This is a genomic window from Sphingobium sp. TomTYG65, from assembly GCF_055395525.1.
The window spans coordinates 2,620,082-2,805,813 of record NZ_AP027330.1; the positions used below are offsets into that span (position 1 = coordinate 2,620,082).

The window sequence follows — 185,732 nt, forward strand, 5'->3', positions numbered from 1 at the left end:
TCAGAATGGCGTGTCTCGCGGCGTCACCGTGACCGGCGCTGTCGTTACGCAGGATGAGGTGACGTCGGAACTGGCATCGGCGCTCGCGCCTTACGGCGTCGCTCTGAACGCCGGCAATGTCGATCCGGCGGCCTTCAACCTGAGCGTCAATGGCGAGCAGGCGGTGAAGACGGCTGACATCAACGCCACGATCAACCTGAACAACGGGTCGATCACGTTGGGCGATATCGACGCTCAGCGCGACGATAGCGGCGCCTATCTGACCAACACCACGGTCAACCTGAACGGCAGCGGCTTCCTGGGCGCCAGCGAGTTCAAGCCCGCTTCGCCGACTGCCCATGCCAGCTACAGCCCCGTCGCCCAGCTGCCGGAAGACGCCGAAGGGCTGTTCGGCACGACCGGCGTACGCGTGCTTGGCGCAACGGCGCTCAACAAGACCGGCGCGGGCACCTTCGTCATCACCGGTTCGGAATATGTCCCGGCGGAAGGCGCGACGCCCGCTTCCTGGACGCTGGACGTCGGCAACTTCAACGTGAAGGCTGGCGAAGTTCAGCTCGACGTCGTCGGCTCCGACGAACCTGTCTTCGGCATCAAGGGCAACATCAACAATGATGCCACCCTTGTCCTGGGCCGCCGCGCTCCGACCTTTATCCAGTCGGTCGGCAACAGCATCGTCACGCCGGGGCCGGAAGCGATCAGGGGCATCGAACTCTATCAGCAGGGCGACTATAACCAGAGCGCCACCGGCACGACGGTTGTGGGCGTCAACCCCTCGCTGGTCCGCTTCGGCAATCTCTCGGTCGGCAACGCCGGTTCTTCGCCTGAAGTACTGGGTCCGATCACCGGCGGCGTGAACGTCCCCTATTTCACTACTCCGACCAATGCCGGTGTCTTCTCGACCCCGTCATCTGTCACGGTGAACGGCAATCTGAACCTGGCCGGCAAGGTCGCGGTGACGGTGTCGAAGGACAGCCTCTATTCGACGGGCGACGGCTACACGCTGTTCACTTATACCGGCACCGGCAATGTCACGGCGACCGCCACTCCTTCTCTGAGTTCGCAGTTCGTCTCCTTCGGCCTCACCCATGACACTACTGCCAAGACCGTGTCGATCCGGGCGACCCGCAACAGCTATGCCACCGGCGCGACCAACGCCAACGCGGCAGCAGCTGCGGTGGGCTTGGACAGCGCACTGGCTGACGTCATTGCGCGGGTGAAGACGGACGCCGCTGGCGGCAACGGCTTCGCTTCGGTGACGGAAATCGCCAATGCGCAGGACATCGCCAACATCGCTGCGGGTCTGGACTGGCGTCTGAACAGCGCACAGGCGGCGCAGGTCTTCAACGAGCTTTCCTCGGCGGAGATCTACGGCTCGCTTGCTGCGGTGGATCAGAACGCGGTCTTCAACACCACTGTCACTCGCCTGGCTGCTCGTCGCGGCTATGGTGAGGCGCTGGGCACCCAACTCTGGTTCAACCCCTCCGCGAACTTCGCCAAGACGGGTGGCACTGGATCGGGCGCGTCGAAGATCAAGACCAACAGCTATGGTGGCGCCTTCGGTATCGACGTCGCTTATCAGGAAAATGGCGCCTTCGGCATCGGCTTCGGCTATGGCCAGCATGACGTCACTGCCAAGGGCTCGCCGGAAGAGGCGCAGGTTCGCACCTACACCATCGGCGCCTACGCGACCCAGGGCTTTGGTCCCTTCTATGGCAGCTTCCAGTTCGCCTATGGCTTCTCGAAGTTCGAAGTCGAACGCGACCTGACCCTGCTCGCCCGCACCATTGAAGGCGACTTCAAGGGTTCGCAGTGGGATGCCAGCCTTGAACTGGGCTATGACATCGCCTCGGGCAGCGGCCTTGTGGTCACGCCTTACGGCAAGCTGGCGCTGCGCCGCTGGTCGATGAACGGCTTCACGGAAGAAGGTGGTGCTGGCATTGGTCTGCACGTCGATGACGCGTCCAAGACTGTCTTCTCGCCGATCATCGGCGTGAAGGCCGGCGCTCTGCTGGGCGATGTCGAAGGGATCGCTTACCGCCCCTATGCCAAGGTGCAGTATAGCTTCCAGGGCAACATCGGCAGCGATCGGACGGTGCAATATGTCGGTGGCGGCAACGCCTTCCGTCTGAAGGGCGTCGATCCGGATGGCAGCGGCCTGATCGAACTGGGTGTGGACGCCTCGGTCAACAAGCGCGTCAACCTGTTCCTGTCCGGCGGCTACGGCTTTGGCGGTCACAACAGCCTGGCCCAGATCCGCGGCGGCATCAGCTTCGGTTTCTGACAAGTTAGGAAAAGGAAGGGGCGCGCCGGATTTCGGCGCGCCTCAGACTGCTGACAAACCCCGTCGTTATTGCGGCGGGGTTTTCTTTTGAAGATTTTGCGGTGCTGGTTTTGTGAGAATGGCGGTGGGCGATCTTGTTCAAGCCGGGCGGGGGTTTGGCTGGCGGGTCAGGGCGAGGGCGATCTTCTTGATGTTCTGGGCGGCTGCGGCGAGGAGGCACTGGCAAGCGACCCTTATTCGGCCTCGGAAGCGCGCATAACGGTGACCATGTAGCTGCTTGGCGTCGGCGAAGGAGCGCTCGACGGTTTCCTTGCGGCGCTTGTAGACGGCCTTACCCCAGGGGGTGAGACGATGGCCCTCGCATCGGTCCCTGGCGTCCTGCCAGACATGGCGGGTGATGACGCGTTGGGGCTTGGCGGCGCTGGTGCAGGAGGCGAGCAGCGGGCATTGCCGGCAGATCGCAGGATCAGACTTGTAGTGGCGATAGCCATGGCGATCGGTCGTGGCATAGGGCAGCAGCTGGCCTTCGGGACAGCGATAGCTGTCCTGGTCCGGTTCCCAATGGAAGCGGCTCTTGCGCATCATGCCAGGCTTAGGCGGGGTCGGGTTGCGATAGCCGGTGACACCAAGAATGCCGCGCTCCTCTAGCCCTTGAGCAATGCCCGCAGTGGCGTATCCGGCATCGAGCCCCACCGCCGCGACAGGAAAGCCGAAGCGCTCGCGCTGCCGGTCGAGGCGTCCGAGATAGACGATCGAATCATGCACATTGGCAGGCGTGGCAAAAGTATCGGTGATGATCCCTAGCCGCCCGTCCACGGTGCGGTGGTCGAGATAGAAAAAGCCCTTGGGCTTGCCGTCCCGGACCATATAGCCGCTCTCCGGATCGCTGCGCGACAGCTTGGTCTCGGCCTCAACGGCCCTGCGCTCCTTAGGCTTAAGCGGCTTGAGGCCGCGTTCCCGTCGCTCCTGGGTAATCGCGGCGTCGAGCGCCTCCCAATAATCCGAGCACGATTTAGCGACGACTGCCTTGTCATATTTGTTCTTGTTGGCGTTGGCCTTAAGGTGGGTGCTGTCGGTGTACAGCACGGTACCATCCACCAGGCCATGGCCGATCGCCTGCTCGACAATCCGGTCGAATATCTCCTGCGCCACACTCGTGTCGCCATAGCGGCGCCGCCGGTTCTGCGACAGCGTCGAGGCATCGAAGACCGCATCGGTCAGCCGCAGCCGCAGGAACCAGCGATAGGCAACGTTGACCTGGATCTCGCGGACAAGTTGCCGTTCCGAGCGAACCCCAAACAAATAGCCAAGGAACAGCGCCTTGAACATCAGTGTCGGATCCAGCGCAGGCCGCCCATTGTCAGAACAGTAAAGCGACGCCGTCAGCTCGTGGATGAACGAAAAATCAATCACCGCGTCGATCTTGCGCAGCAGGTGATCCGCAGGAACCAACTCCTCGAGTGTCACTATCTCGAGCGCAGTCTGCTCAGGTCCAGGCTCTCTCAGCATAGCCTACAGAATCACAAACCCCCAGCTCACGCCAGGGGTTTGTCAGCAGTCTGGGGCGCGCCGGATTTCGGCGCGCCTTTTTTCATGGAGATTCGCACTGGTGACTGACGTTGAGGAAGCCAAGCAATTGGAACAGGCTCTGGCCAGTCTCCTGATCGACAGACTGGACAAATATGGGGTCGAAATCTTGAGAAGCAGCCAAGGCAATATATGCTTCTTCATCCCTCCCAGAAAAGCTCCCGACCACCGAACCGACCGGCCGGATTACGCCCGCGGCAGGGAAGATGGCGCGATCCACGAATTACAACAGATCATAAGGTCCTCCCGCTCGCTCGAGCAGGCTGTCCTGGAAGAAATGGCCCGCCGAGCGGCGCATTAGTGCGCCACAATGCGGTAGTGCGGCTCGCGCGGGCAGTGACCACCAGCGCTGCATGCGATCTTTCTAAGGCGACCGGATTGTCGATGCGGTTTCAATGGTCGCTTCCTATGTGACGGCGTCCGGGGCTTCCTTTATTTCGGATGTAGACGCAGGGCGCAGGCGGCCGCATCGTGACCGGGGCTCCATTCCACCGACCAACCCCTTAGTGAGACAGCCGCGATGCGCCGCTAATGCTGTTCAGGCGCAGGCGATCGGGCGCGATTTTGCTACGCCGGCATCGCCAGTTTCGTTCGCCGCCTGATGCACGACCAATTGGCGACACATCGACACCGGACATACCCCCAAAAGCAAAGCATAAGCGGCGCATCAGCAGCAGATCACCATTGGCCAATTCAGCACGGCCAGAACCGGCGCGCCGCTCGATGCCCGTCGCCGTGAAGATCATGGTTTCGTCGCCGAGGACCTAGCTTAGCGCTCCAAGTCGGCTAGCCAGCAGGCGGGGGCGAACGGCCAACTTAGGACGAGGCGCTACAGCATATGTCCACGCAAAAGCTCTCAAACTCGAACCCGGCGGCAGGTGAGCGCTACGGACCCCCTCACGACTTAACATAGTCATTCCGGAGCCGGTTTGGTTTCACCAGGTTTAAGCTCTCCCAGTGATCGCCGGTCGGTCGACAATCCCTGAGGGCAGCAATTTACTGGATGGACCGCCCCGCCTCGCAATTCACGATTTAAAATCACCATAGATAACAGTTGTCACTGGACCCCGGCACAGCCTATGCGCCCATCGCTTATGGGGACGGAGGGGCAACTCCGCCTTTTGCGGTCAGCCCAGGAACGCGGAACACCCACCGCCAGCCGGAGAGCAACCGACTGTCGCCGCCATCACTCCGCCGCGTCCGCCACCGCCTCGGGCAAGGCGCGCACGGCTTCGGGAGAAGCCGGTTCACGCACTAGCGCTTCGACTGGCTCCAGCGCCTCAAGCTCTCGCCCGCCCGTCTCGATATTGAGGTCGCGCAGCTTGCGTCCGGTCACCAGCACCCGGCTTTCGAAGCTGCCGACGAAGCTGTTATAATCGCTCACTGCCCCGGTCAGCCGGTTGCCCAGCTTCTTGAGCGATCCCGCAGCCGCGGCGAGCCGCTCATAAAGTTCCTTGCCGAGCGCGCCGATGCGCTTGGCCTCGTCCGCCATCTTTTCCTGCCGCCACACCGCCGCCACCGTGCGGGCTATCGCGATAAGGTTGGTCGGCGTCGCCAGCAGCACGCGCTTGCCAAAGGCATGGTCCCACAGCTGCGGGTCATGCTCCAGCGCCGCGGACAGGAAATGCTCGCCCGGCACGAACATGATGACATAGTCCGGCGCTTCGTCGAACTGGTCGGCATAGCTTTTCCGCCCCAGCGTATCGACATGCGCCCGCATCGCCGCGGCATGGGCCGACAGCAGGCGCTTGCGCTCATCTTCACCCTCCGCGCCATAGGCGTCCTGATAGCTGTTCAGCGATACCTTCGCGTCGATCACCAGCGCCCGCCCGCCCGGCACGCGCAGGATTGCGTCCGGCCGCAACCGTCCGTCCTCGCCCTCGACGCTCACTTCGGTGTGAAAATCGACATGCTCGGAAAGGCCGCATGTCTCCAGCACGTTGCGCAACTGCTGCTCGCCCCAGCGGCCCCGCGCCTTGGGCGCATGGCGCAGCGAATCCACCAGCCGTTGCGCCTCGGCGCGCACCGCTTCCTGGCCTGATTTCATCGATTCAATCTCGCCGCGCAGGATGCCGTACGCCTCGGTGCGCTGCTGCTCGATCTGGCTGATCTTCTGATCGTAGCGCTGGATCGTCTCGTTGACCGGATGCAGCAGTTGCTTGAGCTGCGCCTCGCTCTTCTCATGCGCCTGCGCCAGGCGTTGGTCGGCGCGCTCCAGGAAGTGGCTCTGCGCCTGATGCAGCAGCTTGCCGCCTATCTCGCTGAACTGCGCCGACAGCTGCTCCTTCGCATCCTTCAGCGCCACGATCTGCGCTTCGAACGCCTCCGCGCGCGCCTGCGCCTCGGATCGCAGCGCCGCCAATTCCCGCTCGACAAGGCCGCGCGCCGCCCGCTCATCGTCCAGCCGCTGCGCAATGTCGGCCGCCTGCGCCGCACGGTCCTGCGCCACCACCAGTTCCTGCAGCGCGCCGTTGCGCTGAGCCTCCGCCTGCGTCAGCCTGCCCGCAAGCTCCATCTTCTCCGCAGCCAGCGGCCCTACCGCCTTGCCGCGCAACAGCCAGCCGAGCCCCAGCCCCGCGATCAACGCGGCGAGACTTAAGATGACGGCCAGACTGTCCATTATATCCCCCTTATGGAACGAAAGGTGAACCTAGCGGCCCCGGCCGATCGCCGCAAGCCTTCATGCGGTCAGCCGAGCGATGCGCGGAACCGGCCCAGCCGCGCCACCGCCTCATCGATCACCGCGTCGCTCTTGGAAAAGCACAGGCGCACCAGATGCGTCACCGCAGCATCGGGGTAGAAGGCGGAAATCGGGATCGCCGCCACGCCTGCCTCGTCAATGATCCGCTCGCAAAAGCTGACGTCGTCCAGTCCGACGCCCGACGCCTCCAGATCCAGCGTCACGAACCATGTCGCCGCGCTTTCCTGCACGACATAGCCCACGCCGCGCAGCCCCTGCACCAGCCGGTCGCGTGACGCCTGATAGCCCGTCCGCATCGCTGCGAACCGCGCAGCCGGTTTGCCCAGTCCCTCGGCCACCGCCCATTGCAGGTTCGGCGCGCTGGTGAAGGTCAGGAACTGGTGCGCCCGGCCCAGCAGCCTCGCGACCGGCCCGGCCGCGCACATCCACCCGATCTTCCACCCCGTCAGCGAGAATATCTTGCCCGCCGAGCCGATCTTCACCGTCCGCTCGCGCATGCCGGGAAAGGCCATCAAGGGCTGATGCGGGACGCCATCAAAGGTCACATGCTCCCACACCTCGTCGCAGATCGCGATCAGGTCATGATCCACGCAGAAGGAGGCCAGCATCGCCAACTCCTCCTGCGTCGCCATGCTGCCGCTGGGGTTGAGAGGATTGTTGAGGATCAGCAGGCGTGTGCGCGGGTTCACCGCCGCCTCCAGAGCCTCCCGCCTGATCCGCCACTCCGGCGGCATCAGGCGCACGACACGCGCCACCCCGCCGGCGCGCTCCACCAGCGGCAGATAGGCGTCATATAAGGGCGCGAGCAGCAGCACCTCATCACCCGGTTGCACCAGCGCAAGCAGGCTCGCCGCGATCGCCTCCGTCGCGCCGGAGGTGACGATCACCTCCTCCGCGCGCAGGTCCAGCCCCTGATGCCGCGCATAATGCGTCGCCACCGCCTGCCGCAGTTCGGGAAGGCCGCCGCTGGGCGGATATTGGTTCGATCTGGTCAGAAGCGCATCGGCAGCGGCGCGCAATATCTCCTCTGGGCCCTGCGCATCGGGAAAGCCCTGACCCAGATTGATCGCGCCCGTCTCCCGCGCCCGCGCCGACATTTTCTCGAAAATGGTGGCGGGCATGTCCCGATAGACGGGATGGCCGAGAGGGGCGCTGGTCATGAGAGAAGAGCTAATGCCTCTCCGCCCCGGAGTATAGCGTCGCTAACATCTATCGCCGTTCGGGCTGAGCCTGTCGAAGCCCGCAGCCCTATCAGCGGGTGACGCCGCGGCTCCTTGCGGAGGCGAATGACGCGGGCAGGCATCCCCCGGATGCCTGCTATTTCCGCGTCATTCCCACTCGATCGTCCCCGGCGGCTTTGACGTGAAGTCATAGCATACCCGGTTGATGCCCTTGACCTCGTTTATGATCCGCGTAGCCACGCGGCTCAGGAAGGAGGCGTCGAACGGATAGATGTCCGCCGTCATGCCGTCGGTCGAAGTCACCGCCCGCAGCGCGCAAACGTTGTCATAGGTGCGGTGGTCGCCCATCACACCCACGGTTCGCACCGGCAGCAGCACGGCGAAAGCCTGCCAGATCGCGTCATACAGGCCCGCGTTCCGGATTTCCTCCAGATAGATGGCATCCGCCTTGCGCAGGATGTCGCACCGTTCCTTGCTGACCTCGCCCGGAATGCGGATGGCGAGGCCGGGGCCGGGGAAGGGGTGGCGGCCGACGAAAATCTCCGGCAGCCCCAACTCGCGGCCCAGCGCGCGGACCTCGTCCTTGAACAGTTCGCGCAGCGGCTCGACCAGCTTCATGTTCATGCGTTCGGGCAGGCCGCCCACATTATGGTGGCTCTTGATCGTCACGCTCGGCCCGCCGGTGAAGCTCACGCTCTCGATGACGTCGGGATAGAGCGTGCCCTGCGCCAGGAAAGCCGCGCCCCCGATCTTCTTCGCCTCATCCTCGAACACGTCGATGAAGGTCTTGCCGATGAACTTGCGCTTGGCTTCGGGATCGGTGACGCCCTCCAGTCCCTTCATGAACAGCGTTTCGGCGTTCACATGGACGAGCGGGATATTGTAGCTGCCCCGGAACAGCGAAACGACCTGCTCCGCCTCGCCGCTGCGCATCAGGCCGTGATCCACGAACACGCAGGTCAGCTGGTCGCCGATCGCCTCATGGATCAGCACCGCGGCCACCGCGCTATCTACGCCGCCGGACAGGCCGCAGATCACCTTGCCGTCGCCCACCTGCTCGCGGATCTCGGCGATCTTGGTCGCGCGGAATTCCGCCATGGTCCAGTCGCCCTTCAGGCCGCAGACATGGCGCACGAAATTCGCCAGCAGCTTGGCCCCGTCGGGCGTGTGCACCACTTCAGGGTGGAATTGCGTAGCGTAGAAGCGCTTTTCCTCATTCGCGGTCATGGCGAAGGGCGCGCCTTCGCTTACCGCCACTACCTCGAAACCGGGGGCGAGCTTGGTCACCTTGTCGCCGTGGCTCATCCACACCTGATGGCGTTCGCCCTCTGCCCACAGGCCGTCGAACAGGGCGCAGCGCTTCTTCACCTCGATGAAGGCGCGGCCGAACTCGCCGCTCTCGCCGCCTTCCACCTGGCCGCCCATCTGCTGCATCATCGTCTGCTGGCCATAGCAGATGCCCAGGATCGGGATGCCCGCGTCAAAGAAAGCTTGCGGCGCGCGCGGGCTGTCTTCCCACATGACGGACGACGGGCCGCCCGACAGGATGATGCCCTTGGGTTTCAGCCGCTTGAACGCTTCGGCCGCGCTGTTGAACGGCGCGATTTCCGAATAAACGCCCGCTTCGCGCACGCGCCTGGCGATCAGCTGCGTCACCTGGCTGCCGAAGTCCACGATAAGGATGGAATCCTGAAGGGGCAGCGTCATCGAATCGCCTTTACGAGCCGGAGAGAATGGGATGCCGCGCGGTTAGTCCGATCGCTCCCATATGTCCAGTTTCTGCCACCCCGTTCGTTCGAGCGTAGTCGAGAAACCCTATGACAGAGCTTTCGCCTCCGCCTTCCCCTCGCGCCCCGCCGCCCATCCCAGCAGCGCCGCGCCCGCCAGCACCGCCGCCGCAATCAGGAAGGCGCTGCCGATGAAGGGCAGCACCGCGCCCGATCCCACCGACAGCGAATAGATCGCGCCGAAGAAGAGCGGCGACAATATGCCCGCGATCGATCCGACGCTGTTGTTCGCGCCCTGCAACTGGCCCTGCTCCGATTCCGACACGCGCTGCGTCATCAGCGATTGGATCGTCGGCATGGCAAGGCCCCAGAGCGCGTTCGGCAACATCGCCGCCACGAACAGCCAGCCCGTCGGGGCCAGCCCCATCGCCGCTATGCCGACCGCGCCGAAGCTGAGGCCAAAGACCATCGTCGCCCGGTCGCCCAGCCGCTTCACCACCGGCCCGACCAGCAGGCCCTGCACGCCCATGTCCATCAGGCCCACCAGCGCCAGCAGCGTTCCCACCTGCCACGCGCCCCAGCCATAGCGGTCGCCCGCATAGAGCACGAACACCGCCGAAAAGAGGTGATGGGCGAAATAGAGCAGGAAATTGACGATGGAGAGGCTCGACAGCTCCGGATGCGACCGCAGCAGCTTGAGCGCGCCGAACGGATTGGCCCTTTTCCAGGAAAAGGCCATGCGCTTGTCGCGCCCCAGCGACTCCGGCAATATGAACAGGCCGTAGAAAAAGGCGAGGGCGGACAGCCCCGCCGCCGCCCAGAAAGGCGCGCGCAGCGAAATCTCGCCCAGTACCCCGCCCAGCAGCGGTCCGGCGACAAATCCGCCGCTGAACGCCGCACCGATCAATCCATAGCCGCGCGCCCTTTGTTCAGGCGGCGTGATGTCGGCCATATAGGCAAAGGTCGATGTAAAACTGGACGAGGTCACCCCCGCCAGAATGCGGCCCAGCGCCAGCCACCACAGATTGGGCGCAACCGCCATCAGCAGGAAGTCGAGCGCCAAACCGGCCACCGAAATCAGGATCACCGGCCGCCGCCCGAACCGGTCGGACAGCGAACCGATCACCGGCGAACAGAGAAATTGCATCGCCGCCCACAAGGCCACGAACAGCCCGTTCCATAGCCCCGCCGCGCTGGTCGAACCGGACAGCTGCTCGATCAGTTGCGGCAGCACCGGGATGATGATCCCCATCGACATGACGTCGAGCAGCGCGGTCACCAGGATGAACGCGATCGCGGCGCGCGGAGGGGAAGGGCGAGGGGGCATGAGGCTGCGCTATAGCCATGGACGGCGGATGCCAAGGACTCCTTCAGCGCCCGCCGATACCCGCTCGGCTTATGTGCTCTCAGTCGAACTCATAAGCCCTTTCGCCATGAAGGCTGAGGTCAAGGCCGTCATGTTCCTGCTCGGCATTGACGCGCATCGGCAGAAGCAGGGCTGCGGCCCGTGCCACGATCAGCGTCACGACCGCTGACCAAAGCGCCACGATCAGCACCGCTTCGGCCTGCACCAGCAGCTGGCTTCCAACGCTGAGGCCGGTGCCCAATCCGGTGCCGCCCAGCGTTTCGCTGGCGAAGACCGCGAGCAGGATCGAGCCCAGCATCCCGCCCACGCCATGCACGGCGAACACGTCTAGGCTGTCGTCCACCTTCCAGCGATGCTTCACCCCCAGCACCGCAGCGAAGCAGACGAGCGACCCAAGAATACCGATGATCACCGCGCCCGTGGCTGAAACATATCCGGCGGCAGGCGTGATCGTCGCCAGCCCCGCCACCGCGCCGGTCACGACGCCGATCGACGTCGGCTTGCCGATCTTCAGATGCTCGGCCGCTGCCCAGGTGAGCGCAGCAGACGACGCCGCCAGATGCGTCGCGATGATGGCGGAGCCAGCGGCCCCGTCCGCAACGAGAGCCGATCCGCCGTTGAACCCGAACCAGCCGACCCACAGCATGCCTGCGCCGATCATGGTCATCGCCGGGCTGTGCGGGGGTATCATCGAATTGGGAAAGCCCTTTCGCGGCCCGATCATGATCGCCATCACCAGCGCCGCGATGCCCGCGGTGGTGTGCACCACGATCCCGCCGGCAAAGTCCCGCGCGCCCCACTGCGCCAACCAGCCATTATCCCAAAGCCAATGCGCCGCCGGGGCATAGACCAGCACGAGCCACAGTGCGGAAAACAGCATCAGCCAGCCGAACCGTACCCGCTCCGGAAACGCGCCGACGATCAGCGCGGGCGTGATGATGGCGAACGTCATCTGATAAAGCGCGAAGACATTCTCGGGTACGGTCAGCCCCTCGCGGATGGCGCTCAGCCCATTGAGCCCGATGGCCGACAGGTCGCCGATGAACGGATTATCGCCCCGGAACGCGAGACTATAGACAAAGAGGAACCACAATATCGAGGCCAGCGCCGCCAGCCCGAAACAGTGCATCAGCACCGACAGGAAATTCTTCGCCCGCACGAGCCCACCGTAAAACAGCGCTAGGCCCGGCAATGTCATGAACAGAACAAGCGCAGCGCCAACGATCAGCAACAGCGTGTCCGCCTTGTCGATAGCCCCGGCCGCAGGAGCGGCTGCAGCCACGCTCGCGCAGGATGCAACGCAACCCGCCACTCCAAGACGAAATATTCCACGCAACATGATAGCTTTTCCCTGCCGCCCTATTTTCTGCCGCGGCAGCTAGCCTCCGCCGGCGGCCTGCGCAACGCGTAAACATCAGGCGAACAGGGAAAGAAGCGCGTCAGCCTCCACCGCGCGATGAAGTCGCTCAGGAAACGAAATGCCTTCTGGAAGGCCGCAGCCGGTTAACGCCCGGCGCGCTCCCGCCGGAAATAGACATCGGCGACCCGGCCGTTCTGGATCGAGCAGGTGAAGTGCCGCGTCCGGCCGTCCTGCGCACGCCAGCCGGAACGGACATCGACATCGCCTTCCACATCATATCCGTTCCGGGTTTCGCGCGGTTCCTGCACCTGGCGAACCTCGGCGTAGCCGCCGTCGCGTTCCGCCTCCTGCCGGGCGGCGAGGGCGCAGCTGGTGATCGCTTCCTCGTTTTCGTCCGGCTCGGCTTGCGGCCCGGCGTCCGGGCGGCGAATTCTGTCATCGCTGGGGGTGGGTTGCGACTGATTGGAGTCGTTCGCCAGGACATCCGAGAAATCATCGTCGGCGCGGGGCTGGGACGGCTGGTTCTCGGAGTCATCGGGCATCGAAGGCTGGCTGTCTTCCGGCCAGTCATCCTGTTGCTGCGGGTCGCTTTGCCGCGGCTGATAGCCTTGCGCTACCGCCACGCCGCTCGCCAGCAGCGCTGCCGCCAGCACCGATCCCTTGATCCAACCCGCTTTGCCCGTCATCCCGGTGGCTCCTCTTCATTCAGGGGGGCTCCTACACCTGGCCGGCTGTCGCCCGGCTGAACGCGGCCTACGGTTCGGCGCGGATCTTGAGGCCCGTATAATAGGCCGCGAAGGCATAGCTGTCGGCATATTCGTCGATCAGCTTGTCCACCGGCTTGCCCGACCCATGCCCCGCCCGCGTGTCGACCCGCAGCAAGCGGGGCTTGGGGCCTAGATCCGCTGCCTGCAGCGCGGCGGCATATTTGAAGCTGTGCGCGGGCACCACGCGGTCGTCGGTATCGGCGGTGCTCACCAATATCGCCGGATAATCCCGCCCCTCCCGTATATTATGATAGGGTGAATAGGCGCGCAGCAGCCGGAAGTCCGCCTCCCGTTCCGGCGATCCATAATCCTCGATCCAGTAGCGCCCGGCCGTGAAGCGGTCGAAGCGCAGCATGTCCATCACCCCGACTGCAGGCAGCGCGGCGGCGAACAGGTCCGGCCGCTGGTTCACCACCGCGCCCACCAGCAGTCCGCCATTGGAGCGGCCCTCGATCGCCAGTCCATTCTTCGTCGTATAGCCCTGCGCCTTCAGCCATTCGCCAGCCGCGATGAAATCGTCGAACACATTCTGTTTGTTCGCCGCCCGCCCGGCATCATACCAGGCGCGACCATATTCACCGCCGCCCCGCAGGTTCGCGACCGCATAGACGCCGCCCTGCTCCAACCAGGCGAGCCGCGTCGCCGAATAGCCGGGCGTCAGTGATATGTTGAACCCGCCATAGCCATAAAGGATCGTCGGCGCGGGCGTTTTCGACAGGGCCAGCGCCTTTTTGCGGATGATCGTCATCGGGATCATCGTCCCGTCTTTCGACGGATAGCTCACCTGCTCGATCCCGAACTGATCGGGGTCGAAGGGCAGTTCGGGCCGCGCGAACAGTTCATAGCGCATCGTCGCCGTGTCGAAGCGGTAGATGCTGGCCGGGCTCACGAAGCCGGAAAAGCTGAAGAAAGTCTCTGGATCGCCGTCCCGCCCGGCAAAGCCCGCCGCCGTGCCCACGCCAGGCAGCGGCACATCGCTCACCCGCCGCCCGTCCAGCTCGACCAGCTCCGCCACCGTCTGCGCATTGGTCGCATAGGCCAGGATCAGCCGGTTGCCGACCAGCGCCCCGCCCGCCAGGCTGTCCGGCCGCTGCGGCACCACCTCTTGCAGCCCATGCCATCGCTTGCGGACATCGACCGCCACCACGCGCAGGCGCGGCGCATCCAGGTCCGTGATGAAATAGAGCGTCGATCCCCGGCTGCCGATCAGCCGCCAGTCATTGTCGATCCCCCGCACCAGCGTTCGCAGCTTCAGCCGCCCGCCGGTCAGCTCCGCGACGCGCACTTCGCGCCGGGGATCGGTGCCCTCGAATGAACTTACCAGCAGCCAGCGCCCGTCGCTCGTCACCTGCGCCATATGGCCAAGCTTGGGCCGGTCGGGCGTCGCATAGACCAGCACATCCTGCGCCTGATCCTGTCCCAGCCGATGATAGAAGATCTGCTGACCCAGATTTTCCGACCGATAGGCTTCCTGCGGCGCGCTGAAACGGGCGTAAAAGAAACCCTCGCTCCGCCCGTCCCATGCCAGTTGCGAGAATTTCACCCATTCGATCCGGTCGTCGAGAATCTTGCCGCTATCGACGTCCAGAATCCTGAGCGTTCGCCAGTCGCTGCCCGCCTCCTGCACCGCGTAAAGCAGGCGGCGGCCGTCAGGAGAGGGCGTCCATTCCGCCAGCGCCACCCCGCCATCCTCCGCCCAGCTGTTGGGGTCGATCAGCAGCCGCTGCTTCCCGTCCAACCCCTCGCGCACATAAAGTGGGGTCTGCCGTTCCAGCCCGCTATTATAGCCGTAAAAATAGCGATTGCCGGCCTTGCGCGGCAGGGTGAAGCGGCCATGGGAAAACAGCGCCTCCATCCGTTTGCGCAGGATCGCGCGGCCCGGCAGCGCGTCGAGCGTCCTGCGAGTGAGGGCGTTTTCCCGAGCCACCCAGTCGCGCACCGCCATATCCGTGCGCACGTCATTTTCCAGCCAGCGATAGGGGTCGGCGACGGCGACGCCGAATTGCTCCTCGACGAGGTCCAGCCGCTTGGCCTCGGGATAGCGCAGCGCCGTCGCCGCGCCGCCGCGAACGAGGCCCGCATCGGGTTCGGTTTGAGCGGGGGAGGGCGCTACGATCAGGAGCAGCGACGCCAATAGCAGCCGAAAAGCGCGCATCCTCTCCCGTTCACGCCAAAAAGAAAAAGGCCACGGCTCATTCGAGCCGCAGCCTTTCTCTATTCCATTGATCCGCCTTTGGTAAAGCGGATGTGCCTTGTCAGGCCGCTTCCAGCTCGTCGGCGTCAGCGTTCTGGACCGGACCCGAATCCTGGCCCTTCGCATCGACGTCGCGATCGACCAGTTCGATGATCGCGATCGGTGCTGCGTCCGAAGCGCGGATGCCGGCCTTGATCACGCGGGTGTAACCGCCGTTGCGGTCCTTGTAGCGCTCGGCCAGGACCTCGAACAGCTTGGTCAGCTGCGCGTCGTCCTGCAGGCGGGCATGGGCCAGACGGCGGTTCGACAGGCCACCCTTCTTGGCGAGGGTGATCAGCTTTTCGACGTAGGGACGCAGTTCCTTCGCCTTGGGCGTGGTCGTCAGGATCTGCTCATGCTTGATGAGCGAGGCGGCGAGGTTACGGAGCAGCGAGTTACGATGCCCGGCGCTGCGCTGCAGCTTACGATGACCAACCTTGTGACGCATGTCTTCTTCCTTCGTTCGTTAAGGGGCCGTTTGAGGTACCCCAGACCAGGCAACCGTTAGAGGTCGTCGCCCTTTCACCTTCAAATCCGTCATTCCAGCGCAAGCTGGGATCTCGTGCCCCAAGGTCGCCCGTAGCGGCCTGAGGCCCCAGCCTGCGCTGGAGCGACGGGTCGGATTTAGCCCAGCAGCTCCTGTTCGAGCTTCTTGGCCATTTCCTCGATATTTTCCGGCGGCCAGCCGGGGATGTCCATGCCCAGGCGCAGGCCCATGGACGACAGCACTTCCTTGATTTCGTTCAGCGACTTGCGGCCGAAATTGGGGGTGCGCAGCATCTCGGCTTCGGTCTTCTGGACCAGGTCGCCGATATAGATGATGTTGTCGTTCTTGAGGCAGTTTGCCGAACGGACCGACAGTTCCAGCTCGTCCACCTTCTTGAGCAGGTAGCGGTTGATCTGGTTGGTGTCGCTCTCGCCTTCCGAAGCAGCCGAAGTCGCGGTGCCGGCAGCCGGAGCGGCGACGGGCAGCGCGTCTTCGAAGTGGACGAACAGCTGGAGCTGGTCCTGCAGGATGCGCGCGGCATAGGCGACCGCGTCTTCCGGCGTGACCGTGCCGTCGGTTTCGACGGTCAGCGACAGCTTGTCATAGTCCAGTTCCTGGCCGACGCGGGTTGGCTCAACCTTGTAAGCGACCTGACGGACGGGCGAATAGAGCGCGTCGATCGGGATCAGGCCGATCGGCGCATCGGCCGGACGGTTGGCGACGGCGGGGACATAGCCCTTGCCGACGTCAGCGGTCAGTTCCATGTTCAGCGTGGCGCCCTGGTCCAGGTGACAGATCACCAGGTCGGGGTTCATCACTTCGATGTCGCCCACGGTGGTGATGTCGCCCGCGCGCACTTCGGCGGGGCCGGTCGCGGACAGCTGCAGGCGGCGGGGACCGTCGCCTTCCATCTTCAGCGCGACCTGCTTGATGTTGAGGACGATGTCCGTGACGTCCTCACGTACGCCGGCGAGCGACGAGAATTCATGCAGGACGTTCTCGATCTTGATCGAGGTGACCGCCGCGCCCTGGAGCGAGGAGAGAAGAACCCGGCGGAGCGCGTTGCCAAGCGTCAGGCCAAAGCCGCGCTCCAGCGGTTCGGCAACGAAGGTCGCCTTGCGCTTGCCGTCGCCCGCGGCCTTGATTTCAAGGCTGTTGGGCTTCTTCAATTCCTGCCAGTTCTTCATGTTGACAGTCATGTATTTCCCCTGGGGATGAGGCCGAAACGCTTAATTTCCCGTTCCCAACAGGACGTTCCGGCCGATGCAGATGGGAGAGCGGGCGACGCGTCCGCCGCCCGCACGTCATAGGCGGCCGGTTTAGACGCGGCGGCGCTTGGACGGACGCACGCCATTGTGCGGGATCGGCGTCACGTCGCGGATCGATGTGATGTGGAAGCCGACGGCCTGCAGAGCGCGCAGAGCCGATTCACGGCCCGAACCGGGGCCCTTCACTTCGACTTCCAGGGTGCGCACGCCATGTTCGGCGGCCTTGCGGCCCGCGTCTTCGGCGCAAACCTGCGCGGCATACGGGGTCGACTTGCGGCTGCCCTTGAAGCCCATCATGCCGGCCGAGGACCAGCTGATGGCGTTGCCCTGGGCGTCGGTGATGGTGACCATCGTGTTGTTGAAGCTGGCGTTGACGTGCGCGACGCCGGCCGAGATGTTCTTGCGCTCGCGCCGCTTAATGCGCTGGGGTTCGCGTGCCATGTTGCTCAAATCCTACTGAAATCGTTGAAAGCGGAAGTGACCGGAGGGCCAGGCCGAATGGCCGACCCTCGACGATTACTTCTTCTTGCCGGCGATCGGCTTCGCCTTGCCCTTGCGGGTGCGCGCATTGGTGTGCGTGCGCTGGCCGCGAACCGGCAGACCCTTGCGGTGACGCAGGCCGCGATAGCAGGCCAGGTCCATCAGGCGCTTGATGTTCATCGCGGTTTCGCGGCGCAGGTCGCCTTCCACCGTGTGATCGGCGTCGATGGCCTCGCGGATCTGCAGGACTTCGGCGTCCGACAGGTCCTGAACGCGGCGGCTGTGGTCGATGCCCAGCTTGTCGGCGATCGCGACAGCGGTGTGACGGCCGATGCCGTGAATGTAGGTGAGCGCGATGATAACGCGCTTGTTGGTCGGGATGTTGACACCCGCAATACGTGCCATGGTAATCTTTTCTCCTGCTCCACGGGACGGTTGGCGCCATCCCATCTCAAAGCGTCCGGGCCGGAGCCCTAGAAGGACTTCGACCGATTCGATAGCCCCCGAGACGCAAAAAAGACGGCCAGTGCCATGCACTGCCGCTCACCAGCGTGTCCGGGATGGGCCAGCCCCTAGCGATTCGGCGGGAAACTGTCAATCGTGCGGGGCTGTTTTGCGGGCTTTTCGCCCGGCCGGCGCCTCCGCGCCCCATCCCGCCCTTTTCGGGTTGAAGCCCGCCCCTGGCCCCGGCATGAAAGCGCGATGCGTCTTCATCCGATCTCCGCCGCGCTCGCGCCCTTGCTGCTCCTGCTCCCCTCCTGCGTCGGCGCGCCCGAACAGGCGCAGCGCCCGGCTCCTCAGCCCATCGCCGCGCGCCCTGCTCCAGCGCCCGCGCCAGCACCGCAGCCGCTCGATTGGCAATATCGTTCCGCAACGCCCGGCAACTGGACCTATCATCAGGAAGGGGCGGGCTCTACCGCGCTGTTCGCCGGCCCGGTTGCCGGGTCGCTGCTGACACTGCGCTGCGATCCTGCGGTGGGCAGGATCAGCCTGCTCCGGTCGGGCGTGGGGCAGGGCGCAATGACTGTGCGCACCAGCTATGGCGCGACTGGCTGGCCCGCCACCGCCACGCCGTCGGGTACGCTCGCCACCCGCGCCGCCAGCGACGCGGCGCTCGATCAGATCGCCTACAGCCGGGGCCGTTTCGCTGTGGAAGTGCAGGGGCTCGAAACGCTCATCCTGCCCGCGTGGGCAGAGGTCGGCCGGGTGATCGAGGATTGCCGCCGGTAAAGCGCGGATTTTCGCACATATTGTGGGCGGATCGCCGATCGAAGCACCAGATCGGCTTTTCGGACGGACGCGCAATTATGATTCGAAAAAAGAATTTTACAAGTCTTGATCATGTCTTCCGTCTGATTCACAGTCCATTTCGTGGTCAGGCATGAGGAAGGTTTCCCAGGCGGGCCGCGCGGGGCTTCAACAGTCGAAAGGAGGTGATCCGATGTCTCATGGTTCAGCAGTGAGGTCGGTCAAGTCCATTCGGGAAACGCGCCGCTGAGCGACGCCGTCAGCGTCGGTTTTCGTCAGATACGAAGGTTCCTCCGCCGCGATTACGCGACAGAGGCCCGCGCATCTGCGTAAATAGCGCGATCCACGTTTCCCTTGGGCGGCACTTCCGGCCGCTGTGACCATGTCAATGATGGGCCGCTGGGACTTATCTCCCCAGCGGCCCCTCTCATTTGTGCTGTCGGCGATATTCCGCTCATGCGGCCTGCGAAAAGCGATTTCCTCCGCTACCGCTCAACCCCCCGAACCTTCCCCCAGGCGCGGGCGGCCGTGTACCCCAGATAGCCCGTCCCAAACAGCGCATAGAGCGGCTCAGGCAACGCCTCGAAATAGGCGCGCATAGCCCGCACGATCGCCGCCGCCATCTCGGGCTCCACCCCGCCGATCAGCCCCAGCGGCACCGACCAGAGCAGCAGCCCGTACATGACATAGAGAAAGGCCGGCCGCGCCCGCAGCGTCCATTGGTCGGCGCGCGTCCGCCTGCGCCTCGTGCCGCTCATCAGTAACCGATCCGGTTCGCCAGCCAGCCATAGAGGAACGCTTCATTGGCTGGCCGGCTCTCTGCCAGCGCGACATAGCGTTCCCCTTGCAGTGCCTCGATGGCCTTCAGTAGCACCTTCTCCCCAGCCTTGCCGCGCAGCCGCATGAAGGCCCCAAGCGCCGCGAGCGTCTTCGCCCCGATCAGGCGATCGGTTTTAAGATCCGGATAATCCTTCTGGTTGCGATTGAGTGCGTTGAGCGCCCGCTGCAGGAATCCCGTCGCCGTCGCGGGGCCCATGTTCACGGCGCTGTCGAACAGCTCGGCTGCGACATTGGGCGCAATCTCCGCGACGAAGCCATAGCCCGGCCGCTCCCAATAAAGCCGCCGGTAGATCGCTTCCGCGACTGTCCGGGGCAACTGGCGCATGTCGCCTGCATAGCCATTGGCGCGCGCCACAGCCTGCGTGATGCCGAAATTGGTGGGACCGCCCCGATCCGCCGGATGGTTGCTATAGCCGCCCTCCCGCGCAATCACCTCGTCGATCAGCGCCGCAATATCCATAAACCGCCTCCTCGTTTCGGATGAGGCGCAGCATTTATCCCATCTGGTTCACTGTAGGACAGCAGAAATCGCTCTGCCCACGCAGAAATAGGAAAAGTTGGATTCTGATCGGGGGATGGAAGCGCGCCCGCGAAATCGCGTTCAATTCGCTACTTCCTTCATGATTTTGGTCGGGACGAGAGGATTCGAACCTCCGACCCCCACACCCCCAGTGTGATGCGCTACCAGGCTGCGCTACGTCCCGACCGGAGCGGCGGCACATAGAAGCATGTTTGAGAACTTGCAAGCGTTTCGGCGCAGCCTTTTTGCCTCATTTCACAATCCCTAATCATATTGCCTCGCCATCCCCATCTGTGTTAGCCGCGCGCCCTTGATCCGCAGCTGATTGAACGGCCGGCGGCACGACAAGACAATAAGGCGAAAGTCCCACACATGCTCATTACCCCAGCCTTTGCCCAGACCGCGGGCGAGCAATCGTCAGGCGCTTCCATGCTGGTGCAGATGGCGCCGCTCGTCCTCATCTTCGTCGTCTTCTACTTCTTGCTGATCCGCCCGCAGCAAAAGCGGATGAAGGAGCATAAGGCGAAGATCGACGCCGTGAAAAAGGGCGATCAGGTGGTGACTGGCGGTGGCCTGGTGGGGAAGGTCGCGCGCGTCGACGAACATTATGTCGATGTCGAGCTCGCGCCGGGCATGAAGGTGAAGGCCGTCAAGTCCACGCTGACCGACGTCGTCGATCCGGCGACCGCCAAGCCCGCGAACGACTGAGCCCTCGATGCTGAACTTCTCGCGCTGGGCCGTCGCGGCGATCCTGCTGCCTCTCGTCATCGGCATCCTGTGCGCGGTGCCGAGCTTCCTGCCCGATACGACTGTCGAACGGCTGCCGCATTTCATGCAGACGCGCGTCAATCTCGGCCTCGACCTTTCGGGCGGCAGCCATTTGCTGCTTGAAGCCTCGACGCAGGACGTCGCCAAGCAGCGCCTCGCCAATATGGAGGAGCAGGTCCGCACGGAACTGCGCCGCGGCACCCCGCGCATCGCGATCGGCGACATCTCCAGCCGCGACGGCAAGCTCAGCTTCATGGTGCGCGACCCCTCGCAGGTCGATGCAGCGGTGGAGCGCATCCGTCCGCTGACCCAGGGCGCGGGTCTTACCGGCCAGCGCGACTTCAACGTCGAGGTAGTGAACAGCTCGACCATCGTCATCACGCCGACCGAGGCGGGGATCGACAATGCGGTCAAGAGCGCGATGGAAGTCGCGACCGAGGTGATCCGCAAGCGTATCGACGAAATGGGCACCCGCGAGCCCACGATCCAGCAGCAGGGCGGCAACCGCATCGTCGTGCAGGTGCCGGGCCTTCAAAATCCCAAAGCGCTGAAGGATCTGCTCGGCCAAACAGCCAAGCTGGAATTCAAGCTGGTCGACACCAGCGCCAATCCTGCTGAAGTCGCCCAGGGGCGCGCGCCCGTCGGCAGTGAAGTGCTGCCTTATCCCGGCAACCCCTCCGGCATCCCGGCGATCGCCGTGAAGCGCCAGGTCATGGTGTCGGGTGAGGACCTGACGGACGCCACGCAAGGCTATGACCAGAATAATCAGGCGATCGTCAACATCCGCTTCAATGGTTCGGGCGGACGCAAGTTCGGCCAGGTGACGTCGCAGAATGTCAACCGGCCCTTCGCCATCATCCTGGACGGCAAGGTGCTGTCGGCCCCGAACATCAATGAGCCGATCCTTGGCGGTTCCGCGCAGATCAGCGGCAGCTTCACCGTCGAAAGCGCCAACCAGCTGGCGATCGCGCTGCGCTCGGGCAAGCTGCCGGTGGCGCTGACTGTCGTGGAAGAACGCACCGTTGGACCCCAGCTCGGGGCTGACTCGATCCGCGCAGGTCTGCTGGCCTCGGTCATCGCCGTTACCGCCGTCGCGGCCTTCATGTTCGTCAGCTACGGTCGTTTCGGCATGTATGCGAACCTCGCCGTCGCCATAAACGTGCTGGTGATCCTGGGCGTCATGGGCATGCTGGGCGCCACGCTGACGCTGCCGGGCATTGCCGGTTTCGTTCTGACCATCGGCACCGCGGTGGACGCCAACGTCCTCATTTATGAACGCATCCGCGAAGAGCGGCGGCGCGGGCGCGGCGTGGTGCAGGCGATCGAGTTCGGCTATAAGGAAGCCAGCCGCACCATCTTCGAAGCGAACGTGACCCACGCTATTGCTGGTGGCATCATGCTCGCCTTGGGTTCCGGTCCGGTGAAGGGCTTCGCCATCGTGCTGCTGATCGGCATCGCGACCAGCGTGTTCACCGCCGTGACCTTCACCCGCCTGCTCGCGTCGCGCTGGCTCCGTGCCAAGCGGCCGACCGAGATCCACATTTAAGGGGCCGGGAGAATACCCATGAAACTTCTAAAGCTCGTCCCCGACAACACCAACATCGGCTTTGTGAAGCTGCGCCATTGGGCCTTCGCCCTTACGGCGCTGCTTACCGTCCTTGCCGTCGGTGCGACTGCCTATCGCGGCCTCAACCTTGGCGTCGATTTCGTCGGCGGCCTGATGATCGAGGCGCGTTTTCCGCAGGCGGTAGAAACCGATCGTGTTCGCAGTACGATTGCAGCCCTCGACGTGGGCGAAAGTTCGCTCCAGCAGTTTGGCGATCCCAATACCGTGCAGATCCGCCTTCCCCTGCCGGAGCAAGGCGGAGCGGGTGCCGCCAACGCGATCGTCGAAAAGACCCGTAACGCGATGACCGCCCAATTCCCGGGCGTGACCTTCTCCCGTTATGATACCGTTTCGGGCAAAGTCTCCGGCGAACTGATCCAGAATGGCGTGCTGGCCGTCATGCTCGCCGTCATCGGCATCGCGATCTTCTCCTGGTTCCGCTACGAATGGCAGTTCGGCATCTCGACCTTCGTCGCGATCATGCACGACGTGCTGATGACGCTCGGCTTCTTCGCCATCACCCAGCTGGAGTTCGACCTCAATATCGTCGCGGCGGTGCTGACGATCGTGGGCTATTCGATCAACGACAAGATGGTGATCGACGACCGCATACGCGAAAATATGCGCAAATATCGCAAGATGGACATGAAGGCGCTGATCGACCTGTCCGTCAATGAAACCCTGCCGCGTACGGTCATGACGTCCGTCACCGTGATGCTGGCGCTCGGCGCGTTGCTGCTCTTCGGCGGCCATGTGCTGCGCGGTTTCACAGCTGCCATGATGCTGGGCATTGTCGTGGGTACCTATTCGTCTGTCTATGTGTCCTCATCGCTGCTGATCACGCTCGGCCTTTCGCCGCAGCTCGCTGAGCGCAAGGCGAGCAAGACCAACATCGCCGACCGCGCCGAACGCCTCGGGCCGCGTGACGATGGGGCGCGGCCCTGACCGACAAGCGCACCGGCATCGAACTGCGCCGTGATGACGCGGGGCAGGGGCCGATTGTCACCGGCTTCGCGGGGCGCGGTTTCCGGGTCCGGGACGATGTGTTTCCGGGCGGCCTGCTTCTCACTCCCATTCGGGCACTGGCATGGGACGACGCGCCCGCACCTGGTGAACTGACGATCGCCGCCTTGGGCGACCTTCTGGACATCGACCCCTTGCCGGAATTCCTGCTGCTCGGCACCGGTACGGGCTTGCGCCAGCCGCCGCGCGCCTTTGTCCGCGAACTGGAAGCAAGAGGCGTCGGTCTGGAAGCAATGGACAGCCGCGCCGCCGCGCGCGCATGGGGCGTGCTTCGCGCGGAAGAGCGCTGGATCGTGGCGGCCCTGCTCCCTCTCTGACTCTTGGCGCTATGTCGTTGGCTTTTCTGGCGGCGTCTTGCGCTTTGCCCCGCATCCGCATAGTCTGAAGCCAAGTTCCGTCGCCTGTCGGTGTCGGCGAAGAAGAAAAGAGTTACGGCCATGGTGCAGCAAAGCCGCCCATTGCCGCAGAGTTCCGGTCCCGCCGGGGGTGCTTCGGGCAAGGGCGCCCGTTCCGGCCAGGGTAATGGGAGCAAGGCTGCGGCCATATCTCCCCCGACGAAACAGCGGGGCCCCTTGCCTCATTCGCCGCGTGGTAGGCGCTCCTATGCCGCGATCGACCTCGGCACCAACAATTGCCGCTTGCTGATCGCCAAGCCCTCGGCCGATGGTTTCATCGTCGTCGACGCCTTTTCCCGCATTGTCAGGTTGGGCGAAGGTTTGGCGGCGACCGGGCGGATCAGCGATGCTGCGATCGATCGGGCAATCGCCGCCCTGTCGATCTGCGCTGACAAGCTACGCCGCCGGCATGTGACGCTCGCCCGCTCCGTGGCGACCGAAGCCTGCCGCCGCGCTTCCAACGGCGCTGAATTCATTCAGCGCGTCTATCGCGAAACCGGGATAGCGCTCGACATCATCAGCGCGCAGGAAGAAGCGCGGCTGGCGGTCATGGGCTGCCACGCGCTGCTGGAGCCGGGCGACGGCCCAGCGCTGATCTTCGATATCGGCGGCGGGTCCACCGAACTGGTCCTGGTCGATGCCAATTGCTCCGGCGCGCCGCACATCGTCGATTGGGTCAGCGCACCCTGGGGCGTGGTCTCGCTCACCGAAAGCGAATTGTTCGACCATTCTGACGCCGGTGAGCGGCTGGCTGCCTATTCGCGCATGCGGTCGCGCGTTGCCGATGCCTTTTCGCCACTCGCTCGCCGCCTGCCGCGTGAAGCGCCCGCAATCCGGCTGCTCGGCACATCAGGCACGGTGACGACGCTGGCCAGCGTTCACCTCAATCTGCCGCGCTACGACCGGCAGGCCATTGACGGTCTTATCGTACCATCCGCCTCGATGCGGGCGATTTCCGGCAGGCTGTCAGCCATGGGTTTGGCGGAACGGCAGAAGCTGCCATGTATCGGGTCGGAGCGAGCCGACCTGGTGGTCGCGGGATGCGCGATCCTGGAATCCATCCTCGACATCTGGCCCGCCGAAAGGCTGGGCGTCGCCGACCGGGGTATTCGTGAAGGCATTTTGCGCGGCCTCATGGACCGTGACGGAGCAATGATGTGAGGGGTGCAGGTGCGGGCAAGGTCCGGGTCAAGTCGGCAAAAGGTCGGACGGCGCAATCGACGCGGTGGCTCGAACGGCAGCTGAACGACCCTTATGTCCGCCGCGCCAAGGCGGAAGGTTGGCGCAGCCGTGCCGCCTTCAAGCTGATCGAACTCGACGAGAAGTTCCACTTCGTAAAGGGATCGCGCGCCGTCGTCGATCTGGGCGTCGCACCCGGCGGGTGGGCGCAGGTGGTCAGAAAGCTGTCGCCCAAAGCGAAGGTTGTGGGCATCGACTTGTTGCCCACCGATCCTATCCATGGCGTCACCCTGTTCCAGATGGACTTCATGGACGACAAGGCGCCTGCTCTGCTGACCGAGACGCTGGGGGATGCGCCCGACCTCGTCATTTCCGACATGGCCGCGAACACGGTGGGCCATGCGCAGACCGACCATCTGCGGACCATGGCGCTGGTAGAGGCGGCGGCCTGGTTCGCGGTGGAGAATCTGCGCAAGGGCGGCACCTTTGTTGCGAAGGTGTTTGCAGGCGGAACCGATACGGAACTGCTTAGCCTGTTGAAGAAGCATTTCATGACGGTCAAACATGCCAAGCCGCCCGCCAGCCGGAAGGGCAGCGTCGAATGGTATGTCGTGGCACAAGGCTTCAAGGGGCGACCCGAAGAGCAGGGCTGACGCCGCGGCGCGCAGCGGCTTTTTACAAGAAAATGGGGGCACATTGGTTTCGACGGTATCGACGGTCGCCTATCTCGGGCTGGACGCGCGCAGCGTGGAGGTGCAGTGCCAGCTGGTCCCCGGCTTGCCGAACTTCATCGTCGTGGGATTGCCCGATAAGGCGGTGGCGGAAAGCCGCGAACGGGTGCGCAACGCCATTGCGGCGATCGGCCTGTCCCTTCCGCCCAAGCGCATCACCGTCAACCTCTCGCCTGCCGACCTGCCAAAGGAAGGTTCTCATTTCGACCTACCCATAGCCCTCGCGCTTCTCGGCGCGATGGGCGTGATCGATGCGGAGACGCTGGCCGGTTATGTGGTGGTGGGGGAATTGGGGCTCGACGGACGCATCGCGTCCACGCCGGGCGTTCTGCTGGCCGCGCTCCACGCAGGTGAGCGTGAACTCGGCCTCGTATGCCCGGTCGCGCAGGGATCAGAGGCGGCATGGGCGGGCCAGGTCGAGGTAATAGCCGCTCCCGACCTGCTCAGCCTGCTTAATCACTTCAAGGGCAGCGCGGCACTGTCGCCGCCGCAACCGGGGGCGGTCGAGCCACCACTGCGCACTTCTGATCTCAAGCAGGTCAAGGGGCAGGAAACCGCAAAGCGCGCGCTGGAGATCGCTGCGGCCGGAGGCCACAATCTGCTGATGATAGGCCCGCCAGGCGCGGGCAAGTCATTGATGGCGAGCTGCCTGCCCGGCATATTGCCCGAACTGACCCCGGCCGAAGCGTTGGAAACGTCCATGGTCGCCAGCGTCGCCGGATCGCTCGAGGGTGGACGGATCAGCCGCGCGCGGCCCTTCCGCAATCCTCACCATAGCGCGTCCATGGCGGCGCTGGTGGGCGGCGGTCACAAGGCTCGCCCTGGCGAGGTCAGCTTGGCGCATCTGGGCGTCCTATTCCTCGACGAACTGCCGGAGTTTCAGCGCACTGTCCTCGATTCACTGCGCCAGCCGCTGGAGACCGGCGAAGTCACGGTCGCGCGCGCCAATGCGCATGTGACCTTCCCGGCGCGGGTGCAACTCGTGGCCGCCATGAACCCCTGCCGCTGCGGCCATCTCGGCGATCCTGCCTTGGCCTGCTCCCGCGCTCCGCGCTGCGCCTCGGACTATCAGGCAAAGGTGTCGGGCCCGCTGCTCGATCGCATCGACCTGCATGTTGAGGTGCAGGCGGTCACCGCCGCCGATCTTGTTCTGCCGCCGCCCTCGGAAGGTTCGGTCGAGGTCGCGGCGCGCGTCGCTGCGGCAAGGCAGGTGCAGACGCAGCGCTATGCGGGCAGCAAGGTGCGCACCAATGCTGAGGTAGACGGTGAACGGTTGGAGGATGTGGCTGGCCCTGACGCTGCAGGGCGCGAACTTCTGGCGCAGGCGGCGGCCGCGATGAAGCTTTCGGCGCGCGGCTATACGCGGGTGTTGCGGGTGGCGCGCACCATTGCGGATCTCGGCGGAGCGGACAAGGTCGGTCGCGTGCATGTGGCCGAAGCGCTCAGCTACCGGCGGCGCGCTCCGGTTAACTGACGAGGGTCAGGCCGCGTTCTCGGCGGTGATCAGCTTCAGCTCGCCACCGCCTGCCGGCCCATTATCCTTGTGGGTGAAGCGTCCATCGATGCGGCTGCCGGGCGCGATCGAGATGCGCTCATAGACGATGTCGCCGGTGATCCGGGCGCTGCTTTCGATGACCAGATCGTCGGCTGTGATGGACCCGTCCACCAGCCCGGCGAGCCGGGCGCTTTGCGCGCTGATATGGCCGGTGACCTGGCTAGCCGGACCCTGAACGAGGGCGACGCAACTTACGTCACCGGTCACTTGCCCATCGATATGCAGATCGACCGAGGCGCTGATGTCGCCACTGATCGAAACGCCGCCCGCAATCAGCGAGAAGGACGACCCCTTAGCCACGGTGGCCGACATCGGCGAGGCGGGCCGTGGCGATTTGCTGGACTTGGAGAACATCTTTGCGTGCCTCTAGAAAACGGCGGGGGTTGATCGGCTGACCGTTCAGCCGCACCTCGAAATGCAGATGGTCGCCCGTCGAGCGGCCGGTCGAACCCATGCGGGCGATCATGACGCCGCGATCGACTTGCTGGCCTACCCGGGCGGCAAAGCCCGACAGATGGGCGTAGCGGGTCATGAGGCCGTTGCCGTGGCTCACTTCCACTACATTGCCATAGCCGCTGCGCTGGCCGACAAAGCTCACCTTGCCCGCGGCGGCCGCCAGGATCGGTTGGCCATGGCTACCAGGAAAGTCGATCCCTGCGTGAAAGGCAGCATGTCCGTTGAACGGGTCGCGTCGGTAACCGTAAGAACTGGACTGCATCGGCGCGAGGGTCGGGCGGCCTGACGGAATGGTCATCAGGCTGCTTTCCAGAAACTCCATGCGGGACAGCGCGCTTGCCAGTCGTTCAAATTCCTTCGGCATCGTATCGCGCTGGCCGCGCCAGGGGACAAACGGGCCGCCTTGCGCCCGGGCGGCGGTCCGCGCCAGCGCATCGGGATTGAGGCCAAAGCTGCGGATCGCGGCGGCCGTCTTGTCTGCCCGCCGCTCCACAGCATGGGTCAGCAGCATGGCGAAACGGCGCTGGCGGGCATCGATAGTCAGCAGGGGTTCGGCTTCAGGGGCGGTGCTGATGCGGACCTTGAGGGCATGCGCGCCATCCTTGGCGGTGGCCTTGTCCGGCTGGCCGACCAGTCCTTCGGCCGTTCCGCTTTCTTCCTTGCCGAAATGAGTGCGGTACAGATCGTCCATGAAGTCCTGCCGCGCTTCGAGATCGCGAGCCAGGTTTTCCACAGACCGGCGATAGCCTTCCACTTTGCCAGCCGCCTTCGCGACGGCACGGCCCTGGGCATCAAGCACGGCGCGCTCGCGATCGACGGACGAGCGGCCGAACGCCATCGACAGTGTAAGCGCAATCCACCCCATCATGAGTGAGGACAGAAGTGCCGCGGCCACCAGCTGAACGCGAGTGGAGATGCGGATGAACTTCACCTGTCCGCCAGATCGCAGGAAGATTTCCCGGTCTGGACACAGGGCAATGATCCTGGCCCAGAGGGCGGTAACCCCCTTCTTACTCCGATACAACAATTGCGACCCCGCGTCCGATTATTCGAGAATCGGGCCGGTAGCAAAGGAACGGGGGGCGCGCGAATCCGCTGGCGCGGACTCGTGACGAGCCGAAATTAAGGTGGGGTGAAACGTGTTATTGGCAGTCGGGTTCCCGACCCGCTGAAAAAATTTTCAGCCGATTTGGGAGCTCCCCTCGGGACGCCACCCCAACAAAGTTGGCACTTCGTTCGAAGGCACGGCAGCGCCGAAGTGGAAGCCCTGTGCATAATGGCATCCGCCCGCACGCAGATAGTCGAGCTGGTGCACATTCTCGACGCCTTCGGCCACCGTCCGGATGTTGAGGCTGTAGGCGAGATTTAGCAGTGTGCGCACGATGGCTGCATCATCCGGATCGGTCTCCAGATCGCGGACGAAGCGCTGGTCGATCTTGATGATGTCGATCGGGAACTGCTTGAGGTGGGACAGTGAGGCATAGCCGGTGCCGAAATCATCGAGCGCGATGGATATGCCAGCGTCGCTCAACCGGTGCAGGCTCCGTTCCACGACTTCGGCATTGCGGCCAAGGAAGACCGATTCGGTCACCTCCAGTTCGATCTTGGAAGGCGGCACATCCATGCTTTGCAGTTGCGCGAGCAGGCGATCGGGAAAGCTGCTGTCGTGCAGTTCCACGCCCGGCACATTGATCGCGACATGGCCGATATCGAGCCCAACTTCTTGCCATCGGCGGCAATCGGCAAGCACCTGTTCCACCATCCGGTCAGTGATCGTGCGCCCCAGTTCCGAATGTTCGAAGGCCGCGGCGATTTCGCCCGGCATGATGATCGTTCCATCGGCACGGACGCAGCGGAGCAGCGCTTCGAAGCCGATAATGGCTCCGGTCGCGAGATCGACCTTAGGTTGATACCAGGGGGCGGGCGGCGCGTGGACGAGCGCGTGGCGCGCGCGCTCCAGCATGCGCGCTTCGCGCTGCCACCGCTCCAGCAGCCAGGGTTCGAACAGGCAAGCCCGACCCCGGCCGCCATTCTTCGCTTCATACAGAGCTATGTCGGCGAATTTCATCAGGTCGGCGATGTCGCCGGCATGTTCGGGGAAGAGCGCGACGCCCATGCTGACCCGGCAGTCCACATCCCGAGCGCCGTGGGTCAGCGATTGATGCAGTTGCGCCGTCATCCGCGCTAGGATCGCGTCCAGGTCGGACGCGTCCCGTAAGCGCGTCAGCAGCACGGCAAATTCGTCTCCGCCCATGCGGGCGACAAGATCACCCGGCCGCACCGCCGCGCGCAGCCGCTCGCCCACAGCGCAGAGCAACGCGTCGCCGACGTCATGCCCGGCGCTATCATTGATCCGCTTGAACTCGTCGACGTCGATTAGCACCACCGCCATCTGTCCGCCGGCCCGGCCCGTCGCACTGGCTGCTTGCGCCAGCGTCGCCATGAAGTGGGACCGGTTGGCCAGGCCGGTGAGCGCGTCGGTCATGGCGAGATGGGCCAAGTGCCGTTCCGCTTGCTTGCGGTCGGTGATATCCACGATGCTCGAAAGCACGCACTCCTCTCCACGGATCAGAATGGGGCGCGAGGCGAGCAGCACATCATGGACCACGGCATCCTTGCCCTCGATCCGGCATTCCTGATTATCGACGGCTTCCCCGGTCGCGATACGGTCGCGAAGGCTGGCCCGGGCCGCCATTCCTTCGCTCAGCAGATGGACCCCCGAAATGTCGCCATCGGCGCCGAAAGTCCGGGCGGCGGCGTCGTTGAAGCGAACGACCGCTCCGTCCGGCCGCGTCACCAGGAGAGGGATCGGCACGCTCATGAACATGCGCTCAAGCGTTTCGCTGTTGCTTGCCAATGCCGCGCGCGCATCCCGCGCCGCTTGGCTGGCGACCCATTCCTGCCGCTGGAGCCGGTTCGTGCGGCTGATGGCGATCCACATGCCGCAATGCAGCGTCAATACCGCCATGACCATTCCGGGAGCGGTGGCGGAAAGGGGCGCCGGGGCGATATAGCCTATCAACAGAAGGATGCCGCAGCCGAGCCCGCCGCCGAAATTGCCGCGAAAGCTCGTAGGTACGACCAGGTAAAAGACCAGCGGCAGCATCACCAGAACGAAGATCGCGATATCGCTGCGTGAACTGACGAGGAAGGCGACGCCGATCGCGGTGACGATTTGCCAGATGAAGCAGAGCCGCTCGACCGCCTTGAAATCGGTCATTCGGCGGCTGAATGACAGGCAGATCAGCGACCACAGCACGACGGTCAGCCGGGCAGGAACAGCCACCCAGAAATGGGCCGTGCCGGCGAAACGCCAGTCGCTTATCAGAAAAAGCGCGTTCAGGATCGCGGACAGGATGAACAGGGTGCGCGTATGGCGGCACGACTCAGGCAGCCGCTCAGCCTGGAATGCAGCTTCCCGGGCGGGGTTGCAAAACTCGCCGGTGAAAGGAGAAAGTTGAGTCACGACCTGTCCACAGGGGCGCTCGTGAGTGGCGCCCGTCTGTGAAACAATAGCTTGCCCACTCTTATCAATTTCCTAATCGGCCATTCACCATATCGGATCGGCCATGAAACGAAGTGCCGCGGCACGCCGCTTGACCCTGAAAGGGACCATGGCTATAGGCGCGCCTGCCCAGCTGCCGGAAATCCTGACAGATTCGTCTTCAGGCCGATGGTAGGGGGCAGAGCTGAACATTGCCGGCTGCTCTTGCGGTTCCAGGGGGCGTTCGCCCGCCGGGACCTTTGCTGTTTTAAGGCATCGCGCCTTTCTATGGCAAGCAACGCGGGGATGGTTCCGGTAAAGTAACTGAAAAGGTGAAGGGCTTCATGCCAACGATCAACCAGCTGGTCCGTAAGGGCCGCGAGCTGCAGAAGACCAAGTCGAAGGTCCCTGCAATGGAAGCGAACCCGCAGAAGCGCGGCGTTTGCACCCGTGTTTACACGACGACCCCGAAGAAGCCGAACTCGGCTCTCCGTAAGGTGGCGAAGGTGCGTCTGGTCAACCAGCGCGAAGTCATCACCTACATCCCGGGTGAAGGCCACAACCTTCAGGAGCACAGCGTTGTGCTGATCCGTGGCGGCCGCGTACGCGACCTTCCCGGTGTGCGTTACCACGTGCTGCGCGGCGTTCTGGATACCCAGGGCGTCAAGGACCGTAAGCAGAGCCGTTCGAAGTACGGCGCGAAGCGTCCGAAGTAAGGGAGACTGAAACTATGTCACGTCGTCGTCGCCCCGAAAAGCGCGTCATCCTGCCCGATCCCAAGTTCGGTGATGTCGTGCTGTCGAAGTTCATGAACAGCATCATGCAGGACGGCAAGAAAGCCGTCGCCGAGTCCATCGTTTACGGTGCGCTCGAAACTGTCGAAGCGAAGTCCAAGAAGGACCCGATCGGCATGTTCCATGACGCGCTCAACAATGTGAAGCCCGGCATCGAAGTCCGCAGCCGCCGCGTTGGCGGTGCGACCTACCAGGTCCCCGTCGAGGTGCGCCCCGAGCGCGCCCAGGCGCTGGCGATCCGCTGGCTGATCACGGCTTCGCGCAACCGCAGCGAAACCACCATGGCCGCCCGTCTGTCGGGTGAACTGCTGGACGCCGCCAACAACCGCGGCAATGCCGTCAAGAAGCGCGAAGATACGCACCGCATGGCGGAAGCGAACCGCGCCTTCTCGCACTACCGCTGGTAAAGAGGGGCGGGCGCTTACGCGCCCGCTTTTCCATTCTGGTTTTGAATATCGGTCCGTTCGCCGTGGGGCTACCCATGGCGGACGGATTGGTTTAGGGGCCAGCCGCAAGACTCATTCACTCACCGCCGGCGTGCCGGCAACGGAGAAGCATCATGGCCCGCAGCCATCCGCTCGAACGCTATCGCAATTTCGGTATCATGGCGCATATCGACGCCGGCAAGACCACCACGACCGAGCGTATTCTTTACTACACCGGCAAGTCCTACAAGATCGGCGAAGTCCATGACGGCGCCGCCACCATGGACTGGATGGAGCAGGAGCAGGAGCGTGGTATCACCATCACCTCGGCTGCGACGACCTGCGTGTGGAAGGCCGAAGAGGGCAAGGGCCCCGAGCATCGGCTGAACATCATCGACACCCCCGGCCACGTCGATTTCACCATCGAAGTCGAACGTTCGCTGCGCGTGCTCGATGGCGCAGTCGCTGCGTTCGACGGCGTTGCCGGCGTTGAGCCGCAGTCGGAAACGGTGTGGCGCCAGGCTGACAAGTATCGCGTGCCGCGCATGTGCTTCATCAACAAGCTCGATCGCACCGGCGCCAACTTCTATTATTGCGTGCAGACGATCATCGATCGCCTGGGCGCGACGCCGGCGGTTCTCTATCTGCCCATCGGTGCGGAATCGGACTTCAAGGGTCTGGTCGATCTGGTCAATGATCGCGCGATCATCTGGAAGGACGAGAATCTCGGCGCCGAGTTCACTTATGAGGCGATTCCGGACGATCTGGCTGACAAGGCCGCTGAATATCGCGAAAAGCTGATCGAACTTGCCGTGGAGCAGGATGACGAGGCGATGGAAGCCTATCTCGAAGGCAACATCCCCGACGTCGCCACGCTCAAGAAGCTGATCCGCAAGGGCACGCTGAACCAGGCGTTCGTGCCGGTTCTGTGCGGCTCGGCATTCAAGAACAAGGGCGTTCAGCCCCTGCTCGACGCGGTCGTCGACTATCTGCCTTCGCCGCTGGACATTCCCGACGTCCAGGGCATCAACCCGAACACCGAAGAACCCGACAGCCGCCCCACGGCGGATGATGCGCCTTTCTCGGGTCTGGCGTTCAAGATCATGAACGATCCCTTCGTGGGCTCGCTCACCTTCCTGCGCGTCTATTCGGGCACGCTGACCAAGGGCACCTATCTGAACTCCGTCAAGGACAAGAAGGAAAAGGTTGGCCGTATGCTGCTGATGCATGCCAACAGCCGTGAAGATATCGAGACGGCTTACGCCGGCGATATCGTCGCGCTGGCCGGCATGAAGGAAACCACCACCGGTGATACGCTGTGCGCCGAGCGCCAGCCGATCATCCTGGAGCGGATGGAATTCCCCGAGCCCGTGATCGAGCTGTCGGTCGAACCCAAGACCAAGGCTGACCAGGAAAAGATGGGCGTCGCGCTCAATCGCCTGGCTGCCGAAGATCCGTCCTTCCGCGTCTCGACCGATCACGAATCGGGCCAGACCATCATCAAGGGCATGGGCGAACTTCACCTCGAAATTCTCGTCGACCGCATGAAGCGCGAGTTCAAGGTCGAGGCGAATGTCGGCGCTCCGCAGGTCGCCTATCGCGAGTATCTGAAGAAGCCGGTCGACATCGACTACACCCACAAGAAGCAGTCGGGCGGCACCGGCCAGTTCGGCCGTATCAAGGTGAAGCTGACGCCGGGCGAGCGTGGCGCGGGCATCATCTTCAAGGACGAGATCAAGGGCGGTAACATTCCGAAGGAATATATCCCCGCCATTGAAAAGGGCATGCGCGAAACGGCGGCCACCGGCTCGCTCATCGGCTTCCCGATCATCGACTTCGAAATCCTGCTCTATGACGGCGCCTACCATGACGTCGACTCGTCGGCGCTGGCGTTCGAAATCACCGGCCGCGCCGCCATGCGCGAAGCGGCGCAGAAGTCGGGCATCACGCTGCTCGAGCCGGTCATGAAGGTCGAAGTCGTCACTCCGGAGGAATATCTGGGCGACGTCATCGGTGACATGAACAGCCGCCGCGGCCAGATCCAGGGCACCGACAGCCGCGGCAACGCGCAGGTGGTCGAGGCGATGGTCCCGCTGGCCAACATGTTCGGCTATGTGAACTCGCTGCGTTCCTTCACCCAGGGGCGTGCGAACTACTCGATGATCTTCTCCCACTATGACGAAGTGCCGCAGAATGTGGCGGATGAAGTCAAGGCGAAGATGGCCTGATGATTTTCCTTGGCCGGGCCGTGCAAACGGCTCGGTTAGGGGCTGGTAATCTGTGAATTTGCTGCTATGGACGCGCCTTCGCGAGGCGCGGCCGAGCGGTCTGACCAAGCTGATTTGATTAGAAGGTAGGAAAAAATGGCTAAGGCTAAGTTTGAGCGGAACAAGCCGCACTGCAACATCGGCACCATCGGTCACGTTGACCATGGCAAGACCTCGCTGACCGCGGCGATCACCAAGGTTCTCGCCGAAACCGGCGGTGCGACCTTCGTTGACTACGCCAACATCGACAAGGCGCCCGAAGAGCGCGAGCGCGGCATCACCATCTCGACCGCCCACGTCGAATATGAAACCGAAGCGCGTCACTATGCGCACGTCGACTGCCCGGGTCACGCTGACTACGTCAAGAACATGATCACCGGTGCGGCCCAGATGGACGGCGCGATCCTCGTCGTTTCGGCCACCGACGGCCCGATGCCGCAGACCCGCGAGCACATCCTGCTCGCCAAGCAGGTCGGCGTTCCCCAGCTGGTCGTTTTCATGAACAAGGTCGACCTGGTCGACGATCCGGAAATCCTCGAGCTCGTCGAGCTGGAAATCCGCGAACTGCTGTCGTCCTATGATTTCGACGGCGACAATATTCCGATCATCCCCGGCTCGGCTGTGAAGGCCCTTGACGGTTCGAACGACGAAATCGGCAAGAACGCTGTTCTGAAGCTGATGGCTGCGGTCGACTCGTTCATCCCGCAGCCGGAGCGTCCGGTCGACAAGCCGTTCCTGATGCCGATCGAAGACGTGTTCTCGATCTCGGGCCGTGGCACCGTCGTGACCGGCCGCGTTGAAACCGGCATCGTCAAGGTTGGCGAGGAAGTCGAAATCGTCGGCATCCGCGACACCCGCAAGACCACCGTCACCGGCGTTGAAATGTTCCGCAAGCTGCTCGATCAGGGCGAAGCTGGTGACAACATCGGCGCGCTGGTTCGTGGCGTCGGCCGTGAAGACGTGGAGCGTGGCCAGGTTCTGGCCAAGCCCGGCTCGGTCACGCCGCACACCGAGTTCGACGCGGAAGTGTACGTCCTGTCGAAGGAAGAAGGCGGCCGTCACACCCCGTTCTTCGCGAACTATCGTCCGCAGTTCTACTTCCGCACCACCGACGTGACCGGCGAAGTGATCCTCCCCGAGGGCACGGAAATGGTCATGCCTGGCGACAATGTGAAGCTCGGCGTGAAGCTGATCGCTCCGATCGCGATGGACGCGGGTCTCCGCTTCGCCATCCGTGAAGGCGGCCGCACCGTCGGCGCCGGGGTTGTCGGCACGATCTCGAAGTAATATAGGACCGCAGCGGCGCGAATCGCCTGATTCGCGCCGCTGAGGATTTTAACCGCCTCGGATCGCCTTTCTCCGGCTCGAAGAAGCTAGAAGGGCAAAGCTGAGGCGGTTTGTTTTTGGCTCTTTCGCATCGGTACAGGAACAATGGACAGCAACATCCGCATTCGCCTCAAGGCGTTCGATCATCGCGTGCTTGATCAGGCGACCGGCGACATCGCCGACACTGCCCGCCGCACCGGCGCTCTTATCCGCGGTCCGATTCCCCTTCCGACGCGCATCGAAAAGTTCACGGTCAACCGTGGCCCGCACATCGACAAGAAGTCGCGCGAGCAGTTCGAAGTCCGCACCTACAAGCGTATGCTTGACATTGTGCAGCCGACGCCGCAGACGGTCGATGCGCTGATGAAGCTGGACCTCGCTGCCGGCGTGAACGTCGAAATCAAGTTGGCGTAAGCTGACAAGTCCCTGCTTTCCGGAAGGAGGGCAGGGTATCGGGCATTCCGGGCGACCGGAAGCTCACAAGACACAAGGGATACCGCACGGCCCCTCCGGTGAACCGGAAAGGCTCGTGGTCCTGGTCCCCCGTCGCTGGTCCCGGTGAGGGGTCGGCATCCAACCCGGACGGGGTGATCTACATATTTGGGTTGGGCCGCGAAGGAGTGATCCTGAGCGGCTTTTTCGTTGGATACGCCCGCTGCTAAGGCGGGCCTCTATGGGAGTAATCAGTGATGCGCACAGGCGTGATCGCTAAGAAAGTCGGGATGACCCGTCTGTTCCAGGAGGACGGACGTCATATTCCGGTTACGGTTCTGGCCCTTGAGGGCAATCAGGTCGTGGCTCGCAAGGAAGTTGATCGTGACGGTTATGTCGCGGTTCAGCTGGGAGCGGGCGTCGCGAAGGTCAAGAATGTCGCCAAGCCGCAGCGCGGCCACTTCGCCAAGGCGAAAGTGGAGCCCAAGGCGCGTCTGGTCGAATTCCGTGTTGCCGAGGACGCGCTCCTCGATGTCGGCGCCGAGATCGCGGCCGATCACTTCATCGCCGGCCAGCTGGTCGATGTCGCCGGTCATACCCAGGGTAAGGGTTTCGCCGGTGCCATGAAGCGCTGGGGCTTCGGCGGTATGCGCGCCACCCACGGCGTGTCCATCAGCCACCGTGCCCATGGTTCGACGGGTAACCGTCAGGATCCGGGCCGCGTCTTCAAGAACAAGAAGATGGCGGGCCACATGGGTGACCGCGAGCGGACCCAGCAGAATCTCGAAATCGTCCGCACGGACGTCGAGCGTGGCCTGCTGTTCGTCAAGGGTAGCGTCCCGGGCGCCAAGGGCACCTGGCTGACCGTCTGCGACGCCGTCAAGGTCAAGCGTCCGGCTGACGTACCCTATCCGGCCAGCCTGAAGCAGGCTGCCAACAGCAACAACGCTCCGGCCGAAACGCCCGCTGAAGAAGCGGCCGCTCCCGAAGCGACCGAAGGCCAGGAGGGCTAATCATGAAGGTCAAGGTACAGACCCTCGATGCCGCAGCCGCCGGTGAAGTGGAGCTGAACGATGCCGTGTTCGGCGTCGAGCCCCGCACCGACATTCTGCACCGCGTCGTCACCTGGCAGCTCGAAAAGCGTCGTGCTCCGGCCCGCGCGACCCGCGAGCGTTCGGACGTTGCCCGCACCGGCAAGAAGTTCGGCCGCCAGAAGGGTGGCGGCACCGCCCGTCACGGCGATCGCAAGGCGCCCGTGTTCATCGGCGGTGGTAAGGCGCACGGCGCCCGTGTCCGTGAGTTCGGCCACGACCTTAACAAGAAGGTTCGTGCGCTGGGTCTCAAGATGGCCCTGTCGTCGAAGGCGAAGGATGGCTCGCTGATCGTTCTCGACAATCTCGACGTGGCGGAAGGCAAGACCAAGGCTTTGGTCGCGCACCTCGCCAAGCTGAACCTCAACAAGGCGCTGTTCATCGACGGCGACGCGGTGAATGTCAGCTTCGCGAAGGCTTCGGCGAACATCGTCGGCGTGAACCTGCTGCCGGCTGTCGGCGCCAACGTTTACGACATCCTTAAAGCGGATTCGCTGGTGCTGACGCGCGCCGCGGTCGAAAAGCTGGAGGCGCGTTTCAATGGCTAAGAAGCAAGCCGCGACTGTGGACAACCGTCATTATGACGTCGTTGTCGCCCCGGTCATCACCGAGAAGTCGACGCTTCTCTCCGAAAACAACGCCGTGGTCTTCAAGGTCGCCAATGACGCGACCAAGCCGGAGATCAAGGCGGCCGTCGAAGCGCTCTGGGGCGTGACCGTCAAGAGCGTGAACACGCTGGTCGCCAAGGGCAAGACCAAGAAGTGGAAGGGCAAGCCCTACACGCGGTCTGACGTGAAGAAGGCGATCGTTCGTCTGGCTGACGGCCAGTCGATCGACATCACCGAAGGAGTGCGCTGACCATGGCGCTTAAGAGCTACAACCCGACGAGCCCGGCCCAGCGCGGCCTGATCCTCGTCGATCGCAGCGGCCTGCACAAGGGTAAGCCCGTCAAGGCGCTGACCGAAGGCAAGCGCAAGACCGGCGGCCGCAACAACAAGGGCCATGTGACCTCGCGCGGTATCGCCGGCGGTCACAAGCAGCGCTACCGCATCATCGACTTCAAGCGTCGCCTGTGGGACGTGGAAGGCACGGTCGAGCGTCTGGAATATGACCCCAACCGCACCGCCTTCATCGCGCTGGTGAACTATCCCGACGGCACCCAGGCCTATATCCTGGCGCCGCAGCGTCTGGCTCCCGGTGACAAGGTCATCGCGGGCAAGAAGACCGACGTGAAGCCGGGCAACGCGATGGAACTCGGCCAGATGCCGGTCGGCACCATCATCCACAATATCGAGATGAAGCCCGGCAAGGGCGGTCAGCTCTGCCGTTCGGCGGGCACCTATGCCCAGCTGGTTGGTCGCGATCGTGGGATGGTGATGGTCCGCCTGTCGTCGGGCGAGCAGCGCTACATCCGTTCGGACTGCATGGGCACCGTCGGTGCCGTGTCGAACCCGGACAATGCCAACACCAACCTCGCCAAGGCCGGCCGTAACCGCTGGCTCGGCAAGCGTCCGCTGACGCGCGGTGTGGCGAAGAACCCGGTCGATCACCCGCATGGCGGTGGTGAAGGCCGGACCTCGGGCGGCCGTCATCCGGTCACCCCCTGGGGCAAGCCGACCAAGGGTGCGCGCACCCGCCACAACAAGGCGACGGACAAGTTCATCATCCGTAGCCGCCACGCGAAGAAGAAGAGGTAAGCGAGATGGCTCGTTCCGTCTGGAAAGGTCCGTTCGTGGACCTCAGCCTTCTGAAGAAGGCGGAAGTCGCTCAGGATGCCGGTGGCCGTGCTGGTCCGATCAAGACCTGGTCGCGCCGCTCCACCATCCTGCCGCAGTTCGTTGGTCTGACGTTCAACGTCTACAACGGCCGCAAGCATGTGCCGGTTTCGGTGAACGAGGACATGGTGGGTCACAAGCTGGGTGAATTCGCCCCGACCCGCTACTTCCCCGGCCACGCCGCCGACAAGAAGGGCAAGCGCTAATGAGCAAGGAAAAGGCTCCCCGCCGCGTCGCCGACAATGAGGCGCTCGCAGTCGGCACGCAGATCCGTGGTTCGGCCCAGAAGCTGAACCTGGTCGCCACGCTCATCCGCGGCCGCAAGGTCGAAGAGGCGCTGAACATCCTCGCCTTCTCGAAGAAGGCGATGGCGGTCGACGTGCGCAAGGTGCTGGCTTCGGCTATCGCCAATGCGGAAAACAACCACAATCTGGACGTCGACTCGCTGGTCGTCGCGGAAGCATCGGTGGGCAAGAGCTTCACCATGAAGCGCTTCCACGCTCGCGGCCGCGGCAAGTCGACCCGGATCCTGAAGCCCTTCAGCCGCGTGCGCATCGTCGTGCGTGAAGCTGCTGAAGAAGCGGAGGCGTAAGACTATGGGTCACAAGAGCAATCCGATCGGTCTGCGCCTGCAGATCAACCGTACCTGGGACAGCCGCTGGTTCGCGGAAGGCGCCGATTATGGCCGCCTGCTGCTGGAGGATCTGAAGATCCGCCAGTATATCATGAAGAACCTGCCGCAGGCAGCGATCTCCAAGGTCGTGATCGAGCGTCCCGCCAAGCTGTGCCGCGTATCGATCTACGCTGCCCGTCCCGGTGTCATCATCGGCAAGAAGGGCGCGGACATCGAGAAGCTGCGCAAGAAGCTGGGCAGCCTGACCTCTTCGGACGTCAGCCTGAACATCGTCGAAATCCGCAAGCCGGAAATCGATTCCAAGCTCGTTGCGCAGGGCATCGCCGACCAGCTGGAGCGCCGCGTGGCATTCCGTCGCGCCATGAAGCGCGCGGTGCAGTCGGCGCTGCGTTTGGGCGCTGAAGGCATCAAGATCACCTGCGGCGGCCGTCTGGGTGGCGCGGAGATCGCCCGCGTGGAATGGTATCGTGAAGGCCGCGTTCCGCTGCACACGCTGCGCGCGAACGTCGATTATGCCGAAGCCACGGCGCACACCGCTTATGGCGTCTGCGGCATCAAGGTCTGGATCTTCAAGGGCGAAATCCTTGGGCACGATCCGATGGCTACCGACCGGCTGATGCTGGAGGCTCAGACCTCCGGCGTACGCCCGGCGCGCTGAGAATAAGGTAGGTATAGCGTCATGCTGCAACCGAAAAAAATGAAGTTCCGCAAGACCTTCAAGGGCCGGATCAAGGGCGACGCCAAGGGCGGTTCGGCTCTGAACTTCGGCGCCTATGGTCTGAAGGCCCTGGAACCCGAGCGCGTCACCGCACGCCAGATCGAAGCGGCTCGCCGCGCGATCCAGCGCCACCTTCGCCGTCAGGGCCGTCTGTGGATCCGCGTGTTCCCCGACGTGCCAGTTTCCAAGAAGCCCGCCGAAGTCCGTCAGGGTAAGGGTAAGGGTTCGGTCGAATATTGGGCAGCTCGCGTCAAGCCGGGCCGCATCCTGTTCGAACTGGACGGCGTTCCAGGCCCGCTCGCAGCAGAGGCTTTCTCGCGCGCCGCGATGAAGCTGCCGATCAAGACGAAGGTTGTCGCTCGCCTCGGCGACACCTCCCACCTGGAGGGTTAATCCGTGGCGAATGTAGCTGACCTCAAGACCAAGTCGGACGACGAGCTGTCGACCGAACTCAACAACCTGAAGCGCGAGCAGTTCAACCTGCGTTTCCAGGCGGCCACCAACCAGCTGGAAAAGCCCAGCCGCGTGCGTGAAGTCCGCCGGTCGATCGCGCAGATCAAGACCCTTCAGTCCGAGCGTTCGCGCTCGGCTGCGAAGTAAGAAGGAAACACACGATGCCCAAGCGCGTGCTGACGGGAACGGTGGTTTCCGACAAGACCGACAAGACGGTGGTGGTTCGCGTAGAGCGCAAGGTTAAGCATGCGCTCTACGGCAAGATCATCCGCCGTTCGAAGAAGTATCATGCCCATGACGAGGGCAACGTCTACAAGGAAGGCGAAACGGTCCGCATCGAGGAGACCGCACCGATTTCCAAGCTCAAGACCTGGAAGGTCATCGAGCGCGTGGACACCCACAAGTCGCCCGAAACGGCGGCCTGAGGTTAGTCACCGGCCGTAAGGTCGAAATTTCGGACGCGGGGCTGGCCTTTTCGTCAAGAAGAGGTTACAGGCCCGCGCTTCGTGTTTCGAATCTTCCGGTCGAAACTCGAATTCGGAACCGCCGGGACAGTCTCGGTAGGCCAGACAAGAAGGAACCGGATCCATGATCCAGATGCAATCCAATCTTGACGTCGCTGACAACAGCGGCGCCAAGCGCGTCCAGTGCATCAAGGTGCTGGGCGGCTCGAAGCGTCGCTTCGCGAGCGTGGGCGACATCATCGTCGTCTCGATCAAGGAAGCTGCGCCTCGTGGCAAGGTGAAGAAGGGTGACGTGCATCGCGCCGTCATCGTGCGCACCGCCAAGGACGTGCGTCGCGCTGACGGCAGCGTGATTCGCTTCGACGGCAATGCCGCTGTGCTCATCAACAAGAACGAGGAGCCGATCGGCACCCGTATCTTTGGCCCCGTCGTTCGCGAACTGCGCGCCAAGAAGCACATGAAGATCATCTCGCTCGCTCCCGAGGTGCTGTAATGAGCGCTGCTCGTATCAAGAAGGGCGACAAGGTCGTCATCCTGGCCGGCAAGGACAAGGGCCGCACCGGCGCCGTCCTGCAGGTTCTGCCCAAGGAGGACCGTGTCCTCGTTGAAGGCATCAACGTGCATGCGCGTCATCGCAAGCCCGACCAGGCGAACCCGCAGGGTGGCATCGAGCGCAAGCCCGCGCCGCTTCACATTTCGAACGTCGCTGTCGCCGACAAGGATGGCAAGCCGACCCGCGTCCGTTTCGAGGATCGCGACGGCAAGAAGGTCCGCGTCGCCGTCAAGTCCGGTGAGGTGCTGTAATGAGCGACAAGTATATTCCGCGCTCCAAGTCGCTCTATGACGCCGAAATCGCCAAGGCGATGACCGAAAAGTTCGGTTACAAGAACGTCATGGAAGTGCCGAAGATCGAGAAGATCACGCTCAACATGGGCGTCGGCGAAGCGACCCAGGACAAGAAGAAGGTCACCTCGGCCGCCGAGGAAATGGAACTGATCGCTGGCCAGAAGCCGGTCATCACCAAGGCCCGCAAGTCGATCGCGCAGTTCAAGCTGCGTGAGGGCATGCCGATCGGCGCCAAGGTCACGCTGCGCCGCGAGCGCATGTACGAGTTCCTTGATCGCCTGATCAACATCGCTCTGCCCCGCGTGCGCGACTTCCGTGGTCTCAATCCGAAGAGCTTCGACGGCCGTGGCAACTATGCCTTCGGCATCAAGGAGCAGATCATCTTCCCCGAGATCAACTATGACCGCATCGACAAGGTGCGCGGCATGGACATCATCGTGACCACCACGGCGAAGACGGACGAGGAAGCGCGCGAATTGCTGCGTCTCTTCGGCTTCCCCTTCCCGATTGAAGAGAAGCAGGCGGCCTGAAAAGGTCCCGCTTCTCTTTCCAACCGTTAGGCTAAGAAAGAGAACTTAAGTCATGGCGAAACTGAGTTCGATCAACAAGAACGAGCGCCGCAAGAAGCTGGTGAAGAAATATGCCGGCCGCTATGCGAAGCTCAAGGCGATCGCGAATGATACGACCGCTGATGACAGCGATCGTCTGATTGCGCGTCTGAAGATGGCGGAGATCCCCCGCAACGGCAACCCGACCCGCGTGCGTAACCGCTGCGAGCTGACGGGCCGTCCCCGGGCCTACTACCGCAAATTCCGTCTCTGCCGCGTGCAGCTGCGTGATCTGGCCAACAAGGGCCTGATCCCCGGCGTCACCAAGTCGAGCTGGTAAGGATCATTTGAGATGGCATTGACCGATCCCCTGGGTGATATGCTCACCCGCATCCGCAACGGGCAGCAGGCGAAGAAGGACAGCGTTGTGTCCCCCGCGTCGAAGCTCCGTGCCCGCGTGCTCGACGTGCTGCAGCGCGAAGGTTACATTCGTGGCTATTCCGAGGAACTGCTCGGCAAGCACGCCGGCCTGCGCATTGAGCTCAAATATTTCGAGGGCCAGCCGGCGATCAAGCATGTCGCCCGCGTGTCGAAGCCCGGCCGCCGCGTTTACTCGGGTTCCAAGGAACTGCCGGTGATCCGCAACGGTCTGGGTATCACCATTGTCTCGACGCCTCGTGGCGTTCTGTCCGACGCCGAAGCGCGCGAGCAGAATGTCGGCGGCGAAGTGCTGGCGGAGGTGTTCTGATGAGCCGTACTGGTAAGAAGCCGGTCGCTGTCCCCGCGGGCGTGACCGCCGCCATCGAAGGCGGTCAGCTGTCGGTGAAGGGGCCCAAGGGCACCCTGTCGCTGCCGCTGGCCGACGAAGTGACCTACAGCATCGAAGACGGTTCGATCGCCGTGAAGCCTGCCAACGACAGCAAGCGCGCCCGCGCTTTCTGGGGCATGCAGCGCACGCTGATCCAGAACCTGATCACCGGCGTGACCGAGGGCTTCTCCAAGAAGCTGCTGATCACCGGTGTCGGCTACCGCGCTAATGCCCAGGGCAAGACCCTGAAGCTGCAGCTCGGCTATTCGCATGACGTCGATTTCGCGGTGCCCGAAGGCATCGAGATCAAGACCCCGGATAACACCACGGTCGAGATCACCGGCATTGACAAGCAGAAGGTGGGTCAGGTTGCCGCCGAGATCCGCCGCTGGCGCAAGCCCGAACCCTATAAGGGCAAGGGTATCAAGTACGCTGGCGAGTTCATCTTCCGCAAGGAAGGGAAGAAGAAGTAAGATGGCAAAGCTTTCCCTCTTCGCGCGGCGTCGTCGCCGCGTTCGCACCGCGCTCAAGGCTGTGTCGGGCACCCGTCCGCGCCTCAGCGTGCACCGTTCGGGCCGTCACATCTACGCTCAGATCATCGATGATGCGCAGGGCAAGACCCTGGCCGCTGCATCGACCCTGGACAAGGACGTGCGCGACAAGACCGGCGCTACTTCCGAAGCTGCTGCCGAAGTCGGCAAGCGCGTTGCCGCTGCGGCGACGGCCGCCGGCGTCACCCAGGTCGTGTTCGACCGTGGTGGCTTCCTGTTCCATGGCCGCGTCAAGGCGCTGGCCGATGCCGCCCGTGAAGGCGGGCTGGAGTTCTGATCATGGCTGACGAAAACGATATCCAGGCCCAGCCGGGCGCACCCGCAGCCGTTGAAGGCGGCGAGCAGACCGAAGGTCGCGGTCCTGGCCGTGGCCGTGGCCGTGGCGGCGACCGCAACCGTGGCGAGCGTGGTGGCCGTGGCCGTCGCGACGACCGTCGCGGCAATCGGGACGAGGAGCAGGGCGAGGAGCTGATCGAGAAGCTGGTTCACATCAACCGCGTCTCGAAGACCGTCAAGGGCGGTAAGCGCTTCGGCTTCGCCGCTCTGGTCGTCGTCGGTGACGGCAAGGGTCGCGCGGGCTTCGGTCATGGGAAGGCGCGCGAAGTGCCTGAAGCCATCAGCAAGGCGACCGCTTCGGCTAAGAAGGCGATGGTTCGCGTTCCGCTGAAGGAAGGCCGCACCCTGCACCATGACGGCCTCGGCCACTTTGGCGCAGGCAAGGTGACGGTTCGTTCGGCTCCGGCCGGTACGGGCATCATCGCCGGTGGTCCGATGCGCGCCGTGTTCGAAAGCCTCGGCGTCGCTGACGTCGTGACCAAGTCGAACGGCACGTCCAACCCTTATAACATGATCCGTGCGACCTTCGCGGCGCTGGGCGAGCAGACCAGCCCGAAGTCGGTGGCGCAGCGTCGTGGCAAGAAGGTCGCTGACCTTCTGCGTCGCGGCGGCGCCTCGGCCGAAGTCGCGCAGGCTGATGCCGAAGCGATTGCGGAGTAACACGACATGGCGAAGATCAAGATCAAGCAGATCGGCTCGCCGATCCGTCGCCCCGAAGCCCAGAAGAAGATTCTGATCGGTCTGGGCCTTGGCAAGATGCACCGCGTGGTGGAGCTGGAAGACACGGCGGAAGTCCGCGGTGCCATCGCCAAGCTGCCCCATATGGTGGCAGTGGTCGAAGGCTGAGCCTTCCGACTACAGAGGAATGAAGCGGGAGAGGGGGCAACCCCTCTTTCGTTTTTTCCAGAGGCGCGCTACAGGCGCGCTTCTGGAAATCCCCGCGAAAGCTGGGATCTCAGGCCGGATGGCGCGTCCTCGATGAGGAGACCCCCGGCCGGGATGACTTCCGCGAGGAAGCGTCCAGATCAACCCGGCCCCGGCTTTCGCTGGGGCTCCGGTTCGATCCGTGAGGATCGGACCTCCGCGCGAACATAGCGAAAGCGAGTGCACGATATGACGAAGCTTAATGAACTCAATGACAATGCCGGTGCCCGCAAGGGCCGGATGCGCGTCGGCCGTGGTATCGGCTCGGGAAAGGGCAAGACCGCCGGTCGCGGCCAGAAGGGTGCGAAGGCACGTTCGGGCGTCAGCATCAACGGCTTCGAGGGTGGCCAGATGCCGCTCCACATGCGTCTGCCGAAGCGCGGCTTCAACAACATCTTCGCCAAGGATTACGCGATCGTGAACCTGGGCGCGGTGCAGAAGGCGATCGACGCCGGCAAGCTGGACGCCAACGCGACCATCGATCATGCAGCGCTCAAGGCAGCTGCCCTGGCCCGTGGCGGCAAGGACGGCGTGCGTCTCCTCGGCAAGGGTGAACTGACCGCCAAGGTCAACCTGCTCGTTGCTGGCGCGTCCCAGGGCGCCGTTGAGGCGGTTGAGAAGGCTGGCGGCAAGGTCGAAGTGATCGCCGTCGTCCCGGCCGCGGAAAAGGCTGCCGCCAAGAAGGGCAGCGCCAAGGCCGCCAAGAAGGCCTAAGGCGCTTCACCAAGCTTGCAAGCAAGGTCCCGCTGCCCAATATGGGTGAGCGGGGCTTTGTATTTCGGGCCCGGGAGAACCCTCATCACCCACTCTGAGCGGCGGCTTCGATACGCTCGATGACTGCTCAGAATGAACGGTGTGAATTTCGGAGTTCGACAGCGCGCGAACACGCCGCTAAGGGGTTAGCGATTCAGGCCGGAGCGTGACTCCGCCAAGATGTTTTGAAGGGCAGCCAAGATGGCATCGAGAGCCGACCAGCTCGCATCCAATCTCAGCCTGGCGAAGTTCAGCCAGGCGACCGACCTCAAGAAGCGCCTGTGGTTTACGCTGGGGGCGCTGATCGTCTTCCGCTTCCTGAGCTTCGTGCCGCTGCCGGGTGTCGATCCGACCGCCCTGTCGCAGCTTTACAAGCAGACGAACGGCGGCATCCTCGACATCTTCAACACCTTCTCGGGCGGTTCGCTCTCGCGCATGAGCCTGATCGCGCTCGGCGTCATGCCGTACATCACCGCGTCGATCGTCGTGCAGCTCGCCGCCTCCCTCTCGCCGCAGCTCGCGGCGATCAAGAAGGAAGGCGAGAGCGGGCGCAAGAAGCTCAACCAATATACGCGCTACGGCACGGTCGGCCTGACGGCGGTGCAGGGCTATTTCATCGCCGTCGGCCTTGAAAGCTTTGGCGCGCAGTCGGGCGTGCAGGCGGTGGTGGATCCTGGCTTCCTGTTCCGCATCGCGGCGGTCATCTCGCTGATTGGCGGTACGATGTTCCTGATGTGGTTGGGTGAGCAGATCACCTCGCGCGGCATCGGCAACGGCGTCAGCCTCATCATCATGGCGGGCATCGTGGCCCAGCTGCCGGTTACGCTCAGCAACCTGTTCAAGTCAGGCAGCGAGGGGTCGATTTCCGGCCTGCTGATCGTGCTGGTGATCGCGATGGCCGTGGGTCTCATCCTGCTGATCTGCTTCATGGAGCGCGCGCAGCGCCGGGTGCTGATCCAATATCCCAAGCGCCAGACGCGTCAGGGCTTGATGCAGGCCGATCGCAGCCATCTGCCGCTGAAGGTCAACACCGCCGGTGTGATCCCGCCGATCTTCGCCAGCTCGCTGCTGCTGATGCCGCTCACCATCTCGCAATTTGCCGGCCGTACGGTGGCAGGCGAGAGCAAGCTTGGCGATTTCGTGCTGACGCTGAACCAGTATCTGTCGCACGGTAGCCCGGTCTATATGGCGCTCTACGGCCTCGGCATCATATTCTTCTGCTTTTTCTACACGGCCGTCGTGTTCAACCCGGAAGAAACGGCCGACAATCTGAAGCGCAATGGCGGCTTCATTCCGGGCATCCGGCCTGGCAAGAACACGGAAAATTATCTGGATTATGTGCTCACCCGCATCACCGTGATCGGGGCCGCTTATCTGACGATAATCTGCCTGGTGCCGGAATTCGCCATCGCGCGGGCGGGCATTCCCTTTTATCTCGGCGGCACCAGCCTGCTGATCGTCGTCAATGTGACGGTCGATACCGTGACGCAGATTCAAAGCCATCTGTTGGCTCATCAATATGGCGATCTGATCAAGAAGGCGAAGCTCAAGGGTCGCATGCGCTAAGGGCGCACAACGTCAAGGCGCAAGAACAGGGGAGTATGCGCGCATGAATATCATTCTGCTGGGCCCTCCGGGAGCGGGCAAGGGCACGCAGGCCAGCCGTCTGGTTGAGAGCCGCGGCATGGTGCAGCTATCCACCGGCGACATGCTGCGTGCCGCCGTCAAGGCGCAGACGCCGATCGGCCTCAAGGCCAAGGCGGTGATGGAAGCGGGCGAACTGGTTTCCGACGAGATCGTATCGGGCATTATCGGCGAGGCGCTGGATGGTCTTCCCGCGGGGACCGGCGTGATTTTCGATGGTTATCCCCGCACCGAAGCCCAGGCGCATTCGCTTGATGCCATACTCGCCGATCGCGGCCGGACGCTGGACCATGTCGTTGAACTGGAAGTCGATGAGGATGCGCTCGTCGAACGCATTACGGGCCGCTTCACCTGTGCCAGCTGTGGTGAAGGCTATCATGACAGCTTCAAGCAACCGAAGGTCGAGGGCGAGTGCGACAAGTGCCACGGGCACGAGTTCAAGCGGCGTCCTGACGACAATGAAGAAACCGTACGCACCCGCATGGCTGAATATCGCGCCAAGACTGCGCCGATCCTGCCCATCTACGAGGCGCGCGGCATCGTGTCGCGGGTCGATGGCATGGCTGATATGGACGATGTGACGGTTGCGATCGCATCGATATTGGATCGCCGCCAGCCCTGAGCTACCTTCCCCTCGCCAGAAATGCTCGGGCGAGGGGACAGTCATGCGACGAATTTTATTCGCAATCGGCGCTTTGGCTCTGCTTGGCACAGCGCCTGCTCATGGAGCGGTGACGTCGGCGGGGGATGGCGGCTTCGCGATAGAGAATAGCATCGAAATCGCTGCGGACGCGCAAAGCGTTTACGCACTGCTCGCTACGCCGGATCGCTGGTGGAGCGCCGCTCACACCTATAGCGGCAATGCGGCCAATCTCAGCCTGGAGCCGCGCGCGGGTGGCTGTTTCTGTGAAAGGCTTCCCGGCCCCGCTGGCGCTATGGGTGGCGTCGAACATGCGCGGGTCATCTTCGTTGCCCCCAACAAGCAACTGCGTCTTTCAGGAGCCTTGGGGCCGTTACAGGCTGAAGCGGTGGCGGGCACGCTCGATATCGTCATCAGCCCCGCCAAAACGGGCGTTCGGGTCACGATGGGCTATGTCGTCGGCGGCTATGTGCGCGCAGGCATGAAGCCGATCGCGCCGTTGGTGGACAAGGTGCTGCGGGAGCAGCTTGAGGAACTCAAACGGGTGGCGGAGGGACGTGCGCGGCAGCGCACTCAGCCGCGTCAGCCTACCGCAGGCTGAAATCCTGTCCTATTTCCAATCAGCGATCATCTTAACCGATTGATTGCTGTTTCATTGCTATGCCCAGCCGGTGAGTGGATCGCCTCATCGGAGCCGCCTGTCGGAACTGGACGCCTTGCGCGGCATCGGCGCGCTATGTGTGCTGGTTTTTCACTACTCGGCACGCTTCCATGAGTTGTTCCCGCAGGCCGCGCATGTGCCGTTCAGCTTCCCCGGAGGCAATTACCGGGTCTTGCTGTTCTTCACCATTTCCGGTTTCGCCATCTTCTTCACGCTCGACCGGATTGGCAGCGTGGCCGATTTCGTGGTCAACCGCATCGCACGCCTTTATCCCGCCTATCTCGTCGCGATGATGCTGACGCTTTCGATCGAATATCTCGCCAAGGCTTCCCAATTGCTGATCGGTCCAGCCGCGATCCTGGCGAATGTCACGATGCTCCAGGGCTTTGCCTTCCTGCCGGAGGTGGATGGGGCCTATTGGACGCTGACGGTGGAGATCGCCTTTTACTTCTGCATGATCGCTATGTGGAAGTGGGTTGGGATGAAGTGGCTGGAGCCGATGCTCGCCCTCTGGCTGGCGTTGCGCGGGATTTACGGGCTCTGGCCTGACATGCCCGAACGCATCGTGATGCTCTTCGTGCTGCGCTATGTGCCCTTCTTCATTATCGGCATGCTGTCCTACCGCGTCTGGGCGGGGCAGCGGCGCTGGCGCCAGCAATTACCTTATGCAGCGCTCGCGCTCTTGTCGGTGGCTGCGATGGATAGCTGGGACGTGACCTTAGTCGCCTGTCTGCTGCTCGCAAGCTTCGCAGCGCTGATCGCCGGGCGCATGCGCTGGATCGCAGCGCGGCCCCTGCTCTGGATCGGCGGCATCAGCTATTCCTTCTATCTGATCCACCAGCATGTCGGTTTCGTCGTGATGCTGAAGATGGCGGAACAGGGCTACAGCCCGTGGATCGCGTTCCTGACCGCCTTCTTAACAGCCCTGACACTCGGAACCGCGATCAATCGCCTGGTCGAACGGCCTGCGGGCGAGGCTATTCTGGCCTGGTGGCGCAGGCGGCGTGATCGAGTGCGAACGACGGGCGAGATAGCATCCGAGCCCAGCTGACCGCCAGACGGGTCCTTGCGCTCCTGCAGCTCGCGCGCAAAAAAAAGGGCGCCGCCGGTGCCGGCAGCGCCCCTTTCCTGATCGCCGATCTTACTGCGCGCGCGGAGCCGCCGCAGCTGCATTGGCGGGAAGCCCGCCGAGCTGCGTCACCAGCTTGGTATAAGCGTCGAGATAGGCGAGTACGATGACCTGGCCGATCTCGGTATTCTGGTAGCCGCCGCCGCCAGCCGCAGCGAAGCCGCCCCACCAGCCAGCGCCGCCGCCACCGCCAAAGCTCAGGTCCGACTTGCGGGCATAGCCTTCGGTCAGCGCCTCTTCCTCGGTCGTGCGGGCGTTGACGATCGACAGGGTGACGTTCGCCTCGCTCTTCTTGATCGAAATGCCGCCAGCCAGAGCGCCCAGGGTGCGGCCGCCCAGGAAGCCGCCGAGCATGCCGCCCAGCGCGTTGCCGCCTGAATTCTTGTTCGACGAAACAATGTCAGGCTGCAGATAATAGTCCGCCGCCTTCACCTGGCCCTTGCCAAGGTTCGATCCGGCCTGCAGTTCGCCGGAATCAGCCATGGCGCGTTCCATGTTACGGCTGACCATCGCGCGGCCGCGATTGACGATGCCGAAGCAACCGGACTGCTGAATGAAGACCTTGAGGATCGCCTCGGGGCTGCCGAGGTTCAGCTCGCGCCACCACTGATTGTCGGGATCGACGATCGCGACCGTGCCGAGGCGACGGGTGCAATGCGGAATTTCGGCGGTTTTCTTGGCCTGCTGCTGACGGGCGGACGAGCCCTTGTCAGCCGCGATCGCCGGAGACGCCGAGGCGGCGAGAACGGCCGCTGCGGCAATGATGGTCGTGAACGTGCGCATCGACATGCACCCCCTGAAGTTGCTGATGTACGTTAGTTTTTGGCCACCCTTAGTTGCGCCTGCTCTAGCACAACCGTGCCGCGGTTCAAGCGATGCAAAGGGGCATCGTCCGTCATTGCCGTCTCCGCATGCGCTCATGCGCGACTCTACTGACAGGCCGTGAAATGGCTGCTATCGGCGCGGTCCATGACCGACCTTTCCCACATCCGCAATTTTTCGATCATCGCCCACATCGACCACGGCAAATCGACCCTGGCCGACCGCCTGATCCAGCGCACCGGAGGGCTGACCGACCGGGAAATGTCGGCGCAGGTGCTCGACAATATGGATATCGAGAAGGAGCGCGGCATCACCATCAAGGCGCAGACAGTGCGTCTCGATTATGTCGCGAAGAATGGCGAAACCTATGAACTGAACCTCATGGACACGCCGGGCCATGTCGATTTCGCCTATGAGGTCAGCCGGTCGCTCGCCGCGTGCGAGGGCGCCCTGCTGGTCGTGGACGCGGCGCAGGGCGTGGAGGCGCAGACGCTGGCCAACGTCTATCAGTCGATCGAGCATGATCATGAGATCGTGCCGGTGCTGAACAAGATCGATCTGCCCGCCGCAGAGCCTGAAAAGGTGCGTGCTGAGATCGAGGAAGTGATCGGCCTCGATGCATCGGAAGCCGTGCTGGCGAGCGCCAAGTCCGGCATCGGTATCGATGAGGTGCTGGAGGCGATCGTCGCCAAGATCCCGCCGCCCAAGGGCGACCGCGACGCCCCGCTCGAAGCCATGCTGGTCGATAGCTGGTACGACCCTTATCTGGGCGTCGTCATCCTGGTGCGCGTCGTCAACGGCGTCATCAAGAAGGGCCAGAACATCAAGTTCATGATCGGCGGCACCGAGCATCTGATCGATCGGGTGGGCTGCATGCGTCCCAAGATCGAGGCGCTGCCAGAGCTCGGCCCCGGCGAGATCGGCTTCATCACGGCGCAGATCAAGGACATCAGCCAGACGCGCGTCGGTGACACCATCACCACGGTGAAGAACCCGGCCAAGGCGCCGCTCCCAGGCTTCAAGGAAGTGCAGCCGGTGGTTTTCTGCGGCCTCTTCCCGGTCGATGCCAATGACTTCGAAAAGCTCCGCGATTCGATCAGCAAGCTGCGGCTGAACGACGCGTCCTTCTCCTTCGAGATGGAAACGTCGGCGGCATTGGGCTTCGGCTTCCGCTGCGGTTTCCTTGGGCTGCTCCACCTGGAGATCATTCAGGAGCGGCTGACCCGCGAATATGATCTCGACCTCATCACCACCGCGCCATCGGTGGTTTACGAAATGCACATGAAGGATGGGGAGGTGAAGCATCTTCACAACCCGGCCGACATGCCCGATCCCAACCATATCGAGATGATCGAGGAACCGTGGATCGAGGCGGTGATCTACTGCCCGGACGAATATCTCGGCTCCATCCTGAAGCTGTGCCAGGACCGGCGCGGCATTCAGAAGAACCTGACTTATGTCGGCGGCCGCGCGCAGGTGACTTATGAACTGCCGCTCAACGAAGTGGTGTTCGACTTCTACGACCGGCTGAAGTCGATCAGCCGGGGCTATGCCAGCTTCGACTATCACCAGATCGGCACACGCGAGGGCGATCTCGTCAAGATGAGCATCCTCGTCAACAATGAGCCCGTCGATGCGCTGTCGATGATCGTCCACCGCAGCGCGGCCGAAGCGCGCGGGCGGCATATGTGCGAGCGGCTGAAGGACCTGATCCCCCGCCACCTGTTCAAGATCCCGATTCAGGCGGCGATCGGCGGCAAGGTGATCGCGCGTGAAACGATCGCCGCGATGCGCAAGGACGTGACCGCGAAATGCTATGGCGGCGACATCACGCGTAAGAAGAAGCTCCTCGAAAAGCAGAAAGAGGGCAAGAAGCGTATGCGCGAATATGGGTCGGTGCAGATTCCGCAGGAAGCCTTCATCGCCGCGCTCCGCATGGGCGACGAAAGCTAGGACCTCGCGCAACCTGCCTCATGCTGCCGGGTTCTGCTTCTTAAGGAGGACGCAGCATGAAGCAGGAACCCAAGTCCGGAGACAAGGTCAGCTGGAAAAGCCACGGCGGCGAAGCGCATGGCAAGGTGGTGAAGAAGCAGACCAGTCCCACGCAGATCAAAGGGCACAAGGTCGCCGCTTCCAAGGACAACCCCCAGTTCATCGTCGAAACCGGCGATGGCAAGCGCGCCGCGCATAAGAAGGATGCGTTAGCCAAGGATTGACGCGGACCGGCCATCCATGATCATGTCCGGCTGCATCTTTGGACGGGGCGACTGATGAGTGAAGCGTGGCTGTATGACGAACATCCCGCGATGTTCCGCGCGCATCCGTTCCTTTTCACCCTGTTGCTGATTTCCGTCGTCGGCTTGATAGCGATCGGCGTCTGGTGGCTGCGCGCTAAGGGCGAGCGGTTGGCGTTGTCCGATCGTGAGGTGCTGATGGAGCGCGGTCTGCTGTCGAAGCAGCGGACGGAAATCGCGCTGTCGAGCATCCGGAGCGTCCGCATCACTCAGACTTTCGGCCAACGCATCTTCGACGTCGGCAATGTGGAGCTTTTCAGCGCCGGTGACATCGCGGAAATCGCGATCAAGTCCATGCCGCGTCCGGGACGCATCCGGAACATCGCGGCGTCGCGCAATCTGGACTTGCTGCCGCAGCGCTGATGCGCGATCCTACTTGACTTCGCGTCATTTATTTTAACGATGTACAGATGAAGGGCCTGTGAGAGCCCGACATGGGAAGGACGCCTCCGAGGTAACGCCGATCCGCAATGGCGCGGGACGGCGCTGCAAGGGGATAACCGTCCATGAGCTTGCCCATGATGCCGCCGTTGCCGTTGCTTTCGAGCCAGCAGCGAGATGATATCCGGCAGGCGTGCGGCTTCGCCTGCGTCCGCTGCGGCGTCACCATCTACCGCTATCTAAGATTGCCCGAAAGCAACGGCGCGACGCTGCTCTGCCCCACATGCCACGGTTTGGTGGAGGAGGGGCGGCTGACATCCACGCAGGTCCACAGTTTCCATACCAATCCCGTGGTGCGGCAGCGCCATTTCGCCCGGGATCGTCTGCCCTTTTCGCCTGAACTGCCCACCTTGATCTTGGGCGGATCGCGTCAGTTGCGCGACACGCCCATTCCCCTGACGCTTGATGGCGAGCCGATCCTGATCTTCGCGCCGCCCCGGCGCAGCAATGGCGCAACCCGGATCAGCTTGCGCATGGGTGCGGCGGACGGCGCGCCGGTGCAGGTGATCGACGGCAATGAATGGCTGCCGACGGACGGCAGCTGGCACTTTTTGCTGCGTGGCGACCGCTACAGCATCATGGCGGCGCGTGGGGATGGCATGGCGGTGCTCCGCATCGTCGCGCGGAACCGGATCGCCGTCGAACATCTGCGCACCACGATCAGGGGGCGGCGGCTGGAAGTCACGCCCGACTGGCTGGAAATAGATGGAAAGCGTCATGTCGGCCGCGTCGGCAGCGGCACGCTCATCGGGCTGGAGTGCTGATTTCAGGCCGTCTTGCTCGTCTTGCCTTTGGCCGCGTTCAACTGCGCCGCGGCGCGAGTCAGGGCCTTCAGCGCTTCGGCATCCACTGTCTCGCCTTCATGGATGTCGATCGCGCGCCTGGCATTGCCCTCCAGACTGGCGTTGAACAAAGCTGATGGATCGGCAAGCGAGGCACCCTTCATGAAGGTCAGCTTCACCTTGTCCTTGTAGGTCTCACCAGTGCAAATGATCCCGGCATGGGACCAGACAGGCACGCCGCGCCATTTCCATTCTTCGACGACGTCGGGCACCGCCTCATGGATCAGAGTGCGGACATGGCGCAGCATGTCGCCGCGCCAATCCGGCAGTTCGCGAATCCGCCCGTCGATCAGTTCCGACGCCGTGGCTCCATCAGCCATGATCAGCCGCACCGCGCCGAAGTGATCGTCATCCTTTCATCATAGCTGGCCGTCAGCCTGTCCGCGCGAAAGTCCATCGTCATCGCCATGCCCGGGGCGCCCCAGCGTATCGTGCGGGCTCCCGAGGCGGCAAGGAGCTGCGCGCCCAGCTCCGCGCTTGCCGTCTGTCCGACAAAGCGGTCGAGCCCCTCATTCCGGCACGCTCCCTCTACTGGCTGCGGAGCGGCAGGTCCCTGACCGCCCGCGCCTGCGCAGGCGGCCAGCAGGACGAGGGGAAGAAAGGCGGTGGTCCGCATAGTGTCGGCTCCTATTCGGTGCGGGTCATCTTCAGGCGGCCACCCTTGACCGCGAAGGCGAGGCGACCTTCCACCAGGTCAACGGCGTCACGGCCAAATTGTTCGTAACGCCAGCCTTCGAGGATGGAGAGGTCTTCGCGGACCCCTGCGGCAAGGGCGTCGATATCGTCTGAGCGAGCGATCAGCCGCGCCGCCACATTGATGTCGCGCGACCGGATTTTCAAAAGCAGCTTGAGCAGGTCGGCCACCAACGCGCCGTCCTTGCCCAGGCCAGGCCGCTTGGGATCGCGCTCGGGCATTTCCTCTTTGCTGAGCGGCTGGTGGGCGGCGAGCGCCTGCATCAACCGCGAACCGATGTCATTGGTCTTCCACGTGGCGGACAGGCCGCGCACCTTGCCCAGATCCTCCTGAGCGCGCGGCGGGTGACTGGCGATGTCGGCCAGCGTCTCATCCTTGACGATGCGCCCGCGCGGGAGGTTCTTGTCCTGCGCCTCCAGTTCCCGCCAAGCGGCGAGAGCCTTGAGGCGGCCCAGCACATCGGCCTTGCGGCTGGCGATGCGGACGCGCTTCCACGCTTCTTGCGGGTCGTTCTGATAATTTTCCGGATCGCAGACGCGCTCCATCTCCTGGTCCAGCCAGCCGCCGCGCCCGGTCTTGCGCAGCTCCTCCAGCATCATCGGGAATATCTGGATAAGGTAGGTGACGTCGCCGATCGCATAGTCGATCTGCCGCTTGTCGAGCGGACGGCGCGCCCAATCCGTGAAGCGTGCGCCCTTGTCGAGCTGCACGCCCAGCCAGGCGTCGACCAGATTGCCATAGCCGATCTGCTCGCCAAGGCCCAAAGCCATCGCTGCGATCTGCGTGTCGAACAGAGGATGGGGGGTCTTGCCGGTCAGGTTGTAGATGATCTCCAGATCCTGCCCACCAGCGTGAAAGACCTTCAGCACATCCTCATTATCGACCAGCAGGTCGAGCAGGGGGGTAAGGTCCAGGCCCGGCGCCTTGGGATCGATGGCGGCAGCTTCATTTTCGTCAGCGACCTGCACCAGGCAAAGGTCGGGCCAATAGCTGTTTTCACGCATGAACTCGGTATCAACCGCGATATAGGGCGATTGGGCGATCCGGGCGCAAAATGAAGCGAGAGTCTTGCTGTCGGTAATCAGCGGATGGATTTGCATATGGTCTTCGATCTTATTATGGGCTGGCCCGCTCCCCGGCGGGCTCGTCGATGTTCGACAAGACCGCCCATAGCGGGGCTGCAACAATTTGTCATTTCCGTAAAACGCAAGCGAAAGACCAAAACGCCATGCACGCCTATCGCACTCATACCTGCGGCGCCCTGACATCGGCCGAAGTTGGTAATGAGGTGCGCGTGTCGGGCTGGGTCCATCGCAAGCGCGACCATGGCGACCTGGTCTTCATCGACCTGCGCGACCATTATGGCATGGTGCAGATCGTCACCGAGGTGGATGGTCCGGTCTTCAAGGTAATCGAATCGCTGCGCGCCGAAAGCGTCGTGACGGTGACGGGCAAGGTCGTTGCCCGCGCCAAGGAAGCGGTGAACCCGAACCTTCCCACTGGCGAGATCGAGATTCGCGCCGAAGATGCCGTGCTGCTGTCCGCCGCCGCCGACCTGCCGCTGCCGGTGGCGGGTGAGCAGGAATATCCCGAGGATATCCGCCTGCGTTACCGCTTCCTCGATCTGCGCCGTGAGACGCTGCACGCGAACATCGTCAAGCGCACCAGGATCATCTCCGACATGCGCCGCCGCATGGAAGGCATCGGCTTCACCGAATATTCGACGCCGATCCTGACCGCCAGCAGCCCTGAAGGCGCGCGCGACTTTCTGGTGCCCAGCCGCATTCATGCCGGGAAGTTCTACGCCCTGCCGCAGGCGCCTCAGCAATATAAGCAGTTGCTGATGGTCGCTGGCTTCGATCGTTATTTCCAGATCGCGCCCTGCTTCCGGGACGAAGACCCGCGCGCCGACCGCCTGCCGGGCGAATTCTACCAGCTCGACCTCGAAATGAGCTTCGTCACGCAGGAAGATGTGTGGAACACGATGGAGCCGGTGATCGCCCAGGTGTTCGAACAGTTCGCCGATGGCAAGCTGGTCACCCCCTCGGGCAGCTTCCCGCGCATCCCCTATGACGAAGCCATCCTGAAATATGGCTCGGACAAGCCCGACCTGCGCAACCCGATCATCATCCAGGACGTGACCGAGCATTTCCACGGCTCGGGCTTCGGCATCTTCGCCTCGCTGGTCGAAAGCGGCAGCGTGATCCGCGCTATCCCTGCGCCGGGTGCTGGCGCGGGCAGCCGGAAATTCTTCGACGACATGAACAACTGGGCCCGGTCCGAAGGCTATTCGGGCCTCGGCTATATCAACATCAAGGACGGCGTCCCCGGCGGCCCGATCGCCAAAAATCATGGCGAGGAACGGACCGCCAAGCTGATCGAGGCGCTGGGCCTTGGCCCCAATGACGGCGTGTTCTTCGCGGCTGGCAAGGAAAGCCAGGCCGCCAAGCTCGCCGGCCTCGCACGCATCCGCGTGGGCGAACAGCTGGACCTCATCGACAAGGACCGGTTTGAACTGTGCTGGATCGTCGATTTCCCCTTCTACGAATATGATGAGGAAACGAAGTCCATCGACTTCGCGCATAACCCTTTCTCGATGCCGCAGGGCGGGTTGGACGCGCTGGAGCATCAAGACCCGCTGACCATCAAGGCCTATCAATATGACATGGTCTGCAACGGCTATGAGATCGCCTCCGGGTCGATCCGTAACCAGTCGCCCGAACTGATGGTCAAGGCGTTTGAAAAGGTCGGCCTTAGCCAGGCCGATGTCGAGGAGCGTTTCGGCGGCCTCTACCGCGCCTTCCAATATGGCGCGCCGCCCCATGGCGGCATGGCGGCTGGCGTCGATCGAATCGTCATGCTGCTCTGCGGCGCGCAGAATCTGCGTGAGGTCACGCTGTTCCCGATGAACCAGCGCGCCGAAGACCTGCTGATGGGCGCGCCTTCGCCGGCCGAGTTCAAGCAGCTGCGCGAATTGCACATCCGCGTCGTGGAGCCGCAGGCCAAAGCCTGACCCTCGCCATCAGCCCGGCGAAGCTGGGATCTTCTTCGCCCCCGACTGACGGTGATTTGACTTTTCCTTCTCCGAAGCGTTGCTTGATCGCAACGGAGAAGGAGAAGCGCGCATGGCCATCGACCTCGCCGATTACGAAAAGGGCGAAAAGCTCAAGGGCGACTATGAGGCTGAACTGGCTAGTCTGCAGGAGCGGCTGGCGAAGATTCAGGTAGCTCATGTCATCCATGACAGGCGCAGCGTCATTCTGTTGGAAGGGTGGGACGCCGCGGGCAAGGGCGGCATCATCAAGCGCATGACGTCGGATTGGGACCCGCGCTATTACCGCGTGTGGCCCATCGCAGCGCCCAGCCCGGAGGAGCGCGACCATCATTTCCTCTGGCGCTTCTGGACGCGCCTGCCCGCTGGCAAGCATATCGCGATCTTCGACCGTAGCTGGTACGGGCGCGTACTTGTCGAACGGGTGGAAGGCTATTGTTCGAAGGCCGAATGGAAGCGTGCCTATGACGAAATCAACGCCTTCGAAAAGCAGCAGGTCGACGCGGGAACCAACATCGTCAAGCTGTTCGTCCACATCACGCAGGAAACACAGGACGAGCAGCTCGCCCAGCGGCTTGATACGCCGTGGAAGCGGTGGAAGACGGGCGTCGATGATTATCGCAACCGCGCGCGGCGGGACGATTATCTCGTCGCCATTCGCGACATGTTCGACAAGACCGACAAAAAACGCGCGCCCTGGCGGGTGATCGACAATAACCATCGCAAGGCCGGGCGGATCGCCGCGCTCACCTATGTCGCCGAGACGCTGGAGAAGCTTGTGCCGATGAATTTTCCCGATCCCGACCCCGAAGTGGTCAAGCTCGCAGCCAAGGCGTTCGGCTATAAGCAAATCTGAATAAAACCACAGAAAACAACGGCTTGTAACAAAACTGTCATCAAAACCTAACCACGCATTTACCATTGCGCCGTTAATCAGGGCTCATGCTTTCGCCACTGATCCTCGATCCCGTTCCCCCTCCGCCTCGCGCGCACGGCTTGCCATTTGTGACTGTCAGTCCGCTGATCCGGCTCGGGCGGCCTTTGAGCGAGGCGGTGGATCATTTCCAGCTTGATCCCGCGCTTCGCCTGCTGCCGGTCCTCGACAGCGAGGGACGGCCGGTCGGAGCAATCTATGAACGCGACATGCGGCGCATCCTCTTCAATCCCTACGGCCACGCGCTGCTGCGCAATCCCAGCTTCGGCGGGCGGCTGGACGATCATGTCCGTCCCTGCGCCTGTGTCGAGGAAAGCGCCCCGATCGAGGCGTTGATCGACCTCTACGCGGCGCAGGGGCAGGCGTGCGAGGGGCTTATCGTAGTTGACGGCGGGCGCTATGCCGGTGTGGTCGGAGGCCAACTTTTGCTGAAGCTCGCCGCGGAACGCGACGCGCGCGTCGCGATCACGCGGGCGCAGCGGCTGGAGCGGGTGACGCGGGAGAGCGGCAGCTTCCGCAACGACATAGAAGCGCTGATCACCGACCTTGTCGCCATGGCCGACATGCTGTCGCGTCTGGCGAGCGAGGCGGCGGAGCGGGCGGCGCATAATGGCCAGGCTTCGGCAGGCATGGCGGTGGCTGCTGCCCAGACCGCCGACAATCTTTCCGGCATCGCCGCGTCGGCCAATGATCTTGGCCAGCTGTTCCAGACGATCGAGGAAGAGGTGCGCGATGCAGGCGCGGCGATCCGCTGCGCTGTCGATCAGACCCGCCTCGGCTCCGCCCAGACCCAGCAATTATCGGTGCAGGCCGACGGCATTGGGGAGGTGACGGCGCTTATCGACGCGATTGCCCGCGCTACGGCCACGCTGGCGCTCAACGCCGGGATCGAAGCAGCGCGTGCGGGCGAGGCGGGGCAGGGCTTCGCCGTGGTCGCGCGCGAGGTGAAGCTGCTCGCTGGCCAGACTCGTGAAGCAGCGGCGGAGATCGCAAGCCGGATCGAACATATTCGCGCCACCGTCGGCCATGTGGCGCAGGGGCATGCCCTCATGGACTCGGCGATCGCCACGGCGGACCGGCTTTCAGCCTCCGTATTCGAGGCGGTGGCGCGGCACGGCGCGTTCAGCCGCACGATCGCGAGCAGCGTGGCGGAAGCGGGCGTCTCCAGCGAGCATATCCGGGCCAGCGCCAGCCAGATCAGCGACAATGCCGGGTCCGCGGTTGAAGGCGCGAGCAACATCCGGCACGCCGCCAGCCAATTGGCACAGGAAGCGTACCGTCTGGATGCGCGCGCCAGCTTGTTCATTCAGGCAATCAGCTTCGATTGAAGCCAGCCGGTGAGAAAACGGCTGGCATGCTGCGGAAATGCGGTTACCCTCGCCTTCCAATAAGAAGGAGAGGAAAGCCATGCTCGTGATGTTCGTGGGCGCCGACCGGACCGAAACCGCCATCAATGCCGCGCAGGTCACCTTCGTTTCATCGGTCACCGACGGCACCCGCATCCGCTTTGGCGAAGGCCGCAGCGTGACGGTGTCGGAACCGATCGCCCAGGTGATGGACAGCTTGAACCAGGCGCTACGCCCTCACGAATAGGACGGCGGCAACTCTTCTTCGTGCAGAAAGGCGCTCGGCCCGAACTCCGGCACCAGCCATGCTTTGCGTCTGGCTGACAACCCGCCTATATTGGCTGCTTGATGCCAGGACTCAGGACAGCAATGACTCCCAATTTCTTCCGGGGCGCCCTCGCCCTTGGCGCGCTCGCGCTCATCCCCGCCACGACCGCCGCGCTCGCCGATGGGGAAGCCAGCAGCTACAAGGCGCTCGACGAGTTCATGGATGTATTCCAGAAGGTTCGCAGCGATTATGTCGAGAAGGTCGATGACGAAAAGCTGATCAAGGGCGCGATCGACGGCATGCTCGCCAGCCTCGACCCGCATTCCAGCTTCCTCGATGCCCGCGATTTCCAGAATCTGCGCACCCAGACCGAAGGCAGCTATGGCGGCCTCGGCCTCTCGGTCACGCAGGAGGACGGCGCGGTGAAGGTCATCGCGCCGACGCAGGATACCCCGGCCTGGCGCGCGGGGATCAAGGCGGGCGACTATATCACCCATCTCGACGGACAGCTGATCTACGGCGGCACGCTGGACGAGGCGGTCGACAAGATGCGCGGCGCCCCTGGCACGGCGATCAAGCTCACCATCGTCCGGCCCGGCCGCGACAAGCCGATCGAACTGACGTTAACTCGCGAGATCATTCAGCTAAAACCCGTAAAGTGGGAAGTGAAGAACGGCGTCGGCGTCATCAACATCGTCAGCTTCTCCGCCAACACCGGGGCCGACCTGCGCCAGGCGATCCGCAGCATCGACAAGAGCCTCGGTCACAAGCCGACCGGCTATATTCTCGACCTGCGCTCCAATCCCGGCGGGCTGCTGGACGAGGCGGTTTCGGTCAGCGACAGCTTCCTGGAACGCGGCGAAATCGTGTCGCAGCGGGGCCGCAACAAGGGCGATGTCGAGCGCTATTACGCCAAGCCCGGCGATGATGCGAAGGGCTTGCCGGTGATCGTGCTGGTCGATGCGGGTTCGGCATCCGCATCCGAAATCGTCGCGGGCGCGCTGCAGGACCAGCATCGCGCGCTGGTGATGGGCGAACGCAGCTTCGGCAAGGGCAGCGTGCAGACAATGCTGCCGCTGTCCAACACGACCGCCCTCAAGCTGACCACGGCGCGCTATTATACGCCGTCGGGCCGGTCGGTACAGGAAGGCGGGATCGAACCCGACGTCCGCGTGCCGCAGCTGTCCGATCCCGATTACAAGAACCGCCCGAAATTCCGCGAGAGCGACCTGCGTCGCCATCTGATCAACGAGATCAAGACGGACAACGCCGCGCTCGAAGAGGATACCAAGGATGATCCTCGCTTCGCCATGACGGCCGAGGAACTGAAGAAGAAGGGCATCGAGGACTTCCAGCTCGATTATGCGCTGAAGACCATCGGACGGCTCGCGGCAAAGCCCGGCGCCGTCGTCGCGCAGGCGCAGCCCGCGGTACGCAAGTCCGCGCGCTGAAACCCGCCGGTCGTCGGACTTGCAAGTTCGCCGATCTGTTCCCCCTCCCGCAAGCGGGAGGGGGCTAGGGGGTGGGCTGACGCAACCTCAGCCTTCCTTGCGGAGCAAATTCAAAAGCTCGCTTCGCTCGCACCCACGCCTGATCTTCAAACGGGTCCCTCGCCTCGTTCGAACGCCTGGCGGAGGGGCAATGTCTTGGCCAGGCCGGTTCCAACTCCCGTGCGTGACCCAACGGCCACAGGTTCCCCGAAAACCATCCTATTTCTCTAACGGACGCCGATTTGGCCTGTCCTACATCCCTCCGACTTGCCTATCCCGCACCCGTCTTTGAAATGTCGAACTGCTTTCCACGACGCCTACGCGCGCCCGCGCACGCGCGCGCATATGGTGTGAACTTCGGCGGAAAATGGCGGTTTTCTAGGCCGGATAGCTGATCGCCATCACCTCATATTCCTTCTCCCCGGCGGGGAGGAGGACGCGGCGCAGGTCGCCTATCGCGGCGCCGCGCAAAGCCCTTGCGATGGGGGAGCCCCAGCCGATCCGCCCGGCGCTGGCGTCCGCTTCGTCATTGCCGACAATGGTGACGGTGCGGTGATTGTCATCCTCGTCTGCAATCGTGACCGTCGCGCCGAAGAAGACCTTGCCCTTGTCCGGCTGCTGGCGCGGATCGACGACCTTGGCGTCCTTCATCTTCTTCGACAAACGGCGCAGCTGGCCGTCAATCTCCCGCATGCGTTTGCGGCCGTAGAGATAGTCGCCATTCTCGCTGCGATCGCCATTGCCCGCCGCCCAGCTGACAATCTCGACGATGCGCGGACGCTCGAAGCCCAGAAGCTGGTCATATTCTGCGCGCAGCTTCGAAAAACCTTCAGGGGTGATGTAGTTGGGATGAGCGGTCATGGCAGCATAGCCTAGCCCTGCGTATCGAGCGGAGTCGAGATGCGGTTGCTTAAAGTTTCTCGACCCGCCCGATTGAATGGCAGAGCTTAACCCGGCGTCTGCTTGCCCAAATATTTCGACAGTGGCGTATTGGAGCCCCGGAAGCGCGCCCGCTCGGGGTTCATCGCTTCATAGACCACGGCATTTTCCAGCACGCGCTGCACATAGTTGCGCGTCTCGAAGATCGGGATCTGTTCAATCCAGCGCAGCATGTCCGCGCCCGGCAGGCGGGGGTCGCCATTGGCGGCGATCCACCGGTTCACATTGCCGGGCCCCGCATTATAGGCGGCCACCGCCAGCGGGTAGCTGCCACCATAATAATCCAGCATCCGCTGGAAATAGGAGGAGCCCAGCATGATGTTGTAGCTGGGATCGTTGAGTGATCCAGGGTCATAACCCAGACCCAGCTTGCCCGCCTGCTCCCGCGCGGTGCCCGGCATCAGCTGCATCAGGCCGCGCGCGCCCGCATGGCTGACGATCTGCCGGTCGAACTGGCTTTCCTGCCGCGCGATGGCGTGAACCATCGTCCAGTTGGATTGCGCAGTGGGCGGCACCGGCACGCGCGGGAAGGCGCTTTCGCCATAGCCGGTAAGGCCGCTCGATACCGCGCGGCGGCCGACCATGACGCCCATGTCCGGCCGCCCGATGCTCTTGGCCAGTTCGGCGGCGAGATAATGGTCGCTGTCGCTGTCGGCGTTGTTCGCGATAGCCCGGGCAAATTTGCTCTGGTCTTCCCAATAGCCCATCTGCCCCAGCGCCTTGACGGCGCGGACGACGGATCGATTGCTGAACGCCATTCGCTCAGCGGCCGAAATCTCGACCGGCCGCTCGACCAACGCCGGGGCAGGGACGGGCTTGCCGATCCGCTCGAGCGAAAGCTGGCCATAAAATTGGTCCGGGAATACCGCCGCCTGCGCGAAATAGCTGTTGGCAGTCGCTGTGTCTCCCGCAGCCATCGCCGCGCGGCCGGCCCAGTAATAGCCTTTTGACTGGGTCTGCGGAGACTTGGCCGCCGTTGCATAGCGGCGGAACATGGCCGCGGCATCCGCCGGGCGGTTCAGATTGTAAAAAGCCGTCGATCCCGCCAGCCAGGCTAGGCTCGTATAATCGTCGCGCTCCCCGATCGGACGGCTGGAGACATCGACGCCAGGGGCATAAGCGTCGTCAATCTTGCTGGCGATGCCGTAAGCGAAGCTCCACTGGCTGTCATTGGCGGCGGCGCGGGCCTGGCCCAGCAGCGTCTCATACCATTTTTCGGCATTGCCGGGGCGGAAGGTCAATGCGGGTCGATTGGCGAGATATTGCCGGGCGGCGATCCAGTTGCCGGTATTGATCATCCAGGTCGCCTTGTCGGCGACATAGCCCGCATCGGACACGCCCACGCTTTCCGCGATCTGCATCCGGGCTGCAGCGTCCGGCAGCTTCTGGCGGAAGGCGATGCGCGCGTCATAGACTGGTCGGCGGGCAGGGGTCAGATAGGCGAGCATCCGCTGCGCACCTGCGATATCATTGCCCCACAGCAGCATGTCGGCGCGCTGATCATGGTCTGCGCTCGTCCAGCTCGATCCAAAAAGCGACAGCAATCGCGCTTCATCGTCAGGCGAAAGCGAGCCGCCAACCCACGCACTGCGCGCGGCGATGCGCGCTTCGGGCATGCGGCCCATCTGCATCAGCGCCAGCGCGTTGCGCGCATGGCCAGTCGCCGTGCGCGCCGGGAAGCGAGCGAAAAAGGCCGTGACCTGGCGCGGATCATAGCTGTTGGGATTGATGCTGGTTTCCGCCAGCCGCCGCATCCGGTCTTCCCCCGGCCAGCCCGGATTGGCCATGATGAAGCTGGCATAGGTGGAAAAGCCCAGGCCATCGCTCTGCTGCAGCGAACGCCACTGGCTGATCGTGGCGGAGATGGCTGGATCGGACGCGACGCCGATTCGCCCGCTCACCTGATTCCAGGGTCTCGGCTGAGTCGATGCGGGAACCTGCTGCACCACTGCGCCCCGCGGGTAAGGCGATGTTGAGGGATAAACCGGTGCTTCGGTCTGCGCGCTTGCGCCGGCGGTCAAAAGAAGAAGAGCGATCAAAGGCATGCGGACCATTGCTGTTTCAGGGCGGCGAGGTGACAGCCTACTGGACATCATCGCAATTCCATCCTTATCAGGCCATGAATGACGCGCTATAGCGCCACGTCGCCCTCACTCGACAGTGTGCCCCGGAATGCCGGTGAATTGAAGGAGTTTGTTGATGTTTTCCGGGTCCATTCCGGCGCTGGTCACCCCGTTTCGCGATGGGACAGTGGACGAGGCAGCATTTCGCGCTCTGGTGGACTGGCAGATCGAGGAGGGGAGCAGCGCGCTCGTGCCCTGCGGTACCACCGGGGAAAGCGCCACCATGACGGTGGAAGAGCATAATCGCGTCGTTGCCATCTGCGTCGATCAGGCCGCCGGCCGCGTGCCGGTGATCGCGGGCTGCGGTTCCAACGACACCCGAATCGCGCTGGAGCATATGTTCGCCGCGCAGGCAGCTGGCGCAGACGCCGCTCTGGTCGTCGCGCCCTATTATAACAAGCCGAACCAGGACGGCGTCTATCAGCATTTCGCTTATCTGGCCGAACGCTGCAACCTGCCGATCGTCCTCTATAATGTACCCAGCCGCACCATCACCGACATCGGTGTGCCCGTAATCCATCGCCTGTCCGAAGAATATCAGACGATCGTCGGCATCAAGGACGCCACCGGAAATCTGGGGCGGGTCACCGCGCAACGCCTCGCTTGCCGGGCCGATTTCTGTCAGCTGTCGGGCAATGACGAAACCGCTCTGGGATTTAATGCAATGGGGGGCAAGGGCTGCATCTCCGTCACAGCGAACGTCGCGCCGCGACTGTGCGCGCAGTTCCAGGCGGCCTGCGCGTCAGGTGACTGGAATGGCGCGCTTGCGCTTCAGGATCGTCTCTATCCCCTACATGATGCCCTGTTCAGCGATTCTTCACCCGGCCCAGTTAAATATGCCCTCACGCGCGTACGGTCGGACATGCCCGGCGACCTGCGCCTCCCGATCACTTGGCCTTCGGAATCGAGCCGCGCGGCCGTCGATCGGGCGCTGGAAATTGCGGGTCTCGTCTAAAAAGGCTGCGGCCTTATTTGGTGAAGTGAGTTAGTTAAGAGTTCATGGCCCGCCCCCGTCCCGAACTGTTCGACAAGAAGAAGATCGTCGCCGAAAACCGGCGCGCCCGCTTCGAATATTTCCTGGAGGATGTGTTCGAGGCCGGTATCGCTTTGCAGGGCACGGAAGTGAAGTCGCTTCGCTTCGGAGAGGGCAACATCGCCGAAAGCTATGCCGAGGTGAAAGGCAATCAGGTGTGGCTGGTCAACAGCAACATTCCTGAATTCAGCCACGGCAACCGCTTCAACCACGAGCCCAAGCGCCCCCGCAAGCTGTTGTTGCATGAGCGGGAAATCGCGCGGATGCACGGCGCGGTGGAGCGCAAGGGTATGACGCTGGTCCCCTTGAGCATCTATTTTAACAGCCGGGGCAAAGCGAAGGTCGAACTGGCGTTGGCGAAGGGCAAGAAGACGCACGACAAGCGTGACACCATCAAGGAACGCGACTGGAAGCGCGATCAGCAGCGCATCATGAAGGCGCATCGCTGATGGACAACAGGCTCAGCCGCTGGTGGCATGCCCATGCGCCTACGCGCGAATCGCTCGAAGATAATCGTTTCCTCGCTCCTGTGGCTCACCGCGTGCTGGAGCCCTCGCTTTGGCGGTTCACCCGTCGTTCGGTGCCGCGCGGCGTAGCGCTCGGCCTGCTGGTAGGCATCTTCCTGTTGATCCCCGGCATACAGATCGCAGGTGCTGCGCTGCTGGCGCTGCCCTTTCGTGCCAATATCCCGATCGCGGCGGCGATGACCTTTCTATCCAATCCTGCGACGACGCCGCTCATTCTTTGGGCGTCGGTCTATATCGGTAACTGGATGTTGGGGCGAACCGCTGACGCATCGGGTTTCATGGCGCTGGTCAACGATCATGCGACGATCCGGCAATGGGTCGCATGGCTGTTTTCCGAAGCGGCGCCTGCCATGCTGTTCGGCCTTACGCTCATCTCCATCGCGATGGCGGTTGTTGGCTACTTCATCGCGGACTGGATCTGGCGTCATCGCATGGGCCGGAAATGGCATGCCCGTAAATTGAGGATTGGCAAGGCACCCGAAAGCAGCGCATTGGAAGAAGTCGCCCCCGTCTGACGGCGGGTGACACTGTCCATGCGTTTTCAAGGGGGAAGGCCGGGCCATGGCCTCGCGCGTCAAAAGGGATGAGGAAGCGTGGACGGGTGAAAGCCCATCGCGCCTGTCCCTGCCGCTGCTGATCCTGGCCGCGCTGCTATCGGCGGCCTGTGTCATTTATGCTGTCGGAGATAGGGCGCTGGCGGCGGGCTTTGCGGCCATGGTGCTTGCGGCGGCGGCGCTGCTCAGCTGGTATCGCCGCGTCTTCCCTGAAGAAGCAGCCGATCGTGAAGCAATGCCTGACTGGACGGTCGCACGCGCAGCGGCAGATGCGTCGAATATGGCGATAGCGGTGACCGACAGGGCTGGACGCCTGGTTTGCGCCAGCGACCTGTTCGGCGAATGGTTTCCCGGTTTCCCTACGCCTCCGAATATCACGGCGGAGCCCGGCCTGTCGGAAAGCCTGGGCACAGCCGCTCGTGCTGCCTGGCGGGATGGTGAGGCGCGGGTGGAGGGCATGGCGCAGGGCGCTCTGCGGCTCGATGTCGATATATGCCGCACCGGACGATCGGAAGATTATCTGCTCTGGCGCTTCACGCCTGTGCGGCAGCCCAATGCCCTCGACGATGTGCACCGGCTGCTGACTGGCGACGCGGGACGGCAGATGGGCGAAGCCGGGATCATGGCGGTCATGATCGGTGGTGAAGGACGAATCCGCGCGGCCAACGGGGCTTTCCTGCTGCGCGCGGCCGGGCGGATCGATGCGAATATCACGGGTCGTGACTTCGCTGCCCATATGCGAGTGGATGACAAGGGGCGACTGTTCTTGGCGCGCGAGGAGACCGGGGGCTTGCCGCTACGGCTCCTCCAGGTGCCTTTGCGCCGTGCGACGCAGCCGGCTGGCAACCAGAGCGGTGGCCAGGATGGGCCGATGCTCCTGCTGCTGATCGATGAACCAGCGGGCAGTTCGGGCGGTACGTCGGCGCTATCCTATATAGAAACACTGCTTTCCCTGCTGCCCTTCGGCTTGGCGATGGCGGATCGTGACGGCCGGGTGCTGTTCCTGAACAGCGCCTTCTCGCGCGCGGCTGGCCTCAAGCGCTCTGAACGGCCCAGCTATCCGGGCGATCTCGTCGTTCGAGAGGATCAGGCGGCGGTCGCGGACGCGGTGCGCCGTTTCGCGGTTGGACCGCAAATGTCCGGCGACATCGCGATCAGACTCCGCAACGAACCGGAAGAACCGACGGCGCTCAGCCTTGCAGGTGTGCGTGGTCTGGGCGAGGCGGCGGTGCTGCTCAGCCTCAAGGACAACAGCGAGGAGAGCAAGCTCAAGCGGCAGGTCGCCCAAGCGACTAAGATGCAGGCGATCGGACAGCTTGCTGGCGGCGTCGCGCACGATTTCAACAATATCCTGACCGCCATCATCGGCCATTGCGACCTGATGCTGATGCGCCATACGCCGGGCGACAGCGATTATGACGATATTCAGCAGATCAAGTCGAACAGCAATCGCGCGGCGGGCCTGACGCGTCAGTTGCTCGCCTTTTCGCGTCAGCAAACGTTGCGTCCGCAGGTGCTGCAATTGCCGGACATTGTGGCGGATGTCTCCAATCTTTTAAAGCGCTTGTTGGGCGAAAGCGTGAAGCTGGAGGTCAGCCACGGCCGCAATCTGGGAGCCGTGCGCGCAGATCCGGGGCAGCTTGAACAGGTGATCGTTAACCTCGCCGTCAATGCTCGCGACGCCATGCCCGAAGGCGGCATTCTCAACATACAGACCTATTCCGTACCGGCCGCGAAGGTTCGGGAAATGCGGCAGGAGATACTGCCTGCCGCGGATTATACCGCTCTGCGGGTGTCTGACACGGGTCTGGGTATTCCCCCCGACATATTGTCCAAAATCTTCGAACCCTTCTTCACTACCAAGGAGCTGGGCAAGGGCACCGGCCTTGGACTTTCAACCGTTTACGGCATCGTCAAGCAATCTGGTGGCTATATCTTCGCCGAATCCGAGTTGGGGCGCGGGGCAAGCTTCGTGATTTATCTGCCGGTCTACCAGGGTGCCGACATGGAACAGGCTCCACCGTCCAAGGCTCCGGTCAAGCGCAGCGAAACGTGGGGAACGGGCACGGTTCTGCTGGTCGAGGATGAGGATATGGTACGCGCTGTTGCGGAGCGTGCGCTCGCACGGCAAGGATATAAGGTACTGACCGCCAACGATGGTGAGCAGGGGCTGGAGGTGCTCGCCGGCGGCGAGAAGATCGACCTGCTGATATCCGATGTGGTCATGCCCAATATGGATGGCCCATCGATGGTCGCCCGCGCCCGCAACAGCCATCCGGACCTTCCGGTGCTGTTCATGTCCGGCTATGCCGAGGAGCAGTTGCGCAAGTCGATCGACATTGCCAACGTCGCTTTTCTGCCGAAGCCTTTTTCCGTCAGCCAGCTCGCCGAAGCCGCACGCGACGCATTGGCGATGCGGTCAGCGGCGGATTGAACTTCTTGAACGATCAAGCGTTTATGCTCGTCGGCGCGTCGATGATAAGATGGCGAGCGTAACGAAAATAGGGGATCGCACATGTCGGACAGCAAGACCATTCTGGTGGTCGAAGATGAGGCGATGATCGGCATGATGCTGGAAGATTATCTCGATACCCTCGGCTATCGCCTTCACGCCATCGCCGTCTCGGTGGAAGAAGCTTGCGATCAAGCGCGCAGGGGTGGCTTTGACGCCGCATTGGTCGATTGCAATCTTCAAGGTGAAAAAAGCTGGCCTGTTGCCGATATTCTCGCAGAGAGCGGTATCCCGTTCATCTTTGCGACCGGGGGAATGGCCGATGACGTGCCGTCCAGTCATTCGGATCGGCCAACATTGGCGAAACCCTACACGATTGGGGCCGTCGAGCGCGCTCTGACGAAGGTTCTTTCCCCCCAATAGGAAATTTCCGTTCCCCTCTTGTTCTTATAGAACAAACAGGATACGTAGTGGCCAAGGCGCCACTTAATCGGCGCTTCCGCTTGACAGGGGATAGGCCGATGACCGCAATGCTCTCACTCATCGATTCCAAAAAGACAGGGACAATGGACAGACAGAAAGCATTGGAAGCGGCTCTTTCCCAGATCGACCGTGCCTTTGGTAAAGGCTCGGCGATGAAGCTGGGCAGCCGCGAGAAGATCGAGATCGAAGCAGTCTCGACCGGATCGCTGGGCCTAGATATCGCACTTGGCATCGGCGGCCTGCCGCGGGGACGCATCATCGAAATTTACGGGCCGGAAAGCTCGGGCAAGACGACGCTGGCGCTGCATGCCATCGCTGAAGCGCAGAAAACTGGCGGCATTGCTGCCTTTGTCGATGCCGAGCATGCCCTCGATCCTGCCTATGCCAAGAAGCTGGGCGTCGATATCGACGAATTGATCGTGTCTCAGCCCGATACCGGCGAACAGGCGTTGGAGATCGTCGATACCCTTGTTCGTTCCAACGCCATCGACGTTCTGGTGGTGGACTCGGTGGCGGCGCTTGTGCCTCGCGCGGAAATTGAAGGCGAGATGGGCGACAGCCATGTCGGCCTGCAGGCCCGCTTGATGAGCCAGGCATTGCGGAAGCTGACCGGCTCGATCTCGCGTTCGAAGTGCCTGGTCATCTTCATCAATCAGGTCCGCATGAAAATCGGCGTCATGTACGGAAATCCGGAAACGACGACTGGCGGCAATGCGCTCAAATTCTACGCCTCTGTCCGTCTCGATATTCGTCGCACCGGTCAGATTAAGGATCGGGACGATATCGTTGGTAACGCAACCCGCGTGAAGGTTGTGAAGAACAAGGTCGCTCCGCCGTTCAAGCAGGTCGAATTCGACATCATGTATGGTGAGGGCATTTCGAAGATCGGCGAGATTCTCGACCTTGGCGTCAAAGCTGGCGTCGTCGAGAAGTCGGGCGCCTGGTTCTCCTATGACTCAGTCCGCATTGGCCAGGGTCGCGAGAACGCCAAGACCTTCCTTAAGGAGAATCCCGAAATGGCGGACCGTCTGGAACGGGCGATCCGCGGCAAGACCGAAGAGGTCGCAGAAGGGATGATGACCGGACCCGAAGCGGAGGATGATGGCGAATAAGCGCGGCAAGCGCCTGCGGCCGGATCAGCCGCAGGACAGTTGCGCGGCTTTGCTCGCCTCTCGTTTCACGCACTGAAAAGGCCCGCCTGCGCTTCACTGCGGGGCGGGCCTTTTACCTTCGCCTTGGCTGTGTGACCGATCGGATTGGGGCGCGCTTAAATCATGCGTGCTCAAGGTCGGACGGTTGCTTCTTGTGCACCTTTTTACGAGGTATGCGCCCCTGCTGGACCGCAAGCCTCTTCTTGAGCCTTACACCTTGCAGTCCCCAATCTCCAAAATGCACTCCGGCCAGAAGCATGAGCAGGCCGTAGAGGAACAGGGTAATCGTCAGTGGGAGCGCTAAAAGAACGTCCAGGACTTGCTCAGTCGGCGTTTCTACTGGGCCGACCCGATCGATCCCGAACAGGGCTAGGCCATCCTCTAGCGAATGGCCGTCCCATTCGCGCCGGAACAGCCATTCGCCTGCCTCGATCGCCAAGATGGGAGGCGCGATGAGCATAGCGGCAAGGCCGATGATGACCATCGCTTCGCTCAGCAACTGGACTCCGAGATTCGCGAGGCGGCGCTTGATTGTAAAATCATGCCCTGGTTCCTTCAGTATCTCGGGTTTCATGATTCCGAGCTGACTGGCAGCGGCGGGTGAGTGCGTGTCGAGAAAGCCGTACCGCTCCAGCTTCGGCAGCATGCGCCTGTTCAGCTGGGATTTGCAGCTGTCTTCTATGAACTTTTGCTGCTCAATTGTCAGTTCTTCACGGAAACTATCGGATTGTCCTTTTCTTATCCGTAAGGCATCCGCGTCAGACCTGTCGTAGTCATGGCCAGGAATGCCCTGCGCCAGTTCCAATGCTTTCAATTTTTCAAAGGATGAATTTTCCACAGCATATCGTAACGCTTGATAATTGACCGGTTCGCCGAGGAAGCCGAGCATTTTTTCTACCTCAGACTCTGTATTATCTAGCAGATCCTCATAATATATGATGTGGTGATCATGTCGTGCGAGCCCGGCCGCCCAGCTGTTCATATATTTGATGTAGTGCGGAAGACCTCTGTCTTCATCGGCAAGGAAATCATCAATGCTACCGCGGAAGGACATCTTGTGCCGCGTGACATGGTGATAATCAGAAATGAGTACCGCCCGCGGATCACGGATCAGGAATATGACGGGAAGCCGACTGGGCAAAGTTGGTTTAAAGCGAAGATGGGTTGAAGGGACCAAAGGAAAGGACGCGTCCTCCGATCTGCGCACGAAAGCCGGTATGCCGCGCACCGGATCCAAATCGAAATTTGGCGCAAAGGTGAACATGCTCTGCGTCGTGATCGGCGAATATTCTCGCGATGCGAGGAAATACTGCGCCAGAATAAATCTCAGCCATGTCCGGCCTGATTTTGGATAGGAGGCTAGAAGGGCAGTCGCAGCGCTGGATACCAATCGCAGGCTACGGGCTGAAGAAATGCGGCGTGCCAGGAGGGAAGGGGCCTGGGTAAGCGAGGCGATCAGGGGCGTGTCCATAAATATAGATTAGCTCCGCACATCACGGGCGTGGGGAACTTTTCTGGATGATGGCCAAATTGTGTAACGGAGGTGAAACGGACATCTCCTTTTTCAAACTGTGGCGCACCTCATTGACAGGAAGCAGGCCATCGCCGAAAAGAACATATAGAGAACATTTATATGGTCGAGTCGGTGAACACGCTTGCAGCCCTCAGGCGGCACATCGCATCGTTGGAAGGAATTCCAGCCGCCCCCACCAGTGCGCGGATCGCAACGGGGCGTTTAGATTTTGACCAGACGTTGCACGGCGGCCTGGCTAAGGGCCGGGTGCATGAACTGCTCGGAAATGATGATGATGAAGGCGCTGTAGCGGGTCTTTCCCTGATCTTCGCCCATCTTGCAGCGGGAAGCTCTCCTCTGTTCTGGCTCCGCCCCGCCAATGGAACGGCCGGGCAGCCTTATGGTCCGGGTCTCGCCGCACTCGGAATAGATCCCGCTCACTTGCTGATCGGCGTCATGAAGGATGAAGCGTTGCTGTTGCGCGCGGCAGTCGATGCCTTGCGTTGCCCCGCACTTGGCGCGCTCGTGATCGAACTGCGCGGGCGCGCGCCACTCATGGACCTGACCGCTAGCCGTCGCTTGGCGCTCGCGGCGGAAGCATCAGGTGTTACCGCTTTTCTGCTGCGTATCGGCGCTGATCCGACGCCAAGCGCAGCCGACACGCGCTGGAGGGTGAGGGCAGCGCCTTCCGTGCCGCTGCCGGGCAATGCACCGGGAATGAGCGCCTTTGATCTTAGCCTGCTGCGCCGCCGGTCAGGACCCGACGGCATGACATGGCGCCTTGTGTGGGACAGCGACCGAGGCGTCTTTGGAGAAGAATGTGATGAACGCCATGACCGGAGAAGCGACAGCGCGGACACGCCGCTATCTGGCGCTGTGGTTCCCCTTCCTCCCGCTCGACCGGCTGCGCATCGCGCGGCAGGATCTCTGGACGGCCCGAGGGCAGGATGCCCCCGCCGTCATTGTCGAAACGGTGCGCGGGGCGATGCGGCTCATGGCACTGGACGCTGATGCGCTGGCAATTGGCCTCAGCGCGGGCATGACGCTGGCCGATGCACAAGCGCGCCAACCTGATCTGCGTGTGTTCGAAGCCGATCCCCATGCCGATCAGGATTGGCTGGAGCGGCTTTGCGACGGGTGCGCTCGCTATACGCCGAGTGCAGCGCTTGGCCCACCCCAGGGATTGATGCTCGACATCAGCGGCTGCGCGCATCTCTGGAATGGTGAGGAAGCTTTGGCGCGTGCGGCGGTCGAACGGCTGGAACGGCACGGCATGCGGGTGCGCCATGCGCTGGCGGGCACGCCGGAGGGCGCCCATGCGCTGGCCCGCTTCGCCTCAGTTCCCGCCGCCGATGAGGAGGGCGCTTTACGCCGCCTGCCGATCGAAGCGCTTGGACTCGAAGAAGAAAGCACGCTCGCGCTGCGTCGCGCGGGGCTGCGCACGGTGGGAGACCTCGCCGCTCGTCCCGCGCCGACTCTCGCTGCACGCTTTGGTGAAGAGGCGGTTGACGCCCTTCACCGCTTGCTGGGCCTCGGCCACCGTCCCCTTGCCCCACGTCGTCCGCATCCCGCAGTACGCGTTGAACGCCGCTTTGCCGAACCGGTGGGCAGCACCGCCTATGCGCTTCGAACCTTGGAAGAGATGGCTGTGGAAGCGGGCGAACGTCTTGGCGAACGTGGGCAGGGTGGACGCCGGTTCGAGATTTTATTTTTTCGCACCGATGGCCTCGCCTTTCCTCTGCGGATCGAAACCAGTCTGCCCGTGCGCGACGCGCCTTCCATCATGCGACTGGTGCAGGAGCGGATCGACAGCCTGTCCGACCCGCTCGATCCCGGCTTCGGTTTCGACATGCTGCGCCTTACCATATCCCAGGCCGAAGCGATGGCTGCCACCCAATTAGCGTTGGAGGGGGGAGAAGCGCGCCGCGAGGAAGAGATTGCCGCGCTCATCGATCGCCTTTCCGTCCGGGTGGGCCGGGCGCGCATCCAACGCTTGGAACCGCGCGACAGCCATATTCCCGAACAGGCGCAGTTGGCCTTGCCTGCCGTTGAAAGCCGCACCCCGTCCAGCTGGCCGCGCCAGTCCGAGCCAGGTGATCCGCCGATGCGCCCCATCCATTTGTTCGATCCGCCCCAGCCTATCGAGGTAATCGCAGAGGTGCCCGACGGCCCGCCGCATCATTTCCGCTGGCGCCGCGCGGCTCATGAAGTGACCCGCTATGAAGGACCCGAGCGGATTTCGCCTGAATGGTGGAAAGCGAAGGATGGCGCTGTGGAGGGCGAAAGCACCGGCCTCACCCGGGATTATTACCGGATCGAGGACGCACGCGGGCGGCGCTATTGGATTTTTCGCCACGGCCTGTACGGCGCAGAAGCCCGCCATCCGCGCTGGTATATCCACGGGCTGTTCGCATGAAACGCGGCAAAGGGCCTAACCCTTCCCAACCCAAGTCGATCGATAGGCGGGAATTGAATGCGATCGAGGCGGCTAGGGAGAAGGAGAAGTTGCAACGGCCCCAGCCTCCGCGACCGGGCAGGGAAGCGCCTGCTTTTGCGGAATTGGGCGTTATGTCCAACTACAGCTTTCTGCATGGAGCTTCTCATCCCTCTGACCTAGTGGGACAGGCAAACCATCTTGGACTTCGCGCCATCGGGATTGCCGACAGGAATAGCGTGGCTGGAGTGGTGCGGGCCTATGTCGCGTTGCGCGATGCTCCGGAAAGGGCGCGCGCCGCTTTAATGGAAGCCAAGAAGCAGCGTTGTGAACCGCCAATTTTGACGGCGAAAGAAGAAGCGTTGTGCCAAACCGATCTCCGGCTGGTCGTGGGCGCCCGCTTGGTCTTTGTCGATGGTACGCCGGATATTCTGGCATATCCCAAAAGCCGCTTGGGTTGGGGACGGCTGACCCGTTTATTGACTAAAGGCAATATGGAGGCCGTCAAAGGCGATTGCATCCTGAGTTTCGGTGATCTGCTGGGGCATCTTGAAGATCTCCTGCTGATCGTTCTGCCGCTCTCCACCGCTCGGCCGCAACAAGCGCACAAGGCCCCTCCTGGCTATCCTTTCGAGGATAAGGGGCGACCTGCCTCCCACCTTAGGCTCGTCCCGCCCGCTTCACCGCCAACATGGCAGGAGGCGCTGCGTAAGCTTAAGGGCAGTGCTCCGGGCCGCATATGGCTGGGCCTTTCTATCCGTTACAATGGCCGGGGCAGCCGTCATGTCGCGATCATGCAGGATATTGCGCGAGAAATCGGCGTCCCCCTCATTGCGACCAATGATGTGCTTTATGCAGAAGAGTCAGCAAGGCCCTTGCAGGATGTTCTCAGCTGTATCCGGGATGGCGTGTCGCTCAAGCAATCAGGCCGGCGGCTGGAAGCCAATGCCGAACGTCATTTAAAGTCCCCCACTGAGATGGCGCGGCTCTATGCCGCCTGTCCAGAAGTCCTTGCTGAGACGATCCGCTTTGTCGAACAGATCGACTTTGCGCTTACTGACCTCAAATATGAATATCCCCATGAGCCAGTCCCGCCCGGCTGGTCTCCCGACGATTGGCTAGAACATCTGACGCGTCAGGCCGCGGCTGGCCGTTACGGACGTCCTTTGCCCCCTAAAGTCAAAAGCATGATCGATGAGGAACTGCGCCTCATTCGCAAGCAGAATTATGCTTATTACTTCCTGACGGTTCATGACCTTGTACGTTTCGCGCGGGCACAGGAGCCTCCAATTCTCTGCCAAGGAAGAGGGTCGGCCGCCAATTCGATAGTCTGTTTCCTGTTGGGCGTAACGTCTGTCGATCCGGTCACGCACAATCTGCTTTTTTCCCGTTTCGTGTCGGAGGAACGTAACGAGCCGCCGGACATCGACGTCGATTTCGAACATGAGCGGCGGGAAGAGGTGATGCAATATGTCTATCGCCGCTACGGCCGCGAACGTGCCGGTATTGCCGCGACCGTAATCCACTACCGCTCCCGCAGTGCCTTGCGGGAAGTTGCCAAGGTGCTGGGCCTCAGCGAAGATATCGCGACCCGGCTGTCCAGCACTATATGGGGCAGCTATTCGGGCGACCTAGGCGATGCGCGTTTTACCGATGCGGGCTTTTCGCTCGACAATGCGGAGATTGTCCGGTTGCGCTCGCTGGTGGAACAACTGATCCGCGCGCCTTTCGCTCGCCACCTGTCCCAACATGTTGGCGGTTTCGTTCTCACCCAAAACCGGCTGGACGAGACGGTGCCCATTCATAATGCCGCAATGCCCGATCGCAGCTTCATTGAATGGGACAAGGACGACATTGATGCCCTTGGCCTAATGAAGGTCGATGTGCTGGCGCTCGGAATGCTAAGCTGTATTCGCAAGGCTTATGATCTGATGCGGCATCATGGCCTTGGCGATCATGATCTGACGGTTGATCTCGCATCGGAAGACCCCGCAGTTTACGCCATGCTGCAGAAGGGCGACAGTATTGGCGTGTTTCAGGTGGAAAGCCGTGCGCAGATCAACATGCTGCCGCGATTGAAGCCTGCTAATCTCTATGACCTTACAGTTCAGGTCGCGATCGTTCGGCCAGGGCCCATCGAAGGCGACATGGTGCATCCCTATCTGCGGCGCCGGGAAGGAATTGAAAAAGCTGAATTTCCTTCACCTGGCCCCCCGCACGATCCTAACGAGCTAAGAGATCTGCTGAGGGAAACCTACGGCGTTCCCCTCTTCCAGGAACAGGCGATGAAGCTCGCCATCACTGCCGCCGAGTTCACGCCGTCCGAAGCGAACCAACTCCGCCGGTCGATGGCAACTTTCCGCCAGATCGGAGGGATGGACAAGTTCCGGGACAAGATGATCCGCGGCATGGTCCGGCGCGGCTACAAGCAGGACTTTGCTGAGCGCTGCTACAAGCAGATTGAGGGCTTCGGCAGCTATGGCTTCCCCGAAAGCCACGCCCTATCCTTCGCGCGACTGGTCTATGTGTCGGCCTGGATAAAATGCCATCAACCTGCGGTCTTCGCCTGCGCGTTGCTGAACTCCCAGCCTATGGGTTTCTATGCACCGGCTCAGATCGTCCGCGATGCGCGCGAGCATGGCGTTGCCGTTCATGATGTTGATGTGAACATGAGCGGATGGGACAACAGCCTCGAACCCTTGTTGCGCTCGCGCGATAGCGGGAAGGGGGAAGGGGTCGGACGCGCTCTCGCGTTGCGGCTCGGTTTTCGGCAGATTGACAGCTTTCGGGAAGAATGGGCCAAGCGGCTGGTGCATGCGCGGGGGCAGGGGCTGTTCACCAGCCTTGAGGATCTGGCGCGGCGGGCGGGCTTGCCTGCTCGGGCGCTGCGCCTGCTGGCGGATGCCGATGCTTGTCGATCCCTGGGACAAGACCGGCGGACAGCATTGTGGGAAGCGCGTCGCACTCCTTCGGACGAACTGCCGCTCTTTGCCGCCGCCCGCGCGCATGACCAGCAAGTGCGCGAACTGGCGCCGGAGCCGGATGCGAAGCTGCCTGCCATGCCACTCGCCGAACAGGTCGCCGCCGATTATCAGATGACGCGACTCTCCCTCAAAGGCCATCCGATGCAGTTTCTGCGGCCGGTCTTTGATGCTGAAGGCGTGCTGAGCTGTGCACAGACCAGCGCGGCGAAAAATGGCGCGTTGGTGCGCACCGCTGGAGTGGTGCTGGTCCGGCAGAGGCCAGGCAAGGGCAATGCCGTTTTCATCACGATTGAGGATGAAACGGGGATCACCAATATCCTGCTCTGGGCGCGGCTGTTTGAAATGCAACGTCGCCCCGTCATGGCGTCCCGACTGATGCTGGTCGAAGGAGAAGTGCAGCGCAGCAAGGAAGGGGTCGTCCACCTGATGGCAAGCCGCGTGCATGACCGTAGCGCCGAACTGTCACGCCTGTCGGATGTGCATCGCCCCAACATCGCACTTTCGCGTGCGGACGAATTCATCCACCCTCAGCACCCCCGCACGTCCAGCCATCCGCGAAATGTGCGAGTATTGCCAAAATCGCGCGACTTTCATTGAGGCGCTTCGATCCAAAAAGGCTCTCAATAATCCTTCGAATAGCGCAGATTCGCTGACGATCCCGCATTGGTGCCCGTCTTCGACAGCAGGCTCAGTGTCTTGGATAGCGAGATTTCCAGCTGCGTAGCGGTGAAGCCCTTGGGATCGGTGATCACCTCCACATAGATATTGTTCGAGATATGCTGTCCCACCGCCAATGATGTGCCGCGCCCTGTCGCCTCGTCTCCGCTCACGATGCCGATACGATCGACACCCGAAGCATTCTGCAATTTACCCATGGGATTGAGCCCGCCACCCCCGCCGCGCAGGCCGTTGAGCGCGGCGGCCAACTGAATCGCCTGCGTCGCGGAAAGGTTCGCGACATTGTCGCCGAACAGGATGCGGGCCAGGATTTCATCCTGTGGCAGGCTGGGCGTCGAAATAAAGCTGATGTCCGGGCGCTGTGCCGTGCCGCCAACCGCGATACCTGCCGTCACCGTATTGATGCGCGTTTCTGCGCGGATCGCCAGTACCGGGTTCATCATTGGCCCGTTGAAGGTGATAATACCCTGTTCAAGATCGAACTGATGACCCGAAAAGCTGTAACGACCCCGGATTACTTCGATTTTCCCCACGACGCGCGGAGCTTTGGTGGTGCCGGTCACGCGCATATTGGTCTTCCATTCGGAATCAAGACCCATCCCGGTCAGGTAGATCTCGTTGTCAGCACGCACGCGTATGTCGAGTTTCCAATCGGCTGGCGCAGCTGCCGTCTGGCGTGAGGCGAGACGCTGATCCAGCAGGTCTATACCCTCACCCTTCCGCCGTACGCCCTGCAACTGCCGGATCTCAGCGCCGCCCTGCCAGGCAATGCGATAGCGCGTTTCAGGCAGCCACAAGTCCCCCTTGATCAACCCGCCATTGGTCGCACTGTTGGTGACGTTGACGGTCCCGCTGACCACGCTGGTGATCGCCTCGCTGCGGGCAATGCGCGCGCGGTCCAGCTTCACCGCGATATTCATGGGAAAACCGCTGTCTGCCGCCAACCCGACCGAACCGCTCGCCTGCACCGTGCCATCGCCGGCCCGGCCAGAGAAATCGCGTATCTCCAGCCGGTCATTAGTGAAGCGCCCGTCCAGCCGCATCTCTGTTAACCGTGTTCCGAATGTTTCATTTTCATAGGTCAGCGCATTGGCGCGGACGATGCCGTTGAGGCGCGGTGCCGTCAGGCGGCCATTGAAATCCGCCGCGACAGCGATGGGACCGCTCAAACGCTGGTCGGCGAGCCCGGCGAAGGAGAAGAGAACATCGGCAGGCCCTGCATAGCGAATGCCTCCTCCCAGCGGCGCTGACTGAAGCTGCTGCGTCCAGCTTGCTCCCGGTCCCGGCGGGGTAAGTGTCGCGATAAAGCGTCCGAGAGGCGCACCTCCTCTGCGGATGAGGCCGCGCAGGTCGCCGCCGCGGCTGGAAAGCTGGCCTTCCATGGCCATGGATACAGGGTTCGACACGGCAGTAAGGCTCGACCGGCGGAAATCGCTGATCGAAAGGCGTGTGGTCGCTGTAGGGAAGGCATTCCCATTCTGGGCGAAGTCAAGCGCGCCTGTCGCCTTGCCGCTAATGCCAAGGCCGGGGCTCATCAGGTTTATGATGGCAAGGTCGAAATCTTTGAACCGCGCCTGCAATGCGGGTTGATTGCCGAAACGCCCGGCGAGATCAACCCGGCCCTGCGGCAGCACAAGCGTCGCAGGTTCCAGCCTGTAACCTTGCCGCTCGATGCGGATGATCGCAGGCTGCGCGAAGCGGAAGGGGATGTTGCTCGCCTTACCCTCGATCGCGACAGCATAGAGGGTGGGCCGCAGGGCCGCGTTCATGGCCACGGAGAAAGGCACACCGGTAGATCCGTCCGCCACCAGTTGCGCTCGGCCCCTCCCACCCTGATAGTAGATCCGTCCCCGGGCCTTGCGCACCACATAGTCGCCGTAGGCCGCGTTCGCCATCTGCACATCGGCGACGATGCGCGGCTGATCAGCCAGTACCATGTTCGCAGTCAGGATGGCGCGGCCGATAACGACGTCCGCCTCGCCGGGCAATTTGGCGTTGCTCGCGGTCGCGTTTACGGCGACGCCTTGCGCCTTGCCTACTGCTGAGAGGCGAGTGGTCCCGCTGATGCCGGACCCGTTCATGGCGAGCTGACCGGCGAATGGACCAGCAGCGGTCTGTTGCAGTCGGCCATTCATGTCGACACCCGCAAAGCGCGCGCGTGCGATATCTATGGTCAGCGGCCCCTTCGCTGTGCGGATCAGCACATTGGCGAAGAAGGGACCATAGGCGGAGCCGCCCGTTGCCTCCAGCCGGTAACCCGCCGCCTCGCCATTCAGCTTTGCAACGACGTTGGACAATTGCCCGCCCACATTGGGCCGGGGTGCGCGCAGCACCGCCTGCGGACGCTCCATCGTGCCGCGCACGCTCAACGCCAACGGCCCATATCGACGGGAGGTTGCGGCGGCGTCGAAGGTCACCGCGCCGTCCGTATCATAGCTGCCGGAACCCGAATGAACGCGGAAATTGGGCGCCGAGCCCTTGAGGCCCGCCAGCGTGAACTTGCCCTCTGGCGTCATGCCGATGCGGCCCGACATGACCGCATTTCCGCCCAGGAAATCGCGAACCGACGCATTCTCCCATCGTGCCGTCCGCACGCCGAATTTGCCCGAAAGGCCCCAGCCGCCTTTCGGTCCCGGCACCAATTCAACGTCCGTGGTCAAGTTGACGATGCCCACCCCGTCGATCTTGTAGTCGTTCACGCGACCTTTGAGGGCACCGCGATAAACTGCGTTGTCGAGGTCAGCGAGGACAATTGCAGTCGCGTCCACTCGGTCGCTGTTGATTTTCAGATTGTCGCTGATGAGCTTGCCTGCAGCATAGGCGAAGTCACCCTTAACCCGCAGGTTCTGCAGCAACCCGCCCGCTGCGGCATTGAGCCCCGTCACCTTCCGCGCCGTTGCGTTTATAGGGATACGAATCCGGTCGGTGTCGATGACGGCGCGGCCGCTGGCCTTCAGTCCTTCGATACCCGTTTGATCAAAGGCTAGCAGAGCGGCGCTAAGATCATAATCGATGAACGGCGTCGCCATCGGCCCGTCCAGGGTGATCGAAGCGCGAACATCCTTGCCGCGCACCTTCTCGATGATCGCGCCGGGGGCGAGGAGGGCTGCGTCGATCTTAAGCCCGCTGAAGCGGCTTCGGCCCAGATCAACCAGCCCCTGCGCGGTTGCCGCCAGCGCGGTAGAACGGAGCGACCCTTTAAGATTGACCCGCCGTTCGTTCAAACCGGCGAAGATATCGACGTCCAGCGCTGGAGCCGTCAGCCGGTCTACGGTCCCGGCAAAGACCAGTCCTGGCCGCACCGGACCCTTTGCCGTGAAGTTGCCATCACGTGCCGCCAGCGCGATATCGGCAAGCTGCCCCTTTGGCGAGCTTGCGACGATCCGCCCATTCCAGGCTTGCCATGTGCCACGGCCGTCCAGAGTCGCGGTCATTCCGTCGGTCAAGCCACTCATCTTGGCGATCACTCCGCCCTTCGGGGCAGTCAGCGTGCCTTTCATCGCGAGCCGATTCTGTTCCGGCACCGCATCCAGCCAAGCTTGCAAACGGTCGCCACTGTCCACCACCGCATTTGCGCTGAGCTGCGCACGTCCATCGGCGATATGGGTGACACCGTCGATCGTAATGTCGCGCTTCTGGCCAATTACGGGTCTCGCAAGCACGAACTTGGCAATCTTCAGTCGATCGACGTCGATATCTAGATCGGGAAGGATCGGCGCATTCGGATCGGTCTTCGTAACGTTGAACTGCGGACTGCGGGCCAGCACCACGAGAGGACTTTCCAGGAGACGCACGCTGATATGATTGTTGATGTAGCGGAACGGACTCCACACGACATGGACGCGGGGGCTGACTGCGAAAGGCCCCTTGGGGTCCCGCAGCACCAGATCATGGATGATCATGTCGCTGTAAACAGAACCTTCGATGCGGCCGACCTCTATCGCCATGCCCGATTCCAATTTCAGCGCGGCAATCTGCTGGATCAGGAATTTCTTTCCCGGCTGCGTGTTAAGGAACAGCAGCAATCCCGCCGCGAGTACGACGAATGCGGCGATCAGACCCAAGCCGCCCAGCATGATCTTCTGCCACAGCGGCCAGCCACGCCGGATCACGATCGTTTCGGCTTCGCCACTGTGAAAGGGCGTCTCTTCTGCCATCAGAATGCCTGCCCGATGCCGATATAGAGAGTAAATTTGGACTCGCCCGGCTGCCGATTGATCGGCATGGCTATGTCAGCGCGGAATGGCCCGAAATCGGTGTAGAAGCGCCCGCCCACGCCCACGCCATAGCGGATATTGGAAAATTTCGGGATCCAACTTTCGTAAACCTGGCCTGCATCGACGAACGCGACCACGCCATAATTGCCAAAGCGGTAGCGTCCTTCCACAGCAAATTCATTGACCGACCGGCCCCCGATGGGATCGTCATTAACGTCTTTCGGCCCCAATTCCTGATAGCCAAAGCCGCGCACCGATCCGCCACCGCCTGCATAGACTCGGCGAGACGGCGCAATCTGGTCACGCGCCACGCCGCTGATCGTGCCAATCCGGGTCCGGGCCGCGACCACCAAGGCATCGGACAGAGGATAATAGCCGCTAAGGTCAAAGGTCCCCCGGACATAGGGCGACACATTGCCTTGCAGCGATGCTTCTGGCGAAACGCGAAGATTGGCACGAAAACCCTTGGTGGGATTGAGCAGATCGTTCGACCGGTCGTAGCCCAGCTGCATGGGCAGCGAGCCAATGAAATAAGTCAGCCGCTTCGTTTCCGCCGTGGCTGGATCGATCGTGGTCTTTTCGTTCGAAAGCAGGGCTTCCGCGCCATAGGTATAGGTCCAGCGCTTCTGGAATATCGGAGTTGATTGCCGCGCCCAGCTGATGTTGAGGCCAGCAGTGAAGGCTTCATAGGCATCATATTTCTGATGGTTGAGCAGCGCGCCCGCCTGAAACGTTCTGTCTCGTTTGCCCGCATTTGAGCGGCGGAAGGTGCCGGAAACGCCCTGCTCCTGCGTGCCGGCGATTACCCTGGCGATCAGCGCGCCTTCTGGCGGGAAGAGATTGCGGTGCGTCCATGTAGCCTCAGCCCGAAAGCCTTGGCCTGTGCCGTAACCGATTTCGCCGGCCAGCGTGCGCGGCGGACCGGCCTCCTGCTCGACGTGCAGATCGACATATTGGGTGCTGTCCGGTCCAGGCTCGTTCGTCCGTACCGGATCCACGGCTACGCTAGAAAAGAGGCCGGTCGCCACCAGCGCGCGACGCAGATCGTCCACCTTGCGGCTGTCATATAGCTCGCCAGGCTTGAAGCGGCTGATCACCTTCACATGGTCCGCGTCAAATGCCAGCTTACTGCCTGAAGTGGTGATCCCGCGAAACGAACCGCGCGGCCCCACATCAACCGGCAACGTATAATCGCCCGTCACCGTTGCGGGGTCGAGCAATATGTCACGCTCTCCGACCTTGGCGAAGGGATAGCCATTTTCCGGCAATTTCACGCCGACGTTGGCTTCCGCGCTCTCGACGTTCGCTGCGATGATGTAATCGCCGGTATTCAGTGGCAGGCTGTCGCGGACCAGATTGGGAGGGACGGTCGGCCCAGCATTCATGACGATCGCGCCGATCTTGTACCGCTTACCAGGCGTCACGGACAGAATGGCCTTCAACCCGCCATCGCCGGTCTGATCCAGCGAAGCGAGCGCCGCAGCATCATAATAGCCCTGTGAATAGAATAACCGTACGGCCAGCGCTTCATCCTCATGCGCGCGCGCCTGTACCATGGCGGCGGTCTCTGCGCGCCCGTCCCCATCGACCAAGGCAGACTCGTCGCGGAACTCGTCTTCCAAGCCGGTATTGCCGAACCCGTCTATCTGGACGGCATAGCGTACCTCCGGCGTTTTCTTGTTCGGATCGCCAGTTTCAACTTGCGCCGGAACAGTGACGCTTTCCAGAGGCGGCAGCGGCTGCGCCAGTTCAGCTTCAGCGGCCGGCTCTGTGGCGGGGGGCAGTTCTGCAGGCGCGCTTGCCTGCGGCATCTGCTGATCGATCCAGCTCTCAATCGACGGCAGGGGCGCGGAAGGGTTCGCGGGGCCCGCCTCGCCCGCTTTGGGAAGGCGCGATTCAAATTCGTCGTCGGGTAGAATTGGCGGCTCTGGCTCCGCCATGGCGGAACTGGCCGGAGTTTGCGCATAGAGCGCCGTTGGAGATGCAGCGATCATCAGGACGCCCAAGGCATGCCGGACGCGTTTCGCCTGCCTTGGACTCATTTAAACTTCGCCGCCCCTTTTTCAGTCCGCCGTGCACGCGCGCGGAGGGGGGATACGCTCAATGCCTCGCTTCGGTTCCCCTCATGTCGGCGAGCCGCTTCCATCAGCCGTCCGACGGGTCTAGGGATCGGTCATGACAATCGCGCTCAACGTTTCCCGCTCGATCCTTGGACAACCCTGGCGTTGGCGTGGCGCGGGCGCGGATGCGCGGCAACCCGGCTATCTACCCGATGACTTGGTGACGCAGTTGCTGCTGGCACGCGGCTGCCCCAGAGACGCGGTCGAGGCGCACCGCAACCCGACAATCCGCCACTTCATGCCGGATCCCAGCCTGTTCCGGGACATGGACAGTGCGGCCGAACGTCTGGCCGATGCGGTTCAAAAATGCGAGCAGGTCCGCATCTTCGGCGACTATGACGTTGATGGCGCAACGAGCGCTGCCCTGCTGATCCGCTTGCTGCGTGACCTTGGCCTCGCCGCGAAGCCCTATATCCCGGACCGGCTGATGGAAGGCTATGGCCCCTCGGGTGAAGCGCTGGTGCGGTTGGCGGGGGAGGGTGCGACCCTGATCGTTACCGTCGATTGCGGCGCTCAAGCCTTTGAAGCGCTCGCAATGGCGAAGGCGGTCGGCGTCGATGTCGTTGTCGTCGATCACCATAAATGCGCCGCTGCGCTCCCCGAGGCTTTCGCTCTCGTCAATCCCAACCGCCTCGACGAAGCGGAGGAAGCAGCCGCTCATGGCCATCTGGCGGCGGTTGGCGTCGCCTTCCTGCTGGGCGCCGCACTGATCCGTGTCTTGCGTAAGAGAGGATGGTTCAATGAGCGCGCTGAACCCGCGCTGATGGAACTTCTCGACATCGTAGCGCTCGGCACCGTGGCAGATGTCGCGCAATTGAGGGGCCTCAACCGCGCCTTCGTTGCTCAGGGGCTAAAGATCATGGCGAAGCGCCGCAATATCGGCATCTCCGCCTTGATCGACGCCAGCCGTCTCAGTCGCGCGCCGTTATGCCATGACCTGGGTTTTGCGCTTGGTCCTCGTATCAATGCGGGCGGCCGCGTCGGCAAGGCGGATCTTGGGGTGCGCCTGCTCACCACCGAAGACTCGCTGGAGGCTGCGCGCATTGCTGCTGAGCTCGACCAGTTCAATGAGGAGCGCCGCGCCATTGAAGCGGGTGTGCAAGCTGAGGCGGAGGAGTTGCTTGCTGCGCAGGGCAACCGCGCCGTCGCCGTGATCGCTGGTCCTGGTTGGCACCCCGGCGTGATCGGGATCGTTGCTGGGCGTATCAAGGAGAAGGCGGGGCGCCCCGCGATCGTCATCGCCATTGATGAGGATGGGACGGGTAAGGGTTCGGGCCGGTCCATCTCCGGCGTCGATCTTGGCGCAGCGGTGCTGGCCGCGAAGGACAGCGGTTTGCTCGTCGCGGGCGGCGGCCATGCCATGGCGGCCGGGCTAACGGTGGCGGCCGACAAGCTAAATGCCTTGGCGGATTTTCTTGACGAACGTCTCGCCCCCTCCGTGGCGCGCGCGCGCGATGACCGCGCGCTGCTGATCGACGCCGTGCTGGCTCCCGCCGGCGTCAATCCGGACTTCGTTGCTGCAATAGAGGCGGGTGGACCTTATGGCGCGGGCTGGCCTGCGCCCCTTGTCGCCGCCGGACCCATGCGCGTGATCAAGGCCGATGTTGTCGGAAACGGCCATTTGCGCGCCATCATGGCGGGCGAAGATGGCCGCTCGATCAAGACGATCGCCTTTCGTCAGGCCGAGACTGACCTTGGCCAAGCGATCCTTGGCGCGCCACGTGACCGAAGGCTGTGGGTCGCAGGCCGCGCCAAGATCGACGATTGGGGCAGCCGTCCTGCCGCCGAGTTGCATTTGGAAGACGCTGCCTGGGCGGATTGAGAGGCAAGGTCGTTTTTCCTGTCGCAAGGGGGTTGACCGCCGCAGGCTCCCCCCCTAAAGCCGCCCTCGCTTCGCAGCGCTGCCTAAGCGGCTCTGCATGTGGCCCCTTCGTCTAGCGGTTAGGACGCGGCCCTTTCACGGCTGAAACACGGGTTCGATTCCCGTAGGGGTCACCACTCACGCCGGAATTGGCGGAGTTGTGCGGAACAGGCCATAGATCAACGCTTCATTCACTGCCCGGTGTACGAAACAAGGCGCCGCTGACGCAGTCCCATTGTGACGCGAAGTCCCGGTTGAATCGTTCCGGATGGAGGGGCATCACGCCATCGCGCCGAAGTCGGGAAGACATCCTGGGGCGTAGAACATGCCAGTGCGCTGAACGCTATTTCGGCATCTCTGAAATCACCGAAGACGAGCTCCCCTCTTCTGTTCCGATCCTCGTCACGTTACAGCGCGAGATCGGTCGTCCTCCAGCCGAAGCGGTTCCAGGCTCGCTACACTGCCTGTCGCAGAAGCTGAACCGGCAACGTTCGGAGTTCGTCTTCTACCTTTTCCGTCATACGCTGAAGCGCGCCTTGCCCGACGACCCGCACACGAAGGAAGAAATCGCGGCCCTCTTGACCGTGGCGGTCTCCCTTTCAGGGAGCAGTACCGTCATTCCCATCTATGGCGTCATTGCCCCGCGGCAGAATGTCGCTGCGGGAATCTACCAGGACCTCATCGTCGTCGGCATCGTCTATTAGCGCTGTCAGGGCGGTGATCTCGACGTTGAGCCCCACGAATCGCTCAGGATTGCCATTGTGGCCGGACACAGCCCTGCCCATCCCTAGCACCCAGCGGACAGTGTGGTCGGCGCTGACCGTGCGGTAGCAGATGCGATAGGTCTCACCCGAAGCGATGTATTCCTTTAGCTTTGCCACCACTTGCTCGCGGTCGTCGTCATGAACAGTGCTTGACCAGACCTCTCCGGTAAGTTCGAGCGGGCCTTCCGCGCTCAGCCCGTGCATGGCCCGGCTGCGTTCGCAAAAGCGTACTACTCCAGAGGCCAGATCGAGGTCCCACAGGCCCACCCCTGCGTTTCCCTGAGCCAGTTCCAGCCGTTTCAATGCCTCCTCAGCGGTCTGCTGAGCTGCTTTGATGTGGGTGATGTCGCTCGCGCTGCCAACCATGCGAAGCGGCAGCGCGGTGACCGGATGACGAGCCACGATGCGGCCGCGGTCGAGGTTCCACAGCCAGCCACCATCTGATCGGCGCAGGCGGTACTCACACCGAAAGCTTTCGGAACAGCCCTCAAGATGGTCATTCAGACTCCGGGTAAGCGTCGGCAGGTCCTCGGGATGGACGAGATGGACAAAATTATCGAAAGTCGGGGAGAATGCACCAGGGCCATAGCCGAGCCGTGCTAGAAAGGCCGGCGACATCGCCACTTCGCCGGTCTGCATATCCCAGTCCCACGCTCCGTCGCCTGCCGCTTCTAGTGCTTGGAGTAGGTTCTCCTCGCTTAATCGCAACTGCGCGCTTGAATATCTTTCGTGGCTGATGTTGCGGAAGCAGATTTGCAAGCCCGCAGAATATGGTCGTACGCTTGCGTCGAGCCAGGAACGTAGGTCGGGCTCGTAGAACTCGAAGCGCGTCGGCCGGCGGTCCGCCGCAGCCCTGTGCAGCTCGTCCCAGGCACGGGTGCTGGCGGCGAGCGGAAACCGCTCCCATAGCTCAACGCCAATAAGATCCTGACCACAGGCTATCAATTGGCGGGCGTTGGCGTTGATATAGGTAAAGCGCCATTCGTGATCGACCAGGAACACGCAGTCGGTCGTGCCCTCAAGGATGTCAGTTGGGTGGGGAAGTGGGGGGATCGCGCCGTTGCCGGCCGCGGGCGCCGTCTGCTCGCTGCTAATTGCGGAGGTGTCGTCTTGTTCGTCCAGTGGCGGATCCGAGGCATGGGCTTCGCTCAGTGGAGTCAACTCGGCATCGATTGCCATGCGCAAGGCCTCGGCGAGACTGCCGACATCTAGCTCTTCCATTGTGGTGGCCCGGTAGAGTTCGACCGTTCGGGGACTGAGAGCAAGACGCTGCGCGATCACTTTGTTGCTCATCCCGGCGAGCAGGCCCTGGAGGACTTGACGCTTACGGGGAGACAAGCGCCCGATCCGCGTACGCGCCGAGGATTTGCGCCGGCGCTGATCCGCGGAGTCGCGCGATCGGTCCAGTGCGCGCTCGATGGCGGCAATAAGCTCGAATTCCTCATATGGCTTCTGAAGGAAATCAAACGCTCCACGCCGCAACGATTCAACCGCGGCAGAGACAGAAGTGTTTTCACCGATCATGATAACTGGGGTGGAGCAGCCCCGAGCTTCTAGCTTGGCTAGAAGGTCGGGTGCGCCGCGACCGTGCATTTCCCAGTTGAACAACACGCACCCGTCGCGCAGTCGCCGCTGCGCCAGTAGCTCCTCCGCGCTAACGTAGATCTCCGTCTTGTACCCTCGGCCGGCAAGCAGATAGCTTAAAGCGGCTCGAACTTTGGCGTTGTCCTCGACAATGTGAATCACGAATGGAATGGCGGATCTCGGTAAATGCGACGCGCCGCGCATCAGCGGCTGACTGTTGGAGTGCTAGCTGGATTCGGTGTCAACGCGGTCAAGCAAGCGTTACGAGCACTCGGTGATCCCAGGATGGACATAGTTAATCCTCCTCAATTTTTCAATTCTAGCTGCCTACAGGGCGACTACAGTCGGGTTTCTACAATGCCTTGGTGAAGGCCTTTGGCCCGGGCTAGGTGTGTAGACCGGTCCGAGCTAGCGGAGGGGCTTGGCATGGGATACTTGACCGCCGATTCACAATTTATGGGCTCGATCACAAAGGTGAGCCGGGCTGACCGCGGCCCGCGCCGAACAAGGGCGCGATCGCTGAAGGCGGCGCTCCACGACAGTGAGGCTCTGAGCCGCAGCATCCTTGAATCGAGCGCCGATTGCATCAAAATACTTTCGTGTGACGGGACGATTCAGTTGATGAACGCTCCCGGTCTCTGCGCGATGGAGCTGGTCTCGGCCGACCAGATCGTCGGACGCGAGTGGAGCCTCGTTTGGCCTGAAGCCATGCAGTCCCAAGTTCGCGCCGCTGTCGTTCGGGCCCGCAGCGGATTGACGGCGCGGTTCACGGGCTTTTGTGCAACCGCGCTCGGCTCGCCGCGCTGGTGGGATGTCGTGGTCAGTCCAATGCACGCCGAAGATGGCACCGTCTTGCGGCTCCTGGCAATCTCGCGCGACGTGACTGCGGCGCGGGTTGCGGCGGACGAGCTACGTTGGGCTAGTGAGCACGATGATCTCACCAAGCTGCCTAATCGCCGAGCCTTTGAAGCTCATCTCCGGGCGATGACGATCCGAGCCATGGATGTGAACGCACGAATTGGACTGTTGCTGATCGACCTCGATCACTTCAAGCATGTGAACGACACCTTGGGGCACGGCGCCGGCGACCTCCTGCTGAAGACGTTCGGGAGGCGGCTGAAGGAAACGCTGCGGATCCAAGATTACGTCGCTCGTCTTGGGGGCGATGAATTCGCCGTCATCCTGCCGGGCATCGAAGGAGAAGCGGAGATGCTGGCGGCGGGTCAAACTATCCTTTCTCGGCTGCAGGAACCGATCGTCTTCGAGGGCCGTGTGATAGGAAGCGGAGCCAGCATCGGCGGCGCCATGTTTCCCCGTGACGCCAGTTGCGCCAATGACCTGCTCAAACATGCCGACACCGCTCTCTACGCGCTCAAGGCGTCGGGGCGCGGTGGCACCAAAATGTTTCACGGCAATATGCGTGAGCAGCTGCAGATGGCGGCTACACAATTGAGCTTGGCCCGGAGGGCGATTTCAACTCGGTCGCTCGTACCTGTCTATCAACCCAAAATTGAGATGAAGACGGGCAGAACCGTCGGCTTTGAGGCGCTCATGCGTTGGCGCCACCCCACACGCGGCCTTCAGCTACCCGATACGCTGGCAGAGGCGTTCAAGGACTATGAGCTGGCCTCTGCCATTGGCGAGCTGATGCAGAACGAAGTGTTGCGTGACATCGCGTCGTGGAACGCGCGCTCGCTGGGCATTGGCCGTGTCTCCATCAACGCCGCGCCAGCCGAGTTTCTGCGCGACGACTATGCCGAGCGGCTAATCGGTCGGCTGAAGGAACAGGACCTGTCGCCCGAGCTGATCGAGATCGAGGTTACGGAGCATGTGCTCCTCGATCGCGGTGCGGAGTACGTTAGCCGTGCCCTGAAAGTGCTGAACGAGGCTGGGGTGCGTATAGCCCTGGATGATTTCGGCACGGGATATTCGTCACTGTCGCACCTGCGCGATTTCCCGGTGAAAGTGGTCAAGATCGATCGCTCTTTCGTCGCGAGGGTCAACACCGATCCGCAGACTGCCGCGATCGTCCACGCGATTGCCGATCTGGCGGCGAATTTGGGGATCGATGTAGTGGCGGAAGGCATCGAATGCTCTGAACAGGCTCGCTACCTTCAAGAGGTGGGCTGCGGCTACGGCCAAGGCTATTATTTCGGCCGTCCGTCGCAAGCCGATGAGGTGCCGCAGCTTCTCTGTGCAAACCGACCGCCGCAGTTAGAGGCGTTTGGAGGGTGTGAGGTTTAGAGTGAGATGCTCACCACGCTAAGGACTCTAACTACAAGCAGTCAGAAATTCGAAACATTGTCTCAGACAGTGCATATGTTTCGTAATGATTATGGTTCATAGTTATAATTTTGGTCGATACAATGACAATAACGTTTGAACAGGCGCGCAAATCTCTTGCCTTTCTTGAGCATCATCAAATCGAACCAACGGTCGTATATTATGAAATGGCATTGGCATATATTACGGGAGCAATCCCGGATTTAGTCAAAGACATCGAGACACGGACGGATGGCGGTATCCGCTTGGCTGGCAGTGAAGCTGATACAATTGTTCAGGACTTCCTCGGAAAAAACAGGGCGGCGCTCGACAAGCGAGAGAAAGAAGTGGCGCAGCAAACGAGGCAGCTGGGAGACCTGACGTCAGAGGTCCAGCAGGTGACCAGCGGCGTAGAGCGTGATGTAGCAAACACAGTCAGCGAAGCTGCCGGATGGCCAGCGGCAACCAGTGAATTTTTGAGCCGTCTAGCTGATGCCGAACGCGAACTCGCCGAGTTGCGAAGCAATGTTGCAAAGCTCCAGGAGCGAATCGATAACAAGGCAGATGGTGGGTGGGACGAAGGTCGGGACACCTTGACCCAAGCGCTCAACAGAGATGGAGCGCACGACCTATTGCGAAAGCTGACCAGTGATGGTCGAAGCTACATAATCATTATGTTCGGGCTAGATAATTTGGCGGATCTTAACGCAAAGCATGACCGGTCCGTTGGCGACAATATACTTAGCGCACTCGCATCTACACTACGAGATTTCTTCCAAGAGCAAGAGTTGATCCGTTGGGCGGGCAATCAGTTCATAGTCGTTTTGAGAGAAACCCCGCTCATGCATGCGCGTGTGATGGCTGAGGAGGCCTTGCTGGCTATGTCACAACGGCGGTTGAGACTACGCGGTACCGGAGAATGGATAGGTGTGGTGACGGCGTCGGCCGGCATCGTAGTCGGCCATCGCGAGATCACGACAGACGTTTTGGAACTGGCGCGCGCCAATCTCGTATCTGCGTCAGAAGCAGGAGGCAACCGCGTCAAAGGCTAGCACGTGGTTCGCCGATCGGCGGGAGAGGGTATTCTTCCGCATTTTTGCCACTCGCGATCGATGTGGCCAAGCGGGGTGGTCCACCTCCCCACATTCGCCTTTCGCGTCATCGGCTGCGGCTGGCTGAACAGATGGCAGGTTCCAGCTTCGCGCATCGAAAGACTGAACCGCCGAAGTTGGCGCGCTACCGATGGGCCGCCAGAAACCACCGATGACGCTCAACGCACGCAGCATCAGCTGGATCGCGCGCAGCCTCGGTACTAAAGTTCCTTAGGCCAAAGCCAGCCGAGGTTCCTAAAAATTTCTCGTGATCCTAGAGCAGGGACGGAAGCTTCCCTAGAGGTGGTGCGAAACATTACCAAGAGCCGATTGGCGGCAACGAAGGCGCTGATATCTTAAAGCTTTATCGCAACGGGCTCGTTCCGGCGGGTCACTATTATATCGGCCATCTTCGCAGTGCGAGGTGTTGGCCGCTGGGATCAAAGCAGCATCGCGACCGTTCTTCATGCCTCGGCGGTTCGGTATGAAAGGCATAAGATCGCGTGGCGTCCCTCCATTGGCCAAGCCAGCTCATCATCGTCCGTCATGGACAAAGCGCCGGGAACGTCGCACGTGATGCCGCGACGGAGGCGCAGGCGGACAGGATTGCTCTGTCGGTACGCGACGCTGATGTGCCCTTGAGCACCCTTGGACGCGAACAGGCGCGGGCTCTCGGCCACTGGTTTGCAAGCGCTGCGGAGGATAATCGCCCTGAAATCCTGCTCTCCTCGCCCTATCTTCGCGCTTTCCAGACGGCTCAGGTCTTCCGCGAGGCCGGAGGCACGCGCGCTGACGAACCGATCTGTTTCGACGAACGGCTGCGCGAGAAGGAGTTTGGTATATTAGATGGCCTCACCACGTCCGGCATTCGCAATCTGGAAGCCGAACAGTTCGAATTTCGCCGCATGCTCGGCAAATTCTACCATCGCCCGCCGGGCGGAGAGAGTTGGTGCGATGTCATCCTGCGGCTCCGGTCGGTCATGGACACCATATCTCTGCACTATGCTGGTCGCCGGGTGATGATCTTCACCCATCAGGTCGTAGTGCTGTGCATGCGCTACATCATAGAGGGGCTGAATGAGGCGGAGATATTGGCGATCGACCGGGCTGGCGACGTCGCCAACTGCGCGATTACCGACTATGTCTATGATCCATTGCACGGCCGTAGCGGAGGGCTTGTGCTACGGCGCTATAATGTCACGGCGCCAATGGAAGAAGAAGCGACGCCTGTCACCCGCGAACCCGACGCGATCGCAGGGGCCCGCGGATGACCCCCGCCGATCCGCTCGACGCCGAATGGTTGCGCGCCCATCCGCTCCCGATATTGGAAAGCGATTCGGACAAGAACAGCCGCGGCCGCGTGCTGGTGGTTGGCGGCGCGGAATTCGTCCCCGGCGCGCTGCGCCTGACAGGAGAGGCTGCGCTGCGAGCAGGGGCCGGCAAGCTGCAGATGGCGACCGTCAGGTCTGCGGCCATGTCCCTTGGCGTGCTAGTGCCAGAAGCGGCAATGATTGCGCTGCCCGCGCAGGAGGATGGCGAAATCGCCGCTGGGGCTGCCGATCGATTGGCGCCACAGCTTGCGCGCTGTGATGCGCTTGTCCTGGGGCCCGGCATGAATGTGAGCGCGCAAACCGATGATCTGGTCGCTGCGGTCCTCGCCGGGACCAAGGCGCATGTCACCACCATTCTTGATGCCGCGGCCCTGACATCCGCTCGCGAACTCCAATCGCTGATCGCACGACATGAAGGTCACATCATCCTGACGCCTCATCATGGGGAAATGGCGATTCTGACTGGCCAAAGCGCACAGTCCATTGCCGCCAATCCAGCTGCGATCGCGCGCCGCGTGGCAGGTGATTTCCAGGCCATCGTTGTTCTAAAGGGGGATCGCAGCGTGATCGCAGGGCCAGACGGCGCCTGCCTTCTGCATGAGGGTGGTTGCGTCGGTCTTGCAACCGGCGGCTCCGGCGATGTGTTGGCAGGGATCATCGGTGGCCTCGCCGCGCGTGGAGCCGAACCTTTAAGGGCAGCGGCATGGGGAAGCTGGCTGCACGGCCGGGCGGGCCGCGAACTCGCCCGCACGATGGGACCGATCGGCTTTCTTGCCCGCGAGCTTCTGCCGCTAATCCCCAGGCTGCTGGAGGAGCCCGGCCGCCGATAGCAGTCGTTCCGCATCCGAATTCATCTTTGCGCGTTTCATGGTCATGAGCGACAGTTTTTCTATCCTTCCGCACTTGGTCCCGATCGTCATTGCCTATTGTCTGGCACTCCCCATCGGCTGGAACCGCGAGCAGGCGGAGCGTAGTGCGGGCCTACGCACCTTTCCGCTTGTAGCGGTGGCAAGTTGCGGCTTTGTTCAGGCTGTTGAGTCCACAGTGGGACAAGACGCGTCGGCGCTAGCCCGCGTGCTCGAGGGGGTAATTGCAGGCATCGGCTTTCTGGGCGGCGGCGCGATCCTGCAACAGAAACATTCGGTAAAGGGTACAGCAACAGCCGCCAGCCTGTGGATCACTGGCGCAATCGGGCTTGCAGCAGGTCTTGGAAGCTATGATGTGGCGATCGTCCTTACCGCCTTCACGCTGCTGACCTTCTGGGTCATGGCACCGCTGAAGCCGGAAGAAAATGAACGCGGTGAAGAAGAGAAGATCAGTAAGCCCGGTTCTCCGCGCTGAGTTTGCTTAACCCAGCGCAGCCTGCTTTTCCGCGGCCAGTCGGTCCAGTTCCGCCCGGCTCTTTTTCTCGCTCGCGGATTTGAGTTGACCACAAGCCGCCATGATGTCCCGCCCGCGCGGGGTGCGAACCGGCGCGGAAATGCCGCCTTCGAAGACGATGTCGGAAAAGCGTTTGATCCTTTCTGGCGTCGAACATTCATAGTCGGTGCCGGGCCAAGGATTGAACGGGATCAGGTTGACCTTGGCGGGCAGCTTGAACTGCCGGAGCAGTCGTACAAGTTCGTGCGCGTCCTCGTCGCTGTCGTTCTTGTCCTTGATCATCACATATTCAAAGGTGATGCGTCGCGCATTGTTAGCGCCGGGATAGTCGGCGCAGGCCTGCAGCAGATCTTCGATGCCATATTTCTTGTTCAGCGGGACCAACTCGTCGCGCACATCCTTGGTCACCGCGTGCAGCGATACGGCGAGGTTGACGCCAATCTCCTGCCCGGCGCGCGCCATCATCGGGACCACGCCGGACGTGGACAGAGTGATGCGCCGCTTAGACAGGGCAAGGCCATCGCCGTCCATCACGACCTTCAGCGCGTCACGTACATGGTCGAAATTATAGAGCGGCTCGCCCATGCCCATCATCACGATGTTGGTGAGCATCCGGCCATCGGTCGTATATTGCGGAGTGTCGTCGGTTTCATCGTCATTGGCTGACGCCATGCTGCCCTTGGGCCATTCGCCCAGCGCATCTCGGGCGAGCATGACCTGCCCGACGATCTCGCCGGGCGTCAGATTGCGAACAAGCCGCATAGTGCCGGTATGGCAGAAGCGGCAGTTGAGCGTGCAACCGACCTGGCTTGACACGCAAAGCGTCCCTCGATCCGCGTCCGGTATGAAAACCATCTCATAATCCTGGCCGTCGTCCGAGCGGAGCAGCCATTTGCGGGTGCCGTCGCTCGATACCTGCGCCTCCACCACCTGCGGCCGTCCGACGACGAAACGCTCCGCCATCCAGCCACGCATCGGCTTGGCCAGATCGGTCATGGCGGCGAAGTTGGTTTCGCCCCTATGATAGAGCCAATGAAACAACTGCTTCGACCGCAGCTTCGCCTGCTTGCCGTCAAGGCCCGCCTCCTCGAGCGCGCCCTTGATCTGCGGGCGGGACAGGCCCATCAGATCGACACGCCCGTCTTCACGCGGCGTGACCGCACGCGGCACAGGCACAGGATCGATAGCGCCGGGAATCGGCATGAGAGGCGTAGCGGATGATTGCATGGCGCGCCCATAGCCGATTTTGCGGAAATTATCTAGCGTCCGGATTCCAAGGCGTACCGTACTCCTGCCTTCGTAGGGAGGCGGTTCCTTTACCGCAGCCGCGCGCAGCCCAATGCTGCCGCGTCGATGGCCGTCGCCGCTCCCCGTAGCGCATAGGTGTCTGCGAATGCTCGCCCGTTCGCTCCTGACGTCTGCACGCTCATGCTGCTGGCCGATCGCATGGCGGCGATTATGGCGGCGTCCGCTCGCGGGTCTGCGGCCCAGGCGTCTGCCTTCCCGGCCACCAGCGTGAAGCGGCGTTCGCCCACGCTTAGTATCACCGGCGCGTCGTCTCGCCGAACGCGGCTCAGGCGGAAATGCACCTGTCCCCGGACGCGTTGTCGAGGCCAACTGCCGACTGCCGCAAAGCCGTCGCCGCCACGGCTGACCGGTTCTGAAATGGCGTAGCAGCGTGGAGTAGCCGGATCGCGAAAGGCGCCCCATGCCTCGAACATGCCCAGTGAATCCCGCGCGGACGCAGGCGTAGCGATCAGCAGCAACAGGGCCAAAGCGCGTTTCATCCGGCTCGGCAAAGCGCATGCTGTCCTTTTTTGCAACCCTTCGCCTGTCGAAACGATCAGCAGGCGCTTGCCGCCGCCGCCACAGTAGCTATGAAGGATCATCCATCATTGTCGCCCGGATTCGACCGTCTTCGGGCTTTGCGCAGAAAAGAAACGGACAAACAGGGACATGAAGGCCACCATCGAACGCGCAACGCTCCTCAAGAGCCTGAGCCACGTCCAGTCGGTGGTCGAGCGGCGCAATACCATACCGATCCTGTCCAACGTGCTGATCGAAGCGTCAGCCGATGGCGCGATCAAGCTGATGGCGACCGATCTTGACCTCCAGATCGTGGAAAGCGTTTCGGCCCAAGTCGAACAGCCTGGCGCGACCACCATTTCCGCTCACACCCTGTTCGATATCGCCCGCAAGCTGCCCGAAGGCAGCCAGGTTTCGCTTCAGGCGGCCGAGGGCAAGATGCTGATCCAGGCGGGGCGGGCGCGCTTCAATCTTTCGACGTTGCCGCGTGATGATTTCCCGGTGATTGCGGAAGGCGATTTGCCGACCAGCTTCGAGCTGCCGGCCGAAACCATGAAGCAAATCATCGATAAAACGCGTTTTGCGATTTCGACGGAAGAGACGCGTTATTATCTGAACGGCATCTATTTCCATGTGTCGGACGAAGGGCAGCCGGTGCTGAAGGCCGCGGCGACCGACGGCCACCGCCTTGCCCGGGTTACGGTGCCGCGTCCCGATGGCGCGGACGGCATGCCGGGTATCATAATACCGCGTAAGTGCATTGGCGAGCTACGCAAGCTGCTCGACGAGGTCGAAGGATCGGTTCAGATCACCCTGTCCGCCAGCAAGATCCGCTTCGGCCTGGGGAGCGCGATCCTGACGAGCAAGCTGATCGACGGGACCTTCCCCGACTATAGCCGCGTCATCCCGACGGCGAACGACAAGCTGCTCAAGATCGACCCGCGCAGCTTCGAGGAAGGCGTCGATCGCGTCGCCACCATCGCCACAGAAAAGACCCGCGCGGTCAAGATGACGCTCGATCGGGACAAGATCACCCTGTCGGTCACCAGCCCGGAAAATGGCACCGCGGCCGAAGAAGTTCCTGGCGCGTTCCAGGGCGAAGGCTTCGATATCGGCTTCAACGCCCGCTATCTGCTCGACATCCTCGGCCAGATCGACAGCGAGACGGTGGAACTGCATCTCGCCGACGCTGCTGCGCCGACGCTGATCCGCGAAAATGACCGCAGCCCTGCGCTCTACGTGCTGATGCCGATGCGGGTCTAGGCGGAGCCGAAACATGCCGTCATGCTGAACCAAGTTCAGCATGACGGAGGATTTTGTAGCCCCCGCCCAAAAAGCTTGACCTGGATCAAGTAAGTTTCTTTCAATATCTGCGCGTTACGCATCGGGCATGGCCCCGCCGCGCATCAGGTTGAACGATACATTGTCCCGGCCGGGCGATCTCGCCATTGCCCTGGGCTTGACGGAAGGCGGGACGGATGTGTCGGCCTTTTGGATCTCTGGCGCTTTCAACCACATCTCCCGGCTTTGGCCGCTAATTCTGCTCGGCAAGCTGTCCACCATCGCGCTGCTGCACGTTCCGCTGTTCCAGTCCGGCGCCCTTTCCCAGGCGCTTATCCTGGCCTTCATGCTGCTGGTGGACGGGCTGTTGATCCTCGGCCCGCGCGGCCAATGGTTTCAAAGCCAGCGTCCCCATGTGCAAAAATGGCTGATGCTGCCAGTGGTGCTGCTGTCGGGCATGTCGTTCAGCCTCCTCCTAAGCTCCGGTGAATTCGCCGGCCCTTTGTCGGTGTCGCTGGCTGCGGAGGTTGCAGTCGCGCTGCTCGCCGTTTCGATTTTTGGTGATCGCCGCCTGCTGGGCGTCAGCTATTTTCTCGGCACGCTGCTGGTTTCAATCATTCAGGGAGCAGGCTTCGCGCAGGTGGGGCTGCTGCTCAGCTGTATAGCCGTCATGCTGCTGGCAGCAGTGCGTCAGGCGGTGGCCGACCTGGAACGCGCAACGGCCCAGCATCACCAGGATCTGCGCGCGCAGCGCTCCGACCGGCTGCTGCAGGAATATGAACAGTCGGGTCAGGGCTGGTTCTGGGAAACCGACCGTCACGGCTGTCTCACCTATATCTCCAACACGTTGTCGCAGACGCTGGATATTCCCGAAGAGGAACTGGCGGGCCGGCCGATCACGGAAATCGTATGCGCTGGCGATCATCAGCATGGCGCGGGCGAACGCACGCTGGGTTTTCACCTGTCGGCGCGGACCGGCTTTTCCGACATACATGTCCGTGCGGCTGCGACGCGTGATGAGCGCTGGTGGTCCATCTCCGGCCAGCCCATCTTCAACGAATATGGGCAGTTTCACGGCTTCCGTGGCAGCGGCATGGACCTTACCGAAATGCGCCGAAGCCAGGCCGAGGCGAAGCGGCTTGCCCAGTTCGATTCACTGACGGGCCTCGCCAACCGTGTGCAGATGTTGCGGTCACTGGAGGATGCGGTTGCGGGACCGCCCGGGCGGCCGGGCGACTGCGCCCTGCTGATGCTGGACCTCGATCGGTTCAAGACGGTCAACGATACGCTTGGGCATCCTGCTGGAGACGCCCTCCTGCGGCAGGTGAGCCAACGGTTGGAGCGGGTGGTGGGCGATCGTGGGCTCGTCGGACGACAGGGAGGCGACGAATTCAAGATATTGCTTCCCGGCCGTCATGACCGGGCGGTTCTGACCCAGCTGGCGCAGACGATCATCAATTCACTATCGCAACCCTATACGGTCGAAGGCACCGCGGTTGTCATCGGCGTGTCCATCGGTATTTCCGCCTGCCCGCATGACGGCGATACGGCCGATGCGCTGATCCGCAACGCAGACCTCGCGCTCTATGCCGCGAAGGGCGACGGCCGCGGCGTCCACCGCTTCTATTCTTCGGAAATGCATGCCGATGCGGAAGACCGCCGGAAGCTGGAGGAGGATTTGCGTCACGCGCTTGCCTCCGACGGACTGCATCTCGTCTATCAGCCCGTCGTGTCTTCGCGGACCGAACGGATCACCGGCTATGAAGCCCTGCTGCGGTGGAACCACCCGGTACGCGGCGCCATTTCGCCTGCGGTCTTCGTGCCCATCGCGGAAGATACGGGGCTGATCGGCCCGATCGGCGACTGGGTGCTCCGCACCGCCTGTAGGGAGGCGGCTTTATGGTCTGACGACATTCGTGTGGCGGTCAACGTGTCGCCGATCCAGTTCGCCAATCCGGGGCTTCCCGCCACGGTCATGAGCGCACTTGCGGCTTCCCAACTTGCACCCGAACGGCTGGAACTGGAAATCACCGAAAGCGTGTTCCTGAACGATGATGACGGGACGGATTCGATGTTCTCCCGGTTGAAGGGCATCGGCGTGCGGCTGGCGCTCGACGATTTCGGCACCGGCTATTCCTCGCTGGGCTATTTGAAGAAAGCGCCGTTCGACAAGATCAAGATCGACCAGAGCTTCGTACGCGGTGCGGTGATGAACGGCAGCCGCAACAGCGCGATCATCAAGGCGATCGTCAGCCTTGCCGAAGCGCTGGGTATGGACACTACGGCCGAAGGGGCGGAGACGCAGGACGAACTGGCGCTGATCCGTCAACTCGGCTGCAGCCACATTCAGGGCTATGTCTATGGCCGCCCCTTGGGAGCCGCCGATGTGCTGCAGCGGCACAGCGATCACGGCACCATCGCCCTGATAGAGGGCTTTCAATCCAGCCGCCCCGAGCGCAAGACCATGCTCCGCACGGTAGCCGTGCATCATGAAGGTCATGTTTACACTGGCCGTATCCGCAATATCTCCTCGACGGGCGCGCTGGTCGAAGGCTTGTGGCATGTCCCCGAAGGCACGCTGATGGCTATCGAATTCAATGAGAGCCTGAGCGTCAACGCCGTGGCGCGCTGGTCCCGGGAGGATCGCATGGGTGTGGAATTCACCAGCAGCATCGACATTGCCGCCGCCTGCGCGATGCCCCGTTCGCTCGCCTCCTAGATTTTGTCCTGATTGGTAGGAAGCTCGACGCGCTACTGCGCAGGGAGGAGCCCAGTCCGGACGCGGGGCCTGGGCTCCTGCCTTTGCAGGAACAGCGTTCGACCTGAACAGAACAGGCGCTGAGCGAACGGCGCGCCCGGGCACAAAAAAAGGGCCGCAATGCGTGGCCCCCTTCTTCCTTACCGTATCACATGGATCAGGCGGCGATCGCCATTCGCTCTGGCTGCACCGCGCCGCGCGCGACATCCTTCACCAGCGCGATGAAGCGTGCTGCATCCCGCGCGATCATCGCCTTGTTGAAGCAAGCCGCCGCACCCCGTTCGAGCGCCTCCGCCATGATCGGTGCGCCGTCGCGCATCAGGCTGGACAGCATGATGACGGGGCAGGGGGCGATATCCATGATCTCATCCAGGATGGTCATGCCATCCTTGCCCGGCATGGCGACGTCGAGCGTCACCACATCGGGTCTTTCCAGGTTGATGAGGTCGATCGCTTCCTCGCCATTTCGGGCGATGCCCGCCACCTCGAAGCGGCAGTCCCGCTCCAACAGCGTTTCGATCATCGCGCGAATGGTGAGCGAATCATCGACCACCACGATCCGTATCCGCTTTGCCATCCATTCCTCCGACCCTTTTCTAAAAAGCATAACGGATCGAAATTGGAGACATTTAGCCGGATCAGAAGAACAGTTTCCGGAAGGAAATGCTGATCGTCCGGCCGAGCGGATCGAGATAGCCCGGCTGGTAGCGCAAGGGCGTCGCGCCGGTCGCGACGGTCACATCGCGGCGGGTGTTGAAGATATTGTCGATGCCTATCGACACGCGCGTTCCGCGAAGGAAGGGATGGTTTTTAACCAGCGAGGGCATCTGCCCCAGATTGGCGAAGAGGCGCAGGTTCGCGGTCGCCAAACTGCCGAAGTTGAGCCGCGACGTGCCGTCAAGCGCGCCATCGACATGCGTCCCACTTTCCCAATCGACGCTAAGCCGTGCGCCCAGGCCATTATTGCTATAGCCGACGCGTGCCTCGATCTCGTGCCGCGGTTGGCCACCGGACGATCCCGTGGCGTCGCCGTTCAGCAGGTCGAGTTCGGGCAGGCCCGGCGCGATCAGGATGCTCTCGGTGAAATGCCATGTGTGATAGAGGCTGAAGCTCAGCCGGCCGCCACCACCGCCGCGTCCGCCGCCAAAGCCACCGGGTCCACCGAAGCCGCCGCCGGGCCGGCCACCGCCGCCCGGTCCGCCAAAGCCTCCCTCGCCGCGCGGGCGGTCGCCATTGACCTGCCCCGCTGGAGGCGCGCCATCCTGACCGCCTTGTGCCTGACCCGGATTCTGGTCCTGCCCCCGGCCGCCGCCTCGTCCGCCGCGATTGCCGAACAGTCCGCGCAGATCCTGCAATTCCTTGGGCCGGTCCTCCGGCTTCGCGCCTGCCGCACGCCACGCCTCGACCAGCTTTTGAATGCGCGACTTCAGCGGGAAGGACAGGTCGAAACCCCAGCGCAGCTGTTCGCTTTGCGAGCGGAGATAGTTGACGGGAAAAGCCCTTATCTCGGTCAGCCGCTGATCGGCGTCGCGCAGGAAGCGGTCGCCGAAGGCGCTTTCGATCGCCGGGGTGGGTTCCGGGAAAGCTGCGATCGGATTTCTTGTGCGGCTGTTGAGATAGGTTGCGGTCAGCGTGAGATTGGGCTTGTCGAACGGCTTTACCGTCGCGCTCAGGCGGAACTGGTCACGCACGCTTTCCTTCAGCAGCGCATTGCCGCCTGTGACCCGCGTGACGAAAACGGTCTGGCCGGTCTTATAGTCGAACACGGGAACATTGTCGGTGCGCACTACTGGATCGGAGATCTGATTACCCGTCGGCGCAGCGCGGTCCTGGTTGGCAGAAACAAGCAATTGAACCGCCGGAATGGGCCGCCAGCGCAGCCCATAGCCGAGCGTGGACAGCGTGCCGAAATCGGAAAGCTCCTGCGCTGCCGCGTTCACATTGACCCCAATGTCGCCGACTGCGCCGAGCACGCCTCGTGCCTTGCTGGTGATTGGGACGTCCAGGCTGACCTGGCCGCTGGCGATCTGCCGGTCATAATCAATGGGCAGTTCAACGCCGTTGCGGATCGATCGCCCTTCAAAGCCACTGGCGGACGCGCCGACCCGGACCGAGCTGGTCACCGTGCCGGCGGGCAGATCAAACACTGGCCCCGACAGCAGCAGGTCCCCGGTGATGGCTTGCGAGCGAGCGCTTGCCCGGTCGGTTGAAGTGGATCTTTCGGTACGGGTGCGTGTGTCCGACACATCGCCATTGCCGGTGAAGGACCATTGCCATCCCTTGCCGAGCAAGCCGTTGAAGGTCAGGCCGATATGGCCCGTCGTACCGCGGATTTGCTGGTCAAGCGCACTCTCTCGCAGGAAATCGCGATAGAGCGGCCCGTCTCCCACCGGCGCCGCCAGGGCGGCGGCCGACAGCCCCTGCAGCGAATCATTGTCCGACAATTCCACGCGGCCATTGACGGTCATCGACACACCGCCAAGCGCACGGGCGTAGGTGGCATTGGCCGACACGCTTTCGGTCGCGGGGCTCAGCGTGCGAAAACGGGTGAGATCGATGAAGGCCGGGCCGCTCACCGGTCGGTCGATATTCCGCTCGCTCTCCAGCAGCGAGGCTGCATTGCTATATTTGAGGTTCAGCGTGAAGCGATTGTCGCCCTGGATACGCAGCAGGCCCGCTTCGGCAGAGCCACTTTCCCGCCCGCCATCGGTCGTCGTTCCCGCGCGCAGGTCTGCCAGTTCGGCGCGGAAGCGCTGGCGAAGAACGATGTTCACCACCTTTTGCGTGGGCGCATAGCCGTAGGAAAGGGCCACCTGCTCGGGCAGAATATCGACGCGTGCCACGGCTTCGGACGGAATGTCCTGAATCTCGGAAAAGCTGGAGATGCGCTTGCCGTTGAGCAGCACGACGGGGGTGCCGTTGGTCTGGGCCGAAAGCTCGCTGACCATTTCCGATATGGATGTGACGCCCAATGCCCTGACATCGGCTGCGGACAGCTGCTGCTCGGGCTTAACGTTGCCGACCACCGAACCGCGCTGCGGCTGGCCGGTGACGATGATCTCCTCGCCCTCGTCCTGCGCTACATCGGTCTGCGCCATCAGCGCGGCGGGCGAAGCGCCCATCATCAGAAACAGCATCAGCGAAGCCGATCGGCGCACGAAATACCCCTTTGGAAAAGCAGAACCTTATTCTTCAATCGATAGGGGCGAGTTGTCTCAAAACTTTGCCGACGCCAAGGCCAAATTGTCGCAAAATGTATTGGATGGAGGAGCTTTCGGCAGGCCCCCCATGACAACGGGCGGCGGGGAGGCGGAAGATCAGCGCCTCGCCCATCCGAGCCGCTCGGCAGGTGCGCCAAGGGCTCGGAATGGACTCATGCCGCTCATTCAGTGTGCGAGCTTCTGCCCCTTTCAATCTTCCGGGCAATATTCGCGTTCAGGCTGGCATTTGCGTTCCGGATGATCGCCCCAAGGATTGTCATAGGGGCTGGGGCCGGTGTCCTGATTCAAGCTGCCCGTGTCCTGGTTCGTCTTCGTTACATTGCAATTCTGCCGCTCGGGCTGGCACCGCCGTTCGGGATGATCGCCCTTCGGCTTGTCCTGAGCAAAGGTCGCTGGCGTGGCGGCCAGTAGAGGCAGGATTGCTATGGATGCGAATATTGATTTTCCAAGGTTGGACATAATTGATCTCCATTCACCGACAGAATCGGGAGATCATATTTAGCATCGCCATATATCGTTGGATGTTCCTAAGCCGAATTACCTCTCATGAGCTTTTCCCTCGACAGGCAGGCATTTCGGCGGCACCCATCATGGCATATTCATTACCATCGTCTGATTTTTATGGACGCGCGATTGCCGCAGCATGTTCAAATAATGTCTGTTAGGCCGACCGAACACGGATTAGCCGATCAAGGTTCGCCCTTGGATTCCTGCATCCGCCGCTCGGCGAACCATTGCTCCAGCATCTTGGCGGTGCAGCCGGTAAAACCGTTGCTCCCGATCGCCGAACAGCTGCCTGGCAAATTCTGCCGCTGCACCTGCTCCATCGTGGCGACCTGGCTCCCCCAGCCTGGGCCACCCGAAGGCGCGGGTTTTTCGCGCAGCTTCTTGGGGATGCGATAGCGTTCGGATTCAGGCTTGCGCGCGCAAACGATGATTTCGTCACCCTGTCCCTTGGGGCAGGGGTCATCGCCATAGACGATCAGGTTGAACACACGCTGCGGCGGTTCAGCCTTGGCTGGCGCTGCCAGAGCAAGCGGCAGAAGCGCCGCGGCCACAAGGGAGGAATGAACAGGGAAACGCATCAGTGATCGTCCTTACTTGCCCCTGTGCTGCGGCGGAGTGCCCAATTCCGCCAGTCATTCCCCTAAACGCCGCGCCTTGAGGGAAGCCGTCAGGGCTTCGTCGTTCCTTGCTGAGGCGCGGCCTGTTGCTGCTGCCCCGCCTGCGCCTTCTCTTCCGCAACCGCGCGCGCTTCGATCGCCTTGCTGTCAGCATCGATGGTGGACAGCCGCCGGGCGCGTTCGGCCGCGACCAGATCCTTCCAGCTCGCATTGTCCGCCGCCTGCCGTTCCGCCTTGGCAAGCCGGGCAAGCTGGTTGAAGCAGCCGGTGAAGCCGCCGGGGCCGGTGGCGGAGCAGCTTTCCGTGCCCGTGCGGCCGACATATTCCATCGACCTCACCCGCTCGCCCCACGCCTGGTTGCTCGGCTTGTTCGGATCGCCACGCAGCGGTTCGGGGATGCGGTAGCGTTCTTCCTCACCCTTGCGTGCGCACACGACAATGTCGCTACCTGCGCTTTGCGGGCAGGGGTCCTCGCCATAGACGATGACCAGATTGACGCGTTCGGACCCGGTCGTACCGGCCGCCGCAGTCGGCGCCTGTTCCTGTACCGGCCCGGTCTGCTGCTGCGCAAGGGCAGGGAGGGCGCTTGCGGCCATCAGCAGCGCGGCGGTCATCGCGGTCTTCAACATTGTCTTCGTCTCCTCAGATCCGCTTCGACAGCGCGATTGCGGCGCGGCACCCCAGGCGAATGACGCCCGAAAGCAAGGGGTAGGCGGGCGCTTGTTCCGCGCCATGGGCGATGGCGGTGTCGCGATGCTCCACCTCCTCCGCCTGAAAATCCGTGATGGTGGTGGCAAGTTCCGGATCGTCCCCAGCCAAAGCCTCCAACTGTTCGGCATAATGGCGATCGATTTCCGTTTCGATAGCGGCGGTGCAGGCCATGGCGGCATTCGGCCCGATCGTAGCCGTGACCGCGCCAAGGGCAAAGCCCGCCACATCCCAGATCGGCTGCAAGGCGGTCGGCCGCACCCCGCGCCGGGCGATCATCGCATCGAATATCTTGCGGTGACGTTCTTCCTGCGCCGCCATGCCGGCAATCACTCGCGCATGCGGATGGCGATCACCCAGAACGGCAAGCTGCCCGGCATAGATACGCGTCGCTCCGAACTCGCCAGCCTGATCGACGCGCAGCATGGCGGCGCGATCGGCGTCCGTTACCTTCCGGCCGGGACGGGGGAAATCCTTCGGCGCGCTCATGCCTCTTTCCTCGCCTTGATCAGCAGCCCCAAGATGGCGAGGGCGCTCGCCCCCGACAAGAGCCCGTTGAAGCCAGCAAGCGAAATGCCCATCAGCGTCCAGGGCGCGACGTCGCATCGCGTGATAGGCGTCGCCATGATCTGGTTCAATATGTCGGCGGGATTGCCGGCGGCGGGCGTGGTGGAGCAGGCGGTCAGCCCCTGCCACCAGCCATATTCGACACCCGCATGGAACAGGCCAATCGCCCCGCTGATGCCGATCGCCAGCCCCGCAAGGCCCACGAACAGCGCGCTGACGCACGGCCGTTCCTTCATGCCATAGGCGATCAGCGCCAGCGGAATGGCGGCGAAGTGGGGATAACGCTGCCACCAGCACATCTCGCAAGGATGCAGCCCGCCAATATATTGGGAGGCATAGGCGCCACCCAGCAACAGCAGCGGCACGGCCAAGGCAAGGAGGCGGGCGAGGGGCAGGCTCTTCATAATGCCCGCTTAAACCGCCCCGCGCCTTTCGTCATGCTGAACTTGCGTCAGCGTCCGAACTTCCGCTGGGTCTTGCCATAACGCAGCTTGCGCGTACCGGGCTTCCCCTCGGTCGCGCGGCCGCGTGGAGCCGCGACCTGTTCGTCGGCAGGCAGGCCCAGCTCCTCCGCTTCCAGCTTGCGGATTTCGTCGCGGATGCGCCCTGCTTCCTCGAACTCCAGGTCCGCCGCCGCGGCGCGCATCTTCTTTTCCAGATCCTCGATATAGGCGCGCAGATTATGCCCGACGAGGTGGGGCCGATCTTCGAGGCCGGTATCCACCGTTACCTGATCCTTCGACGCGACATGGGCGATGATGTCGCCGATATTGCGCTTGATCGTGGTCGGCGTGATGCCATGCTCGGCATTATATTCCATCTGCTTCTCGCGCCGCCGCGATGTTTCGTTGAGCGCCCGCTCCATCGATCCGGTGATGCGGTCGGCGTATAGGATGACGCGCCCCTCGACATTACGCGCCGCGCGTCCGATCGTCTGGATCAGCGAAGTTTCGGATCGCAAAAAGCCCTCCTTGTCCGCGTCGAGGATGGCCACGAGTCCGCACTCAGGGATGTCGAGACCCTCGCGGAGCAGGTTGATGCCGACCAGCACATCATAGACGCCCAGCCGCAGGTCGCGGATCAGTTCGATGCGCTCCAGCGTCTCGACGTCGCTGTGCATGTAGCGGACCTTGATCCCCGCCTCATGCATGAACTCGGTCAGGTCCTCGGCCATCCGCTTGGTGAGCGTCGTCACCAGCGTGCGGTAGCCCTTCTGCGCGGTGAGCTTGGCCTCATGGATCAGGTCGTCCACCTGATCCTCGACCGGCTTGATCTCCACTGGCGGATCAATGAGGCCGGTGGGGCGGATCACCTGTTCGGAAAATGTGCCGCCGGTCTGCTCCATTTCCCACGGGCCCGGCGTCGCGGAGACGGAGACGGTCTGCGGCCGCATCGCGTCCCACTCGTTGAAGCGCAGCGGCCGGTTGTCGATGCAGCTCGGCAGGCGGAATCCATATTCGGCTAGCGTGATCTTGCGCCGGTGGTCGCCCCGCGCCATCGCGCCGATCTGCGGCACGGTCTGGTGGCTTTCGTCCACGAACAGCAGCGCGTTTTCGGGCAGATATTCGAACAGCGTCGGCGGCGGCTCGCCGGGCAGGCGGCCGGTCAGGAAGCGGGAGTAATTCTCGATCCCCGCGCACGATCCCGTCGCCGCGATCATTTCCAGATCGAAGTTCGTCCGCTGCTCCAGCCGCTGCGCCTCCAGCAGCTTGCCCTCCGCGGTAAGCTCCTTCAGCCGCTCCGCCAGTTCGAAGCGGATCGCCTCCATCGCCTGTTTGAGCGTCGGGCCGGGGGTGACATGGTGGCTGTTGGGGAAGACCTTCACATAGTCCAGCGATGCGATCTTCTTTCCCGTCAGCGGATCGAACTCGACGATATCCTCAATCTCATTGCCGAAGAAGCTGACCCGCCAGGCCGTATCCTCATAGTGCGACGGGAAAATCTCCAGATTGTCGCCCTTCACCCGGAAATTGCCGCGCGCGAAGGCCGCGTCGTTGCGCTTATATTGGAGCGCGACCAGCTTGCGGATGATCTCCCGCTGATCCTCGACCTGACCCTTCTTCATGGAGAAGGTCATGGCCGAATAGGTTTCGACCGAGCCGATGCCATAGAGGCAGGACACAGACGCGACGATCAGCACATCGTCCCGTTCCAGCAGCGCGCGCGTGGCCGAGTGGCGCATCCGGTCGATCGCCTCGTTCACGCTCGACTCCTTTTCGATATAGGTGTCGGAGCGCGGCACATAGGCTTCGGGCTGGTAATAGTCGTAATAGCTGACGAAATATTCGACGGCATTTTCGGGGAAGAAGCTCTTGAACTCCCCGTAAAGCTGTGCGGCGAGAATCTTGTTGGGCGCCAGCACCAGGGCGGGGCGCTGCAACGCCTCGATCACTTTCGCCATGGTGAAGGTCTTGCCCGACCCCGTGACGCCCAGCAGCACCTGGTCCTTCTCGCCCTGAAGAGCGGTTTCCACCAGTTCGGCGATGGCGGTCGGCTGGTCGCCCGACGGCTCATAGTCGGAAACCAGCTTGAACGGCCGCCCGCCCTCGCTCTTTTCCGGGCGCGCGGGGCGGTGGGGGACGAAGCCTTCGCCGGTCTCAGGCTCGTCCAGCGTGGTGCGGATTTGAATTGTCATCGCCCCTTGATATGGTCTCGCACCTTGAGGGGTGCAACAGGGAGGATATCGATGCGTAAGCCGCTACTGGCCGTTGCCGGAATGACTGCGTTGCTGGCCGCTTGCGGCGACAAGCCGTCGGGCGAGCCGCAGACGAGGGAGGAGGTCGCCAAGGAGGTGCAGAAGGTCCAGCTGAAGCCGGGCCAATGGGAAGGGGCCTACACGCTCGAAGACATCGACATGCCGAACATGCCCGGTGGCGGCGATCAGATGAAAGAGCAGATGAAGAAGATGATGAGCCGCACTTCGATCAAATATTGCGTCTCACCCGAAGAAGCCGCCAACCCCAGCGGCAAGATGTTTTCAGGGCAAGAGAATAAGGACTGTACCTACAAGGGTTTCGACGCCAGCGGCGGATCGGTGAAGGGCGAGATCGCCTGCAAGTCCGAACATGGCGCGATGAACGCGGTCATGTCCGGCAGCTACGCGCCCGAAAGCTATGAAATGCACATGGACATGAAGATGACGGGGGCGCCCAATGGCATGGATATGAGCATGAAGGCGAAGACCACCGGCAAATGGGTTGCGGCCAACTGCACCGAAAAATGAGTGATGACCCGGCGTGCTGGCTTTGCGCCCGCCCGCTGGGCAAGCAGATTGAGTGGCACCATCCCATTCCAAAGAGCCGGGGCGGGCGCGAAACCGTCCCCGTTCATCCCATCTGCCACCGCGCCATCCATGCGCAGCTGAGCAATGCCGAACTGGCGCGCACCCGCGGCGACCCCGCCGAACTGCGCGCGCATCCGGGGATCGCTCATTTCCTCCACTGGGTCGCCGCCAAACCGCCGGATTTCCACGCGCCCACGCACAAGAAGCGATGATTTCAGCGGCTCGCATATTTTTCTTGCGCTTTCGCTTCCGCAGAGCGAGCCTCCCGCCGTTCCGTAAGTGAACAGGGGAGAGGATATGCGAAAGACGATACTGGCGGCGCTGCCGCTGGCGATGACGCTTGGCCTGACCGGATGCGGCAATGAGGCGCCCAAGCCCGAGGCCGTGGAAGCGCCGATCCTGATGAAGGCGGGGGAATGGACGATCATCCGCAAGACCACCGGCTACAACACGCCCACAGTTACGCCGGCCGAGTATCAGGCGGCGCTCAAGCAGACGGATGAGGACAAGCTCTGCATCGCGGTGGATGCGGCGGGTGTGCCGGACGCCAATGCGCTCGCCGGGGAGGAAGGCAAGGATTGCAGCTACAAGGACAAGCTGCTGCGCAAGGGGCGGCTGATCGCCACCCTGTCCTGCAAGTCCGGAGCGGGCACGTCGGAGATTGTGCTGGAGGGCAATTACACCGCTGATACGCTGACGCTGGGCAGCACCATGACTAAGACCGTGAACGGCAGCCCTGTGCTGCGCACCACCCATGACCTCAGCGGCAAGCGCGCGGGCGAGTGTAGCGAAGCCTGAACGATCGCCCGTTCGTGTCGAGCGAAGTCGAGGCACGCTGGCATCAGCTTCTCGACTTCGCTCCAAGCGAACGGCTGTGGGTGAAAGTCCAATGCTTGCCTTGGCGACCCCGCCCGAAATCGCCGATGCAGGCGCGGCCTTTCTGTGCCATCCTGCCGCCCGGCATCCCAAGCGAGGGGAGAGTCGTACCATGCTGTTTCATCTTTCGATCGCCGCCCATGATCCGAGGCATGTCGCAGAGGTCATTGCGGAAATGTGGCGCGGCGAAGCCCATTATTTTCCGCCGGTCACGCCCGGCAGCTGGATCGCGATGGCAGGTGACGAGCGTGGCACCGCCATCGAAGTCTATCCGATCGACACGGTCCTGCGCGAAGAGGAAGGCGACGCGGACTCCTTTGGCGACCGTACCGGCGAAACAGGATTTACCGCCACCCACGCGGCGCTGGCCACGCCGCTGACCCAGGAAGAGATAATGGCCATCGCTGCGCGCGAAGGTTGGCCCGCCAAATATCGCAAGCGCGGCGGAGCCTTTGGCGTGATCGAATTGTGGATCGAAGGCCGTCAGATGATGGAAATGCTGACCACCGAAATGCAGGCTGAATATCTCGCGGCCATGGCGGGCACCAATTACCGCGCCATGTTTGCGTCGCCTGCTCCGGCTTGATCGGGGAGCGGGCGCGCGCCTGCGGCAATCGCGGTTTATCGCAGCGCCCGGATCGCCCGCTCATCACATCGCTTCGGGCCGCGCGCCACAGCGGAGTAGGCCGGCACCTGTATCTCCTGCCCGATCCGCAGCGGAGCGAACCGGTTTCGCGCGATGCCCTCGCAGCGCAGGTAAAGCTCCAGCATGCGCGGCGGGGTGCTCCATTGCTCATAGGACAGGCGGAACGTCCCCCAATGGATCGGGATCGCCGTTGAAGCCTTCAGCTTTTCAAAGACGTTGACCGCCCGTCCGGGGCCGATGTGCGAATCCGATTCCATCTGTCCCGGCCAGAAGCGGAAGGCGCCGATCGGGATCATCGCCAACCGGATCGGCCCCAGCCGTGCCGCTTCCTCTGGCCAGGCCATGTCTCCTGCCCCCGTATCCCCTGCAAAGAAGATGTTTCCTGCCCGCGTTTCGATGAAGAAACTGGACCACAAGGCGCGGCTGCGGTCGGTGCCCCAGCGGCTGCTCCAATGATGGTTGCGCAGGACATGGACCCGATAATCGGGGCAATGCTCGTAATTTTCGCACTGGATGACCGTGTCTGTGCCCAAGCCGTTCAGCGCCGCGCCGCTGACCGACTGTCCCCAATCGATCGCCGTTGAAGGAATGCCATTGTCCTTGAGGATGCTGTCATTGCCCAGGCTGGTGATGATCTTGGGCCGGTCGCGCTCCCACAGCTTCTTCAGCGTGGGGATGTCCATATGGTCGTAATGATTGTGGCTGATGATTATCAGGTCGATCTTTGGCAGATCCTCGAACCGGACCCCCGGCTGCGCCACGCGCTTGGGCCCTAGCGGCGGAAAGGGGCTGGCATAGTCCGACCAGATCGGATCGGTCAGTATGTTGATCCCTGCGGCCTGGACGAGCACCGTCGCATGGCCGACCCATGTCGCCACCATGCCGCGCGGCGCGGCAAAGGCTGGTGGACGGGTTGGCTTTACGGCGACGGCGTCGGGCCATTCGGGGCGGTCGTCCTGGCCCAACAGCCAGCGCGCGATGAAGCCGCGCCTGTTGCTGCCGGGCGGAGCGGAAAATTGGATTTCGCCATCCGGATTGAAAAAGCGTTCCCCGTCATAATGGCGGCTGACCGGCCCATCATAATAGATGCGGTCGAGAAAGGGCGGGACGATCGTGATCGCGAGGCAGAGCGCGATAACGAGAAACAGCAGCGTAACGCCTATCCCGCGCAAGATTTTCCCGATGATGCGGCCCATGCCGTCTCCTGCAATTATCACGATGCAGGGTCATAGCCACCCTAGAGCGGCGGGCAAGAGGCGGCAGGGCCTCGCGCTCAATGCCGCATATGCCGCAGCCAGGGAAGCAGCCGCCGTTCCAACGCTCCGCGGCCATTCTCCTCCCCGTCCAGGAAGGGAATGGCATAGGCTTCAAGGTCGTCCTTCAGAAGGCTCGCGCCGGGGCTCGGTCGATGCAGGTCCACCACCGCGCCGTCAGGGAAGTGGCTGGCGAGCGCCGCCATGCCGTCGCTGACGCTGGCATAGGGGCCATCGACTTCATAATCCTCCGCCAGCAGCAGATCGACCATCAGCCCGGCGAGCGCCGGATCATCTTCCACCAGCAGGATGCGCCCGTGATTGCCAGCCATCATCGTCGCTCCAGCCCGAAATGGCTGCGATAGCGGTTGAAACAGCGCTCGCCGCAGGTCAGGCGGATCAGCGCGCCTTCCGCGATCGCCGTGGCGCGGCGCGGGTCCTCCGCCACCGCGGGCTTGATCGCCAGTTCGTTCCAGTCGCGGCTATGCTTGACGTCCAGCACGGCATGCAGGTCGAAATAGCGCCGTTCCGACTGACTGAGTCCGATCCGCCGCAGTGCGCGTGCGGTATGCGCCGAGCGGCCGGGCGCCGTCAGTTCGATCACGCCCAGCGCGCCGACGCTGTGCCAGGCATAGCAACGCTGCGTCGCCATCGCGGTCATCGCATTGGCGAGCGCCAGGCTTTCCCAGACGGTGCCCTCGATCGATGGCGAAAGGTCTAGCGTGGTGACCAGTTGCCCGAGCATGGGGCCGTGCATGCCCTTTTCATTGCCGCGCCCCATCTCGTCCCAATAATTGCGGGCGAGTTCCAGCTTGGGCAGGTCGGGCAGCTTTATCTGGGTCATGGCGACAAGGTCGTCGAACCCGGCCTCTCCCGCGGCTTCCTGCGTCAGGAACCAGCGTATCTCGTCACGCTGGGCTTCTTCCGCCAACCAGGGGAACAAGGCGTCGTGCTGACCGGGGCCTGACTGTTCCAGATCCTCGAACCATTGAATGAACCCGTCGGGATCGGTTGGCGCCTGTTCCGCGCGATCGCGAATCTGCGCGCGCAGTTCTTCTATGAAGCCATGCTCCAGACGCAGCATTACTTGATCCTGCCGGAAACGTTCTTCCCAATCATCGGGATAAGCGGGGGCCAGCCGTTGGCGATTCCAATGGCTTAGCCGTTCCTGAAAGCTTTGTTGAAGAAATTGCGACTCGCAACTGGGTGCGACGAAACGTGTAGCCACGAAAAATTCTCTCCTGATTGTACCCCTGTTCAATTCGGGGGAGAGCGTCCCGTTCCCGTTAAACTGCTTAATCAGGATCAGCCGTGCGCTGTTTCATGTCAGTGAAGCGCATCGCAGAAGCTGGTCGTGCGTTGGTGAAGACAGGAGAAAGGGATGCCTGCACTGCCCCATCGAAAAGTCCAGCGCGTGATCCAACATAGCGTCGCCAGCATCTTCGGATCAGGCGGGGAGCGCATCAATTTGGACACGCCGATCGGCGATCAAGGGCTGTTCGGCCCCCGTTCTATGGCCTGGCAAGTGCATGCGGATTTCACCACCATGATGACCGGCGGCATCGCGGCGCTGCTGCTGCAGATGCTGCATCCTGCAGCCCTCGCCGGTATCTGGGATCATTCCCATTTCCGCGAAGATCGCAGCGGCCGTCTGCGCCGCACTGCGCAGTTCATCGCTGGCACCACCTATGGCGGGACTGCGGAGGCCGAACGGCTGATCGCGCGCGTGCGTGCTGTTCATGACAAGGTAGAGGGGCAGTTGCCGGACGGCAGCCATTATCGGGCGAGTGATCCGGATTTGCTGCGCTGGGTCCATGTCGCGGAGGTCTATTCCTTCCTGTCCGCCTATCGCCGCTACCGGGCCCCGCTTCTGAGCATGGGTGAGCAGGATCGCTATTATGGCGAGATGGCGCGCCTCGCCGAGCGGCTTGGCGCAACCCGGGTGCCCCGCACCGCTGCCGAGGTGCAGGATTATCTCTTCGCGATGCGGCCGCGTCTCCTCTCCGATGCGCGCACTCGGGAGGTCTCCGCCATTCTCCTGCAACCGCAAACGGGGCTGCTGAATGCGCCGTTCAGCAAGGTTGCGATCGACGCCGCCATCGACCTTCTGCCGCCTTGGGCCGCGCGCATGCACGGCTTTCATCCCGGCCCGCGCCGTCACCTCACTCGTGCGCAGCTTGCCACGATGGCGGCCTTTCTGCGCTGGGCGCTCGATGGGGGTTCGGAGCAGCGGGCACGGCGGCGGGTGGATCAGGCTTTCAGCAGCTGATCCAGTTCGGCAGGGCGAAGTTCCATCTGTAGCTGATCGCATGTGCATTGCTGCGGGTCCTTGTCCGGCCGCCATCGCAGGAAGCGTGTGCCATGGCGAAAGCGGCCGGCCGTCACCTGGTCATAGACGACTTCCACCACCAGTTCGGGCCGCAACGGCTCCCAGGCGCTTTCCTCACCCCGGTTCCAGCGGCTGGGGCCGCCGGGCGCCTTGCCGGTAAAGCCTGGTGCTCCCGCAAGCGGCTCCAACTTTTGCAGCAGAAGCGGCCGCTCATCAGCCTTGAAACTGGATGTGAAGCCGACATGGTTCAGTGCGCCTCCCTCGTCATAAAGGCCAAGCAGCATCGAGGCCGCGCCTGTTCCATCTTCGGTGCGGCGGAAACCGCCGACGACGCAGTCTGCGCTTCGGTAGTTTTTGACCTTCATCATGGCCCGTTCGCCTGAGCGGTAGGGCAGGTCGATCTGCTTGGCGATGATCCCGTCCAGCGCGCCGCCGCTCCGCTCCAGCCAGGCGGCAGCTTCCTCCGCCCGTTCCGTCGCGGGGGACAGGAGCAGCGCCAGGGTGCCTTCGTCCTTATGAAAGCGCTCCAATGCGGCGCGGCGATCCCGTAGCGGCGCGGCGGTGAGATCCTTGTTGCCGAGCGCCAGGCAATCGAAGAGCATCAGTTGCGCCGGCGTCTCCCGTGACAGGCGCAGGATCCTGCTTGCCGCGGGATGCAGCCGCTGCTGCAGCGCGTCGAAGGACAGCGCTCCGCCCAGCGGCAGGATCAACTCGCCATCCAGCACATAGCGACGCGCCTTGGTCGCCAGCAGAGCCTCGACAATCTCGGGAAAGAAGCGGGCGAGCGACTTGCCGGATTTGGAACGGATGTCTGCGCTATCTCCGTCCCGGCCCAACACGGCACGAAAGCCGTCCCATTTGGGTTCATATTGCCAGCCCGGCGGCGGGGGCAGTTCGGCGACGGACCGGGCCTCCATCGGCAAGGGCAGGGAGAGGGGCTCGCCTGAGGTCATGGCGTCTGTTCCAGCGTGATGACGACCGGGGCATGGTCGCTGGTTTTCTCCCAGCCGCGCGGCACCGTGTCGACTTCCGCCGCCTTCAGCATCCGTGCCGCCACCGGGTTCAGCAGAAGATGGTCGATGCGCAGCCCCGCATTCCGCTCGAAGGACCCGCGCCAATATTTCCAGAAGCTGTAAATGGTCTCATCGGGATGCAACTGCCGGATCGCATCACTCCAGCCCTGGTCCAGCAGCCCTTGGTAAGCCGCGCGGACCTCCGGCGCAAAAAGGGCATCGTCGCGCCAGCGTTCAGGCGCATAGACATCACGGTCGGTGGGCATGACATTATAGTCGCCCGCGACGATCACGGGTGCATCCAGGCCGATCAGCGTGGCTAGGTGCTTTCGCAGCCGTTCAAACCAGCGCAGTTTGAAATCGAATTTGGGGCCCGGGCGCGGATTGCCGTTGGGAAGATAGAGACCAGCGACCAGCACGCCGTTCACCGCCGCCTCGATATAGCGGCTCTGCATATCCTCCGGATCGCCGGGTAGGCCGCGTCGGGTTTCGTGAAGCTCTCCGACCCGGCTCAATATGGCGACGCCGTTCCACCGGCTTTGGCCATGCCAGACGGCCTGATAGCCGGCATCCCTGATCGCCTGCTCGGGGAAATTTTCCTGCGGCGCCTTCAGTTCCTGCAGGCAGACAATGTCTGGTGCGGCCAGGTCCAGCCATCGCAACAGCACCGGGAGCCGTCCGTTGATGCCGTTCACATTGTATGTCGCGATCTTCATGGCCTGAGACGGAACGCCGCTGGTGCAGGCCCGTTCCTGTTTCTTTGAGGCGGCATCAGGAGTGAAGGATATGCAGCATGATCGAACGGGGCGGCCCGGCAACGAACCCAAGGTGATCGAGCAAGCCTCTCCCAAACCCCAGCCACCCACCGAGAAGGAAAAGCAGCAGATCGCCGACGCCCGGCGGCGGGGGCAGAAAGATCAGGAGGAGCTGCGCTCCCACGGCTTCGGCGATCACAAGGGTGTCGAGGGCTTCTAAATCAAAAGGCCGCCCGGAAAAATCCGGACGGCCTTTCCATTGTCAGCCGATTTGACGCGCTCAGAAGAGGCGGACCCCCGCGGCGGAGGTCAGGCTCTTCGTTGTTGCCGTTACCGGCATTCGACAATGAGACATCAGACCACCTCCTTTCCGTTGTTGACGATGATCGGAATATGGGTGGCCGTTCCGGCACGACAAGGGGTTAGACTTGCAGCTCTTCAGCCAATGCCATTCCCTTTGCGGAGAGTGAGCGGAAGGTGATGGACCAACGGCGTGTTTCCATTGCGGCGATGCCATGTTCCCATTCATGCCGCGCCTCGCCTGAAAGATGATAGACGGACCGCGGCGATGCTGTGAGGGTAACACGGTCGAAGCCTTTGGCCGTGCGCCTGCGGAAGCGCAACGCGGCGGCCGTTCCCAGGGAAATGCCCACGACATGATCGAACACGGGCCGGTCCCTGTGCCACCCGATGCCCGCACCTGGATCGTACCGGATCAATAGCGCCTGAACCAGGTCTGCATCGGCGACCCCGGCGAAGCGCGAGGCGCGCGTCTTGATCGGAGCAAGCCAGGACGGAATAGGATCGCTTGGTCCAAAGCGGCCATTGTCGAAGTCATATGTCCAGCCGAGCGACAGGGTCAGCCGCTTGCCCGTCCACCCTTGAAAGCGGAAGGGCGACAGGGGCAGAGCATCCATCTCCTTGATCAGCATCGCTTCCTCGTCGGGAGCGACAAACTCCTCTTCATAAGCAAGGCCGGGGATTAGCGGCGTGTCGAAGAGGTTGGCCTGCGTCATTTCCTGCGGCGGGAAAGGCGACGCCGGTTGCGGCCGACGGCCTTGCGATAATGCGCGACGGAGGCCCGCATCGCCGCGTCCGGCGTTGCCCCCAACGTGCCGGTCAGTGCCTTCCACTGAAGCAGGCCCACCGCCTCGATCTTCTCGGCCACCATGCGATGGGCTTCCAGCGCGGCCGCCGGATTGCCGGCGAGCAGCTTGGGTATGCGCAGGCCGATTACCGTCCATGCTTCCATGCCCAGTTGCCAGCTTTCAAAGGCGAGACCGAAGGGATTGAACTTCTGCATGATGATAGAAAGGCTCGCCCCCGTCCGGGTTCCCTCGTACAGGGGCGACGCGCTTTTATTGCCTGAGGAAGCTTAGTAGATCGGCGTTCAGCCGGTCCGGCGCCGTCGCGAAAAGGCCATGCGGCTCGCCATCATATTCGATGAACTGCGCGCCAGCTATGGCCGCCGCTGCCGCCCTGCCGGTGGGATCGATCGGAACCGTCTTGTCGCTCGTCCCATGGATGACCAAGGTCGGCACGTTGAAGGCGGGCAGGTCCGGACGGAAATCGGTGCGGCCAAAGGCGCTGATGCAATCGATCGTGGCCTTCGGACTGGCCATGATCGCCAGCGCGAAGGTCCAGTCCAGCAGGGCGCTGCTGACCGGCTTGGAAACGAGGCCGATCCCGTAGAAGCTCTTGGCGAATGTCTGGAGGAAGGCGAAGCGGTCTTCCCGCACCTGCGCCTGCATCTGGTCCAGCACGGACTCGTCCACGCCATCGGGATTGCTGTCGTCCTTCAGAATATAGGGCACGACGGATGACACCAGCGCGACCCGGTCCACCTTCGCCGATCCATGGCGCGATAGATAGCGGGCGATCTCGCCCCCGCCCATGGAAAAGCCGATCAGCGAGACCTTCGGCGCGCCTACCTGGTCGATCACGGCAGCGAGATCGTCCGCAAAGACATCGTAATTATAGCCATTCGCCGGATGGCCCGATTGGCCGAACCCGCGCCGGTCATAGGTGATGACGCGGTAGCCCGCCTCCAACAGCGCGACGGTCTGATATTCCCACATGTCGCCGGACAGCGGCCAGCCATGGATAAAGATTACGGGGTGGCCAGATCCCATGTCCTTCACATGAATGGCATGACCTTCGGGGGTTTGGATATGCATCGAGCCACTCCTTCTTCTTTGAAGTGACCGCAACCGGCGGAGGCGCGCATCGTTCCATCGGCGCCTCAAGGGGGCTTGCGCGTCGCGGAACAAAGCTCCGCCGAATGGGGTTGAACGGCTGTAGCGGTGGGCGCCATCATCGGCCTCAACAGGCCACGGAGGATGTCATGGTGACGCTTACTCCCCTGGAAATCGGCCTGGGACTGGTCGTCCTTGTCCTATTGGCCGGCATCGCCTTTCTTATCATGCGTAACCGGCAGCGCGCCAATCTGCGTTCCAAGTTTGGCCCGGAATATAGCCGCACGGTCGAAGAGGTCGGCAGTTCGCGCAAGGCGGAAGCCGAATTGCAGGAGAGGGAAAAGCGCGTGGCGAGCTTCCAGCTCCGTCGCCTTTCGCCGCAGCAGGTGGACATGTTCACTGACGGCTGGATGAAGGTGCAGGCCCAGTTTGTCGATGACCCCCAGGGCGCTGTATCTCGCGCCGATGTTCTGCTGACCGAGGTAATGGAGGCGCGCGGCTATCCGATCGTCGATTTCGATCGCCGGTCGGCCGACCTGTCGGTCGATCATCCCGAAGTCGTCCAGAATTATCGATCGGCCCACGACATAGCGATCCGCCATGCCCGGGGCGAAGCCGATACCGAGGATCTGCGCCAGGCGATGATCCATTATCGTGCGCTGTTTGAAGAACTAGTCCATGAGCCCGGTGAGCCCAATGGCGCTTCGCACATGCCGCGGCCCAGCCGCTTTGGCGACACCGATTATGGCAGGCGCGACCTGCACTAGGTGGCAGACCGAATAGATCGACACCCTCTCGCCGTTCGCCCTAAGCCCGAACGGTTGTGTAAGAACTGAACGAAAACCGCCGCCGCGAAGAACTTCCTTCGCGGCGGCGGTCATGTTCAGGCCGTGGCGGTCAAGCCCGAGCGTCGGAGGTCGAAGCGATCGGCATCCATCACCTTCACCCAAGCCGTGACGAAATCATCCACGAACTTCCTGCCTGCATCAGCCGCGGCATAGACTTCCGACAGTGCGCGCAGTTGCGAGTTGGACCCGAAGACCAGATCGACCCGCGTCGCCGTCCATTTCTGCTGATCCGTCTTGCGGCAGGTGCCGATGAACAGATCGCCCTTGTCGCTTTCCGCCTTCCAGGCTGTGCCCATGTCCAGCAGATTGACGAAGAAGTCGTTGGTCAGCTGCCCCGGCCGGTCAGTGAACATGCCGTGCCGTGATCCGCCATGATTGACGCCCAGCACGCGCAGGCCGCCGATCAGCACAGTCATCTGCGGCGCGCTCAAGCGCAAAAGATTGGCGCGGTCGATCAGCAGTTCTTCGACAGGCACGCGGTAGCTGACCGGCAGATAGTTGCGGAAACCATCCACCTTTGGCTCCAGCACGGCGAAGCCTTCCACATCAGTTTGCTCCTGCGACGCGTCGGTTCGGCCCGGCGTGAAGGGCACGACGATGTCATAGCCCGCCTCCTTTGCCGCCTTCTCGATCCCGACCGAACCGCCCAGCACGATGAGGTCGGCGATGCTGACCTTCTTACCACCCGCTGCGCTGCCATCGAACTCCGCCTTGATCCGCTCCAGCACGCCGAGCACATGGGCGAGCTGCCGGGGCTGGTTGACCTCCCAGTCCTTCTGCGGAGCCAGGCGGATACGTGCGCCATTGGCCCCGCCCCGCTTGTCCGATCCGCGGAAGGTGGAAGCCGACGCCCAGGCCGTCTGCACCAGCTCGCTTACCGTCAGTTCCGACGTCGAAATCTTCTGCTTCAGCGCAGCAATGTCAGCCTCATCAGCCTGCGCATAGTCCGCGGCCGGCAACGGATCCTGCCAGATCAGGTCTTCGGCAGGTACGTCCGAGCCCAGGTAGCGGCTCTTAGGGCCCATGTCGCGGTGCGTCAGCTTGAACCAGGCGCGGGCAAAGGCATCGGCGAATGCGTCCGGGTCATTGCGGAAGCGCTCGGCGATCTTGCGATATTCCGGGTCTTCCCGGAACGCCATGTCCGCCGTGGTCATCATGGTAGGCAGTCGCTTGTCGGGGCTGTGCGCACCGGGAGCCATATCCTCCGGCTTCTGGTTCACAGGCTGCCATTGATGGGCGCCGGCGGGGCTCTTCACCAGCTCGTAATCATAGTCGAGCAGCATGTGGAAGAAGCTCATGTCCCATGTGATCGGCGTCGGCGTCCAAGCGCCTTCGATGCCGCTGGTGATCGTGTGATCGCCAATGCCACTCTCATGCCCGCTCTGCCAGCCGAGGCCCTGCTGCGCGATGTCCGCACCTTCGGGCTCCGCACCGATCTTGGACGCGTCGCCAGCGCCATGCGCCTTGCCGAAGGTGTGGCCACCAGCCGTCAGCGCCAGCGTCTCTTCATCATTCATGCCCATGCGGGCAAAGGTTTCCCGGATGTCGCGCGCAGACTGAAGCGGATCGGGGTTGCTGCCCGGTCCTTCCGGATTGACATAGATGAGGCCCATCTGGATCGCGGCGAGCGGTTCCTCCAGCGCCATTTCCTTGTCGGGCTGGATACGGGTCTGGTTTTCGGGATGGCCGACCCACTGTTCTTCCGTGCCCCAGTAAATATCCTTTTCGGGCTCCCACACGTCCTCGCGTCCGCCGCCGAAGCCGAACACCGGCCCCCCCATGGACTCGATCGCGACGTTGCCGGTCAGGATCATCAGGTCCGCCCAGCTCAGCTTGCGGCCATATTTCTGTTTGATCGGCCAGAGCAGGCGGCGGGCCTTGTCCAGATTGGCATTGTCCGGCCAGCTGTTGAGCGGCGCGAAACGCTGCCCGCCCGACGATGCGCCGCCGCGGCCATCGCCGGTGCGATAGGTGCCAGCGCTGTGCCAAGCCATGCGGATGAAGAAGGGGCCGTAATGCCCATAGTCGGCCGGCCACCAGGGCTGGCTGTCGGTCATCAGCGCGCGCAGGTCCTGCTTGACCGCTTCGAGATCGAGCGACTGGAACTCCTTCGCATAATCGAAGGACTCACCCATCGGATTGGCATGAGCGCCATTTTGATGAAGGATCTCCAGAGATAATTGGTTCGGCCACCAGTCGCGGTTGGTGCGGCCGAGCAGTGACCGGAGCGCGGCCGGTTCCTTGACGGGGCAGCTCAGCGGGCTTCCACCAGTTTTTGCGTCCATGGCATGGCTCTCCTCTTGATTGCGGATGGGTAGGCTAGGCCCGCTGGGCAGAGCAGTGAAGCGATTAACATTGCTAATTATGATCGAGAAAAACGATCAGAAGACGGCTGCCCCCCTGTGTTGCCCGCAAAAATCCAAAGCGGCTTTTTGGTTCCGCTCCGTTACCCTTTGGTGTAACGTGCATTCGTTGGCCATGAGGCGTCCCTCATGCCGAGACGATGCGCTGCGCAGGTCAAAAGGCCGCCCCCGGCACCTGTCCCGACTGAGGGGTTAAGGAAGTCCAAGCGTCGTCATGGCGGCTTCTAAGGGAGAGCGACCATGGCAATTACGCATCCAGCTGATCTGGCGCCCCGCCGGGATGATTATAAAGTCCGCGAGATCGGCTTTGAAGACCTTCGCATCGCGCTTCGGCAAGGCTGGGAGGATTTTCAGGCGAAGCGCGGCGACCTTGTCTTCATCGGCTTCATCTATCCGTTGGTGGTGCTGTTCGCCATATTGATCGCCAGCCGCGTATCGATCCTGCCGCTGCTCTTCCCGCTCCTGGCGGGCTCGGTCCTCTTCAGTCCGCCGCTGGCGAGCGGCTTTTACGAACTGGCTCGCCGCCGCGAACAGGGGCTGGATTCCCGCTGGCGGCATTTTCTGGATGTTGTGCGTGGACCGTCCGCACCCTCGCTCTTCGACCTGACCAGCGTCACGGCCATGCTGTTCCTGGCGTGGATCGCCGCGGCATGGTTTGTCTATAATTCGACGGTGGGCACTCTAGGGCCGCAGGCGGTGTCTTCGGTCGGGGCTTTCCTCAGCTCTGTGTTCGGCACGTCCGAAGGCTGGAGCATGATCATCATCGGCAATCTGGTGGGCCTGTGCTTCGCCATCGTTGCGCTGGCTATCAGCGTCGTGTCCTTCCCGATGATCATCGACAAGAATGTCAATTGGGGCGTCGCCCTGCGGACCTCGGTCCGGCTCGCTTGGAAAAATCCGGTGACCGTGGCGGCATGGGGACTGATCGTCGTCACCCTGCTGATCCTCGGCGCATTGCCGGGGTTGGTCGGGCTCGCCGTGGTGTTGCCATTGCTGGGCTATGCCACCTGGCATCTCTACACCCGCGCAGTGGTTCGGTGAACTTGGACTGACCCGGTCGCTTCGAGCGAAGTCGAGAAGCGGGAGAGCGCTACGCCTCCGTTTCTCGGCCAAGCTCGAAAGGAACGGGAGAAGGGGTTTTATTTGGGCAGAGGCGGCGCGCCATTCCCTAACGTCGCGAGATATCTGATCACCGCCGCACGATCTTCCGGGCGCCGAAGTCCGGCGAAGCTCATCTTGGTCCCAGGCACATCGCGCGCGGGTGACGCCAGAAATTCGAACAGCTGGTCATAGGTCCAGCTGCCGCCATGCGCCTTCATCGCGGGCGAATAGGCGAAGCCCGCATGGCTTCCCACCGGCCGCCCAACGACCCCCCACAAATTGGGGCCAATGCGGTTTGGACCTCCCTGAGTGAAGTCATGGCAACTGGCGCAGAGCTGGGTCTTCGCCTTGCCCGCATTGGCGTCCGCACTGGCAAGCAAGGTGCCGAGGGCTACAGGCGCGGCTGCGGGAGTAACCGCTGGTGAGGCCGAAGGCATGGGCGCTTTCCCGCGCATTTCCCGATGATAGGCGATCAGCCGATTGCCTTCGCCTGGATCGCCAAGGCTGGCGGGCCAGTCGCGCTGAACCGACGCCATATCGACACGCGGCGGCATGTCGTCGGCAGGCTTGTAGGCAAGCGCCCCCGCATTGGCGTCCGGGTAAAGCTGCTCTGCAAACCAGCTGAAGCTCCATAGCGTGCCCGCCGCTCCAGCGACGCACAGCCCTGTCACCAGCCAGTGCATCCGGTTCATGGCTCAGCCTCCCCCGCCCATGAAGATCGCCCGCGTCCAATAGGCATAATCCGCCTCGATCGTCATGATCCGCACCAGCACCAGCAGCACCAGCGGGGGCATAAGGATAGCGTAAATCAGCGACAGCCTTTCCCACGCCAGATGCATGAAGATCGACAGGATCAGCCCAGCCTTCAACAGCATGAACAGGACGATCAGCGTCCAGCGGACGATCCCCTGCACATGCATGTAATCGACCAGATAGGAGAGGGTGCTGAGCACGAAGAGATAGCCCCAGACCTTGAGGTACAGGCTGATCGGATGATGCTGCGCTTCATGGACTGCAGAGGTGTCGGTGCTGGGGATCTCATGCTTCATCGCGGTCACCACAGGTAGAAGAAGGCGAAGATGAAGACCCAGACGAGATCGACGAAATGCCAGTAGAGCCCGGCAATCTCGACAGGGCTATAGTCGCCCGTCCGGTCATAATGGCCGCGAGCGACCTTGGACGCGATGATCAGCAGCAGAATGACGCCGCAGGTCACATGCAGCCCATGAAAGCCGGTGATCATGAAGAAGGAGGCGCCGAATTGCGGGGCGCCCATCGGATTGCTCCAAGGTCGCACGCCTTCCTCGAAGATCAGCTTGCTCCATTCAAAAGCCTGCATGGAGAGGAAGGTCAGGCCGAACAGCGCCGTCAGCAGCATGAGGCCAGCTGTCTTTCGCCGGTCGCGGCGATAGCCGAAGTTGACCGCCATCGCCATCGTGCCGCTTGAACTGATCAGCGCGAAGGTCATGATCGCGATCAGAACCAGCGGGATTTCGTGCCCGCCGATGTTAAGCGCGAACACCTCCGCCGTATTGGGCCAGGGCAGCACAGCCGACGCCCGCATCGTCATGTAGCCGGTCAGGAAGCAGGAGAAGATGAAGGTGTCCGAAAGCAGGAAGATCCACATCATCGCCTTGCCCCAATGGGTATGGCGAAAGACTTCCTGATCCGCTGACCAGTCGGCGGCGATCTCACGCAGAGAGGGGGTAAGAACCTCCCGGTCTCTTCTGTCCGTCATGGCATTGGACATGGCGATATGACCTCATGTCGATAGGAGCAGGGCGGCGATCAAAATCCAGATGAACAGCAGGAAATGCCAGTAGATGGCGCAAAGGCGCAGATGAGCGGGGTTGCGCTCCGCCAGCACCCAGGCGGCGGCGATCAGCCCGCCCAGAATGTGGACGCCATGCAGGGCGGTCAACAGATAGAAGAAGGCGTTGGCGGGGTTGGACGACAGATAATAGCCCGCTGCCTGATAATGCCGCCACAGCAGCCACTGCCCGATGAGGAAACAAAGACCAAGCGCAGCCCCGACAAGTGACGCACGCGCAGCTCGTCCTTCCGTGCCCGCGCGACGTGCGGTCTCCCAGGCGAGACTGCTCGCCATCAAGGTTGCGCTGTTGACCCAGAGCAGCGGCGGATCAGGCATGGATACCCAATCATCCGCATGGCCCATGGCGGCATGCAGACCCATGCGCATGAAATAGGCCGCGCCCAGCAGCGAGAACATGACCATCGCGACGGCGAAATAGACGGTCAACCCGACGCTGCCCGCAGAAGGACGGCTGCCGGGCTCCTGCGGGTCGCGGTCGCTGGCCGGTTCCCAGCTTTTTTCGGCGAGGCGCGCAAGGATGGTCATGCGCGCGGCTCGGTCTGCGGGATGAAGTCGCGCTCGGCTCCGGGCACGCTATAATCATAGGCCCAGCGATAGACGACCGGCAGCTTAGGTCCCCAATTGCCATGGGCGGGCGGCGTCTGCGGCGTCTGCCATTCCAGGCTCGCCGCGCCCCAGGGGTTGGGATCGGCTTTGGGGCCGCGGAACAGGCTCCAGATCATGTTGATGAAAAACAGGCTTTGCGCCGCAAAGACGATCAGCGCGGCGATGCTGATCCATTCATTGGCCAGATGGACAGACTGTGGGATGAAGGCAGTCTCTCCCAACGCATAATAGCGGCGCGGCACACCCAATATGCCGAGATAATGCATGGGCAGGAAAATCGCATAAACGCCGAGGAAGGTGATCCAGAAGTGGAGCTTGCCGAGCCTATCGTTCCACATTCGTCCGGTGATCTTGGGATACCAATGATAGATGGCGCCGAAGATCACCAGGACCGGCGACACGCCCATGACCATGTGGAAGTGCGCGACGACGAAGAATGTGTCGGACAGCGGCACATCGACACTGACATTGCCCAGGAACAGTCCCGACAGTCCGCCATGGATGAAGGTGAAGATGAAGGCGATGGCGAACAGCATCGGCACGCGCAGATGAATGTCGCCGCGCCAGAGGGTCAGCAGCCAGTTATAGACCTTGATCGCGGTCGGGATGGCGATGATCAGCGTCGAGGTCGCGAAGAAGAACCCGAAATAGGGGTTCATGCCGCTCACATACATATGATGCGCCCAGACAATGAAACTGAGCGCGCCGATGATGACGATCGCCCACACCATCATGCGATAGCCGAAGATGTTGCGCCGGGCGTGAACGCTGATCAGGTCCGACACGATGCCGAAGGCGGGCAGGGCGACGATATAGACTTCGGGATGGCCGAAGAACCAGAAGAGATGTTGGAAGAGGAGCGGGCTGCCCCCTTGGGTGCTTGTAACCGCACCCATCGACTGCATGGTGGGCATGAAGAAGCTGGTGCCTGCGAAATGATCGAACAGCATCATGATCGCCGCGACGAACAGCGCCGGAAAGGCGAGCAGGCCCATGACCGAGGCGGTGAAGATCCCCCACACCGACAGCGGCATCCGCATCAGCGTCATGCCCTTTGTCCGCGCCTGCAGCACCGTCGTCACATAGTTGAGGCCCCCCATGGTGAACGCCGCGACGAAGATGGCGAGGCTGACCAGCATGGTGGCGATGCCCCATTGATGGCCGGGCGTTCCCTCGCTGATGGCCTGAGGCGGATAGAGCGTCCACCCCGCGCCGGTAGGCCCGCCGGGTACGAAGAAGCCCGCCACCAGCACGATCACAGACAGCAGATAGAGCCAGTAGCTGAGCATGTTTACGAACGGGAACACCATGTCCCGCGCGCCGATCATCAGCGGGATCAGATAATTGCCGAATCCGCCGAGCAGCAGGGCCGTCAGCAGATAGACCACCATGATCATGCCGTGCATCGACACGAACTGCAGGTAATTATCGGGCTGTATCGCGGGAAAGCGCCAGGAAAGCCGAGTTGCAGCCGCATCAGCGCCGACAGCACCAGCGCCACCAGCCCGATCGAGATCGCGGTCACGCCATATTGGATCGCGATGACCTTATGATCCTGGCTCCATACATATTTGGTGACCCAACTGTGCGGATGATGCAGCGGTCGCAGGTCGTCAGCCAGGGTAGTAGCCATCAACGAATGCTCCAGGTGGCGGGAACGATACAGGCATTGGCCTTGATCAACAGGATCGACATTGCGGCGGGCGGCGCTTCCGCCAGTATCTGGCCGAAGCTGGACTGTTGCGCTTGCCACGCTGCGAAGGCTTTGGGCGCTTCCACCACCACCTTGCCGCGCATTTCGTGATGGCCGGTGCCGCAAAGCTCTGCGCAGAGAATGTCGTAGGTGCCCGTCTTTGTCGGCGTCATCCAGAAATAGGTGACGATCCCCGGCACCAGATCCATCTTCGCGCGGAACTCGGGCACATAGAAATCGTGCAGCACGTCCTTGGACCGCAGCACGACCTTAACCGGCTTGCCCACCGGTAGGTGCAGGTCACCCGCCTCCACGAGCAGATCGTCGCGCCCGAACGGGTCGAGCGGATCGAGCCCCAGCGGATTGTCCGGTGTAATATATTTGACCCCGGCCGCCCCAAGCACGCCGTCAGGCCCGGGATAGCGGAAGGACCATTGCCACTGCTGGCCCACCGCCTCGATGATCGCGGCGTCCTGCGGCACGGACACATAGCGGCCCCAGGCGGCCAGCCCCGGCGCCAGCATCCCGGCGATGCCGACCGCGGTCCAGAGCGTCAGCCGCTTTTCCAGGGAGCTGTTCTCCGGCTCATAATGTGCGCGATGCCCTGCACGGTGCCGGTAACGCACCAGCGTCCACGCCATGAACAGGTTGAGCAGGATGAAGGCCGCCGCGCAGATCCACAGCGTCACGTCGAGCGCGGAGTCGATGGAGCCCCAATTGGATGCGAGCGGCGTGCGCCACCAGGGGCTGAACAGATGAAATGCGACCGAACCCAACACCAGCATGGCGATGGCGACCGCAATCGGCACAGGCCCTCTCCCGTTTTAATGTGGGCGCCTCGTTGCCGTCTGTTTCGGCTTCTTTCGAGTCGCCCTCGGAAATAACCGTAAGCGGCAGCTTATAGAAAAAGCGGCGGAGGTGAAAGTCTTCCGCTTTCGTCTACCCTTGGATCAGGCCAGGTGCGACTTCGGGCCTACCGATGGGCACTTCGCACATACTCAAACGGGTTAATCACTATGCCTGCCATTCGCGCCCGAAGATTGTTTGATCGGAGGGGCTAAAAGCAGGAGGGTCGCAAGCTCTGGCCGGACTAGCTCATCTGGAGAGCATGCTCATGTTGACGCAATCGGGAACGATCAACACCCCACTTCTCGAAGCGAGGCTCGATCAGCCTGTAGAGGGGGGCAGTGCGCCTTCGAGCCTCTCTGCACGCCAGATTTTCAAGATCATAAGGCGGCATGAATTGCTCCTTGGCATCATTGTTTTCGTGGTGGTGGCGGTGGTCCTGGCGGTCCAGCTGACGGCGACGCCGATCTATGAAGCGACGGCCACCGTTCAGGTCGAACTGAACGACGATAGCGGATCGCCCGACATGGCCGCCCGCAACCAGCAGCGCGTCTCGAACGAAGCGAACATCTATCGGTCTCGCTCCCTTGCCGAACGTGTGGTGCAGGACCTGAAGCTGGCGCACGACCCGCGCTTCGCGTCCGCGCCGCTGCCGCCCAATGCGCTCCTCGATACTCAACGGCTTACGCGCCTCGCGGGGAGGCTGATGTCGATGACATCGGTATCCAACCTGCGGGATTCGGATTTCGTCGATATAACCGTGCGGTCTGATTCGCCCGAACTCGCGTCGGAAATCGCCAATCAATATCCGGTCAGCCTGGCCGCATATCGTTCTGAAATGCGTGACGATCGCCAGGGCAAGATCGTCGCTCAACTGGATGGTGAACGCGACCGGCTGGCCGTCGAGGCCCACAAGGCGGAACAGGCAGTCGCCGATTTTCGCCGTCAGCACCAGATGCTGACAGGCGCTGGCGGAGCGGAGGACTATCAGCAGATCAACCGTATCGCCGTGGAAGCAGCTTCGGCCGCCGCCATGCGCGCTGCGCAAAATTCGCGGGCTGCTGTAGTGACCAGCGCGGTCAACAATATCAGCACCGCCGGCGCGACGTCGCCTCTGCTCGACCAGCAGAAGCGGCAGCTGGATGATTTGATGCGGACGCGCAGCGAAATGTCTCAGGTGCTAGGCCCCGACCATCCGCGCATGCGCGGGCTGGAAGCGCAGATCGCGGAAACGGGCGCTAACATGCAGCGGGAGCAGGAGCGGGTCGTCACCGCGGCGACGCAGCAGGCGCAGGCGGAAGCAGCCCGTCAGTCCGGCATGGCGCGGAGCGAGGCAGCAGCTTCCTCCTCCAGGGCCGGACAGTTGGAGGGCACGCTGCGCGCCATAACGGGCAAGGCGTTCGCCAACACCGCCGCCTCGGTCGAACTCAACGCTCTGGAGCGCAATGCAGAGGCGGCGCGCAGCGCGTTCGCCGCCATGAGCACGCGCGCACAGGAGGTCAAAGCCAGCCTCGCCGCTTCGGGTATCCACTCGCGCCTCATGTCACCTGCGGCGGTGCCTGAGAGCCCCATCGCTCCGCGGCCCAAGACGGCGACATTCGCCGCCTTCGTCGGGTCGCTGATCATCGGTCTGGTGATCGTGTTCGGCATCGAACTGACCGACAACAGGCTGTGGAGCGCCGAGCAGATCTATAATCAGTTCGGCCTGCGCACCTTCGCGATGCTGCCTGAACTCACAGGCGACGCTCTGACATCGGCAAAGGCCAATCCCGTCCTCCAGGATCCGCAGTCCTTGTTTGCCGAGGTCGCGCGGGGGCTGGGCAGCGAGGTTGCCGATCTGGCGACGCCTGGACGGTCGCAAACGGTGCTGATTACCTCCCCCATCACCGGCGATGGAAAATCCACCGTGACCTTGTCCCTGCTGGCGGCCGCCGTGGCGATGGGTCGGCGTGCGATCGTCATCGACCTGGACCTGCGCCGTGCGGGAGACAGCGGGATGGCTCCGGCTGAGGCTTCGGACGGAAGGCCGGACCTGATCGATTATCTGACGGGTGCGGCCGATGCGCGGCACGTACTGCCTGCTCCCCCGACCGCGACTCTGGGTGACGGAGGGGTGCGCGACGTCGTCACCTATGACCCGGTGGTGATCAGCGCGCGGGAACCGGCACGCAATCCTGTCGCGCTGATGCGCATCGGCCGGGTCAATCATCTGCTCGACGAGTTGCGGGAGCAATATGACCTGATGATCATCAATGCACCTCCCACGCTCGCCACGCGGGATTCGCGCATGCTGATGGACGCAGCCGATCACACGCTGCTGGTGGTGCGTTGGGGCCGCACGACCATCGAACAGGTGCGCGCCTCGCTACAGGTGCTGCAGCGGCCGGTCGATGGGGTGGTGATCAACCGCGTCGATTATGCCGAGCACGCGCGCCGCGGCTATGGGGACGCTGTGCAGTTCTACATGGACTCGGCGGAATATTTCGATGGCGATCTGCCGCGCCCCCGCCGCTGGTATCAGCGCTTCGGCGGCTTCCCCTGGCGCAGAACGGCCGACGGCGTGGCCTGACGCCCGTCACCAAGCTTTGGTCCTCATGAACCGGGTTCCTGCTTGAGGCAGGAGCCCGGTTCTTCTTTGCGCCGGCGTCCAGGGGGGAGGTCAGAAGGGGAATACCGCGCCTGATGATCGCGACACCTGCCGGGTAGCGGATCGATCAGCCTGATCCCGAACCAGCTGCGTCCATCGCGCCACCCTCAAAGGTAGGGCACGTCTTGCCGCGTGATGGCGATGCGCTCCGTTGTAGCGGTCGCCATCAGAACAGGGGCGCCAAAGCCCTGACGGATAACACATGGTGGAAGGGGTTCAGGCGGCGCTGAAGGGAAACCGTCGATCCAGCCCGGTCTTATTCCGCGGGCATCTGCTCGACCGTCCGTGGGTCGGCGTTCGGCCGAACTTTGCTATGCGTGATCCAGGCGATGTCCAGCAGGATCGCCGTCACAACGGCCAGGGCGATGTGCGCGGCGCTGGCGCCGGCCGGCCCGAAATAGCTGACGCCGGGCACCGCGATCGCATAGAAGAGGACTGTGCTAAGCGCGAATATCTGAAGAACCCGCTTGGGCTGGCCCATGGAGAGCAATGCGCTCTTTGCCGGGATCGAGTGCATGATGAACAGGACAGCGATGACCTGGCTCATCAGCAACGGGAAGGCGGCGACATATTCCTCGCCCGGCCCGAGCCGGAGCAGCCATTCTCCGAAGAACCAGGTGATAAATGCGATGACAACCCCTGTTCCGCTCAACAACAGCTGGGTGTTGAAGATGGTGGAACGGAAGGTGCCGTAATTGCCGCTCTGCCACATGCGGGCAAGTTCGGGGTAAAGCACCGTCTGGATCTGCGCTCCGATCTGCTGCCCCAGTTTTGCGACGCGCTTTGCGAGATTGTACATGCCCACAGCGCCGTGACCCGCAAGAGCTCCCACGAGCAGTTCGTCTGCTTCATGGGTGAGCGTTCGGAGGGTTGTGGATAGATTGACCGTCCAGGCGAATGATAGGAAAGTCGGAAAATCCTTCCGAAGGCCGCGCAGGGAGACTGACAGCGGAGAGGGTATATTTTGACGCTTCAATGCTTTGTAGCCGAGCCAGAGGAAAAGCAGGCTGTTGAACACTTCGGCAACCGTCCACGCCAGGATGAACCCGATCACCCCTGCCCCCACCAAAAGGCAAAATACCGCCAATATGGCTCGCAGGATGTTCGACAGGATCTGCGAGTAGGCGACTTCCCGGAATCGTCCGTCCAGCCGCAACGCGGCACCGGGCGCGCCAACCACCCTGAACAGCATCGCGACCGCGTAGATCGCCGCCACATCCAAGGGTACTCCCTTGATGCCAAGGGCAGGTGCGATGGCCGCTGCGATGCAGATGAGCAAGAAGGCAGAGAGCGTAGCGGTGGTGATGTCGAGCAGTAGGCCATATCCATATAGGCGCGCCATGCGCACGGGATCGGCCTCATTCTCCTCCTCGGCCGCAAATTTGATCAGCGGTTGCCAGGATTCAAAACGGATCAGCCGTTCGATCGTGCTGGCCAGCGCGAGCACGATCACCATTGATCCCCATTTTTCCGGACCCAGCCCTCGCGCGGCGATGGCGACGCTGATCAGCATAACGCCCAGATTGACGAAATTGCCGGTCAGCATGTGGCCGATGTTGATCAACCGGCGGCCCATCGGCCCGTTCAGCACGGATGTGATGATCCGCATGCAATAAAATTCCTCAGGCTTTCAAGGGTGGGAAGGCGGCGCCAGGGGGTCTTCGGCCTCCGATCGGATGGTTTCTGGCGCTATTCCAGATCAGGGCCGGGCTGACCGCGAGATAGATGAACAGGAACCAGGCCCGGCCATAGACATGCGCGACGCCCATGGTGGCATTGGCGAAGACGACCACCGCAGTCACCGTCGTCAACAATATGAGCTTGCCATAAGGCAATCGGCGGGCAGCTACTCCCGCGACGATCGGCACCGCCAGAATGACAAGGTAGCCCAGCAGGGAAAGCGCGCCTCCTTCGTTCAAAAGCAGCAGATAAGTGTTGTGAACCGGCAGGCCGTACTGGCTGGTGTAGCGATACTGATCCGCGCCCAGTCCGATGATGAGGTTGTTATCGGCCATGCCCAGAGCCTCCATATTCAGCTCCTGCCGATGCTCGAAGGTCCCGGCCGCAGATATGTCTCCGGAATCCAGCGCGGAAAGGACGCGCGCCTGGAAAGTCTTGGGCAAATAATCCTGGCCAAACATCAACACAGAGCCGCCAAGCAGAGCCACCGTTATCAGCGTCTTGAAGTTGCGGCGACCGGCGAAGAAGATCAGCGTCGCGGCGATCATGCTGTAAAGCCCGGTGTTGGAACTTGTCAGGATGACGCCTACGACCAGCAGCCCCATGCAGGGCAGCGCGACAATCGGCTTCATCTGACGCGACAGCAGCAGGAACCAGAGCAGGGGCATGGACATGACGGTCAGCACCGCCATGGCATTGGGATTGTCGACGAAACCCGACAGGCGCCTGCCGCCGGTCACCAGCTGCATTTGGCCCTTCGCCAGACTGGTATAGCCGGACATGTAGATGACGATGCCGATCGCGCACATGATCGCCATTCCCCAAACCCCGCATTTGATCAGCCTGATCACTTCCTTCTCAGACCGGCGAAGCAGAACCAGGGGGACGATGAGATAGGCGAAGAAATATTGGGAAAGGAGCGTCAGGCAGCGCGCCATGTCGCCCTTGAAGATGCTGCCCAGGAACAGGCCACCCGTTAGCAGCAGCAGGCCGAATAGCCACATCCATGTAAGCTCGGCGAAGGGACGCGCCAGACGGCCTGTGGAGAGGCGCAACAGAAAGGCGCCCAGAAAGAAACCGTCAGCCAGGGTGAAATAAAGGCTAGGCGGGTGCAAGGCGACATAGGGGGCGAAGAACACTCCGGCTTGCAGCAGGGTGAACTCCCACCGGTGCAGCTCGTCCGTCCGATTCTGTGTCAGGCCGCGCATGTCATTGACGGGGCCGCTGGCGGTCGCAGCGAACCTCGCTGCCTGATGATAGTCTGTCTGCACGTCCGCGCTCCGGCCGGCCATTGGCAATGGTTCGTCAGCAGCATGCAAAGCTGGTTCAGCTTAGTCCATTGCACATAATTTCAGCACTTTATTCATAAGGAGCAGCGCTATACGCCCATTGGGTATCCATAGCGCTTCAGCAGGAAACCACATGTCCGGGTCAGCAGCTTCCGCTTCCGCTCGGGCATCTCCTTTTGCCATGAATCATCGCTCTTTACGCGGATTTCCCTCTGCATCCGCAGCCGGTTTCCCGCCACCTGATGAGCGGGGTTGAACGCGCCAGTTTCGAAATCGCGCGTATCCAACGCCAGGCCAGCGAGCGACGCGATGCGCCTAAGGCTGCCAACCGGATCGGCCGCGACATCCTCATAGCGGATACGCAGATATTTGGCGGGCCCGACCCTGCGGCACAGCCATTCCGCGGCGAGATTGACATAGGCCCAGCGCGCCGCGCTGTAGAGGAGCGGCTTTGGCACGATAACCCGTTGCAATCCCTTTGCCGCGTCCGCTTCATAAGCTTTGGAAAGGGACCATGCCACGCCCCGAACATCGCGGACGAGGTGGACGACATGAAGATCGACGCCTTTGATCTTGGCCAAGGCCATGCCGCGCCCCGGCCACTTCGATGAATCGACGATCGCGGCCTTTCCGGACCGGTCAGCCATGAGCCGCATCAGCCGTGCGGTATGATCGGAAAATGCGTCGAGATCGCGGCCGCCGAACCACCTTCGGGGGCTGAACACGGTACCCACCTTCCACTGGGAGCGCCGGAATTCTTCGATAAAGCCAGGCGGCTGATCAGCCTGCCATTGTTCGACGACGGGCCGCCAGAAGGAACAGCTGCTTACCCGCTCGCCACAGGCGCAATATTCATCGTTCAGATAGACATGTTGGCTGAGGCCGATAATCTCGCCCGCGCCGAACATGGACCGCTGTTGTCCGAGCAATATATCGAGCAATGTTGAGCCGCTGCGCCCATAGCCGCAGATGTAGATTATCTTTATCGGCTTTGTTTCGGCCGTGTTTGAACTCTCGTCGGACGTCAAATGGCCGTTGGAACTGAAATCCTGTGCGCTGTCATGCGCGAGCAGCATGTCCATTCACATTACCCTTTCCTAACACGGCGCTTGCTGCTGGCTGGAAAGCCCCGTCATCGATCACGGCACGATAGCCGCGCGCGGCGGCGGCCGTCCTTTCGGACGTTGCGCCTGCGCTGGCCGGACCCAGCGGCTGCAAGCCCTGCGCCGCCGCCCAGATCGCCGCCTGGGTGCGGTTGGCCACCCCCAGCTTCCGCAGCACGGCCTTGACGTGGACCTTCACCGTCGCTTCGCTGATGGTGAGTTGCCGCGAGATGATCTTGTTGGGCAGGCCGCTGATGAGCCGCTGGAGTATTTCCATTTCGCGCGCAGACAAATTGGCGGAGTCGATTGTTGCCGCGTTGCACCCAGCGACGCCATCGATATTCTCGCCAATCAGCCGGTCCGCGAGCTGAGACGGGAAGATTTTTTCCCCAAAGGCGATCAGGTCGAGATAGCCGGCCAGCCTTTCCCAAGGCAGATCGTTGGTCAGATATCCCTGAACCCCGGCCCGGAACGCGCCCAGCATGGCGTCATAGTCGAACTCGGTCGCCAGAATGACGATCTTCGCCATCGGATGCCGATGGTGCGCGGCGGCCAAAGCGGCGTCGTCCCATTTTAATTGCTGGTCCTCCATCAGGATCAGCAGGAATGCCGCGCAATCGGAATCTTCGCCGCGAAGTTCCTCTATGGAAGGTCCGGCATAGATGATCCGGCGGTGCGCTTCGGAAAGAAGACGCTTAAGGCTTTCGCTGGCTATGGAGTTGCACCCGACAAGCGCAACATCGGAGGTCGTCGTCATACCCGTCACTCCGTTCAGTATCACGGCGAGCCGTAATGCGTCGAAACATGAAGTTACTGGAATATTGCGACCAAATTTTTTGTGTCGGGGAACAGTAGCATATATCGGAACTTCAACAAGTGTCTCATCTGATTGAAAAATTGATCTACATTGATCTCTGATGATATGATCCCGACCTAACTCTTTGAGTTACATCGAGACCGGCTTATACCCGTTTCCGCACCTTTGTTTCCCGATTGGTCAGGCGCAGCAGTTTTCACAGCCGCTTTTCTTCCGAGTCGGCGAACGGCGCGTCCGGCATTGGTCCATCGCCCTTAAATCCGGCGTGCGCCTGTCAATTACCCTGAAGATGTAGTTCTTCCCCATATGGAACGTCCGCAGGAGCGCTGGGGACGGCCTGAATGATCCCATTCAGCTATCTTGCCACGGAACTTTGCGACAAGGGATGATAGCTGTCTGGTTCATTGCGGCCCCTGACCAAGTCGCTAGGCTTTCACGCAAGCCAACTGACCATGACGCTACTGTATGCGCGACGAATATTTGTTCGCTTCATCCAGCCGCGCGCCGGTCAAACCAGACGTTTTCGACCGCGCAAGGGGTTATCATGGCAGTGAGCACTTCGCCGGCAGCATCCGAACCTTATTTCGATGAGCTTGTGGAAAGACGGAAGAAGCTTGCCGATGGCGGTCCGCTATGGGCCATTTTGCTGCATGACTTGCTGACGCGGCCCACCGGCTTTCCAGCCCCGGCACGTTTCGCCGCCCTGATGCTCATCGATGGGGCGCTCGTTCTCCTGACGCTGCTTCTTGTCGTGCTGGCGATTCCTGGCGCCGTTTCCGACGCCTTTTACCACAGGCCCAGCCTCATGCTGTTCTTCAGCCTGACGGCGGTGTTCACCATTTGCCTAACTGGCCTTTACTGGCGCAGCTGGCGCTTTCTGTCCTTCGGCGACGGCATAGCGATTTCGACAGCCGTCTTGGGCGGGATGGCAGCGGGGTGGTCGATTTGCTTGATCCTCTCGGTCAGGATCAGATCCGCCCCGCTCGACGCTTTGGGCTTTGCTCTTCTTCATACCGCGCTGTTGCTGGTCACGATGATCAGCGTTCGCACGCTGCGGCGGGGCCTGCGTGAATTTGCGCGCGGCCGCATGATGGCGCCCGAAAACAGCCATAATATCCTGCTGCTCGGTGAACTGGAGTGGATCCGCTCATCGGTGGAGATGCTGAGAGCGGAGCGGGAAAGCCGTTACAATGTGGTGGGTGCGCTGACCTTCGACGGCCGCGAGACGCGGTTGCAGGTGGCGGGCGTTCCCGTGCTCGGCTCCCCCGACAAGCTGCCGGAGATTGTCGAAACGCTCGCCCTCAAACGCCTCAAGCCAGAAAGTCTTGTCATTCGCGGCGACAAATCCATGCCGCGGCGCGCCTTTTCTCATCTGGCAAAGCTGGCGGACCAATGTGATCTGATCGTCGCAAGCGCCAATGATCTGCAACGGAGCGAAGGCGGTGAGCCCCGCATCGAGATCAAGCGTTTCGAGCTGGCGGATCTGCTGGGCAGGCCGGAAGTCTCGCTCGAACGCAATATCGTTGACCGGCTGATCCGTTCCCGCCGCGTCCTGGTGACGGGAGCGGGAGGAACGATCGGCGGGGAACTTGTCCGGCAGATCGCGACTTTCAAGCCTGCCGAGATCGTCCTTCTCGATCATAGCGAGTTCAATCTCTACACGATCGAGATGCAGGTCAGGGACCTGTTCCCGGACATCGTCTGCCGCCCCGAACTCTGCTCGATCCGCGAGCGATCGGCGGTTGAAGATGTGTTCGCGCGTCATCAGCCGGAAATCGTCTTCCATGCCGCAGCGCTCAAGCATGTGCCGATTGTCGAGGGCAATCCGTGCGCAGGAGCCCACACGAACGTGCTTGGCACGCGCAATGTCGCCGACGCCGTCTGTGCGCATGGCGCGCTCGCCATGATCCAGGTTTCGACGGACAAGGCCGTCAATCCCGTCGGCGTCATGGGCGCGACGAAGCGGCTGGGTGAACTTTACTGCCAGGCGCTGGACCTGATCGGTCAGTGTGATCCCGACAGCCCCCGCTTCATGACCGTGCGTTTCGGCAATGTGCTGGGGTCCAGCGGATCGCTGGTCCCGCTGTTGCAGCAGCAGATGGCCGCCGGCAAGCCGTTGACCGTCACGCATCCCGAGATCGAGCGTTACTTCATGACCGTTGGAGAGGCGGTACAGCTGATCTTGCAAAGCAGCGCGCGCGCCATGGAAGCGAAGATCGATCGTGGCACGATCTTCGTCCTGGACATGGGTGAACCGATCAAGATCGTGGACATCGCCCGGCGGATGATCCGCCTCGCCGGGCTGCGTCCCGATATCGATGTTCCCATTCAGTTTGTCGGCTTGCGGCCGGGCGAAAAGCTTTACGAGGAACTGTTCGACGCCACTGAGGAGCGCGCCCGTTCATCGATCCCCGGCGTCATCGAAGCCACGCCATGCCCGGTTCCGCTGGAAAAGCTGGTCCAGGCCTTCTCGGAATTGTCGCACCTCATCGCCGCCTGTGATGAGGAAGGCGTGCGCGACTTGATGAAGGAGCTGTTGCGGGCGCCCGCGCAATCCACCTGGGCCAGGACGCTGCGCGAAATGACGCGCGAGATCGATGTTGTCGGCAAGGCGGCGAATGAATGACCCTGGGGAATGACATGAAACAAATGATCGAGCCACAACTGGCTGTCGCTTTGCCACAAGCCCAGTATGCGCCAGCAATTGATCTGCGCTGGCCGCAATATGAGCAGGACGAGATTGATGCTGTGGTTCGCGTGCTGGCGAGCGGCCGGGTGAACTCGCTCGTGCATGGTGACGAGTGCCGCGCCTTCGAACGGGAATTTGCGGACTATTGCGGCATGCCCCACGCCATTTCGCTCGCCAACGGGACGCTTGCGTTGGAGCTCGCCTTCCGCGCTCTCGGCATCGGCGAGGGAGACGAGGTCATCGTCCCGGCTCGCAGCTTTTTCGCCAGCGCGTCGGCTGTGGTCGCGGCGGGAGCGGTGCCGGTGTTCGCCGACATCGACGCGGAAAGCCACACAATCGACCCGGCTGCCGTCAAGTCACTGATCACCGAACGCACCAGGGCCATCCTTTGCGTGCATCTTGCGGGATGGCCGTGCGACATGGATGCGCTCTGTACCATCGCAGACGCGCACGGACTGGCCCTGGTCGAAGATTGTGCGCAGGCTCATGGGGCGACGATCGGAGGCAGGAAGGTGGGCTCATTCGGTGATGCGGCTGCCTTTTCCTTCTGCACCGACAAGATCATGTCCACGGGCGGGGAAGGGGGCATGCTGCTGCTCCGGGACGCCGCGCACTGGCGGCGGGCATGGGCCTATAAAGATCATGGCAAGAATGTCTCGCTTCTCTCCGCACCATCGTCGGGACACGCGTTCCGCTATGTTCATGAAAGCTACGGCACCAACTGGCGGCTCACCGAGATGCAGGCGGCGATCGGGCGCGTGCAGCTGCGCAAGCTGCCGGCGTGGCTCAGGCAGCGGCGCAGCAACGCCGCATTGTTGCGGCGGCGGCTCGGCGGGCATCCCCTGATCCACCTGCCCAAAGTTCCCGAGGGCGTGGAGCATGCCTATTATAAATTCTACCTGATGCTGAACCTGGAAGGGTTCGCGCCAGGGGAGGACAGGTCTGAAATCATCGCAGAACTCGTCTCCAACGGCATAGCTGCGGGCAGCGGCTCTTGCCCCGACATGTCGCGGGAACTGGCTGTGCGCAACAGCGCTCATCCCAACACCCGTCTTCTTCCGGTTGCAGCCGAAGTGGGCGAACGCAGCCTCATGCTTCCGGTCGATCATTTATTAGGAGAGGGGGCGATGAATTTCATGGCTGACATATTGCTGAAAGCTTTGAACCGAGCAGGCTGCGGGCCATGAAATCAGGGAGGCCAAGCAATTCCGATTGACTTTATTTCGTTGCTGTTCTGAAACAGCAGAAATGCCTTAGAGCATTGCTGCAGAGGAAGGGGAGATGATCATGCGCTTTCTTCCTATCATCGGTCTTTCGCTGCTTTTCAGCCTGATGACCGCTTGCACTGGTTCCGTGTCGGGCCTTCCGGCGGTGTCAACCGCCAACGCCAATCAATATAGGCTCGCGCCGGGCGACGAACTGCGCATCATCATCCCGGGTCTGACCGAAGTCGAAAACGGCATGGCTTTCGTGGTCAATGACCGAGGCGAGCTTACAGTTCCGCTTGTGGGCGGCATCCCGGCGAGCGGATCGACCATTCCGGAACTTGAGCAGCGCATCGCCGCCCAGCTCGTGGAAAAAAGGTTGATGGTGTCCCCAGCGGTCAGCGTACAGCCTGTGAAGCTCCGGCCTATCTATGTTCTTGGCGAGGTGCGCAGCCCGGGCGAATATCCTTACCGCCCCGGCATGACAGTGGTGACCGCCGTTTCGGTTGCGGGTGGCTTCACCTTCCGCGCCAATCGCGGCACCGTGGCGATTATTCGCCAAGTCAATGGCCAGGCGACGACGGCCAAAGCTTTTGAAAGCACTCCCGTTCAACCTGGCGATACTATCAAGGTGGTGGAAAAATGGTTCTGATCTCTGCTCGTCTGGTTTCTTTTCTTTCGTGCGGAGCGGTAGCCACTGCCGCCTTGGTCTCTCCAGCGTCGGCGCAAGAACTCGACCGGGCGACTCCCTTGTTGGAGGCGCCATCCGAATATGATCCCGTGCCTATTCAGCTCGGGCGGATTGCGGCCTTCATCGGGGCGGATGCGCGGCTGGAATATGACTCCAACATCTACGCACTGCCGTCCAACGAAATAGACGATATGCGGTTCACCGCTTCACCCTGGGTGAACCTGCAGATGAAGGATGATAGTTTGGACCTGGGCTTGCAGGCCCGCGCGGTAGTGCGCCGTTATTTCGATAAACAAACGGAGAATTCGGAATCCGGCTCCATTGGGCTTAACGGCGTGTTCAAGCTATCGGGCAGCGACAGCATCAGCGGCCAGGCCGGCTGGGTGAGGCTGGTAGAGGAACGGGGCGAACCTGAAGGATTGAACAACACCAATATCGGTCCGCGCCGATATGATCAGTTCCGTGGCGAGCTTGGCTACACGCATGAAGGCGCTCGCATCACCCTTGGCCTCAAAGGCGGCGTGCTTCACAATAACGCGCTGCGATCGGTCGATGCTGAGCGCGACTATGATCAATATTCCGGTTCCGCGCGCGTCGGCTATCGTGTCAGCGGCATCGTCACGACCTTTGGTGAAATCTTCATCACGGCCCGTGACTTCAGGCTGCCGGTGGACGCTTCGGGAATAGATCGCGATTCAAAGACCTATGGCGCGCGCGGAGGCGTTTCGTTCGAGCCGGGCGGACTGATCAGCGGCGAAGCGGCGGTCGGCGTTTTCCGCTTCGAACCGGACGCCGCGACGCAGGATTCCAGAACGGGCCTGTCCGTCTCAGCGTCGCTGACATACACGCCCTCGCCGCGCTGGGTCATAACGCTCGATGGTTTCCGTGGCGACGTGGCGACAGTCAGGTCGGGCGCGCAGGCGCGTACCGATACGCGGCTTCGGCTCGGTTTCCAGAACGAAATCTATCATAATCTTCGCTGGCAAGGCGCGGTGATCTATCGGCGCAGCAGCTTCATCGGCAGCTCTCAGCATGAGCGCACGATCGCCGGGCTGCTTGAGCTGGAATATCTGATGAACCGCAATCTTGCTTTCGCGATCACTGGCCGCATCGCCAATCGCAACAGCACGGTTGCCCTGGACGATTTCGACCGCAGTATTTTGGGAGCGGAGATCCGGTTCCGATATTGACCTGACTGCCGCAGGGTCAGCGCACCTCGCGTCCTGCGACCCGTTCCCGATGCGCGAAGTCCAGGAACTCGTCGAGGTTCGACCAGCCATTATGGTCGACGTCCTGCCACGCATCGTTCCGCATCGGGTTCATGCCATGGGCGCGTTCCCAGCTGTCGGCCATGCCGTCCTCGTCCAGATCGACATAGGGCGTGCCGGGTGCGATGGTTGGCAAGGAGCGCGGACCGCTGAGGTCGGCGGGGTCGCGCAGGATCGCCCCGGTGCGTTCCCTTACCTCCGCCACTGTGCGCAGGTCCAGGGAGTCGCGCGGAAAGGCGCCCGCCTGGCTCAGCACTTTGGCATAGGCCTTTTCGGCCGACATGACCCTTGTGCTCAATGGACATACCGGTTGCGCCGCCATGGCGGCCTGCGCCGGACTGGTCGCCATGACTTTGACATGGTCCAGCTTGTTGTCGGCAGCGAAGATCTTCGATTCTCCCGTACTGGCTACCAGGACGCGGTCGATAGCGGGAATGACGGCCTTGCTGTTGGGGCCTTTCTTATAATAGTTCCCGATGATGTTCACGGGCGTCCCACCAAAGGTTTCATGCACTTCGGTAAATTGTGATGAGCCGTTGTAGAAGACGTTGTTGATTATCTCCACGCAGGAATGTGGCGGGAAGTTCACGTCTGGATTGCGATCTCCATTATGCGCGCACAAATTGCCGATGAAGCTGAGCTTCTGCGCATTTTTCGGGTCTGAGGCGAGCAGTGCGCATTTGTCATGCCGTGGCACGCCCTGGGTGAAGATCGAATTGGAGATGGTGATATTGTCGTTGTCGGCATAGCCGCTCATGATCTGGTCGAGCGCCCAGGCGCCGCTGACATGATCGAAAATGATGTTGCGGCTGTTCTTGTAGAGGAAGGACCCATTGCTTCCCCGATGGGCGCCGTTCAGGTCGGTGCGAACGCGGATATCCCTTATGATGACGTCGTGGGTGCCCTCGGCCACGATCGGCGTATAGCCTTCCGGCCCGCCAGCATGCGTGATGAGGATGCCGCCGCCAGGAGCTGTCTGCCCAGCGATGGTGATATAGGGATTACGGATAAGCGGCCGTCTGGAAGTGAAGCGGATCACGCCGCTCACGCGAAAGATGCAAGTTCGCGGTCCTTTGGCCTCTATGCAGGCGCGCAGCGAGCCGCGGCCATTATCGGCCAATGTGGTGACCGGGATGATGGCGCCCCCCCGTCCCCCACGGGCGCGGCGGCCGAAGCCTTCTGCACCGGGGAAGGCATCTACGCCGGGAACATCCGGAAGCACGGATGACCCGCTGAAATCTGCCGAGCCGCGATCTTCGCTTTGGCTCCCTCCCCAATCCGCCGTCGCGATAAAGGGAGTCACCAGAAGCGCGGCAATCCCGGCGCAGAGGAGCGTGGTGGTGTTATGGTTTACCATGGCTGATCGGCCATGGTGGCTGAGCCAAGGAGCGAGTGATAGATCGCGCTGATCTGCGCAACATGGCGATCGGCCCCATAGCGCTGGGTGGCATCATTCAACGCCGCCGTGGCAATTGCCGCGGCTTGATCCGGCGCGTCGAGCAATTGCAAGATCGCGTCGGCCATCGCGGCGGGATCGTCAGCGACGGACAGCAGGCCGGTGACCCCCTGTTCGATGGCTTCCAGATTGCCTCCGGATGCCGCCGCAACCACCGGCGTGCCGAGCAGCATCGCTTCGATCAATGACCGGCCAAAGGGTTCGTCGATCGCGGGCACGGCATGAATGTCGCATGCCGCCATCAACTCGGCGGAATTATAGCGAAACCCCATGAGGCGCAGCCGGTCGCTGACGCCTAGCGCATGTGCCCGCTCCATCAACTGGTCCTCCACCCCTGGCTCTAGCGCGGAACCAAACATCAATCCCATGAAGGGGAGCGTCGGCCGCTTCTCCGCCATGCGGGCGACAGTCTCCACGAACAGCATAGGCCGCTTGCGCTCGACGAGATTGCCGAAGAAGCCGACCAGCCTGGTTTGCGGATCGACGCCCAATTCCGCGATGAGGGAGCGGTGCGCCTCCGCCTTGTCGATCGGATCGGCGTCTGTGTCGAACGGGCTGTAAACGACCTCCGTCTTGCGCGCAGCTCTCTGTCCCCGGCGCACTTCCGACAAGGCGAACTGCGACACGCCCACGATCCTGTCGGCAATGACAGGAGCCAGGAAGCGCACGCCACGCGCGTCTGGCATGCCGCGATGGTGCCAGAGCAGCCTCGCCCCCGCCAGCCGGGCGGGAAGCGCCCATGAAATATGCATCGCGCCCTCATTGCTGTGCACGATCTTGACGCCGTGCCCCTTGAGAAAGCGGGCAAGACGCCATTGATCGACACAGGCGCTCAGAAAGGACGCTGCTCCTCCGGTCTGGGGCACGCCCCGCGACTGGCCGAAGAACCGCCGCTCCGGCAAGATGATGTAATCCAGCCCTTCGGCACGAAGCAGCTGCCCCAGCTGCCCGTCGGCATAATGCAGCACGATGAGGGGGGTAAAGCGCGTGCGGTCGAGCCCCTGGATCAGCTTTATCGCCGAAATATGGCTCCCGCCCACCGCGCCGCCCCCGAAGGGGAAGCAGATCCGCGCAGGAGCCGCCGTTCGCGCAGCGCTGCTCACCGGATGCGGCAGTTGCGCCATAGCGTCGGTAGCGGGAAAATGCTGCAACATCACATCACCTGTGCCTGGCGGATCGCGGGTTGGGATCGGCCTTGCTGCTGCGCGGCGGCTCCGTCCACGCTGTCATAAAGCGCCGTGTACAGCGCTCCGATCTTATCCATCGCAAATTCTTCCCGCACGCGCTCCCGCGCGGCCTGTCCAAGGCTTTGCCGGCCATCCGGGCCAAGTTCAGCCAGCGCCAGGATGGCCTTCGCCATTCCTGCAGGATCGCGGGGCGGCACGATGAGGCCCGTGTCGCCGATAACGAAACGGCTGTCTCCGACATCGGTCGCGACGCAGGGGACGCCGCAGGACATGGCTTCGCCCAATATGTTGGGAAACCCTTCGCCCCAGGCCGATGGCAGGACCAGTAGATCGAGGCCCGGCACCCATTCCGCCAACGCCTTGTCATGGCCGCGGAGTGTGACCCGATCGGCGGGGATGGTCTGCAGCGCTGCCGCCAGAGCGCCAGTGGGCTTGTCCATGCCCTCGCCGCTCAAAAGCAGGTGGATATCGGTTCCCGCGTCCCTCGCCATCCTGACAGCTTCAACCAGGGTCGCGGGGTCTTTCATGGGATGATTTCGGGCGGCCATGCCCACGATCAAGCTGTTCGGATCGATCCCCAGCTGCTGCACCAGCCGTTCGCGGCTTCCAGCTTCCGGCCGGAACTGCGCGCAGTCGAACCCATTGGGGATGACCGTCGTTCGCGCCGCGCAAAAGCCCAGACGCTCATGCTGTTGCGCGGCCGCATGCGAATTGTAGATGATGTGGCGTGGCACGCGGGACAGGAGGGCTTCCAGTCTCACCATCGCGCGGGTTGCGGGTTTCTCCTGGGACAGATCCGCGATGCTGTGGCGCACGTTCCAGATCAGGGGAATGGACCGCCCTTGCAGCGATGTGCCCAACACTGCCGCCAGATGCGCATGATACATCCAGGCCATGACCATGTCCGGCCGTTCCCGCCCGATGATCGCGCGCAGCCGCGCCAGCGCGGCCGGCAGAGCCAGCGCACCGTCCAGTCCGCAACCATGAAGCGGCAGGCCGCTCGCGCGGATCCGGTCGCCTCCAACTCCCGGCGTCATCAGCGAAATCACGCAGGGCTTGATGTCGCCCCGGCTACGCTCATGCTCTACCAGCTTAGCAAGCATCGTTTCCGCGCCGCCGACATTCAGGGCCGTGATGACATGGGCAATCTTCATAGTCGCTCCTGAAACTCGGCGATTGCGGTGTCAGGCGGTCGCCAGCAGTTCCTCGATCTCCGACCCGGCGCCGATCCTTTCCACTACCTCCAGCGCGCCTTCTTCGCGCAAGGCGAACAGCGTCCCATGATGCTCGCCCGAAGGGAGCGTCCGGATGATGAAGAGCATCGATCCCGGTCCCCGCAAATAGGTGCAGAGATTTTGGACCGCCTGCTTCAGTTCGCCTTTCGGAAAGTAGTTTTCGTTGAGGACGTTCGCCGCCCGAATCAGATCGAACCGCCTGGCGAACGTGTCGCGCGCGACCAGCACATTGTCCTGAACCACGGTGATGCTGTCATGATCACGCAGCCTGGGACTTACCAGTTCGACTTTTCTGACGCCGATCCCTTCGCGCAGCTTGCGCGTCGCCCTTCTGCCGAGAATCCGGGTCAGGAGCGGACGCATCAGCCACATGCCGGTAAGATAATCCATGCGCCGCCGCCAGGGCCGCATCGACCAGCCGAACAGGTCGGCCTGCAACAACTGTCCTTCCTCGTTCAGCAGGGCGGAACAGTTGCGTCCCAGCGGCACGATCCAGGCATGAATCGTATAGTCGGTCCCGGTGATGCGTGGACGAAAGCCTTCCCGGCGCAGCGTGTCGCACAGGTCCAGCGTGGTCGCTCCGGACGACACGCCGATGTCCAGCAGTTCGTTCAGCTCGGCGCGCCGTTGCTTGATCGCCTGCACCAGACGGTGGTCGATCTCGTCGAACCGGCCGCCCCATGTGCATTTGAAGGTGTTGTTCGGATTCTTGATCGAACTGAAAAAAGCATCCTCCACCTGCTGTGGCAGGGTGTCGGCCGCACGCGAGAAGAATTGGGAAGCTGCGATGGTCATAGACCTGAAATTACAATTTGTTGGCACATCAGGAAGTTGGGCGCTTGGCTATGCCTCAGGCCATTAGGGATTAGCCCGAATGCGAGATGCGGCCCAATGCTGGCTAAGCCGCTTGGTTCAACCGGGCCGTTCATCCGATATCATCCTGAATGGCCATGGATTCATGGATTTGCCCGCCGCATTCTGCCCGGATGAAGACATTCGTCCGGACGAGCGCTCCCTCGGGCAAGCCGCATATCGCCTTCGTCCTCGCCGGCCTGCGTGCGGGCGGGTCGGAACATATTGTCAGCCTGCTATGCAATCATTTCAGCCGCCAGGGCTGGACAGTCAGCCTCTTCGCCTTTGAAGAGCCGGGCACCGAGCCCTATTATCCGCACGACCCCGCCGTCCGCATTTCGCAGATCGGCTTCCCGCCGGGGCGTATGCCCCTTCTGCAATCGGCCACCGCCATGTTTCAAAGAATCGCAGCTTTGCGCGCGGCTCTGCGTGGCGCCAGGCCCGATCTGGTTGTCAGCTTCCTGACGCGCACGAATGTCATCAGCGTGCTGGCCGCAAGGCCGCTTGGCATTCCCGTCATCGTGTCCGAACGCAACAATCCCGTGCTGCAGCGGCCCGGTCTCATCTGGTCTGCCTTGCGTCGCTACGCCTATGCGCGGGCCCATGGCCTGGTGACGATGACGCAGGGCGCGATGAACCAGTTTCCGCCGTCAATGCGTCGCCGCCAATGGGTGATTCCCAACCCGACTTACGCCCCGGTCGAACTGGACCCCGATCGTGCGCCCGGCCGCAACATCGTCGCTGTGGGCCGTCTGGTGCCGCAAAAGGGCTTCGACCTGCTGCTGAACGCGTTCGCACGCGTTGCCGACCGTGTACCTCAATGGTCACTCGTGATTTGGGGCGAGGGGCCCGAAAGAGCCGCGCTGGAGGCGCAGCGCGACGCATTGGGGCTGCGCGAGCGGGTCGTGATGCCAGGCGTGACGCAGGAACATGGCGGCTGGCTGCGCGATGCGGACATATTCATTCTGTCCTCCCGCTTCGAAGGGTGGGGGATCGTCATTGGCGAAGCCATGGCGGCAGGCGTGCCCACCATTTCCTTTGATTGTCACTGGGGCCCCGGCGAAATGATCGTCGATAATGTCAGCGGCATCCTCGTTCCGGATGGAGACGTCGCCGCGCTAGGTGAGGCAATCGCGTCGCTTTGTGATGATCCCGACCGCCGTGCGCAATTGTCCCACGCCGCCCGGATCGCGTCGAAGCGTTTCAGCATAGACAGCATATTGGGTCAGTGGGAGGATGTGGCCACCGACGCGCTCGCGCCGGCTCAGGCTTGGACCGTCCCACTGAAAGCCGCCGCCGCCTGAACGGCTCAGACTTTCAGAGCTGCTCCAGCGTCTCGATCATCCTGTCGGCTGGCACTGTCTGCCGGTGCACATAGTCGTGTATCCGTCCCGGCCGGACGATCTGTACCGTATTCCATCCAAGCGCGCGCGGGGCGGTGAAGTCCTTGGACGGATTGTCCGCGATATAGGTCAGCGCCGCGCCCGATCGGCCAAAAAGTTTCTCAACATACTCGAATGCGCGCGGATTGGGTTTCCAGCAGTCCCGGCCCCACTTGTCGGTGCAAATCCCGATATGGATGCCGTGGCCATAGAGGTCCAGCGCCCTGATCTTGCGCCTTTGCGCATCGAGGAACCCGTCGGTTATGACCGCGAACCCAGTGGCAGCGTCGCGCCTGCCCAGAAACTGCTCCGCGTCCGGGGCCAGGCGGATGTCCGGGCGATGCTGCCGATAAACGGCCAGCATGCGCGCTATCACTGCGGGCTGCGCATCGATCCCGACATCTTTCAGACTGTCGTCGAATATCGTCGTGCGACGACCCGCATCGAAACGGTCGCGCATGACCTGCCCGAGCCCGTATATGCCCATCGCCGCCGCTGCCCATTGGCCTACCGCCTTGAGGCCGCTCAACACATAGTCGCGTTCCAGATAGAGCGTGTCGTCCAGGTCGAAGACGATCACGCGCTCGAACCGGCTTGCTGCCTCAGACAAAGACCGCATCGTCGAACCGCAGCATCAGCACGCCTTCCTGCCAGTCGTCACTCGCCGTGCTTGGCAGCCCAAGCCGTTCCTCCAGCATCCATCGCGCGAACTTCGCCCCGGCCCGATGCGCCAGCGGATAGCCCCCGCCGAAACGGGCATTGATCTCGAATATGGAGGGCTGGCCGCCCGCATCCATGCGCACCTGGAAACACATAGCGCCCCGCGCGCCCTTGAGGCTGCGGCCGAGCTGCCAGGCGATATCCAGCAGCGCCGGATCGCGAACCGTTACGCCCTTTTCCACCTCACCTGAACGCACCCGCAGCCGCTCATGAGGGACGGCGCATTTCAACGTGCCCTCCCCATCGAAATAGAGGCTGATGGTGAATTCACGACCCTGCAGATATTCCTGCAAAATATAGGGTTCGCTCCTTTGGAGGTCGTGCAACTGTTCCCGATCATGCACCATCATGATGCCGCGGCTGGAACTGCCATGCCGCGGCTTGGCGAGCAGTGGCAGCGCCAGTTCCGCGCCGCCGCCCACAAACTCCTCCAGCGAAATGGTGCGGGGAGAGGGGAGCCCCGCCTGAGCCAGGAAGTTCGCTGTCGCCAGCTTGTCGCGCGCCATCTGCACGATCGGCTCATCGCTCACCGCGACATGGCAACCGATCGCGCTGAACTGATCGCGTGCCTCGCTATAGGCCAGCAATTCGGTGTCGATGGTGGGCACGAGCAGTCCGATCTGCTCGGCTTTGCAGATGTCGAGCATCGCCGGGATGAACTCGGCGCTTTCCGCTGGAGGCGCTGCAAAGGCTTTGTCCGCCTCTATGCAGGCGGGGCTCCATTCGGGCGTCATGTCGCATGTGACCATCGTCAGGTCCGCGCCCAGAATGCCCCCCGCCTCACGAAAGCTGCGCATGAGGCTGACCCGGCGGCCTGCCGAACTCAGCAACATGTGCAGCGCCCGCCCGCCCGGCATCCCTTGCTCCAACTCCGTGCCCAATAGTGCGGAGCCTTCTCTATGGCTTGTCGTGGCCAGATCCATGTCAGGACACCTCCCGGATCAGGACGAATGCTTCGGCCGCTTCCCTGTTGACACAACTGCCCCGGACTTGAGCCAGCGCCCGCAAGGTCTCGACGGAGCGTTCATTGGGGAAGGGGCGCACCTGTGACGCAAAACAGCCAAACGCCTCGATCTTGCGGTCCAGATGGCCGCTTATATCGACAAACAGGTTGGGCTGAAAGGAAGGGGCGAGATAGGGCGCGGCCCAGTTCGTCTCCGAGACCGTTTCATAGGCGAGTATCCGGGCAGGATAATGCGCCCCCACCGGCCTTGCCGCGACCATCGCCGCTTCGAAGATCAGCCCATGATCAAAATGCAGATCGCCGACGAAGGGGATGAACAGGGCGTCGGGACGGCATTGCGCCACAAGCGTGCCGATGCCCTGGTTCAGCTCGGCACGCGGCAAAGAATCGAGTCTGGCTGCGGGAAAATCCAGAAAATGCGTGCGCGCAATGCCAAGCATGGCATGGGCTCGCCGCGCCTCTGCCTGTACCCTCTCGACCTGCTCCGCATCGAACATGGGCGCACTGCCGCGCGTAGCGACGACCACCTCGACATGGCGTCCCATCGAAACGAGGCGTGCGATCGTCCCGCCGCATCCCAGCACTTCGTCGTCCGGATGGGGCGCGACCACCATGGCGCGCTGGATAGTGTCGATCATTGTCATGCCGCCGCCTTGGGCCGACCCAATATCGCGTGGTTCGGCAATGGCTTCTCCCGCGCCGTCCGCCATCGCGATACCAGCAGCCCCTGATCGTCGCCGCACTTGACCGTAAAGCCTGCTTCGCTTCGCTCCACAATCTGACCCGTCAACGCTGCGGCATGATGGGGGAGCGGTATGGGAGTGGCGGCTTCTATGACGATCTTGTCCTCGCCAAAGTTGGTCCAGGCTCCCGGGTAGGGATCGCCGCAGGCCCGGACGCAGCGCCAGACTGCCGACGCAGGCTGCCCCCAGTCGATCAAGCCGTCTTCGGGGCGCCTGCGCGCGGCATAGGTGGCGCAGCGCTCATCCTGAACCAGGAGGGTCGGCGAGCCGCTGGCGATATCCTCGAGCACCTGCGGCAGCATCTCTTCCAGCTTCGCCATATGCTTGGCGTAGAGAGTAGCCGCCGTCTCATCCGGCGCGAGGTGGAAATATCGTTGCCCTAGCAAGGGGCCGCTATCCACCCCTTCATCGATCAGGAATAGCGAGGAGGCAGAGATGGGCTCATCCAGCAGGATGGTCCAGGGAATGACCGCGCGCCCGCGCAGCCGGGGCAGGGGAGCGGGGTGATAGCCAACGACGCCTTTGGTCGCGGTCGCCCTGAACTGCTCGCCGCAAATCTGCGACCAGCCGATGACGAAAATATAATCCGGCTCCATTTCGCGGATCGCCTGCAGGGCGGCGTCGGAATTGATATTGGCGGTTCGCACGATCCGCGTGCCCGCCCGTTCGGCGTCCGGCGCAAGATCGACGAAGTCGGAATGCCTCCCCGAAAGATCGGGCGGAAGCGTGAAGACGGCGGCCAGATCCCATTTGGGCGAGGCGGCAACGCATTTGACGGCGATCTTTGTACTTTCAACCGCGCCCACGACTATGGCCTTCATGTGCCCTCCTTATCGACAGCAGGTTGAAACGCTCGCCGCCCAGGGCGACCTTTACGGTACGCGCCAGGATGATGAGGTCGAGCCGCAGGGACCGGTTCGCGATATACCAGAGGTCCAGCGCGATCTTGTCCTGATCGTTCAGCAGCGTGTTGCCGTTGACCTGCGCCCAACCCGTAAGGCCCGGCCGCACGGTACATCGCAATCGTCCCCGTTCACCGGCTTCAGCGATAGTCGGCGGCAGCAGCGGACGCGGCCCGATCAGTGTCATGGCGCCGGTCAGGATGTTCCACAGCTGCGGCAATTCATCCAGACGGAAGCGTCGGAGGAAGCCCCCAAGCGCCGTGGTACGCATGTTGTCGGGCAGCAATCGTCCCTCCGCATCGCGCTTGTCATTCATCGTCCGAAATTTGAGCACCTCGAACAGGCGGCCGCCCATCGACACGCGAGTCTGCCGGAACAGCACCGGGGCCCCGTCCATCAGGCGGATGGAGCCGCCGATGACCGCCATCAGCGGCGCGAACAGGACGAGCCCGGTGGAAGCTAACAGGACATCGACCAGCCGCCTTGTCCGCATCAGGATTCTCCGGCCGCCAATTGCGCGTTCAGGACCGGTCTTGCGCCGCGATCCACGGCGACGCGTTTCATCTCCATGGCCGAAAGCAGCATGGCGTTCACTCTCTCGACCGAATAATGCTCCTCTGCCGTCCTTCGCGCGGCATGGGAGAGGCGCGCGGGCAGACCGGGCTGGGCACAGACGGTGAACATGGCATCGGCAAGCGAGCGGGCGCTGCGCGGCTCCACCACAAAGCCGTTGATCCCCTGCACGATCGGCTCGCGGCAACCCGGCATGTCGGTGGTGATGACGCCACGGCCGACCGACATTGCTTCCAATATGGTGCGGGGCAACCCCTCCCGATACCAGCTCGGCAGCACGAAAACGCTCGATTTGGCCAGATAGGGGCGCACGTCCCGCGTCTCGCCCAGATATTCGATGATCCCGCTCTCATGCCACTGCGCGATTTCCTGGCGGGAAACAGCCGCCGGGTTTTCATCGAGCGGCCCCAGCAGGAGGAAGCGTGCGTCGGGAAAGCGCGTCTTCACGATCTTCGCTGCCTCGACATATTCGATCAGGCCCTTGTTCCGCAGCAGCCGCGCGATCATCAGGAACGCCGGTGGCCCGTCCGGCAGGGGAGCCTGCGCATAATGCGACAGGTCGACGCCCGATCCCGGCACCTGTATGACCCGGCTGTCGGGCTTGATGATGCGGTGCCGCAACATTTCGCCGCGATCGTCGCTGTTGAAAACGAATACCGCCTTGGCCTTGCCGATCGCCAGCCGGTAGAGGACGGACACGATTGCCCGAACGCAGGCGAGCAGGCGCGACCCGCCGTCGCTGAATACATGGCCGAGGCCGCTCACCATCGCGTAGAAGCCGATATTGCGGAACAATCGGCTTGCGATGCCGCCATAGATGATCGGCTTTTGCGTATAGGCGAGGACCGCTTGCGGGCGTTCACGCCAGAAGCAGCGGACCAGCCATGCCAGCGTCCATATGTCGATGAACGGGTTCATGCCGGCGCGGGCCATCGGCATCTGCAGATAGGTCGCGCCCATCGCCTTCAGCCTGGCTTCGATTTCCGGATCGTGATCCGGCGCGCACAACAGTACCTCATGCCCGTTTTCGATCATCGCCGCGATCAGGCGTCCGCGAAAGTTGATCAGCGAATAGGCAAGGCTGGCGACGACGATGATTTTCATGCCATTTCCTGCTGCACGGGCAGCGTCCTTTCTGATGCCTTGGCTTATCGACCGCTGACCGCATTCCCAGTCGGCGGCTTGGCTCATCTTAGGGTGAAGCTATTGAAATTGGCGGCACCATTTCGCGACCTATACCGATGAACAGCGCCCGCGCGGTTGGTGCATCCATTCGGATAGGCGTTCCGTTTCTTGGCCCGTCGACTATCCATAAGGATGAGGGACCTAACCCTCATCGGCTCGTACCGATGCACAACTGCCCTCAGGCTGTCCTTCGCCTAACCTTGCGGTAATTCTGGAAATCCTCGTGACGGGGAAGGCAGATGAATTGGGACATGCAGGAGCGGGCAAGCCTTTGGCTCATGCTCGCGCTATCGGCGTCCTTCTGCCGCCGGAAAACGCACTGCTCTGTTCACGACTGGAAAGGCAAATCGAACTGCCATGATTGATCGCCAGCCAGCCTTCATCGTCATCGGCGCTGTGAAGGGTGCGACCACCTGGATCGCCCATCAGCTCCGCAATCATCCCCAATTGTGGCTTCCTGACGCCGAACCTCATTATTTCAGTTCCGAATATGAAAGGGGACCGGCCTGGTATGCCTCCCTTTTCGATCCGGCTCCCGCAGACAGGATCGTGGGCGAAAAGTCCGCGGATTATCTTGCCCATCCCCTCGCGCCTGCCCGCATGGCGAGCGCGCTGCCCGACGCCCGGCTGATCGTCCAACTGCGGGACCCCGTCCGGCGCGCCTATTCCGATTATTGCATGCTGTTCCGCCGCGGCTGGGTGAGCGACGATCTGCGCGGATATCTTCAAGGTACGAAGCCGGAAGGGGCGCGCTTTCTGACCGGCGGGCTTTACGGTGCGCACCTCGGCCGCTTCCTGCTGCACTATCCGCGCAGCCAGATTCACGTAATCTTGTATGAATCCCTGCGCCAGGCGCCCGAAAAGGCTATAGCCGACGTGTGCACGCATATCGGGGTGCCGGTACATATCGCACCCGATGAAGTCGCCAGCCGCAAGAATGACAGCGCGAGCCCGATGCTACCGCTGCCGCTGCGCCGCATCCTTCAACCGATGCGTCCGATCCTCGACCCGCTCCGCGCTCACCCGCTCATGGCGAAGCTTCGGGCATCGCTGGCTGCGCCGGTGCGCTACCCGCCTCTGACCGAGGAACTGCAGCAGATGCTCCGTGAATATTATCGCGAGGACATTCTGATCCTGCAGGACCTGTTGCAACAGGATCTCAGCCACTGGCTCACCGGCGTCCCTGCCCCGAAGGTTATCGAGGCCATGGCGGCGGAGTAGAGGGTCCGGATGGTGGACTGAAGTTCTTCAGGTGAACGGCAATGGGAGTAACCCGGAAAAGTTCACCGCTGGCTTGTAGCCTGTTTTAGACATGCTGGGGATTAAAGCGAGGTGCGCTGATGCCTGATTCCAGGATGGTTCGATCTTGGCTGTTGAACCTCTATATTCATCACCTGCCCCGCTTTCGTGGCAAATGGCGGTTGCTTGCTCCCTTTGCGCAGATGCTGGACGGCACGCCGGTCCGATCCGGCTATGGCGATGTGCGCCTCAGCTTCGATGTCCGTGACCGGACTCATCTTCTCGGGCTGACCGGCAAATATGGCGAGCGGGTTTCCAACGAGGTCGAAAGCCTTCGCTCGGGCGATTGCTTCATAGATGTCGGCGCTAATTGTGGCGTGTTCACGCTCCTGGCCGCGGATCGGGTCGGACCCGACGGTTTGGTTGTCGCCTTCGAACCTTGCTTTTCCACTTTCGCCAAGCTCGTCCGGAACATCGGCCTTAACGCGTTTGACAATGTCCTGCCCTTCAACATGGCGCTTTCGGCGCTGACCCGGCCCGAACTGCTCGACAATAGCGCGGCCGGTCATTCCGGCCGTTTCGCTATCGCCAATGATCCTGTCGAGGCAGGCGAGCGCGTCATGACATTGTCGATCAGCGACTTTCCGGGGCTCCTTAAGTTGATCGGCGACCGATCCATCACCGTGAAAATCGATGTAGAGGGATTTGAATATGCCGTGCTGCAAGGATTGCAGCCCATCCTCGCCCTCCCACAGACCCGCGCGGCGGTGGTAGAGGTCGACGACCGCAATCTCGCGCGGTACGGGGCCGATGCAGCAGCGGTCTTCGACCTGCTGGAGCGTCATGGCTTTGTGCGCGCCAATCCGGGCGAAAGCGGGCAGCATTTCGATGCGGTGTTCCATCGCGAAGCTGCCACCATCACCCCCCCTCTGCCGCGTGTTGTTCCCCGCCGGCGTCGACCTGCCCGCACCGTTCCTGCTTATCCACGCCGCCATTCGGGCGTGGCTTACCTCTCGCGTGTTGCCGCGGCCATCTTGGTGTTGGCGGGTGGATGGTTCTTCGTCGGGAAAGGCGCCCCCGTCGATCGCGGCCAGGCGGAGGAATATTTCATTCGGGAAGCCTTGCAGTCGCATCATGTGGCCGAAATGCGGGCAGTGCTTCGCCGCTCTCCGCCTGCCGTGTTCAACGTCGGTGAAGTCGGTTCATTCGCCCGCATCGCGCTTCCCGTCCTGCCGGCCGGATGGCGCATTACCGATGTCCAGCTTTTCCCCTCCGACAGCGGTCCCAGCCTTCAGATGACCATCACGAACGATATCAGCAGGCCCATTTCCCTTTTCGCGGTACGCGACGATCATGTCGCGCCTGCCAAGCCTGCGGTGCTGACCCGGAACGGCAAGACCGTCGCCTACTGGCAGGAGGGGGATCTGGCCTATGCCTTGATTAGCAAGAAGAAACGGCCTGCCGAACTGGACCGTCTCGCCGAGGACATCGCAGACAATGTCTCATCCTAACAGCGCGGCGATGTCATTCCCAAAAGCAGCCGCGCGCTAATATAGGTTGGCGCAGGCCCTGCGACCTGCCTTCGCCAGCGGACGTTCTTGCTCTCCCATCTTTTGGAGAGCAGCATGTCGTTTCGTCACGATCATTTGCCCTTGTCCCTGACCATTTGCGGCGGCCTCCTCTTGTCCGCATGCAGTCCTGCAGCCAAGCATGAAGACGGCCGCGTCCCCGGCGGCACCGATCAGCAGAGCGCGATCAACGCCGCCAATGACACGGGCGCGTCCAACACGATGCCGGGCATCGGCGCACCAGGAACTGGCGGACAGGGGACACAGCCATGAGCGCGCCCCGCCACCTCTTCCTTGGCGGCGCGGCCATGCTGTTGCTCAGCGCCTGCAATCAGACGAGCGGCGTCGAAGGGGACAGCCCCGTCGCGAACGGTAGCGCCACGATCGCCAAACATTATGAAGGGCCAAAGCCGGAAGGCGTGTCCAGCCCCAACGACGCCGTCACCACGACCTTTTACATTCCGCAATCCGCGATCAGCGACATGTATGAGATCGAGGCTGGCCAGCTGGCGCTCGTCCGCGCGAAGGCTCCCGAGGTCAAGGCGTTCGCTCGCATGATGGTGGAGGATCACAAGAAAAGCAGCGCGGCGCTCAAGCAGTTCGTCGCCGACAATCCCGTCAACATCGCCATTCCCAACAACATGGATGCGCGGCGGCAGGCCATGCTCTCCAACCTTAAAAGTGCGAGCGACGTCGGCTTCGATGCGGAATATATCGGGCAGCAGGCCGCTGCTCACCAAGAGGCGCTCAATCTGCAGAAAAGCTATGCCAGCCGGGGCGACTATCCCGCGCTCAAAGCTTTGGCGCAATCGACCGCGAAGATCGTCGCCCATCATCGCGAGCAGGTAGCCGCACTGGACAAGAAGTTCAGCACGGGGGCCGGGGCGCCCTGACGCAGCTTCAGTCGGTCCGGCGCAGTTCCAGCGTCACACGCAGTCCCGGACCTGCGTCCTCTAGCGTGACGGCGCCATGGTGAAGCCGGGCAACTGCACGGACCAGCGACAGGCCGAGGCCCGACCCCGGCTTGCCGCGCGCTGGGTCCAGACGGCCAAAGCGCTGCAGCGCCTCCTCATGCTGATCGGCCGCGATGCCCGGTCCATTGTCGCTGACGCTTATGCGCGCAGTCGCGCCCTCTTGTCCCGCCGCGAGCAGGATCTGGTCGCCCGCATCCGCATATTTCAGGGCATTTTCGATGAGGTTTGCGACCGCCTGACTCAATAATTCCCGATGAACGGGAAACAGCAGCGGTTGGTCCGGCGCATCGACTGCCAGCGTAAAGCCGCTTTCTTCAGCCAGCGGCCCGTAAATTTCGGCAATATCGGCGAGCAGCTTGCCAAGGTCCGTCTCTCGCAGCATGTCGGCGCCGAACCCCGCTTCCGTCCGGCTGATCAGCAGCGCGGTGGATAGCATCGACTGCAAAGTCTCGGCCTCGCGCCGCACATCTTCCAGTGCATCGAGCGCGCTCTCGTCCTGCGTGCGCATGCTCGCCTGCTCGATCACCGCCATCAGCCGCGTGACGGGCGATTTCAGATCATGCGCCAGTCCATCGGTCATCATCCGCAACTGGCTGACCAGGCTGTCGATCCTCTCCAGCATCGCGTTGATCGATTGGCCGAGCCGATCGAACGCGTCACCGCTGCCGTCCGTCTCCACCCGATGGTGCAGCGCTCCGACCGAGACTTCCTGCGCCGTGGCGGCGATCCCCCACACCTGGCGCGCCAGGATGCGGCCGAGGATGATCGCCATCGCCAGCGTCAGGACCAGGCTGACGGCGAAGGCGATGCTCAGCGCTTCTTCATGAATCGCGGCAAGCCGAAGGCTGTTCGCCACCACCACTCCAGTCAGCAGACGGTTGCCGTCGCTCAGCGGCTGCGCCACCACGCCGATTGGCTCCGGCTCGACCCTCCCCACGCGATAGAGATTGATGCTGCGCCAGCTTGTCTCTCCGGGAACCGTCGCGGGCCAGGCGCTCAAATTTCCGGCCAGCGCCTCGCCGTGGCGATCGGCCAGCAGGATTGCGATATTCTCGTCCCGGCTGGTCCTGAAACGCTCGGCGATATTGCGGCTTACCGCAGCCGATCCGCCGGCGCGATACACCGCCATCAGATCGTCGCGCAGTTCGTTCGCCGCCTCGCGTTCGGCCGCGATGACCGTGCGCTGGCTCGCCTGCTGCACATAGAGCAGCACGCCGCCCGTGACCAGAAACTGACCCAGAAAGGCCAGGCCGATGAAGCGGGCTATCGATGATCGCAGGATCGGCGGCCACCGCCGCCAGCCCTTATGCGCCAAGGCCAAGGCGGTAGCCCGCGCCTCGCACCGTATGCAGCAGCGGCCGTTCGGACCCGTCGTCCAGCTTGCGGCGCAGGCGGCTGACATGCACATCGATCACGTTCGTACCGGGGTCGAAATGATAATCCCACACGCCTTCCAGCAGCATGGTGCGCGTCACCACTTGTCCCGCATGGCGCAGGAAAAATTCCAGCAGCCGGAATTCGCGCGGCTGCAGATCGACCGTCTTGCCGCCGCGCTTCACCCGCCGCGCCATCAGGTCCATCTCCAGATCATCATGCCGCAGCACGGTGACGACGGCATTGCCTGCGCCCGCTCGCCGCAGCAGCAACTGGACCCGCGCCAGCAGTTCGGCAAAGCTGAATGGTTTCACGAGATAATCGTCCGATCCGCCGGTCAGCCCCTCGACGCGATCCTCCGGCGTGCCGAGCGCTGACAGGATGATGACTGGGGTTTCGATCCCCGCCGCGCGCAGCGCCTTCAGCACCGACATGCCGTCCATGGCGGGCATCATCCGATCCAGGATGATCGCGCCATAGCTTCCGTCACTCGCCAGGAAAAAGCCTTCGCGGCCGTCCGGCGCGTGATCGACGGTAAAACCCGCTTCGGTCAGCCCCTTGACGATATAGGCGGCGGTCGCCTCGTCATCTTCCACCACCAACAATTTGTGGCTCATCGCAACCCCCGGTCCAGCGCCACGACATGCCGCCCACCGCTACCCCGCAGCTCCAGCACGACATCGTCGCTGGGTTGGCTTACCAGATAAGCCTCCGCCTGATCCAGCGAGCGAAAGGGTTTCCCGTCGATTGCGACGATTACATCGCCCACCTCCACGCCATGCCGCGCCGCTTCGCCGCCCGAACGGATGCTGGTGACGGTCAGCGCCGGTCCAGCCGCGCCGATAGTAAGGCCGGGCAACATTCGCCCGCGTACCGCCTCGCTCATCGGATCGCGGCGCCAGTGCAGGAAAAAGACAAGGCTGATCAGCAGGGTGCATAGGGCAAGCGCCGCGAGCAAACCGCCCGTTACAGCAGGATCGCCCAAGCCACGCCTCATCCAGTAGCTCTCCTTCACCGGTTCGGCGGAACGGAGGAGGGTACAGGGGGCATGGTCTCCGTTCCGCCTGCGCTGGACCATGGCGGGAAAGTCAGGGCCGGTCACGTTAAGCTTTGTTCACGCAAAGGTCATGCGCTCGCCGGCTGCTGCACGGCCACCCTGCCGGACCGCTCCAGCTTGCCCCAGCCGACGACCCAGCCGCCGATTGCCGAAGCGATGGCGCGGATCACTACCCAATACATGATTTGCCGATAGACGAAGCGCTGCGCCACCAACAGCAGCGCCGGATAGCGCGGGCTGCGTCCGTCCAGGCGATATGCTACCCAACCGCACATTATGTCGATGCCGGTGAAGATCAGCCAATAGAGCGCCATGGCGGCGACATCGCCACTGGTCTGCGCCCATCCATGTTGCTGCACCCGCAATACGGTGCTGACGACCGACAGCAGCAGCGCCAGGTCGATCACCGGCGATATGGCGGCGAACGCGATCTGGAACAGCCAGGCTTGCGGCAGCCCGACGAGCGCCAGTCCGGCGGGCCGGCGTTCGCGAAGGATCGAGCCATGCTTCCACAGGCATTGCAGCGTCCCGAACGCCCAGCGATAGCGCTGCTTGGCGAGCGCCTTGAAGCTTTCGGGCGCTTCGGTCCATGCGACCGCATCGGGATCATAGGTGACGCGCCATCCCGCCCGCTGAATCGCGATGGTCAGGTCCTGATCCTCCGCGAGCGTATCTTCGGGATAACCGCCGACGACGTCCAGCGCAGCCCGTCGCCAGGCGCCCACTGCGCCCGGCACCACCGTCATGGCGTCGAATCCGGCAAGGGCGCGCCGCTCCAGATTTTGCGCGGTGATATATTCCAGCGCCTGCCAGCGGGTCACGAGATTGACCCTGTTCCCCACGCGCGCGTCGCCTGCCACCGCGCCGATTTCCGGATTGGCGAACCAGCGCGCCAGGCGGCCGATCGTTTCGGGTTCGAACTGCGTGTCTGCATCGAGCGCAATGATGACCTCGCCCTCGGCATGCAGCAGCGCGCGGTTGAGCGCCGCCGCCTTGCCGCCATTGCCCAGCGTCAGCAGCCGCACCCGGGGATCGTCGCCGAAAGCCTTGCGGACGATCGCGCTCGTCGCGTCCTTCGACCCGTCGTCGGCGACGATCACCTGCAATCCCGGATAGGCGCTCGACAATACCCGCCGCACCGACGCCTCGATCACCCGCTCTTCATTATAGGCGGGTATGATCACCGAGACGCTCGGCTGATACAGAGGCGGCGTTGACCGATCGCGGCGCGACTGGAGCCATGCCAGGGACGCCATCAGCACGGCGCGTCCGATGCCCAGCGATATGGCAAGATAAAACAGCCAGCCGAGCAGCGCGGACCCGGCCGCCAGAGCGATGAAGATCGCGACGTCAATCCGCACGGCGGTCAGGTCGCTCGCCTTTACCGGCGGCATGGCGTCGGCTTGGCTCAGCCCCGCAAGCTGCGACACCAGGGCGAAGCGATAACCCCGCGCCTGCAGGGTCGCGATGATGCGGGGGAGGGCGGCCACGGTTTGCGACCGTTCCCCGCCACCATCATGCAGCAGGATGACGTTCGCCGACCGATCGGGCGTCACATCCCGGACTTGCTGATCGACCTCGCGCACGATCTTGTCCGCGCGCGGACGCTGCCAGTCATTGGGATCGACATGCAGGCCCACCACCGTATAGCCTGCCCGCTGCGCCGCCAGCGCGGGTTGCAGTTCGTCGGCGGTCGTCGGCTCTGCGTCCCCGAAATAGGGCGCGCGGAACAGCCGCATGCTGCGCCCGGTATAGGCCTGCACCAGCCGCTGGGTGGCGTTCAGTTCCAACTCCGTCTGCTGGGGCGAAGCAGTGGCCAGATTGGGGTGGGAATAGGTATGATTGCCGATCTCGTCGCCATCCGCGACGATGCGGCGGAGCAGCCCCGGATGTTCCAGCGCATTTTCGCCCACGACGAAGAAGGTCGCTGGCACATGCGCCCGCTCCAGGATCGACAGGATCCTGGGCGTCCATTTCGGATCAGGCCCGTCATCGAAGGTCAGCGCCACCATATGCGGCTGCGCGCCGGTCCGCTGCACCTGATAGGGCGTGGGTAGTCGGCGATAGCGTTCCTGCGCGATCAGGCCATCCGTATCGAACCTTATGTCGCGTGCGCCCTCGTTTGGCGTCGCGGTGATCCGCAAAATCTCGCCCGTCCCCTCGACGTCGGTGTTCAACATGCTTGAAAGGTGGCGCAGGTCCGGCAGTCCGCCCGATCGGAAGGCGGTGAGATCGGTCCAGAAACCCGGATCTTCACTGCCCAGCCGCCATAGGGCCACCCCTTCGATGCCCAGCCGCTTGAGCACCTGCATCTCGTTCCAACTGGTCGCCGCATCCAGCATCCAGATCTGGTGATGCTTCGCCCCTTCATCATAGGCAAAGCCAGCATTGCCGCTCGTCGTATCGAAACTCACCGTGGCGCTGCTGTCATGCGCCGCCAGCCACGCCTCGTCGAGCGACAGTGCGTCCGTCCCGCCGTCATGCCAGTCATAGCCATAGCTGCCGAGCGCCACGACGATCTTCTCCGGTCCGATCGCGCGCAGCGCATCCTGTACGTGACCCGCGAACCACGCCTGGGCGGCAATGGGTCCGGGCGTGCCGCCCTGCCAATGCTGGTCGTAAGCCATGAAGATCACCCGATCCGCCACCTGTGCGAATTGGCGTAAGCGCCAGGCTTGCTCCTCCGCAGGCACCGTCACCGCCAGATGCGCGCCCGCCGGAAGAGCGATCCGTAGCTCATGCAGGAAACGCAGATAGTCGCTGGTCGCGCTTTCGGGCAGCGCTTCGAAATCCATGACCAGCCCCGCCGCATGCCGTTGCGCGACAAAAGCCGAAAGTTGTCCTGCGACATGGCGGCTCGCGGCGCGATTGGCGAGCAGGCGCGCCATGTTCCCGCCTTCCCACGTACCGCCACCGATATTCTGCACCATCGGCAATATCTTGGGCGGACGCGCTTCGCTCGCCATCAGCCGGTCGAAGCGGGGGTCTTCGGCAATATGCAGCGCATGGTTTCGTCCCGTCACGCTCACCAGCGCAGGCACGGCCCAATCCAACTGCCCCGCGTGACGCCCCAGCGAAGACAGGCTATTTTCATCATCAGGCACATAGAAGCCGATGGACAGCTTCCGCTTTACCTGCCCGCGACGGCCGCCCAGCCAATGGGGCAGCCAGGAACGCAGAGAGTGCCGTCCGTCAGACAGGCCGGTCAGCCGCGCCGCATGCAGATGGGGGAAGGGCAGCGCCAGCGCACTGCCCGCAGGCACTTCGATCAGGGTCGTGGCAAAGGCGAGCGCGGTCACCAGGATCAGGATCAAGCCCGCCGCAAGCGACCGCCGCGCCCACAGCCCGCGCCGCCCGGTGGGATCGAAGAAGATCGGTCTCGTCATCTGCTTGCCTTGAAGCCCCGTCACAGGAACATGCTAAGTCGAGAGCAAGCCGGACATTGCTACCCACATCCCCGTTCGGGCTGAGCCTGTCGAAGCCCGCTTTCGGCATCCGAAGAGAGAACAGCCTATCGACAAGCTCAGGGCGGATGGGGGGTAGTGATGCTGATCAGGCCGTGTTGCTCTAAACCAATGAGCCTCTAAGCCTTCGCGCCTTGGCGGAGGATGTGCCGATCATGAAATTTTGGTCATGCGCGTTGAGTTTGCGGGGAAAACAGTTTGTGCTCCTGTTCTGGTGGGAGTCCCGCTAGGCGGTCAGACCGCTCTCCACCGGATTGCCTTGCTCCCGCCAGGCCGCCATTCCCCCGTCGAGCGCCGTCGCGCGCGGGAAACCCAGCTCCCGCAAGGTGGCGGCGGCGAGGGTGGAGATCTTACCCAGCTCGCAAACGGTCAATATCTCGACATGCGGATCGGGCAGCACCTCATTCACCCGCAATTCCAATTGGCCGCGGGGCACATGGGTCGCGCCCGGCACATGCCCATTGGCGAACGCTTCTTTTTCGCGCACGTCCAGGATCACGAAGTCGTTCGCCCGCTGCGTCAGCCGCTGCCGCAATTCGGCCATCGCCATGAACGGCACCTTGGCCGCGGCTTCCTGCAGCAATTGGCGCACCGTCTTGCCTCCCGACATGTTGGTGCGCAGCGCTTCGGTCAGATGGGTGGGCGCGGACAGGTTGAGGCTGTTCATCATCGCGACGAACTCGGCGCGGTCCACCTTGGCGAGCCGGGGATTGTTCGCGCGCTCCTCTGCGATCGTCGAACCTTCGCGCCCCTTATAGTCATGCGCCGGATAGACCAAAGTGTCGCCCGGCAGCGCCAGCAGCTTGCGAAAAAGGCTGTCATATAATTGTTCCGGATCGCCGCTGGGCAAGTCGCTGCGTCCGGTGCCGCCGATCAGCAGCGTATCTCCTGTAAAAACCCGGTCCTCGACATGGACGGCCATCGAATCGCGCGTATGACCGGGCGTGTGGAGGATGTGCATGCGCATGTCGCCAAGCGGTAGGGAATGGCCGTCCTCGACATGCAGATCGACATAAGGCGCGGGCGAAAATCTGTGCATCACGATCGGCGCATCCAGTGCCTCGCGCAAAGCTCGCGCGCCGGAAAAATGATCGGCATGGGTGTGGGTGTCGATGATGTAGCGGACGCGCAAGCCCTGCTTGTTCACCTCACCCAGATAGCGGTCCACCTGGTCCAGTGCCGGGTCGATGATGGCGGCGGCGCAGCACTGTTCGTTGGCGATGATGTAGGATTTGCACCCTTCGCCATCCTTGAACGCCGCGAAGAACATGGGGGCTATCCCTGCGGCTGTGGCACGAACCGCAAATAGGGCGTGACGCTGTTCCAGCCGTTCGGGAAGCGCTCCTTCGCCTCCTCGTCGGAAACGGATGGCACGATGATCACATCCTCGCCCCATTTCCAGTTCACCGGCGTCGCCACCTTGTGCCTGGCGGTCAGCTGGCAGCTGTCGAGCAGGCGCAGCACTTCATCGAAATTGCGCCCGCTGCTCATCGGATAGCTCAGCATCGCCTTGATCAGCTTGTCGGGGCCGATCAGATAGACCGTCCGCACCGTCTGATTGTCCGCCGCCGTCCGTCCGTCCGAACTTTCGCCAGCGTCCGCCGGCAGCATCTCGTACAGCTTCGCGACTTTAAGGTCGTTGTCGCCGATGATCGGATAGGTGACGTCGCCACCCGTTGCAGACCTTATGTCCCCCAGCCAGCGCTCATGATTGCCGACCGGATCGACCGACAGGCCGATCACCTTGCAGTTGCGCTTTTCGAATTCCGGCGTCAGCCTCGCCAGATAGCCAAGCTCGGTCGTGCAGACCGGCGTGAAATCCTTGGGATGGGAAAAGATGATGCCCCAGCTGTCACCCAGCCATTCGTGGAAGCGTATCTCCCCTTGGGTAGTTTGCGCCGTGAAGTCGGGGGCCTTGCTGCCGATCGAGAGTGCCATGATCCTCTCCTTTGGACTCGGAAGCCCAATTTATCATGGAGCAGCTTTGGCGGGTAGCGGCTCTTCCTGGGTAAGCGGTCCTTCGATGCCCGCCCCCGTACGCATCCGCGTCACGATGTTCCATGTGGCGATGAACAGAGCCGCGATCACCGGGCCGATGACGATCCCGTTGAACCCGAACATGTCGATGCCGCCCAGCGTCGTGATCAGCACCACATAGTCGGGAATACGCGTATCCCGCCCGACCAGAATCGGACGCAGCAGATTGTCGATCATGCCGATGACGAAAAAGCCGCAAATGATCAGGATAATGCCCTTCGCCACCGCGCCGGTCGCCAGCAGGTACAGCGCGACCGGAAGCCAGACAAGGCCGGTGCCCACCGCCGGAATCAGCGAGAAACAGCCCATCAGCACGCCCCACAGCAGCGGTCCCTGTATGCCCAGCGCCCAGAACACCACGCCGCCGATCATCCCCTGGACGATAGCGACGACAACGCTGCCCTTGATCGTGGCGCGGGTGACGACGACGAACTGCTGCATCAGTGCGCGCCGGTGGGTGGAGCGCAGCGGAGCGGCGCGGTCTAGCCGCGCGGCCAGCTCAGACCCGTCACGCAGCAGGAAAAAGGTGAGGTAGAGCGTCACGCTCAGCGCCACGAAAAAGCTGAAAGCGCTCTGTCCGATCTGGAGGACCTGCCCGGCGACCGAGCGGAAGCTGCTGGCGATCCCCTGGCTCAGCGCCTCGCGCACCGTCGCGAAACTGGTGATCCCCACCCGCGCCAGCATGGCGGATGCCCAATCGGGCAAGCTCGCCTGGAATTGGTTGAACATCGCGGGGATGTTGATCTGACCGGACTGCACCTTGCCGTAGAAAAGCGTCGCTTCCTGCACCAGCGCCACGCCCAGCACGATGGCAGGCAGGATGACGACCGCGATGATCAGCAACAGCGTCAGCCCGGCCGCGCTGTTGCGCCGCCCCGGCATCTGCCGCAGCAGATTCTGGTTCACCGGCCCGAACAGGATTGCGGCGATCACGCCCCACAGGATCGCCGCGAAAAACGGCTCGATCACCAGTGCGAAGGCGACCGATACCAGCAGCACGAAGCCTAGAAAGACTCCATCCTCGATACGGACATTCTGCGGCTGGTCGGTCATGCTCGCGCTTTGGCATAAGCGCGGCGGCAAATCCATGCCCGCTTATTGCGCCTTCGCATCGAAACGGAAATTGACCGCGACCTTCGGCTCTAGCCCCGTGCTGCTGCCGCCATTGCCGACGCCGAAGGCGGCGCGCGCGATGCTGGCCGATCCCGTTACCTTCCGCTTGCTGCCGCTCCCGGACAGGGAAAAACGGATGGCTTGCGGCTTGCTGACCCCCTTCAAGGTCAGCGTTCCCGCTGCGCGATAGCTGTTCGCCCCGGTCTTCTCCGCGCCCTTTGCGGTGAAGACGGCCTTGGGATGCGCGGCCACGCCGAAAAACTCGTCCCCCGCCAGCATCCCGTCCTGATAGGCGTCGCCTACGCTGGCGCTCGCCAGATCAATTTCTACGCGAAGGTCGGCAGTTTCAGGATGGTCGGGGTCCATCACGATCTTCGCCGTCCATTTGGCGAAGCTTCCCCGGACCGTGTCGCCGCCATTCCCGACCGAAAAGCCGATCGTCCCGCCCGGCTGCACCGCCCAGACGGGCGGCGGCCCCACCGGCTCGGCAACCGTTGCATTCTCTGCTTCGTCCGGCGCTGCTGCGTTCGTCACATTGCCCGCTACCACTTCCTCTGCCGGCGCGTGCTCTTGAACCGCCGCTACCTTCGGCTGCGCGGCGGCTACCTTTGGCACAGGGGCGGGGAGGATGAGACGGCCCAGCAGGAATCCCGCCGCGATCAGGCCCGGCAGCGCCACCAGCAGCAGCGGCGAGCGCGCAGGCATCATCCGCCAGATCAGCCCGTCGCGCAGCAGGATATGGTGCCGCAACGCGCCTGCGACATGCAGCGCGAACAAGGCGATGCCAACCCAGGCCAGCACCGCATGCGCGGCGAGCGCGGCATCATTGGCTGCCGCTGGCAAGGGCAGATGGGGCAGCGGAATGATCCCGAAGATCAGCGTGGGCACTTTCACCTTGGCCGTCGAAACCAGCGCCCAGCCGGTCAGCGGCGCGCCCAGCATGAACAGGTACAGCCCGCCATGCACCGCCTTCGCCAATGCCCCTTGCCAGCCGCCCTCCACCGGCGCGGGTCGCGGCCTTGCATAGCGAACCACCACCCGCGCGATCGTCAGCGCCAGGATCGTGATGCCGATCGACTTGTGCAGCTGGAAAAGGGCAAAGCCCCGCGCCCCCAAATCCTCCAGCGCCCATCCGACGCTGATCTGGAAAGCAAGCAGGGCGGCGATCGTCCAATGAAGGAAGATGGCGATCAGGCTATAACGGCGCATAGTTCCTCGATCGGGAGGGGGTAGGTCGGCTCACGCTATGCAGCGGCCGCTTCAATGTCCATGCTCCCGGCGGAAACGCAGCGTTCCTTTTTTGCGCTGCAGCTAACCTAGCCTGTGTCAAAAAGGTCGCAGTTTGGCCAATTTTCCCGCAGCGATTGCATCCCCGCCCGCACTAGCTAAGAGCTTTTGGATCACAGGTTGGAAAGCAGGACATGGCAAAACCCGAATCCTGGCGCTTGAGCCCCGAAGCCTACAGCTTCATCACGACCATGGACACGCGCTTCCAGGATATCGACACGATGGGCCACATCAACAATGTGGCTATCTCCGGCATCTTCGAAACGGCCCGCATCCGCTTCCACCATCATCTCGGCCGCCATCCGCAGGAGCAGGGCGTGCGCTGGCTGGTCGCCGCCGTGTCGCTGAACTTCGTCGAGGAATCGCACTTCCCCTATCCGTTCGAAGTGCACTGCGGCATCGGCCATATCGGCCGCACCAGCTGGACAGTCAGCTCCGCGGCCTTTCAGAAGGGCGTCTGCGTCGCAACCTGCGACACCACGGTCGTCACCCATGGTTCGGAAGGCCGCCGCGTCATCGACGCCAGCCTGCGCGAAGCCATGGAACGCAACTTCCTGCGCCAGCCCGCCTGACCGCCGCCGCCCGGCGCAAGCTGGGTATCGCGGGGCCAAGCTGCGCCCTGGCCAAACAGGCTGCCTTCCCGGCTCACCACGGACTGATCAGCCTGGGCTGCCCATTACACCCGCTGGGCCGAAAGGTGATATTTTGCGGAGAGCCCACAGAGCCCGGAAAGATTTACCCTTTGCGCGCTCCGCACCTCTGCGCGAGCAATCTGGCTCTTCCAGTCCCTAAGCCTTCACCCCAAACCCGTCCATCCGCCGCGCCCACTGAAACGCGATCACCGCGCCCTTCACCGGCTGGATCATGACCCCCGCCAACACTACTGCCAGCCCCGGCCACAGCACTGCCTGCATCCCCAGCGGGATCGCCAGCGCACTGTTGACCTCTATCATCAGCGGCACCAATACGTGCCCCAGCAGCAGGATGACGATGTAGGCGGGGAAGTCATCCGCCCGCGACAAGTCCCATGGCTGCCCGCACGCCCGGCATGCTGGGCTGGGCTTCAGGAAGCGGTCAAACATCGGGCCTTCGCCGCACGCCGCGCAACGCCCCCGAAGCCCCAGCGTCAGGGCAGGGCGAAGCGGCCGTTCGGCAGGGTCTGCGGCGGGAGGGTTGCTCATGCGCCGTCCCTATGGCCAAGCGCGCGGGCGTGCAACCGCGCATAAACCGGCCGCGGCCCTTTCGCCCGTGCAAAAGGCTGTTAAGACGGCGCGATGCGACTGCCGGGTCCTTCCGAAGCCTTTGTGCTGTTCGACGATGCGCGAGAGCGTAATGCCGCCCCCGCGCGCCTCTATCGCGACCCGGTTGAGATCATCGCCGCCCATCGCCTGGAGGAGGTGCAGCCCGCCCTGGACCGTATCGCCGAGGCAGGAGAAATGGGCCTGCATGCCGCTGGCTATATCAGCTATGAGGCGGGACTGGCGCTGGAGGACCGTCTGCTCCCGCTTGCGTCAGGGCAAAAGGGCCGTGCGCGCGCGATGCCGCTGCTGTGGTTCGGCCTGTTCGAAGGGCATCGCCTGATCGATCCCGATTTGATGCCCGATCTTCTGCCTGATCCCGCCACCGCCAGAATCGAGCCGCCGCAACCGCTCGTGGACGAACAAGCCTATCGCGTGGCCTTCGACAGAGTGCAGGAATATATCCGCGCCGGCGACATCTATCAGGTGAACCTCACCTTCCCCTGCGCCGCCCGTTTCATTGGCGATCTCATGGCGCTGTACGCCGCCATTCGCCCCCGCCAGCGCGCGGGCTATGGCGGCATCATCCGCACCGGCGCGCACAATATCCTCTCTTTCTCGCCGGAACTGTTCTTCACCAATGTTCGGGGACAGCTGACGGCCCGCCCGATGAAAGGGACCGCCCGCCGCGCCATCGATCCGGCGCAGGATGCGGCGCTTGCCGAGCAGCTTGAAGCCGACGCCAAGCAGCGCGCCGAAAATCTCATGATCGTCGATCTGCTGCGCAATGATCTTTCCCGCGTTGCCCGCGCAGGTACGGTGACGGTTCCCGACCTCTTTCATGTCGAAACTTATCCCACCGTGCACCAGATGGTTTCCACCGTCCGCGCGCGCCTGCTGCCGGGGCTTGGTCCCATCGACATATTGCGCGTGCTGTTCCCCTGCGGATCGATCACCGGCGCGCCCAAGGTGCGGGCGATGGAGATTATCGACGCGGTCGAAGCCTTCCCGCGCGATGTCTACACCGGCGCGATGGGCTGGATCGATCCCAATGGCGATGCTGCCTTCAATGTTGCCATTCGCACCATTTGGGTTGAAGAAGGCAGCAGGGAGGGGCGCCTTGGATTGGGTTCGGGCATTGTTGCGGACTCGGATGCGGCATCCGAGTGGGCGGAATGTCTGGCGAAGGGGCGCTTCCTTACCGCCGCAGGACAGTTGGGCGAAGGGGGCTTGAATAGTTTCGATGTCATTGGCTGACGGACGGTTTGACCTGCTCGAAACCATGTCCTTCGATCCGGTCGAGGGCATCAGGCTGCTGGAACTGCATCTTGAACGGCTGAAGCTGAGCGCGACCGCGCTCGATTTCTCGTTCGACCGGCATGACGCCCGCAATGAACTTCAGGCTGCGACCTTCCGCCTCCGCGAACGCAGCCGCCTGCGCCTGCTCGTCTCTCGCCGAGGTTCCGTCGCGATCGAGGTGCGCGAACATCGCACCTGGCCGCAGGCGATCATGCAGGTGGCCATTGTGCCCCGCAACGCCTCGAAAGACGACTTTCGGCTGGCGCACAAGACCACCGACCGTGCCATCTACCGCGACGCGCTGAAGCGTGGCGGCACCTATGAAGTGCTGATGACGGATGAGGAAGGCTTCCTTACCGAAGGCTGTTTCTCCTCCATCTTCGTGGAGCGCGGCGACAAGCTGGTGACACCGCCGCTGTCCCGCGGCCTGCTCCCCGGCGTCCTGCGTCGCAACCTTCTCGAAATGGGCGAAGCGGTCGAGGCGGACCTGAAGCCGCGTGACCTGGAAAACGGCTTCTTCATCGGCAACGCCGCCCGTGGCATGGTGGCCGCCTCGCTGGTCAAATAACTCCGTCATCCCAGCGCGCGCTGGGATCTCATGCACAGCCGTGCCGCGCTCTCCAGCTTCCAGCTTCCACCGGAATGGCGAAGGAGAGATGGTGCAAGCCACCGCGCTCCAACTGGCGGTTGCCCCCAAAGTCATACCACTCTAAGGAGCCCCCGTCCGCGCGATGCGGACTCAAGGCAATCCTTCAGAAAGAGTGTCACGATGAGCCAGACTTCCGCTGCCCTCGGCCGCATCCAGCCCTCCGCCACCCTGGCGATGAGCGCGCGCGTGAATGCCCTCAAAGCCGAAGGCGTCGATGTTATTGGTCTCTCGGCTGGCGAGCCCGATTTCGACACGCCCGACTTCGTCAAGGAAGCGGGCATCGCCGCGATCCGCAAGAACCTGACGCGCTACACCGACGTCGACGGCACCGCCGACCTCAAGGATGCGGTCGCCTTCAAGTTCAGCCGTGACAACGGCCTCACCTATAAGCGCAGCCAGATCAGCGTGAACTCGGGCGGCAAGCACACCCTGTTCAACGCGCTGGTGGCGACCGTTGATGTGGGCGATGAAGTCATCATCCCCGCGCCCTATTGGGTCAGCTATCCCGACATCGTGAACTTCGCGGGCGGCACCCCCGTCTTCGTCGAAGGACCCGCGAGCCAGGGCTACAAGATCACCGCCGCGCAGCTCGACGCCGCGATCACGCCGCGCACCAAGTGGCTGATCCTGAACTCGCCGTCCAACCCCTCGGGCGCGGCCTATTCGGCCAGCGAGCTGAAGGACCTGGGCGAAGTTCTGCGCCGCCACCCGCACGTCCTCATCATGACCGACGACATGTATGAGCATGTCTGGTACGCGCCGACGCCCTTCGCCACCATCGCGCAGGTCTGCCCGGACCTTTACGATCGTACGCTGACGGTCAACGGTTGCTCCAAGGCTTTCTCCATGACCGGCTGGCGCATCGGTTTCGCTGGTGGTCCCGAATGGATCATCAAGGCGATGGGCAAGCTCCAGTCGCAGTCGACCTCCAACCCCTGCTCGATCAGCCAGGCCGCTGCCGTTGCAGCGCTGACTGGTGATCAGGACTTCCTGGAAGAGCGCAACGCCGCCTTCAAGAAGCGCCGCGACATGGTCGTGTCGATGCTGAACGATGCGCCGGGTCTCGATTGCCCGACGCCCGAAGGCGCCTTCTATGTCTATCCCGACGCCAGCGGCGTGATGGGCAAGACCACGCCCAAGGGCCAGCTTATCGACAGCGACGAAAAGCTCATCGGCTACTTCCTCGACGAAGCGCGCGTCGCTGCCGTTCACGGCGCCGCCTTTGGCCTCTCGCCGGCCTTCCGCATCAGCTATGCGACCTCGGAAGAGGTGCTGGCAAAGGCGTGCAAGCGCATCCAGGAAGCCTGCGCCGCGCTGAAGTAAGTCCTAAAATCCTCCCCATCGGAAGGTGGGGAGGGGGACCAGTTGCAGCGCAAATGGTGAAGGGGAAAATCTCCTTCACCGCGAAATTGGAAACGGTTATTTTCCCGCACGCCGTCTTGCAGATGGGGCATGGCGGCCTATATCCCGTTTCAATCAAAAACTGACATTCACCTGTTAACGCTCGGCTAAGGCTCCCATTGCTAACCCCGCTGCCGAGCCAAGATAAAAAGGAAGAGCGCCATGCTGGCATTCCTGAAATCCGACCTGTTCCTGCGCTTTCTGGGCGGCTTCGCCCTGGGCACGGTCGGCGTCTTCGCTCTCCAGCCCAGCGCACCTCCGGCCCTGACGACCCCTGCCATGGCCGCCTCTGCCAGCGCCGCCCCACAGGCCGCGGAAAATGCGTCGCTCTGACGGTTTCCTTCTTGCATTTCTGGCGGCGCTAGCCGTCGCCTCTCCCCTGCGCGCCGAACGCCCCGTCCTGGCGCCGGCACCCGCCGTCGATACCGCACCCACGCGCAAGCTTGAAACCGCTGTGTTCGCTGGCGGCTGCTTCTGGGGTGTCGAAGGCGTCTTCTCCCATGTGAAGGGTGTTCGCCTCGTCACCTCCGGCTTTGCCGGCGGTCCGCGCAACCTCAAGGTCGATTATGACCGCGTCAGTCAGGGCGATACCGGTTTCGCCGAAGCGGTGCGCGTCACCTACGATCCCCGGCAAGTCAGCTACGCGACGCTGCTGCGCGTCTTCTTCTCGGTGATCGCCGATCCCACCACGTTGAACTATCAGGGTCCCGATCGCGGCACCCAATATCGCAGCGCGCTCTTCCCCCTTTCGCCCGGCCAGGGCAAGGTCGCGCGCGCCTATCTGGTCCAACTCGGAAAGGCGGGTCTCTGGCGCGATCCCATCGTCACTCGCGTCGAACGCTTCACCGGTTTTCAGGCCGCTGACGCCTATCACCAGAATTTCCTGACCCGAAACCCCCGCCACCCCTATATTCAGCGCTGGGACATGCCTAAGCTGGAGGCATTCAAGGCGATGTTCCCGAAGCTTTACAGCAATCGCCCCTCCGCCTGACAAGGGAGCCGAATATGAGCGAGACGCAGGGTCTGAAGCTTCTTTCCACCCTTCACGGTGACGGCCGCCTGATCGTGGAACTTGTCGAAGAAACGCTCCCGGCGCCCAAGGGCGATGAAGTACTCGTCCGGGTGGAAGCCGCTCCGATCAATCCGTCCGATCTCGGTCTGCTCTTCGCAGCCGCCGATCTCGAAAATGCCGAGTATGGCGACAGCCATATCGTCGCCCGAATGCCCGACGCCGCTGTTCGCGCCATGTCAGGCCGCCTGGAACAAGCGATGGAGGTCGGCAATGAAGGCGCGGGCACCGTCATCGCGGCCGGTGAAGCGCCGGGCGCGCAGGCCTTGCTCGGCAAGCGGGTGGCTCTCATCGCGGGCGGCATGTTCGCCCAATATCGTCTTGTCCGCGCGGACGCCTGCATGGTCTTGCCGGATGATGTAACCGCGGAGCAGGGCGCGGCGGCTTTCGTGAACCCGCTTACCGCGCTTGGCTTTGTCGAAACCATGCGGAGGGAAGGGCATAAAGCCATCGTCCACACCGCCGCCGCCTCCAATCTCGGCCAGATGCTGGTGCGCATCTGTCAGGAGGACGGCATCCCCTTGGTGAACATCGTCCGCAATGATGCGCAGGTCGCGGTCCTCAAGGACCTCGGTGCGGAAATCGTGCTCGACAGTTCAAAGGATGATTTTTCAGCCCAACTCCAGGCCGCAATCGCCGCCACCGGAGCGACGATTGCTTTCGACGCGATTGGCGGCGGCACACTGGTCAGTCGTATCCTCCAGGCGATGGAAATGGCCGTAGCCAAGGACGCCCCATATAGCCGCTACGGATCGGACAGTCATAAGCAGGCGTATATTTACGGGATGCTTGACACCTCGCCGACCATCCTCACGCGCAGCTTCGGCTTCAGCTGGAATGTCGCCGGCTGGCTGCTTTTCCCATTCCTCCAGAGCGCAGGGCCCGACGTCGCCCAGCGCATGCGTCAGCGCGTCTTCGACAACCTCACCACCACGTTCGCCAGCCACTACAAGGCCCGCATCTCGCTGCGTGATGCACTCACCCGCGACGCTGCGCTCACCTACAATGCTCGGCGTACCGGCGAGAAATATCTGATCGTACCGAACTGAGCGAAGGCCCTTTGGGATCAATAGTCTCGCCCGGCGAAGCGGTGTGGGAAGGTTGCTTCCGAAAGATCGCCAATGAATTGAGCCCAGACGCCGCCCGGCCGCCAAATCCGCTCCATCTCTGCGCGCGCATCAGCCTCCTCCCAGCCGAGTATCTCTCGTCTATAGCGGTAGAGGAAGGCTGAAACCCGCAAATTGGCAATGCAGTGGATGTGGACTGTCTCGTCCGTCAGCGTCGCCATCCATTTCCGGAACTGCTCGAAGTCACTCTCGGCGGGATCGTCGAATGCGACAGGAATGTGGATGTAGTTCATGCCCAACCTGCGCACGCTTGCTGCTTCGTCGGGCAGCGCCTTCTCATGGCTGTGGAGGCCAAGGTTGATGACGTGCGTGACGTTCAGGCCAGCGAGCGCGACCAGCTGCTCTTCATTCGGCTGGCCAGAGGTGGTCAGCCGATCATCAATCCGCCGCCACATGATGATATCGGTGGGTTCGTTCTTATCAGCCATGGCACTGCTCCGCGTTGGAAAGGTGCCCAGGCGAACGGCGCATCATGTCCGCGCTCCCCGGTGGTGCTCCACCTTGTCTCGCCAGTCGCGCGAACCCCTGCATGATGAACCAAAGCCGCTGCTGGGTAAAGGACGCCAAAACACAACGGGCGGGGTCTGTCGCCAGACCCCGCCCGATTGAATAGCTCAAGGGCTAAAGCTTATTTGGGCGCCAGCACCATCAGCATCTGACGGCCTTCCATGCGCGGATAGGCTTCGACCTTGGCGATCTCGCCGACATTTTCCGCGACGCGCTGCAGCAGCTGCATGCCGAGCTGCTGGTGCGACAATTCGCGGCCGCGGAAGCGCAGCGTGATCTTGACCTTATCGCCTTCGCCGATGAAGTCGTGGACCTTCTTCATCTTCGTATCATAGTCATGATCGTCGATGTTTGGACGCATCTTGATCTCCTTGATCTCCTGCGTCCTCTGGGTCTTGCGCGCGAGGTTCGCTTTTTTCTGCGCCTCGTACTTATATTTGCCGATGTCCAGGAACTTGCAGACCGGCGGGTCGGCGGTCGGCGACACTTCGACCAGGTCCAGCCCGATCTCATAGGCGCGCTCGATGGCTTCCTGCGTATACATCACGCCCAGATTTTCGCCTTCGTCGTCGATCACGCGTACCTTGGGCACCGTGATGAACTCATTGTAACGGGGACCGGACTTAGGCGGCGGCGCCATTGGGCGGCGCATCATTGGGGGACGTATAGCGGCTTCTCCTATGGTAATTACAAAAATGGCTCTGGCGGCCCTTTAGCGCAAAGCCGAAAGGGGCGGCAAGCCCGCATCTGCGGTTTCGCCGACCCCATGTGGCATCACTGCCTCACCGCATATCGGGGGCGAGAGCTTCTTTTGCAAGACGTTCGATGATGTCCTCGACTGATAGGATGCTCTGCCCTTCCTTGCCAAGTTCGCGCAGCGCCACCGTCCCTTCGTCCGCCTCGCGACGGCCCACGACCAGCAGATTCGGCACTTTGCCAAGGCTATGTTCGCGCACCTTGTAATTGATCTTCTCGTTGCGCACGTCGATTTCCGCCCGAATGCCAGCGGCCCGCAGCCTCTCGACAAGCTGGTGGGCATAGTCGTCCGCGTCCGACACGATGGTCGCCACCACCGCCTGAACCGGCGCGAGCCACAGCGGGAATTTGCCCGCATAATGTTCGATCAGGATGCCGATGAACCGCTCATAGGACCCGAAAATGGCGCGATGAAGCATGACCGGACGGTGACGTTCGCCGTCTTCGGCCACGTAGGAGGCGTCGAGTCGCTCAGGCAGAACCCGGTCCGACTGGATCGTACCTACCTGCCAGGTCCGCCCGATCGCGTCGGTCAGATGCCATTCCAGCTTGGGCGCATAGAAGGCACCTTCGCCCGGCAGCTCTTCCCAACCATATTCCGGCGTATCGAGGCCAGCCGCCGCCACGGCATTGCGCAGCTCCTCCTCGGCCTTGTCCCACATTTCCTCGGTGCCGAAGCGCTTCTCGGGACGCAGCGCCAGCTTGATCGAATAGGTGAAGCCGAAATCCTTGTAGATCCGGTCGGCGAGCGCGCAGAAAGCCCGAACCTCCTCCACGATCTGGTCTTCGCGGCAGAAGATATGGGCGTCGTCCTGGGTGAACTGGCGCACCCGCATCAGGCCGTGCAGCGCGCCGTGCGGCTCATTGCGATGGCAGCAGCCATTTTCGTAGAAGCGCAGCGGCAGGTCGCGATAGCTTTTGATTCCCTGCTTGAAGATCAGGATATGCGCCGGACAGTTCATGGGCTTCAGCGCCATCCAGTCGGCATCGTTCGACACCAGCGGGCCTTCATCCTCGACGTTCGGCACTTCGTCGGGGATGACGAACATATTTTCGCGATATTTGCCCCAATGGCCGGACTGCTCCCACTGGCGCGCGTCCATGACCTGCGGTGTCTTCACTTCGCGATAGCCCGCCGCATCGATGGCGCGACGCATATAAGCCTCCAGCTCGCGCCAGATCAGATAGCCCTTGGGATGCCAGAAGACCGATCCATGTGCTTCCTGCTGGAGGTGGAACAGGTCCATCTCCGCGCCCAGCTTGCGATGGTCGCGCTTGGCCGCTTCTTCCAGCCGCGTGAGGTGCGCATCGAGCTGCTTCTTGTTCAGCCAGCCCGTGCCGTAAACACGCGAAAGCATCGCATTCTTCTGATCGCCGCGCCAATAGGCGCCCGACACGCGGGTCAGCTTGAACGCTGCCGGATCGAGCTTTCCCGTCGAGGCGAGATGCGGCCCGCGGCACATGTCGAGCCATCCGTCGCCCGACCAGTAAACCGTCAGTTCCTCACCTTCGGGAAGCTCGGCCGCCCACTCGGCCTTGAACGTCTCGCCCTCGGCCTTCCAGCGCGCGATCAGGTCCTCGCGCTTCCACACCTCCCGGCGCAGCGGCTTGTTGGCAGCGATGATCTCGCGCATTTTCGCTTCGATCGCGGGCAGGTCTTCTTCGGTGAAAGGCCGGTCCTTCGGCGCGAAATCATAATAGAAACCGTCGTCCGTCGAAGGGCCGAAAGTGATTTGCGTGCCAGGAAACAACGCCTGCACCGCTTCGGCCAGCACATGGGCAAAGTCATGCCGGGCCAGTTCCAGCGCGTCCGCCTCATCCTTGCTCGTCACCAGCGCCAGTTGCGAGTCCTGCTCAAGCGGCCGCATGATGTCGCGCAGCTCGCCATCGACTCGGGCAGCAATGGCCGCCTTGGCCAAACCCGGCCCGATCGCCGCCGCAATGTCCGCCGGGGTAGTGCCGGGCGCGACTTCACGCACGGAACCGTCGGGCAGGGTGATCTTGATCATGGCGGACAAGGGTCGGATCTTTCTGTGAGTGGATGAAGCGGCGCAAAATACCGCGCTTTCCCCATAAATGGGCGGCCCCGCCTGTCAATAGAAGCGGTCTTGCCAAGACAGGCCACTAAAGGCATCATTCATGTGTTGATATAACATTCAACAGGAGAGATTCATGGCTTTGAGCTTGGCGCAATCGGGCGATGTGCAATCGGAACAACCGATGGGTGAAATGAACACGACGCCGCTGATCGATGTGATGCTCGTACTGCTGATCATGTTCATCCTCACGATTCCGATCCAGACGCATAGCGTGGGCATCGATCTGCCTCAGAAGCCCGAAAAGACGATCCAGCCGCGCATCGACACGATCAAGAACAGGCTGGGCGTCGACGCCGACGGCATCATTCGCTGGAACGGCGCGGCGATCGACCGCATGACCTTGCGCCAATATCTCGCCGCATCGCTGCGCTTACCTGTCGAACCTGAACTACAGTTCCAGCCCGACGCTGCGGCCCGCTATGTTACTGTGGATGAAGTGCTTGCGGACGTTCGCCGCGCCGGCGTCAAGAAGCTCGGCTTCATCGGCAATGAACGCTACGCCCGCTTCTAACGGCAGGCAGCCGCCCACATGAACCCTCCTTGACCCGCCGCCCGGGACGGTCGCTTTCTCCGAACGGATCGGGGGAAGGAAGGCGGTGCGGAGGCAAGGGCGTTGACCTGGCTCTCCTCCCACCCGCTCTCCGCCGATCGGCGCTGCAGTGGAGCCTGGAGCGCGCTATCGCCCTAAGCTGGATCAGGCGAACAGCAGGCGGGCCTCGTCGCCCGTTTCCTGCAGGAAGGCGATGGGGCCGCTTACTGTCACGCCTTCTGGCAAATCCTCCGCGCTGACGCCGTGCAGGGCCATCCCGCTCTGACAGGCGAGGAGGGCGACGCCCAGCCCGAGCGCCTCCGCCATCAGTTGGCCCAGCGTCGGCAATCCAGCCGCGCCATGCGCCTCATCTCCGGGCGCTTTGAGCGCGGGCGCGAGCAAAGCCACGCCATCGAGTTGCAGAAAGATGCTCGCCCGGCCCCCCAGCGCCGCCTGCGCGCTCGCCAATATGAGCGCCCCGCGCAGCCGTTCGGCCTCGGCGGTGGCGACGACAATTCTCAGTTCGCGCATAGCTCTGCGGCGCATGCGGTGCAGGCGGGGTCCTTTGCCACCGCGACGGTGCGAAAGCGCATCGCTAACAGGTCGGCGAGCAGCAGCTTGCCCGCCATGTCCGCACCAAAGGGCACCAGCGCGCGGATCACTTCCAGCGCGGCGAGGCTTCCCATGACACCCGTCAGCGCACCGATCACACCGGTTTCCGCGCAGTTGCGCTCCGGCGCGTCCTGCGGATCGCCCACCAAGCAGCGATAGCAGGGCTGTCCACTTTCCCATCCGCGATAGGTGGCGAGTTGTCCCTCGAACGGTCCCACCGCCGCCGACACAAGCGGGATACGCAGCCGCTGCGCGCAATCGGCCACCGCCAGTCGGGTCGCGAAACTGTCGCACCCGTCCAGCACTACATCGGCGTCGCGCAGCATCAGCGCGGCATTGTCCGCATCTATCCGCGCGTTGATCGGGATCAGCTTCACGTCGGGATTGATCCGCGCCACCGCCGCCATGGCGCTTTCCGCCTTGGCCGCGCCGATATCCTCAGTACCGAACAGCACCTGCCGCTGCAGGTTGGACAGCGCGACATGATCATCGTCGATGACGCGGATCGTGCCAACGCCTGCCGCCGCCAGATAAAGGATCGCAGGGCTCCCGATCCCGCCAGCGCCGATCACCGCCACATCGGCCGACAACAGCCGCGCCTGGCCAGCCCCGCCAATCTCCTTGAGCACAATATGGCGCGCATAGCGTTCCAGCTGCTCGTCGGAGAGCGTCAGCGGGGCAGGGGTCATGATGACGTCACTCCGGTCGATCCGAAACCACCGGAACCCCGCACCGTCTCGTCCAGTTCCTCGACCTCGGCAAAGCGCGCCATCTGCACCGGCGCGGCAACCAGTTGTGCGATCCGGTCGCCACGCGCGATGACGAAGGGCTCTGTGCCCAGATTGATCAAGATGACCTTCAACTCTCCCCGATAGTCCGCATCGATAGTGCCGGGGGTATTGGGCAGGCTGATCCCATGTTTCAGAGCCAGGCCGGAGCGGGGTCGCACCTGCACCTCATAGCCTTCGGGGATGGCCATGGCGAAGCCGGTCGCCACCGCATGCCGCCCGCCCGGCACGATGATCACATCTTCCGCCGATACGACGTCCATGCCCGCCGCGTGCGCGGTCGCATAGGTGGGAACGGGGAGCCCCTCGCCATGGGGCAGGCGCTTCAGACGAATTTCAATCGGCGTGAGGTGGAAGGGCATTGGCGACCTTTTCGATAATGCGCGTTGCGACGGCGTCCTTGGGCAGATGCTCCCAGCTTTCAACGCCCTGAGCGGTGACGATATGCACGCTGTTGCTGTCGCCGCCCATCACGTCTCCAGACACGTCATTGGCGATGATCCAGTCGGCCCCCTTGCGCGCCAGCTTGGCCCGCGCATGTTCGGCGACCTTTTCGGTTTCGGCCGCAAAGCCGATCAGCAGGGCAGGCCGCTGACCATGATTGCCCAATGTCGCAAGAATGTCGGGGTTTTCGACCAGCGTGAGCGGCGCAGGCTTACCTGACCCGTCCTTCTTCAGCTTCTGCCCCGAAGCATCCGCCGTGCGCCAGTCCGCTACCGCCGCGACCATGAGAGCCGCGTCGGCGGGCAAGGCAGCCTCGACGGCCGCCAGCATCTCCCGTGCGCTTTCCACATCGATCCGGTTCACCCCCGCGGGCGTCGGCAAATGCACCGGCCCCGCCACCAGCGTCACGCGCGCGCCCGCCTTTGCAGCGGCAGCGGCGATGGCGAAGCCCTGTTTCCCCGACGAGCGGTTGGCGATGTAGCGCACCGGATCGATCGGCTCATGCGTCGGCCCGGCGGTCACGAGGATGTGACGCCCCTTCAATCCACCTCCCTTCCCTTCGCTCAAAGCGACCGGAGTTTGGAGTAACCGCGCAATCTCCCCGGCAATCGCCTCCGGTTCAGGCAACCGTCCTTTGCCATATTCCCCGCAAGCCATCTCGCCATCATCGGGTTCCATCACCCGCACGCCATCGGCACGTAGCTGCGCTAGGTTCCGCTGCGTCGCCGGATGATGCCACATGCGGACATTCATCGCAGGCACTGCTAGCACAGGCTTGTCCGTTGCCAGCAGCAGCGTCGTCGCCAGATCGTCGGCAATGCCGTTCGCCATCTTCGCCAGGATATTCGCGGTCGCAGGCGCCACGACCACCAGGTCGGCTTGGCGGCTCAGTTGGATATGCCCGATCTCACGCTCTTCCTTTAGGTCGAACATGTCGCCATAGACATGATCCTCCGTCAGCACGCCGAAGGCCAGAGGGGTCACGAACTTGGTCGCGCTGTCCGTCAGCACCGCGCGCACCGCGATACCGCGCTTCTTCAGCAACCGCACCAGCTCCAGCGACTTGTAGGCTGCAATGCCGCCGGAGACGATAAGGAGGACGCGTCGCTGAGTCATAGTTGCAGATGTAGCAGCGCCGTAACGACCGCTCCAGCCACTGCAGCAACCCCGGCGACCACGGCATAGCGCCACCCGCCGCCGATGCGGATCAGCCTCACTTCACTCAGCGGCGGAGGAGGGGGCGCGCCGCCCTTCTCAGGGAAAGCCTCTTCGATCCGCCGGACCAGACCCGGAAGCCTTTGCAGTGTCCGCCAATTTTCAATCAGCGCATCGGCCGCCTTGGCTTCGGGCCCAAGTTCCGCGCGCAGCCATTCCCTCACATAGGGGCCGCTCGTTTCCCACAGGTTGATGTCGGGGTCGAGCGCGGTCGCCACGCCTTCCACCATCACCATCGTCTTTTGCAGCAGCAGCAGATGCGGCTGCGTCTGCATATCGAAATCGCGGGTGATCGCGAACAGCCCGTCCAGCATGCCGCCCACGGACAACTCGCGCACGGGCTTGCCGCGCATCGGCTCGCCGACCGCGCGCAGGGCGGTCGCGAATTCCTCGACATTGTGATGGCCCGGCACATATTGCGCCTCGAAATGGATCTCGGCCACGCGCTTGTAGTTGCCGGTGATCAGGCCGTAGAGAATCTCCGCCAACCACATGCGCGCGCGCCGATCGATCCGGCCCATGATGCCAAAATCGATCGCCACGATATCGCCATTGGCGGTGACGAACAGATTGCCCTGATGCATGTCTGCATGGAAAAAGCCCTCGGCAATCGCCTGCCGCAGGAAAGCGTTGACCAGCCGCGCCGCAATCTCCTTCACATCATGGCCAGCAGCGATCACGGCGTCCCGATCGGAAATCTTGATGCCGTCGATCCACTCCATCGTCATGACCTTGCCGGTCGTGCGATCCCAGTCGATCTGCGGCACGCGATATCCGGGCATCGCCTCCATCGCCTCGGCCAGTTCGGAAGCCGAAGCCGCCTCGCGCCGCAAGTCCAGCTCGCGCGCGGTCCAGCGTTTCATGTTGGCGATCACCAGCCGGGGCCGCAGCCGCGCGGCCTCGCCGCCCAGCATCTCCATATGCGCGGCCGCCCATTCATAGGTCTGGATATCGCGATTGAACTGATCGGTGACACCCGGGCGGATCACCTTCACCGCAACGTCGCGGCCGTCTAGGGTGATGGCGCGATGGACCTGCGCGATCGAAGCGGCGCCCACCGGCGTCTCATCGAAACTGCGGTAGATGCTCTCCAGCGGCCGTCCGAAGCTCTGTTCGATCTGCGCCCGGACGATCGGAAAGGGTACAGGGGGCAGCGCATCCTGCAGGCGCAGCAGATCATCCGCCGCCTGCTCACCCACCAGATCGGGCCGGGTCGCCAGCGTCTGTCCCAGCTTGATCGCCGCCGGGCCGATCGCCTGAAACGCATCGGCATAGCGTGGCTGTTGGGGCACGCGCGCGCCCACCCGCGCTACCCGCACCAGCCTCCGCACTGCCGTTGGCGTCAGCGGATCACGCTCGATCCCCCGCAACGCCCCATGCCGCGCCAGCGTTCGGCCCCATTTCAGCAGCCGCCAGATATGCGTGATGTGAGAGGGCACTACTTACTTCCCTCCCGCGGGCGGGAGAGGTTCAAAGCAGGCGCGTGACTGCTTTGAAGGGTGGGCTTGCAGTGTCGCCATCAAATCTTCCACCCCGAATGGATCGCCACCAATCCGCCCAGGATCGGCTCCACCTTCGTCTGTACGAACCCGGCCTCGCGGATCATCCGTTCAAATTCCGGCATAGGGGGAAAACGGCGGATCGATTCGATCAGGTAACGATAGCTGTCCTCGTCATCCGCCAACAGCTTGCCGAGCTTGGGCACGAGCCGGTGCGAATAGAGGTCATACACATCGGAAAAACCGGGCCAGGTGGTCGTCGAAAATTCCAGGCAGAAGAAACGCCCGCCGAACTTCAGCACCCGATGCGCCTCGCGCAGCGCCTTGTCGATATGCGTCACATTTCGGATGCCGAAGGCGATCGTATAGGCATCGAAGCTGCGGTCCTTGAAAGTCAGCTCCTCCGCATTCTGCTCCGACCAGATCAGCCCTTCGAAACCCTTCTTCTTCGCACGCTCGACGCCGACGGCCAGCATTTCGGGGTTGATGTCGGACACCGTGACCCGCGCGCCATGTCTGTGCATGCGGAAGGCGATGTCGCCCGTTCCACCCGCCATGTCCAGGATCGCTTCGTCCTTGCGCGGTTTCACCCGGCCCACAAACTGGTCCTTCCACAGCCGGTGTGCGCCTGCGGACATGGCGTCGTTCATCAGGTCATATTTGGACGCGACGTTGGAAAAGACGGCGCGGACCATCCCCTGCTTTTCAGAAGCATCCACATCGCGATAGCCGAAAGAAGCGGTGTCGTTCATGGTCGAGCCTCCTAGAGCATTTGCATGTCCGGAGGAAACACCCCAGATCAGCGAAAATGTTCAGCCTCTGCCAGCGATTATCTTCCGTTCCTTTCGAGCCCTTCGACTGTCTGTCTGCAACAGGCGCTCAGGACAGGCCAAGGTCGAGAAACGACATGCCGAACGCCCATCACAGCAGGATCACCTGAATGCCCGAACTGCCCGAAGTCGAAACCACCGTGGCGGGCCTGCGCTCGGTTCTGGAGGGCGCCGTCCTCACCCGCGTCGAGCCGCGCCGGGCGGACCTGCGCTTCCCGATCCCGGTGGACCTGCGGCAGCGGCTGACCGGCGCGACTGTCACCTCTCTCTCCCGCCGTGCCAAATATGGACTCATCGAAACTGATCGCGGCGATACGCTGATCTTCCACCTGGGCATGTCGGGGCGTTGGCGAATCGACCCGGCGGAGATCGGTGCGCATGATCATCTGCTGATCGAAACGGGCGGCGGCCGCCTGCTTTCGCTTAATGATCCGCGCCGCTTCGGCTCGCTCGACCTAGTCCGCAGCGACGCCTGGCAGGCTTATGCGCCCTTCACCCGCATGGGTCCGGAACCGCTAGGCGCTGATTTCTCCGCCGCCTATCTGGCCGATGTGCTCAAGGGCAAGGCGACTTCGATCAAGGCTGCGCTGCTCGACCAGCGCGTCGTCGCAGGACTTGGCAACATCTATGTCTGCGAAGCGCTCAACATGGCCAAGATTTCGCCGATGCGGGAGGCGGGACGGATCAGCCGGGCGCGCCTCACATTGCTGGCCGATGCGATTCGCGAAGTCTTGACCGCGGCCATAGCGGCTGGCGGTTCGACGCTACGCGATTATGCCCGGCCTGATGGGGAGCTTGGCTATTTTTCCAAACAGTGGCGCGTCTATGGGCGGGAGGGGGAAAGCTGCGCCTGTGGCGGCGTGATCCGGCGGCGCGTGGATGGCGGACGGTCCACCTTCTATTGCCCGAAATGCCAGAAATAGCGCGCCGCTGACCGTTGACGCTTCGCCCTATCCCCTGTAAGGGGCGCACCTTCACGGGGCTGGCTGGCGATTCCTGCCGGTCCTTTCACGAGATTTGACGAGAACCGAGGACTGTAAATGGCCAATACGCCGCAAGCCAAGAAGCGCATCCGCCGCAACGCACGCCGTGCCGAAATCAACGGCGCCCGCATCAGCCGGATCCGCACCCTGGTGAAGAAGGTCGAAACCGCTCTCGCCGCTGGCGACAAGGCGGCTGCGGCTGCGGCGCTGCAGACGGTCCAGCCCGAACTCGCTCGCGGCGTTGCGCGCGGCGTCGTGCACAAGAATACTGCGGCCCGTAAGTTCGGTCGCCTGACGAAGCGCGTCAGCGCGCTCGCCTGAGCCGCACTACTCGATCGTCAAACAGGTTGAAGACCCGTCCCGCTCTGCGGGGCGGGTTTTTTCATGATTCCGTCACGCGGCCGTAACGGAGACTCGCGCATTTCCGCGATTTCCTCACGATTCGGGCTAAACAGGCCCTTACCGTACATTTTGTAAGTCATTGAAAAATATGTGTAAAATGGCAATCTCGCCGTTTCTCCCGGTTTTCCGAGTCAACGCCTTTATTTCACATTTTTGACCTGCCCTGCCCTTGATCCGGCGGAGAATGCCTGTCTATTTTCAACTCTCTGATCGCCACTCGAATCGAATCTCGGCGATCGTCATTGGGTTGTTTGGCACAGTTTTCGTGGGGAAGCCTTCGCTTTTCCAAGCGGTTCTCTGTGTCTGATAGCTCCTGTCCATCAGGGGCACAGTTGATGGGGGTCGACTGTTT

Annotated in this window: 179 protein-coding genes, 2 tRNA genes, 1 pseudogene and 1 riboswitch (1 of these 183 cut by a window edge); of the genes and pseudogenes, 94 read left to right on the top strand and 88 right to left on the bottom strand. The window is 62.6% G+C overall.

The window, feature by feature from the left end; genetic code table 11:
• Positions 1 to 2,281: the 3' portion of an autotransporter domain-containing protein gene (locus tag ACZ5Y5_RS12975; RefSeq protein ID WP_464809023.1), read on the top strand. The gene continues 2,597 nt to the left of window position 1, outside the view; the window shows 2,281 of its 4,878 coding nt (coding positions 2,598-4,878); its start codon lies beyond the left edge, outside the window; its stop codon occupies positions 2,279 to 2,281.
• Between the two features lie 138 nt (positions 2,282 to 2,419).
• Here ACZ5Y5_RS12975 and ACZ5Y5_RS12980 read toward each other — a convergent pair whose 3' ends face one another.
• The 14 genes from ACZ5Y5_RS12980 to rpsM form a co-directional block, all read right to left on the bottom strand.
• Positions 2,420 to 3,790 (bottom strand): IS1182 family transposase, encoded by a 1,371-nt coding sequence (locus ACZ5Y5_RS12980; RefSeq protein ID WP_464809024.1) that lies wholly within the window; start codon positions 3,788 to 3,790, stop codon positions 2,420 to 2,422.
• Between the two features lie 82 nt (positions 3,791 to 3,872).
• Positions 3,873 to 4,088: a hypothetical protein gene (locus ACZ5Y5_RS12985; RefSeq protein WP_464809025.1), complete on the bottom strand. Its 216-nt coding sequence runs from the start codon at positions 4,086 to 4,088 to the stop codon at positions 3,873 to 3,875.
• A gap of 283 nt (positions 4,089 to 4,371) precedes the next feature.
• Complete coding sequence (locus ACZ5Y5_RS12990) at positions 4,372 to 4,614, bottom strand: hypothetical protein (RefSeq protein ID WP_464809026.1); 243 nt, start codon at positions 4,612 to 4,614, stop codon at positions 4,372 to 4,374.
• Positions 4,615 to 5,054: 440 nt separating this feature from the next.
• Positions 5,055 to 6,488, bottom strand: coding sequence for a DNA recombination protein RmuC (locus ACZ5Y5_RS12995; RefSeq protein WP_464809027.1), 1,434 nt, complete (start codon positions 6,486 to 6,488; stop codon positions 5,055 to 5,057).
• 68 nt (positions 6,489 to 6,556) lie between these two features.
• Positions 6,557 to 7,729: an aminotransferase gene (locus ACZ5Y5_RS13000; RefSeq protein WP_464809028.1), complete on the bottom strand. Its 1,173-nt coding sequence runs from the start codon at positions 7,727 to 7,729 to the stop codon at positions 6,557 to 6,559.
• A gap of 168 nt (positions 7,730 to 7,897) precedes the next feature.
• Positions 7,898 to 9,457, bottom strand: a complete 1,560-nt coding sequence (guaA, locus tag ACZ5Y5_RS13005; protein WP_464809029.1) for a glutamine-hydrolyzing GMP synthase — start codon at positions 9,455 to 9,457, stop codon at positions 7,898 to 7,900.
• A 108-nt stretch (positions 9,458 to 9,565) separates the two neighbouring features.
• Complete coding sequence (locus tag ACZ5Y5_RS13010) at positions 9,566 to 10,804, bottom strand: TCR/Tet family MFS transporter (protein ID WP_464809030.1); 1,239 nt, start codon at positions 10,802 to 10,804, stop codon at positions 9,566 to 9,568.
• Positions 10,805 to 10,883: 79 nt separating this feature from the next.
• Positions 10,884 to 12,125 carry an ammonium transporter gene (locus ACZ5Y5_RS13015; RefSeq protein ID WP_464809031.1) on the bottom strand — a complete coding sequence of 414 codons (1,242 nt, stop codon included), beginning with the start codon at positions 12,123 to 12,125 and terminating at the stop codon, positions 10,884 to 10,886.
• Positions 12,126 to 12,346: 221 nt separating this feature from the next.
• Entirely contained in the window at positions 12,347 to 12,889 is a 543-nt protein-coding gene (locus tag ACZ5Y5_RS13020; RefSeq protein WP_464809032.1) for a hypothetical protein, read from the bottom strand.
• Between the two features lie 67 nt (positions 12,890 to 12,956).
• A complete protein-coding gene (locus ACZ5Y5_RS13025; RefSeq protein ID WP_464809033.1) occupies positions 12,957 to 15,125 on the bottom strand; it encodes a prolyl oligopeptidase family serine peptidase in 2,169 nt (722 codons plus the stop codon).
• Positions 15,126 to 15,225: 100 nt separating this feature from the next.
• Entirely contained in the window at positions 15,226 to 15,651 is a 426-nt protein-coding gene (gene rplQ, locus ACZ5Y5_RS13030) for a 50S ribosomal protein L17 (RefSeq protein ID WP_464809034.1), read from the bottom strand.
• Positions 15,652 to 15,827: 176 nt separating this feature from the next.
• Complete coding sequence (locus ACZ5Y5_RS13035) at positions 15,828 to 16,889, bottom strand: DNA-directed RNA polymerase subunit alpha (protein ID WP_464809035.1); 1,062 nt, start codon at positions 16,887 to 16,889, stop codon at positions 15,828 to 15,830.
• A gap of 120 nt (positions 16,890 to 17,009) precedes the next feature.
• The gene (rpsK, locus tag ACZ5Y5_RS13040; RefSeq protein ID WP_004208752.1) at positions 17,010 to 17,399 is read right to left on the bottom strand and encodes a 30S ribosomal protein S11; all 390 of its coding nucleotides are present in this window, start codon (positions 17,397 to 17,399) and stop codon (positions 17,010 to 17,012) included.
• Between the two features lie 75 nt (positions 17,400 to 17,474).
• Positions 17,475 to 17,843 carry a 30S ribosomal protein S13 gene (gene rpsM, locus ACZ5Y5_RS13045; protein ID WP_097090689.1) on the bottom strand — a complete coding sequence of 123 codons (369 nt, stop codon included), beginning with the start codon at positions 17,841 to 17,843 and terminating at the stop codon, positions 17,475 to 17,477.
• Between the two features lie 297 nt (positions 17,844 to 18,140).
• On the opposite strand from rpsM, the gene ACZ5Y5_RS13050 reads away from it, so the two are divergent.
• The gene (locus ACZ5Y5_RS13050; RefSeq protein ID WP_464809036.1) at positions 18,141 to 18,668 is read left to right on the top strand and encodes a hypothetical protein; all 528 of its coding nucleotides are present in this window, start codon (positions 18,141 to 18,143) and stop codon (positions 18,666 to 18,668) included.
• Positions 18,669 to 19,171: 503 nt separating this feature from the next.
• Here ACZ5Y5_RS13050 and ACZ5Y5_RS13055 read toward each other — a convergent pair.
• From ACZ5Y5_RS13055 to ACZ5Y5_RS13065, 3 genes are all read right to left on the bottom strand, one after another.
• On the bottom strand, positions 19,172 to 19,444 hold the full coding sequence (locus tag ACZ5Y5_RS13055; RefSeq protein ID WP_464809037.1) for a 3TM-type holin: 273 nt from the start codon (positions 19,442 to 19,444) through the stop codon (positions 19,172 to 19,174).
• The gene (locus ACZ5Y5_RS13060; protein WP_464809038.1) at positions 19,444 to 19,986 is read right to left on the bottom strand and encodes a glycoside hydrolase family 108 protein; all 543 of its coding nucleotides are present in this window, start codon (positions 19,984 to 19,986) and stop codon (positions 19,444 to 19,446) included. Before ACZ5Y5_RS13060 ends, ACZ5Y5_RS13055 begins: the two co-directional genes overlap by 1 nt.
• A gap of 167 nt (positions 19,987 to 20,153) precedes the next feature.
• A tRNA-Pro gene (locus ACZ5Y5_RS13065) sits at positions 20,154 to 20,230 on the bottom strand.
• Between the two features lie 188 nt (positions 20,231 to 20,418).
• On the opposite strand from ACZ5Y5_RS13065, the gene yajC reads away from it, so the two are divergent.
• From yajC to ACZ5Y5_RS13100, 7 genes are all read left to right on the top strand, one after another.
• Positions 20,419 to 20,754, top strand: coding sequence for a preprotein translocase subunit YajC (yajC, locus tag ACZ5Y5_RS13070; protein WP_066525477.1), 336 nt, complete (start codon positions 20,419 to 20,421; stop codon positions 20,752 to 20,754).
• A gap of 7 nt (positions 20,755 to 20,761) precedes the next feature.
• Positions 20,762 to 22,360, top strand: coding sequence for a protein translocase subunit SecD (gene secD, locus ACZ5Y5_RS13075; RefSeq protein ID WP_464809039.1), 1,599 nt, complete (start codon positions 20,762 to 20,764; stop codon positions 22,358 to 22,360).
• A gap of 18 nt (positions 22,361 to 22,378) precedes the next feature.
• Complete coding sequence (gene secF, locus ACZ5Y5_RS13080; protein WP_464809040.1) at positions 22,379 to 23,365, top strand: protein translocase subunit SecF; 987 nt, start codon at positions 22,379 to 22,381, stop codon at positions 23,363 to 23,365.
• A 53-nt stretch (positions 23,366 to 23,418) separates the two neighbouring features.
• Positions 23,419 to 23,760: an Mth938-like domain-containing protein gene (locus ACZ5Y5_RS13085; RefSeq protein WP_464810544.1), complete on the top strand. Its 342-nt coding sequence runs from the start codon at positions 23,419 to 23,421 to the stop codon at positions 23,758 to 23,760.
• A 120-nt stretch (positions 23,761 to 23,880) separates the two neighbouring features.
• Positions 23,881 to 24,999, top strand: a complete 1,119-nt coding sequence (locus ACZ5Y5_RS13090; RefSeq protein ID WP_464809041.1) for a Ppx/GppA phosphatase family protein — start codon at positions 23,881 to 23,883, stop codon at positions 24,997 to 24,999.
• Positions 24,996 to 25,670: an RlmE family RNA methyltransferase gene (locus tag ACZ5Y5_RS13095; protein ID WP_464809042.1), complete on the top strand. Its 675-nt coding sequence runs from the start codon at positions 24,996 to 24,998 to the stop codon at positions 25,668 to 25,670. Before ACZ5Y5_RS13090 ends, ACZ5Y5_RS13095 begins: the two co-directional genes overlap by 4 nt.
• Positions 25,671 to 25,713: 43 nt before the next feature.
• The gene (locus ACZ5Y5_RS13100) at positions 25,714 to 27,222 is read left to right on the top strand and encodes a YifB family Mg chelatase-like AAA ATPase (protein ID WP_464809043.1); all 1,509 of its coding nucleotides are present in this window, start codon (positions 25,714 to 25,716) and stop codon (positions 27,220 to 27,222) included.
• A gap of 6 nt (positions 27,223 to 27,228) precedes the next feature.
• On the opposite strand, the gene ACZ5Y5_RS13105 is transcribed toward ACZ5Y5_RS13100, so the two are convergent.
• The 3 genes from ACZ5Y5_RS13105 to ACZ5Y5_RS13115 all read right to left on the bottom strand — a co-directional run bounded on the left by ACZ5Y5_RS13105 (position 27,229) and on the right by ACZ5Y5_RS13115 (position 31,225).
• Entirely contained in the window at positions 27,229 to 27,615 is a 387-nt protein-coding gene (locus ACZ5Y5_RS13105; protein WP_464809044.1) for a bactofilin family protein, read from the bottom strand.
• A complete protein-coding gene (locus ACZ5Y5_RS13110; RefSeq protein ID WP_464809045.1) occupies positions 27,596 to 28,786 on the bottom strand; it encodes a M23 family metallopeptidase in 1,191 nt (396 codons plus the stop codon). The genes ACZ5Y5_RS13105 and ACZ5Y5_RS13110 overlap by 20 nt, the downstream gene beginning before the upstream one ends.
• 153 nt (positions 28,787 to 28,939) lie before the next feature.
• Positions 28,940 to 31,225, bottom strand: coding sequence for a putative bifunctional diguanylate cyclase/phosphodiesterase (locus ACZ5Y5_RS13115; protein WP_464809046.1), 2,286 nt, complete (start codon positions 31,223 to 31,225; stop codon positions 28,940 to 28,942).
• A gap of 362 nt (positions 31,226 to 31,587) precedes the next feature.
• Here ACZ5Y5_RS13115 and rpsL point away from each other — a divergent pair, with 362 nt between their 5' ends.
• The 29 genes from rpsL to ACZ5Y5_RS13260 all read left to right on the top strand — a co-directional run bounded on the left by rpsL (position 31,588) and on the right by ACZ5Y5_RS13260 (position 50,384).
• Entirely contained in the window at positions 31,588 to 31,959 is a 372-nt protein-coding gene (rpsL, locus tag ACZ5Y5_RS13120) for a 30S ribosomal protein S12 (protein ID WP_007686591.1), read from the top strand.
• Between the two features lie 14 nt (positions 31,960 to 31,973).
• The gene (gene rpsG / locus ACZ5Y5_RS13125; protein ID WP_375197391.1) at positions 31,974 to 32,444 is read left to right on the top strand and encodes a 30S ribosomal protein S7; all 471 of its coding nucleotides are present in this window, start codon (positions 31,974 to 31,976) and stop codon (positions 32,442 to 32,444) included.
• Between the two features lie 152 nt (positions 32,445 to 32,596).
• On the top strand, positions 32,597 to 34,690 hold the full coding sequence (gene fusA, locus ACZ5Y5_RS13130; RefSeq protein ID WP_464809047.1) for an elongation factor G: 2,094 nt from the start codon (positions 32,597 to 32,599) through the stop codon (positions 34,688 to 34,690).
• 135 nt (positions 34,691 to 34,825) lie between these two features.
• Complete coding sequence (tuf, locus tag ACZ5Y5_RS13135) at positions 34,826 to 36,016, top strand: elongation factor Tu (protein ID WP_464809048.1); 1,191 nt, start codon at positions 34,826 to 34,828, stop codon at positions 36,014 to 36,016.
• Positions 36,017 to 36,160: 144 nt separating this feature from the next.
• A complete protein-coding gene (rpsJ, locus tag ACZ5Y5_RS13140; RefSeq protein ID WP_007686587.1) occupies positions 36,161 to 36,469 on the top strand; it encodes a 30S ribosomal protein S10 in 309 nt (102 codons plus the stop codon).
• Between the two features lie 275 nt (positions 36,470 to 36,744).
• A complete protein-coding gene (gene rplC, locus ACZ5Y5_RS13145) occupies positions 36,745 to 37,500 on the top strand; it encodes a 50S ribosomal protein L3 (protein WP_464809049.1) in 756 nt (251 codons plus the stop codon).
• 2 nt (positions 37,501 to 37,502) lie between these two features.
• Positions 37,503 to 38,126: a 50S ribosomal protein L4 gene (gene rplD / locus ACZ5Y5_RS13150; protein WP_464809050.1), complete on the top strand. Its 624-nt coding sequence runs from the start codon at positions 37,503 to 37,505 to the stop codon at positions 38,124 to 38,126.
• Complete coding sequence (locus ACZ5Y5_RS13155) at positions 38,119 to 38,436, top strand: 50S ribosomal protein L23 (RefSeq protein WP_066525425.1); 318 nt, start codon at positions 38,119 to 38,121, stop codon at positions 38,434 to 38,436. Before rplD ends, ACZ5Y5_RS13155 begins: the two co-directional genes overlap by 8 nt.
• Before the next feature lie 2 nt (positions 38,437 to 38,438).
• Positions 38,439 to 39,275 (top strand): 50S ribosomal protein L2, encoded by an 837-nt coding sequence (gene rplB, locus ACZ5Y5_RS13160; RefSeq protein ID WP_022682112.1) that lies wholly within the window; start codon positions 38,439 to 38,441, stop codon positions 39,273 to 39,275.
• 5 nt (positions 39,276 to 39,280) lie between these two features.
• On the top strand, positions 39,281 to 39,559 hold the full coding sequence (gene rpsS, locus ACZ5Y5_RS13165) for a 30S ribosomal protein S19 (protein WP_021239760.1): 279 nt from the start codon (positions 39,281 to 39,283) through the stop codon (positions 39,557 to 39,559).
• Positions 39,559 to 39,945, top strand: a complete 387-nt coding sequence (gene rplV / locus ACZ5Y5_RS13170; protein WP_464809051.1) for a 50S ribosomal protein L22 — start codon at positions 39,559 to 39,561, stop codon at positions 39,943 to 39,945. The genes rpsS and rplV overlap by 1 nt, the downstream gene beginning before the upstream one ends.
• Positions 39,946 to 39,949: 4 nt before the next feature.
• The gene (gene rpsC / locus ACZ5Y5_RS13175; RefSeq protein WP_066525416.1) at positions 39,950 to 40,645 is read left to right on the top strand and encodes a 30S ribosomal protein S3; all 696 of its coding nucleotides are present in this window, start codon (positions 39,950 to 39,952) and stop codon (positions 40,643 to 40,645) included.
• 21 nt (positions 40,646 to 40,666) lie between these two features.
• The gene (gene rplP, locus ACZ5Y5_RS13180; protein ID WP_007686573.1) at positions 40,667 to 41,098 is read left to right on the top strand and encodes a 50S ribosomal protein L16; all 432 of its coding nucleotides are present in this window, start codon (positions 40,667 to 40,669) and stop codon (positions 41,096 to 41,098) included.
• 3 nt (positions 41,099 to 41,101) lie between these two features.
• On the top strand, positions 41,102 to 41,305 hold the full coding sequence (rpmC, locus tag ACZ5Y5_RS13185; protein WP_097090705.1) for a 50S ribosomal protein L29: 204 nt from the start codon (positions 41,102 to 41,104) through the stop codon (positions 41,303 to 41,305).
• Between the two features lie 14 nt (positions 41,306 to 41,319).
• A complete protein-coding gene (gene rpsQ / locus ACZ5Y5_RS13190; RefSeq protein ID WP_006960320.1) occupies positions 41,320 to 41,583 on the top strand; it encodes a 30S ribosomal protein S17 in 264 nt (87 codons plus the stop codon).
• Positions 41,584 to 41,746: 163 nt separating this feature from the next.
• The gene (gene rplN, locus ACZ5Y5_RS13195) at positions 41,747 to 42,115 is read left to right on the top strand and encodes a 50S ribosomal protein L14 (protein ID WP_007686569.1); all 369 of its coding nucleotides are present in this window, start codon (positions 41,747 to 41,749) and stop codon (positions 42,113 to 42,115) included.
• Positions 42,115 to 42,426 carry a 50S ribosomal protein L24 gene (gene rplX / locus ACZ5Y5_RS13200; RefSeq protein ID WP_464809052.1) on the top strand — a complete coding sequence of 104 codons (312 nt, stop codon included), beginning with the start codon at positions 42,115 to 42,117 and terminating at the stop codon, positions 42,424 to 42,426. The genes rplN and rplX overlap by 1 nt, the downstream gene beginning before the upstream one ends.
• Entirely contained in the window at positions 42,426 to 42,998 is a 573-nt protein-coding gene (rplE, locus tag ACZ5Y5_RS13205; protein ID WP_196225093.1) for a 50S ribosomal protein L5, read from the top strand. The genes rplX and rplE overlap by 1 nt, the downstream gene beginning before the upstream one ends.
• Before the next feature lie 52 nt (positions 42,999 to 43,050).
• On the top strand, positions 43,051 to 43,356 hold the full coding sequence (gene rpsN, locus ACZ5Y5_RS13210; protein ID WP_007686564.1) for a 30S ribosomal protein S14: 306 nt from the start codon (positions 43,051 to 43,053) through the stop codon (positions 43,354 to 43,356).
• Between the two features lie 12 nt (positions 43,357 to 43,368).
• On the top strand, positions 43,369 to 43,764 hold the full coding sequence (gene rpsH, locus ACZ5Y5_RS13215; protein ID WP_464809053.1) for a 30S ribosomal protein S8: 396 nt from the start codon (positions 43,369 to 43,371) through the stop codon (positions 43,762 to 43,764).
• The gene (gene rplF / locus ACZ5Y5_RS13220) at positions 43,764 to 44,297 is read left to right on the top strand and encodes a 50S ribosomal protein L6 (RefSeq protein ID WP_464809054.1); all 534 of its coding nucleotides are present in this window, start codon (positions 43,764 to 43,766) and stop codon (positions 44,295 to 44,297) included. The genes rpsH and rplF overlap by 1 nt, the downstream gene beginning before the upstream one ends.
• Position 44,298: 1 nt before the next feature.
• Positions 44,299 to 44,652: a 50S ribosomal protein L18 gene (gene rplR / locus ACZ5Y5_RS13225; protein WP_464809055.1), complete on the top strand. Its 354-nt coding sequence runs from the start codon at positions 44,299 to 44,301 to the stop codon at positions 44,650 to 44,652.
• Between the two features lie 2 nt (positions 44,653 to 44,654).
• The gene (gene rpsE / locus ACZ5Y5_RS13230; RefSeq protein WP_464809056.1) at positions 44,655 to 45,371 is read left to right on the top strand and encodes a 30S ribosomal protein S5; all 717 of its coding nucleotides are present in this window, start codon (positions 44,655 to 44,657) and stop codon (positions 45,369 to 45,371) included.
• A gap of 6 nt (positions 45,372 to 45,377) precedes the next feature.
• Entirely contained in the window at positions 45,378 to 45,557 is a 180-nt protein-coding gene (gene rpmD, locus ACZ5Y5_RS13235) for a 50S ribosomal protein L30 (protein ID WP_150291172.1), read from the top strand.
• Positions 45,558 to 45,824: 267 nt separating this feature from the next.
• A complete protein-coding gene (gene rplO, locus ACZ5Y5_RS13240; RefSeq protein WP_464809057.1) occupies positions 45,825 to 46,349 on the top strand; it encodes a 50S ribosomal protein L15 in 525 nt (174 codons plus the stop codon).
• A gap of 240 nt (positions 46,350 to 46,589) precedes the next feature.
• The gene (gene secY / locus ACZ5Y5_RS13245) at positions 46,590 to 47,954 is read left to right on the top strand and encodes a preprotein translocase subunit SecY (RefSeq protein WP_464809058.1); all 1,365 of its coding nucleotides are present in this window, start codon (positions 46,590 to 46,592) and stop codon (positions 47,952 to 47,954) included.
• 43 nt (positions 47,955 to 47,997) lie between these two features.
• Positions 47,998 to 48,654: an adenylate kinase gene (locus tag ACZ5Y5_RS13250; RefSeq protein ID WP_464809059.1), complete on the top strand. Its 657-nt coding sequence runs from the start codon at positions 47,998 to 48,000 to the stop codon at positions 48,652 to 48,654.
• A gap of 43 nt (positions 48,655 to 48,697) precedes the next feature.
• Complete coding sequence (locus ACZ5Y5_RS13255; protein WP_464809060.1) at positions 48,698 to 49,273, top strand: SRPBCC family protein; 576 nt, start codon at positions 48,698 to 48,700, stop codon at positions 49,271 to 49,273.
• A gap of 70 nt (positions 49,274 to 49,343) precedes the next feature.
• Positions 49,344 to 50,384: an acyltransferase family protein gene (locus ACZ5Y5_RS13260; RefSeq protein WP_464809061.1), complete on the top strand. Its 1,041-nt coding sequence runs from the start codon at positions 49,344 to 49,346 to the stop codon at positions 50,382 to 50,384.
• Between the two features lie 90 nt (positions 50,385 to 50,474).
• Here ACZ5Y5_RS13260 and ACZ5Y5_RS13265 read toward each other — a convergent pair whose 3' ends face one another.
• Positions 50,475 to 51,245 (bottom strand): CsgG/HfaB family protein, encoded by a 771-nt coding sequence (locus tag ACZ5Y5_RS13265; protein ID WP_464810545.1) that lies wholly within the window; start codon positions 51,243 to 51,245, stop codon positions 50,475 to 50,477.
• A gap of 186 nt (positions 51,246 to 51,431) precedes the next feature.
• Between ACZ5Y5_RS13265 and lepA the strand changes: the two genes are divergently transcribed.
• The 4 genes from lepA to ACZ5Y5_RS13285 all read left to right on the top strand — a co-directional run bounded on the left by lepA (position 51,432) and on the right by ACZ5Y5_RS13285 (position 54,783).
• Positions 51,432 to 53,237, top strand: coding sequence for a translation elongation factor 4 (gene lepA / locus ACZ5Y5_RS13270; protein ID WP_464809062.1), 1,806 nt, complete (start codon positions 51,432 to 51,434; stop codon positions 53,235 to 53,237).
• Positions 53,238 to 53,293: 56 nt separating this feature from the next.
• Positions 53,294 to 53,500: a hypervirulence associated TUDOR domain-containing protein gene (locus ACZ5Y5_RS13275; protein WP_464809063.1), complete on the top strand. Its 207-nt coding sequence runs from the start codon at positions 53,294 to 53,296 to the stop codon at positions 53,498 to 53,500.
• A 54-nt stretch (positions 53,501 to 53,554) separates the two neighbouring features.
• A complete protein-coding gene (locus ACZ5Y5_RS13280; RefSeq protein WP_464809064.1) occupies positions 53,555 to 53,941 on the top strand; it encodes a PH domain-containing protein in 387 nt (128 codons plus the stop codon).
• 143 nt (positions 53,942 to 54,084) lie between these two features.
• Positions 54,085 to 54,783, top strand: a complete 699-nt coding sequence (locus ACZ5Y5_RS13285) for a hypothetical protein (protein ID WP_464809065.1) — start codon at positions 54,085 to 54,087, stop codon at positions 54,781 to 54,783.
• A gap of 2 nt (positions 54,784 to 54,785) precedes the next feature.
• On the opposite strand, the gene ACZ5Y5_RS13290 is transcribed toward ACZ5Y5_RS13285, so the two are convergent.
• From ACZ5Y5_RS13290 to rnd, 3 genes are read right to left on the bottom strand one after another with little or no spacing between them, the layout of a single operon-like run.
• The gene (locus ACZ5Y5_RS13290; protein WP_464809066.1) at positions 54,786 to 55,181 is read right to left on the bottom strand and encodes a DUF1801 domain-containing protein; all 396 of its coding nucleotides are present in this window, start codon (positions 55,179 to 55,181) and stop codon (positions 54,786 to 54,788) included.
• Positions 55,182 to 55,183: 2 nt separating this feature from the next.
• Positions 55,184 to 55,477 (bottom strand): I78 family peptidase inhibitor, encoded by a 294-nt coding sequence (locus tag ACZ5Y5_RS13295; RefSeq protein WP_464809067.1) that lies wholly within the window; start codon positions 55,475 to 55,477, stop codon positions 55,184 to 55,186.
• Positions 55,478 to 55,488: 11 nt separating this feature from the next.
• Positions 55,489 to 56,655, bottom strand: coding sequence for a ribonuclease D (gene rnd / locus ACZ5Y5_RS13300; RefSeq protein WP_464809068.1), 1,167 nt, complete (start codon positions 56,653 to 56,655; stop codon positions 55,489 to 55,491).
• A gap of 128 nt (positions 56,656 to 56,783) precedes the next feature.
• Between rnd and aspS the strand changes: the two genes are divergently transcribed.
• The 5 genes from aspS (at position 56,784) to ACZ5Y5_RS13325 (ending at position 62,606) form a co-directional block, all read left to right on the top strand.
• A complete protein-coding gene (aspS, locus tag ACZ5Y5_RS13305; RefSeq protein ID WP_464809069.1) occupies positions 56,784 to 58,568 on the top strand; it encodes an aspartate--tRNA ligase in 1,785 nt (594 codons plus the stop codon).
• 112 nt (positions 58,569 to 58,680) lie between these two features.
• Entirely contained in the window at positions 58,681 to 59,463 is a 783-nt protein-coding gene (locus ACZ5Y5_RS13310; protein WP_464809070.1) for a polyphosphate kinase 2 family protein, read from the top strand.
• Positions 59,464 to 59,612: 149 nt separating this feature from the next.
• A complete protein-coding gene (locus ACZ5Y5_RS13315) occupies positions 59,613 to 60,869 on the top strand; it encodes a methyl-accepting chemotaxis protein (RefSeq protein WP_464809071.1) in 1,257 nt (418 codons plus the stop codon).
• 79 nt (positions 60,870 to 60,948) lie between these two features.
• Positions 60,949 to 61,134 (top strand): hypothetical protein, encoded by a 186-nt coding sequence (locus ACZ5Y5_RS13320; RefSeq protein WP_066525361.1) that lies wholly within the window; start codon positions 60,949 to 60,951, stop codon positions 61,132 to 61,134.
• Between the two features lie 122 nt (positions 61,135 to 61,256).
• Complete coding sequence (locus ACZ5Y5_RS13325; RefSeq protein WP_464809072.1) at positions 61,257 to 62,606, top strand: S41 family peptidase; 1,350 nt, start codon at positions 61,257 to 61,259, stop codon at positions 62,604 to 62,606.
• Between the two features lie 417 nt (positions 62,607 to 63,023).
• Here the strand turns inward: ACZ5Y5_RS13325 and greB are convergent, their stop codons facing one another.
• Positions 63,024 to 63,506: a transcription elongation factor GreB gene (gene greB, locus ACZ5Y5_RS13330; protein WP_464809073.1), complete on the bottom strand. Its 483-nt coding sequence runs from the start codon at positions 63,504 to 63,506 to the stop codon at positions 63,024 to 63,026.
• Between the two features lie 86 nt (positions 63,507 to 63,592).
• Positions 63,593 to 65,629, bottom strand: coding sequence for a lytic transglycosylase domain-containing protein (locus tag ACZ5Y5_RS13335; protein WP_464810546.1), 2,037 nt, complete (start codon positions 65,627 to 65,629; stop codon positions 63,593 to 63,595).
• A gap of 154 nt (positions 65,630 to 65,783) precedes the next feature.
• Between ACZ5Y5_RS13335 and dapA the strand changes: the two genes are divergently transcribed.
• The 6 genes from dapA to recA all read left to right on the top strand — a co-directional run bounded on the left by dapA (position 65,784) and on the right by recA (position 71,868).
• Positions 65,784 to 66,662, top strand: a complete 879-nt coding sequence (gene dapA, locus ACZ5Y5_RS13340; RefSeq protein WP_464809074.1) for a 4-hydroxy-tetrahydrodipicolinate synthase — start codon at positions 65,784 to 65,786, stop codon at positions 66,660 to 66,662.
• A 44-nt stretch (positions 66,663 to 66,706) separates the two neighbouring features.
• On the top strand, positions 66,707 to 67,189 hold the full coding sequence (gene smpB, locus ACZ5Y5_RS13345; RefSeq protein WP_464809075.1) for an SsrA-binding protein SmpB: 483 nt from the start codon (positions 66,707 to 66,709) through the stop codon (positions 67,187 to 67,189).
• A complete protein-coding gene (locus ACZ5Y5_RS13350; protein ID WP_464809076.1) occupies positions 67,189 to 67,782 on the top strand; it encodes a DUF2062 domain-containing protein in 594 nt (197 codons plus the stop codon). Before smpB ends, ACZ5Y5_RS13350 begins: the two co-directional genes overlap by 1 nt.
• A gap of 46 nt (positions 67,783 to 67,828) precedes the next feature.
• Positions 67,829 to 70,255: a hybrid sensor histidine kinase/response regulator gene (locus tag ACZ5Y5_RS13355; RefSeq protein WP_464809077.1), complete on the top strand. Its 2,427-nt coding sequence runs from the start codon at positions 67,829 to 67,831 to the stop codon at positions 70,253 to 70,255.
• 81 nt (positions 70,256 to 70,336) lie between these two features.
• Entirely contained in the window at positions 70,337 to 70,696 is a 360-nt protein-coding gene (locus ACZ5Y5_RS13360) for a response regulator (RefSeq protein WP_464809078.1), read from the top strand.
• A 98-nt stretch (positions 70,697 to 70,794) separates the two neighbouring features.
• The gene (gene recA / locus ACZ5Y5_RS13365) at positions 70,795 to 71,868 is read left to right on the top strand and encodes a recombinase RecA (RefSeq protein WP_464809079.1); all 1,074 of its coding nucleotides are present in this window, start codon (positions 70,795 to 70,797) and stop codon (positions 71,866 to 71,868) included.
• A 160-nt stretch (positions 71,869 to 72,028) separates the two neighbouring features.
• Here the strand turns inward: recA and ACZ5Y5_RS13370 are convergent, their stop codons facing one another.
• A complete protein-coding gene (locus ACZ5Y5_RS13370) occupies positions 72,029 to 73,378 on the bottom strand; it encodes a sulfotransferase domain-containing protein (protein ID WP_464809080.1) in 1,350 nt (449 codons plus the stop codon).
• A gap of 162 nt (positions 73,379 to 73,540) precedes the next feature.
• Here ACZ5Y5_RS13370 and ACZ5Y5_RS13375 point away from each other — a divergent pair, with 162 nt between their 5' ends.
• The 3 genes from ACZ5Y5_RS13375 to ACZ5Y5_RS13385 are packed head-to-tail and all read left to right on the top strand — an operon-like array spanning position 73,541 to position 79,435.
• On the top strand, positions 73,541 to 74,431 hold the full coding sequence (locus ACZ5Y5_RS13375; protein WP_464809081.1) for an ImuA family protein: 891 nt from the start codon (positions 73,541 to 73,543) through the stop codon (positions 74,429 to 74,431).
• Complete coding sequence (locus tag ACZ5Y5_RS13380) at positions 74,406 to 75,836, top strand: Y-family DNA polymerase (protein WP_464810547.1); 1,431 nt, start codon at positions 74,406 to 74,408, stop codon at positions 75,834 to 75,836. Before ACZ5Y5_RS13375 ends, ACZ5Y5_RS13380 begins: the two co-directional genes overlap by 26 nt.
• On the top strand, positions 75,833 to 79,435 hold the full coding sequence (locus tag ACZ5Y5_RS13385) for an error-prone DNA polymerase (RefSeq protein WP_464809082.1): 3,603 nt from the start codon (positions 75,833 to 75,835) through the stop codon (positions 79,433 to 79,435). Before ACZ5Y5_RS13380 ends, ACZ5Y5_RS13385 begins: the two co-directional genes overlap by 4 nt.
• Positions 79,436 to 79,458: 23 nt before the next feature.
• Here ACZ5Y5_RS13385 and ACZ5Y5_RS13390 read toward each other — a convergent pair whose 3' ends face one another.
• Both ACZ5Y5_RS13390 and ACZ5Y5_RS13395 read right to left on the bottom strand, forming a co-directional pair.
• Positions 79,459 to 83,673, bottom strand: coding sequence for a translocation/assembly module TamB domain-containing protein (locus ACZ5Y5_RS13390; protein ID WP_464809083.1), 4,215 nt, complete (start codon positions 83,671 to 83,673; stop codon positions 79,459 to 79,461).
• Positions 83,673 to 85,775, bottom strand: a complete 2,103-nt coding sequence (locus tag ACZ5Y5_RS13395; protein ID WP_464809084.1) for an autotransporter assembly complex protein TamA — start codon at positions 85,773 to 85,775, stop codon at positions 83,673 to 83,675. The genes ACZ5Y5_RS13390 and ACZ5Y5_RS13395 overlap by 1 nt, the downstream gene beginning before the upstream one ends.
• Before the next feature lie 133 nt (positions 85,776 to 85,908).
• On the opposite strand from ACZ5Y5_RS13395, the gene recJ reads away from it, so the two are divergent.
• The 3 genes from recJ to ACZ5Y5_RS13410 all read left to right on the top strand — a co-directional run bounded on the left by recJ (position 85,909) and on the right by ACZ5Y5_RS13410 (position 88,418).
• Positions 85,909 to 87,675 (top strand): single-stranded-DNA-specific exonuclease RecJ, encoded by a 1,767-nt coding sequence (gene recJ / locus ACZ5Y5_RS13400; protein ID WP_464809085.1) that lies wholly within the window; start codon positions 85,909 to 85,911, stop codon positions 87,673 to 87,675.
• A gap of 101 nt (positions 87,676 to 87,776) precedes the next feature.
• Positions 87,777 to 87,851 (top strand) — tRNA-Glu (locus tag ACZ5Y5_RS13405).
• 447 nt (positions 87,852 to 88,298) lie between these two features.
• Positions 88,299 to 88,418, top strand: coding sequence for a spore coat protein U domain-containing protein (locus tag ACZ5Y5_RS13410; RefSeq protein WP_464810548.1), 120 nt, complete (start codon positions 88,299 to 88,301; stop codon positions 88,416 to 88,418).
• A 21-nt stretch (positions 88,419 to 88,439) separates the two neighbouring features.
• Here ACZ5Y5_RS13410 and ACZ5Y5_RS13415 read toward each other — a convergent pair.
• Positions 88,440 to 90,266 (bottom strand): annotated as a pseudogene (locus ACZ5Y5_RS13415) (response regulator transcription factor); the annotation flags it as partial.
• 222 nt (positions 90,267 to 90,488) lie between these two features.
• On the opposite strand from ACZ5Y5_RS13415, the gene ACZ5Y5_RS13420 reads away from it, so the two are divergent.
• From ACZ5Y5_RS13420 to ACZ5Y5_RS13440, 5 genes are all read left to right on the top strand, one after another.
• Positions 90,489 to 92,306 (top strand): putative bifunctional diguanylate cyclase/phosphodiesterase, encoded by a 1,818-nt coding sequence (locus tag ACZ5Y5_RS13420; protein WP_464809086.1) that lies wholly within the window; start codon positions 90,489 to 90,491, stop codon positions 92,304 to 92,306.
• A gap of 122 nt (positions 92,307 to 92,428) precedes the next feature.
• The gene (locus ACZ5Y5_RS13425) at positions 92,429 to 93,376 is read left to right on the top strand and encodes a GGDEF domain-containing protein (protein ID WP_464809087.1); all 948 of its coding nucleotides are present in this window, start codon (positions 92,429 to 92,431) and stop codon (positions 93,374 to 93,376) included.
• A gap of 542 nt (positions 93,377 to 93,918) precedes the next feature.
• Entirely contained in the window at positions 93,919 to 94,686 is a 768-nt protein-coding gene (locus ACZ5Y5_RS13430) for a histidine phosphatase family protein (protein WP_464809088.1), read from the top strand.
• Positions 94,683 to 95,576, top strand: a complete 894-nt coding sequence (locus tag ACZ5Y5_RS13435) for an NAD(P)H-hydrate dehydratase (protein ID WP_464809089.1) — start codon at positions 94,683 to 94,685, stop codon at positions 95,574 to 95,576. The genes ACZ5Y5_RS13430 and ACZ5Y5_RS13435 overlap by 4 nt, the downstream gene beginning before the upstream one ends.
• Before the next feature lie 43 nt (positions 95,577 to 95,619).
• Positions 95,620 to 96,087, top strand: coding sequence for an MgtC/SapB family protein (locus ACZ5Y5_RS13440; RefSeq protein ID WP_464809090.1), 468 nt, complete (start codon positions 95,620 to 95,622; stop codon positions 96,085 to 96,087).
• A gap of 6 nt (positions 96,088 to 96,093) precedes the next feature.
• On the opposite strand, the gene rlmN is transcribed toward ACZ5Y5_RS13440, so the two are convergent.
• Positions 96,094 to 97,353 (bottom strand): dual-specificity RNA methyltransferase RlmN, encoded by a 1,260-nt coding sequence (gene rlmN / locus ACZ5Y5_RS13445; protein WP_464809091.1) that lies wholly within the window; start codon positions 97,351 to 97,353, stop codon positions 96,094 to 96,096.
• A gap of 89 nt (positions 97,354 to 97,442) precedes the next feature.
• Entirely contained in the window at positions 97,443 to 97,913 is a 471-nt protein-coding gene (locus ACZ5Y5_RS13450) for a hypothetical protein (protein ID WP_464809092.1), read from the bottom strand.
• A gap of 169 nt (positions 97,914 to 98,082) precedes the next feature.
• On the opposite strand from ACZ5Y5_RS13450, the gene dnaN reads away from it, so the two are divergent.
• Together dnaN and ACZ5Y5_RS13460 are read left to right on the top strand one after the other, a co-directional pair.
• Positions 98,083 to 99,195 (top strand): DNA polymerase III subunit beta, encoded by a 1,113-nt coding sequence (dnaN, locus tag ACZ5Y5_RS13455; RefSeq protein ID WP_464809093.1) that lies wholly within the window; start codon positions 98,083 to 98,085, stop codon positions 99,193 to 99,195.
• 127 nt (positions 99,196 to 99,322) lie between these two features.
• A complete protein-coding gene (locus tag ACZ5Y5_RS13460) occupies positions 99,323 to 101,932 on the top strand; it encodes an EAL domain-containing protein (protein WP_464809094.1) in 2,610 nt (869 codons plus the stop codon).
• A 196-nt stretch (positions 101,933 to 102,128) separates the two neighbouring features.
• Here the strand turns inward: ACZ5Y5_RS13460 and ACZ5Y5_RS13465 are convergent, their stop codons facing one another.
• The 8 genes from ACZ5Y5_RS13465 to uvrB form a co-directional block, all read right to left on the bottom strand.
• Positions 102,129 to 102,548, bottom strand: a complete 420-nt coding sequence (locus ACZ5Y5_RS13465; protein WP_464809095.1) for a response regulator — start codon at positions 102,546 to 102,548, stop codon at positions 102,129 to 102,131.
• 61 nt (positions 102,549 to 102,609) lie between these two features.
• Entirely contained in the window at positions 102,610 to 105,129 is a 2,520-nt protein-coding gene (locus ACZ5Y5_RS13470) for a TonB-dependent receptor (protein ID WP_464809096.1), read from the bottom strand.
• A 252-nt stretch (positions 105,130 to 105,381) separates the two neighbouring features.
• Complete coding sequence (locus ACZ5Y5_RS13475; protein WP_464809097.1) at positions 105,382 to 105,651, bottom strand: hypothetical protein; 270 nt, start codon at positions 105,649 to 105,651, stop codon at positions 105,382 to 105,384.
• Positions 105,652 to 105,881: 230 nt separating this feature from the next.
• Positions 105,882 to 106,277 carry a hypothetical protein gene (locus tag ACZ5Y5_RS13480; RefSeq protein WP_464809098.1) on the bottom strand — a complete coding sequence of 132 codons (396 nt, stop codon included), beginning with the start codon at positions 106,275 to 106,277 and terminating at the stop codon, positions 105,882 to 105,884.
• A gap of 89 nt (positions 106,278 to 106,366) precedes the next feature.
• Entirely contained in the window at positions 106,367 to 106,945 is a 579-nt protein-coding gene (locus ACZ5Y5_RS13485; RefSeq protein ID WP_464809099.1) for a hypothetical protein, read from the bottom strand.
• 13 nt (positions 106,946 to 106,958) lie between these two features.
• Positions 106,959 to 107,513, bottom strand: coding sequence for a demethoxyubiquinone hydroxylase family protein (locus ACZ5Y5_RS13490; protein WP_464809100.1), 555 nt, complete (start codon positions 107,511 to 107,513; stop codon positions 106,959 to 106,961).
• Positions 107,510 to 107,995 carry a disulfide bond formation protein B gene (locus ACZ5Y5_RS13495; protein ID WP_464809101.1) on the bottom strand — a complete coding sequence of 162 codons (486 nt, stop codon included), beginning with the start codon at positions 107,993 to 107,995 and terminating at the stop codon, positions 107,510 to 107,512. The genes ACZ5Y5_RS13490 and ACZ5Y5_RS13495 overlap by 4 nt, the downstream gene beginning before the upstream one ends.
• 47 nt (positions 107,996 to 108,042) lie before the next feature.
• Positions 108,043 to 110,226: an excinuclease ABC subunit UvrB gene (gene uvrB, locus ACZ5Y5_RS13500; protein ID WP_464809102.1), complete on the bottom strand. Its 2,184-nt coding sequence runs from the start codon at positions 110,224 to 110,226 to the stop codon at positions 108,043 to 108,045.
• Positions 110,227 to 110,277: 51 nt separating this feature from the next.
• Between uvrB and ACZ5Y5_RS13505 the strand changes: the two genes are divergently transcribed.
• The 4 genes from ACZ5Y5_RS13505 to ACZ5Y5_RS13520 all read left to right on the top strand — a co-directional run bounded on the left by ACZ5Y5_RS13505 (position 110,278) and on the right by ACZ5Y5_RS13520 (position 112,336).
• Positions 110,278 to 110,814 carry a DUF3617 domain-containing protein gene (locus ACZ5Y5_RS13505; RefSeq protein WP_464809103.1) on the top strand — a complete coding sequence of 179 codons (537 nt, stop codon included), beginning with the start codon at positions 110,278 to 110,280 and terminating at the stop codon, positions 110,812 to 110,814.
• Entirely contained in the window at positions 110,811 to 111,086 is a 276-nt protein-coding gene (locus ACZ5Y5_RS13510) for an HNH endonuclease (RefSeq protein WP_464809104.1), read from the top strand. Before ACZ5Y5_RS13505 ends, ACZ5Y5_RS13510 begins: the two co-directional genes overlap by 4 nt.
• A gap of 85 nt (positions 111,087 to 111,171) precedes the next feature.
• Positions 111,172 to 111,672, top strand: a complete 501-nt coding sequence (locus ACZ5Y5_RS13515) for a DUF3617 domain-containing protein (RefSeq protein ID WP_464809105.1) — start codon at positions 111,172 to 111,174, stop codon at positions 111,670 to 111,672.
• Between the two features lie 190 nt (positions 111,673 to 111,862).
• Positions 111,863 to 112,336 carry a hypothetical protein gene (locus ACZ5Y5_RS13520; RefSeq protein ID WP_464809106.1) on the top strand — a complete coding sequence of 158 codons (474 nt, stop codon included), beginning with the start codon at positions 111,863 to 111,865 and terminating at the stop codon, positions 112,334 to 112,336.
• A 35-nt stretch (positions 112,337 to 112,371) separates the two neighbouring features.
• Here the strand turns inward: ACZ5Y5_RS13520 and ACZ5Y5_RS13525 are convergent, their stop codons facing one another.
• The 3 genes from ACZ5Y5_RS13525 to ACZ5Y5_RS13535 form a co-directional block, all read right to left on the bottom strand.
• The gene (locus ACZ5Y5_RS13525) at positions 112,372 to 113,592 is read right to left on the bottom strand and encodes an MBL fold metallo-hydrolase (protein ID WP_464809107.1); all 1,221 of its coding nucleotides are present in this window, start codon (positions 113,590 to 113,592) and stop codon (positions 112,372 to 112,374) included.
• 77 nt (positions 113,593 to 113,669) lie between these two features.
• On the bottom strand, positions 113,670 to 113,981 hold the full coding sequence (locus tag ACZ5Y5_RS13530; protein ID WP_464809108.1) for a response regulator: 312 nt from the start codon (positions 113,979 to 113,981) through the stop codon (positions 113,670 to 113,672).
• Entirely contained in the window at positions 113,981 to 114,877 is an 897-nt protein-coding gene (locus ACZ5Y5_RS13535) for an iron-containing redox enzyme family protein (protein ID WP_464809109.1), read from the bottom strand. Before ACZ5Y5_RS13535 ends, ACZ5Y5_RS13530 begins: the two co-directional genes overlap by 1 nt.
• A gap of 153 nt (positions 114,878 to 115,030) precedes the next feature.
• Here ACZ5Y5_RS13535 and ACZ5Y5_RS13540 point away from each other — a divergent pair, with 153 nt between their 5' ends.
• Positions 115,031 to 115,918 (top strand): oxygenase MpaB family protein, encoded by an 888-nt coding sequence (locus ACZ5Y5_RS13540; protein ID WP_464809110.1) that lies wholly within the window; start codon positions 115,031 to 115,033, stop codon positions 115,916 to 115,918.
• Here the strand turns inward: ACZ5Y5_RS13540 and ACZ5Y5_RS13545 are convergent.
• Positions 115,900 to 116,931: an ATP-dependent DNA ligase gene (locus ACZ5Y5_RS13545; RefSeq protein WP_464809111.1), complete on the bottom strand. Its 1,032-nt coding sequence runs from the start codon at positions 116,929 to 116,931 to the stop codon at positions 115,900 to 115,902. The two genes, ACZ5Y5_RS13540 and ACZ5Y5_RS13545, sit on opposite strands and share 19 nt — an antisense overlap.
• Positions 116,928 to 117,707, bottom strand: coding sequence for an exodeoxyribonuclease III (xth, locus tag ACZ5Y5_RS13550; RefSeq protein ID WP_464809112.1), 780 nt, complete (start codon positions 117,705 to 117,707; stop codon positions 116,928 to 116,930). The genes ACZ5Y5_RS13545 and xth overlap by 4 nt, the downstream gene beginning before the upstream one ends.
• Before the next feature lie 70 nt (positions 117,708 to 117,777).
• Between xth and ACZ5Y5_RS13555 the strand changes: the two genes are divergently transcribed.
• A complete protein-coding gene (locus ACZ5Y5_RS13555; protein WP_464809113.1) occupies positions 117,778 to 117,966 on the top strand; it encodes a hypothetical protein in 189 nt (62 codons plus the stop codon).
• A 202-nt stretch (positions 117,967 to 118,168) separates the two neighbouring features.
• Here the strand turns inward: ACZ5Y5_RS13555 and ACZ5Y5_RS13560 are convergent, their stop codons facing one another.
• Genes ACZ5Y5_RS13560 through ACZ5Y5_RS13570 form a run of 3 tightly spaced genes read right to left on the bottom strand, consistent with a single transcriptional unit; the run spans position 118,169 to position 119,923 of the window.
• Positions 118,169 to 118,762 carry an alpha-ketoglutarate-dependent dioxygenase AlkB gene (locus ACZ5Y5_RS13560; protein ID WP_464809114.1) on the bottom strand — a complete coding sequence of 198 codons (594 nt, stop codon included), beginning with the start codon at positions 118,760 to 118,762 and terminating at the stop codon, positions 118,169 to 118,171.
• Positions 118,759 to 119,049 carry a hypothetical protein gene (locus tag ACZ5Y5_RS13565; protein ID WP_464809115.1) on the bottom strand — a complete coding sequence of 97 codons (291 nt, stop codon included), beginning with the start codon at positions 119,047 to 119,049 and terminating at the stop codon, positions 118,759 to 118,761. The genes ACZ5Y5_RS13560 and ACZ5Y5_RS13565 overlap by 4 nt, the downstream gene beginning before the upstream one ends.
• A 55-nt stretch (positions 119,050 to 119,104) precedes the next feature.
• Positions 119,105 to 119,923, bottom strand: a complete 819-nt coding sequence (locus ACZ5Y5_RS13570) for an alpha/beta fold hydrolase (RefSeq protein WP_464809116.1) — start codon at positions 119,921 to 119,923, stop codon at positions 119,105 to 119,107.
• A gap of 167 nt (positions 119,924 to 120,090) precedes the next feature.
• Here ACZ5Y5_RS13570 and ACZ5Y5_RS13575 point away from each other — a divergent pair, with 167 nt between their 5' ends.
• Positions 120,091 to 120,708: a hypothetical protein gene (locus ACZ5Y5_RS13575; RefSeq protein WP_464809117.1), complete on the top strand. Its 618-nt coding sequence runs from the start codon at positions 120,091 to 120,093 to the stop codon at positions 120,706 to 120,708.
• Between the two features lie 116 nt (positions 120,709 to 120,824).
• On the opposite strand, the gene katG is transcribed toward ACZ5Y5_RS13575, so the two are convergent.
• Positions 120,825 to 123,074, bottom strand: coding sequence for a catalase/peroxidase HPI (katG, locus tag ACZ5Y5_RS13580; RefSeq protein ID WP_464809118.1), 2,250 nt, complete (start codon positions 123,072 to 123,074; stop codon positions 120,825 to 120,827).
• A 318-nt stretch (positions 123,075 to 123,392) separates the two neighbouring features.
• On the opposite strand from katG, the gene ACZ5Y5_RS13585 reads away from it, so the two are divergent.
• A complete protein-coding gene (locus ACZ5Y5_RS13585; protein WP_464809119.1) occupies positions 123,393 to 124,193 on the top strand; it encodes a DUF2189 domain-containing protein in 801 nt (266 codons plus the stop codon).
• 98 nt (positions 124,194 to 124,291) lie between these two features.
• On the opposite strand, the gene ACZ5Y5_RS13590 is transcribed toward ACZ5Y5_RS13585, so the two are convergent.
• Genes ACZ5Y5_RS13590 through ACZ5Y5_RS13620 form a run of 7 tightly spaced genes read right to left on the bottom strand, consistent with a single transcriptional unit; the run spans position 124,292 to position 129,195 of the window.
• Complete coding sequence (locus ACZ5Y5_RS13590) at positions 124,292 to 124,945, bottom strand: c-type cytochrome (protein ID WP_464809120.1); 654 nt, start codon at positions 124,943 to 124,945, stop codon at positions 124,292 to 124,294.
• Positions 124,946 to 124,948: 3 nt separating this feature from the next.
• The gene (locus tag ACZ5Y5_RS13595) at positions 124,949 to 125,302 is read right to left on the bottom strand and encodes a cytochrome C oxidase subunit IV family protein (protein ID WP_464809121.1); all 354 of its coding nucleotides are present in this window, start codon (positions 125,300 to 125,302) and stop codon (positions 124,949 to 124,951) included.
• 5 nt (positions 125,303 to 125,307) lie between these two features.
• On the bottom strand, positions 125,308 to 125,991 hold the full coding sequence (locus ACZ5Y5_RS13600; protein WP_464809122.1) for a heme-copper oxidase subunit III family protein: 684 nt from the start codon (positions 125,989 to 125,991) through the stop codon (positions 125,308 to 125,310).
• 24 nt (positions 125,992 to 126,015) lie between these two features.
• Complete coding sequence (locus ACZ5Y5_RS13605; RefSeq protein ID WP_464809123.1) at positions 126,016 to 126,612, bottom strand: cytochrome c oxidase subunit 3; 597 nt, start codon at positions 126,610 to 126,612, stop codon at positions 126,016 to 126,018.
• Complete coding sequence (locus ACZ5Y5_RS13610; RefSeq protein WP_464810549.1) at positions 126,609 to 128,132, bottom strand: cytochrome c oxidase subunit I; 1,524 nt, start codon at positions 128,130 to 128,132, stop codon at positions 126,609 to 126,611. Before ACZ5Y5_RS13610 ends, ACZ5Y5_RS13605 begins: the two co-directional genes overlap by 4 nt.
• A complete protein-coding gene (locus ACZ5Y5_RS13615; protein ID WP_464809124.1) occupies positions 128,087 to 128,326 on the bottom strand; it encodes a hypothetical protein in 240 nt (79 codons plus the stop codon). Before ACZ5Y5_RS13615 ends, ACZ5Y5_RS13610 begins: the two co-directional genes overlap by 46 nt.
• On the bottom strand, positions 128,326 to 129,195 hold the full coding sequence (locus tag ACZ5Y5_RS13620) for a cytochrome c oxidase subunit II (protein ID WP_464809125.1): 870 nt from the start codon (positions 129,193 to 129,195) through the stop codon (positions 128,326 to 128,328). Before ACZ5Y5_RS13620 ends, ACZ5Y5_RS13615 begins: the two co-directional genes overlap by 1 nt.
• A 305-nt stretch (positions 129,196 to 129,500) precedes the next feature.
• Between ACZ5Y5_RS13620 and ACZ5Y5_RS13625 the strand changes: the two genes are divergently transcribed.
• Positions 129,501 to 131,801 (top strand): GumC family protein, encoded by a 2,301-nt coding sequence (locus ACZ5Y5_RS13625; RefSeq protein WP_464809126.1) that lies wholly within the window; start codon positions 129,501 to 129,503, stop codon positions 131,799 to 131,801.
• A 334-nt stretch (positions 131,802 to 132,135) separates the two neighbouring features.
• Here ACZ5Y5_RS13625 and ACZ5Y5_RS13630 read toward each other — a convergent pair whose 3' ends face one another.
• From ACZ5Y5_RS13630 to ACZ5Y5_RS13645, 4 genes are all read right to left on the bottom strand, one after another.
• Complete coding sequence (locus ACZ5Y5_RS13630; protein ID WP_464809127.1) at positions 132,136 to 133,488, bottom strand: lipopolysaccharide biosynthesis protein; 1,353 nt, start codon at positions 133,486 to 133,488, stop codon at positions 132,136 to 132,138.
• 13 nt (positions 133,489 to 133,501) lie between these two features.
• The gene (locus tag ACZ5Y5_RS13635; RefSeq protein ID WP_464809128.1) at positions 133,502 to 134,830 is read right to left on the bottom strand and encodes an O-antigen ligase family protein; all 1,329 of its coding nucleotides are present in this window, start codon (positions 134,828 to 134,830) and stop codon (positions 133,502 to 133,504) included.
• Between the two features lie 107 nt (positions 134,831 to 134,937).
• Positions 134,938 to 135,930, bottom strand: coding sequence for a sulfotransferase family protein (locus ACZ5Y5_RS13640; protein ID WP_464809129.1), 993 nt, complete (start codon positions 135,928 to 135,930; stop codon positions 134,938 to 134,940).
• Positions 135,908 to 136,708 (bottom strand): LuxR C-terminal-related transcriptional regulator, encoded by an 801-nt coding sequence (locus ACZ5Y5_RS13645; protein WP_464809130.1) that lies wholly within the window; start codon positions 136,706 to 136,708, stop codon positions 135,908 to 135,910. The genes ACZ5Y5_RS13640 and ACZ5Y5_RS13645 overlap by 23 nt, the downstream gene beginning before the upstream one ends.
• A gap of 604 nt (positions 136,709 to 137,312) precedes the next feature.
• On the opposite strand from ACZ5Y5_RS13645, the gene ACZ5Y5_RS13650 reads away from it, so the two are divergent.
• The 4 genes from ACZ5Y5_RS13650 to ACZ5Y5_RS13665 all read left to right on the top strand — a co-directional run bounded on the left by ACZ5Y5_RS13650 (position 137,313) and on the right by ACZ5Y5_RS13665 (position 142,543).
• Positions 137,313 to 139,394: a polysaccharide biosynthesis protein gene (locus ACZ5Y5_RS13650; protein WP_464809131.1), complete on the top strand. Its 2,082-nt coding sequence runs from the start codon at positions 137,313 to 137,315 to the stop codon at positions 139,392 to 139,394.
• A gap of 14 nt (positions 139,395 to 139,408) precedes the next feature.
• Positions 139,409 to 140,644 (top strand): DegT/DnrJ/EryC1/StrS family aminotransferase, encoded by a 1,236-nt coding sequence (locus ACZ5Y5_RS13655; protein ID WP_464809132.1) that lies wholly within the window; start codon positions 139,409 to 139,411, stop codon positions 140,642 to 140,644.
• Positions 140,645 to 140,744: 100 nt separating this feature from the next.
• Complete coding sequence (locus tag ACZ5Y5_RS13660; RefSeq protein WP_464809133.1) at positions 140,745 to 141,314, top strand: polysaccharide biosynthesis/export family protein; 570 nt, start codon at positions 140,745 to 140,747, stop codon at positions 141,312 to 141,314.
• A gap of 98 nt (positions 141,315 to 141,412) precedes the next feature.
• Entirely contained in the window at positions 141,413 to 142,543 is a 1,131-nt protein-coding gene (locus ACZ5Y5_RS13665; RefSeq protein WP_464809134.1) for an outer membrane beta-barrel protein, read from the top strand.
• A 16-nt stretch (positions 142,544 to 142,559) separates the two neighbouring features.
• On the opposite strand, the gene ACZ5Y5_RS13670 is transcribed toward ACZ5Y5_RS13665, so the two are convergent.
• From ACZ5Y5_RS13670 to ACZ5Y5_RS13685, 4 genes are read right to left on the bottom strand one after another with little or no spacing between them, the layout of a single operon-like run.
• Positions 142,560 to 143,978, bottom strand: coding sequence for a pectate lyase family protein (locus ACZ5Y5_RS13670; RefSeq protein WP_464809135.1), 1,419 nt, complete (start codon positions 143,976 to 143,978; stop codon positions 142,560 to 142,562).
• Positions 143,972 to 145,231, bottom strand: coding sequence for a glycosyltransferase family 4 protein (locus ACZ5Y5_RS13675; RefSeq protein ID WP_464809136.1), 1,260 nt, complete (start codon positions 145,229 to 145,231; stop codon positions 143,972 to 143,974). Before ACZ5Y5_RS13675 ends, ACZ5Y5_RS13670 begins: the two co-directional genes overlap by 7 nt.
• Entirely contained in the window at positions 145,231 to 146,418 is a 1,188-nt protein-coding gene (locus ACZ5Y5_RS13680; protein WP_464809137.1) for a glycosyltransferase, read from the bottom strand. The genes ACZ5Y5_RS13675 and ACZ5Y5_RS13680 overlap by 1 nt, the downstream gene beginning before the upstream one ends.
• A gap of 30 nt (positions 146,419 to 146,448) precedes the next feature.
• Positions 146,449 to 147,294, bottom strand: a complete 846-nt coding sequence (locus ACZ5Y5_RS13685) for a hypothetical protein (RefSeq protein ID WP_464809138.1) — start codon at positions 147,292 to 147,294, stop codon at positions 146,449 to 146,451.
• A gap of 191 nt (positions 147,295 to 147,485) precedes the next feature.
• Here ACZ5Y5_RS13685 and ACZ5Y5_RS13690 point away from each other — a divergent pair, with 191 nt between their 5' ends.
• A complete protein-coding gene (locus ACZ5Y5_RS13690; RefSeq protein WP_464809139.1) occupies positions 147,486 to 148,655 on the top strand; it encodes a glycosyltransferase family 4 protein in 1,170 nt (389 codons plus the stop codon).
• A gap of 13 nt (positions 148,656 to 148,668) precedes the next feature.
• On the opposite strand, the gene ACZ5Y5_RS13695 is transcribed toward ACZ5Y5_RS13690, so the two are convergent.
• Genes ACZ5Y5_RS13695 through ACZ5Y5_RS13720 form a run of 6 tightly spaced genes read right to left on the bottom strand, consistent with a single transcriptional unit; the run spans position 148,669 to position 153,739 of the window.
• Positions 148,669 to 149,352 (bottom strand): HAD family hydrolase, encoded by a 684-nt coding sequence (locus ACZ5Y5_RS13695; RefSeq protein ID WP_464809140.1) that lies wholly within the window; start codon positions 149,350 to 149,352, stop codon positions 148,669 to 148,671.
• Positions 149,336 to 150,376 (bottom strand): ATP-grasp domain-containing protein, encoded by a 1,041-nt coding sequence (locus ACZ5Y5_RS13700; protein ID WP_464809141.1) that lies wholly within the window; start codon positions 150,374 to 150,376, stop codon positions 149,336 to 149,338. The genes ACZ5Y5_RS13695 and ACZ5Y5_RS13700 overlap by 17 nt, the downstream gene beginning before the upstream one ends.
• A 1-nt stretch (position 150,377) precedes the next feature.
• Positions 150,378 to 151,061 (bottom strand): PIG-L deacetylase family protein, encoded by a 684-nt coding sequence (locus ACZ5Y5_RS13705; RefSeq protein WP_464809142.1) that lies wholly within the window; start codon positions 151,059 to 151,061, stop codon positions 150,378 to 150,380.
• On the bottom strand, positions 151,058 to 151,981 hold the full coding sequence (locus tag ACZ5Y5_RS13710) for a methionyl-tRNA formyltransferase (RefSeq protein WP_464809143.1): 924 nt from the start codon (positions 151,979 to 151,981) through the stop codon (positions 151,058 to 151,060). Before ACZ5Y5_RS13710 ends, ACZ5Y5_RS13705 begins: the two co-directional genes overlap by 4 nt.
• Positions 151,953 to 152,555, bottom strand: coding sequence for a sugar transferase (locus ACZ5Y5_RS13715; RefSeq protein WP_464809144.1), 603 nt, complete (start codon positions 152,553 to 152,555; stop codon positions 151,953 to 151,955). The genes ACZ5Y5_RS13710 and ACZ5Y5_RS13715 overlap by 29 nt, the downstream gene beginning before the upstream one ends.
• Entirely contained in the window at positions 152,555 to 153,739 is a 1,185-nt protein-coding gene (locus ACZ5Y5_RS13720) for a glycosyltransferase family 4 protein (protein WP_464809145.1), read from the bottom strand. Before ACZ5Y5_RS13720 ends, ACZ5Y5_RS13715 begins: the two co-directional genes overlap by 1 nt.
• A gap of 438 nt (positions 153,740 to 154,177) precedes the next feature.
• Between ACZ5Y5_RS13720 and ACZ5Y5_RS13725 the strand changes: the two genes are divergently transcribed.
• From ACZ5Y5_RS13725 to ACZ5Y5_RS13740, 4 genes are all read left to right on the top strand, one after another.
• The gene (locus ACZ5Y5_RS13725; protein WP_464809146.1) at positions 154,178 to 155,041 is read left to right on the top strand and encodes a sulfotransferase family protein; all 864 of its coding nucleotides are present in this window, start codon (positions 154,178 to 154,180) and stop codon (positions 155,039 to 155,041) included.
• 119 nt (positions 155,042 to 155,160) lie between these two features.
• The gene (locus tag ACZ5Y5_RS13730) at positions 155,161 to 156,570 is read left to right on the top strand and encodes an FkbM family methyltransferase (protein WP_464809147.1); all 1,410 of its coding nucleotides are present in this window, start codon (positions 155,161 to 155,163) and stop codon (positions 156,568 to 156,570) included.
• Positions 156,571 to 156,684: 114 nt separating this feature from the next.
• Positions 156,685 to 156,900 (top strand): hypothetical protein, encoded by a 216-nt coding sequence (locus tag ACZ5Y5_RS13735; protein WP_464809148.1) that lies wholly within the window; start codon positions 156,685 to 156,687, stop codon positions 156,898 to 156,900.
• A complete protein-coding gene (locus ACZ5Y5_RS13740) occupies positions 156,897 to 157,520 on the top strand; it encodes a DUF4142 domain-containing protein (protein ID WP_464809149.1) in 624 nt (207 codons plus the stop codon). The genes ACZ5Y5_RS13735 and ACZ5Y5_RS13740 overlap by 4 nt, the downstream gene beginning before the upstream one ends.
• Positions 157,521 to 157,527: 7 nt before the next feature.
• Here the strand turns inward: ACZ5Y5_RS13740 and ACZ5Y5_RS13745 are convergent, their stop codons facing one another.
• The 8 genes from ACZ5Y5_RS13745 to ACZ5Y5_RS13780 form a co-directional block, all read right to left on the bottom strand.
• Positions 157,528 to 158,922: a sensor histidine kinase gene (locus tag ACZ5Y5_RS13745; RefSeq protein ID WP_464809150.1), complete on the bottom strand. Its 1,395-nt coding sequence runs from the start codon at positions 158,920 to 158,922 to the stop codon at positions 157,528 to 157,530.
• Entirely contained in the window at positions 158,906 to 159,592 is a 687-nt protein-coding gene (locus tag ACZ5Y5_RS13750; protein WP_464809151.1) for a winged helix-turn-helix domain-containing protein, read from the bottom strand. The genes ACZ5Y5_RS13745 and ACZ5Y5_RS13750 overlap by 17 nt, the downstream gene beginning before the upstream one ends.
• Positions 159,589 to 159,972 (bottom strand): PDZ domain-containing protein, encoded by a 384-nt coding sequence (locus tag ACZ5Y5_RS13755; RefSeq protein WP_464809152.1) that lies wholly within the window; start codon positions 159,970 to 159,972, stop codon positions 159,589 to 159,591. The genes ACZ5Y5_RS13750 and ACZ5Y5_RS13755 overlap by 4 nt, the downstream gene beginning before the upstream one ends.
• A gap of 128 nt (positions 159,973 to 160,100) precedes the next feature.
• Positions 160,101 to 163,418 (bottom strand): glycosyltransferase, encoded by a 3,318-nt coding sequence (locus ACZ5Y5_RS13760; RefSeq protein WP_464809153.1) that lies wholly within the window; start codon positions 163,416 to 163,418, stop codon positions 160,101 to 160,103.
• Between the two features lie 304 nt (positions 163,419 to 163,722).
• Positions 163,723 to 164,766 (bottom strand): MBL fold metallo-hydrolase, encoded by a 1,044-nt coding sequence (locus ACZ5Y5_RS13765; protein WP_464809154.1) that lies wholly within the window; start codon positions 164,764 to 164,766, stop codon positions 163,723 to 163,725.
• Positions 164,767 to 164,771: 5 nt separating this feature from the next.
• Positions 164,772 to 165,434 carry a peroxiredoxin gene (locus ACZ5Y5_RS13770; protein ID WP_464809155.1) on the bottom strand — a complete coding sequence of 221 codons (663 nt, stop codon included), beginning with the start codon at positions 165,432 to 165,434 and terminating at the stop codon, positions 164,772 to 164,774.
• Between the two features lie 33 nt (positions 165,435 to 165,467).
• Positions 165,468 to 166,586, bottom strand: a complete 1,119-nt coding sequence (locus ACZ5Y5_RS13775) for an AI-2E family transporter (protein WP_464809156.1) — start codon at positions 166,584 to 166,586, stop codon at positions 165,468 to 165,470.
• 42 nt (positions 166,587 to 166,628) lie between these two features.
• A complete protein-coding gene (locus ACZ5Y5_RS13780; RefSeq protein ID WP_464809157.1) occupies positions 166,629 to 167,855 on the bottom strand; it encodes a YceI family protein in 1,227 nt (408 codons plus the stop codon).
• 212 nt (positions 167,856 to 168,067) lie between these two features.
• Here ACZ5Y5_RS13780 and ACZ5Y5_RS13785 point away from each other — a divergent pair, with 212 nt between their 5' ends.
• A complete protein-coding gene (locus ACZ5Y5_RS13785; protein ID WP_464809158.1) occupies positions 168,068 to 168,505 on the top strand; it encodes an acyl-CoA thioesterase in 438 nt (145 codons plus the stop codon).
• A 216-nt stretch (positions 168,506 to 168,721) separates the two neighbouring features.
• On the opposite strand, the gene ACZ5Y5_RS13790 is transcribed toward ACZ5Y5_RS13785, so the two are convergent.
• On the bottom strand, positions 168,722 to 169,114 hold the full coding sequence (locus ACZ5Y5_RS13790; protein WP_464809159.1) for a DUF983 domain-containing protein: 393 nt from the start codon (positions 169,112 to 169,114) through the stop codon (positions 168,722 to 168,724).
• A gap of 93 nt (positions 169,115 to 169,207) precedes the next feature.
• Here ACZ5Y5_RS13790 and pabB point away from each other — a divergent pair, with 93 nt between their 5' ends.
• From pabB to ACZ5Y5_RS13820, 6 genes are all read left to right on the top strand, one after another.
• The gene (gene pabB / locus ACZ5Y5_RS13795) at positions 169,208 to 170,428 is read left to right on the top strand and encodes an aminodeoxychorismate synthase component I (RefSeq protein WP_464809160.1); all 1,221 of its coding nucleotides are present in this window, start codon (positions 169,208 to 169,210) and stop codon (positions 170,426 to 170,428) included.
• Positions 170,415 to 171,038 carry an aminotransferase class IV gene (locus ACZ5Y5_RS13800; RefSeq protein WP_464809161.1) on the top strand — a complete coding sequence of 208 codons (624 nt, stop codon included), beginning with the start codon at positions 170,415 to 170,417 and terminating at the stop codon, positions 171,036 to 171,038. The genes pabB and ACZ5Y5_RS13800 overlap by 14 nt, the downstream gene beginning before the upstream one ends.
• A gap of 201 nt (positions 171,039 to 171,239) precedes the next feature.
• Entirely contained in the window at positions 171,240 to 172,442 is a 1,203-nt protein-coding gene (locus ACZ5Y5_RS13805) for a pyridoxal phosphate-dependent aminotransferase (RefSeq protein WP_464809162.1), read from the top strand.
• 240 nt (positions 172,443 to 172,682) lie between these two features.
• The gene (locus ACZ5Y5_RS13810; protein WP_464809163.1) at positions 172,683 to 172,853 is read left to right on the top strand and encodes a hypothetical protein; all 171 of its coding nucleotides are present in this window, start codon (positions 172,683 to 172,685) and stop codon (positions 172,851 to 172,853) included.
• Positions 172,840 to 173,511, top strand: coding sequence for a peptide-methionine (S)-S-oxide reductase MsrA (msrA, locus tag ACZ5Y5_RS13815; RefSeq protein WP_464809164.1), 672 nt, complete (start codon positions 172,840 to 172,842; stop codon positions 173,509 to 173,511). The genes ACZ5Y5_RS13810 and msrA overlap by 14 nt, the downstream gene beginning before the upstream one ends.
• A 14-nt stretch (positions 173,512 to 173,525) precedes the next feature.
• Positions 173,526 to 174,638: a zinc-binding dehydrogenase gene (locus ACZ5Y5_RS13820; RefSeq protein WP_464809165.1), complete on the top strand. Its 1,113-nt coding sequence runs from the start codon at positions 173,526 to 173,528 to the stop codon at positions 174,636 to 174,638.
• 17 nt (positions 174,639 to 174,655) lie between these two features.
• On the opposite strand, the gene ACZ5Y5_RS13825 is transcribed toward ACZ5Y5_RS13820, so the two are convergent.
• From ACZ5Y5_RS13825 to thrS, 3 genes are all read right to left on the bottom strand, one after another.
• The gene (locus ACZ5Y5_RS13825) at positions 174,656 to 175,144 is read right to left on the bottom strand and encodes a protein tyrosine phosphatase family protein (protein ID WP_464809166.1); all 489 of its coding nucleotides are present in this window, start codon (positions 175,142 to 175,144) and stop codon (positions 174,656 to 174,658) included.
• Between the two features lie 17 nt (positions 175,145 to 175,161).
• Positions 175,162 to 175,243: riboswitch (ZMP/ZTP riboswitch) on the bottom strand.
• 101 nt (positions 175,244 to 175,344) lie between these two features.
• A complete protein-coding gene (gene infC / locus ACZ5Y5_RS13830; protein WP_242128796.1) occupies positions 175,345 to 175,878 on the bottom strand; it encodes a translation initiation factor IF-3 in 534 nt (177 codons plus the stop codon).
• 127 nt (positions 175,879 to 176,005) lie between these two features.
• Positions 176,006 to 177,988 carry a threonine--tRNA ligase gene (gene thrS / locus ACZ5Y5_RS13835; RefSeq protein ID WP_464809167.1) on the bottom strand — a complete coding sequence of 661 codons (1,983 nt, stop codon included), beginning with the start codon at positions 177,986 to 177,988 and terminating at the stop codon, positions 176,006 to 176,008.
• Between the two features lie 163 nt (positions 177,989 to 178,151).
• On the opposite strand from thrS, the gene ACZ5Y5_RS13840 reads away from it, so the two are divergent.
• Complete coding sequence (locus tag ACZ5Y5_RS13840) at positions 178,152 to 178,589, top strand: ExbD/TolR family protein (protein ID WP_464809168.1); 438 nt, start codon at positions 178,152 to 178,154, stop codon at positions 178,587 to 178,589.
• Positions 178,590 to 178,772: 183 nt separating this feature from the next.
• Here the strand turns inward: ACZ5Y5_RS13840 and ACZ5Y5_RS13845 are convergent, their stop codons facing one another.
• The 6 genes from ACZ5Y5_RS13845 to ACZ5Y5_RS13870 form a co-directional block, all read right to left on the bottom strand.
• Positions 178,773 to 179,138 carry a DsrE family protein gene (locus ACZ5Y5_RS13845; RefSeq protein ID WP_464809169.1) on the bottom strand — a complete coding sequence of 122 codons (366 nt, stop codon included), beginning with the start codon at positions 179,136 to 179,138 and terminating at the stop codon, positions 178,773 to 178,775.
• On the bottom strand, positions 179,126 to 179,908 hold the full coding sequence (locus ACZ5Y5_RS13850) for a HesA/MoeB/ThiF family protein (protein WP_464809170.1): 783 nt from the start codon (positions 179,906 to 179,908) through the stop codon (positions 179,126 to 179,128). The genes ACZ5Y5_RS13845 and ACZ5Y5_RS13850 overlap by 13 nt, the downstream gene beginning before the upstream one ends.
• Positions 179,905 to 180,369 carry a dUTP diphosphatase gene (gene dut, locus ACZ5Y5_RS13855; protein WP_464809171.1) on the bottom strand — a complete coding sequence of 155 codons (465 nt, stop codon included), beginning with the start codon at positions 180,367 to 180,369 and terminating at the stop codon, positions 179,905 to 179,907. The genes ACZ5Y5_RS13850 and dut overlap by 4 nt, the downstream gene beginning before the upstream one ends.
• On the bottom strand, positions 180,344 to 181,567 hold the full coding sequence (gene coaBC, locus ACZ5Y5_RS13860; RefSeq protein ID WP_464809172.1) for a bifunctional phosphopantothenoylcysteine decarboxylase/phosphopantothenate--cysteine ligase CoaBC: 1,224 nt from the start codon (positions 181,565 to 181,567) through the stop codon (positions 180,344 to 180,346). Before coaBC ends, dut begins: the two co-directional genes overlap by 26 nt.
• Positions 181,564 to 183,105 carry a 2-polyprenylphenol 6-hydroxylase gene (gene ubiB / locus ACZ5Y5_RS13865; RefSeq protein ID WP_464809173.1) on the bottom strand — a complete coding sequence of 514 codons (1,542 nt, stop codon included), beginning with the start codon at positions 183,103 to 183,105 and terminating at the stop codon, positions 181,564 to 181,566. The genes coaBC and ubiB overlap by 4 nt, the downstream gene beginning before the upstream one ends.
• An 80-nt stretch (positions 183,106 to 183,185) precedes the next feature.
• The gene (locus tag ACZ5Y5_RS13870) at positions 183,186 to 183,917 is read right to left on the bottom strand and encodes a class I SAM-dependent methyltransferase (protein WP_464809174.1); all 732 of its coding nucleotides are present in this window, start codon (positions 183,915 to 183,917) and stop codon (positions 183,186 to 183,188) included.
• Between the two features lie 188 nt (positions 183,918 to 184,105).
• Between ACZ5Y5_RS13870 and mutM the strand changes: the two genes are divergently transcribed.
• Positions 184,106 to 184,918 (top strand): bifunctional DNA-formamidopyrimidine glycosylase/DNA-(apurinic or apyrimidinic site) lyase, encoded by an 813-nt coding sequence (gene mutM, locus ACZ5Y5_RS13875; RefSeq protein ID WP_464809175.1) that lies wholly within the window; start codon positions 184,106 to 184,108, stop codon positions 184,916 to 184,918.
• A gap of 117 nt (positions 184,919 to 185,035) precedes the next feature.
• Positions 185,036 to 185,299, top strand: a complete 264-nt coding sequence (gene rpsT, locus ACZ5Y5_RS13880) for a 30S ribosomal protein S20 (RefSeq protein ID WP_464809176.1) — start codon at positions 185,036 to 185,038, stop codon at positions 185,297 to 185,299.
• The last annotated feature ends 433 nt before the right edge of the window (positions 185,300 to 185,732 follow it).

What these genes read in the sequence shown, in the direction of transcription:
- ACZ5Y5_RS12980 (WP_464809024.1), bottom strand. Translation starts at nt 3,790, where the DNA reads ATGCTGAGAGAGCCTGGACCTGAGCAGACTGCGCTCGAGATAGTGACA.
- ACZ5Y5_RS12990 (WP_464809026.1), bottom strand. Translation starts at nt 4,614, where the DNA reads ATGATCTTCACGGCGACGGGCATCGAGCGGCGCGCCGGTTCTGGCCGT.
- ACZ5Y5_RS12995 (WP_464809027.1), bottom strand. Translation starts at nt 6,488, where the DNA reads ATGGACAGTCTGGCCGTCATCTTAAGTCTCGCCGCGTTGATCGCGGGG.
- ACZ5Y5_RS13000 (WP_464809028.1), bottom strand. Translation starts at nt 7,729, where the DNA reads ATGACCAGCGCCCCTCTCGGCCATCCCGTCTATCGGGACATGCCCGCC.
- guaA (WP_464809029.1), bottom strand. Translation starts at nt 9,457, where the DNA reads ATGACGCTGCCCCTTCAGGATTCCATCCTTATCGTGGACTTCGGCAGC.
- ACZ5Y5_RS13010 (WP_464809030.1), bottom strand. Translation starts at nt 10,804, where the DNA reads ATGCCCCCTCGCCCTTCCCCTCCGCGCGCCGCGATCGCGTTCATCCTG.
- ACZ5Y5_RS13020 (WP_464809032.1), bottom strand. Translation starts at nt 12,889, where the DNA reads ATGACGGGCAAAGCGGGTTGGATCAAGGGATCGGTGCTGGCGGCAGCG.
- ACZ5Y5_RS13025 (WP_464809033.1), bottom strand. Translation starts at nt 15,125, where the DNA reads ATGCGCGCTTTTCGGCTGCTATTGGCGTCGCTGCTCCTGATCGTAGCG.
- rplQ (WP_464809034.1), bottom strand. Translation starts at nt 15,651, where the DNA reads ATGCGTCACAAGGTTGGTCATCGTAAGCTGCAGCGCAGCGCCGGGCAT.
- ACZ5Y5_RS13035 (WP_464809035.1), bottom strand. Translation starts at nt 16,889, where the DNA reads ATGACTGTCAACATGAAGAACTGGCAGGAATTGAAGAAGCCCAACAGC.
- rpsK (WP_004208752.1), bottom strand. Translation starts at nt 17,399, where the DNA reads ATGGCACGCGAACCCCAGCGCATTAAGCGGCGCGAGCGCAAGAACATC.
- rpsM (WP_097090689.1), bottom strand. Translation starts at nt 17,843, where the DNA reads ATGGCACGTATTGCGGGTGTCAACATCCCGACCAACAAGCGCGTTATC.
- ACZ5Y5_RS13050 (WP_464809036.1), top strand. Translation starts at nt 18,141, where the DNA reads ATGCGTCTTCATCCGATCTCCGCCGCGCTCGCGCCCTTGCTGCTCCTG.
- ACZ5Y5_RS13055 (WP_464809037.1), bottom strand. Translation starts at nt 19,444, where the DNA reads ATGAGCGGCACGAGGCGCAGGCGGACGCGCGCCGACCAATGGACGCTG.
- ACZ5Y5_RS13060 (WP_464809038.1), bottom strand. Translation starts at nt 19,986, where the DNA reads ATGGATATTGCGGCGCTGATCGACGAGGTGATTGCGCGGGAGGGCGGC.
- yajC (WP_066525477.1), top strand. Translation starts at nt 20,419, where the DNA reads ATGCTCATTACCCCAGCCTTTGCCCAGACCGCGGGCGAGCAATCGTCA.
- secD (WP_464809039.1), top strand. Translation starts at nt 20,762, where the DNA reads ATGCTGAACTTCTCGCGCTGGGCCGTCGCGGCGATCCTGCTGCCTCTC.
- secF (WP_464809040.1), top strand. Translation starts at nt 22,379, where the DNA reads ATGAAACTTCTAAAGCTCGTCCCCGACAACACCAACATCGGCTTTGTG.
- ACZ5Y5_RS13090 (WP_464809041.1), top strand. Translation starts at nt 23,881, where the DNA reads ATGGTGCAGCAAAGCCGCCCATTGCCGCAGAGTTCCGGTCCCGCCGGG.
- ACZ5Y5_RS13105 (WP_464809044.1), bottom strand. Translation starts at nt 27,615, where the DNA reads ATGTCGGCCACCGTGGCTAAGGGGTCGTCCTTCTCGCTGATTGCGGGC.
- rpsL (WP_007686591.1), top strand. Translation starts at nt 31,588, where the DNA reads ATGCCAACGATCAACCAGCTGGTCCGTAAGGGCCGCGAGCTGCAGAAG.
- rpsG (WP_375197391.1), top strand. Translation starts at nt 31,974, where the DNA reads ATGTCACGTCGTCGTCGCCCCGAAAAGCGCGTCATCCTGCCCGATCCC.
- fusA (WP_464809047.1), top strand. Translation starts at nt 32,597, where the DNA reads ATGGCCCGCAGCCATCCGCTCGAACGCTATCGCAATTTCGGTATCATG.
- tuf (WP_464809048.1), top strand. Translation starts at nt 34,826, where the DNA reads ATGGCTAAGGCTAAGTTTGAGCGGAACAAGCCGCACTGCAACATCGGC.
- rpsJ (WP_007686587.1), top strand. Translation starts at nt 36,161, where the DNA reads ATGGACAGCAACATCCGCATTCGCCTCAAGGCGTTCGATCATCGCGTG.
- rplC (WP_464809049.1), top strand. Translation starts at nt 36,745, where the DNA reads ATGCGCACAGGCGTGATCGCTAAGAAAGTCGGGATGACCCGTCTGTTC.
- rplD (WP_464809050.1), top strand. Translation starts at nt 37,503, where the DNA reads ATGAAGGTCAAGGTACAGACCCTCGATGCCGCAGCCGCCGGTGAAGTG.
- ACZ5Y5_RS13155 (WP_066525425.1), top strand. Translation starts at nt 38,119, where the DNA reads ATGGCTAAGAAGCAAGCCGCGACTGTGGACAACCGTCATTATGACGTC.
- rplB (WP_022682112.1), top strand. Translation starts at nt 38,439, where the DNA reads ATGGCGCTTAAGAGCTACAACCCGACGAGCCCGGCCCAGCGCGGCCTG.
- rpsS (WP_021239760.1), top strand. Translation starts at nt 39,281, where the DNA reads ATGGCTCGTTCCGTCTGGAAAGGTCCGTTCGTGGACCTCAGCCTTCTG.
- rplV (WP_464809051.1), top strand. Translation starts at nt 39,559, where the DNA reads ATGAGCAAGGAAAAGGCTCCCCGCCGCGTCGCCGACAATGAGGCGCTC.
- rpsC (WP_066525416.1), top strand. Translation starts at nt 39,950, where the DNA reads ATGGGTCACAAGAGCAATCCGATCGGTCTGCGCCTGCAGATCAACCGT.
- rplP (WP_007686573.1), top strand. Translation starts at nt 40,667, where the DNA reads ATGCTGCAACCGAAAAAAATGAAGTTCCGCAAGACCTTCAAGGGCCGG.
- rpsQ (WP_006960320.1), top strand. Translation starts at nt 41,320, where the DNA reads ATGCCCAAGCGCGTGCTGACGGGAACGGTGGTTTCCGACAAGACCGAC.
- rplN (WP_007686569.1), top strand. Translation starts at nt 41,747, where the DNA reads ATGATCCAGATGCAATCCAATCTTGACGTCGCTGACAACAGCGGCGCC.
- rplX (WP_464809052.1), top strand. Translation starts at nt 42,115, where the DNA reads ATGAGCGCTGCTCGTATCAAGAAGGGCGACAAGGTCGTCATCCTGGCC.
- rplE (WP_196225093.1), top strand. Translation starts at nt 42,426, where the DNA reads ATGAGCGACAAGTATATTCCGCGCTCCAAGTCGCTCTATGACGCCGAA.
- rpsN (WP_007686564.1), top strand. Translation starts at nt 43,051, where the DNA reads ATGGCGAAACTGAGTTCGATCAACAAGAACGAGCGCCGCAAGAAGCTG.
- rpsH (WP_464809053.1), top strand. Translation starts at nt 43,369, where the DNA reads ATGGCATTGACCGATCCCCTGGGTGATATGCTCACCCGCATCCGCAAC.
- rplF (WP_464809054.1), top strand. Translation starts at nt 43,764, where the DNA reads ATGAGCCGTACTGGTAAGAAGCCGGTCGCTGTCCCCGCGGGCGTGACC.
- rplR (WP_464809055.1), top strand. Translation starts at nt 44,299, where the DNA reads ATGGCAAAGCTTTCCCTCTTCGCGCGGCGTCGTCGCCGCGTTCGCACC.
- rpsE (WP_464809056.1), top strand. Translation starts at nt 44,655, where the DNA reads ATGGCTGACGAAAACGATATCCAGGCCCAGCCGGGCGCACCCGCAGCC.
- rpmD (WP_150291172.1), top strand. Translation starts at nt 45,378, where the DNA reads ATGGCGAAGATCAAGATCAAGCAGATCGGCTCGCCGATCCGTCGCCCC.
- rplO (WP_464809057.1), top strand. Translation starts at nt 45,825, where the DNA reads ATGACGAAGCTTAATGAACTCAATGACAATGCCGGTGCCCGCAAGGGC.
- secY (WP_464809058.1), top strand. Translation starts at nt 46,590, where the DNA reads ATGGCATCGAGAGCCGACCAGCTCGCATCCAATCTCAGCCTGGCGAAG.
- ACZ5Y5_RS13250 (WP_464809059.1), top strand. Translation starts at nt 47,998, where the DNA reads ATGAATATCATTCTGCTGGGCCCTCCGGGAGCGGGCAAGGGCACGCAG.
- ACZ5Y5_RS13255 (WP_464809060.1), top strand. Translation starts at nt 48,698, where the DNA reads ATGCGACGAATTTTATTCGCAATCGGCGCTTTGGCTCTGCTTGGCACA.
- ACZ5Y5_RS13265 (WP_464810545.1), bottom strand. Translation starts at nt 51,245, where the DNA reads ATGCGCACGTTCACGACCATCATTGCCGCAGCGGCCGTTCTCGCCGCC.
- lepA (WP_464809062.1), top strand. Translation starts at nt 51,432, where the DNA reads ATGACCGACCTTTCCCACATCCGCAATTTTTCGATCATCGCCCACATC.
- ACZ5Y5_RS13275 (WP_464809063.1), top strand. Translation starts at nt 53,294, where the DNA reads ATGAAGCAGGAACCCAAGTCCGGAGACAAGGTCAGCTGGAAAAGCCAC.
- ACZ5Y5_RS13280 (WP_464809064.1), top strand. Translation starts at nt 53,555, where the DNA reads ATGAGTGAAGCGTGGCTGTATGACGAACATCCCGCGATGTTCCGCGCG.
- ACZ5Y5_RS13285 (WP_464809065.1), top strand. Translation starts at nt 54,085, where the DNA reads ATGAGCTTGCCCATGATGCCGCCGTTGCCGTTGCTTTCGAGCCAGCAG.
- ACZ5Y5_RS13290 (WP_464809066.1), bottom strand. Translation starts at nt 55,181, where the DNA reads ATGGCTGATGGAGCCACGGCGTCGGAACTGATCGACGGGCGGATTCGC.
- ACZ5Y5_RS13295 (WP_464809067.1), bottom strand. Translation starts at nt 55,477, where the DNA reads ATGCGGACCACCGCCTTTCTTCCCCTCGTCCTGCTGGCCGCCTGCGCA.
- rnd (WP_464809068.1), bottom strand. Translation starts at nt 56,655, where the DNA reads ATGCAAATCCATCCGCTGATTACCGACAGCAAGACTCTCGCTTCATTT.
- aspS (WP_464809069.1), top strand. Translation starts at nt 56,784, where the DNA reads ATGCACGCCTATCGCACTCATACCTGCGGCGCCCTGACATCGGCCGAA.
- ACZ5Y5_RS13310 (WP_464809070.1), top strand. Translation starts at nt 58,681, where the DNA reads ATGGCCATCGACCTCGCCGATTACGAAAAGGGCGAAAAGCTCAAGGGC.
- ACZ5Y5_RS13320 (WP_066525361.1), top strand. Translation starts at nt 60,949, where the DNA reads ATGCTCGTGATGTTCGTGGGCGCCGACCGGACCGAAACCGCCATCAAT.
- ACZ5Y5_RS13325 (WP_464809072.1), top strand. Translation starts at nt 61,257, where the DNA reads ATGACTCCCAATTTCTTCCGGGGCGCCCTCGCCCTTGGCGCGCTCGCG.
- greB (WP_464809073.1), bottom strand. Translation starts at nt 63,506, where the DNA reads ATGACCGCTCATCCCAACTACATCACCCCTGAAGGTTTTTCGAAGCTG.
- ACZ5Y5_RS13335 (WP_464810546.1), bottom strand. Translation starts at nt 65,629, where the DNA reads ATGCCTTTGATCGCTCTTCTTCTTTTGACCGCCGGCGCAAGCGCGCAG.
- dapA (WP_464809074.1), top strand. Translation starts at nt 65,784, where the DNA reads ATGTTTTCCGGGTCCATTCCGGCGCTGGTCACCCCGTTTCGCGATGGG.
- smpB (WP_464809075.1), top strand. Translation starts at nt 66,707, where the DNA reads ATGGCCCGCCCCCGTCCCGAACTGTTCGACAAGAAGAAGATCGTCGCC.
- ACZ5Y5_RS13350 (WP_464809076.1), top strand. Translation starts at nt 67,189, where the DNA reads ATGGACAACAGGCTCAGCCGCTGGTGGCATGCCCATGCGCCTACGCGC.
- ACZ5Y5_RS13355 (WP_464809077.1), top strand. Translation starts at nt 67,829, where the DNA reads ATGGCCTCGCGCGTCAAAAGGGATGAGGAAGCGTGGACGGGTGAAAGC.
- ACZ5Y5_RS13360 (WP_464809078.1), top strand. Translation starts at nt 70,337, where the DNA reads ATGTCGGACAGCAAGACCATTCTGGTGGTCGAAGATGAGGCGATGATC.
- recA (WP_464809079.1), top strand. Translation starts at nt 70,795, where the DNA reads ATGACCGCAATGCTCTCACTCATCGATTCCAAAAAGACAGGGACAATG.
- ACZ5Y5_RS13370 (WP_464809080.1), bottom strand. Translation starts at nt 73,378, where the DNA reads ATGGACACGCCCCTGATCGCCTCGCTTACCCAGGCCCCTTCCCTCCTG.
- ACZ5Y5_RS13375 (WP_464809081.1), top strand. Translation starts at nt 73,541, where the DNA reads ATGGTCGAGTCGGTGAACACGCTTGCAGCCCTCAGGCGGCACATCGCA.
- ACZ5Y5_RS13380 (WP_464810547.1), top strand. Translation starts at nt 74,406, where the DNA reads ATGCGGCTCATGGCACTGGACGCTGATGCGCTGGCAATTGGCCTCAGC.
- ACZ5Y5_RS13385 (WP_464809082.1), top strand. Translation starts at nt 75,833, where the DNA reads ATGAAACGCGGCAAAGGGCCTAACCCTTCCCAACCCAAGTCGATCGAT.
- ACZ5Y5_RS13390 (WP_464809083.1), bottom strand. Translation starts at nt 83,673, where the DNA reads ATGGCAGAAGAGACGCCCTTTCACAGTGGCGAAGCCGAAACGATCGTG.
- ACZ5Y5_RS13395 (WP_464809084.1), bottom strand. Translation starts at nt 85,775, where the DNA reads ATGAGTCCAAGGCAGGCGAAACGCGTCCGGCATGCCTTGGGCGTCCTG.
- recJ (WP_464809085.1), top strand. Translation starts at nt 85,909, where the DNA reads ATGACAATCGCGCTCAACGTTTCCCGCTCGATCCTTGGACAACCCTGG.
- ACZ5Y5_RS13420 (WP_464809086.1), top strand. Translation starts at nt 90,489, where the DNA reads ATGGGATACTTGACCGCCGATTCACAATTTATGGGCTCGATCACAAAG.
- ACZ5Y5_RS13425 (WP_464809087.1), top strand. Translation starts at nt 92,429, where the DNA reads ATGACAATAACGTTTGAACAGGCGCGCAAATCTCTTGCCTTTCTTGAG.
- ACZ5Y5_RS13435 (WP_464809089.1), top strand. Translation starts at nt 94,683, where the DNA reads ATGACCCCCGCCGATCCGCTCGACGCCGAATGGTTGCGCGCCCATCCG.
- ACZ5Y5_RS13440 (WP_464809090.1), top strand. Translation starts at nt 95,620, where the DNA reads ATGAGCGACAGTTTTTCTATCCTTCCGCACTTGGTCCCGATCGTCATT.
- rlmN (WP_464809091.1), bottom strand. Translation starts at nt 97,353, where the DNA reads ATGCAATCATCCGCTACGCCTCTCATGCCGATTCCCGGCGCTATCGAT.
- ACZ5Y5_RS13450 (WP_464809092.1), bottom strand. Translation starts at nt 97,913, where the DNA reads ATGAAACGCGCTTTGGCCCTGTTGCTGCTGATCGCTACGCCTGCGTCC.
- dnaN (WP_464809093.1), top strand. Translation starts at nt 98,083, where the DNA reads ATGAAGGCCACCATCGAACGCGCAACGCTCCTCAAGAGCCTGAGCCAC.
- ACZ5Y5_RS13460 (WP_464809094.1), top strand. Translation starts at nt 99,323, where the DNA reads ATGGCCCCGCCGCGCATCAGGTTGAACGATACATTGTCCCGGCCGGGC.
- ACZ5Y5_RS13465 (WP_464809095.1), bottom strand. Translation starts at nt 102,548, where the DNA reads ATGGCAAAGCGGATACGGATCGTGGTGGTCGATGATTCGCTCACCATT.
- ACZ5Y5_RS13475 (WP_464809097.1), bottom strand. Translation starts at nt 105,651, where the DNA reads ATGTCCAACCTTGGAAAATCAATATTCGCATCCATAGCAATCCTGCCT.
- ACZ5Y5_RS13480 (WP_464809098.1), bottom strand. Translation starts at nt 106,277, where the DNA reads ATGCGTTTCCCTGTTCATTCCTCCCTTGTGGCCGCGGCGCTTCTGCCG.
- ACZ5Y5_RS13485 (WP_464809099.1), bottom strand. Translation starts at nt 106,945, where the DNA reads ATGTTGAAGACCGCGATGACCGCCGCGCTGCTGATGGCCGCAAGCGCC.
- ACZ5Y5_RS13490 (WP_464809100.1), bottom strand. Translation starts at nt 107,513, where the DNA reads ATGAGCGCGCCGAAGGATTTCCCCCGTCCCGGCCGGAAGGTAACGGAC.
- ACZ5Y5_RS13495 (WP_464809101.1), bottom strand. Translation starts at nt 107,995, where the DNA reads ATGAAGAGCCTGCCCCTCGCCCGCCTCCTTGCCTTGGCCGTGCCGCTG.
- uvrB (WP_464809102.1), bottom strand. Translation starts at nt 110,226, where the DNA reads ATGACAATTCAAATCCGCACCACGCTGGACGAGCCTGAGACCGGCGAA.
- ACZ5Y5_RS13505 (WP_464809103.1), top strand. Translation starts at nt 110,278, where the DNA reads ATGCGTAAGCCGCTACTGGCCGTTGCCGGAATGACTGCGTTGCTGGCC.
- ACZ5Y5_RS13510 (WP_464809104.1), top strand. Translation starts at nt 110,811, where the DNA reads ATGAGTGATGACCCGGCGTGCTGGCTTTGCGCCCGCCCGCTGGGCAAG.
- ACZ5Y5_RS13515 (WP_464809105.1), top strand. Translation starts at nt 111,172, where the DNA reads ATGCGAAAGACGATACTGGCGGCGCTGCCGCTGGCGATGACGCTTGGC.
- ACZ5Y5_RS13520 (WP_464809106.1), top strand. Translation starts at nt 111,863, where the DNA reads ATGCTGTTTCATCTTTCGATCGCCGCCCATGATCCGAGGCATGTCGCA.
- ACZ5Y5_RS13525 (WP_464809107.1), bottom strand. Translation starts at nt 113,592, where the DNA reads ATGGGCCGCATCATCGGGAAAATCTTGCGCGGGATAGGCGTTACGCTG.
- ACZ5Y5_RS13530 (WP_464809108.1), bottom strand. Translation starts at nt 113,981, where the DNA reads ATGGCTGGCAATCACGGGCGCATCCTGCTGGTGGAAGATGATCCGGCG.
- ACZ5Y5_RS13540 (WP_464809110.1), top strand. Translation starts at nt 115,031, where the DNA reads ATGCCTGCACTGCCCCATCGAAAAGTCCAGCGCGTGATCCAACATAGC.
- ACZ5Y5_RS13545 (WP_464809111.1), bottom strand. Translation starts at nt 116,931, where the DNA reads ATGACCTCAGGCGAGCCCCTCTCCCTGCCCTTGCCGATGGAGGCCCGG.
- xth (WP_464809112.1), bottom strand. Translation starts at nt 117,707, where the DNA reads ATGAAGATCGCGACATACAATGTGAACGGCATCAACGGACGGCTCCCG.
- ACZ5Y5_RS13555 (WP_464809113.1), top strand. Translation starts at nt 117,778, where the DNA reads ATGCAGCATGATCGAACGGGGCGGCCCGGCAACGAACCCAAGGTGATC.
- ACZ5Y5_RS13560 (WP_464809114.1), bottom strand. Translation starts at nt 118,762, where the DNA reads ATGACGCAGGCCAACCTCTTCGACACGCCGCTAATCCCCGGCCTTGCT.
- ACZ5Y5_RS13565 (WP_464809115.1), bottom strand. Translation starts at nt 119,049, where the DNA reads ATGCAGAAGTTCAATCCCTTCGGTCTCGCCTTTGAAAGCTGGCAACTG.
- ACZ5Y5_RS13570 (WP_464809116.1), bottom strand. Translation starts at nt 119,923, where the DNA reads ATGCATATCCAAACCCCCGAAGGTCATGCCATTCATGTGAAGGACATG.
- ACZ5Y5_RS13575 (WP_464809117.1), top strand. Translation starts at nt 120,091, where the DNA reads ATGGTGACGCTTACTCCCCTGGAAATCGGCCTGGGACTGGTCGTCCTT.
- katG (WP_464809118.1), bottom strand. Translation starts at nt 123,074, where the DNA reads ATGGACGCAAAAACTGGTGGAAGCCCGCTGAGCTGCCCCGTCAAGGAA.
- ACZ5Y5_RS13585 (WP_464809119.1), top strand. Translation starts at nt 123,393, where the DNA reads ATGGCAATTACGCATCCAGCTGATCTGGCGCCCCGCCGGGATGATTAT.
- ACZ5Y5_RS13590 (WP_464809120.1), bottom strand. Translation starts at nt 124,945, where the DNA reads ATGAACCGGATGCACTGGCTGGTGACAGGGCTGTGCGTCGCTGGAGCG.
- ACZ5Y5_RS13595 (WP_464809121.1), bottom strand. Translation starts at nt 125,302, where the DNA reads ATGAAGCATGAGATCCCCAGCACCGACACCTCTGCAGTCCATGAAGCG.
- ACZ5Y5_RS13600 (WP_464809122.1), bottom strand. Translation starts at nt 125,991, where the DNA reads ATGACGGACAGAAGAGACCGGGAGGTTCTTACCCCCTCTCTGCGTGAG.
- ACZ5Y5_RS13605 (WP_464809123.1), bottom strand. Translation starts at nt 126,612, where the DNA reads ATGACCATCCTTGCGCGCCTCGCCGAAAAAAGCTGGGAACCGGCCAGC.
- ACZ5Y5_RS13615 (WP_464809124.1), bottom strand. Translation starts at nt 128,326, where the DNA reads ATGGCTACTACCCTGGCTGACGACCTGCGACCGCTGCATCATCCGCAC.
- ACZ5Y5_RS13625 (WP_464809126.1), top strand. Translation starts at nt 129,501, where the DNA reads ATGTTGACGCAATCGGGAACGATCAACACCCCACTTCTCGAAGCGAGG.
- ACZ5Y5_RS13630 (WP_464809127.1), bottom strand. Translation starts at nt 133,488, where the DNA reads ATGCGGATCATCACATCCGTGCTGAACGGGCCGATGGGCCGCCGGTTG.
- ACZ5Y5_RS13640 (WP_464809129.1), bottom strand. Translation starts at nt 135,930, where the DNA reads ATGGACATGCTGCTCGCGCATGACAGCGCACAGGATTTCAGTTCCAAC.
- ACZ5Y5_RS13645 (WP_464809130.1), bottom strand. Translation starts at nt 136,708, where the DNA reads ATGACGACGACCTCCGATGTTGCGCTTGTCGGGTGCAACTCCATAGCC.
- ACZ5Y5_RS13650 (WP_464809131.1), top strand. Translation starts at nt 137,313, where the DNA reads ATGGCAGTGAGCACTTCGCCGGCAGCATCCGAACCTTATTTCGATGAG.
- ACZ5Y5_RS13655 (WP_464809132.1), top strand. Translation starts at nt 139,409, where the DNA reads ATGAAACAAATGATCGAGCCACAACTGGCTGTCGCTTTGCCACAAGCC.
- ACZ5Y5_RS13660 (WP_464809133.1), top strand. Translation starts at nt 140,745, where the DNA reads ATGCGCTTTCTTCCTATCATCGGTCTTTCGCTGCTTTTCAGCCTGATG.
- ACZ5Y5_RS13670 (WP_464809135.1), bottom strand. Translation starts at nt 143,978, where the DNA reads ATGGTAAACCATAACACCACCACGCTCCTCTGCGCCGGGATTGCCGCG.
- ACZ5Y5_RS13675 (WP_464809136.1), bottom strand. Translation starts at nt 145,231, where the DNA reads ATGTTGCAGCATTTTCCCGCTACCGACGCTATGGCGCAACTGCCGCAT.
- ACZ5Y5_RS13680 (WP_464809137.1), bottom strand. Translation starts at nt 146,418, where the DNA reads ATGAAGATTGCCCATGTCATCACGGCCCTGAATGTCGGCGGCGCGGAA.
- ACZ5Y5_RS13685 (WP_464809138.1), bottom strand. Translation starts at nt 147,294, where the DNA reads ATGACCATCGCAGCTTCCCAATTCTTCTCGCGTGCGGCCGACACCCTG.
- ACZ5Y5_RS13690 (WP_464809139.1), top strand. Translation starts at nt 147,486, where the DNA reads ATGAAGACATTCGTCCGGACGAGCGCTCCCTCGGGCAAGCCGCATATC.
- ACZ5Y5_RS13695 (WP_464809140.1), bottom strand. Translation starts at nt 149,352, where the DNA reads ATGCGGTCTTTGTCTGAGGCAGCAAGCCGGTTCGAGCGCGTGATCGTC.
- ACZ5Y5_RS13700 (WP_464809141.1), bottom strand. Translation starts at nt 150,376, where the DNA reads ATGGATCTGGCCACGACAAGCCATAGAGAAGGCTCCGCACTATTGGGC.
- ACZ5Y5_RS13705 (WP_464809142.1), bottom strand. Translation starts at nt 151,061, where the DNA reads ATGACAATGATCGACACTATCCAGCGCGCCATGGTGGTCGCGCCCCAT.
- ACZ5Y5_RS13710 (WP_464809143.1), bottom strand. Translation starts at nt 151,981, where the DNA reads ATGAAGGCCATAGTCGTGGGCGCGGTTGAAAGTACAAAGATCGCCGTC.
- ACZ5Y5_RS13715 (WP_464809144.1), bottom strand. Translation starts at nt 152,555, where the DNA reads ATGCGGACAAGGCGGCTGGTCGATGTCCTGTTAGCTTCCACCGGGCTC.
- ACZ5Y5_RS13720 (WP_464809145.1), bottom strand. Translation starts at nt 153,739, where the DNA reads ATGAAAATCATCGTCGTCGCCAGCCTTGCCTATTCGCTGATCAACTTT.
- ACZ5Y5_RS13725 (WP_464809146.1), top strand. Translation starts at nt 154,178, where the DNA reads ATGATTGATCGCCAGCCAGCCTTCATCGTCATCGGCGCTGTGAAGGGT.
- ACZ5Y5_RS13730 (WP_464809147.1), top strand. Translation starts at nt 155,161, where the DNA reads ATGCCTGATTCCAGGATGGTTCGATCTTGGCTGTTGAACCTCTATATT.
- ACZ5Y5_RS13735 (WP_464809148.1), top strand. Translation starts at nt 156,685, where the DNA reads ATGTCGTTTCGTCACGATCATTTGCCCTTGTCCCTGACCATTTGCGGC.
- ACZ5Y5_RS13740 (WP_464809149.1), top strand. Translation starts at nt 156,897, where the DNA reads ATGAGCGCGCCCCGCCACCTCTTCCTTGGCGGCGCGGCCATGCTGTTG.
- ACZ5Y5_RS13750 (WP_464809151.1), bottom strand. Translation starts at nt 159,592, where the DNA reads ATGAGCCACAAATTGTTGGTGGTGGAAGATGACGAGGCGACCGCCGCC.
- ACZ5Y5_RS13755 (WP_464809152.1), bottom strand. Translation starts at nt 159,972, where the DNA reads ATGAGGCGTGGCTTGGGCGATCCTGCTGTAACGGGCGGTTTGCTCGCG.
- ACZ5Y5_RS13760 (WP_464809153.1), bottom strand. Translation starts at nt 163,418, where the DNA reads ATGACGAGACCGATCTTCTTCGATCCCACCGGGCGGCGCGGGCTGTGG.
- ACZ5Y5_RS13765 (WP_464809154.1), bottom strand. Translation starts at nt 164,766, where the DNA reads ATGTTCTTCGCGGCGTTCAAGGATGGCGAAGGGTGCAAATCCTACATC.
- ACZ5Y5_RS13770 (WP_464809155.1), bottom strand. Translation starts at nt 165,434, where the DNA reads ATGGCACTCTCGATCGGCAGCAAGGCCCCCGACTTCACGGCGCAAACT.
- ACZ5Y5_RS13775 (WP_464809156.1), bottom strand. Translation starts at nt 166,586, where the DNA reads ATGACCGACCAGCCGCAGAATGTCCGTATCGAGGATGGAGTCTTTCTA.
- ACZ5Y5_RS13780 (WP_464809157.1), bottom strand. Translation starts at nt 167,855, where the DNA reads ATGCGCCGTTATAGCCTGATCGCCATCTTCCTTCATTGGACGATCGCC.
- ACZ5Y5_RS13785 (WP_464809158.1), top strand. Translation starts at nt 168,068, where the DNA reads ATGGCAAAACCCGAATCCTGGCGCTTGAGCCCCGAAGCCTACAGCTTC.
- ACZ5Y5_RS13790 (WP_464809159.1), bottom strand. Translation starts at nt 169,114, where the DNA reads ATGAGCAACCCTCCCGCCGCAGACCCTGCCGAACGGCCGCTTCGCCCT.
- pabB (WP_464809160.1), top strand. Translation starts at nt 169,208, where the DNA reads ATGCGACTGCCGGGTCCTTCCGAAGCCTTTGTGCTGTTCGACGATGCG.
- ACZ5Y5_RS13800 (WP_464809161.1), top strand. Translation starts at nt 170,415, where the DNA reads ATGTCATTGGCTGACGGACGGTTTGACCTGCTCGAAACCATGTCCTTC.
- ACZ5Y5_RS13805 (WP_464809162.1), top strand. Translation starts at nt 171,240, where the DNA reads ATGAGCCAGACTTCCGCTGCCCTCGGCCGCATCCAGCCCTCCGCCACC.
- ACZ5Y5_RS13810 (WP_464809163.1), top strand. Translation starts at nt 172,683, where the DNA reads ATGCTGGCATTCCTGAAATCCGACCTGTTCCTGCGCTTTCTGGGCGGC.
- msrA (WP_464809164.1), top strand. Translation starts at nt 172,840, where the DNA reads ATGCGTCGCTCTGACGGTTTCCTTCTTGCATTTCTGGCGGCGCTAGCC.
- ACZ5Y5_RS13820 (WP_464809165.1), top strand. Translation starts at nt 173,526, where the DNA reads ATGAGCGAGACGCAGGGTCTGAAGCTTCTTTCCACCCTTCACGGTGAC.
- ACZ5Y5_RS13825 (WP_464809166.1), bottom strand. Translation starts at nt 175,144, where the DNA reads ATGGCTGATAAGAACGAACCCACCGATATCATCATGTGGCGGCGGATT.
- infC (WP_242128796.1), bottom strand. Translation starts at nt 175,878, where the DNA reads ATGATGCGCCGCCCAATGGCGCCGCCGCCTAAGTCCGGTCCCCGTTAC.
- thrS (WP_464809167.1), bottom strand. Translation starts at nt 177,988, where the DNA reads ATGATCAAGATCACCCTGCCCGACGGTTCCGTGCGTGAAGTCGCGCCC.
- ACZ5Y5_RS13840 (WP_464809168.1), top strand. Translation starts at nt 178,152, where the DNA reads ATGGCTTTGAGCTTGGCGCAATCGGGCGATGTGCAATCGGAACAACCG.
- ACZ5Y5_RS13845 (WP_464809169.1), bottom strand. Translation starts at nt 179,138, where the DNA reads ATGCGCGAACTGAGAATTGTCGTCGCCACCGCCGAGGCCGAACGGCTG.
- ACZ5Y5_RS13850 (WP_464809170.1), bottom strand. Translation starts at nt 179,908, where the DNA reads ATGACCCCTGCCCCGCTGACGCTCTCCGACGAGCAGCTGGAACGCTAT.
- dut (WP_464809171.1), bottom strand. Translation starts at nt 180,369, where the DNA reads ATGCCCTTCCACCTCACGCCGATTGAAATTCGTCTGAAGCGCCTGCCC.
- coaBC (WP_464809172.1), bottom strand. Translation starts at nt 181,567, where the DNA reads ATGACTCAGCGACGCGTCCTCCTTATCGTCTCCGGCGGCATTGCAGCC.
- ACZ5Y5_RS13870 (WP_464809174.1), bottom strand. Translation starts at nt 183,917, where the DNA reads ATGAACGACACCGCTTCTTTCGGCTATCGCGATGTGGATGCTTCTGAA.
- mutM (WP_464809175.1), top strand. Translation starts at nt 184,106, where the DNA reads ATGCCCGAACTGCCCGAAGTCGAAACCACCGTGGCGGGCCTGCGCTCG.
- rpsT (WP_464809176.1), top strand. Translation starts at nt 185,036, where the DNA reads ATGGCCAATACGCCGCAAGCCAAGAAGCGCATCCGCCGCAACGCACGC.